Here is a 230686-nt window from a genome sequence, read left to right on the forward strand (position 1 = left end):
TATTTCGTCCGGATACCGTGTCGATACGGCTGCCGACAATGCCGCCTACTGGTCGATTGCAACGACCATGCGTTCGGACAACAAGGCGCTCTCCACCGTCAGTGACGCACTCGGCCTTGGCGCCGCAAAGATCGATGTCGCCTATACGGGCATGGAAAGTGCTATCGAGGTGATCGACGAAATCAAGGCAAAGCTGGTTGCCGCCGCAGAACCCGGCGTGGACAGGGACAAGATCAATTCCGAACTGACAGAACTGAAAAACCAGCTCACCTCTATCGCCGAATCGGCGTCCTTCAGTGGCGAGAACTGGCTTTACAACACCGCGGTGGGGGGCGTGACCACCGCATCGATTGTCGGCTCCTTCAACCGCTCTTCGGCAGGAAACGTCTCGGTCACCACTCTTGACGTCAACCTCTCCACAACCATCCTTATTGATACGGACAATGCCGGAAGAGGCATCCTGACCAGGGACATCGACGCTGACGCACTGCTCGATGCGCCAACCGGTACCGCCGAAAACTGGTTCCTGATCGACGCCAGCTCGACGACCGCGGCAACCGGTACCGAGATAGCATTGTCAACCGCGACAACCGATGCGGAAGTCGAAGCCATGATTCGTGTCGTCGACTCGATCCTGACCACATTGACTGACGCGGCATCCGATCTCGGCGCCATCAACAGCCGTGTTGAACTGCAGGAAACCTTTGTTTCCAACCTGATGAATTCGATCGACAAGGGTGTCGGCAGGCTGGTCGATGCGGACATGAACGAGGAATCGACGCGGCTCAGGGTCCTGCAGACCCAGCAGCAGCTCGGCATCCAGTCGCTCTCGATCGCCAATTCCACGTCGCAGAACGTTCTGTCGCTGTTCCAGGGCTAAGCCTGAGAACCTGATTCCCGTGCGGCGCCGGCAGGCGTTGCTCGTTAGAAACACCAGGGCCGGTGCGCGGGATGCGCACCGGCCCTTTCATCATCCTCGCACAAGTTTCAGCGCCTATATTTCGCACAGTCATGCCGCGCGCAGCCCGGTACAAGCCGCCCGCTTTGGAGGTGTATGAATGGCGATCGCTCTCGAGCGCTATCTGAAAGACTTCGGCCAGCCCGAAACCTTCGTCCTGTCGGAGGATATCGGGTTGATGGGCGAGCAGCCGGCCACAGCGCCGGTCGAGCAGCATATTCCGGACCAGGCCGCGCCAGCTGCGCCTTTGATCGATATCGAGGCCGAAAAGGCAGCAGCTTTCGAAAACGGAAAGCAGGAAGCCGCCGTCGCATTTGAGGCAAGCCTTAACGAGCAGATGGAAGCCGAGCGCAGCAAACACCGTGAGGAAATCAACGAGCTCCGCACCCGCTACGAGCAAGACTTTTCGACCGTTATCGCCACCCGCTACGACACGCTGAGCAATGATCTTGTGGAGACGATTGGTTCCCAGGTCACGGCTATTCTAGCGCCGCTTTTCGAGCGCACCCTCAGTGAGAAGATGATTGACTCCCTGGCTGAGACAATGCGGCTATCTCTCAGGGACCGGGCGGTTTCGAAGATTGCCGTGACAGGCTCAGCCTCGATGTTTGATGCGTTGAAAGAAGCGCTCGCAGACGATGCGGCCCAGTTGGAATTCATCGAGGGTGATGCCTTTGACCTGACCATTCGCATCGACGATACGGTTTTGAGCACGCGACTTTCGGAATGGGCCGACCGGCTCCGGGAGCTGTTGCCTTGAGCGAAAACCAAACGACGCATCATACGGCCAACGAGATAATCATCGTTAAAAAACGCGGCGGCGACCATGGCGCTCACCATGGCGGTGCATGGAAGATTGCCTATGCCGACTTCATGACTGCGATGATGGCGTTCTTTCTGGTGATGTGGCTGATCAATGCGGCGAACGACGAAACCAAGGCGGCGGTTGCAAGCTATTTCAATCCGATCAAGCTGACGGACAACAAGCCCGCCGACCGTGGTTTGAAACAGCAGGACCAGGCGACCGTTGGCGATGAAGTCGAATACCTGTCGGACAGCGATAAGGCAGGCTATGAGGCCGGTGCCCAGGCCGGCGGCGGTGACGACATCGATTCCGCTGCCGGCGAGGAAGTCAAATACTCGGACGCAGACTATTTTGAAAATCCCTATTCGGTTCTGGCGGAGATTGCCCTTGAAACCGGACAGCAGACGAATGTGAGCGCTGCCGGTGAGGGAGGCGCCAATACATCCGGCCCGGCAACCGGCGCCTCGGGAGGCGAGGCTTACCGCGATCCGTTCGATCCCGATTTCTGGTCGAAGGCCGTCGAAATCGAAACGCGGGCTGATGTTACCGAAGACGATATCGAGCGCGGTGTGGCAGAAGCAGGAAGCCGCGACGCCATCAGAGAAGCGCTTGAGGCGGCCGAACCGGCATCCAGATTTACAAAGATGGAGGCCGACGAGCGCCAGGAGGGTGAATTCGAGGGCGAACCGATGCGGTCAGCATCAGCAGGGACCATTCCTGATGACGATCAGACCGATGAGCAGCTGGACCCGGTCGACGAGGCGCTAAAAAGGCAGCAGGAAGCCGAAGCGGGTCAGCTGCAGGAACAGATCGAAAAAGCGCTTGAGGGCGAGAATATCGAGCTTGGAGAGGGCCTGACGATAGTCCCCGCCGAGGGCGGGCTGCTGATCTCGCTGACCGATGAGCTCAAGGGCAGCATGTTCAATGTCGGCTCGGCCGTACCCAAGCGTGACCTGGTGGTTGCGATGGAAAAAATCGGTGGCCTGATATCCGAGCGTGAAGGAACCGTCGCCATACGCGGTCATACCGATGCGCGTCCCTTCGCGGGAACGAAAAACGACAACTGGAAACTGTCTATGGCGCGCGCGCACAGCGCCTATTACATGCTCGTTAGAGGCGGACTTGAAGAAATGCGCATAAGCGAAGTGTCCGGTTACGCCGACCGGCGATTGAAGGACGCGCAAAACCCGCTTGCCGATGTCAACCGCAGGATTGAAATCCTGATTGTCAGACCGTCGGGGTAGGGGCTATGGGGCGAACGGGCACAAGCTGGTCTGTCGGCAGTGTGATAACGCGCATTCTGTTGTTCATCGCCGCTTTTCTGACGTTGAACCATATCGGCATGTCCTTTGCCGGTGCTTCTGAGAAAACGGAAGATCTGTTGCCGCCCTACAAGATCGTTCGCTCACTGCAATATGTTCAGGATGCCGTCGTGCTCGGCGATCATTCGGCTGGTGAGATGCAAAAGCACCTGCTTACCATTGTCGACGACCGGCTTCGCCGGGCTGATCAGTTGGTCTTCGAGGACAAACGCAATGTCGAGGCGGCATTTATCTACGCCATGAGCGGCGGCAATCCGAAAACGCTGGTGTATCTCGTCGAACGTGATGACATGAACCGGTTCGACCGCCGTCTCGCCAGTGCATTGACGGACTACTTTTCCGGTTTGCCCGAAAAGGCCCGGCCGGAGTTTCAGAAATTGCTGCCCGAGTTCGCCGACAGCCGCATCGGCGCCTATCTGACCCTGGTCACCGCCAATGTTACGGCAGCCAGAAACGAGAACGAGGCTCTCAGGCTGTTCGACTGGGCAAGGCTGCTGGCGCCCGGGACGATTATAGAAGAATCTGCGCTCAGACGTGCCACCCACGTTGCATCGCGTTCAGGCGATATCAACCGTGCGCTGGACAATTCCGAGCGTTATGTGCGCCGGTTTCTGCATTCGCCCTATGCAAGCCAGTTTGTCGATATATTCGTCTATGCGATTGTCACCCATTCAGAGACGGTCGATCAGGAACGCATGGAATATGTGTTGTCCCTGATGGACAGATCCCGGCAGCGTGAGATTTATCTGCGCATGGCCCGCATGAGCACAATTGCCGGCAAGGAGGATATAGCGCTTCTCGCTGCCTCCCGGGCCGAAGCGCTTTCGGGAGAAACCCGCGATGTTGTCCGCGATCTAGCAGGTTTTTATGCCGGTGTCGCAAAAGTTCCGTCCGGTGATGTTGAAACCGCCGTCGAGGCTATCGCGGCAATTCCGGATGAGCGGCTTTCGGAACGCGACCGGGCCCTGCGCGATGCCGCGAAAATGATAGCGCAACAGGTTACCGCAGCACCGGATCCAGAGGTTTTAAAGGCACCCTCCGGGCCGGCGGTGCCGGTGAATGCGGATGCCGTCGGGCAAAGTCCCGATGCTCCCGCGCAGCCGGCTGTGCAAGAGGCCACGGGCTCCTTTGACCAGTTTATGGACAATAAGAGGGCCGCGCTTGATGACATCGATTCCCTATTGAACGAGACTGGCAATGAGTAACACTTTGACGGCAGGGCCTGGCAAATCGATCGGTTCGGATGCGGCCGTTCTGGCCGGCAAGAGTGCCAAGGGGAACCGCGAAGGTTCTGCGGGACCGGCCAAGGACGGTGTCTTCGGTGCAGCGGTGGATGCGGCCCGCAAAAACGATGACGGCAAGCAGGCTAAAACGGCCTTTCCCGCGAAGGCCAAAATGCCCCCTTCCGCGGATGGCGGAGGCGTCGATGGTGAAAAATCACCGCAGGTGGTCAATCGCGAATTTACGCGCAAATTGACCGGCGGCGGGCTCGCTGAGCAGCCGCAAGAAAAGACCGTTTCGGAACCCGGTGAAAAACCCGGGGATGGCAAGGAAACCGCTCCCGCTAAACCTCACTCCGGAAACACTGTACCAATCGATATGGACCGGCAGGAAACAGCCGCAAAAGCCGAAAAACACGAGATTGATCGCGCCGCGCAGGACGACGCTCCGGAACCGGCCGAACCCGAAAAACAGCAGGCCCGGACGCAGCAGTCTGATGTGCACAAAGCAGTGTCGCACAGCCCCGCCGATCGCTGGTGGACAGTGGTTACATTTTCACAGGCAACGCGCCGTAGCGAGACGGGAGCCGCATCTGCACCTGCAGCCGATGAAAATTATACCGAACTGCCGTTGCGTGGTTTACTGCGAAGAGAAACCGAGGGTGCGTCCGCAATGCGGAACAAGCCGACGAATGCGGAACCGTCGGCGCGCATGCCGAGTACACCGGTGGAGCCGGGCCAGGAGTTCGATAAGCGTGGTGCAGCCCGGGCTCTTGATATGTTCAAATCAGCCCGGGGAGGCAGCCACGCTACAGCAGGACCTGCATCCGCCTCTGCGCCGTTGGCGGAAAGGGCGGATGCGATCATGGCTTCCGGCGCCAACGTGACGGTTGTCGAAGCGCGGCAGTTTCCCGGCCTGTCGCCGACGCAATCCAGCGCCGCCGCCGTAGTAGGGGCCGTGTCGGGCAATGAAAGCTGGAGCGCCATGCTGCGCGCCAGCGAGGCAACGTCGGCAACGACACTCGATCCGGTGCAAAATACCGTCAATACGCTGAAGATCAGGCTGAATCCGGCTGAGCTTGGCAATGTCGATGCCACGCTGAAGCTCTCCGGAAACGGCCTTCTTGTTGAACTGAAAGTGGAAACGCCCGAGGCGTTCCGGCACCTTTCCGACAGCCAGCAGCAGATCCTCAAGGCGCTCAAGGGGCAGGGATTTACGGTCGAGCAGGTGACCGTCCAACAGGTCGGTCATGAACGCGGCCTCACGCAGCCGAGCGCGTCGTCCGGACAGGGCGGTCAGACATCGGGCGAAGGGTCCGGTCAGCTGGGACAGGGAAACTCATCCCAAACCGGGGAGGGTGGTCGCTCGGGACGCGAAGGCAGGCAGGAACACGCCCATGATCAGCAGCAGCAGAATTCAAATGACGTCCACGGTGACGATCGTTCTCGCGGCGCTTCTGACGCTGTTTACCTTTGAAACATCGGCCAGCCGTTCCACTGCGAACCGGTGCGAACGCGAAATCGTTTCGGCTGCCCGACGCCACAATGTGCCGGTGGGGATCCTCTATTCCGTCGGGCTGGCTGAAACCGGCCGTAAGGGATCGCTCCATCCCTATGCCCTGAACATCGAAGGCAAGGCCGTTTTTGCCAGGAACATGGGCGAAGCGCTCAAGGTCTTTCATCGTGCCCGCAAACAGGGCCGAAAGCTGATCGACCTTGGATGCATGCAGATCAATCACTACTATCACCGCGACGAATTCGAGCGGCTTTCCGCCATGTTCGATCCGGCAAAGAATGTCGATTACGCGGCCAGATTTCTGGCCTCACTGCGCAAGCGCCACAGCAGCTGGACCATGGCTGTGGCCCGATATCATGCCGGCCCAAACAACAATCCGGCGCAAAAGAAATATGTCTGCAGGGTAATCGGAAACCTTGTTGCGACCGGTTACGGGCAATGGACTACACAAGCAAAAGAATTTTGCAAGTAACAACCTGCAATTGTATTTAGGTCGCGAGCACTTCGACTACGCGATTGTGTCTATGATGTGGCGCGTCAATTCACATTTGGTTAATTGGCAATCGGAAAAGTTAAAATTTCCACAGCTATTATGCGTATCAGGTTGGGTAGCCACTAGATGTAGTAGCAAATCACCGCAATGTTCTCGCGCAACTATGAAAAAGTACCATTCATTTTCTGTAATTGTCGATGATTCAGGCCATTCGTTACCAATTGTTTAACGGGGCAGCAAAGTGATTCGGGGGCGGGCTGATGATCGTTGTGGTTGATGAACGAGAGTTAGTAACAGAGGGATATACATCGATGTTCGGCAGGGAAGGTGTGCCTTCCGCCGGATTTGATCCCGACGAGTTTGGTGAATGGGTTCACACCGCGGCGGATTCGGACATTGATGCGGTAGAGGCGTTTCTGATTGGTCAGGGCAGTGACAATATGGTCCTGCCGAAGGTTATAAGGGACCGGTCGAGAGCTCCGGTTATTGCAGTCAGCGACCAGCCCTCACTTGATACAACGCTAGCTTTTTTTGACTGTGGTGCCGACGATGTCGTGCGCAAGCCAATTCATCCCAGGGAAATCCTTGCCCGCGCTGCCGCAATAAGAAGGCGGTTCGGATCCGATCTGGAATATACGGAGGTTGGCCGCATCCGTGTCTACTCCGACGGACGTGATCCTGAAATCGACGAGCAGGCCTTTCCCCTGCCGCGCCGTGAGCGCCGAATTCTGGAATATCTTGTCGCAAACCGCGGGCGGCGCGTAACCAAGGCGCAAATCTTCAATGCCATCTACGGCATTTTTGACGACGACGTGGAAGAGAATGTCGTCGAAAGCCACATCAGCAAGCTGCGTAAGAAACTACGCATGCGCCTGGATTTTGATCCCATAGATTCAAAAAGGTTCCTTGGCTATCGCCTCGACTGGAACTAGCGCGTTGACAGTTCGGTGCCGCGGGGCCGGCACCTCGGTTTCAGTCCACTTAGAGTTTTGTGGAGCAAGCGCCGCAAACCAGTTTCGCGCAAGCCTGCTGGGCTACCCTTTATGAAACGCAAGCGAGGAATTGTGCGATGAGTCTTTATGGAATGATGCGGACGGGCGTTTCTGGCATGAATGCTCAGGCGGCGCGCCTTGGAACGGTCGCAGACAACATAGCCAACGCAAACACCACCGGTTACAAGCGAAGCTCGGCCGAGTTTTCGTCCCTGGTTCTGCCCAGCGGCGGCGGCTCCTACAATTCAGGTGGCGTAAGCACATCGGTGCGTTATGCCATATCTCAGGAGGGCGCCCTCCAGTTCACGACGTCGATAACCGACCTTGCCATCGGCGGGGACGGTTTCTTTGTCGTTCAGGATTCGTCCAATGTGTCGTATCTGACGCGGGCAGGTTCTTTCATACCCGACAGCGACGGCAATCTGGTGAATGCGGCCGGATATCAGTTGATGGGGTACGACTATGCCAACGGCACGCCGACCCCGGTGGTCAACGGATTTGACGGCCTTGTTCCGATCAATGTGCTGCAGGGCGCGCTTCAGGCCGATGCGTCGACGACCGGCGTCTTTACCGCAAACCTCAATTCCGATGCGGCGATCGTGACAGGCACATTGCCGTCAGCCAACGCGGCGACCTCGCAATACACCCACAAGAGCTCGCTGGTCGTTTACGACGATCTTGGCGGTGAGGTGCTCCTTGATTTCTACTACACCAAAACCGCGGCGGACACGTGGGAGGTTTCGGTGTTCGACCAGGCCGGCGCGACGGCGGGTACATCCTTCCCCTATTCGTCGGCGGCTCTTTCGACCGTCACGCTCAACTTCGACCCCACCACCGGTGATCTGACCGGCGCCAGTACCAGCGCGATAACCGTGCCTGTGCCGGGCGGCCAGAATCTCGACATCGACTTTGCCGCTATGACTCAGCTTGCCTATGAGTTCAACGTCGGTGACGCCAGCGTTGATGGCAACGCGCCAAGCAAGGTCGTCAGCGTAGAGATTACCACCGACGGCACCGTCTACGCCAAATATGAAAACGGCACACTGGATCCGAAATTCAAGATTGCTCTGGCAGATGTCCAGAGCCCCGACCAATTGGACCCGCTGTCCGGAAACGTCTTTGCCCAAAACAGCGAATCGGGCGTCGTGACCACTGGCTTTGCAGGCTCCGGAAATTTCGGTGACATCATTTCCGGCGCGCTTGAATCGTCCAATGTCGACATTGCCGAGGAGTTGACGAGCATGATCGAGTCGCAACGCAGCTACACGGCCAATTCCAAGGTGTTCCAGACCGGGTCGGATCTGATGGACGTTCTGGTCAACCTGAAACGGTAGGGCTTTCGGAGGCCCTGGAGGTGTAAAACCCAACCATGTCATTGTCATCGGCGATCAGTACTGCTCAGTCTATACTGTCGAACACATCAAAACAGACCTTGGTGGTTTCCGACAATATCGCCAATGCGAGCAATCCGAACTATGCGCGCCGCGCGCCGATGATGGACAACAACATTGCCGGCGGGCTGATCGTTTCGGTCCGGCGCACCGAAAACCAGGTTCTGCTCACCCAGTCACTCGACTACCTGTCCGTCAGCAGCGCGCAAAATGTGGTCTACAGCGGCCTGGAGCAGATGAAGACCACGCTTGGCGGCAATGACAACGAACTATCGCCGTCCCGGTATATTGGCGACCTGCGCAACATGCTGCAAACTTTGGCGGCGACACCGGGAGATACAACGCTCGCAGCATCGCTCATATCGAGCGCCCAGGATGTCGCAAACAGCGTCAACGAAGCTTCGGCCGCCATCCAGCAGATCCGTCTTGATGCTGACATGGCAATCGAACGCGGCGTCAACGACCTCAACAGCCTGCTGACCCAGTTCGAGGAGATCAACCGCGAAGTCGTGGCCGGTACATTATCCGGCGAGGATGTCTCGCAAGCCCTCGATCAACGCGACACACTGCTGCGCGAGATCTCGTCGCTTGTCGGCATCCGTACGCTCGAGCGCGACGGCAATGATCTGGCGATCTACACCACTGCCGGACAGACCCTGTTCGAGACGGTTCCGAGATCCGTAACATTCGATCCGACCAACGGGTTCGACGCCACGGTCACCGGCAACGCGGTCTATATTGACGGCGTGCCGCTTGTCGCCGGAACCGGCGCGCAGACCGATGCAAAGGGCGAGTTGGCCGCCCATCTGCAAATCAGGGATACGCTTGCGCCGGTCTATCAGAGCCAGCTTGATGAAATCGCGCGCGGACTGGTCGTCACATTTGCAGAACACGATCAATCCGGTAGCGCGCTGCCGGATCTGCCCGGCCTATTTACCTGGTCCGGCGGCACGGTTCCCTCAACGACGGCGATCGTGCCCGGCATGGCGGCCTCATTGTCGGTCAACCCGGCCGTGGTTCCCGACAGCGGCGATCCAGCGCTGCTGCGCGACGGCGGCATCAACGGCGCTTCATATGTCTCCAACACATCCGGCGGTACCGGATTCAGCACCTTGCTGGACGGCTATGTCACCGCTCTCGGCGAGCCGATGGACTTCGACGCCGCCGCCCTTGCCGGCGAGAGAACAAGCCTCATCGACTACGCTTCCGATTCCATAGGCTGGCTGGAGCTGAACCGCTCCCAGGCCGCCGATGCTGCGGAAACGCGCGAAGCGGCCAGCGTGCAGGTCTTCCAAACCTATTCAAATGCGACAGGTGTCAATCTCGATGAGGAGATGGCGCTGCTTTTGGACCTTGAGCAATCCTACAAGGCCTCGACGCAGCTGCTGACCACCATCGATGAAATGATCAACGCGCTCCTGGCGGCGACAAGGTAGCGCGATGAAAACAAACTTCGTATCAACCCTTGCCATCCAAAGCGCCCTGCGGCTGACGGTGCAGCGTGCGCAGTCTGAAATGATGGATGCGCAGACCGAGGCGGTTACCGGGCGGCACGCCGATATCGGGTTGGAACTCGGGGCGTCGTCGGCGCGCAATGTTTCGCTGAACCGCGACGTCGAACGCATGCGCACGATTATTGACGGCAACGCGCTGGTTACCAATCGGATTTCGTCGTCGCAAAACGCGCTTGACCAGATGGCCGGCAGCGCACAGCAGGTGCTCGATACGCTGATATCGATGGTCGGCATCAACGATCAGGGGCGCTTGAATGTTGCGGAAACCACCGTGACAACGGCTCTGGAAAACTTCACAGCATTTGCCAACAGCTCTTCAAACGGCGAATTTCTCTTCTCTGGCGTAAACACGGACGTCAAGCCGCTAGCCGGCTACACCGACACCGGTTCTGCCGCCAAGGCGAGTTTCGATGCGGCCTACCTCGCCTATTTCGGCTTTACGCAAAATGACCCATCCGCATACACAATCACCACCACCCAGATGGACGATTTTCTGACCAATCAAGTCGAGCCGCTGATCCTGGGCGCCGGTTGGGATACCGACTGGTCGGGCGCCGACAGCAATGTCATGACAAGCCGCATCAATTCCAATGAAGTCATCGACAGTTCCGCCACCATCAATGCGGATGGTCCGAAGAACATGGCGATGGCCTCTGTGATTATCATGGAAATGCTGGCGACGCCGCTTTCCAATGACACCAGGCAGGTGCTGGCTGAGCGCGCGATAGACTATGTCGGGCAGGCGATATCCGGCATCGATTTCCAGCGTGCCGAGCTCGGGCTTTCCGAGCAGCGTATCGCCAAGGCCAATGAATCGCTCGAGATACAGATCGATCTGATGTCGCTCTACATCGGCGAACTTGAAAATGTCGATGTCTATGAGGCGTCAACGCGGCTGACCACACTGATGACGCAAGTTGAAACATCCTACACGCTGACGGCGAGGATCCAGCAATTGAGTTTGACGAATTACCTGTAATCGGGGTGGGCAAACAGAGTAACCGAGAGGGCAAAAAGGTAGCTGAAATGTATCAGTTCTCATACGCGGAAGTTCAGCAAGATGCAGTTGCTGATGCCAAGGATCGTGAACGACAGGTTCTCGATAAATCCATCAAGATGCTGGAGGAGGCGCGGGACAAGGGCCCGAAATCCCGCGAATCCATAGAAGCCCTGTTTTTTGTAAACAGGGTCTGGGTGCGGTTCATCGAAGATCTCGGCTCGCCCGAAAACGAGCTGGAACAGGAATTGCGCGCCAACCTCATTTCCATTGGTATCTGGATTCTTCGCGAGACGGAGAAGATACGCAACGGGGAATCGCAGAATTATGACGGCATAATCGACATTTCCTCCATCATCCGGGACGGTCTTAAATGAAGAGTTCATTGCGGATATCCCTGAAGACAGGGGAAAAGATCTTCATAAACGGCGCTGTCCTGAAAGTGGACAGGAAGGTTGGGCTGGAGTTCCTCAACGACGTGACTTTCCTGCTGGAAAACCACGTCCTGCAGCCCGAAGATGCGTCGACGCCGTTGCGTCAGCTCTATTTCATCGTGCAGATGATGCTGATCAACCCGGAAGGGGCGGAACAGTCCCACGCGATGTTCAAGAAATCGGTCGTTATGCTGCTCAACTGCTTCAGCAACGAACAGATCCTGACCGAACTCAAGCATATCGATGCGATGGTGAATGAAGGCCGGGTCTTTGAATCCCTGAAAGCCATACGGGCGCTTTACAAGATCGAGGAAGATATCCTCAACAGCAGCCAGATGCCGGTTGAGACATTGGAAGACATCAAGAAGGAGATCGCACCATGGCGGTAGAAGCCGTATCCGGCGCTACGGGCACACAGAGCTCGTCGGCTGCCGCCCAGCAGCAGGCGACAGTCGACTACGATACGTTCCTGAAGCTGCTGGTCGCCGAGATGCAGAACCAGGATCCGACCGAACCGATGGATTCGACGGAATACATCTCTCAGCTTGCATCCTTCTCGCAGGTCGAACAGACGATCCAGACAAACAGCCGTCTGGAGGAAATCCTCGCCGCCTCGTCCATTGGCCAGGCGGGGTCCCTGATCGGCCGGACGATCACGTCCGCTGACGGGTCGGTAACCGGCACCGTCGAAAAGGTCGAACTCTATGATGACGGCATCGTGGCGGTTCTCGATACCGGTGAAAAGGTGGTCGTTGGAGCGGGTATGACGGTCTCCTAGAAATGAGCGAAGCCGATGCACTCGACATCGTCCAAAAAGCCATATGGACCGTGCTTGCGGCGTCGGGACCGGCTGTCTTCGTGGCGATGTTCGTCGGTGTCGGCATCGCCTTTTTGCAGGCTCTGACGCAGGTTCAGGAAATTACACTGACCTTCGTTCCAAAGATCGTCGCCATCCTGGTGACGGTCGCTGTTTCCGCGCCCTTCGTCGGCGCCCAGATTTCAAGTTTCACAACGCTCGTATTCTCCCGCATCGAAAGCGGGTTTTAGCAGGGCGTGTATTTCATCTGACGGGCGATATGCGTCTCTATTCAACGGTCCGCCCAGATAAGGTAACCCTAGCCTCCCTTTGTCCGGCACAGCTTGTTGTTTGTTTCATCGGACTCGCTCACATCGGTTGTCGCATCGGCGACCGCGCAAACGGTGCAATCGGGATCAAAACAATTGCGGCCGGCAGGAAATGTGACGCGAAGCGTCTTCATGCCGCCGGCAGGAATGCCGGGCACATTCTCGAGCACCGATTGCGATTGCCGTGGATCGATGGTGACGCGCAGCTTTGACGGGCCGGAACCGGAAGAGCCGGTATTTGCAACGGTCAATTCGACTTCGGTGCGGCATGATCCCTGACCGGACGGGCAGTCAACCCGAAGCGAATTCATGTCGATATCCTCAATGATCAGGTCGGGCAGCCGGGCGTCTCCCGGATCGCGTTTTCTGATCCGGCGTGCGCCGATACGCTCGATATGGATGGAGCTTTGATCTTCGGCTGTATTTTCCGCGTTCAAGGTCGCGGTGGTATAGACGCCGGTAACGTCAAGCCGCCGTTCGCTGCGCAAAACAACATACCCTTCTATGAACGGCCCGGGCAGCGAACCGTTGAAAGCCCGCCTTTGGATATCGTTGCAATCAACCGCCAGGGCCTCCTGCGACCGGAGCGTGTCAACGGAAATCGGAATGACCTTGCCGGGGGTCTGACGGCCGGGGGGTATGGTCAATGACAGCGATTTTTCGAAACTCACGGTCTTTCTTTGAGGATTTCGCACATTGATTGTCGTTGCATAAAATCCGCGGGCTAGCTGCATGTTGCGGGTATCGTCCTGCATACCGCAAATCAGCTTGGCCGCATATTCGAAGCGCGGCTTTAGCGGAAGGCGGCAATCTGTCGTGCTGACTGATTGCCCCGCAAAGCTCACGCGGATTTGACGCGGGCTGTCGGGAGCGTTCGCGGTTGCTTCTGCATCGAAGCGAACCACGCCCCGCTTTGCGTCGGCATCGTAGCTGACGGTCTCGACATTGCGGATCCTCACACCCACCCCTCCGGAAACGCGGACACCGCGTGAACCGAGCGGTATTCCCCGCGTCTCAATCAAAATACCATTGCGCGACGTGCCGGGCGGCAAGTTTATGTGACATGCTCCCCCGGATGCGGGGCCCGTGGGAATCGCGAACCTGTCGCCGCAGGTGTTTCCGGTCAGACCGTTGCCAAATCTGCAATCGCGATAGACAAAGCTGTCTTCGACCTCAAAGGCACTGTCCGGCGCCGAAGGCAGGGGGCCGCCTGCCAGTTCCAGCCCGGCATCGCCGACCGGAACGGCGGAGGCTGTCTGGTTGTCCGATGCCAGCGCCACCACCACACGATATCCGCCCGGCGACAGCGCGGCGCGTTGTTCATTGAACGTGCCGGTGTAATTGCCGTCTCCCATGGTTTCATCGCCATGCGTACCATCGTCGAACAGCTCTATGGTGTGACTGGTCCCGTCGTCGTGGACAACCTGAGCATTTGCGGAAATCCCGGTCAGTAATGCGCTTCTCGACAGGCCGATCGACGCCGTTATGGTGACCGGCAGGTCGCGTGGCGCCACGACAGGCGCGACACCGGCCTGCGGAGAAATGTGCGCCGCACGCACGGAGGCGACAACCGCAACCCTTGGGTCATAATCACCCCAAAAGGGATCACCCTGGAAGTCGGAATGGCAAAGATATTCGTCGTCGGGAACAATGCGGGCCTGCCATGTGCCAGGAGCCGGTGCGGAGACACGGATTGTCCGCGACTGGTCCGCGCCCTCGTCGGAGACCGGCACATCGCTTTGGGTGACGATCGTGCCGTTCGGCCGGACCAGCTGAAAGTTCAGCCTGTCAAAGCGGCAATCAATTACATTCTGATCCGACAGGAAAACATGTTCGAAACCGTCTCCCATCCACTCGACCGCCAATTCGGAGGTTCCGGGCGGCACGACAAACGGATCGTCACGGGTCCCTGAAAGCGTCGCGTCGCGATGCAGAACCTCGTGGTAGTTGCGTGCAAACCGGCCGCTGCGGGCCAGGGTCGTGCGCACCTGCAGCGGCGTTGAACGCTGCTCGATCTGACCTTCAATCTCGATTTCCGAAGTCGGCACGAGAAGCGCTGTGGTTTGTGCACCGCAAACTTCAGCAACCTGGCGCAGCAGTTCGCGATCGGCGTCTCCGAAGGCAACGGTATTGGTCGCGACACCGACCCCTTCAAGTCCACCGTCACAGGCATCCATAGCGGCAAGCAACACCTCCGCATCCGTATTGCACCCGGCGACGGTGGGGCGGCCGTCGGACAGGAGAATCTGCTGGCCGCCGCCGAAATCGGCGGTGGGCGCTTCGGCTTTGACCGCATCGCCGCCCATGCGGATCGCGCGGCAAAGGTCCGTATTGCCGCCGTGATTGACATCAAGTGCTGGCGTGTCTCCCTCCTTCGGGCCGTATGGCACAAGGTCTATGACGCCCGTATCGAATGCAAAAATGCCGCCAAGGCGGTCATCGCGCAGCCAGTTGTAAAACGACCGCGCACTCTTGGCGGCAGCTTCCAGTGCGGTTGGACCGTCGTCGAATGCGGGATGGCGAAATCCCATACTGCCCGACTTGTCGAGCAGAACCAGCGCGTCGTTGACCGGCTGCCCGTCGCCCTGAAAATGCCAGACGCAGAACGGCACCGGATCGCCGGTCTCCAGATGCGGAATGGGAAGGCCCGGGAAATCCGGCACGTTGTCATAGGATCCTGAATATTCAAGGTCATGCGTTTGCCATTCGCTTGTCATGGCATCGGCCCACGCCCCGCCGGGATGGTTCGGGTTTTGCGCCATGATTGGCTGGCCGCTGCCATCCAGCACGATCTCGCCCTCGAGATTTCTCACCGGCCGTTCCGACACATGGGTGTTTGCATCGCACCAGTGATTGCGCAGGCGTTTCGCCATCAACGATGTCTGCTCAGTGCCCTGATTGCCTTCCTCGCCGACACACACGTGATACAGGCTGTAGATGGCTGTTGAGGCGTCGGGAACATATTCATCGAAAAGATTATAGTGCGAATGAGCGTTCTCATGCGCCAGGACCCAACCCACCTCAGCGGTCGGTGTTGCAAATGGCTCACCGTCTATAAGGCAGGTCGCGGTGCGGGCATCGGCCGGATCTTCCGAAGAACAGACCTGTCCTTCGCCGACGCATCCAAGACGCGCGATCAGCTCTCCGTTTTCAAATGCAAAGTCCTTGACGCAGCCCTTTTGCGTGTCGAACATGCTAAAGCAGTTGCTGCAATTATTCGCATTTGGCGTGCCCTTCCAGCGCTGCCAGAAGACGGTGGTCGAAGGCGGCTGATCCTCGTAGCCGCTAAAGAAATGGACCTGATATATATGGTGTGAGCCGTCGGTGACCTCCCAGATCCGGCGCGACCATTCTTCCGCCGCGCCGCAATAGCGGACCTGATCCTGAACCGTGAGTGGCGCTGGCTCCGGATCGTCGGGTCCCGGCGGCGGAAACCAGACCGAATAGACCAAACCGTGCTCGTTTTCAGCCGTAAAGGCCGCTGGTGCAGTCATGATCGCAGTCAGGAAAACAGTGGCGGCTGCTAAAATCCAGTATCCGGCCGCGCGCGCATTTTTCCGGTACGCGTTCGCCGAAATGCGGGGTGTTCGGATTGGCATGCTATGCATAGGAGACGGCAGGGAAGGCGATTCCATCAGATCAACTCCCGAATTTGCATATGTCAAAGCGTGCGCGGCAGATGTCTGTGAAGGGTTCGGACTGAACCAAGGTCACTCGCGGACACGAGACGACATGGCCTTGAGCAGACCAGAATTACCGCACCAAAATTCTAACATGAAACCCAGCGTTGTGTAAGTGGATCGGACCGAATTGATCGGCTGGCAAGGCCATCTGACGCTCATTCTGCGGCTTCACAAATGGAGTAGGCCCGACACGATGAGTGTTCGATTTGTGTGCGTGTCCCAATGCTCGTAAACTTACATTCATGAATATTGGGCGGAACGACAGATGCCAGAGGTCGAACGCAAACTAACCACTATTCTCGCCACCGACGTTGTCGGGTTCTCCAGCATAATGGGTCGGGACGAGCATGGGGCGCTGCTTGCTCTAAAGCACAGCCTTGAATTGATTGAAGAATGCATACGCGCGCACAAGGGCCGCGTATTCGGCGGCGCTGGAGATTCACTGATCGCCGAGTTCTCCAGCCCGTCCACCGCGGTGCTGTGCGCTGTCGAGTTCCAGAAAATGATCGCCACCCGCAATCGCGACTGTCCGAAGCAGCAGCGCCTGTGGTTCCGTGTCGGCATCAATCTTGGTGACGTAATGATCGACGGAGAAAATCTCTACGGAGAGGGCGTCAATATTGCAGCCCGGCTCGAGGAAACGGGAAAACCCGCCGGCGTCTGCATCTCCCACAAGGTTCATGAGGAGGTGCGACGCAGTCTCGTGCTGCCATTCGTCGATAGCGGTGAGCAAAATCTGAAGAACATCGACCAGCCAGTCCGCGTATATCATTTGCACGCAAACGATCAGGACAGTGATGCAAGTCGGGCTGACCGAAGCGGCGAAGAGCGCCGCAACAAATCTGCATCTTCGAAGCCTGCCGGCAAGCCAGATCACACGCTGATCCTGCGGGCTTTCAGTTTTGCCGGTGACGAGGAGGCTGAATTTTTGGCCAGGGGGCTGAGAGACGGGCTGCTCAGCAGCTTGAGCAGACATTCGGCAATCGGGCTGATCCGCGAGCAGTCGGCGTTGCAATTGGATGCGGATTTTGTCGTAAAGGGTTCGGTTCGCGCACGCGGTGGGCGGTTGCGTCTGACGTTCAGTTTGATCGAAGCGGCGAATGGCACGCAAGTCTGGAGCGAACGGTATGATCGTCAGAGCGGCGACGTCTTTGATCTGGAAGAAGAAATTTCAAGGGCCGTCGCCGCCGCCATTCGCGTCAAATTAAAGGATGTTGAGTTCGAGAGGCTGCGAAACACGAGTGACGATGAACTGTCCGTTGCCGATCTGCTCAGCAAAAGCGCAGCCTATTTTACGCACGGGCCGGGCGAAAACGACAAGATTGAGGCCTCGCTGCGTGCCGCCCTTGCGCGTGAGCCGGAAAACTCGATGGCAATGGCGATGCTGTCATTCTGCTTGCACCGCGGATTTGAATACTCGCCGCTGGCGCCGCCGGCAGAAACCATTGAGGAGATGAGCAGTCTGGCGGAGCGAGCGGTAAAGCTGAAGCCGGACAGTTACTTCGCTCATCTCGTTGTCGCAGTCCTTACCCAGGACCTTTTCGGCGATTTCGAACGCGCGCGGCAACACGCCGAAGCGGCGCTGGACGCAAACCCGGATCTTCTGGGCGCTCATGGAATAATGGCAATTGTCGAGTGTCATATCGGTGAGGCCGATGCCGGACTTGCCGCGCTGCAGCAGGTCATGGATGTCAGCCGCGATGACCCTCACCGGTTTCGCCACCAGCGTGAGCTGGCGGTCGCTCATTTTGTCGCCGGCGATGTTGAAACTGCCTCGAAGATCATAGGGCTTCTGGTTGAAAGCGATCCGTTGATGGAACGCAACATTCTGGTTCAGTCCGCGCTTCTGTGGCTACGGGGCGATACCGATGCGGCGGTCTCCGTTGGACGCCAATTGCGAGAAAAGCAATCGGGCCTTTCCGGCCTGACAAAACGACCGATCCGGTTCGGTCGGGCTGATGACGACGCGCGTTTCGAGAAAGCGTTTGCAGCAATCGGCTTGGGAAAGCAGTGACGGAAATGCCATACCGCCGGTGATGGCCCTAAAGGGTCCGCACACTCCCAATGCAGCCGCTCTTCGCTCAATCCGCCTCGGCCTCGATCGCTTCCATGTCATCATCCGAAAGGCCGAAATGGTGGCCGATTTCGTGTATGAGGACGTGGCGCACAATGTCATCCAAGGTCTCCTCGCGCTCGATCCAGTATTCGAGGATGGCGCGGCGGTAGAGCCAGATCCGGTTGGGCATCTGGCCGGTGCGGATTTCGGTCGCACCCTGGGCCATGCCGATCCCCTGAAAGAGACCGAGCAGCTCGTAGGGACTTGAAAGGCCGAGCGAATTCAAAACGTCTCTCTCGGCGTAGTCTGCAACGGTGATCTGGATGCCGTCACACAGGCTCCGGAACGTTTCCGGCAGCCCGTCGAATGCTTCGCGTCCAAGCGCCTCGAACTCTTCCAGCGTCGGGGCGTTGCGCTCGTTCCAGGGCGATGCGGATTCCATCAATTCACCATCCTTTCTTGGGCGGCGGTTCCGTCGATACGTCTTACTGCCCTAAAAGTAGGTATTGATCAGGCAAACGGCCAGCCCTGCCTGTCAGCAACCACCTTCGCGCAAGCTTCGCGCACTAGTTTGTCAAAAGGCGCTCGCTCCGGGGCGGCGCTTCATTGTCATGAACGGACAAGGTAGGAAATGGCGCAGACAACAGCCGTAGCAGTGCCGCCGCTTGAGGGCAGGGGGCGCGATGTCACCTTTGCCATCGGCATTGTTGCGATCCTGTCCATCCTGTTTCTGCCGATCCCCGCCTTTCTGATCGATATCGGCCTGGCCTTTTCCATCGCTTTTTCCGTGCTCATTTTGATGGTGGCGCTGTGGATACAGCGGCCGCTCGACTTTTCTTCCTTCCCGACGATCCTGCTGATCGCGACGATGACACGCCTGTCGCTCAACATCGCCACCACACGCATCATCCTGTCGGAAGGTCATGAGGGCACGACCGCGGCCGGTTACGTGATTGGCGGGTTTTCGCAGATGGTCATGTCCGGCGATTTCGTCATCGGCGTCATCGTCTTTCTCATTCTCGTGGTCGTCAATTTTATCGTCATCACCAAGGGTGCGACGCGCATCGCCGAGGTCGGCGCCCGCTTCACGCTCGATGCGATCCCCGGCAAGCAGATGTCGATCGACGCGGATCTGTCGGCCGGTCTGATTGACGAAAAAACGGCGCAGGCCCGCCGACGCGAGCTTGAGGATGAAAGTTCCTTCTTCGGTTCGATGGATGGTGCTTCGAAATTTGTCCGCGGCGATGCCATTGCCGGCCTGATCATCACGGCGATCAATATTTTCGGCGGCATCATCATAGGCTACACCCGCCACGGAATGGAAATCGGCCATGCGGCGGATGTCTTCACCAAACTGTCGGTCGGCGACGGTCTCGTCTCGCAGATACCGGCGCTCATTGTATCGCTGGCCGCAGGCCTGCTCGTGTCGCGCGGCGGCAATGTCGGCTCGACCGATGTTGCGGTTCTGGGCCAGCTCAGCAACTATCCAAGGGCGCTGTTCGTCGCCGCCGGGCTGATGATCGTTCTGGCCGTCGTGCCGGGTCTTCCCTTCCTGCCGTTCATGATCCTCGGCTGCGCCATGGCCTTTGCCGGATGGTTCATCCCGCGCCAGCTCGAGCGCCACAACCTTGCCATCAGGCAGAACGAGGAACAGGCGCTGCTTGAGGCCAAGAATAAGGAAAAGGACTCCGTCAAGAACGTCCTTCATACCTCCGAAATCGAGCTCTGCCTCGGCAAGCACGTTTCGGCAAGGCTCCTGGGCGCCCATCAGGAGCTGGCCTTCCGCGTCGGCAAGATCAGGAAAAAATTCGCCACGCAATACGGTTTCGTCGTTCCTGAAATCAAGGTAACGGACGATTTCTCGGTACCGGACAAATCCTACCAGATCCGCATTCACGGAACGACCATCGCCGCCAGCGAACTGCGCGTCGGTGAGGTCATGGTGGTGATCGGCAATGGCCGGCGGCCGACGGCGCCCGGCGAAGATATTCGCGAGCCGGCCTTCGGGTTGCCGGCTGTCTCCGTCACCGAGAACCTGAGCGAAGAACTCAAGCGCGAGGGCTTCCACCCGATCGACAACGTGTCCGTTGTTCTGACCCATTTGAGCGAAGTTATCCGCAATAATCTGCCGCAGCTTCTTTCCTACAAAGACATGAAAGCGTTGCTCGACCGTCTCGATCCGGAATACAGGAAGCTCGCAGATGAGATCTGCTCCAATCACATGTCCTATTCGGGCCTGCAGGCCGTGCTCAAACTGCTGCTTGCAGAGCGCGTGTCGATCCGCAACCTGCATCTGATCCTCGAGGCCGTGGCGGAACTGGCGCCGCATTTGCGCAAAACCGAGCAGATCGTCGAACATGTCCGCATCCGCATGGCGCAGCAGCTGTGCGGCGATCTTGCCGAAAACGGAGTGCTGCGTGTCCTGCGGCTCGGCAATCGCTGGGATCTTGCCTTCCATCAGGCGCTCAAGCGCGACGCCAAGGGTGATGTCGTCGAATTCGATATCGAGCCGGCCTTGCTTGAGGAATTCAGCGAGCAGGCGACCAAGGTCATACGCCAGCACCTCGATGCCGGTACAAGGTTTGTGCTGGTAACGGCACCCGATGCGCGGCCCTATGTGCGCATGATCATCGAGCGGCTGTTTGCGACGCTGCCGGTCATCTCCCATGTGGAGATCGCCAAGGGGGTCGAAATCCAGATTCTGGGTTCCATCTCATGATCACCGACCCGGAGGGAACGGTGCTGGCGCTGTTTGCCTCTTTCTGCCGGGTCGGCGCCTGCTTCATGCTGATGCCCGGCCTTGGCAGCTTCCGCATACCCACGCAGATCAGGCTGTTTGTCGCAATCGCCGCCTCCATGGCTTTGCTGCCGCTGATGTGGCAGGAGATCTACCCCAAGGTTGCCGTCTCCACGGGGGGCTACGTGGCCCTGATATTCACGGAAATCCTGATCGGCGCGGTGCTCGGTCTCGTCGCCCGATATTATGCGCTGGCGCTGCAGTTTGCCGGCACGGTGATGTCGATGATGATCGGCTTTAACGCTCTGCCTGCTGCCGGTGTGGCGGAACAGGAATCGCAAACCCAGCTCAGTGCTTTTATCGGCCTGACCGGTCTGCTTATCCTGTTTATGCTCGATTTCCACCACCTCGTCATTGAGGCGCTGACGATGTCCTACGAACTCATTCCGGTGGGCGGCGGTTTCGACGCGCAACTGGCGCTCGTCACCTTGTCGGATACGCTGTCGACATCATTCATGACGATGCTGCGGCTGATCAGCCCGTTTCTCATCTACGGTCTGGTCTTCAACCTGGCGGTCGGCATGATCAACAAGCTTGCGCCGCAAATACCGGTCTATTTCATCTCGCTGCCGTTCATTCTGACCGGCGGCCTGTTCCTGCTGTTTTTCGGTTCCGGTGAATTCTTCCGCCAGTTTGCCGATGGTTTCATGCCGGTGTTCGATGGCCGTTAACGCACACGAAGAAAGGGCCCGCAATCTTGCGCGCCTGGCCGCCCTGCAAAAGCAGCTGCAAAAACTGGCCGAAGCCGATCTCGCCGAAACCACCCGGCAGCGCGAAGAGTTGCGCGGACAGATCGAACACCTGCTTGAGGTGATGAGCGGACTGTCCGAGCTTCACCGCCTGTTCCCGCATCTTTATGCACGGCAGCTCGGCACGCTGCGCAGCCGCGAGCAGACCCTTATTGGCCAGGCGCAATTGCAAGAGCAGAAAATCGTGCGGGAACGCACCAAAAACGAACGTATCGGTGAGCACCTGGCCGACGCGAAAGGCGAGGCGGAACGCTACCAGGAAGACGAGGCCCTCCTGGATCTGCTTGAGCTGGTCAAGCGGCCGGCGCCGTAAACCGGCAACGAAAAATGCCTGCCGATAGGCGGCGCTCAAGCCTCCCGTAAGCTTCATCAGGCATAGTGCGTTTCGACGATAAACAGGGTTTGTCCATTGTCTATTTCTCCGCCCAGCGATCTGGTTCTGGATGTCGTACGCGCAGCTGACCCTGAAAGCGTGCGCGAGGCTCACCGCAAACTGCTCGACAGAGCGTCCGCTGCTTCCCAAACCGCATTTGAGGCCGTTGCCAACAGACCGGTCGGTGCCGAGGTGAAGGTGCAGGACGGCGATATTCCGCAAACCTATCGGGATTTCGAAGCCATGGTGCTTCAATCCTTCGTCAAGCACATGCTGCCGACGGATGCGGAGAACGTATTCGGAGAGGGAACTGCGGGCGATGTCTGGAAGGGCATGATGGCCGAGCAGCTGGGCAATGCCCTGGCAAAAGGCGGCGGTATAGGGATAGCGCAACAGCTTGCCGCGCAGCGCGCCATTGCGGAAAGCAACGAGGAGCGCGCGGCCGCGGCCGGCAACAATCTCAACTATGCAAATGGTCTGGTGCAGCAGATCCAGCTCGACATGCTGCGCGCTGCCGAAGAATTTTCAGGACTGTTCGATGAACAGACGTGATGTTTTTTACTTGATTTCAATTTCCCGGGGCGAACCCGGGTCAAGCTTGGTTCGGGAGGCGTGAACCATATGAGTAGCCAGAATTCGGACGACCGGGTGACCAAGGTTCTCGGCAGGCTGAACGCAATCCTCGAAAAGGAGAACGCCGCGCTGGGCACCGACCCGAATTTCGACGTCAATGCTTCCAATATCAATAAAAGCCGCTGCCTTTACGAGCTGTCTGCTCTGACCAAGACGGTGCCGCCTCAAAATATGAGCCGGTCGCACGGCCAGATGCTGCGTGTCATCCATGAAAAGCTGGAGCGCAATACGCTCAAGGTGAAGGCGCATCTGGATGCTGTGCGCAATGTGACGGATCTTCTGCGCGATGCCGCAAGGGAAGCAGAAGCGGACGGCACCTACACAGCTGAACAGTTCTATTTGCGTGAGGCCGGATGATAAAACTCGTCATCTCAGGTATCTGGATCTGCGGAGTGACGCTGGCGTCCGTCTATTTTTCCCTGCAGATGTCATCCGGCGGCTCCGAACGGTCCAAGCAGGACGATTTTTTCGGCGGGCTGGATTACGTACGCACGGACCTGATGTCGATCCCGGCGATCTTCGAAGGCGAAGTTCGCGGCTATTTCATCACCCGCCTGGTCTATACGGCCGAGCCTGACGTCATTAACGAGCTTAGCGTTCCTCCCCAGGTGCTGATCACCGACGAACTGTTTTCGCTCCTGGTCGGCAACAGGGTAATCGATTTTACCCGGGTTGATGAATTCGACCTCGATGCTTTTCGGGTTGTCGTCAGGGACGGTTTGAACGAGCGGCTTGAAAAGAAAGTCTTCCATGAAGTTCTGGTCGAACAGATGGAATTCCTGACAAAGACGGAAATCCGCAACAACAACCGCAAGCGCCTGCTTCCGCCGCCGCCGCCAAAACCGGTTGAAGAGAAAAAATAAGTCTGATTTGCCAATTTGAGGTACCGGCGGCTCTACAGAGCCGGCGGGAAGGAAATCACGCCAACCCGGCCTCAGCGTTGCTGATAACAGTCTAGTTCGCTTCAGGGTTGCGGTATTGTTCGTTGATCATTCCGAATTCGGCCAGAAGGCGGCCGATCGCGACATGCACATAATAGATGCCGAAGGCCGCCGAGCGGTGTTTAAAACCGTGTTTGACCGCCCTTAGCGGCGAGGCTGCCAGCATCAGGAGCGATTTCGCCAGCGTCCTCAGCCGCCCGGAAAGACCTGGGCGTCGCCGGTTTTCGATCATCGCTGAAATGGCGCCTTCGCGCCGGCTGCGCGCCGTCAACCATGAGCCGGAGGTGCGTCGGTCGGGGATGGCTTCAAAAACCGGTGCCGTTGCACACCAGGCGAACAGGAAACCGTGTTCATTTGCCCGGCTATAGAAGTCGCTGTCCCCGCCGCCGATAAAATTGAAAACAGGATCCAGATAAGGCATCGGCATGGATTCCAGAACCTGCCGGCCGATCAGAACATTGCCGGAGGAATAGAGGATAGGTACTCGTCCCGAATGCAGATAGGGCGGCGCAAAAACCGGGTGCTCCTCCAAACGGTCCGTTCGCTCGCTTTCAAATATGGGAACCTGCGGCGCTCCGACGATGTCAGCCCCGAAATGATCCGCAGCTCTGCAAAGATCGCGCAGCCAGCAGGGGTCGGCTTCCTCGTCATCGTCCATGACGGCAATTGCGTTGTAGTTCGAGAAGGTTTCCCGCACCGTTCGCCAGCCGGCATTATAGGCGTGGCAGTTGCCTCTTTGGTGGGCCACGATGACGAGACCAGGAAGGCGATCGCCGGCCAGAAACTCACGTGCCGCCAGTGCACCGTGGAGGTGCTCGTCGTCATTTTCCATGACCACCACACAATAGGGACGGTCGAACCTCTGGTCGCTGATCGAACGCAGTGTCTGTGCCAGTTGTTGCGGACGCCGGAATGTCGGAACGGTAACGACGATATCCGCCGCTTCGGTATCCAGGGACGGCGACTGGTAGAACAAACTGATGTCCTGAATGGAATTTTCCGTCATGTCGTGTGGCCCGTGGAGCCTCCTAGCAATCCGTTTGCACTTCCTGCCTATCACGGTTTTCTGAATTTTGACTGAATACCCGGCGTTCATCTTTTTGCTCTATGGTCCGCGCTGGTTCACAAGAGATCCGGGTTGAATAGAGAAAACACCCATGCACCTGGTATTCGTGTCATCGCTGCTTCCGGTCAAAAACCCCGCATCGGGATTTGACATTGCCAACCGTGTCACTGTGGATGCGTTGCGCGAACAGGGGATCAAGGTCAGCCTGCTCGGCTACAAGTCGCCGGGTGTCGCGATTGCCGAAGCTGACGGCACGGCGGTGCTTGGTGAACAGGAAATCACGACGTCCAAAGTGCCGGCAGCAACAAAACTGCGCTGGCTGATGACGGCCATTGCGAACCGCACCACCTTCTCGTCTGCCAAAATGCTGGCTTGCGGCAGACCGGCGCTGCTGGACGGGCTGAAGAGCTTGAAGCCTTTCGATGGTCTTGTTCTCAACTCTGTGCAGTTGCCCGGCGCTTTCATCGACGACTTCAAGAACTATCCGTCGATTTTTGTAGCTCACAATGTCGAGGCGCAATCCGCGGCGGAAAATGCTCGCCATGGCGCGAATGCATTCGAAAGGCTGCTGTTCAGGCGTGAGGCGCGGCTGCTTGCCAGGCTTGAAGGAGCGCTGTGCCGGCAATCGAAATTTCTTTGGACGCTGTCTGAGGATGACAGAATGGCGCTGGCAGGCGCCGACAAGTCCAAATCGGCAGTGCTGCCGCTCGTCACATCGATGACCCCGCCGGATCCGCTGCCGCGGGACAGGACCGTCAAATATGATTTCGGACTTATCGGCAGCTGGAGCTGGCGGCCCAATCGTATCGGGCTTGAATGGTTCCTGACCGAGATCGTACCCAAATTGCCACGGGACACGAGCATCGCAATTGCGGGCGATCTTTCCGGCACTCCGGCGCATGATGCCCATCCGGGATTGCAGTTTCTAGGCCGTGTGCCTGATGCCGGAGAGTTTTTGAGGTCCTGCGCGGTTGTCCCGCTGGCAAGCACGGCCGGTACCGGCGTCCAGCTCAAGACGATCGAGACATTCGAATCCGGCATTCCCTGTGTTGCCACGACGGTAGCAGTACGCGGCATCGACAAAGTGCCTTCGAATTGCACGGTCGCCGATGATCCGAAAGCGTTTGCCGACGCACTTGTTTTCAGACTGCGCACCACGAAAACTGAAGATGGCGCGGCGATGGACGGCCGCCAATTTCACACCAGCCAGAAGAGCATGTTGTCAGCGGCAATCGGAATGGGCGTTAACGTAGTTCTGCAAAAGAGTCTCTGAAGCGATGGTAATTTATTGGATAGCCCCAATATACTGACTGTCTTGATCGATGAAGAAATTCGATTGTATTTCCGATGCATAAAAATCACAGGATTTTCCGGCATCAAATACGTTTCCTTGAATATTCAAGGGATTGAGTGACGGATTGGGTCAAGGAACCACGCCGGCGGCTGCGCGTTCAGCCGCAAACTGACAGAGACATTGATGCTACGGACTTCGTTTAAATCAGTATCCAAACCCGCGGGCCGGGATATATTCGACATCGATGTGGCATGGCTGGATCGTGCACAGGCATTTGCCGGCATCAAGAAGGCGCTTGCTTCCAAAGGGCAGACCATCGTTGCGTTTCTCAACGCGCACAATGCCAACCAGGCGATGATCAACAACGATTATCACCATGCACTGGAGCACTGCACCGTTCTTCCCGATGGCATTGGAGTCGATCTGGCCGCAAGGGCACTTTACGGTGCGCCGTTTCCAGCCAATCTCAACGGCACCGATTTCATTCCTGCTCTGCTGGCCTATCTGACAAAACCCAGCAGGATTGCGCTGATCGGTGCACAGCCGGATGTGTTGGCAGAGGCGACGCAAGCCTTTCAGCGCGATATTCCCTGGCACGAATTCATTGCGGTTTCCGACGGTTACTTCAACAAGGATGACAACGGAAAAATCCTTGACGAGCTTGCTGCGCTGAAACCCGATATCGTTCTGGTAGCGATGGGCAGTCCGACCCAGGAACTGTGGATCGAAAACAACATCGGCGAGGAGCACGGCAAAGTCGTCATCAGTGTCGGCGCCCTTTTCGATTTTGTTTCCGAAAGGGTGCCGCGCGCGCCGGATATCTTTCGCCGGCTGCGTGGCGAATGGATTTTCAGACTGTGGTGGGAACCCCGCCGGCTTTGGCGGCGCTACATACTGGGCAATCCGTTGTTTTTGTTTCGCGTGCTGCGTTATAAATATCTGCGCCGAAGCAACACCGGCGGGCAGGCCACGGCCTGACCCGCACTGAACGGGAATACTCAATATGCGCACAGCCGTGGTAACGGCCTCCTATGCGGCGGATTTCGAGCGTTGCCGTCTGCTTTGCGACAGCATGGATATGCGCCTGAAAGGCGACTGGAGCCATTATATTCTGGTGGAACAACGCGATGTTGCCCGGTTCAAGGCGCTGCAGAGCGCCAGGCGCAGGATTGTCGATGAACGCGAGATTTTGCCGGACTGGCTGCGCCCGTTTCCGGACCCGCTGACACTGGGCAAACGCCGTGTCTGGCTCGGGCCGCATGCTGTGCCGCTCAGGGGTTGGCACGTGCAGCAGCTGCGAAGGCTCGGCATGGGGCGACTGCTTGACGAGGCAGTCATTTTTTCCGCCGATTCAGACGTCGCCCTGTTGCGGGAATTCGACCCCGCGGATTTATGGGAGGACGGCAGGCTCAGACTGTACCGCCGTGACGACGCCATTACCGCCAGCATGGCCGAACACGTGCGCTGGGTAAAGCGGACCGACGCTCTGCTCGGACACGAGGACGGCACGGGATCGCAGCCGTACCATGATTACATCAACACGCTGATCGGCTGGCGCACCGACGCGCTTGCCGCATTGCTCGACCGGATCGAAAAGGTCAGCGGTGTCAATTGGATGCGTGCCATCGCCCGAAACCGGGCAATATCCGAATGCACACTCTATGGCCGCTTTGTCGACGGACTTTTGAACGCAGAGGGTCACGTCCATTGCGCCGAGGCACTATGTCATGTGATGTGGCTTGGAAACGGACGTCCCGACCGAAACGACCTCCAGTCCTTCATCCGGAACATGGAGCCGCACCAGATCGGCATCGGCATCCAGTCGTTCATCGGCTACGACCTGAACGACATCCGTCAGATCGTTCTGCCCTGACGCAGCGCTAAATTATCCGCCCGGCGGATTTACGCAGCGCCGGGTATGTAAGCAGCGCCGAAAGCAGATAAAGCAGGAGGAAAACGCCATTGAGCAGCGGCGCCCATTGGCTGACATCGCTGTAGGAGACGAGAAGGCCGGAAAGCATGGCCGCCTTTGAAAGGCCGATGAGTGTCATATTGATCGTGCGGATGAACGTCCGGCCGGTCGCATAGAGCAATTCGGACTGGTATTCGATAAGATTGCGCAGCGCCGGCACCGCCACAACAAGAATAAGCAGCGGTGCGGCTTCCGCGACATTCTTGCCGAGAGCCTCCGGGTAGATGGTCAAAAAGCCGGCGAAGAACAGCAGCGCCGCAGTCGAGATCAGTGCAATACCCCCTTCGATCATGGCCCGGGTTTTCATCGAGGCGATGGTATCGCGCGAACGCATGATCCCTTGCACCAGCATCATGTTGAAGGTGCGGATCGGCAGCGCGGTGAGATCAACCAGCCGCATGATGATGGCGTAAAGGCCTGCCGTTACCGGACCGCCGATGCTCAGAACCAGGAGCTTGTCGAGCTCGGACTGCAGGTAGAACAGGATTTCGGCGCCTGCCACCGACAGGGAATCGCGCCAGCGCCGCAAATAAAGTGCCGGAGACCAGCGCAATTTGTATCTCGGATAGAACACGCTGAGGGCAATTGCCATCACAATTGCGTTAGCGGCAAAGTAGAACCAGGCCCATTGCGCAAGGCTTGTATCGCCCAGATAGGCAAAGAGCAGTGCCGCCGCCGCACGAACGGACGATCCGATGACCACAAGCACTGCCGCGCGGGCGAACCGACCCATGCCGTTGCATACGATCATGACGATCTCTGCGGAGCGCCACAACAGCGCTTCGGACAGGACAATGACTGCAAAGGTGCCAAGGGTGATATCGGCTGCAAATACCAGAAAATAAGAGATCAGAGCCGCCAACGCGACCACGGGAACGGAAATGGCAAGGGCAAACATATAGCCGGCGGAATAAGCGCCGATCAGCCGCGGCTTGACCGTCGCCGCGCGGTAGAGCGGTGACGAGAAACCGAGCGCGGTTATCCGCGACAGCACGATCCCCATTGCCGATGTTGTCGCGAAGATACCGAAATCGGCGATCGAAAGCGTATTTGCAATGGCGATGAAATAGGCGAGCGAAATAACCAGCCGGCCGGCGGAACCGCTGAGCGCCCAGAAATAGCCTCTTAGAATTCTTATGTTGCGCTTAACAAATTCTACCCAGTTATGTGGCACGCTTGTCCACCGGATATCGTATTTGGATGAATTGCTTAGACATGTCTGCAGATCACGGTTTAGTCGCCGCCAAACAAGCTAGCGCAAATATCTTAACACGGCGTTCCGTGCTCGCCGGGTCGGGGGCTGCCGTGCTTGCCGGAGTCTTGCCCGGTATCGGCTTGGCAAATGCCTCGCCGGCAAAACGCCGTGTGCCTTTTGGTGCGGCTCTTGAATACCGGCACTTCATCAACGATCCTGACTATACGGCCCTGTTCGTCAATCACTGCGACATGATCTTTCCGATGAACGCATTGAAATGGGACGCTTTGCAGGGCGCTCCCGGAGAGTTCAACTATCTTCCCGCCGAAGGCATAGTGTCCTTTGCCGAAACGCTTGGACGCGGCACCTATGGCCATACGTTCGTCTGGTGGAACGCGCTTCCGGCATGGGTCGAAAAAATCGACAGTGCAGCGAAGGCCGAAGAGGTGCTTGTCAGCCACGTGCAAAATGTCGCTGCGCACTTTGCCGCAAGAGTGCCGAGTTGGGATGTGGTCAACGAGGTGGTTGCCCATGATCCCGTCAATGAAGGCCCCTGGCGCGACAGCCTGTGGATGCGGCTGCTCGGTCCGTCCCATGTCGATATTGCCTTTGCGGCGGCGGCGGAAGCCGCGCCCGGCGCCGAACTTGCGATCAATGATTACGATCTTGAGTTTCGCGGTGCTCGCTACGACGCGCGCCGAACGGCAATGCTCGATCTGGTTCGCCGGCTTCAGGACAAGGGCTTGAGGGTCGATACGGTGGGCATTCAGGGGCATCTCTATCCCGAAGTTCCCATCGGCCACGAGGAACTCGAACGCTTCATCACGGATTTGAAGGCACTTGGTGTCGGCTACCGCATAACCGAGATTGATGTCATCGACTGGAAACTGCCGCGCGATGCGTCGCGTCGCGACGACATGGCAGCCGAACATGTCGGGAATTTCCTCGATGCGGCCTTTTCAGCCGAACTGCCCCGTTCGGTATCGACCTGGGGTCTGAGCGACCGCTATTCGTGGATACCCGACGTCATGCCCCACAGAAGGGGCGGCAAAAACCGTCCGCTTCCCTTTGACGAAAATCTGAAGCCAAAGCCGATGTATGAGGTTATTCAGCGTTATCTCGCATCATAATTCGCCATGCACGGTTTCACCGTTAAAATCAACGATATGGCACATGGCGCAGCGCGATTGCCCGTTAACAAATTATTTTCCATAGTTCTTTAGGTTGCGTTAGCCATAGGCCGGGCGACAGTCCGATCAAAGTTCGGAAGGTATGCATGTTCGATCCGGATTCAAATAATAAAAGGGGAGCGCGCAGGTCACTCCTTGATTATACGGAGGATCGTCCGAATCCGCCGGCGCATTCTGTTGGCCTTTCCAGTGGCGGCCGCGACTCCAGCAAAAATATCGATCACAACGGGCCGGAAATGGAAGATGATCGCAAGGCCGCGAGACTTGAAATGCTCGACCGGTTTCGCGCCAGTGTGGCCGGCACACGGCGGAGTGCATCCGAAACTCCGGCCCCGAAGCAAAGCCGGCCTGCAGCAAAGTCGGCGGACCCGTACCCGCAGCAGCACATTTTCGACGGTGATCCCATTGAAAAGCGTGAAACGGCGCGCCCGCGTGACGGAGCGCTGATCGATCCGGTTGTCATGATCAGCGCTGCCTGGCGCTACAGGCTGTTCATCGTATTTACATCGATCCTTGGTGCGGCGCTGGGCGTAATGATCGCATTGTCGACGCCGCACAAATACGAATCGGTAAGCCAGTTCGTCCTCGACCCGCGCGAGCTGCGGCTCACCGACACTGATTTTCTGCCGCAGTCCTATTCTGCCGATTCCATACTGGCGCTTGTCGACAGCCAGGTGCAGATCGTTGATTCAAGTCCGGTTCTTCAGGCGGTTGTCAGCGATCTGAACCTCGCCGATGATCCTGAGTTCAACGGCACAGCCTCCGGCGGCTTCGGTATCGGCAGTGTTACGGGCCTTATTCGCGGCCTGCTGTTCGGTCAGGGCGATGGAGAAAGTAACCGCAACTTCATGGCCGTGCAGACGCTGGCGCGTGCGGTCAATGTTTTTCGCGGTGAAAAAACCTTCATTGTCTATGTCGATGTGACCACGGAAGATCCGGGAAAATCGGCGCTGATCGCGAACCGGATTGTTGACGTTTACATTGCCAAGCAACGCGAAGCGCAATCGGCGCTGTTCGAGCGCACAACCGCAGCCCTGACCCGGCAGCTCGATGAACTGCGCCAGGATGTCGAAGCGGCCGAGCGACGGGTTGAGCAGTACAAGGCCGACAACGATCTCGTCGATGCCGGCGGCAGCCTGATCAGCGATGAGCAGATCATCAGGCTCAATCAGCAACTGGCACAACTCAGAGCCCAAAAGGCGGAGATTCAGGTGAAGGCCGAGTCGGCCCGCAATCTCGATATCGATTCCCTCCTGTCAGGCACGTCCCCAGAAATACTGCAATCGTCGACAATCGGCGAGTTACGCGCCGAATATGCAGGGGCAAAACGCACGTCCGATGCGCTCAATACAAGCCTCGGTCCGCGCCATCCGCAACGCATCGCCGCAGAGCAGGCGCTCCGGACCGCCCGGTCCGAGATCAATAATGAATTACGCCGCATTGTCGAAGCGTCGCAGACCGAGCTTCGGCGCATCATCCAGTCCGAGCAGCAACTGGCGTCCGATCTTGCCATCTTAAAGAGCAAGCAAGTCACCACGTCGGGCGATCTGGTGCGTTTGAGGGAGCTTGAGCGCGAAGCCAATGCCACCTCGGAGATTTACGAGTCGTTTCTGAAACGGGCGCGCGAGACGCGCGAGCAGCAAAACCTCAACACCAGCAACATCCGTGTGATATCGGAAGCAACGCCGGCAATTAAGCCGGTTGGTCCTTCCCGCAAGATCATTGCGGTCGCCGGACTGTTCATCGGCTTCTTCGCCGGCCTTGCAATTACGCTGATGCTGGGCGCTTATCGGAGCATGACTGCAAGTTTCGCGGGCGCAACACGTGAACAACCGGAAAGTACCCCTGAAAGCGTCAATGTGGCGGCACCGGTCGAATCTCCCGCATCACTCGCCGCTCACGCAAACGAACCGGACGAAAGCTGGCTCGAGGATGTGGACGCCGAGCCGGACACTGAGGCCTTCGAGCCCGCCAATGACGACGCCATTGTTGATGATGTCAGCACCCGCGGCGATACGACGCTCTACAGCAGCGAAGATGTCGGCGGGGACAACGGCTGGTACGATGAAACTGCCCTGGACGACGGCACCGAAGCCTCTGATTTTGATGAAGAGGCGGAAAATATCCGTGCCGATATCCGCCAGATGCGGGAAGTTGTCGAGCGCCTGCAGGAGGCACGCCGGCAGGCACGCTCAGAGGGCGGCCGCGGCTCATACTGACCGCCGGAACGTCAAAAAGCTTCATTTTGACGACAAGAATCCGGCAATTTGACAAAAAACGACGTTTGCTGGCCATTTCATCCCGGCTAAATCTGCTTTATGCAGACCCTGAGTGTTGGCGATCCGGCCTTCGGCCTTCGAGGCGCAGCCGGACCTTTGGATTTGTGGAGCAGCAGACATGGCAGCAGTACTGGACAAGGCAACGGTAATCGACGGCAAAGCGGTTGCCGAAAGTGTCATTGAAACCGTGAAATCGGCTGCTGCCGGACTGAAGGACGCAAGCGGTCTGGTGCCGGGTATTGCTGTGGTCATTGTCGGTGAGGATCCGGCAAGCCAGGTCTATGTTGCTTCAAAGGGCAAAAAGGCAAAGGAATGCGGATTTCATTCCGTCCAGCACACATTGCCGGATACGACCAGCGAAGCCGATCTTCTCGCCCTTGTCGACGAACTCAACACAGATCCGCAAATTCACGGCATTCTGGTCCAGCTGCCGCTTCCAGATCACATTGACGACGGGCGCGTCATCCAGGCCATCAATCCGGAAAAGGACGTTGATGGCTTCCATGTGATCAATGCCGGCAAGCTGACGACCGGTGAAATCGAAAGCGCTTTTGTGCCGTGCACGCCAGCCGGCTCCATGCTGCTCATCGAACGGGTGCGCGGCAAGGACCTGTCCGGTCTCACGGCCGTTGTGGTCGGCCGTTCAAATATTGTCGGCAAGCCGATGGCAAGCCTGCTTCTGGCAGCCAATGCAACGGTCACCATCGCCCACAGCCGCACCCCGGACCTTGCCGCCACCTGCCGCAATGCAGATATTCTTGTCGCAGCCGTCGGCCGCCCCGAGATGATCAAGGGCGACTGGGTCAAGCCCGGCGCAACCATCATCGATGTCGGCATCAACCGCATCCCGGCGCCCGAGCGCGGCGAAGGCAAATCGCGGCTCGTCGGCGATGTCGCTTTTGCCGAATGCGCCGAAGTCGCAGGCGCAATCACCCCGGTACCAGGCGGTGTCGGTCCCATGACAATTGCCATGCTGATGGCAAATACGGTTGTTTCAGCCTACCGTCACGCCGGACGCACCCCGCCGACCTTCTGATAGGTCGCAGGAGCTTTCAACGGATTTCATCCGGCATGTTGCACCTTTGTACAGGCGCCGCCCGCCCGCCAATTGCCTATTCTTGACGCACTGAACATGTCGGGATCGGGATTGCGGGAGGATGAACTTGTTTCGTTCGCTAGGCGCAGCAGTGCTGTCTTTGCTTTTTCTGTCGGCGCCGGGTGGCGCCGTAAAGTTCCCGCCCCATGCGCGGATATATCTGATCGATGAAACCGGCCGTGAGACAGCGATAGGCGCAGTGACTTTTTCCGGCACCGGTCCGCACAGGGACATATCCGTTACGGTGGAAGCACCGCAGTTCAGCGATCACTTTTTGTCCATGCGTCCCTTCCGCTGCATTCAGGGCGAAAAGGAATGGTTCTGCTATCTTCCCTATCCCTATGCGCTGAATAATACCGTCAGCGCCAGCGATCTGCGGGATCTGGAATACAGTCTTCTGTTTATCCGCAAAACACCGGCCGAATTCGGCATCGATGCCTGGAACGGTCTCTATTACCGGCTGACGCTCGAAGAGAGTGGCGAGATCACAGGCGAGTTGCTTGAGGGCGATCTGAACGTGCTGGCAAGCCCGCCCTTGCAGGACCATGCGCGGCCGATCGAACTCGATGAGTTCATTGAAGCCGAACCGGGCAGGCGCCTTTTCCCGCGCCTGGTGATAAGGCCGTCTCAACCGTAAAGAACGCTGGCGCCCTCGTCGGCTCGGCCGGCCAGGCTGCGGAAATTTGCAAACAGCTCGCGGCCCATGCCATGGCCGCTTTCCGAAATGTCCGCTGTAGCCGGCGCGCGGGCGGCAAACTCGGCGTCATCCACAAGCACGCTCATCGTGCCGTTTTTGGCGTCCAGCCGGATCATGTCGCCCTCGCGCAACTTGGCGATTGGGCCGCCGTCCAGCGCTTCGGGGGTGACGTGAATGGCTGCCGGAACTTTGCCGGAAGCCCCCGACATGCGCCCGTCGGTAACCAGCGCGACCTTGAAGCCGCGATCCTGCAGAACGCCAAGCGGTGGTGTGAGCTTGTGCAGTTCCGGCATGCCGACGGCCTTCGGTCCCTGGAAGCGCACAACGGCGACAAAATCGCATTCCAGCTCGCCGGCCTTGAAGGCCTCCTGCAGCGCCTGCTGCGTGTTGAAGATCTTGACCGGCGCCTCGACGACGTGTCTTTCCGGCTTCACCGCTGAAATTTTGATCACCGACTTGCCGAGATTGCCGGTCAGCATCTTCAGACCGCCATTGTCCTGGAACGGTTTGTCAATGGTCGAGAGGATCTTGGCGTTGGCGCTTTGCGCCGGGGCCGGCTCGCGTGCAACCGTGCCGTCGCTGTTGAGCCCCGGCTCGATGGCATAGTCGGCGAGACCCTCGCCCCAGACGGTGCGCACATCGTCGTGCAGCAGGCCGCCCTTGAGTAGCTGGGAAATCAGATAGCCCATGCCGCCGGCGGCGTGGAAGTGGTTCACGTCCGACGGACCGTTCGGATAGACCCGTGCCAGCAGCGGCACGATATCTGAAAGCTCGGATATATCTTCCCAGGTCAAGACAATCCCTGCCGCGCGCGCCATGGCGATCAGGTGCATGGTGTGGTTGGTCGAACCGCCCGTTGCATGCAGGCCGACGAGGCCGTTGATGACGCTGCGCTCGTCGAACATGACGCCGGCGGGCGTGTACTCGTTTCCGAGCGCGGTGATGGCAAGCGCCCGTTTGGCGGCTTCCTTTGTCAGCGCATCGCGAAGCGGCGTTCCCGGATTGATGAAGGAGGCGCCCGGAAGATGGAAGCCCATGATCTCCATCAGCATCTGGTTGGAATTGGCGGTGCCGTAGAACGTGCAGGTGCCGGGGCCGTGATAGGATTTGGATTCGGCTTCCAGCAGCTCCTTGCGGCCGATCTTTCCTTCCGCATAGAGCTGGCGGATGCGCACTTTCTCATCGTTCGGCAGGCCGGATGTCATCGGGCCGGCAGGGATAAAGACAGCCGGCAGGTGGCCGAAGGTGAGGGCGGCGATGACGAGGCCCGGAACGATCTTGTCGCAGACCCCGAGATAGGCGGCTGCGTCGAACATGTTGTGCGAAAGGCCGATGGCTGCCGACATGGCGATGACGTCGCGTGAAAACAGCGACAAGTCCATACCCGGCTGGCCTTGGGTGACGCCGTCGCACATGGCCGGAACGCCACCTGCGACCTGGGCGACCCCCCCGGCCTCATGGGCGGCCTTGCGGATCAGTTCCGGAAAGGTTTCGAACGGCTGATGCGCCGACAGCATGTCGTTGTAGGAGGTGATGATGCCGAGATTGGCGACCCGGTCGCCGGAAAGCGCTTCCTTGTCCGATACCCCGCAGGCGGCGAAGCCGTGCGCGAGATTGCCGCACGACAGCACCGTGCGGTTCGGTCCCTCTTCTGCGGCCTTGCGGGTGCGCTCAAGATAGATTTCGCGGGTCGGCTTGGACCGCTCGACGAGGCGTCTGGTGATTGCGGTGACGGATGCTTGTGCGGACATGGTGTTCCTGCCGTTGTGTCAGGGGGTCCAGTAGACCTGGAGCGGGTTTTTCGTCTGCCTTAAAATAGCGCGCAACGGCAGTTCCTCCACCGGACCTTCCTTTAGCGCTTTTTCAAGGACATCGTTCTTTTCTTCGCCCTCGATATGCAGGACGGCGAGTTCAGCGTTGCCGATGACCGGCTGTGTCAGGGTCAGCCGATCTTCGGGCAGATTTGGCGCACTGGCAGCCAGCACCGTTGCGCTCTGGTTTGGATCCGTCACCGCTTTCAGCTCCGGGCTTTCAGGAAACCAGGAAGCCGTGTGGCCGTCGGTGCCGAGCCCGAGCACGGCAACGTCCAGCGCCCTTCCAAGCGCCTCGAACTTGAGCGCCGCATCGGTTGCTGCTTCCGGCGGGGTCATCCCGTCGCAATAGAGCGGAATGAAGTCCGCGAAGGCGGCTTTGTTCTGCAGAAGGTGGGTGGCGACCAGCCGGTGGTTTGAGCGCTCGTGCGAGGGTGGCACAAAGCGCTCGTCGACCAGCATCACCGTGACCTTCGACCAGTCTATGTCTTCCTTGCTCAGGGTCTGAAACAGGAGCCGCGGGGTCGATCCGCCGGAAACGGCGAGCACGGCCTGGCCGTTGCGGTTGATCGCGTCGGCAAGCGCTGAGGCGATCCGCCCCGACAGGGACCCGGCCAGCAACTGGCCGGTGGAATAGCGATTGAACTGTGGCTCGGACATGTCCGCGTCTAACCTACCTGCTTTCGTGCCAGGTTCGGCCGTCTCTTTCTATCAGCGCAATGGCGTTGGTCGGGCCGGAGGTTCCGGCGGTATAACCCTGGCACGCCTGATCGGTTTCTTCCCATGCCTTCAGGATCGGATCGATCCACTGCCATGCGGCCTCGACCTCGTCGCGGCGCATGAATAGCGTCTGGTTGCAGCGGATGACATCCATCAGCAGACGCTCATAGGCGTCCGGATTGCGTACCCCGAAATTCTCCGCAAAGCTCATGTCGAGCGGCACGTGCCGCAGCCGCATGCCGCCTGGTCCTGGATCCTTGATCATGATCCACTGTTTTACCGCTTCGTCCGGCTGCAGCCGGATGACCAGCTGGTTGGCGATGACCTGTCCCGCGCTTTCATTGAAGATGGAGTGCGGTATCGGCTTGAAATTGATGACGATTTCAGAGACACGCTGCGCCATGCGCTTGCCGGTCCTTAAATAAAACGGAACGCCCGCCCAGCGCCAGTTTTCGATCTCCGCCTTGATCGCAACGAAGGTTTCCGTGTTCGAACCTTGGTCGCCCAGCTCTTCCAGATATCCGTCAACCGCACCGCCGGCCGATGCTCCGGCCCGGTACTGGCCCCGAACTGTCTTCTTGGCCGCGTTGCGTGCATCAATCGGATGCAGCGCCCGCAGGACTTTCAGCTTTTCGTCGCGCACGGCTTCGGCATCGTCCGATGTCGGCGCCTCCATGGCGACGAGGCACAAAAGCTGCAGAATGTGGTTCTGCACCATGTCGCGCAGGGCGCCCGCCCGGTCATAGTAGCCGGCGCGACCCTCGAGGCCGACGGCCTCGGCAACGGTGATCTGCACATGGTCGATATGGGCCGAGTTCCATAAGGGCTCATAAAGCGCATTGGCAAAGCGCAGCGCCATCAGGTTCTGCACCGTCTCCTTGCCGAGATAGTGGTCGATGCGGAAGATCTGCTCTTCGGCAAAGGCCTGCCCGATCGTGTCATTGAGCGCGCGCGCCGTTTCCAGATCCCGGCCGATCGGCTTTTCGACGACGATGCGCGTGTTGTCCGTAATCAGGTCGTGACTGCGGATGCGATCGCAGATATTGCCGAAAAGGGAAGGGCCGACCGCAAGATAGAAAGCCCGGACCCGATCCTTGCCCTCGGAAAGGAGCTTTCCGAGGCCGTCCCACCCGTCATCATTGCCGGCATCCACCGAAACATAATGCAGACGGTCCAGGAAGCGCTTGACTTCTTTCTCGTCGAACTCGCCGCTTTTGAGGTGCTGCATCAGCGCTTCGCCGGCAAATTTGCGATAGGCCTCGTCCGTCAGTTCAGAGCGTGAAGCACCGATAATGCGGGTGGGTTCGCTCAATTGCCCGGAGATCTGCCGGTGATAAAGGGCCGGCAAAAGCTTGCGCTCGGCAAGATCGCCTGTGCCGCCGAAGACGACATAATCAAAGGGTTCGACAGGAATGGTCTGGCTGCTCATCGGCTGTTTGCTCGTGCTGCAGGAAATCTGGCCTTCTCATAATCTAATCGATTTAAAAAAGCCAGAGAGAAAATTCCGGGCTGGCATTCAAATAGCGATTTCAGCGTAGGAGCGAACATTTTTTGCCTGCTTCGGAAAGGCGAACTAGCGCGCCTCCGGATCATTCCAAATGGTAATCGCTGTCTGCACAGACTCCATGGTCAGGCAAAGCATAATGGCATAGAACGGGGCGTAAATCAGGGGAATGTAAAAGAAATTGAGCGCAAAGCTGGCAACGACGGTCCATATAATTCCGACCAGCGACTGCAAGATACCCAACAACCTCCTGATCGATCGGGTATCCGATCTTCAACATTTGATTGAACTGCGGGGTTGAAATAGCGAATTACGAGTGGTGAATTGTACCCCCGGCTTAATATCCGACAGTAGGAGTTCGCCAATGCCCGATTTCGTGAAAAGACTGTTGCCTATCGTATTCTTGTTGGATCTGCTGTCGGGCGCCGCGGCCGATGACGCTTCACCGTTTTCCGGGGTCTGGACAGGAACCGGGTTTCAGGGTGAACATAGCTGGTCGATGCGTGTCACCTTCGCGCCGGAAGAGGTGCGCATCGAATATCCGTCGCTGGAGTGCGGCGGAACCTGGGTACCTGCTTCCCGTAACTCCAAACATGAAGGCGAAGCGTTTTTCCACGAACGTCTCGAATACGGGCACCAAGCCTGCTTCGCGGACGGTTTCGTTAGGATACGCACAACGCCTTCGGGGATCGACTATGAGTGGTCCCGGTCAGCGGGTTCTTTGGTGGAAGCCACCGCATCGCTGCGGCGGGAGCCGAACTGAACCGCTGGACGATCCAACAAAAAGGAGCCAGGCCTGCACCATGCATAAGGGATCTTGCCTCTGCGGAAAGGTGACGTTTGAAGTCACTGGTGACCTGCCCAGGCCCAGCGCCTGTCACTGTTCGCAATGCCGGAAGCACTCGGGGCATTTTGAGGCCTCGACGGACCTTCCCCGCGCCTCGGTCACCGTCTACGGATCCGAGAACGTCACCTGGTATCACTCCTCTGAAAAGGTCCGGCGGGGATTTTGCTCAATCTGCGGTTCATCGCTTTTCTGGGACCCGGTTGATCAGGACAAACACGATTGGACGGCCATTGCCATGGGTGCGTTCGACACGCCGACCGGAACCAGGCTCGAAAAACACATTTTCGTTGCCGACAAGGGCGACTATTACGAGATTGCCGACGGACTGCCTCAACACGACCAATAAATTGATAAAGAGATATCCGGCCACTCCACCACCACATTCAGCAACAAATGCTGCGCAAAGGCCGGATGAAATTGCGGCCGGGAAAGGATGAAACGTGTTTAAATTCAAGGTCAGGACCGCCCGCTGTTTCTGGATCGCGCTGATCGCCCCTGCTTTTTGGGTTAGCCTTGCATCCGCCGACAGCGCCACCGCACCGGCGCTTATCGCGGAACGCCTGTCTCTCATGAAGGACGTCGCAATCTACAAGGCGAAAAACGGCCGGCCAGTCGAGGATCTTGAACGCGAGGCTGTCGTTCTCGATGCCGCGGTGGCGGCTGCGGGCGATCACGGGCTTGAGCCGGAGACGACGCGGGCGTTCTTCCAGGCGCAGATCGACGCCGCAAAGGATATCCAGTTCTGCTGGCTCGATAAGTGGGCAGCGACATCGCAGCAGCCGGAGGGCGGGGCCGATCTCGTGACCGAACTGCGCCCCGAGCTTTTGCGTCTTGGCAATGCCATCGTCGAAGCGATCGCCGCGGACATCGCCAATGGCAGGTCTGCTCCGAATCCTCAATCGTTCCGTGATGCGGTTGCGGTTGAGTGTCTCGGTGACGAGTCCAATACGGCGATTGCGAAAACACTGTCCGGGATCACGCTGCGCGGTGAGTGAATGCGCGCCGAATGCAAAGAAAAAGTAATTCCCTCAGACCCTACACATTCAAGAGCAGATACTGCCGCTCCCACGGGCTGATGACCTGCATGAAGGTTTCGAATTCGCCGCGTTTCACGCCGGCATAGATGTCGATGAAGTCGCTGCCGAAGACGTCGATGAAGGCCGGTTCGTCCTCAAGCACTGACACCGCCTCCAGAAGGCCGCGTGGCAGCTCCACCGTGGTGCCTTCATTGGCGGTCGTCGCCGTCGGGCTGTCCGGCACGATCTCGCGCACCATGCCGAGCCAGCCGCAGGCAAGCGATGCGGCAATCGCGAGATACGGATTGGCGTCGGACGAGGGCAGCCGGTTCTCGACCCGCCGGGCGGCGGCATCCGAATTCGGCACGCGGAACGCCACGGTTCGGTTGTCATAACCCCAGGCATTGTTGACCGGGCAGGCCATTTCCGGGGTCAGCCGCCGGTAGGAATTGACATAAGGCGCCATCATTACCAGCGCCTTCGGCACGAAGTGCTGCATGCCGCCGATGAAGGAAAAGAATTTCGCAGAGGGCGAGCCGTCGGGATTGCAGAATATGTTGCGGCCCGTCTTCAAGTCGCTCACCGACTGGTGGATGTGCATGGCCGAGCCCGCCTGACCCTGCATGGGCTTTGCCATGAAGGTTGCATACATGCCGTGTTTCAGCGCCGCCTCGCGCAGCGTGCGCTTGAACATGAAGACCTGATCGGCAAGCTTCAGGGGATCGTCGTGGCGCAGGTTGATCTCGAGCTGGGCCGGGCCTTCCTCATGGATGAGCGTATCGATCTCCAGGCCCTGGATTTCGGAAAAATCGTAAATATCGTCGATCAGCTCGTCGAATTCGTTGACGCCGGCGATCGTATAGGACTGGCCGCGCGCGATCGTGCGCCCCGAACGGCCGACCGGCGGCTGAAGCGGATAATCGGGATCGTCGTTGAGCGCGATGAGGTAGAACTCGATCTCCGGCGCGACGGCAGGCCTCCAGCCCTTCTGCTCGTAAAGCGAAAGGACGCGTTTCAAAACATTGCGCGGCGCGTATTCGACGCTTTCGCCCTGCGGGCCGACGATATCGCAGATCACCTGCGCCGTCGGATCGCTCTCCCAGGGAACGACGGCAAGCGTCGAAAGGTCCGGCATCAGTTTCAGATCGCCGTCTTGCGGGTCGTAGCGGAAATTGCCCGTTTCATCCGGATATTCGCCTGAGATTGTCTGCCGGTAGAGCGCCGATGGCAGCGAAAGCGATGTGTTGGACGTGAATTTCGACGTCGGCATCATCTTGCCGCGCGGAACGCCCGCAAGGTCCGGCGTGACGCACTCGATATCCTCAATGCCGCGCCAGTTCAGCCAGCCATTGACCTGCTTCCAGTTTTCAACGCCGCGCTTATTGTCTACATAGGCGGGCTTGCGGGTCGTCTTTCTGGCGTCGCCGGATTTTTTTGCGGACGTCTTGTCGGATTTTTGGGCCATGAATTGCTCTTCAGATTGTATTCCGGTTCTCTTAGAGCAACACGCGCCCATTTGGAACCACTTGGGCCGGGAGCTGCCGCATGCGGCAATATGATGTCGTGATCCTCGGGGCGGGCGCCGCCGGAATGATGTGCGCGATCGAGGCGGGAAGGCGCGGGCGCAAGGTACTGATCATCGATCATGCAAAGGCGCCGGGCGAAAAGATCCGCATATCAGGCGGTGGCCGCTGCAACTTCACCAATATCCATGCAGCGCCCGGCAATTTTCTTTCCGCCAACAGACATTTCTGCAAATCCGCGCTCAGCCGCTATACGCAGCATGATTTCATCGCGCTCATTGAACGTCACGGCATCGCCTATCATGAAAAGACGCTCGGCCAGCTCTTTTGCGACGGCACTTCGCGCCAGGTCATCGATATGCTGGTTCGGGAAATGCGCGAAGCCGGCGTTGAGCTTTCGGTTTCCACGCAATTCGAAGCGGTAGAGGAGACAGGGAAGGGATTCACCGCCCGGCTCTCAACCGGCGCCGTCAGTGCCCGCGCGGTGGTGGTGGCGACAGGCGGCAAGTCGATCCCCAAAATGGGAGCGACCGGGCTTGGCTATCGCATTGCCGAACAGTTCGGGCTCGCGGTAACCGAAACCTGCCCGGCGCTGGTGCCGCTGACCTTCGACGAAAGCCTGCGCGAACGTCTCAAGCCGCTTGCGGGTGTTTCGGCGGATGCCATCGTGAGCTGCAACGGGACGGCGTTCGAAGAGGCGATGCTCTTTACCCACCGTGGCATCAGCGGCCCGTCGATCCTGCAGATTTCATCCTACTGGCGCGAGGGCGACGAGATCACCCTGTCATTATTACCAGGGCAGGATCTTTTTTCGTTGCTACTTGAGGCGCGGGCGGAAAACGGCCGTCAATCGGCACATACCGCACTCTCTGCCCATCTGCCGAAGCGGTTGGCGCAAATCATCTGCGAGAATGGCGGTGCAAAAGGAAAGCTGGCAGAAATGGCGGACCGGCAGCTGCGGCAGATCGCCGATGCAGCGCAGAAATGGCAAATCAAACCGACCGGTTCGGAAGGCTATAGGACCGCGGAAGTTACGCTCGGCGGCGTTGATACCGCTGGACTCGATTCAAGGACAATGCAGGCAAAGAATACGTCCGGTCTTTATTTCATCGGTGAGGTGGTGGATGTGACCGGCTGGCTCGGTGGTTACAATTTCCAGTGGGCCTGGTCGTCCGGCTGGGCGGCGGGGCAGGCCGTTTAGAGCGCTCTGGATCGACCCGGTATTGGCCGGGTAACACTCCGCCGCGAAACCTCTCGCCTGGGCGCTTGGCAACAAAGCGGCGGAATGCTGGCAGGACCGGCTGGGAGGCTCAGAAACAACCGGTCCGGCCTTTTACGATTCCTCTATTCAGGAACCCTGCGTGACGATGACCGGAATAAGCAGGTCACCCCAGTTGCCTTCACCGCCATGGTGGCGCGCGGAGCGTACAAGTTCGACCGATACACCCGCATCGACGGCCTTCATCACGGACTGGTTCAGCCTGTGCAGGTCGTTTGCAACCATGCGGATCGCAGCCTGCTGGTCTGCGGTCATGGAAGAGGACTGTTCTTCAGCCCGTTCTTTGACGCGTGTCTGCGGTGCCATTGTGAAAACTCCTTATCTGGCGATTGCAGGTGGTAGAAAAAGGGACGGGCAGTCACAGGTCCGCCCGTCCCGGCCGCCTATTCGGCAGCCGGCTTGAACTGTGCGGTTTCGGTCGATTCACCCATGGCAGTCGTGGACGACTGTCCGCCGGTGATCGCCATGGAGACGGCGTCGAAGTAACCGGTACCAACTTCACGCTGGTGCTTGGTTGCCGTGTAGCCGTTGGCTTCGCCGGCAAATTCGGCTTCCTGCAGCTCCGAATAGGCCGCCATCTGGCGGTCCTTGTAGCCGCGTGCCAGTTCGAACATGCCGTAGTTCAGCTGGTGGAAGCCGGCAAGCGTGATGAACTGGAACTTGTAGCCCATGGCGCCGAGTTCGCGCTGGAACTTGGCAATGGTCGCATCGTCGAGGTTCTTCTTCCAGTTGAACGACGGCGAGCAGTTATAGGCCAGAAGCTGGTCGGGGTGCTCCTTGCGGACGCCTTCGGCAAAGCGCTTGGCCTGCTCGAGGTCCGGCTTGGAGGTCTCGCACCAGATGAGGTCCGAATGCGGCGCGTAGGCGATGGCGCGTGCAATGCAGGGCTCAAGGCCGTTCTTGACCCGGTAGAAGCCCTCGGCCGTGCGGCCTGCCTCATAGTCGACAAACGGCTGGTCACGCTCGTCGATATCGGAGGTCAGAAGCTTTGCGGCTTCGGCGTCGGTACGGGCAATGACCAGGGTCGGCGTGCCCATGACGTCGGCGGCGAGCCGTGCTGCATTGAGGTTACGGATATGGGCCGCGGTCGGGATCAGAACCTTGCCGCCGAGATGGCCGCATTTCTTTTCCGATGCCAGTTGGTCTTCGTAGTGAACGCCGGCAGCGCCCGCTTCGATATAGGCCTTCATCAGCTCGAAGGAGTTGAGCGGGCCGCCGAAACCGGCTTCCGCATCGGCAACGATCGGAGCGAACCAGGTGTCGACCGAAAGGCCGTTGCCTTCCGAGGTTTCAATCTGGTCGGCGCGCTGCAGCGTGCGGTTGATGCGCTTTGCAAGCTCCGGGCCGGCATTTGCCGGGTAGAGCGACTGGTCGGGGTACATCGCCGAAGCCGTGTTTGCGTCGGCGGCAACCTGCCAGCCGGAAAGGTAGATGGCCTTGAGACCGGCGCGGACCATCTGCATGGCCTGGTTGCCGGAGAGCGCGCCGAGCGCGTTGACGAAGTCGTCATTGTGGATCAGCTGCCACAGCTGGTTGGCGCCCATTTCGGCGAGCGAATATTTGATCTGTACGGAACCGCGCAGCTTTTGAACGTCTTCCGCTGTGTAAGGACGGTCGATGCCGTCAAAGCGGCCTTCGGGTGCGCTGGGAACCAGGTTGTAAAAATCAGTCATGCCGATCTCCGTTATCTGCACATTTGAGCTTCGATTTTCCTGAAGCTGCGTTTTTCTTGGGATTGATGTGACTGTTTTTACAATGCAGCGCACAAAAGGAACAGAAAAATCCGCAAAATCAGCGCCATAAAAGGGTCACGCTGTATCAATTGTGACAAATCCCAATTGTAAATTTGTAAAAATTGTAATAGCCTGAATTCGGTAAAATTTGTCAAACATTGTAAAATTCCATGGCTGAACAGAAAATCTTCGCCGGTCCGCGCCTGCGCCGCATCCGCAATCAGCTGGAACTGACCCAGACCGCAATGGCCGAGGAACTGGGGATTTCCCCGTCCTATCTCAATCTGATCGAGCGCAACCAGCGGCCCTTGACTGTGCAGCTGCTACTGCGCCTGACGTCCGTCTACAAAATCGACCTTGAGGAGCTGCAGGGCGAGACCACCGGCACGACGAGTGCGCTGAAGGAAGTGTTTTCTGACCCGCTGCTGGCCGAAGCGTTGCCGGGCGATCAGGAACTCATCGAGGTGGCCGATGCCGCCCCCAATGCGGCGGCAGGCGTCGTCAAGCTTTACCGTGCCTATAAGGAAGCCCAGTCACGGCTCTCGGGCCTTTCGGAACTGTTGGCGCGCGAGGGGCACACGACGTCGGTCTCCAGCGCCAGGCTGCCGGTGGACGAGGTGCGAGAGGTCTTCGAGCGGCGGCCAAATTACATCGCCCCGATCGAGGAGGCAGCCGAGACGTTTCACGACAAGCTTAAGCCTGGCGAGGATCTTGCCGGTGCGCTGCGTTCGTGGCTCGCACGCGAACACGGCATTGTCGTGCGGCTTTTGCCGGTGCACACCATGCCCAACTGGAGGCGGCGTTTCGACCGTCATTCCATGCGGCTCTTCCTGTCGGAACGGCTTTCGCCCTTCGACCAGTTGCGGGAAATCGCCGTTGAGGTCGCACAGCTTGCCTTCCGCGATCAGATATTGGGCGAACTGGAGGAACTCGATTTTTCCTCCGACGAGGCGAAACGGCTCGGCCGGTTCGAGATCGCCCGCTATGCCGCCCATGCGCTGATGATGCCCTATGGCGCATTCCAGGCGGCGGCCATGCGGGTGAAATATGACCTCGACGTCCTGCGTTCGCGCTTTCACGTCTCATTCGAACAGGTGGCAAACCGGGTCACCATGCTGCAGCGCCAGGGTGCGGCAGGTGTTCCCTTTTTCATGCTCGAGGTGGACAATGCCGGAAACCGCTTCCGCCGCGCAGGCGCGCGCGGCTTTCCGCAATCGCGCTTTGGCGGGGCCTGTCCCAAGCTGAACATCCATGCGGCCTTCACCCAGCCCGGCCAGATCTTTGTTGACACGGTGGAAATGCCCGATGGCGCTGAGTTCCTCATCGTTTCGCGCACGCTCGAGGGCCCGCAAAGCGCCTTTAATGAGCGGGTGCGCCGCACCGCCGTGCTTGTCGGTTGCGATATCGGGTTCCGCGAGGAAATCATCTACGGCAATGCGGTCACCGGCAGTGGTATGGAGCCGACGCCGGTCGGACCGGCCTGCCGCCTTTGCGAACGCCAGGGCTGTCTGTCGCGCGCCGAGCCGCCGCTCACCCGCCCGTCAGGGCTTGATGAAATGGTGACAGGATTGAGTGCATTTGATTTTCAGTAGTCCGGACTGACGTGTATTGGATACAAACCGCAACGGTGAGCACGAAGTTCGATGTTATCCCGTAGCGAAGATCGAAAACTGGCCATGCGCCATGGCAGCCAGCTTGCCCTCGTTCCAGATCTCCGATTCCAGCGTCGCGATCGTCCTGCCCTTGTTTATCACCGTGGAAACGCAGGCAATCGATCCGGACATCACCGGCCTGAAATAGTTGATCGCGCAGTTTATGGTCGCGCAGGCTTTACCCTCGTCCAGCATCGGATACAAGGCGGCGCCCATTCCCGTGTCCGCCAGCGAGTACAAAACGCCGCCATGCACGACGTTGTGCGGGTTGAGCAATTCCCGCCGAACCGGAACTTCCAGCCTGCTTTCGCCCGGCGATTGATCGACAATTTCAAACCCGATCAGGTCTGCATATGGATGCGACATTGATTGCCCTTTTTGCCTGTGCGCTGGTTAGGTGATTATCGGCGCGACTATTGAGCCTTTGCATTGAAATACAGGCTCCAGAGGAACTGATAGCAGCTCAAAGTCCGTCCGGTCATCATTTTTTGACTGCTTGTTAAAGAACGCATAGCCTTCTTGTTTCACCTTCAGGGAGGCAATAATGAATAAGATCACAAGACTACTCTCAACAACGGCCATGGCGTGTATTGCTGCGGCCGCAGTTCATAACGTTACCTTCGCAAAAGACCTTGTACGTGTGGCAACCATGCCTGCCGGTGCCGAGGTCACGGGCCTGAGCACGAACAAGGACGGCGACCTGTTTTTGAACGCGCAGCATCCGGGCGGCAAGAACGTCTATGGTGACGGGGTTCCGCCCGCCTCCATCGGTTATGTCCAGGGTTTTGACCCCGACGCGCTTTCGGGCGGCGGCATGTCCATTCCCGACGCCTCCAAACACGGTGATGTCAATGTCGCCAACGGCGCCTACGTCACCTTCGGCAAAGCAGGCGACAAGCTTGGTTCCGGACAGATACTCGGCGGCGTTTACGATACGTCCGGCAAGCTGATGTATGTGTCCAACACGCCGGACTTCAATGGATTTGTGCCCCGTGGCGACGGCACCGCCTATCTCTATACCGCCTGGGAGGGCGCCGGGCGCGATGGCGCCAGCACGGTCAGCCGCATTTCCCTGAAGAAGGTCGACGGTAAATGGCAGGCCGATCTCAACGCTTCCCGCAACGTCGATCTCGCCCCGGTGCATGGCGGTGCGGTTTTATGCTCCGGCATCGTCACGCCATGGGGCTCGCCCTTGCTGGCGGAGGAGTATTTCTTCTACGGCACGGAAACCTGGAACCATCCCGATAATCACGATGAAGACGAGAAGATCTTCTTCCGCAAGGGCAACGACATCAACTACATCAAGCCGAAGAACATGAGCCAGTATCTCGGCAAGATGTCCAATCCCTACCGCTACGGCTACATGATTGAGATCGTCGATGCGACAAGCGAAGACGGCGAAAAACCGGTCAAGCACTACGCCACCGGGCGGCTCAGCCATGAAACGGCTGCGATCATGCCGGACAACAAAACCGTCTATATGACAGATGATGATTCCGCCGCTTACGCCCACAAGAAATACAATACCGCCTCCGGCGGCGTTTTCTTCAAGTTTATCGCCGACAATCCCGGCGATCTCAGCGCCGGTACGCTCTATGCGGCAAAACTCACCCAGGACAATGAAGCCGATCCCAACAAGGCCGGATTCGATGTCAGCTGGGTCGAACTGGGTCACGGCAACAATGCCGAAATAGACGGCTGGATCAGTGAATATGACGGCGTCACGGTTGCCGACTACAAGGAAGGCGAAACCAATTACATAAGTGACGCGGAAGTCCTCGCCTGGGCAGAAACCAAGTCCGGCAAGGATCTGGATGGAGACGGCAAGGTCGCCGCAGCCAAGGACGGTCGTGCCGCGTTCCTGGAGAGCCGCAAGACAGCGGCCGCCATGGGCGCCACAAACGAGTGGGACAAACTCGAGGGCGTCACCTCGCACGGCAACAATGTCTATATATCCGCATCGGCAGTTTCCTTCACCATGGACAAGAGCTGGGGCCACAAGGACTGGTCGACCGGTGAGATCGATAAGGCGAAAACCGGCGATATCGCCCTTAATGCGGAAGGGTGTGGCGCGACTTATATGGCGCAGACGGGCGATGACTACAACATCACCCGTTTGGAGCCCTATGTGGTCGGCAAGACCACGGCTGACGGAAAGTGCGATCCGGGCTTGCCCGCCAACCCCGACAACATCCTGGCGCTGAACGACGGATCGTTGATGATCGGCGAGGATGCCGGTCCGAAGCGCCACGAACTGGATATGCTCTGGCTGGTGAAATAAGCTCTTGAAAAGAACGCGGATGGCCTCGAGTTCATGGCCATCCGCAGGTGTTTGACACGTCATGCATCCGGCGCCGATGTCGTTCGTGATGGTTCCAGGAGAGTTACCGATGCCACATCCGCTCATCAGTCGGGATCATGTCGAAACCTACCAGCGCGACGGCGTGGTGCTCGTCAGGGGACTGTTCAAGGACTACGTGGAGACGATCCGGCGGGGCATCGAGACCAACATGTCCGAACCGGGTGAATACGCTGCTGAAAATCTGAAGAAGGGCGAGGGCGGCCGGTTCTTCGATGATTACTGCAACTGGACCCGAATAGCCGAATTCGAGGATGTCATTCGCAATTCCCCGGTAGCCGAAGTGGCGGCCGATCTGATGCGCTCAGATCGTGTGCAGATTTTTCATGACCATATCCTCGTCAAGGAACCCGGCACGTCGAAGCCGACGCCGTGGCACCAGGACGCTCCCTATTACTTTGTCGAGGGCGAACAGACGATCAGCTTCTGGGTGCCTGTGGATCCGGTCAAAGAGGCATCCTTGCGTTGTGTCGCCGGCTCCCACAATTGGGAGAAGCCGGTCCTGCCGACCCGCTGGCTTTCCGAGGAAGACTTCTACCCGGATCGCGATGCCTATATGCCCGTTCCTGATCCCGATGCCGAAGGCATGCGTGTCATAGAGTTCGAAATGGAGCCTGGCGATGCGGTGGCCTTCAACTACAAGACCCTGCACGGAGCGCGAGGAAACAATTCCACATCCCGCCGCAGGGCATTCTCACTGCGCCTGGTCGGCGACGACGCCCGCTATGTGGACCGCCCCGGCCGGACCTCGCCGCCATTTCCTGGACATGACATGAAACCGGGTGAAGCGTTGCGGGAAGACTGGTTCCCGGTCATCTTTTCGCGGTGAAGGGCCGAGCCGTTTGCCGAATGGCCAAATCCGTCAGAATCCAAACAAACAGACATTGATGTGGAAGAAATCGGAAACGCTTCGCCTGCTCCACTCGTCACTTGACATTTTAGGACGCTTGTCCTAATTAGATAGGCTATAGGACGATCGTCCTACAATTCCGGTGGCGGATTGTCGGCAATTGCTTTGCCATTCAGGTGCGCCCGGTTGAGGAGTGTTTTTCATGCCCGGAAAGACAACACGTGCTGACATTGTGGAAGCCGCCGATCAGTTGTTTTATCGGCAGGGCTACGAGCACACCTCCTTCTCGGATATTGCAGATGCGGTGCGGATCTCGCGCGGCAATTTTTACTATCACTTCAAATCCAAGGACGAAATTCTGGATGCCGTGATCGCATTGCGACTGGCTGATACCCAATCAATGCTTGAGCAGTGGGAATCAGAAGGAAAGCGACCTGCGGACCGCATCCGGTGTTTTATCCGCATCCTGATCACGAACCGGTCCAAGATCATGCTTTACGGTTGCCCGGTCGGCACGCTTAGCGCGGAGCTGGCAAAATTGGATCATGGTTCTCAGGCCGAGGCGAACAAGCTGTTTGAATTGTTCAGGACCTGGCTGTGCAGGCAGTTTGCCCAGCTCGGCCACAAGGATGATGCCGACAGCCTCGCGATGCACCTTCTCGCTCGCAGCCAGGGTGTTGCCGCGCTCGCAAACGCGTTTCGCGACGAGAGTTTCCTCAGGCAGGAAGTTGAGCAGATGTGCGACTGGCTGGATTCATTCGTACCCGCTGCTGCGTAAAAAAACCATCGAACAGCCGGGGACGAGGCCCACAACGGGCTCGAACCCGGCAATTTAAGGAGAGCAATTCGCATGTTTACCGTTCTGCTGAAATTTTCCGGCAACAAGGGCCAGGCCAGCCAGTTTATGGAAGGTCACAAGGAATGGATCAAACGTGGATTTGATGACGGCGTGTTTTTGCTGGTCGGCAGTCTTCAGCCGAATTTGGGTGGCGGGATCGTGGCGCACAACACGTCGCTCTCGGATCTTCAAAGCAGGGTAAATGATGATCCGTTTGTCGCGGAAAATGTCGTCAGCGCCGAAATCCATGAAATCGCGCCTTCAAAAACGGATCAGCGGCTGGAATTTCTGCTCGGCTAGGCAGCATCCGTGGCATCCTTGCCATATGCGATAAATCCCGCCCGGCAATCCTCCAATGCTCTAATTGCCGATAATCGGCGATATCACCGGTGTCGGCCAGGAGCCGCCGACAAAGAACTGTATGCTGTTGTCGGTCGGATTGGTTTCTTCCGTCGAGGCCACGGCTGCTGTTTCTTCGAGAATTCCGATCAGCGCAAGGCCGCCCCTTTGATAGGGGATGATCCCGGCCAGGCTCAAAATCGCATTTTCTCCGATGATTTCGCCTTTTGTTATTTCCGCAAGACCGTTCGAGAAGGTTGCCTCGAAAGCCGCGGTCTTGAACTCGAACGATCCCGTTGATATGCCGCCAAGGCCGAAAAACCGCTCTGTGGCCGCAAGTTCCCTGAACCTTACCGGATCGAAGGATGGAACGAAGCCGTTGGTAATGAAAAGGTCGAATTTGCCGGCGAGATCGGTCAGCCCGGTCGCCCAGGTGGGAAACGGCGTCGACAGGGCAACATTGAGTGTCGCGGTGCCCTGCGGGAAGGGGCCGCTGATGCCAAGAGCCGCGAGCGCCTGCTCGAGATTGATGTCTTTCGCGGAAAAACGGACATCGCCGCCTCCCTCAATGCCGCTTTCGGCAAGAGTAATGCGACCGAGGAGCGAGCCGCCATAGGCGCTCGCATCGCCGATATCGAACGTGGCGCGTCCTTCATCGATGCGCGCTGCTGCGGCCACATTGGTAAGGCTGAGCGGGCCAAGCGTCGCCGATTGTGCCGAAAGGCGCATATCCAGCATGAGCTGGTTGAGGAATGATGTGTCGATCGTCTTGGCAATATCCTCGCCGGTTCGGGGCAGTGGTGTGAAAGCCCGAAGGAACGAGGCGATGTCCAGCGAGTTGAAGGCCAGGGTTCCCGATATGCCGGGCTTTCCTTCATATTGCTTGAAATCCAGCACGCCGATGCCGCGATTGCCTTCCAGTTCCAGGATCAGCTTGTCGAGCATGGCGCGGCCGTTTTGAAGCAGCACTTCGGCGTCGAGCGAAAGAGCACCGATTGCCTCGCCGGGCTTGATCTGCTCGCCCGCCCATTCCAGCGTCTGGCGCATCGATGGGCTCTTCATTGAAAGGGTGCCGCCGGCAAATGGCGTATTTGAAAAACTGGCTTGGCCGTCGAAAACCAGGTGAAGCGGTGTCGAGCGGAAATCGATGGCAACCTGAGCGGTTCTTTGCGCCAGCAGCAGCAGGGGCTGACTGGACTCCAGAAACAGCGTCACGGTTTCGCCGCGATAAATGCCGCTGATGCCGGCGTCCACCCCGCCATTGATACGCGGCCATGTGACCGTGCCGTTAATCGCGGTGATCTTTTCCTCGGTGTCATTGGTGTGGTCGATCCAGGTAAATGTACCGTTTTGGATCGTCACTTCACCGAGCCTGTAGGCGGGAATGGGCTGGAGGCTGTTGTCGCCTTCGGCCGGGGCATCGGCATGCTGAACCGATGTACTGATTCCTTCCGATATCCGTCCCGTATTGCTGTTCCAGCTGGTAATGTCCCCGGGAAATTTTTCCACCGTGAATATCGGCCTGACAAGAACGAAATTGGAAAAGCTTGGCTCGCCACTCAGTGCCGAAAGCACACTGAATTCGGCGCTCATTTCATCTGCAAAGACAATTGGCTCGGCCTCGGGAAAATTTCGCGAAGAAACACTAATGCGGTTCAATGCTATATGCGGAACCGGCCAGAATCCGATCTCCGGCGTATCGAGCAGTTCCACCTCGTGGCCGGTCCATGCGGAAATATCGCGCTCCAGCCGGTCGCGTACAAGGTCCGTGGAAATCGCGAAGGGCAACGCAACACCGCTGATCGCCGTGACAAGCCCTGCAACAATCGCGATTGCCAGGATCCAGCGAAACCAGCCTCTGCGGTGTAATTTCTTCCGTTCCAAGTCCCTTCAGACCTTCCATTCCGGCACGCAAAACCACTTTGCCGATGGGCAATAGGGGTAATGCGTTGTGTTGTCGAATGCAATTCGAGACCCCGCGAATTTGCTCTGTACGATACAAAAAAGCGGTCTGCTCCTTTATTTGTTGCAATGCAGCATGTTAAAGAGGCCGCGATATCGAGAGTTGCCAGGGTGGGAGGAATGCATGATCGAACAAAAACCATTGTGGACACCGTCCGAAGAAAGGGTGGAAACCGCTGTCGTAACGGCGTTTGCGTGCTTTTGCGAGGACCGTTCCGGTGCGGACCTTTCGAACTATGACGACCTGCACGAATGGTCGATCTCCAACCGGGCCGATTTCTGGTCAGCTGTCTGGGATTTTTGCGGTGTTAAGGGAGAAAAGGGCGATATCGTCCTTGAAAACGGCGACGCCATGCCCGGTGCGCGGTTTTTTCCTGAGGCAAAGCTCAATTTTGCACAGAACCTGCTGAGCCGGAGCGGCGACGGCGATGCCATGGTTTTCCGGGGCGAGGACAAGGCACAGTCCCGCATGAGCTGGGATGAGCTTCACGCTCTGGTTTCGCGGCTCCAGCAGGCCATGCATGAACTGGGTGTCGGTTCCGGCGACCGTGTTGCCGCGATGATGCCCAACATGCCGCAGACAATCGCCTGTATGCTGGCCGCCGCCTCCATCGGGGCCATCTGGTCTTCCTGTTCGCCGGATTTCGGCGACAAGGGCGTACTCGACCGTTTCGGCCAGATCGAGCCCAAGCTTTTCATTGCCTGCGACGGCTACTGGTACAACGGTAAGAAACAGGACGTTTCGGAAAAGCTCAAGATCGTCGAAGCCGCCCTGAAGCCGCTCAAGACGGTGATCGTGCCCTATGCCGGCGATGCCGACACTCTGGTGGCCTCGCTTGAAAATGCTGCGACGCTGGACGGGTTCATTGCACCATATGCAGCCCGTGACGTTGAATTCGAGCAACTGCCCTTTGAACACCCTCTCTATATTCTGTTTTCATCCGGAACCACAGGCGTTCCCAAATGCATTGTCCATTCCGCCGGCGGCACATTGCTTCAGCATCTGAAGGAGCAGCAGCTCCATTGCGGGCTGAAACCCGGCGAGCGTCTGTTCTATTTCACCACGTGCGGCTGGATGATGTGGAACTGGCTGGCTTCGGGACTGGCGAGCGGTGTAACACTTTGCCTCTTTGACGGATCTCCCTTCTATCCGGACGGCAATGTGCTTTTCGACTATGCCGCTGAGGAGAAATTTGCGCTCTTCGGAACCTCGGCAAAATTTATCGACGCGGTCCGCAAGGCAGGACTGAAGCCGAAAACCACGCATGATCTTTCCAATCTGCGTGCAATCACCTCGACCGGCTCGCCGCTTTCGCCTGAAGGGTTTTCCTTTGTCTATGAAGGCATCAAGGACGATGTGCACCTTGCGTCCATTTCCGGCGGAACCGATATCGTGTCGTGTTTTGTGCTCGGAATTCCGGTCAAACCGGTTTGGCGCGGCGAGATCCAGGGCGCGGGCCTTGGCATGGCTGTCGATGTCTGGGATGACGATGGCAAGCCGGTGGTCGGTGAAAAGGGCGAATTGGTGTGCACCAAGGCCTTCCCGTGCATGCCGATCATGTTCTGGAACGACCCGGAAGGCGCAAAATACCGTTCCGCCTATTTCGAGCGTTTCGACAATATCTGGTGCCACGGCGATTTTGCCGAATGGACCGAACATGGCGGCATGATCATTCACGGGCGTTCCGATGCGACGCTCAATCCAGGTGGTGTGCGCATTGGCACGGCCGAGATATACAATCAGGTCGAACAGATGGACGAAGTGCTGGAGGCCATCTGTATTGGCCAGGACTGGCAGGACGACGTCCGCGTTGTGCTGTTTGTCCGGCTCGCCGGGGGCGTGACACTCGATGATGATCTGATTGCCAGGATCAAATCGCGCATCCGTACCGGAGCATCGCCGCGTCACGTACCTGCAAAGGTCATTGCCGTTGACGATATTCCGCGTACCAAATCGGGAAAAATCACCGAACTGGCCGTACGCGACATTGTTCACGGACGCACGGTGAAAAACCAGGAAGCGCTTGCAAATCCGGAGGCACTGGCCCTCTTTGCCGATTTGGAAGCGTTGAAATAGGGCGCAGCAACCTGCGGTAAGCGAGGTCGGGGACAGGCACGTGGTTAACCAAACGTATCGACGAAATTTACCGTCTTCTCCAACACACCCGGGTGGTTACAATTCGTGAAGGTTTGTTAAGGATGCGTTAGCATTCCCGCACGTAACATACCATCAGTTAACGTATTCTCTGCACTGCTCGAGATCTGATCTGGTTTAGAATACAAGCCCCGTTTACAGCATTTGAATTTCAAAGGTGCGCTTTGCGCACCTTTTTTTTATGCTTTGAAAACAAAAGACAAACAACCGCTACCGTTGAACGTAAGGACGGAACTTGTTGCCGTTGTCGATCATCGACCTGGAGACGAAAATGACCGGGACGATGCCGGCAATAATGATGATCAGCGCGCCGACCGAGGCTTCTTCGACCCTTGCCCGCGATGCATCCTCATAGACGAGCGTTGCAAGCGTGTTGAAATTGAACGGCCGCAGGAGCAGCGTTGCCGACAGTTCCTTCAGTGTGTCGACAAAGACGAGAAGCGCCGCTGTCACAACTGCCGGTTTCATCATCGGCAGAAGCACGCTCCTCAAAGTCTGACCTGCATTGCGTCCGAGCGTGCGTGCTGCCATGTCCAGATGCGGCGACAGTTTCTGAAAACCGGACTCGACCGAACCCTCCGCCATGGTCAAAAAGCGGATGCTGCAGGCATAAACGATCGCCAGTCCCGATCCGGTCAGGATCAGGCCAACCGAAAAGCCGAAATAGTCGCGGGTAACCGCATTTATCGAATTGTCCAGCGCCGCAAGCGGTATCAGCACGCCAAGCGCCAGAACGGTACCGGGAATGGCATAGCCGAAAGAGGCGATCTTGCCGGTCAGCGAAACGATGGGCTGGCGTGATACACGTGCGGCATAGGCGAGGACGAATGCCAGTAAAACCGTGCAGACGGCTGTTGCGCTCGCGACAAGCAGGCTGTCGAAGAGTGCCGAATAGATGCGTGCGTCGAGAAGCTGATCGAGGCGCTTGACTGCGTAGCCGCCCAGGACATAGGCCGGGATGCCGAAACCGAGCACGATCGGCATGGCGCACAATGCCGTTGCGCACCACTGCATCAGACCCTTGAGCGGAACCGGCGGGGCGTCATACACGGCGCCCGTGGTTCGGTTTATGTTGAAGCGTTGGCGGCGGCGGCCCCACCGTTCGACAAAGACCGCCGCCAGCGCCAGGAACAGCATTACGCAAGCAATCTGCACCGCGCCGGAAAGATCTCCGCGGTTCAGCCAGGTGTCGTAAATGGCGAAGGTGAGCGTGTTGACGCCGAGATATTCAACCGCGCCGATGTCGTTGAGCGATTCCATGAGCGCCAGTGTGATGCCGATGGCCAGCGCCGGCCGCGCCATTGGCAACTGCACGCGCAGGAACACCGACAACCGGCTCGCACCCAGCGTGCGCGCGACATCGCTGGCGGACCGGCCCTGCATGAGAAACAGGGCCCGCGTTGTCAGGTAGACATACGGATAAAGAACGCAGGAAAGCACAAGAACTGCACCAGGCAGCGTGCGCACCTCCGGAAACCAGTACTCCGCCCCGGACTGAAATCCGAAAAGGGTGCGGATGCCCGTCTGCACAGGCCCCGTATAGTCGAGGAATTCTCCATAGGCATAGGCGGCGAGGTAGGTCGGCACTGCAAAGGGCAGGACCAGGGCCCAGGCAAGTGTGCGGCGTCCCGGAAAGTCGTGGGAAACCACCAGCCAGGCACTCAGGATTCCCATGGAACCGGCAATCACGGTGACGCCGGCGAGCAGGCCGATCGTGGTCCAGACCGCGCGCGGGATAACGTATCGCAGCAGATGCGGCCACTCGTCGCTCTGCCCGGTGACGGCAAGATAGATCAGCGCGGCAACCGGTATCAGGACAAAGATCGCGATAAAGGCGGCCAATGCCAGGAGAACCGGGCTTTCGCTGCGGATCGAGCTGTTACGGTTAAGCGCGGCTGGCATAGACACAGTCAAACGGTTCCCGACCGGAGAGCTTCCCAGATGATCGTTACTTACATGCGCCATCGTGATGACGGATGCGATTTAAACCATTTCGAAAGCAGAATTGCTGATTTGGGTCAAGAAAAACTGTAAAATCAATAGTTTAGAATAATTCTAATCTGTTGAATTGTTGATTGATTTTGGTGCCGGGTGCGCCGGTTTGCCGCTATTCCGCAAGCACGCGCTGGGAGGGGAAGACGATCTCCACCAGCGTTCCCTGGCCGGGCTGCGAGTTCATGGCGAATTGCGCGCGGTTTGCCTCTGCCATCGCTTTTGCCAGCGGCAGTCCGAGACCGGTGCCTTCGCCGCGCTGGCGGTGGAAGCCGGCGACTTGCTTGAACGGTTTCATTGCCTGTTCAAGCTGGAACCGTGTCATACCGACGCCGGTATCGCGAATGCGCAGACTGACGTTACCGCTCGGCTCATAGGTGGTTGAAACCACCACCTGGCCGCCGGCGGGTGTGAACCGTATGGCGTTGGAAAGGATATTGATGGCAATCTGCTTGATGGATCGCTTGTCGGCAACGACTTCCGGCACTGAAGAAGACAGGCTGGTGCGCACGATGACACGCTGTGTATTGGCCTGCGGCTGAAGAATGGAAATCGCATCCAGCAGCGCGTCGTTCAGCGACACGGCGCCGAAATCGAGATCCTGCTCGCCGGCCTCGATTTTGGAGATATCGAGAAGGTCGTTGACGATTTCGAGCACATGTTTTCCCGAACGCCCGATGTCATGGGCATATTCCACATAGCGCGGGCTGCCGATCGGGCCGAAACGCTCCTCGGCCATCAGTTCAGAAAATCCGATGATCGCATTGAGCGGCGTTCGTATCTCGTGGCTCACGCGGGCCAGGAATTCGCTTTTGTGCGAGCTTGCGGTTTCCGCTTCGCGCTTTGCCGCGCGCAGCTCTTCTTCCGCACGTTTCCATTGGGTTATGTCGCGCATTACCGCGCAATAGCCATTGGAGCCGGAAAGGTGGCCGATGGTCATGAACAGCGGCAAAAATCCGCCGGATGCCTCGCGCCCGATCACCTCGCGCCCGTCATTGAGAACGCTTGCCACCCCATTTCCCGTCAGGCCCGACAGGTAGTCCTTGACGGCGCGCTGGCTCTCATGGGCAAACAGCATCGCAAAGGGCCGACCGGTGGTCTCGTTTTCATCAAAGTCGAACAGCGCGCTTGCCGATTTGTTCATTGAACGGATGATGCCGTCCTCGCCGATCAGAACAACGCCATCGGTCGCCGTTTCCAAAATGGAGCGCAGTTCGTCGACCTCCACCTGCAGGGCGGAGACCTGTTCCCCGTCAGCTTCGTCCGTAACGTCCGGCTCTCCGGTTTGCTGCTGCGTATCATCCTCGTCTTCTGGGCTTTGCTGTGGCAATGCCTCCAGCGCAAGCATCAGCGCATGGCCGTCTTCCCAACCGATGGAACGCAGTTTGGCCCGCACGCTGATCTCGCCGCCGTCATAGGCGCGCAGGACCATGCCGCCTGACGGCGCGGCCTTGTCATCGGAGCCGCCGTCATTGTCGAACAGCGCCGGCATGCCGCCTGCCTCGTTGAGTTCCGTCTTTGTCAGATGACCGGTCAGTTGCCGGAACTCCTCATTGATATAAAAGATGGTCGTGCCGTCATGAACGATGATCGGTGTCGGCAGTTGCTCAAGCACCGCCGGGGTGACAACATTGCCGCGCTGGTCACGTTCTTCACCGCTTTCATCGTCTGCAGTTGCGGCGACGTCAGATTCAGCTTCCGGCTGGGTGGACGATGTTTCAAACACGTCCGGTTCGCGATCCGAAGGCTCGATCTCCTCGTGCGGAACCTCCGCTTCCATATCTGGAAGTGCATCGTCATTGTCGTTGTTCTGTTCCGGTGGTGCCTGGCGCTTTCCAAATGGCTGCTGCGGCTCGGCATCATCTTTTTTCGCGGGCTTCTTTCCGCCGCCGAGCCGTTCAGCGATCTCCCGAAAGGCCTGTTTTTCGTGGTTGCTCAACCCGTCGCGCGGCCGTGAACGGCGTTCTTCCAGCCGTATGACCTTATCGGTATGGCGCCGGCCAGGGGTCTCCGTGATCTCAAGCGCCGGTTTTTCCTTTGGCGTCGCCGTCTCGCCGGCTGGATCTTCGCCGGATTGATCGCGGTGTTCGTCGCCCGTTTCGGCTGTGCTTTCGCCGCTATCGGCTGCGTCGATCTTTCCGGCACTTTGATCGATATCGTCACTGGAACCGGCGTCACCTTCCGCTTCTGTGCCGACCCCGTCCAGCGTCAGATCTGCATTATCAATCAGCGCCAGGCCAATTTGCTCGGGATCGCTGACCGCATCGCCCGGCCGCACAATGCCGAAGCCGCGGAAACCGTCGAACTCGCGTTCGCGTGAATAGGTCGGAAGCGCGGCAAGATCCACCGGCACGCGAAGGTCCGTTCCCTGGACCGGCCAGAACACGGTTTTGCCAGACCATGTATCGCGCTTAAGCAGCAAGTCTGAGATTGTGTGGTCAGGGTCGATGTTGAAAACCTGTGCGACGTCAACAAATTTGCGGCCCTCAACATCCGCCGCATTGGGTCCGACGGTCTCGGCGAACTCTCTGGATATTTCCTGAAATGCACCCTCGGCATCGATTTTCCAGACAAACCGCATCGGACGGCGCAGCGGATCGAAGACGAAGGAGGGTTCACCACTTTCAACCGGCCTGTCGGTGTCTTCAATCGGCCGTGCATCTTTGCCGGCTGCCTTGGCCGAAGCGGCGGGCTCCATCTCCGGCTCCGCGGCTCTTGTCGTTGCCTTTTCTTCAGTGGAAGAGGCATCGGGATCGTTGGCGCCTGTGTTTTCGCCGTCTGGCGTTTTTGCGTCGGCGCGGCTTTCGGGGGCCAGATTGAGTACGGATGGCACAGCCGGCTCTATTGCTTTGCGCCTGACCGGTCTTGCAGGCTTCTGCCTGACCGGGTCCGCCTTTGGCTGTGTCCGGATCTCGGTATCATCCGAAGCCCCGGATGCGCTCTCGGACGTTGTTGTCGGCATTTCGACGGTGAACAGAAGGTGCAACGCAGGTTCGTCGCTGATGCGCGCAACAGCCGAGGGCAGGTGTCCGAGCGCTGTCGGAACCGGGTGCTTGGCCAGACGGTCGGCAGCATCTGCCACATCGTCGACAATCTGTTTGCGAACGGCGCTGCCCATTCCAAGCCGAGCGAAGGACCGGGTTGAATCCACAATATTGCCGTCACTGTCGAGAACGGCCGCATGGGTGTCGGTGCCGTCAAAGCCGTCGAGAATGCTGGCGGCCATGGCCGCTGTCGTCGTTGCGGCTTCGCCAAGCTCGGCGGAAATGAGCAATGCCCGGTTTCCGTCGGACAGTTCAATCCGTTCCATCTGCGCTGAAAGAAGAGGGCGGCGAAATCCGGAACCGGCGCGCATGACAAACGAATGCACTGCATCGTCCGGCCGGTTGTTGACGGTTCGCGCGGCGGCTTCGATCTGCCTGAAAGCCGCCGTTGAATGGCTGAGACCCTCATCCATGCACTCGTAAAGCGCCTCATGGCCAAAGAGCCGGGCTCCGGCTCCGTTGACCCATAATATGTTGTCCAGGGATTGCGAAAGCAGAACCAATGCATTGCCGGCGGCAAAGCGTGCTCTCACCTTGTCATGAACGGCAATGTCGATGAAAGGGTACTGCCCCGTCGGCATGGCTGCTCCTGCTTCACTGTTTCAGGACTATGCGGACCGTTTCGCAACGGAGGGTCCGATGTCCCTGAATTTCTCGTTGGGCGCCCCTTGTAAATCGGTATCGGGGGCCGTTTGTTCAATATTGTTAATGGTTAGTTAATAAGTGGCAACAGCTGTTCGGTCCAGCAGACCGGGTGCAAAATCGGCCCTTTCCTGCCAACAGGGTTAATGAATTTTTGTGCAGTGCAAAAAAAATGTTGCAATGCACAAAAAACTTCACTATATGGGTGCTGACGACAATAACGCGTTGTGGGTGCCTCAAAAGAGGGCCCGTGTTTAAAGGAGCGCTGATTATGGCTGCTAAGAAAACTGCTACAGAAGACGCATTCGCATTTGCTGCAATGGACCCCGCAAAGCTCACCGAATCCTACCGTGAGTTTGCTGAAAAGGGCCTCGTTCAGTCCAAGGAAGCTTACGACAAGCTCAAAACCGCTGCCGAAGACGCAACCAAGACGGTCGAACAGACCCTTGAAACTGCTCAGGCCGGCACCGTTGAGCTCAGCATGAAGGCTATCGAAGCCGTTCGCACGAACGCCGACAACTCGCTTTCGCACATTGAAGCCCTGCTCGGCGTCAAGTCCGTTGCCGAACTGGTTGAGCTGCAGTCCAGCTTCATCCGCAAGCAGGCTGAAACAGCCGTCGACCAGGCCAAGGAAATTCACGATGCAGCCCGCAAGGTTGCCGACAACGTTTCCAAGCCCGGCAAGGCCGCCTACGAAAAGGCCGCCAAGAACTTCAAGGTTGCCTAATTCCCCTGTCGGAATGGGATAACCCGCAAATCACGAGCCGGACCGTCAGGTCCGGCTTTTTTTGTGATCCGAATCCGCACAACCCTCTTGCCAAAACCTTTGCGGAGACGTATGTCACGCGACAGCATTTCAAGCAGTGCCATGCGGTTGTAGCTCAGCTGGTTAGAGCGCTGGATTGTGGATCCAGAGGTCGGTGGTTCGAACCCACCCAACCGTACCATTTTCGAACAATGAAAAATCCATGCCCCTTATCCGGGTTAATGTCGCCTGCAACAACCGGCTGACTTTCGGCCGGCGACTCTGTTAGTAATCACGAAGCAGAGGAAATCGGGGGACCGGACCGGCGATGGCGCAGGAGCAGCACGGGATCAATGTCAAAACCGTTCTGACGGGCCTTTTTGCCATTGCCGTAACCTTTTTTGCATTTTACCTGCTTCATCACTTTACCGCCGACATGTCCTTGTCGGAGGTGATTACGGATATACGCAACACGCCCGTCAGCTACATATTGCTCGCCGCTCTGATGACAATCATCAGTTTCACGGCCATTGCATGTTATGAAATCCTTGCGGTGCGCACCGCAGCTCCGGGGCGGGTTTCTTACGCCACCGCAGCATGGGCCGGCATCGCGGGCTTCGCCATATCCGATGTTGCCGGGTTTCACGTCCTGACGGGCGGTGCACTGCGCTACCGGGTCTACAGCCAAAAGGGTCTTGAGATACCGCTGATCGGGCAGATTGTCGCTCTGTCCTGGATGTCGCTTTGGCTCGGCCTGTTTTTTCTGATCGGCACGGCGCTTGCGTTTTATCCCGGTGGGGTGCTCGTGCTGAAGGCTCTTCCGGATATCGCGGTCCGCGGTGTCGGTGTTGCAGTGCTCGTGTTGTTTGCCTTTTATTTCATCTGGGTGGCGACCGGTGACCGGACCATCGCCGTTCGCGGTGTACGCATCAATCTGCCCCGTATCGGAACCAGCCTCCTGCAGCTTCTGGCCGGTGTGGTCGATATCGCCGCCTCGGCCGCGACGCTCTATGTACTGATGCCGGCCGATGCCGTCGGCTCGATCAGCGGCTTTTTTGTTATCTACATTTCTGCCGTCATACTCGGCGCCATGAGCCACTCGCCCGGTGGCCTTGGCGTGTTCGAAGCCACCATGATGGCCGGCCTCGGCCTTACCGGTCGCTCCGACGTCCTCGGTGCACTGGTACTTTACCGGTTCATCTACTATTTCCTGCCGCTCGTACCCGTTGCCCTCACGTTGCTTTTCTTTGAGGTCGTTCGGGGGCACAAGGCAATCCGCCAGTCGATCGGCGAGATCGGCAAGGCATCCGAGTCGCTCATCCCGCCGCTTGCTGCGGGGCTTGCCTTTGTCGGCGGGCTGGTCCTGCTGCTGTCCGGCTCGCTGCCGGCAAGCGCGCTGCGGCACGAATGGATCAAATCTGCGCTGCCTTTACCCTTTGTAGAATCCTCCCACCTGCTGGCAAGCCTCGCCGGCATTGCGCTCCTTGTTCTTGCCCACGCCCTTTTGAGGCGGCGCGAGAGCGCCTTTATCATGACCCTGCTGTTTCTGGGAGCGGGTGCCGTTTTTGCGCTCACAAAGGGCCTCGACTATGAGGAAGCCGGCCTGCTGGTGGTGATCATCCTCTTTCTCCTGCCGTTTCGGGCGGCCTTTTATCGTAAGTCCGGTGAATCGCTTTTTGCGGTGACCCCTTCCTGGCTGGCGATCATCGCAATCACAATTGCAGCCGCTGTCTGGCTCGGATTTTTTGCCTATCGGCATGTAGAGTATTCCAATCAGCTCTGGTGGGAGTTCTCCTGGAATGGCGATGCGCCGCGCTTCCTGCGCACCAGTGTCGCCCTGGTCGCCGTGTTGTTTGCGCTCGGGTTGCACATGATCCTCAACCGCCGCGCAATCCAGATCCCGGCGGATGAGCCGGTGCCCGACAGTGTGCGCCGGCTGGTCGAGGAAGCACCCGACCCCGACGCCACCATCGCACTTCTGGGAGACAAGCATTTCCTCGTGTCCGACGATGAAAGCGCCTTTTTGATGTATGGCGTTTCCGGCGGCAGTTTCATATCCAAGGGGGATCCGATCGGCAGTCGCGAGCAGGCGGAGGCGCTTGCCTGGCGCTTTCGCGAGATGGCCGATCAGGGCGGATACCGTACTGTCTTCTATGCGGCCAAATCGGAATATTTGCCGCTCTATCTCGATATGGGTCTGTCGATACTCAAAATCGGTGAGGTCGCGCGCGTGGAACTGCCGGAATTCACGCTGGATGTGCCCCAGCACAAGAAATTGCGCTATGCCCGCAACCGCGGCAGCAAGGACGGCCTGACGTTCAGTATCGTCCCGAAGGCAAACGTGCCGTCCATCCTGCCGGAACTGAAGGCCGTATCCGATGCCTGGCTGGCCATAAAATCAGGCGGCGAAAAGCGATTTGCGCTTGGCTATTTCAAGGAAGATTATCTCAGTTGCTTTGACTGTGCCGTGGTCCGCAAGGACGACGAGATTGTTGCCTTTGCCAACATCATCCGCGGCGCGCAGATGCACCAGATATCCATCGATCTCATGCGCTACAGGCCGAAGGTCTCTTCGGTCATGATGGATTTTCTTTTCGCCGAGCTGCTGCTTTATTCAAAAGACAAGGGCTATCACTGGTTCGATCTGGGAGCGGCGCCGCTTGCCGGGCTTGCCGACCATCCGTTGGCGACCTCGTGGAACCGTATCGGAACAATGATCTATCAGCACGGCGAGGAAATCTACCACTTCGAAGGCCTGCGCTCCTTCAAGGAAAAGTTCGGTCCGGTCTGGTCACCGAACTATCTGGCCTGCCCGGGCGGTTTGGCCGTGCCCAAGGTGTTGTTCGACGTGACCACTTTGATTTCCGGCGGGCGGCTGAAGGCGGTCAAGCGGTGAGGGGGCTCCTTGCCGTTTTCTTTTTTGTCGCGGGTTTTGCAACAGCCATCGCTGAACCGGCGGTAGACGACCTGCCGGTCCATGTGACCGAACCCGCGCGCGAACAAATCAAGGCAGTTGTCATCCTGTGGTCCGGTGATGGCGGCTGGAGCGGTTCGATGCAGGGGATCGCCGACGCGTTGGCGGAGCGCGGCTACGGCGTTGCGGGGATAAGTTCGCTGCGTTATTTCTGGTACGAACAGGCGCCTGAAACCATGGCGGAAGATACCGACAGGCTTGTTGCCTATTTTTCTAGGCTATGGAAAAGCAACGATGTCATCATTGCGGGCTATTCCTTCGGCGCTGACACCATTCCCTTTGCCTGGCCCGTTTTGGCTGACGATACCCGCAGCAAGACCGCACTGATCGCGCTGATGAGCCCCTTCAAAAAGACCGAATTCGAAATTTCCCTGCTCGGAATGCTTGGCATCATTCGCGGCAGCCATGACGTGGCTTCTGCAATCGGAGCACTGCCGGCGGACCGCGTCCTGTGCCTGACGGGCGATGAAGAAACCGACATGGCCTGCGACATTTCCGGCGGATACGAAATGTCCTCGGTCCCGGGCGGCCACAGCTACGACAGGAACTGGCAACTGATTGCCGATATCCTGGACGGCGCATTTGAAAAACGCGCGCCCGACTGAAAATTCTTCGAAACTGTTTGCTGTCAGCCCTTTTTGTCGCCCGAAGCGGCAAAATCTTCCGGTTTGTAAGCTGTCACGGCAGTATCGTCGACATAGTGCATGGCGCCGTTCGCCCAGAAACCGGTTTTGCCGGCCGTCGGAAAATAGGCGACATCGGTCGCCGTCCGCTCCCCGCCCATGAGGTAGACCAGATCTCCGGAACCATTGTTTGCCAGGTGATGTATGGCACCGTCGGTTGGGAAGCCGGCATAGTCGCCGGGGACTATGATCGCGCTCTCGCCGTCGATTGTCAGCGTTCCCTCGCCCTCCAGAACAAATATAAACTCCTCCTGGCCAGCGTGTGCATGCGGAAGAAATCCTTCCCTGCCCGCCGGGATGCGCCCGATGCTTACACCGAGCCTCTTCAGGCCGACGCGGTCGGAGAGCGGCAATATGCGCATTTCCGAATTGCTGTTTAGCGGGTGGCTGAAATGAAACGTCTGCTCCGGCGGAATTTCCGACGTGCGGACAATGTGTTGCTCTGTCTTGGACATGGGTGGTCGCGTTCCCCTTCGTTTCATGGAACAGGCGGCGTGTAAAACAGCAACCGGTCAGAGCAACGGCCTAGAAAAGACTGCCCTGATCCTTGCTGCCCTTCGGTGATTTGCCTTCGGCTTTCTTTGCCGCCGGTTTGCGGCGTGCGGGTGCCGCATCGCCGTCTGCGGTAACCGCATTAACGCGGCCGTCGGCAAATTCAAGCGATATGGCATCGCCGCTCGCCAGCGAGGCAGCGCTGTCAACGGCCCGTTCCTTGGCGTCGCGAACAACGGCATATCCGCGCTTGAGCACATTACGATAGGACATGGAGGTCAGGAGCCGCGCCGCTTCCTGCAACTGACGGCTCCGCCTTTCAGATAGCAGAGATACGATCTCTCCGGATCGTCTTGCAAGGACCTGCAGCCGGTCGTGGCTGCGGGCAATCCTGTCGGTCGCCGGGCGCAGGGTAAGCCGGGCAGCCGCATTGGAAAGGCGGGCCGAGGACCGGTCGATCTGCCGCTCCACCTGCCGTTCGGCCCGAACACCGAATTCGGCGATCATCTGCCTTTTTTCCAGCACCCTGCGCTGCAGCGTTGCCGGTGTAAGCTGCGCGGCGCGGCGTTCGAAAAGCTGCCGCTTGTTTGCGGTGTTGAGTTGCAGCGCGCGGCCAAGACCGCCGGCACTTTCGTCGAAGCGGCGGCGCGGCAGCGCCAGAAGCATATCGATCGAGGGCAGGGCGCGGGCAAGCGCCCTTACATTCTGGCGGTTGGTATCGAGCGCTCGCGAAATGCTGCCTGACAGACGTGCTGAAATTGCCGCAAGGTTGGCTTCAAGCTCGGCCTTGACCGGCACTGCCATTTCCGCCGCGCCGGTCGGTGTTGGCGCACGCACATCCGCCGCATGGTCGAGCAGCGTCCAGTCTGTTTCGTGCCCGACGGCCGAGATCAGCGGGATATCGGATTCAGCGGCGGCCCGTACGACCGCTTCGTCGTTGAAGCCCCAAAGATCCTCAAGGCTGCCGCCGCCGCGCGCGACGATGAGCACGTCCGGCCGCGCGATCGCGTCGCCCGGCTGAAGTGCGTTAAAGCCCCGGATTGCCGCGGCAACCTCATCACCGCTGGTTTCACCCTGCACGCGCACCGGCCAGACGACAACGTGGACGGGAAAGCGATCGGTGATGCGATGCAGGATATCGCGAATGACCGCGCCGGTTGGCGACGTCACCACACCGATTACTTTTGGCATGTGCGGCAAAAGCTGCTTGCGGCCCTCGTCGAAAAGGCCTTCGGCGGCGAGCTTCTTGCGCCGCTCTTCCAGCAGCGCCATCAGTGCGCCGGCACCGGCCGGCTCGAGCGATTCAATGACGATCTGGTATTTCGAAGAGCCGGGATAGGTCGTTACCTTGCCGGTGGCGATCATCTCCATGCCTTCTTCGGGCTTGAATTTGAGCTTGGAGAATACGCCGCGCCAGACCACCGCCTCGATGCGCGCCCGGTCGTCCTTCAGCGAAAAATAGGCATGGCCCGATGAATGCGGCCCGCGATAGCCGGATATCTCGCCGCGGATGCGCACATGCCCGAAGGCATCCTCCACCGTGCGTTTGATGGAGCCGGAAATTTCGCTGACCGTATATTCGGCCAGGTTGCTTTGCGAATCGTCGAAGAAAGACTGAGCCATTAATCTATAGCGCCCGGATGATCGCCCACGGTCAAGGGTGGAATTGGCGCGAAGCGCTACCAGCTTGAAAACATCAGTCCGCTTTTGCTGCGATTGCGGCTCTTTCGCTGACCGGACCGGCTGTCGTTTTCCTCGTCCGGCGACGTCATGTTGTCGAGGCTCGCTGCGATGTGATCGGTGATCGCGTCCATCAGCACCGTCGGAACACCCGGTCTTCTGATCATGCCGATCTCGGCCGGCGGCAGGGCGGGAAATCCGTCGGCCGGCGTCAGGATACGCATGCCCGGCCGCAGCGCCGATTCCGGCAGGAGCGAAACAGCAAGGCCCGCCAGCACGGCCGATGCGACAACGGTCGAGGACCAGCTTGTGAAAAGCACGCTGTATTCGCGGCCGACGGAATCAAGCGCCGCGCAGCCTAGCTGGCGCCAGTCGCAATTGCGGCGCCCGACGGCGAGCGGCACCGGCACCTCCGCGTGCACCGAATGCGCCATTGAGGTCACCCATAAAAGCGGTTCCGAGCGAACCAGGATGGAATTTCTGACCTTCGGGTTATGCGTGACAAGGGCAATGTCCAGCTCGTTGCGGTTCAGTTTTTCAACGAGGTCCTTGGAGGGCTCGCAGGTGATTGTCAGTTCGACGTTCGGATTGGTCTTGGCAAAGCGGGCGATTATGTCCGGCATGTATCGGTCCGCATAGTCGTCGGGCGTGCCGAGACGAATGGTGCCGGCCAGCGCTTCCTCGTCGAAGGCCGCAAGGGTCTCGTTGTTGAGCCGCACCAGCCGGCGCGCATAGGCAAGCAGGCGTTCGCCGTCGCTTGTCAGGCGGTTTATCCGGCCGTCCTTTTCGAACAGGGATTTTCCGACCCGCTCCTCCAGCCGCCGCATCTGCATCGAAACGGCCGACTGGGTCTTGTTGACCTCCGTGGCAGCGCGCGTGAAGCTGCCCATGTCGACAATCGCGATAAAGGTTCTCAGCTGGTCGATATCGAGCGGCGCCGCCATATTCCCGTCCATCAAAAATAATGATCTTTATCATTAAAAACATTCACTAGACTAATTAGTCAAGCTTTGAAATATTCACCTTGCCGAACTCCTCGAGTGCCGGCGGCGGCGTGTTTCCAAAATTCGATACCTGATTTGCTGACAACGATTCATGCCGTGATTACAGGAGCCTGATTGTCTGATGGGACGGCGGGCTCGGAAAGGAGAGATGAAATGACCATCATTCATAAAAGCCTCGATACCCCGATCACAGGCAAACGCAGAGTGTTTCTGCAAGCAGCATGGACAAAGATTGTCTCTCTTTTTGGCCGCTATCATAATCGGCGTTCCGTGTACAAGCTGAATGAGTTCAACGATCATCAGCTTGCCGATATCGGCCTGACGCGTGACGACCTTCGTTACGCGTTGCGTGGCGGTCCGTTCGATGATCATTCGATGGATCTGATGCGGGCGGCGATGCGCCGCCGTTCACGGCTTAACCAGCACTGATAGCGCCGAAAGGCCTGAATTAGACGCCCGCCATCCCTCCCGGCGGGCGCCGACCGCGGCGAATGCGCCTTTCCCCAAGCGCTTCTCCCGACGCCGCTTCCCCAGCGGGTCGCATGCCCTGTGCCCGCTCCTTCCCGGCGACTGCTGTGACAGTCGTCGGGCTTTTCATATGTTATGCACCAAGTATCTGGTGCCTGCTTTGAGCCCTTCCCGGACCTTCACAACGATACGACTTTTGCTTATCCGTGCCCTAGGTCAAATACTCCCTGACCGCAACTAGCAGTCGCGGGGCCGTCTATCGAGAGCTTCCGCGACAACGAGAGCGATCGTTTCACTCCGGCTAGTGCCATACGCTAGCGACCTCAAGGCGCCCATTGTAAGAGAGCTGGTATGTGGGTCGACAATGTAGCGGAGCAGTCGACTCGCAAGGCGGTCGAGTTCTACCGTGCTCCATTTATGCTCAACAGGTAGAAGCAACTCGTGGCCATAGTTATTGCGCACCGAATAAATCTCACGGGCGGCTTTCACGAATTCACGAAATTCTGGGCGTTCGAAACCGGGCTCTGCACCTTCCAATGCAAGCTTTGAGAGGATTTCGAGCAACTGCCTATGTCCTAAAGACCTTAAGACCTCGACTGCTTGAGGTGAACTCTGAGCAGCAGCAACAAACGATTGGCGCAAAAGAGCCTCTATCAGAGCATTGGCTACAACAATAGCCTCAGCGGCGAAACCGTAGGTGAGTAGCCGCTGAATTCGCGATGCGACATCCCAGAAATCAAATCGACGACCTTTTGTTGGATCGGTAAGAGAGAGTGCTGCCGTCCCATCCCGCCAATCAGACAATTCGAAGGAATGTGAGGGTTGGTGCTGGAAAGAGTGAAGGCGAACAACACCAGATTCCATCCGCGCTAGCACCAGGCTGGACCGCAGCAATGTGGCTTCTTGCAAATATCCGGGTGGTGTCCCGCCGTATTCGGTTGTGAAAGCAAGAACTGCCATATTAGCCACCTCAGCGAACATAGCCGTCAAGAAGTAGTGTGCGTAGCTGATAAGCCATTCAACGCTGGGACCTTGCGATTCTCTGCGTCCCGATCTGATGAAGTGCTCTGCGAGAGCATCTTCAAGGAACGGCTTTATATCGTCGAGCACTCTTGGTCGGGAGTTCCGAAAGAGCTTCTGAAGCTTGCTTACTTCAATCTCCACTTCGATGACACCGAGTTGGAGAGGAATGAACTTTATGTCGGGCAAAGAGTTTTCTGACAGGCTGAAAGCCGAACCGAGTACCTCGGCCATATCGCCTGGATTGTCGGGAAGGTTTCTTATTCGGACACCGACTGTAATTGATTGCGCATCTGAGTGAGGAGTGAATTGAAAGGGACGCTCAATGGTTCGGATAATGTGGTCCCATCGCCTGTCAAATATCTTGCAGAGTATCAGACGCTCTACCTTTTCAGCAGGGTCGTGGCCCCTAGGCTTTGTAGGTGCTAGCTCACCCGCCCGTATTTGCTCCATAAGCAATCGAAATACTGGATGAGATTCATCAATTGGGACGAAGCCACAGTTGGTGTCGTATCCAGTCAGTTCACCCATTTCCCCGACGACTTCCATAGCACTGGTTAGTGTCGGCTCGTTGACCGTACACTCGCCGCGCGTAATTTGTTCTTGGAGTAATCTGAAGTCCGTATTCCCCTCGGCAGTGGGAATGAATGAGTTCCCGGCACGATATCCGGTATGGTTCCCCCTCCAATCGTAGGTTTTTGTAACGGATTCCAGAGAATCGCCGATCCTCAATTTTTTCCTCCAAGATTGGTGGTTCTGAATTTTCGAATGCAGTATTCGGGCCAGCGATCAATTGCGCCAATCGTATTCCCACCACTCGTTTAGGCCAAAATAAACTTTCACTTCCCTCCCAACATTCAAATTCAGACCAATTTGTCGAAGGTCTCAAATGTCCGCTTAGCGGTCATTCATTCGGCTCAGTCCTTTTTGCCGCTCTTCAGCATGCTGTCGAAAATTGCGTCGACGTTTTTCTGGTTGTTCTTCTGGACCTTCGTTCGGCCCCAAGCATGGCACCCAGTCAATCCTCCCTTGGCAGGATATCCGCTTTCAGGACCTGCAGTTCGGCTCAAATGCCGAAGAACCTCAGCGTTAGTTCTGCGCTTTCTCTAGGCTTCTCTTCGGCGACGAAGTGGCCGCAGTCCAAAACCTCTTAAGGGTGAATCAGAGTCAATGGAAGGATCAGGAGAGCGACGGCTTGCTCAAGCGAGACATTCTCAATAATTGCAAATGGAAATAATTCCATTTAACTGAGACGGGTTCCGGACCTGAATTCCTTTCGGAGAACCGATTTCGTGCACAAATCCCTATGACCTGGCTGAGAGTGACCATCCTGATCGGCGCGGGCGCTGCCGTTGCGATGCTGGTCGGCAAGGTGCCGGCGGCGTTGCCAGACCTGCAGGCCGAGCTCGGGCTGAGTCTGGTGCAGGCGGGCTGGGTCATCGCCATTTTCAATCTGGTGGCCGCCGCGACAGCGGTGTTTCTGGGAACCGTGTCGGACCAGTTCGGACGGCTCCGGGTCGCGATTTCCGGCATGGTTCTTGCGGCGCTCTCCGGAATCGCGGGCGGGTTTGTCGACAGCGGCGCGGCGCTGCTGGCGACACGGGTGTTCGAGGGTCTCGGCTTCCTGCTGACCACCACCTCCATGCCTGGCCTTATCCTACACGCCGTCTCCGAACGGTACATGAAGACGTCGTTTGCGCTATGGGGCATGTACATGCCGGTGGGTTCCGGTTTCATGCTGGCGCTGTCGGGGCTGATCCTGGCACATTTCGACTGGCGGATCCTGTGGTGGCTGACCTCGGTCCTGATCCTTGTCGTGGCGTTTCCGGTCTACCGGGTGGGGTGCGGCCTTGGAGAGGGTGCGCGGCGACCGGAGGCAAAACCGCGCCTGTGGCAAAGCCTGGAGCATGCTCTAGGCATGGGCCCGATGCTGCTCAGCACCCTCTTCGCCTTCTATGCCGGCCAGTACCTGATCGTCGCCGGATTTCTTCCGCTGATCCTCGTCGAACTGAACGGTTTCACGCCGTCGGGCGCGGCGGCGGTCGGTGCATTTGCGGTCTTCTGCAACGCCGCTGGAAACATGCTCTCCGGCTGGCTGCACGACCGTGGTGTCCGCTCCACGACACTGATCCTCGTGGGCTGTGCGGCCATGGCGATCGGCGGGTCGATCGTGCTGCTGGACGGTATTTCAGGCCTCTTGCGAACCGTTGCGGCCGGCGGATTGTTCATTTGCACGGGACTGATCCCGAGTTCGCTGTTTGCACTGATTCCCGACCACGCGCCCGATCGCTCGGTCATTGCGACGGTCAGCGGCATTGTCATGCAGGGCGCCGCCGTCGGCCAGCTGGTCGGACCGCCGATCGGCGCCGCTATCGTCGCCTCGAGCGGTGCCTGGCATGGCGCGATTCCGGTGGTGCTGGTGTGTGCGGCGATCTCCGCGGGCTGTGCGCTGCTGCTGCGCCGGACCGGGCCGCGTGGGCAGACCGGCTAACCCGGGTACCGACCACATCACTCAAAACCTCCGAGCAGCCTAATACGCGAATGCAAGTTTGGCGAAGGACCGCTCAGAGCCCATAATGGCCTAAAGCTTGTCCGGTCGATCGGACATCCATGATCCGAATTTCGATTCAAGATGACGTATCTTTTCGGTTTGGTGGCATATTATGTCAAAGCCGCCATCATACGGCGCAAACACTGTCTTCTCGTTATCTGAAAATAGGATCGCCCTCTCTCTGTCTTCGGCAATGTTAGTGAAAAGCCAATCCTGGGAGGAATGTTTCCAGTCAATCCTGACGACAAAAAACATTGCTTGAGCCTGATATTCAGGCTCCTCCTGCTCATCGACCCACGATATTGCTGGAGTCATATCCAGCCGAGAAACTAAGTCGTTTTCAAAACCTTCCCACCTGGCGGTCACGAGCCAGAGGTTTTTTGAGTCGTCAAAACACTCTTCAACTAGTGTATTGGCTCTCGAAAGTATGGTCTCGCATTCAGTTTCAGTGTCGGCGTACCGCTTCGAATTTGGGAGAGCGTGGAACCTTGTCCAAATATGTTGGAAATTGTATCGCAAGACGTGGCCAAGAGGCGGAGTAGAGCCAAATGCTGCGCTCCAGACACGCGAAAAATCACTCTGCAATTTGAATTCCCTTACCGTTTTCATAGCCAGTTGGTTATCCTAGGAATTTACGGCAGCTTCGTCCCGCTTAGCGGTCATTCATTCGGCTCAGTCCTTTTTGCCGCTCTTCAGCATGCTGTCGAAGATTGCGTCGACGTTTTTCTGATAGTCCTTCTGGACCTTAGTGCCGGCCTCGAACATGTCGCCTAGAAATTTGCCGTAGAGGTTTTCCGGCTCTTCCTCTTTCGCTTCTTCGTTTTGCGGCATGCCGGGGAAACCGGCCTTCATCATGTTTTCCATGAATTCGGCAAAGGGATTTACGGGCGGTTCCGATTTCTTTTCCTGCTGCGCGGCGTTGCCGAAGGTGTTCTCCATCATCTTGCCCAGCTGCCCGGTGAACTCGGCTGCCTGCTTTTGCGAAGCCGCGGCCTGCGTCATCATCTGCGAGAACATGTCGGCAAACGGATTGCCGCTGCCGTCTTTCTGCCCACCCGCCGTCTGGTTGAACAGCCCGCCCATGAGCACGGAGGCAACGACCGGCATCATCTGCTTGTAAATATCCTGCGCGATGCCGGTGGCAAGCGCCGCCTGCTGCGCGACTGCGCGGCTGACATCCTTGGAGCCGAATATATGGCCGAGCATGGTGTTGCCTTCCGCAATACCCTGGGGTGTGAAAGCATCAGCCATATTGTTGAAATAGTCGGCATAGTGACCGCCGGCCAGCGCCTGCATGAAGCCGCCGAGATCCTGCGGATTGAATGTGTTGCGCCTCAGTCCGGTGGAAAAAGCCGGCATCAGCGCTTCCATGGCGCGCGTTGCCTGGTCGACGCTCAGGTTGAATTGTTTTGCCATGGTGCGCATGGCCTCGCCGTTCTGGGCCTGCATCATCATTTCATAGAGCGGCAGCATGGTCTGATCCTCCTTGTATCGTGATCAGCACGCCTCGCGCGAACCGGTCTCGAAGTTCCATAGAATCAGATTTGGCTTTGTCAGGCAATGCGAGCGGCAAATGATGCCACCTGGCGCATGCAGAAGCCCTGCTAGTAGGCGTAATCCTTGAAAACCGGATCCACGGTTCCGCCCCAGGCACCATGATAGAGATCCAGCAGCTCGCCGGCGCCGGTTTTGCCGCGCGCCACGGATTCTTCCAGAGGCGCGAGGAAGTGGGCCTCGTCATTGTCTTCTTCGTTGAGCTGGTTGCGGGATTGCAGCCCGGCACGCGATATCGCCAGCACTTCGCGTGAGATTTTGTGCAGGTTCCTGCCGCCGATCTCGGCGTCGAATCCGAGCTTCGGTACGCTGTCACGCAGAGCCCGGACGTCCTCGAATCTCCAACTCCTGGTGAGCTCCATGGCAGCTTCGAGCGCACCGTCGTCGTAAAGCAGGCCCACCCAGAATGCGGGCAATGCGCAGATCTTGCGCCACGGGCCACCATCGGCGCCGCGCATTTCGATGAACCTCTTCAACCGTACTTCCGGGAAAAGCGTCGACAGGTGATTGGCCCAATCGCCCATATTCGGAATGCCATCCGGCACGTCTTTCGCTAGAGCGCCGTTCATGAACTGGCGGAACGTCACATGGGTGCAGTCGTAATAGTGACCGTCGCGGACGATGAAATACATCGGCACGTCGAGCGCCCAGTTGGCATAGTCGGCAAATCCGAATTCATCGGAAAAAACGAACGGCAGGACGCCGGTGCGGTCATTGTCGGTGTCGCGCCAGATGTCCGCGCGCCACGAAAGCAGCCCGTTCGGCTTCCCGTCGGTAAAGGGTGACAGCGCAAAGAGCGCGGTTGCCAGCGGCTGCAGGCACATCGAGACCTGCATTTTGCGGCGCATATCGGCCTCAGAGGAAAAGTCGAGGTTCACCTGGATGGTGCAGGTGCGATACATCATGTCGATACCCTGGCTGCCGACCTTCGGCATGTAGTTCGTCATGATGTCGTAGCGGGATTTGGGCATGCGCGGCGTCTGTTCGCGTGTCCACAAGGGACTTCCGCCAAGACCCAGGAAGCCTATGCCCAGCGGTTCGGCTATCTCGCGCAACTGCGACAGATGCGAATTGGATTCGCGGCAGGTCTGGTGGATGTTCTCAAGTGGTGCGCCTGAAAGCTCAAACTGTCCGCCCGGCTCCAGCGAGATGGCACCCATGCCGGTCGGTTCGACGAGGCCGATGATCTTGCCTTCATCAAGGATCTCCTCCCAGCCGAGCACATCGCGCATTCCCTTCAACAGGGCCGAGATCGAACGCTCGCCTTCATAGGGAACGGGCGAATTGTCATCCAGGAAGAAAGCGAATTTCTCATGCTCGGTTCCGATGCGGAATTCCTCTTTCGGCTTGCAGCCCTCTGCAAGGTGGGAAATCAGCTCGTCTACTGAGGAAACCGGTGTCTGGTCGGTGGTGTCACGCGCCATATGTTAAATCTCGACTGTGGCCATCCGGGCATCCCCCCGGCCGATGCAATATTCACGGGTACCGGCACTTGTTAAAGTGCGTCTGCGCTGCTTGGACCGGATTGCGGCTTCGCGCAAGCAAAAATCGTTGATCGCTGCGTTCAGTAAAAGTTTATCAATGGAATGCTTCACGTTCATTATGCCGTGCGTTGAGCTTCACCAGTCGCCGATTGTCGACTGAATGACGGCCATCGCCGCCACGGCCGCGGTGTCGGCGCGAAGGATGCGTGGTCCGAGCGGAATGGCCGTTACAAAGGCGCATGATTGCAGCAATTCGCGTTCTTCGTCCGAAAAGCCGCCCTCCGGTCCGATAAAGACCGCAAGCTCGCGTTCGCTGACCGATTGCAGGATGGCAAGCGGATTGTGTGTCCTGGCCGATTCATCGCAATAGATGATGCGGCGTGCCGGATCCCAGCCTTCCAGCAGCTTTGCCAGTTTGACCGGTTCCCGGCAGTCGGGGATCGACAGGATGCCGCATTGTTCCGCGGCCTCGACGGCGTTGCGCTGCAGGCGGTGGGCAGGGAACCTGCTTGCCTGCGTGTGATGGGTCAGGACCGGCTGAATGACACCGGCGCCCATTTCGACGGCTTTTTGCACAGTGTAGTCGAGCCGCGCCTGTTTCAGCGGCGCAAAAAGATAATGAAGGTCCGACGGCTCCGGCTGCGGCCGCACCAGCTCATTAATCTGCAGGATGAGCCTTTTCTTGCTCTCGAAGTGCAGCTTAGCCGACCACTCGCCGTCACGCCCGTTAAACAGCAGCACCTCGCTGTCCTGGCTCATTCTGAGCACGTGGGCGAGATAGTTGAACTGCTCCTTGTCGGTCGGGACCGTGCCGCTGCTTTCAAGATCGGCCTCAACATATAGCCGCTGCATTTTGTAATTCGCTCGCATGGCTGCTGTGTGCCCGACTGTTCGATGAAACTCAAGCGTTTGCAGAAGGGTGAAATTGCGGCCTGTAGCCGTTGCGCAGCGCTGCAATGGTTGACGGCGGTGTCAAAAGCACAAGTTTTCCGCCCGCAAGGAGGCTTTCATGTTCCCTCTGGCTAAGTTGACGGTATCCGTCAAAACGCCACTGCGAACAGCCGTTCGCGCCGACCGCAAAACAGTCCGTATCCGACGCGAACATCGCACCGGTTGGCAATGTCTCAACCTCTTTGCGGGTGATTGCGATCGACCGGCCGCCCGACACGCAACGCTCCCTATGGAGGCGATCGTCCATGTCATCGGCACGCATAGGCCCGCCCGGAAATGCGGCGGCATAGGATTTCGCATCGGCGTTGCGGCACTCGAAACAGGGACGGTGACCGGCAGCCAGCGCCGTCACCTCATCGAGGAAAAACAGCTCCGTGTAGCTGTTTGGTGACATCACCTGACGGTGCCGGCCCCGAAACTCGGTAACGCAGACAATCCAGCGCTTGCTGGCCCAGCGGCATGTGGTCAGCGTGCGTGTTGACGCATCATGCATGCGCCCGCCGCGATTGCCCATCATCAGGCCGCGCGCCGGGTTGCTTTCGATCCTGCCAAAAGGGGAAACACGGTTCTGGAGTGTCATTGCCGTTCGGTTCCGCGCTTCACTCCCAGATCGACACATCCTTGCCTTCGGCTCGCAGACGGTCAGCACGGGCGTTCAGAAATTTCTGGAAATGCTCCTTCTCGTGATGTCCGTCGGAAATATATTCGAACATCGTGACAAAGTGGAAAGGCTTGAAGTAGCCCGGAACCGTCATGGCCGAAAGTTGCATGCCGGTCTTGCCTTCCTCAGCTGAGCTATCGGCCGGAAAAAACAGGACCGTCGGCGTGAAAATGACATTCCAGCGCCGCGCAAGGGCACGCTCTTCCATCGCTTCACCGTCGAAATCAGTGACTTCGCGGGACCCGTTAAGGTCGAGCTGCAAGACGTTGAAGCGTTCCTTGATATAACCGACGATCTCGGGATCGCGAAGGTTGACCCGGTGCAGTTCCCGGCAATAGGGGCATCCGCTCTGCTCGAAAATGACAACCAGCCCCTTGCCCTCGTCGGCGGCCTCGGAAAGATCGTCGCCAAGATCGAGGAACGACTGCACGAACCAGTCGGGCTTGTGCATTCCGTCGTCGCCAATGGGTGTTTCCGGCAGCAGCTCATTGCTTGAGGCCGACACCGGCGCCATGAACAGGGCGAGCCCCGCCAATAATGCGAAGATAGCTGTGCGTCCCATGGAAGTTCCTCCCTCGCGAACTGTAGGAAAACTATAGACGCATCGCGCTGGCCGACCAAGAAGAGGCCGGAACTTCAGGCGGTCCTGCGCGCCAGCACCGAAAACACACCCGCGCCGATGAGGAAACACGCGCCGGTCCGGGTCGCGGTGCGCAGCACCGAAGGACGCCGGATAACATTGCGTGCGCTGCTTGCGAGCATCGCGTAGGCCCAGGCATTGACGATCCCGAGCACCACGAAAATAAGTACGAAAACGGCGGCCTGTGGCGCGAATGGTGCTTTGGACGAAATGAATTGCGGCACGAACGCCATGAAGAAGATAATGCCCTTGGGATTGAGCAGTGTGACCAGGAAGGAATCGCGGAAGACCGAGCGCCGGCTGCCTTTGGCGGGCAGGGATTCGATGTCCGGAATGGTCACCGGCGTCATCCACATCTTGACGCCGATATAGATGAGATAGGCGGCTCCGGCCCATTTGACCGCCGCAAAGACGGTCGCCGACGCTGCGAGGATCGTGCCGACGCCGATAATCGAAAGCGAGGCTGCCGCAAGGTCACCGAGGCCAACGCCGACGACACTTGCCAGCGCAACCCGCTTGCCATGGGCAAGCGCCTGCGCAACGACCATGATGATGGTCGGGCCGGGGATGATGAGCAGCACGAAACTGGCCACGATAAATGTCAGCAGGGTTTCGTATGAAACGGGCATTCCGACGACCTTTGCCAAATGAATAAAGATACTCAGGACACTAAACGCAGATCCGGCACCAAAAAGCGACCAGGAAATGCGCGGCACCCGGCCGCAGGATTTGCGCACTCATTCGGTCTTTTGCTTTTTGCCGCCGCCCTTTTGCCCGCGCTGCTGCAGCCGAAGGTTTGCTACCCGCACCCAGTCATTGGCGCGTTCGGCCTGTTTAAGCGTGCGGGCCACGAATTCCATATGGTTTTCGGCGGCGCGTTTTGCCATGTCCGGATTGCTGGCGGCAATGGCCTCGAATATAGCAATGTGTTGCTCGAGAAGCCGGTCGCGTGATCCCGAATACTGGTAGATCAGTGCCCGGTTGAAAAAGACGCCGTTGCTGAGTAGCCGGTAGCAGGATCGCAGCGTATGCAGAAGGATAATATTGTGGGCCGCTTCGCCGATGGCGCTGTGAAATTCCACATCAAGCGCCGCTTCCCGGTCGAAATCCTCCTGTGCATGGGCCTCGCGCATGGATTCGACAATGCCTTGCAACAGATCCTTGTCGGCCTTTGTTGCGCGTTCGGCTGCAAAGGCTGCGGTTATTCCCTCGACCTCGTGACGGTATTCCAGGTAGTCGTATGTTGCGCGCCTGTGGCGGGCGATCAGATCCATAACCGGCTGGCTGAAAATTTCGCCGATTACATCGGCAATGAATGTCCCGCCCCCATGCCGGCTGGTTAAAAGTCCGCGCTGTTCCAGGGTTTTAAGCGCTTCCCTTAGAATGGGGCGCGAAACATCGAAGCGGCGCGCAAGCTCCCGCTCGCCCGGCAGGCGGTCGCCGACCCGCAACACACCGTCGAGGATGAGCGATTCCACCTGCTGCACGACCTCGTCCGCCGTTCGGCCATGTTCGACCTTGGAAAATATGTCACTGGCCATGGGCTCAAGTCTGTCCTTTTTCAGGGCTGCCGCTTTCAAAACGAACCGGTCTTCCGGCCGCTGCGCTGATGCTAACAAGCGCCGGTAAAATTGGTCAATAAATATATCCACTTGTTGTCGTGGTGGGGTTTTGCCGGTTCGACAGCAGCAATTTACCGTTTGTGCGCATTTCTAAGCCACCCCGTCGCCTTTATTGCCGCAATCGCCCTTGCCCGCTGGGGCCGATGCGGCATAAATACGCGAAAATATGCCCCGGGGGATAAACATGGCCAAAGGCAGTTTCGGATTTCCGATCGCCAAGGATAGACCGTTGGCGCTGGGCGAGGTCCATGCCAGGCCCTATCCGCTGATCAGATCGCCACGCGTGATCATCCAACTCGCCTTCATGACCGACGGCGGCTCGTCGGTTGACAATGCGGTATTGGCGGAGCTGAGCCGTGCGCGCGGCGTTGCCGCGCCTCAGGCTGACGCGCGCCACTATGTCATGAGTTGGGGGACCGGGTCGCTGCGCTGGGAGCGGCACACAGAGTTTTCGACCTATTTCTACGAGGGCGCGGCCCCTGAAGATTTTGGCGGGGCGATCACCGATCATCCGTTCGGCGACGGCTTCAGCCCGCCCGGCAGCCTGATATCGGGCGTCCGGCTGGAAGTGCGCAAATGGACCGAAGATGCCGAAAAGGCGGTGGACACTTTCGATCCGACGAGCCTGTGTTTCTCAGAGCTGGACGGTGGAGCCGCGGCGGCCGTCACCGACTTTCGCCAGGACAAGGATGGATTGACCCGCATATTGCTGCTTGAAAAGGGGCTGACGCCGGCCCGGGTGGGTGCACTTGCCCAGCGGCTGATTGAGATCGAGACCTATCGGACGCTGGCAATGCTCGCCCTGCCGCTTGCCAATTCGCTGTCGCCGCAGATGCGGCGCATCGAGGACGGGCTGACCGTCGTGACCCAGCGCATGCGGCAGGAGGCAAAGACCGGAAGCGACGAGATGCTCGGCGAAATAACGGCACTTGCCGCCGAACTCGAGGCGGGCGCCGCCGCCAGCCTTTACCGTTTCGGTGCCAGCCGCGCCTATGACGGCATCGTCCAGGAACGCATCGCCTCGCTGCACGAAAAGGCCGCCGCCGGCTACGGAACCTGGGGCGCGTTCCTGCAGCGCCGCCTCGCGCCGGCCATGCGCACCTGCCGGTCGATCGAGGAGCGCCAGGCAAGCCTTTCACGCAAGCTGGCTCGAGCAACCGCGCTTTTGCGAAGCTGGGTCGATCTCGAACTGCAGCGGCAAAACAGCGAACTGCTTACATCGATGAATCGGCGCGCCAAGCTGCAACTACGCCTGCAGCAGACGGTCGAAGGCCTGTCGGTGGCTGCGGTTTCCTATTATGTAGTGGGTCTTTTCGGCTATATCGCCAAGGCGGCCAAGGATGCGGGTCTTCCGGTCAATCCGAGCCTTGCGACGGGACTTGCCGTTCCGGTGATTGTCCTCATCATCTGGTGGATGGTCCGGCGTATCCGCAAGCACCACAGCGACACCGAAAAGGTCTAAGGCCCGGAACTGGACCCTGAGAACACGCTAGCCGTTAATCGGCAAGTTGGCGATCAAGACAGCAACAGCAATAAAAAACAACACACTGCCCATCAGCACAAAGACGTGCCAAATCGTGTTGTGGAACGGTAGTCGCGCTGCCAGGTGAAATCCCACGCCCACGGTATAGACGATGCCGCCGGCAATGACCGGCAACAAAACCGCCGACGGAAGCCCCGCAATGATCGGACCGCCGGCGAGCAGAACAGCCCAGCCCATAGTGAGATAAAGCGCCAGCGCAAACCACCTGAACCTGCCGGGTGCGAGCATTTTCAGGAGCGAGCCAACGGTCGCGGCCCCCCAGAGGCCGGCCAGAAGCCCTGTCGCCGGAACGCCTGACACGAGCACAAAGGGTGTGTAGGTTCCGGCAATTTTTATGTAAATCGCCGAGTGGTCAAGACGGCGTAACAGACCGGTCCACCTTGCGCTGTTGACGATATTGTAGAGCGCCGAAAACGAAAGCATGGCGATCAGTGTCGCTCCATAGATCGAGACCCCCACAACGGAACCAGGCTCTGAACGGAAGACTACCGTGAGCACAATCAACAATGGCACCCCAATCAGGGCCAAAGAGACTCCGATAAGGTGAACGACGCCATCGCTGAGCCGCTCAGCGCGGCTGTATGCGGGGCGGATATTTGCAAAAGATTGAATCACGGTCTCTCTGTATCGTGTTGCAAAAGGGTCGATGAACACCAGTCTTATACACGGTTCATTCCCAGGTTACCTTCTTGGCGGCCTTAAACGACACCTGGGTAATTAAGCTTTGCACTGACTGGCAGTTTGCTCAATGCCAATGGGTGAATATTGGCGCGGCGTCACGCAATTCAATCCGTCTGCTGTGAAACTGCGCCGGAAGTTTGCCGCTTGGCACAAAGTGTCCGCACCCCAGGCGTCGTTGGTCATAAATCCGTTGTGGTTGAACTTGGTCGGTATGTCCGCAAAGTGGTCGTTCAACATTCGAATTGTCATCAACCAAGTTTTTCAAGCGGGTGTTTTCGTCCAGTGGAAGGCCTTCTCGAGAAACCGGCGGCCTTCCGAACTTTGCCACTCGCCGTGAGCCATGATGACGCGCTCAGGATTCCAGGTAAGCACGCGCTGGACGGCGTTTCGCGTTGAGGCACGGTCGAAGAATGACAACCGCCATTCCAGCGGTGCGTATCCCTTACCCTCGACAATCCCCCACATAGGAGCAATCCAGCGCTGCCACCATATCCAGTTGTTCCGGATAAACTCGTCGCTGAAATTCTCCGACAGATCGGCCAGAATTGCGGTGCTGGAACCGCGATGGAAGAAGACGATCTCATCCATCACCCGTGATCCTCGAAACCAGACCTGATCAAATGCTCCTTCCCACTCGGCAGGACACGCGTCTTCAAGCGGCTTTTCGAAGGTGAGGTCAGATCGCTTTCGGATTGTCGATGCCGGTCCCCATAATTTCGCGCCAGGGTATGCGGTCGACCATTCGCCAAGATACAAGTGATGGATTTTGTTCGGACTGACCAGATGTTTCGGATGGCCCAGCTGTTCGATAGCGAACTGAAGCTGAGCGGTGAGGCGGACCGGCGACCACACCCATAAGCCGTTGCTCGGCAGGCGCACGATGACGCTGCGTGTGGGGTAGGCGAAGCCGTAGAAGTTGACGATTTCGCCCTCGGCAATCCAGATGTCCTTTGCAATTTCGGTAAGCAAGGCGTGATTGATCTCCGCTAACTGGTATCAGGCAGCCTCGCCAGCTTGGCTGGGAAGTTCAGTTAAGATAAGGCTAAGTTGGCCTCCACCCACAATAAAATCGAAATCACACGCACCAATTCATATCACGCAGTATTCTGTTCCGTCTCAACGGCCGTTTTGCGCCGGTTTCGCAACGCATAGACAACGGCCCCGACGATCAACAGCACATTGATGGCAACCAGTGTGGCCGATACCGGGCGCTCGAGGAAAATCCAGTACCCTTCGCGCGAAATCAGCAAAGCGCGGCGCAGATTGTTCTCCAGGATCGGACCGAGGATCAGGCCGATGACGATGGGTGAAAGCGGATAATTGGCAGCGCGGAACAGGATGCCGACCAATCCGAAGCCGAGCATCACCATCAGATCGAAGACGGATGCCTGAAGCGCGAATGTGCCGATTGAGCACAGGAGCAGGACGATCGGGATGAGGTAGAGTTTGGGGATACGCAGGACGTATACGAAGAGCGGTGTTATCAGGATGCCGGCAATCAGCAGAAAAATGTTGGACGCCATGTAAACCAGGAAAATACCGCCCACCATGTCCGGCTGCTGCTCGAACAGAATGGGACCCGGCACAAATCCCAGTATGATCAGTGCCCCGAGCAGCATGGCCGAAGACGCATCGCCCGGAATGCCCAAGGCGAGTGAAGGCACCAGCGTTCCGCCGACAGTGGCATTGTTGGCGCTTTCGGTCGCCACAACGCCGCCTTCCGCGCCCTCGCCATATTTTTCGTCCTCCTTGGACCAGGCTTTGGCAATGGCATAGGAAGTAAAGGAACTGATCACCCCGCCCGCACCCGGAAGCGCGCCGAAAAAGACGCCGATACCGGATGATCTCAGAAGGTTCTTCCAGTGTTTCAGCGTCAGCACGATCGAGTAAAGACCCGGGCGGGCGACCTTGACGTTCGGCATCTTCAACAGATCCCTGCCCATGATCTGGTAGGCCATCTCTGAGATGGCGAACAGCCCCACCACGACCGCGACAATGTGAAAGCCGTTCAGCATGTGATGGCTGTCGAATGTAAATCGGTAGCCGGTCGAAAATTCATCGGTGCCGATGGTTGCGAGCAATAGCCCGAAGCATCCCGATATCAGGCCCTTGACCAGCGATCCGCCTGAAATTACCGCGATGGCAAACAGTCCGGTAATCGCAAGGACAGCGTATTCGGGGGGTGCAAATCCGCTTGCAAAGCGGGCGAGAAGCGGCGAGGCGAAAATCAGAACGACGCCGCCAAACAGCCCGCCGATGGCAGAAGCCGATATGGCGATGCCAATGGCGTCGGACGCACGGCCTTTCTGCGCCATCGGATAGCCGTCAAACAGGGTTGCGGCTGCCAGCGGCGTGCCCGGTATGCGCAGCAGGATGGCCGATATCGAGCCGCCGCAGGAGCCGCCGACAAAAATGGCGATCAGGAACCCCATTGCCGCAACCGGCGGCAGGGCGATGGCGACGGGCAGGAGCAGAATGATGCCCATCAGCGGACCAAGACCCGGCAGGGCGCCGACCAGAAGTCCGATCAGTATGCCGACGAAGGTCAGGCCGATAGCGACGGGTGTGAGGAACAGATGAAATCCGGAAGCAAGTGATTCAACCAACATGTGAGCCTACCAGGGAATATTCAGGGCAAAGATCCCGCCGGGCAGGACAACGTTGAGGAACTTTTCGAAAATGTAGGCAAAGACAAAGGACATCACCAGGGCAACCAGCACGAGCCTGAGGGCCTGACGCGAGCCGCAGCACCACATGATCGCGAAGATCATCGGCGCCGTTGAAAGGTGATAGCCTAGCGTGTTGAGGGCACCCAGATAGATGGCAAATATCACCAGCAAAAGCGTCGGGCGCTTCAACAGGCTCAACTCCGTGCCGGTGCCTTCTTCCGTGCGCAGATGTTCTCTGACCGTTCGGCCGGAGCCGAAATTGTCGATCAGCACCTGAATGAAAACCAGCACGCCGATGGCGACGGCAACGGCCCTCGGATAGGCGGCCGCATTGTCGTAGGGACCGCCGCTGGCGATCCCTTGCTCCGTCATGGATGTATGTATCTGCTGAAAGACGACCGCGATGACCAGGACAAAAAAGGCGGTGATGAGCCAGCTGATCTGTTTGGGAGTAATCATCGCGGTCACCGCTTTCTATTTCAGCTTCTTCAGCTCTTCTTCTTCCCATTTGAGCGCATTGCCCATGGCGCCGAGCTGATCGGCAACAGGGCCAACCACCGTGTCGTAATCGGTGTGATCCCAGTCGAGCGGCACGAAACCGACCTTCTCGATCGCCTCGCGAACTTCCGGACGTTTCATCGCTGCGGTCATGGCCGCGCGCAGCTTATCGGTGACATCATCCGGCGTGTCCTTGTGGACAATCCACCACGTCCAGCCCATCGGCGCCAGTCCGGACAGGCCAAGATCAATGCTCAAATCCGTAATGCTGGGTGCGCCGTCATAGGACGCTTTCGCTCCCGGCAACTCGGAAAGGACAAGCATGATATTGATGTTTTCCTTGTCCTGAATGAAGTTGCCGACATTGATGAACGAGAAGTCCAGGACACCGGATTTCAGGTCCTTTACCGCGTTGCCGTCTTGAGTATACGGCACGTTTTGCGCAACAACGCCGTAGGATTGCAGAACCTTGGCGATCACCATGTGGGGCAGGTTGTTGCGGGACCCGGACGAATAGCGCAATTCGCCGGGATGCTCTTTGCCATAGGCCATCATTTCTTCGAAATTGGACCAGCGTGTCTCGTTCGGGCGCCCGCCGATTGCAAAGGCGTTGGAGACGGCGGCGTGCAGCGGTTTGAAATCGCTGTAGACCCAGTCCGCATTGCCCAGCACGGGCTGCAGCACAAGCGGCGCCACGTATCCGTCGAATACCGTGTAGCCGTCAGCCGGGCGCGACATGGCGGTTTTCTGCCCCTTTGTGCCGGCGGCGCCCGGCGTCGAAATGACGGGCATGGATACGCCGAGTTCCTCGCCCATGGCCTTGGCAATGACCTGGCTCACCGACATGGCGTTGCCCGGACCCCACGGATGGATCAGCTCGATCGTCCGCTCCGGAAACTGTGCAAGGGCCGCCCCCGATGACACGGTCATGACGGCAATCGCCGCCAAAGCTGATTTTAGTGAATGCATAATCGTCATAGTATCCTCCTTGGCTGCTAACCGGTCTCCTGCCGGTTTGCTGCAGTATGGTTGAGTTGGAATTCCTCAAGCCCGAAATGGGCGTAGAGTTCGGGGGGCGCGTCGTGTCGCGCAAAATGGCCGGCAATCATCTGCGCTAGCCGGTCTGCGGTCTGTGTATCTACAAGCGGATTTTCCTGGCCGGGGTCAGCATCAAGATCGTAGAGCGCTGTGCCGATATCCTCCAGCGTATGGTTGTCATTGCCAAGCTGCGTGTTGCTGGGGTCGAGGCGGATTTTCATCAAAGGCGCCCCCTTGGTGAAATCAAACGGGGCGGACAGTTCAGCCGTCTGCAGTTCACTGATTTCGAAATGGGTGGTCATGTGGGCGGGCATCAAGGTGTAAAGGTTCAGGTTTTCGCCCGATAGATCCTCCGGATAGAGGAAGTAACTGTAGCGCCCGTCATTGACACACACCGGCCCCGCAAACATGCCGAGAACGATCGATTCGTGCACCGGCGCATCCCCGTCCAGAAGCGATACGAGGGATGCGCCGGTTACGCTCGGTGGAGCCTTGCATCCGTGAAAATCCAGAAAAGTCGGCATGAGATCCGGCGTCTGAGTGAGATTGGCCTGCCGCTTGCCGCATTCGGATGCGTGATCCGGGTGCCAGATCATCAGCGGAATATGGGAGATCTCTTCATAGTAGGGCATGCGGTTTTTGCCCCACCACTCGTGTTCCGAGAGCAGAAAGCCGTGATCGGTCGTCAGCACCAGACAGGTGTCTTCCCAAAGGTTGCAGGCATCAAAATGGTCGAGAAGCCTGCCGAAATACTCATCGCACATGGCGACCAGCGCCGCATAATTGCCGCGGATCTCGGCGATCTCCTGATCGGACTCGACCGTCTTTTCGTACATCGGCCAGTCGAGGATCTTGCCGTTGTAGCCGCTGCTGTAGGCATCGCGGAAACGCTCTGGCGCCACAAACGGTTCATGCGGATCGAAGCATTCGAGTTGCATGAACCAATTGTCCGTATCAGCATTCAGATCCAGGAACTCGAACGCCGAAGCAAAGCATTTGGCGGTCGGGAAATCCGCCTCGTCTTTTAAATAATCGCGGGTGATTGCAGCGCGGGATCTCTTCCACGCGGTTTTGTCAGAAGTTTCGCGCGTGATCGCCTTGCTGTTCTCAAGACTGTCCAGAGGATAGTGCCGGGCGTCGAATTTTTCCCTGTAGCGCTCCAATGGCGGTGCCACGAGCGCCTTGACCGCGTCGTATTCCTGTCCCCTGATGTAATCCCAGCTGTCGAAAGCCGTCGCGTATCCCCAGCCGCCGTTTTCGAAATAGTGCAGATGATCGGAAATCAGGTGCGAATAAACCCCGTTCTTGCTGAGAATGCGGGCGAAGGACTCGTCAAACGGTTCAAGCGGTCCCCAGTGCCGATGCATGAAATTCAGCCGGCCCGTGTGCATGTCCCGCCGAGCCGGCATGCAGGGCAGGCTGCCCACATAGTGCTTGTCGAATGTTACGGCTTTTTCAGAGAACCGGTCGAAGTTCGGCGTCGCTATCGCAGTGCCGCCATAGGCGCCGAGCGCCAGGCGATTGAGCGAGTCGAACAAAACGAAGACGGTTCTCATACATGTCCTCCACACGGGTGATCCGCATCTGATACGTCGGGCTACCTTGATCACTTTCAACTATTCTGTAAAATCGATTTATTCACAGTTTCCATTCGTAAAAAGAATATCTGATGGACAAAAATCTTGCCGCGTTTCTGGCCGTCGCCCGAACAAGGACATTGACCGATGCATCGGACCAGTTGGGGCTGACCCAGCCTTCAGTGACCAAACGCATCGCAAATCTTGAGGAAGAACACGGCGCTGAACTGTTTCATCGGCATCGCCGCGGCATGACCTTGACCGCGATCGGCAAAGTCTTTTTCGACAGAGCCAAACGGATAGAATCCGAATACAGGCAATGCCGGGAAGAAATAGCGGCGATTGCATCTGCCGGCCTGTCGGTCTTGCGTGTCGGCGCCGGGCCGCTTTTCCATCTAAACTATGTGGCCGGACTATTTGCTGAGCTCAAATCGCAATATCCGAATCTGAAACTGGAACTCACCACAGACAACAAATATCCGATCGGCCAATTGCTGAGCGAGGGCGAACTGGATGTTTATCTGGGCATCATCCCGAAAGAGCATTTGGACAACACGATTTTTGTAAGATACGTCACCAATGTGGAGCACGGCATTGTCATCCGGACCGATGATCCCAATGCAAAGCGTGACCGGATCGATACATCAGACCTCACAGACTACAATTGGGTGATCTTTGCGGATGATCCCGAAACAGAGCGGACAATCCGAAAATACTGCGTTCCAAAAGCCGCGATCGCACCGACGATCGACGTGCGCACGACCTCATTCGCCACCGGCCTTCAACTCGTTCGGCAGGGAAATTTCGTGATGTCTGCACCGCTCCAGCTGGCACGCAGGATCGAAAGCGAGGGCTTGGTCATACGGCCGAACCTTAACGGCTTGCCACAAAGGCGGGCAGGCATACACATCAGAAAAAGTGCGGTTGGATATGGATCTATCCAGGCGATACTTGAGTATTTTGATGGTATCGCGTTTGAGCAATAGGTTCCCGGATTTTGGTGACAGCGCCCAATGCGCTTCAAGCCTATTTCTCCCAATAGGGGCGCGGCCCGAATAGCTCGGACATATAGTCGACGAAAACCCGCACCTTGGTCGGCAGGAAGCGCCTGCTGGCATAAACCGCATAAACCGCGACATTGCGCGAGCCGCGATAGGACGGCAGCACCTGCACCAGTTTTCCCTCTTTCAGTTCCTTGGAAATATCCCAGGTCGAGCGCAGCGCAATGCCGAAGCCGGTAATCACGCATTCGCGGATGACCTCACTGGAATTGGTGTGCAGCGGCCCGGTCGGCCGGTAGATCAGCGTGCCGTCCGGCCCTTCCAGTTTCCACGGTTCGTTGTTGTGCGGCGGCAGGCAGATATGGTCGTCCAGATCCTCTATCGTTTCCGGCATGCCGCGTGCCTCGACATAGGCGGGCGTCGCGCAAAGAATTCGCCGCACCGGAGCAAGCCTGCGGGCAACGAGACTTGAATCGGAAAGCTCGGCGATGCGGATTGCCACGTCAAAGCCTTCTGCAACGATGTCGACAAAACTGTCGGTCAGCGCCAGGTTGACGGAGAGATCAGGATTGGCGCCCATGAAGGCCTTCAGATGCGGCGCGATATGCATGCGCCCAAACGAGGTCGGCGCCGACACTTTCAAAACACCGCGTGCCTGTTGCGAACGCCTGGAAACAAAAGCCTCGGCCTCTTCGATGCCGGCAAGCACCGCGACAATACGCTCATAGTAACCTTGGCCGGCCTCTGTTAGCGAGATCTGCCGTGTCGTGCGCTGAATGAGCCGCGTTCCGATCCTGTCCTCGAGCCGCCGCAGCCGCTTTGAGACCACCGCCGGGGAAAGTCCCAGTTCCCGGCCGGCCGCCGACAGGCTTCCCGAAGCGACCACCTGGGCAAAAACCTCGAGATCGTCGAATTTGTTCACTGGCGGGTGGTCTCCACAGTCGGCTTTGATAGGTTCAGGCGTAGCCTGTTTACTGTAAGACACCTGTCATGTAACGGAAATTATCGATACGGGCCTTGACTGGTAAAAAAAATTGACCATTACTGTGCGCGTGAAGAGTGGGAGAAGCCGATGACGTCTCCGAAAATGCCGGAACCGCATGCCGATGTGCTCAAACACCGCGCGCAGATCGTTGGTGATTTAAGGGATATCGTGCCGGGTGAGGGCGTGGTGGACGCCACCAACGAGATGCGGGCATTCGAGACCGACGGCTTGACGGCCTATCGGCAGCTGCCGCTTGTCGTCGTGTTGCCGCAGACCGTGCAAGAGGTCTCGCGGATTCTCAAATACTGCCATAAAAACAATATCCGCGTGGTGCCGCGCGGCTCCGGCACATCGCTTTCGGGCGGGGCGCTGCCGTTAGAGGATGCCGTACTTCTTGTCATGTCCCGATTTAACAAGGTGCTCGATATCGATTATCCGAACCGTGTTGCGGTGGTCCAGCCGGGTGTAACCAATCTTGGTGTCACCGACGCCGTAGCAAGCCAGGGCTTTTACTACGCGCCCGACCCGTCCTCACAGATTGCCTGTTCGATCGGCGGCAATGTCGCTGAGAATGCCGGCGGCGTTCATTGCCTTAAATACGGTCTGACGACCAACAATGTGCTTGGCCTGCAGATGGTGCTGATCACCGGCGAGGTGATCCGGCTCGGTGGCCGTCATCTCGACAGCTCAGACTATGATTTTCTCGGCCTGATGACCGGGTCCGAGGGCCTGTTGGGGGTAGTCACCGAAGTCACGGTCCGCATCCTGCAAAAGCCGGAAACGGCGCGGGCAATGCTCGTTGGATTTCCCTCCAATGAGGAAGCCGGTCAATGCGTTGCTGACATCATCGGCGCCGGCATTATTCCGGGCGGCATCGAGATGATGGACCGGCTTTCAATCAAGGCGGCGGAGGATTTCGTGCACGCCGGTTACCCGCTCGATGTCGAGGCGCTGCTGATCGTCGAACTGGATGGGCCGGAGGCCGAAGTGGATTTTCTGATCAGCCGGGTTGAGGAAATCGCCGGCAAAAACGGCGCCACCATGTCGCGCGTTTCAACGAGCGAGGAAGAGCGGCAGACATTCTGGGCGGGCCGCAAGGCAGCCTTTCCGGCCGTCGGCCGCATTTCGCCTGACTATTACTGCATGGACGGAACGATCCCGAGGAAGAAGCTTCCCGAGGTGCTTGCCGGGATGCGGGACCTGTCGGAAAAACACGGCCTTGCCGTCGCCAATGTCTTCCATGCCGGGGACGGCAATCTCCATCCGCTCATCCTTTATAATGCCAACAATCCGGGTGAACTGGAAAAGGCGGAGGATTTCGGCAACGACATTTTGCGGCTATGCGTCGAGGTCGGCGGCGTGTTGACCGGCGAACACGGCGTTGGCGTCGAAAAACGCGATCTGATGCCGGCCATGTTCAATCAAAATGACCTCGATCAGCAGATCCGCATCAAATGCGCCTTTGATGAGCAGCACCTGCTCAATCCCGGCAAGGTGTTTCCCGAACTTCGCCGCTGCGCCGAAATGGGGCGCATGCACATCTCTCGCGGGAAGATTCCCTTTCCCGACATTCCGCGGTTCTGATTGGCGAAACCCATGACCGAAGCCTTGAAAAGCGAAATATTCACGCCTGAAAGCGAAGAGCAGGTGCTCGAAGCGTTGCAGTGGGCCGTTTCCGAACATGCGCCGGTTGAAATTTACGGTCATGGTTCGAAGCGGGCGATCGGCCGGCCTTTGCAGGTCGCGCACAGCATCGACCTGTCGCGTCTGACAGGCGTAACGCTCTACGAACCGGAAGAGCTTGTGCTCACCGCCCGGGCGGGAACGGCGCTTGACGAGATAGAGGCGCTGCTTGCCCAAAACAATCAGGAACTGCAGTTCGAGCCGATGGATTACCGCGCGCTGCTTGGCAGCGATGATTGCGGCCGCGGCACGATCGGGGCGGTGCTGGCAACCAATCAGTCGGGCCCACGGCGGCTGAAGGCCGGTGCGGCACGAGACCATGTCCTCGGCATTCGCGCCGTTACGGGAAGGGGCGAAATCATCAAATCGGGTGGCCGGGTGGTCAAGAACGTCACCGGCTATGACCTGTCGCGCGGCCTGTCCGGTTCCTGGGGAACGCTGGCCGCCTTCACTGAGGTCACGTTCAAGGTGCTGCCGCGAGCCGAAACCGAGGCAACGCTTGTCGTCAGTGGCCTCAACGATGCAGAAGCGGCACACATCATGGCCGAGGCCATGGGCTCCAGCGCGGAAGTGTCCTCCGCTGCCCATCTGCCCGAAAGCGTGCGCGCAAAGTTCATCGGCGGTGCGCTTCCGGAAGGCGCGGCATCGGTATTGCGCATCGAGGGCTTTGCGCAATCGGTCGACTACCGGCTCTCCAATCTCCACAAGGCGTTCAGCCGATATGGTGCCTGCCAGCGTCTTGAAGTTGAAGAAAGCCGAACCCTGTGGCGCGAAATCCGCGATGTTGCACCGTTTTGCGACGGAACACAGAAGCCTGTCTGGCGGCTTTCAATGGCACCGGGCGCCGGCCATCAGCTCGTGGCGGGCTTGAGGTTGCAGACCGGCGTCGACGCGTTCTACGACTGGCAGGGCGGGCTCGTCTGGTTACGCATGGAGGCGGACGCTGAAGACGATCTTATTCGCCGCGGGATCAAAGCACTCGGCGGCGGACATGCGACGCTGATTCGCGCGAGCGGCGCCGTTCGCAACCAGATTCCGGTGTTTGAGCCGAAGGAACCGGCGCTTGGTGCCCTTTCTCGCCGTCTGAAAGATCAATTTGACCCTGAGTCCGTCCTCAATCCGGGCCGCTTGTCAGCGGAGCTGTGATAGGGTGTCCGCGCAACACGCAACCTCAGGAGGTAACAACATGAGCGATCAGCAGCCCGACGACTTGCAGGCGGAGGCGGAAAGCTGGATCGAGCCCGGCCAGAAAAACGTCCAGCTCGTCTTCATTTTGTATCTCGTAAGCCTCGTCACCGTCTTCACCCTCATCATCGGCATGGTCATGGCCTACATGAACCGCGGCAATGCGTCGGAGCCGTGGATCGACAATCTCTATACCTATGCGATCCGCACATTCTGGATGGGTCTCCTTTATGGATTCATCAGCATGGCAACGACCTTCATCCTCGTCGGTTTTGTCCTGATGTTCCTGACGGCCATCTGGTTCGTGATCCGCTGCCTCAAGGGGCTGCAGGCGGCGGGCCGCAAGGAGCCGGTCAAGAACCTGGAAACCTGGCTGGTTTAGAAACGCAAAGGACGCAATTGCATGCAGACAAATTTCTCGGCCGAACAACTCGCCGACAACGGCGTTGCCGAGGCCGAAAAAATATTGCGCAAATGCGTCCACTGCGGATTTTGCACCGCCACCTGTCCCACCTATGTCACGCTCGGAAACGAGCTCGACAGCCCGCGCGGGCGCATCTATCTCATCAAGGACATGCTGGAAAACGGCCGGCCCGCCGATGCGCAGATCGTCAAGCATGTCGACCGTTGCCTGTCCTGCCTCGCCTGCATGACCACATGTCCGTCGGGCGTTCACTACATGCACCTTGTCGACCACGCCCGCGCCCACATCGAAAAGACCTACAGGCGACCGCTTTTCAACCGGCTGAACCGTGACGTCCTGGCGTTTGTGCTGCCCTATCCGAAACGTTTTCGCTTCGCACTAAACCTTGCGCGTTTTGCCCGTCCGCTGGCGCCGCTCTTCAAGATGCTGCCGGGCCTGAGGCCCGTCGGCGCGATGCTGGAACTTGCACCCGGCAGGGTAGCCGCGCGGTCCCGGCAGATTGCCTTCGGCGCCCATGCGCCTGTCGGCAAAAGGGCGGGGCGGGTTGCCATTTTGACCGGCTGTGCGCAATCCGTTCTCGAGCCGGACACCAACGCCGCCGCGACACGGCTCCTCAACCGGCTCGGGATCGAGGTTGTCGTGCCAAGAGGCGAGGGGTGTTGCGGTTCGCTCGTCCACCATATGGGCCGCGAGGAGCAGGCACTCGCCTCGGCGCGGCAAAATGTCGATGTGTGGACGCAGGAGATTGAAAATGGCGGGCTCGACGCCATCATCATCACCGCATCGGGTTGCGGAACCACCATCAAGGATTATGGCTACATGCTGCGGAACGATCCGGCTTATGCGCAAAAGGCCGCGACGGTTTCGGATTTGGCAAAGGATATTACCGAATATCTGGCAACGCTTCGCCTGCCGGAACCGGCCCTCACGCCGGGCCTTGCGGTCGCCTATCACTCGGCCTGCTCGATGCAGCATGGCCAGAAGATAACGCGGCAACCGAAAGACCTTCTAAAGGCGGCCGGTTTCGATGTGCGCGAGCCGGCAGAAGGTCATCTATGCTGCGGCTCGGCCGGAACCTACAACATCATGCAATCCGAGATCGCCGAGCAGTTGCGCGACCGCAAGGTCCGCAATATCGAGGCAACCAGGGCCGATCTGGTCGCGACCGGCAATATCGGCTGTATTACCCAGATCGGCATGGACAGCGCCTTGCCGGTTGTCCACACCGTCAAACTGCTTGACTGGGCCTATGGCGGGCCCAGGCCGGAAGAGCTAGGCGGTTAGACTGTCCGCCAAATGGTCGAAGACGAGCCGGATACGCCGGCTGGTGTGAAGCTCGCGATGCGTTACCAGCCAGACCGGCACCGGAACGGGATCGTTTTGCGGCAGGACGACTTCCAGATCGGGATACATGTCGGCAACGTCGCGGGTAAGGACGCTGATGCCGAGACCCCGTCTGACGAGGGCAAGGATTACAGTTCCGCTTTCCGTAGCCAGCTTGAAATTGTGCCGGCTCAATGATAGCCCGAACCGCTCGAAGACAGGAAGCAACCCGACGGGGTTGCTAAAGCCGATGAAATCGGCGCTTGAGATCTCTTCCGCCGTCTTTGGCCTGCCGATCCGGTCCAGGTAATCGCTCGACGCGTAGAGATGAGCAGACGTCTCCTGAACAAGCCGGGCGATCAGGTCCGGTTGCTCGGGTCGCGCGTGGCGGATTGCTATGTCGGCCTCGCGTCGTGCCAGATCCCGCACGTCATTGGAAGCGACAACCTCGATTTCTATGCCCGGAGCAACGTCACGCAGCCGTTCAAGAATTGGAGGCAAATGATAGGTGGCCATCATATTGGTCGCCGTGATGCTGACCTGTCCTTCGATCGCCTGCGACTGGCCGGAGGCCGCAAGCGAGATCCGGCTTGCGGCGTCGCCCATTGTGCGAAAGTGATCGAGCAGTTCCAGTCCCGCCTGGGTCAGCGATAGGGACCGGCCAGCCCGCTCGAACAGGGTGACGCCAAGCTCCTCTTCAAGTCCTGCGACCTGGCGGCCCAGTGTCGGCTGGGTAAGACCGAGCGCACGGGCGGCAGCGGAAAGCGAACCTTCTTCAGCGGTGACCAGGAAAGCGCGTGCCTGGTTCCAGTCGAATGTGACAGTCTGCCAATTCATGCATTTTTGTATAACGATAGTTCAAATTTAGGCAATTTCTATTTGAACTGCGCATGGATATTTAGCTCCAAAAGGAGCAGGGACATGTTCTCATTCACAATAAACCGCCGGCTAGCTGATTTCGCCTTGGGCTATGTCTTCCAGCACGCGGTGCCGGCCATGCAGCTTGTCATTATTGCGACCAGCTTTGGCTGGCTTGCATCCGGCAACCTGCTGTGGTTCGCGGTCGGAGCCGTGTGTACGATCCTCACTTTTGTGCCCGCCATGTGCATTTCGGACGCCGCTATACGGGCCGCAACGGATTTATGTGTATCGGCACTCGTCTTCGCCCACGTTTTTTTCGGAATGCATGTGGGGCTCTATGAAACATCTGTCGTCTACGACAAGCTGATACATGCGCTCGGATGCGGCGCCATAGCCGTGATCGTAATCGCATTCGTATCGCGCTATTGCAGTCACCGGCGGATCGACCTACCTGTGCCATTCCTCTTCTTGTTTGTTACGGGGATCGTTGTGAGCCTTGGAACCCTTTGGGAGGTGTTCGAATTTGCCGTTGACCGGACGGGTCTGTTTCAATCCCAGAAGGGGCTTTCCGACACGATGCTGGATCTCATGGCAGATGTGCTGGGAGCTGGTGTTGCGACAGGTCTGATCATCGCCGGAATGTGCCGCAATTATTTTCCTCATGCCCTTCAGGCGCATCTGCGCCGCCTGCCGTACCACGGTCCAAAACACTCTATTGGAGAAAATGATGCGTAATCCAAGCAGATTCTGGGACAGGATGGCGGAAGGCTATTCGAAGAAACCCGTCGCCAACGAAGCCGCATATCAAAAAAAGCTCGAGGTGACGCGAAACTATTTCAGGCCCGATATGGAAGTCATGGAATTCGGGTGCGGCACCGGATCGACAGCGATCGCCCATGCGCCGCATGTGAAGCATATTCTCGCCACCGATTTTTCATCGAAAATGATCGGAATCGCCCGCGCAAAAGCCGAGAAAGCGGGAATTGGCAATGTCACGTTTAGTCAGACGGCGATCGATGATTTCACTGCGGCCGATCAGACCTTCGATGTCGTCATGGGTCACAGCATATTGCATCTGGTGGAGGACAAGGAGGCTGTCATTGCCAAGGTTCACAAGATGCTGAAACCGGGCGGTCTTTTTGTTTCCAACACCGTGTGCCTTGGCACGAAACTGTGGTTCTTCAAGTATATCGGCCCAATCGGAAAGTTCTTCGGACTGTTGCCCACAATCAAGGTCTTCAAAGTTGAAGACCTGATTGACAGCCTGACTAGAGCCGGTTTTGCAATCGACTATCAGTGGACACCCGACAAAGGCATGTCGGTCTTTGTGGTTGCGAAAAAAGCCCGGTAGGTGCCGCGTTTCTCAGGCAGGGCCGACTTTTCGAACGGCACTCAGTTCGGCCGGACTTTTGGTCTTGAAAACACAAGCAATGTTCCGCCGAGCGCGAGCATGACGCCAAGTGATGCCAGGGCCGTCCAGACAAAACCTTCCAGCACGGTGGAAACGATCATCGCAACGATGGGAAAAAGCACCGTTGCGTAGGCGGCCCTTGCCGGCCCCTCCCGGTTCACGAGACTGAGATAGGTCAGGAACGCGACCACGGAAGCAACGGCGGAGAGGTACACAAGCGATCCCCAATAGACGGGATCGGCGGGCAGCGGAAAATCCAGCCCCATGACAAGACAGATCGCGATGCAGATAGCAGCGCCATAGGCCATGCCATGCGCAACGATATTGGGCAGGTCATGATCGTGCGACAACCGTACCGACACCAGATTGCCCAGGGAAAAGAGGTAGGTTCCCAAAAACGGAAGTGCGAGGAAAAACAGCGGCCCGTTTTGCTTCGGTCCGGTAATGCTGTCCCATGACAGAAGAACGAGCCCGATAATGCCCGTTGCGGCGCCCGCCAGGACCCGGCGGTTCAGCCTGACGCCAAAAAAGATGCGCTGGTTGAATGCTCCCATGATCGCGGCGGTTGCGAAGATGATGGACAGGAGCCCGCTCGGTAGGAATTCAGCCGCAAGGTAGAAACAGAAGAAGTTCATGCTGAAAAGGCAAAAGCCCAAGCCGGCAAGAAGGCCATGCCATTTCCAGGCGATAGGCTTGAATCGCCCCGTCACCATCAGTAGTCCGGCCAGCAGGAGCGCTGCGAGCACGAAACGGTAGGCGATCGAAACTAGCGCAGGCACTTCGCCAAGCTGAAGCCCGATTGCGTACCAGGACAATCCCCAACTGATCACCACCACAAAAAGCAGGAAAGCAGACATGGCGTACCCCATTGTTCTCCATGGGTTTAAAATGCAGAGCGCCCGTTGTATTCCCTATGACGGCCAATAATTTCACCGGAAGGACATGCCTTGAACAGACTGGCCGATATGGAAGACCTGCAGATTCCAAACGTAATGGCGCGGACCGCCACGGCACTGCGGCTGAAATCGGATATCGGACCGGTTCGCGGGCTGGCCCTGTGGCGGCGCAATGGCGGCGGCGAAATAGTCTATTCCGAGCCAAGCCATCACACTCTCAGCATTTATCAGTCGGGCGGTTTCGGCGTGTGGTCATCGGACACAAAGTCGTACGGATTTTCGGAGGCCGTGTGCGTATTGCCGGAAGGATTGGAAACGCGCTGGAGCAATTCGGCGCTGGTTTCGAACCTGCATATCTATTTTACCCAGGCTGATCTTGAGGCGATGCACTGGCAAAAGATGCCGGATATGACACCGGTCATTTTCGGCCGGGATCCGTTTTTGAAAGCAATGACCGCGGCATTGTTGCAGCAGCTGGACTGGGATGCCCCCTCGGACCGGCTTGCCATCGAGCATCTTGTGCTGAGTCTGCTTTCGCGTCTTGGAGCGGGTTTGGGAAACAGGCAGATGCCGGCTGGTGTATCCGCCGGCATTTTGGCGAAGATCGAAGACAGGCTGCACGATCTCGAAAGCGGTTCTCCATCGCTTGATTCGCTGTCTGCGGAAACCGATCTGAGTCCACGTCACCTGACCCGTGTCTTCAAGGCTGCGACCGGCAAGACCGTTTCGGAGCGGTATCGGGAGATTCAGATGACCCGGGCGGCGGAGCTTCTTGCAACAGACCGTCCTTTGGTCGACGTAGCGCTGGCTTGCGGCTTCAGTTCCCAAAGTCACTTCACCACTGCCTGCCGCAGATATTTCGGTCGAACGCCCGGGCAGTTGCGCAGGCAGACGCAATGAGCGCCAGACGCTGCTACCGGTTTGGCTGGTCCAGCACCGCTTTGAGGCGGTCCGCCACCGCTGTTAGCGTCTTTTCCTCCTCTGCATTGCAGTCTTTTGCTCGTGAGCGCACCAGACAGGCTTCCGATTTGAGGATAATGCCGTCCGAAAGGATCTTCAGGTGATTGGCCGCAAGGGTTGATCCGGTTGAGGTGATATCAACGATGATATCGGCCTGGCCCGAGGCGGGTGCCCCCTCAGTCGCGCCGAGACTTTCGACGATGCGATAGACCTGAATGCCATGCAGGGCTGAAAAGAACTGCTGTGTCAGCCGCCAGTATTTGGTGGCGATGCGCAGCCGGCGGCCGTGACGTTGGCGGAAATCGGACGCCACATCGCCAAGATCGGCCATGGTATCGACGTCGATCCACGCCTCCGGCACTGCAACGACCACATCAGCCCGGCCGAACCCGAGCCGTGCGCAGAACTCGACCTGTTCATCAGCCGCGTTCAGATCCTCGCGCACCAGGTCTTCACCTGTTACGCCCAGATCGACACTGCCGGTGCCGAGTTCGCGGGCAATCTCGGAAGCCGACAGGAAAGCAACTTCGACGTCGGTGAGACCTTTAATGATGCCGCGATACGACCGGTCATTGCCGACGCTGGCAATCTCAAGGCCGGCACGCTCGAAAACGGCCATGGCATCGTCTTTCATTCGGCCCTTGGATGGCAGGGCGATGGTCACGCTCATCGGTTTTGCCCTCCTTTTGCCGGCGACCTTGTGGCCGCGATCCGGTCCAGCCACAGTGAAAAGCCGACGGCGGGAATGGTCGTCTGTGCTCCGAGCAGGGTGAGCAGCCGGTCGAAGCGTCCGCCGCCTGCAAGAACGGCGCCCTGTGCCGACATCTCGAAAACCAGCCCTGTATAGTAGTCCAGTGGCCGGCCAAACGCTGCTCGGTATCGGGTTCCGGACAGATCAAATCCCGTGTCTTCCAGCGCCGCCATCCGCGCATTGAACACATCGAGGGCCGAATTAATGTCGAGACCTGCAATACGTGCGAAGGCGGCGAGCGCTCCCGGTGCATCCGACATCGGCGCATCAAGCGCCAGAAAGGTTTTCAGAATGTCGAGCGCCTTGGCGTCGAGATGGGCGATGGAAAGCCGGGCTTTCTGGATCAGCCGGCCTGCGATCTCATCGGGTGTGCGGCTCGCATTGGAAAGATATCCGGTGGCTTTCATCCGCCCGTCGATCAACGCTGCCAGTCCCGCTTCGTCGTTTTTCGACAAAAGAGCGCTTGCTTCATCGTCAAGGCCGGGCACATGGCCGGCGGGCTGCGAAAGGCTCTGCAGCAGAGCGTCGAGCTGGGCGGCATTGCCAAAGGCCCGGATGAGCCGGGTCTGCCATCCGTCCGGAAGGCCGAGCGCCGCGACAACCGCTTCGAAAACTGTCTGGTCGCCGAGCGTAGTCTGCAGATCTGCGTTAGGCACCAGCGCCTTCAACGTATCGCTGGCGTCCCGCACGGCTGCGGCGTCCGCTGCTGCGATATCGGCATTGCCAAGATCTTCGATGCCGGCCTGATAGAACTCGTTTTCACCATCGCGGCGCTGGCGGAACACCTGTCCGAGATAGGCGTAACGCTGCGGCGTGCCGGAGGCGGTCTCGATGTGGCGCAGGCAAACGGGAATGGTGAACTCAGGACGCAGGCACAGGCTCTTGCCAGTTTCGCTTTCGGTGAGGAAGATGCGCCGCCGTAGATCTTCCCCTGCCATGTCGAGAAACGGATCGGCCGGCTGGATGACGGGAATATCCACCGGCCGGGCGTCACGCTGTGCGAAGAGCGCCAATATGTCGTCGGCAAAATCCGGCTGGTTCAGCATGGTCAGTTCGCCTTGCGGTCCCCGGCCTGGGCTGACAACAGCTTTTGAACCTCGGCGACCAGATCGGATTCTTTGACGGAGATCTGCGCAGGCCGCGCGGCGCGCCAGGCGGCGTTGTCCCCGATCTCGCCCGAAAGCCGCTTGCCCTCAATGAGGTCCTTGATCTGCACCGTGCCGTCATCCCGTTCCTGCGAACCCTGAATGATGGCGATGGGGCTGTTGCGCCGGTCGGCATATTGCAGCTGCTTGCCGAAATTCTTCGGATTGCCCTGGAACATTTCGGCGCGAATGCCGGCTTTGCGCAAATCTGAAACGAAGCGCTGATAGTGTCCCATGCTCTTCGTATCGCGATCCATCACGCAGACGATCACCGGTGCGATAACCTCGTCCTGCCCGAGCTTGCCAAGGTTCTTCAGCGCCGTCATCAGCCGCGAAACGCCGATCGAAAATCCGGTCGCCGGAACCGGCTGTCCCATGAAACGGGAAACAAGGCCGTCATATCGCCCGCCGCCGCCGACCGAACCGAACTGCACGGTCTGGCCCTTCTCGTTGGTGACGTCGAAGAGCAGCTCGGCCTCGTAGACAGGGCCGGTGTAGTATTCGAGGCCGCGCACGACCGACGGGTCAATCTTGACACGGCCGTCATCATAGCCGGCGGCGGCAACAAGGCTGCCGATCTGCGAAAGCTCGTTAATGCCTTCTGCACCCTTGCGGCTGTCCTCGCCGACCACCTTTTCAAGATTTGCGCTCGTCTCTGCGCCGTTCACGCCCGCTGCCTCTACAAAGGCGATCACCCGGTCGATTGCCGCGGCATCAAGACCGGCGCCTTTGGTGAAATCGCCGCTTTCATCCTTGCGGCCTTCGCCGAGCAGCAGTCGGACGCCTTCGGTGCCGAACTTGTCGAGCTTGTCGATGGCGCGCAGAACGGTAAGAAGCGTTTCGGCATGGTCCTCACCGCCGATGCCGATTGCCTCCATCACCCCGTCGAGGACCTTGCGGTTGTTTACGCGGATAACATAGTCGCCGCGCGTAATGCCGAGCGCTTCCATTGTGTCGGCCATCATCATGCACATCTCGGCATCGGCCTGAACGCCGGGCGCGCCGACCGTGTCGGCATCGAACTGCATGAACTGGCGGAAGCGGCCGGGCCCCGGCTTTTCATTGCGGAACACCCAGCCGGCGCGATAGGTGCGGTAGGGCAGCTGGATGTTGTTGAAGTTTTCGGCAACGTGCCGCGCCAGCGGCGCGGTCAGATCGTAGCGCAGGCTCATCCACTGGTCGTCATCGTCGGTCAGCGAAAAGACGCCTTCGTTCGGCCGGTCGCTGTCGGGCAGAAACTTGCCCAGAGCATCGGTATATTCGAACATCGGTGTCTCGACCGGGTCGAAGCCGTAGAGTTCGAAGACCTGGCGGATGTTTGACACCATCTCATCCGTGGCGCGGATATCGGCCGGGCTGCGGTCGACGAAACCGCGCGGCAGGCGTGCCCTTAGTTTCTGCTGTTTCTTCTTCTTTTCGCCCATGATGCGAGGTCCGGCCGTGACGCTGTTTGTTGTGGATGGTGAAGCGTTTGTTTAAAACGCCGACTTCCTAACCCATAGACCGCACAGCGGCAAGGTTCATTGTGGCCGATGGTTACGACGTGAAGTGAATGAACCGGCCAACCGGTTTCATCGCGGCCGGGCAAAGGCGCGGCGCTCCTCCTCGACCTCGTCGCGTATGCAGCAACCCTCAATGTGATCGTTGACCAGGCCCATGGCCTGCATAAAGGCATAGACCGTCGTCGGTCCGACAAAACTCCATCCGCGCTTTTTCAAATCCTTAGAGATTGCCGTTGAGACGTCTGTGTTTGCCAGCGTCATCAGTGTGGCGTGGTCGAGACGCGAGGGCCGGTCTGTGGGACCGGGTTCGTAAGACCAGAAATAGGCCGCAAGAGAGCCGAATTCGTCGCGCAGTTCCAAAGCCCGCTGAGCATTGTTAATCGTCGATGTGATCTTGCCGCGATGTCGTATGATACCTGCGTCCGCGACCAGTCGTTCCACGTCGTCATCTGTAAAACGGGCCACTTTTTCAAAGTCGAAGCCGGCAAAGGCGGCGCGGAAATTATCGCGCTTGCGCAGGATCGTCAGCCAGGAAAGACCCGACTGAAAACCTTCGAGGCAGATCTTTTCAAACAGCCGCACATCATTGTCGACCGGGCGCCCCCACTCACTGTCGTGGTAGTGAAGGTAATCGGCCTTGTTGCCGTACCAGAAGCAGCGCAGCTTGCCGTCTTCACCTTCGATGAGCCCTGTTTCGGACATGGACATCTCCATCAATCGAGTGGTTAACGCGCCTCCCGGCTGCGTTAAGCACAAATTAACCGGCTTTATCAACTCGCCGATAACCTTGCTCAGAGCTTTACCGGTCGAATCGTATTTTATCCGTTTCGATTCACCTTTGAGTCTTTTTCAGCAGCCAGTGTCAACGAAAGTTACAGCCCGCTTGCCCACGCGTGTTCACAGCATCACGCGTGCGGTGGAACTTTGTCAGACGAAAGGTAGTGAGTCCGCCCGATGAACATCAAATCGCTCTTCCTTGCCGTGCTTTGCACCGGTGTCCTTGCCACCGTGGCGTCCGCAAATGACCGATACGGTCAACGTCCGCCCATCGTGCTCAGCCCCGACCTGACGGCCCCGTGGGTCACGCAGCTCCGCACGCCCGGCACAGCCCACGGTGCCGGAAATGTCGTGCGCCAGCGCCGGGCAGTCACCAGACGGCACAATTCCGTCCGGGTTGCCTCCGTGCGCAGCAAGAACCGGGCAAGGCCTCCGGCAATGAACCCGGTCTATCTGCCGAAAATTGTCGCTTACGAATCCAGGCACAAGCCCGGCACGATCATCATTGATACGCCGAACCGGTTCCTCTATCTGGTGCTCGGCAACGGTCAAGCCCGCCGTTACGGTGTGGGCGTCGGCAAACCCGGTTTCGAGTGGGCGGGAACCCACAGGATCACGCGAAAGGCGCTGTGGCCCGACTGGCGCCCGCCCGCGCAGATGATTGAACGGGAAAAGAAGAAGGGTCATTACCTTCCGACCTATATGGCCGGAGGACCCGATAATCCGCTCGGCGCGCGGGCGCTTTATCTCGGTTCCACACTTTATCGCATTCATGGCACGAACCAGCCCTGGACCATTGGCGGCGCCGTTTCATCGGGCTGCATCCGAATGCGCAATGAAGATGTTGTGGATCTTTATGAACGTGTCGGCAATGGAACCAAGGTCATTGTCATATAGTTGATATGTCGGCTGAGTAATTCGGGGTCGGAACAAAGTTTCCGGCCCCGAAGTTGCGTCTGTTGTGTGACATTGGCTACATATTTCGATCACTTTCGCTTTATTTTCGTCTTCAATTCTTGAAAGCCCGCGTCCGGGTGATACGCTAATTGCAAAGAACTGAGGGGAGAATGACAGTGAGGAGTTTCGTTTCACCTTTGCTCGTTGTCACGCTGGTTGTCGTATCGATAGCCGCAACGGGTGCCGCCAATGCCTTCATGCGCGACAGCACGCTTGCCCGGCAAGACGTTGGCACCGATGTCGTCAATGTGGCGGCCAAGCGTCCCAAACCGCAATACCATCGGAAAAAAGTCAGAATAGATACGAAAGAGCGGCCGGGAACCATTATCATCGATACCAGCCGCAAGTTCCTCTACTACATCGAAGGCAATGGCCGCGCCACCCGCTACGGCGTGGGTGTGGGACGTGAGGGTTTTGGATGGGCCGGCACCGTCAAGGTGGGCCGCAAAGCGAAATGGCCGGATTGGCGCCCGCCGAAACAGATGATCGCACGCGAACGGAAAAAAGGCCGCATCATTCCGTCCTACGTGAAGGGTGGCATTAACAACCCGCTCGGCGCACGCGCGCTTTATCTTCACCGTGGCGGCCGCGACACGATTTACCGTATCCACGGCACAAACCAGCCATGGACGATCGGGCAGAACATGTCGTCGGGCTGTATCCGTATGATGAACAACGACGTGAAGCACCTCTACAGACGGGCCAATGTGGGAACCAAGGTGATTGTGATCGGACCGAACGGCCGCTCGTCGCGCTATTATCGCGAAAGAGGCGTCGATATTCTGGCGACGATATTTCGGAACTAGCCATCGAACGCGAAAGTGAATGCAAAAAACCGCGGGCAATCGTAATTGCCCGCGGTTTTGTTTTGCGTTTTGCCAAAGGCGAGGGTGCTTAGCCGGCGCGGCGCGCATCCAGTGAAATGCTTCCCGGCCCGTTGGCTGCAAGGACAAGGAACCCGCCTGCCATGGCGAGGTTTTTCAAAAACATGATCATCTGTATCTGGTCGCCGAAGTCGAAATGTGCGACCAGCGCCGATGCGACACAGAACAACGCCAGTACATAGGCTGCGGGCGCTGTCATGAACCCAATCAGGATCCCGATACCGCAAAGCACTTCCAGCGCGACGACGAGCCACACCAGCAAACCGGCCATCGGCAGGCCCACACTGGCGAAATAGGCTGCATTGCCGCCCGGATCGGCCAGTTTTCCAAGGCCTGCCATGATAAAAATAGCGGACAACAATATCCGACCGATAAGAACGATTGCCGAATTGGACATGAATCTCTCCCCTTGTTCGGTGGAAGAAATATAAAAGCTCTGAATGACAATAATAGCTGAACAATGTCTAACAGATTGTTCAATAAACGGAGACAATGTGGCGGTAAAACCGGCATCGTCTTCGATCGCATTGCTTGCTATTACATTTGCTTATCAGCGCCCTATTTTGGGGGAACCCGCCGCCTTTGGGCGTGGGATCAAAGGAAGGGATACCCGCAACATGACAAAATTTGAATCGTTTCCGATAGCAAACCGATGGAAACCGGCCGACCCCGAAAAGTTACAGCTTTATTCGTTCCCGACACCCAACGGCGTCAAGATTTCCATAGCTCTCGAAGAACTCGGTCTGCCCTATGAGGCGCACCTGGCGGACATCATCGAAGACGACCAGAAAACCTCGGAATTTCTGTCCCTCAATCCAAATGGCAAGATCCCGACGATAATCGACCCCGATGGTCCGGGAGGTGAGCCGATCGGCATATTCGAATCCGGCGCCATTCTGCTTTATCTCGCCGAAAAGACCGACAAGCTTATCCCGGCCGATCCGGTCGGCCGTCTTGAATGCATCCAGTGGCTGTTTTTCCAGATGGCGGGTATCGGTCCGATGTTTGGCCAATACGGCCACTTCTACAAGTTCATGGCGGACAAACTGAAAGATCCCTATCCGATCGAGCGTTACGAGAACGAGACCCGGCGATTGCTCGGAGTGCTGGACGACCGGCTGACCGGCCGGACCTGGATCATGGATGATGAGTACACAATTGCCGATATCGCCACTTTCCCGTGGGTGCGTACGGTACGCGACTTTTATGAAGCCGGCGATGCGGTCGGTCTTGACGATTTCACCTATGTCACCGCCTGGCTGGAGCGTTGCGTCGAGCGGCCCGCAAGCCAGAAGGGGCTGACAATTCCGCCGCGCCCATGAAGCGCATTGTGCCTTTGACTGAATCAAAAAGGCGGCCCTGAGGCCGCCTTTCCTAAATGTGCTGGTTGGCAGACCTTAGAAGTCCATGCCGCCCATTCCGCCCATGCCGCCGCCCGGCATTGCCGGAGCCGCAGCTTCTTTCTGCGGAATTTCAGCAACCATGGCTTCGGTGGTGACCAACAGGCCGGCAACCGAGGCTGCGTCCTGAAGGGCGGTTCGAACAACCTTGACCGGGTCAACGATACCCATGGTGATCATGTCGCCATATTCACCGGTCTGGGCGTTGTAGCCGAAGGTGTCGTTCTTGTCTTCGAGGATCTTGCCTGCAACGACAGATGCTTCGTCACCGGCATTGGCAACGATCTGGCGGGCAGGGGTCTGGAGCGCGCGGCGAACGATGTTGATGCCGGCTTCCTGATCTTCGTTTTCACCCTTTGTGGTAAGACCGGCAGATGCGCGCAGCAGAGCGACGCCGCCACCTGCAACGATGCCTTCCTGAACAGCAGCGCGGGTTGCGTTCAGGGCGTCATCGACGCGGTCTTTCTTTTCCTTGACTTCCACTTCGGTTGCACCGCCAACGCGGATGACAGCAACACCACCGGCAAGCTTGGCAAGACGTTCCTGCAGCTTTTCGCGGTCGTAGTCGGAAGTTGTTTCTTCGATCTGCGCCTTGATCTGGGCAACGCGGCCTTCGATCTCGGCCTTCTGGCCGGCACCGTCGACGATCGTCGTGTTTTCCTTGGAGATGGAAATACGCTTGGCAGTGCCGAGCATGTCGAGGGTAACATTCTCGAGCTTGATGCCGACATCTTCCGAGATGACCTGACCGCCGGTCAGGATAGCGATGTCTTCGAGCATTGCCTTGCGGCGATCGCCGAAGCCCGGAGCCTTGACGGCAGCAATCTTCAGACCGCCGCGAAGCTTGTTGACCACCAGCGTTGCAAGAGCTTCGCCTTCAACATCTTCAGCGATGATGAGGAGCGGCTTGGAAGACTGGACGATGGATTCCAGAACCGGAAGCATGGCCTGCAGGTTGGAAAGCTTCTTTTCGTGCAGCAGGATGTAGCAGTCTTCAAGATCAGCAATCATTTTTTCGGGATTGGTGACGAAGTACGGCGACAGGTAGCCGCGGTCGAACTGCATGCCTTCAACGACCTCGAGTTCGGTTTCTGCGGTCTTGGCTTCTTCGACGGTGATGACACCTTCGTTGCCTACCTTCTGCATGGCTTCAGCAATATCGTCGCCGATCTGCTTTTCGCCGTTTGCGGAGATGGTGCCGACCTGTGCGACTTCTTCAGACGTGTTGATCGGCTTTGCCTTCTTCAGAAGTTCAGCGACCACGTCGGTTACGGCGAGGTCGATACCGCGCTTCAGATCCATCGGGTTCATGCCGGCAGCAACTGCCTTGGCGCCTTCACGGACGATGGACTGTGCCAGGACCGTCGCGGTCGTGGTGCCGTCACCGGCTTCGTCGTTGGTCTTGGAGGCAACTTCGCGCACCATCTGTGCGCCCATGTTTTCGAACTTGTCTTCCAGTTCGATTTCCTTGGCAACGGATACGCCGTCCTTGGTGATGCGCGGAGCTCCGAAGGACTTGTCGATAACGACGTTGCGGCCTTTCGGGCCAAGCGTGATCTTCACAGCGTCGGCCAGAACGTCGACGCCACGGATCATTTTTTCACGTGCGTCGCGGCTGAATTTGACTTCTTTAGCTGACATGTTTCCTCATTTCTGGGCGAAAGCCCGTATTCCATGTGGGGTTATTGCGGTTACGGGATCGGATTAGCCGATGACGCCCATAATGTCGGATTCCTTCATGATCAGAAGGTCTTCGCCATTAAGCTTGACTTCGGTGCCGGACCATTTGCCGAAAAGGATGCGGTCGCCCGCCTTGACGTCCATGGCAACAACGTTGCCGCTGTCGTCGCGTGCGCCGGAACCAACGGCGACGACTTCGCCTTCCGACGGCTTTTCTTTGGCAGTGTCAGGAATGATGATGCCACCGGCCGTCTTTTCTTCGGATTCGACGCGGCGCACAACAACACGGTCATGCAATGGACGGAAATTCACATTTGTCATTGTCTATACCCTCGATCAAATGACAGAACCGGGCGGAATGCCCGGCCAATCTGATATTAGCACTCGACATTGATGAGTGCTAATCGAGGCACGAAATAAGTATGGCGGGAGAAGGAGTCAAGACTTTTTGGCGAAAATGAATGCCGGTTTGCCATTTGTCTGCATGCGCACGCGGGCGGTATTGCAAAGCGACGATAGCCAGATAGTGATCTATTGCGAGCAATGCAAGAAGCAATGGGGCTTGTTTTCTTGGCGCTGATGGTCAATGTCTGCGCACAGCCCGTTCTGGCGGACAATCACGCAAACCTGGAAGACCATGCCGAAAAGACTAGATCGCCTTGCCGACCTTAATGCCGACTATGACGTCATCTTTTGCGATGTATGGGGCGTGTTGCACAATGGCGTGCAAGCCTGGCCGTTTGCCGGTGAAGCACTCGGCGCCTTTCGCAGGCAGGGCGGTTCGGTAGTTCTGATCACCAATTCGCCGCGGCGACGTAAGGGTGTCGGCGAGCAGCTAGATCTCATCGGCGTCGATCCCGAGGCCTATGACCGCATTGTCACGTCAGGCGACGTAACGCGCGATCTCATAAAGGCCGGTTCGAAAGACGTTTATTTCATCGGCCCGGATCGTGACCGGCCGCTGCTCGGTGGTCTGGGTGTCAACGACGCCGGACTTGATGAGGCCGGCACCGTCGTGTGCACGGGTCTTTTCGACGACGAAAACGAACAGCCGGAAGAGTACATTTCCATACTCGAAGATTTCAGGAAGAAAGATCTGCCCTTCATCTGCGCCAATCCCGACCTCGTCGTCGAGCGGGGCGAGCGCCTCATTCCGTGCGCTGGCTCCATAGCTGCGCTCTACGAAAAGATGGGAGGCAGAACCCTGGTGTCCGGCAAACCTCACGCCCCGATATACGAGGCGGCAGTGGCTGCTGCGAAGGAACTTCGGCCGGACATTGCCAATGGTCGCATTCTTGCCATTGGCGACGGCATGCCAACCGATGTAAAAGGCGCACAGGATTTCGGTCTCGACCTGCTCTATGTGTCGGACGGGATCCATGCGAGGGATTACACCGACCGGGCGGTTGTGGACGAAGGGAAGCTCGAAGCGTTTCTTGAACGAAACGGGGCGCGCCCGGTTCGCTGGATGCAGCGTTTGAGATAGGTTTGTGGGCGATGAAGACGAAGCCGGTTAGGCGCATCAGCGCACTTGAAGATATTCCGCAGGACCTGCGCGGCTGTGTCGTTGCGATCGGAAATTTCGATGGCGTGCATCGCGGTCACCAGGCAGTGCTTGAGGCGGCCCTCGAACAGGCGCGCGCCGAGAACGTGCCGGCGGTGGCTCTGACCTTCGAACCGCATCCGCGCACGGTTTTCAGGCCGGAGCAGCCGGTATTTCGCCTCACACCCGCCCCGCTCAAAGCGAAACTGGCGGGCATTATGGGATTTTCGGCGGTGGTCGAATTGCCCTTCACGAAGGAATTTGCCCAAAAGAGCGCCGAGACATTTATCGAGGAAGTCCTTGTTGGCGGTCTCGGCATTTGCCGCGTCGTCACGGGTTTCAATTTTCATTTTGGCAAGGCCCGCCAGGGCAGTCCGGAGTTCCTGCGGGAGGCAGGTGAGCGCCTCGGTTTCGCGGTGACGGTTGTCGAGCCCTTCCAGGACGAGGGTGCGGAGCTGGTTTCTTCAAGCCGGATTCGTGCCTGCCTGCGTGAGGGAGATGTTGTTCAGGCTGCCGGGCTTCTGGGGTATCGCTACACGGTTGAAGCGGAAGTGCTTAAGGGCAAGCAGCTTGGGCGCACGCTGGGTTTTCCGACCGCGAACATGGCATTGCCGAAGGAAGCTGACCTTTGCACCGGCATTTATGCTGTCCGATTCAGCCGCCAGGACGGATCTGTCCACGATGGCGTTGCCAGCTTCGGATACAGGCCGACGGTTGACAGCGACGGGGCGCCGCTGCTGGAAACCTTCGTGTTCGACTTCGACGAAGACCTCTATGGTGAAACCTGCGGCGTGACTTTCTTTGCGCACCTGCGCGAGGAAAAGAAATTCAACGGGCTCGATCCGCTGGTTGAGCAGATGAAGCGCGACATGGCTGAGGCAAAGGCGGTTCTGTCGGCTGTCCGGCCGCTTGGCGAGCTGGATTTCGCGCTGGCATTCGGCTGATTGCCCATGAATGACCGCCCAACAGCGTTGATAACCGGGGCAACGTCCGGGATCGGCCTGGCTCTGGCCCGGATCCTTTCCATTGAATACAGTCTTGTTCTGACGGGAAGGCGCGAGGCCAGCGAATGCGCCGACGAACTGCCACCGGGAGCGCAATACGTCAAAGCTGATTTTTCGGATCCGCAAGCCGCGGTCGCTGAGATTGAAGCGGCGATGCGAACGGCTGGCTTAAGCAGGCTCGACAGGCTCATCATCAATGCAGGCACAGGCTACTACGCGCCTGTCGACCGGGAAGACAGCGCCATGATCCGCGAGACGCTGGATGTCAATCTGGCCGCCCCCGTGCTACTGACCCGTCATATGGTCCCGTTCCTCGAGGCCGCCGGCGGAAAGGTGGTATTCATCGGAACCGTTGCCCATCGCGGTTCACCCAATATGCCGGCCTATTCGGCATCGAAGGCCGGACTTGCCGGGCTGGCACGCTCACTGAGATCGGAATGGGAAGGCCGGATAGGCGTTCAGATCATTCATCCGGGGCCGACACGGACTGCAATGCATAAAAAAGCCGGTTACCCCGGTGGAAGTCTCGAACGGTTCTTCTTTTCTGCAGATGGCATGGCTGAGGAGATCATTCGGCTTATGGAAAGGGACCGGCTGCAGGCAACGGTCATGCTGCGCGCCGGATTTCGCCGACTGCTGACGGGAAAATGGTCGTGAAGGCGCTGGTTACAGGGGCAGCCTCCGGCCTCGGCCGCGCTCTTGTCGAGCGTCTCGTTGCTGAAGGGGCACAGGTCGTTGCTGTCGACAAGGACAAGGTGAACCCTGGCGCTCATGTTACGCCCTTGACCGCGGATCTGTCCGATCGCCAAAGCGTTGACCGGTGCATCGGCGAGATTGGCAAATATGGTCCTTACGATTTTGTCGTGCACAATGCCGGTATCAGCGCCACCGGCCGCTTCGAAGAAATTCCGGTTTCGGCCTATCGGAAGCTTTTGACAGTAAATAGCGAGACACCGATGGTCATGACGTCCGCGCTTTTAAGGGGCGGATGTCTGTCTGCACGCGCGCATGTCGTATTCGTTTCGTCGCTTTCCCATTTGACCGGCTATCCGGGCGCCTGCGTCTATGCCGCTTCCAAGGATGCGCTGGCCGTCTATGCCCGCAGCATTCGCAAGGGAATGGCCCGTCGAAAAATCCATGTGATGACCGTTTTTCCGGGGCCGCTGCGCACCGTGCACGCCGAGCGCCATGCACCTGCCGGAGCAGATGCCGGACGTCGAATGGAGCCGTCCGTTCTGGCGGACAAAATTGTCAGCGCCGCACACAAGCGCCGAAAGGTTCTGTATGCCGGGGCACCCGCAAAGATAGGGCGTCTGTTGGGAGCGCTCATGCCGCAGACGACGACACGATTCATGCGCCGGGCGATTTTTGAAAAACTCGATCACACGGTTTATTGAGAAAATCCTTTATTCCCGTCTCCAGCATTGATAGAAGCATCCCACTATGTTGGCCAAATTCGGTTTCGGAACTGCAATACGAATTATTGGCCCGGCTTCCTGATTGGTGCTGCTGCCGGCACGTGGGAAGTCCGGGACTGCTTGCTGCCGCGCGCAGGTTGCGCGGAACTCCCAGAAGATAACTTAAGACGCCACAACGTCCACACCGCCTTATGGTGCGGAGCCGGACGCAAACCAGTAAGACACGATTGAACGATGACCGATACGACCGAAAAATTCGACTATTCGAAGACGCTGAACCTGCCGAAGACGGAATTTCCGATGCGCGCCGGCCTGCCCAAGAAAGAGCCGGAGATCGTCGCGCGCTGGCAGAACATGAACCTTTACAAGAAGCTGCGTGAGGCTGCCAGCGGCCGCCCTAAATTCGTCCTCCATGACGGGCCGCCCTATGCCAACGGCAATATCCACATCGGCCACGCTCTTAACAAGATCCTCAAGGACGTCATCTCCCGTTCCTTCCAGATGCGCGGCTATGACAGCAACTATGTGCCGGGATGGGACTGCCACGGCTTGCCGATCGAGTGGAAGATCGAGGAGCAGTACCGCGCCAAGGGCAAGAACAAGGACGAGGTTCCGGTCAACGAATTCCGCAAGGAATGCCGCGAGTTCGCCGCGCACTGGATCGACGTGCAGACGGAGGAATTCAAGCGGCTTGGCGTCGAGGGCGATTTCGACCGTCCCTATACGACGATGAATTTTCACGCCGAGGCGCGCATTGCCGGCGAATTGATGAAGATCGCAAAACTCGGCCAGCTTTACCGCGGCTCCAAACCGGTCATGTGGTCGGTGGTCGAGCGCACGGCGCTTGCCGAAGCCGAGGTTGAATATCACGACTATGAAAGCGATACGATCTGGGTGAAATTTCCTGTCGTTGCCGGCCCGGACGCACTGATCGGCGCGTCTGTCGTGATCTGGACGACGACACCCTGGACCATCCCCGGCAACCGCGGGATCTCGTTTTCCTCGCGCATCTCCTACGGCCTCTACGAAATCACAGCTGCCGAAAATGAATTCGGGCCGCAGGCCGGTGAGAAGGTGATCTTCGCTGACAGCCTGGCTCAGGAATCTGCCGACAAGGCAAGAGTGACCATGCAGCGCCTTGCCGATGTACCGGCAGAGGATTTCGAGTCCATGCATTGCGCTCATCCCCTGCTAAAGCTGGGCTATGAATTCGATGTGCCGCTCCTCGACGGCGAACACGTGACAGACGACGCCGGCACCGGCTTCGTGCACACGGCACCCGGCCACGGTCGTGAGGACTTTGACGCGTGGATGGAAAAGGCTCGTGAACTCGAAGCGCGCGGTATCGATCCTTCGATCCCGTTTACTGTTGGTGATGACGGTTACTTTACCCATCACGCACCTGGTTTCGGGCCCGACAGTGAGGGCGGCCCCGCACGGGTCCTCGACGACAAGGGCAAGAAGGGCGACGCCAACAAACGCGTTATCGCCGCCCTGATCGAAGCTGACCGGCTGTTTACGCGCGGGCGGCTGAAACACACCTATCCGCACTCCTGGCGGTCGAAGAAGCCGATCATTTTCCGCAACACGCCGCAATGGTTTGTGCACATGGATAGGCCGTTCGAGGACGACACGACGCTTCGAAGCCGTGCCCTCGAAGCCATCGATGCCACGCGGTTTGTTCCTTCTGCAGGACAGAACCGGCTGCGCACCATGATCGAAACGCGGCCGGACTGGGTTCTGTCGCGTCAGCGCGCCTGGGGCGTTCCCATCAGTGTATTTGTTGACGCGGACGGGGAAATCCTGGTCGACGATGCGGTCAATAAAAGGATCATCGATGCCTTTGAGGAAGAGGGCGCCGATGCCTGGTTCGCGGAAGGCGCCAAGGAGCGTTTTCTTGCCGGCCGTAACGATCTCGACCGCTGGAACCAGGTGACCGATATTCTCGATGTCTGGTTCGATTCCGGCAGCACGCACACATTTACCCTGGAAGACCGGCCGGACCTGAAATGGCCTGCGGACGTCTATCTCGAAGGCTCCGACCAGCACCGTGGCTGGTTCCATTCCTCGCTCCTGGAAAGCTGCGCGACCCGTGGCAGGGCACCCTACGACACCGTTGTCACCCATGGTTTCACCATGGATGAAAAAGGCGAGAAAATGTCCAAGTCCAAGGGCAACACGGTAACCCCGCAGGAGGTCATGGCCCAGTCCGGGGCGGACATTTTGCGCTTGTGGTCGATGACCGTTGACTACTGGGAAGATCAGCGCCTCGGAAAGACCAATATCCAGACCAATATCGATGCCTACCGCAAGCTCCGAAACACCATTCGCTGGATGCTCGGAACGCTTTCCCATGATGACGGGGAAACCGTTGAAATTACAGCAATGCCGGAGCTTGAGCGGCTTATGCTGCATCGGCTGGTCGAGCTCGATGAACTGGTGCGCGATGGATACGACGCATTCGATTTCAAACGCATAACCCGGGCATTGATCGACTTTTCCAACGTCGAGCTTTCAGCCTTCTATTTCGACATCCGCAAGGATGCGCTTTACTGCGATGCGCCGTCGAGCGTACGCCGCAAAGCTTCGCTTCAGGTTGTGCGCACAGTGTTCGACTGCCTGTCGTGCTGGCTGGCGCCGATGCTGCCCTTCACCATGGAAGAAGCCTGGCTGCAATGCTATCCGCAAGCGCAGTCGGTGCATCTGGAGCAGTTCCCGGAAATTCCGCAGAACTGGCGGGATGATGCGCTGAATGCGAAATGGAAAAAGATCCGCACGGTGCGCCGTGTCGTGACCGGCGCGCTTGAAATCGAGCGCCGGGAAAAACGAATCGGCTCCTCGCTTGAGGCGGCACCGGTCGTTCACATCACCAATGAGGACCTCATGGTCGCGCTGGACGGGCAGGATTTTGCGGAAATCTGCATCACATCCGGCGTATCGCTTTCCGAAGCTGACGGACCTGCGGATGCCTTCCGGCTGGACGACGTTGCCGGTGTCAGTGTTGTGCCGGCCCCGGCGAAAGGACAAAAATGCGCCCGGTCGTGGCGCATGACCGACGATATCGGGACCGATCCCGAGTTTCCCGATGTTTCGGCCCGTGATGCAGAAGCGTTACAGGAACTGAAGCAATTGGGTCGGCTTTAGTGTCCGAACAATTGCCCAATTCGCTGTTATGCGATAAAAGAGCGCCAAGAAATGGCCGGATTTCAATTGCAAAGAGACATCCGGCCGTAAACGGGATTTACCGAATGACAAGAGCAGCTGAGTTTCGCACAGGATGCACCGTTGCGGGTGCCGTGGCAGTGTCCGTCATTTTGGCCGGATGCGTCAGCAGCCCCACATACGGAACCGGAAAGACGGCGAATGCGCAATTGATCGATGATCTGGCCAACGTCATTTCTATTGTCCCTCCCGCGAAGAAAAGCGAGCAGGCCTATGCGCCGCGGCCTTCAATTGTCAAACCGCCTGACGGGTCACAGCTTCCAGCACCGCAAAACAGCGTTGCTTCCAGTGACAACCCGCAGTGGCTTGAATCGCCCGAAGAGACGCGTGAACGTCTCGTGCGCGAGGCGACCGAAAGAAAAGACCCGCGCTACCGCTCACCCCTTGCTGCCGGTGAAGACACCGTCACACCGGAACAGTGGGCGAAGTTTCGTGAGGCCAAAGAACAGCAGAAGAAAGTCTATTCAGCACGCGGCAATCTGACAGATCCGCCGATTGAATATCGCGAGCCTGCCGAATCCGCACCGGCTGACGACCTTGGCGAACCCGAATACAAAAAAGAACGCCGGCGCAAGAAGGCGGCCCAGAAGGACAAGGGATTCAAGCTCGGAAACCTGTGGCCTTTCTGATCGCGTAGCCAGCTTTTGAAGTCACGGTCGCCTGGCGCAAGCCGGGCGATTGTTTGTTTATGAACAAGAAACGCCCTAAAGCCGCTTCTGTTGAAAAAAATGGGTCAGCAGCAACGCTGCATCCTTCTCACCGATACCGGAATAGAACTCAGGCGCATGATGGCAGGTCGGTTGGCTGAAGAAACGCGGCCCGTTGACGACGGCTCCGCCCTTGATGTCTTCCGCACCGAAATAGAGCCGGCGGATGCGGGCAAAGGAAATCGCCGCCGCACACATGGCGCAGGGCTCCAGCGTAACGTAAAGGTCGCACTCAGGCAGTCTTTCAGCTTTGAGGCGTACGGAGGCCTCCCTGATTGCGGCGATCTCGGCATGCGCGGTGACATCGCAAAGTTCCCGCGTGCGATTTCCGGCCTTTGCGAGGATGTCGCCGTCGCGCACGATCACGGCGCCCACCGGCACTTCGCCACGCTCGGCTGCCAGTCGTGCTTCCTCGAGCGCAATATCCATGATGCGGCGGTTCATCGGTGTGCTTCTTGTCCCTTTTGTATTAACCCCGCTCGCGCAACCTGATAAGGCTGGCACAAGCACAATTGGCGGCACACCCGAAAGAGCGGCCGCAGACGTTGAAAGGCAAACACCATATGAATACCCGTGGCAAGCCCCGCCGCTCCGGACCCCACAAGTCCGGTTCCGCGCCGCAGGGCGATAAATCCCGTCGGGCAACGGATGCAAAGCCGGTTTCAGAGCCGGCCGCCTTTGTGGATACGCCGGAGCGCATCGCCAAGCTTCTGGCGCGTGCCGGTATAGCTTCGCGGCGCGAGGCCGAGCGCATGATCACTGACGGCCGCGTCCGGCTGAACGGCAAGGTTCTCGACACACCGGCCATAACCGCAACACTGTCCGACACCATCGAGGTGGACGGCGAGCCGTTGCGTGGCATCGAGCGGACAAGGCTATGGCTCTACCATAAGCCGGCGGGTCTCGTGACCACCCACAAGGACCCGGAAGGCCGCCCGACCGTTTTTGACAACCTGGCGCTCGATCAACCGCATGTCGTCTCCGTCGGCCGGCTCGACATCAACACTGAAGGGCTCCTGCTCATCACCAATGATGGCGGTCTTGCCAGGGAACTGGAGCTGCCAGCCACCGGGTGGCTGCGTCGCTATCGCGTGCGCGCCCACGGCAAGATCGATCAGGCAGCGCTTGACGGGCTGCAGGAAGGCATGGCCGTGGACGGTGTCCTGTACGGCGCCATAGAAGCGACGCTCGACCGAACCCAGGGCTCCAATGTGTGGATCACCATGGGGTTGCGGGAAGGCAAAAACCGCGAAATCAAGAATGTGCTCGGCGCTCTTGGTCTCGAAGTCAACCGGCTGATCCGCATCTCCTACGGGCCGTTTCAGCTTTCCAGCCTCAAGGAAGGCGGAGTCCAGGAAGTCAAGAGCCGAACCCTGCGCGATCAGCTTGGTCCGCGATTGATCGAACGGGCCGGTGCGAATTTCGAGGCACCGCTCTTCAACGAGCAGGGCGTTGGCGAAGACAAGAAGAAAACCTCTGCCGCGCCAAAAAAGCAGGTATCTCCAAAGACCGACCGCGGCGCGCCTGCTCGCAACAAGCATGAAAGCCGTGTGGACAAGCGCGAGCGCAATCGCGACCGGCTCGATACCAAAAAGCGCGACGACAAACCGGCAAAGAGGCCACCGCCGAGAAGCCGTGCCTCAAATGTCTGGATGGGGCCGGGCGCACGTCCCGTTGGCCCGAAAAAGCGGGATGCGGACGCGAACCGCGAGGACAAGAAGGCAGACCGCAAAACGGGCAAGGGCCAGCGTCCGTCCGGGGTGAAAAAAGGTCCGTCGAACAGATCTGCAGCAAAGGGCGGCAGCCGGAGCGGACATGCGGATCGTCGGCGGTAAATTCAGGGGACGCGCGCTGACCGCGCCGCGTTCACAGAACATCCGGCCGACAACCGACCGCACGCGCGAGGCGCTCTTCAACATCCTCGCTCACGGCTACGACATCGACTTTGACGGCAAACGCGTGCTGGATCTGTTTGCCGGCACCGGCGCCGTTGGCCTGGAAGCGCTCTCGCGCGGGGCGGCATTCGCCCTCTTTGTCGAACAGTCGGCCGAGGGCCGCGGGCTTGTGCGTGCCAACATGGAAGCGCTTGGCGTCCATGGCCGGGCAAAGCTCTACCGCCGCGATGCGACTGCACTCGGAAGCGCGGGTAATCTCGAGCCGTTTGATTTTGTGTTTGCCGATCCGCCCTATGGAAAAGGACTTGGTGAGCGTGCTCTTGCAGGTGCGGCTTCCGGCGGTTGGCTGGAAGACAACGCACTTGTTGTCCTTGAAGAACGCAGCGATATTGAACCGGGTCTGAATATACAGTTCCATTTGGTCGAAAGACGGGAATTCGGCGACACGGCCATGCACTTCTATCGATTCAACGGGACGGTCACGGCCGATTGATTGTGCAGCGCACGGCAAAGCCTTGAAGTTGGCTGGAAGGCACGTCACATTAAGCGCATCGCCCGCTGAAAACCCAATGCCAGGCTCCTGGCCCAACCGGCGGCAGTTAGGATGTGTCATGCGTAACGATTTGCTGTTGAACGGCAATCAGGAAGCGGATCGAAAATCATCGGGTGATCCAACGGTCGCCGTTGCTTTCGGCGGCGGCGGTGCGCGGGGATTTGCGCATATTCATGTCATCGAGGTTCTCAACGAGCTTGGCATACGCCCGGTCGCGATATCCGGCGCATCGATTGGCGCGATTATGGGTACGGCAATGGCATCGGGCATGACCGGTTCCGAAATCAGGGCCTATACACTTGCAACGCTCGGCAAACGCAGCCAGGTGATCAGCCGGATCTGGAGAGCGCGCCCGTCCGGTGTCGGCAATGTTTTTTCCGGCGGTTTCCGCTTGGGCCAGTTCAGCATCGAGCGGATTCTTGCCGCCTTTCTGCCCGAGGACTTCCCAACCACTTTCGAAGAATTGGACATACCGACAAAGGTTGTGGTCACTGACTTTTATGCTCAGCAGGAAGCGGTCTATTCGAGCGGCGATCTGATGAATGCAGTTGCGGCATCTGCGGCGATTCCGGCGCTTTTTCGGCCCGTACTGTTGGACGGTCGCTACATGATCGACGGCGGCATTTCAAATCCGGTGCCCTTTGATCACCTTGAGGGCCTTGCCGATATCATCATCGGCGTCGATGTTGTCGGCGGACCGGGTGGCGATGACGGGGAAAGGCCGTCGACCACTGATCTGATGTTCGGCGCAAGCCAGCTGATGATGCAGTCGATCATCACCATGAAACTGAAATCGGGCCGGCCGGATGTCTTCCTGCGTCCCGATGTAAGTCGGTTCCGGGTGCTTGATTTTTTCAAGGCCGACGATGTGTTGACCGTGTCTGCCGGCATACGTGAGGAACTCAAACATGCCCTCGACGCGATATTCACCTATCATATCAAAAACGGCGAGGGGTAGCTTGCCGGCAAGTTGAGACGGTCTATGAGCCGATCAGCGCCTGGCGTTTTTTTGCCAGCGCTTCGCGTTTGCTGCCCTCGTGGCCGGCCCTGAAGGATTTTTCAACAAAATCGATATGGGTTCGTGCAGCTATCTGTGCGTCTTCGGCACGTCCCTCAACAATGGCCATGCCGATATCCTTGTGCTGCTGCAACAGTTTTTCTCCGCTGCCGTCAATCGTGTGCAGATAGTCGCGGTTATAAAATATGCCGCGTTTTGTCAGCTCGTATATCGAGGCCATCGTGTGTATCAGGGTCGAATTGTGACTGGCATCGACTATGACCGAATGGAATTTGATGTCCTGTTCCTTTGAAGCCTTTGAGTCGCGGTTTTTTTGCGCCAGCTCAAGCTTTTCCAAAGTATCCAGTATGATGTCCCTGTCGACTTTTGTCGCCCGCTCTGATGCAAGCGCTGCGGCAAACCCCTCCTGCTCCCTGCGGTACTCCAGATAATCATAGAACGCGGATTGATGCCGGGCATAAAGATCGATCATCGCCGGTGAAAGCGCGGTTCCCGTAAGGGCTGCAATATAGGAGCCTTCGCCGTGGCGTACCCGCAGAAGGTTCTGGTCTTCGAGCCGCTTCAGCGCCTCGCGGATTTTCTGCCTCGAAACGTCCATGGTTTCGGCAAGCTCGCGCTCGGGCGGAAGTTTGGTGCCTTCCTTGAGAACACCCGTGACGATCAGATCCTCTATTTGTCTGACCACCGTATCAACCACTGTTTCGTGGTCTATTTTCTCGAAAACCAGCTTCTCAAAGGCCATTTTTTGTTCAATATCCCTGCTTCACAGCTGTACTCTAAAATAGATTACACACACTCGTATTGCAATCTGTAATTCGGTTGCCGGCAACGCGCCGATTTCACGCGAAAGGCGTATCACATTGCAAATAAACAGCTAATTAGTTCGGAATTCCGAATTCATACTTCAATTGCCCCACGGATAAACAGTTGAACACCCGTCTCTCGATAAGCCGGAAGGTCGAAATTCGTGTGCTTGGCGTTGACACGCTCAGTGGTATATTTTATGAACCACTCGGGTGGTATGTTTAATATACCACTGATTTACGGCAGCTGAGACACGTTACTTTGTCGAGCCTGCCATACCTGTTTCGGAGGATCGTATGAAAAACTCTATCGTTAGCCTGGCTATCGCTGCTGCGATGTTGTCAGCCGCCCCTGCGGCACTTGCAGCCGACAAGCTGTTGCTCAAAACGCCAATCGCATTTTCAACCTCTTTGCCCGGCCTCGGATCGCCTATTCCGCGCGTCGCCGAACAGCTCGAAAAGATGTCCGGCGGCACACTGAAAATGAAAGTCTACGAACCGAACAAGCTGGTTCCGCCGTTCGAAATTCTGGATGCGGTATCTTCGGGAAAGATCAACTCCGGATACACCACCGCCGGATACTGGGCCGGTAAGATCCCGGCGTCGCCGCTGTTTTCCGCTGTTCCGTTCGGACCGGAAGCAGGCGAATACATGGCCTGGCTTTATTACGGCAATGGTCTGAGCCTTTATCAGGAAATGTATGACCAGGCCGGCTTTAACGTGAAGGTGCTGCCCTGTGCGATCATCGCACCGGAGACATCTGGCTGGTTTGCGAACGAGGTCAATTCTCCGGCGGATCTGAACGGGCTGAAAATGCGTTTCTTCGGCCTCGGCGGCAAAGTGATGCAGAAGCTCGGCGTTGCGACGTCGCTGTTGCCTGGCGGCGAGATTTTTCCGGCTCTGGAAAAGGGCGCCATCGACGCGACTGAATTCTCCATGCCGGCAATCGACGCCCGCCTCGGCTTCCACAAGCTGGTGAAGTACAATTACTTCCCCGGCTGGCATCAGCAGGCCACGGTGTTCGAGCTGCTTGTCAACAAGGACGTCTGGAGCGGTGCGTCGGAACAGCACCGGGCGATCATCGAAAATGCCTGCAAGGCGTCGATGACCGATAGCTTTGCCGAAGGCGAGGCAATTCAGCACGATGCGCTGATCGACAATGTCGAAAACAACGGCGTGACCATCAAGAACTGGTCACCGGAAATGCTGGAAACATTCCGCGATACCTGGGCCGAAGTCGCGGCGGAGGAATCGCAGGACCCGTTCTTCAAAAAGGTCCTCGATGACATGAACGAGTTCCGCGACGGCTACAAGGTCTGGAAGCAAAACGCCTTCCTTCCGCGCACCTAAAACTCAAAACCCATTGGCAGGTGGCTGCATTTGCGGCCGCCTGCCATTGCCGGACCCGCGGCCAGGGGCTCCGCGTCCGCGCAATTTCTGACTGATGTTTTCAAAACATGAGGGAGGAAGCCCGTGTCCGAAGTAAAACCTGTCGACCAGGATCCGATTGCCACATTCGAGGCTCTGGTTGAGCATCCCGATGCAGACCGCTACCGCCCGGCCGTTGCAATTGACACCTTCGTGAAGGCTGTCGGACATGTGGTGATGTGGGCCAACATAGCGTTGATCGCCGCAATAACCTCACAGGTGGCATTGCGCTATTTCCTGAACCAGAATTACCCGAAGCTGGACGAAATCCAGTGGCATATTTACGGCCTCGTCACCATGATCGGCGTCTCCTATGCCCTGGCGACCGACAGCCATGTGCGGGTTGACCTGCTGCATCTGCAATTGAGCAGGCCATCCCAGCGGATCATCGAAATTGTCGGTATATTGCTGCTGATGTGTCCCTTCCTTTACCTGATGATCGATCAGGGATTTGACTATTTCTATGAAAGCTACCGTGTTGGCGAACGCTCGGACAGCCCCACCGGTCTTCCGGCCCGCTGGGCGCTGAAGGCCGTCATACCAATCAGCTTCGTATTGCTGGCGCTCGCCGCCCTTGCGCGGTTGATCCACGATTTCCACGCCCTTCTGACCGAGACCGACGGCGAAGGCGCCGGGCGCGGACTGGGCCTCGTTGCCTGGTCGCTCTTCGGTTTCATCCTCATTGCAATTGCTTTGTCCTTTCTGGTCGAAACAACCGAGGAAAAGCTTGTTGTCGCAATGTTCATCAGCTTTATCGCCCTGTTGTTTACCGGGTTTCCCGTGGCCTGGACGTTGGCAGGCATCGGTGTCCTGTTCTGCGGTGTGGCCTATCTGTTCGACAACGACCTGATGGCCTGGACGAGGCTTGAATCCACATTTACCGGCCTTGATTATCTGACCCTTGGCGCCGTGGTGAACCGCATCTACGCGACCATGTCGAACGCGGTCCTGGTGGCGCTGCCGATGTTCATTTTCATGGGATTGATGCTTGACGAAAGCGGCGTTGCCCAAAGGCTGATGTCATCCATGCAGCGCCTGTTCGGCACCGTCCGCGGCGGGCTGGCAATAACGGTCACGCTCATAGGTATCATTCTGGCAGCATCGACCGGAATCATCGGCGCATCAGTCGTGCTCCTCGGCGTTTTGTCCCTTCCTTCAATGGTCGAGCAGAAATACGCGCCATCCCTGGCCGCGGGTGTTGTCTCGGCATCGGGCACGCTTGGCATATTGATCCCGCCATCGATCATGCTCGTCATCATGGCCGATCAGATGGCGCTGTCGGTTGGCGATCTCTTCATGGCGGCCGTCTTTCCCGGCGTCATTATCGGATTGCTGTACCTGGTCTACATTTTCATACGCGCCTATCTCAATCCGGATGTCGCGCCCGTTCCGGAGGGTGCCAGGGCGCCGGACTGGTCGGCGGTAAAGGACGTGCTCATTGCGGTGCTGCCGACACTCGGCCTCATCATCGCTGTGCTCGGTTCCATTTTTGCAGGCATCACAACGCCCACCGAGGCCTCGGGCATCGGCGCCCTCGGTGCGACCCTCCTGGCGCTGGCCTATGGAAAACTCAACTTCAAAAAGCTGAAAAATGTTCTGATCTCGACGTTCAATACGACGGCCTACATATTCGCCATCTTTCTGGGCGCCACGATCTTCTCCTATGTCCTGCGTGAACTGGGCGGGGACGAACTCATAGAGAGCATGATCGCGTCCACCGGTTTCGGCGCGACCGCAACAATCATCTTCATCCTGTTCATCGTTTTCCTGCTCGGATTTGTACTGGACTGGATTGAGATCACCCTGATTGTGCTGCCATTAATGCGTCCAATCGTGAACGGCCTGGGTCTTGATATTCCCGGATTTGGCGAAATCGACGAGCCGGCCCTTCTCTGGTTCGTGATTCTCGTGGCCGTCACTCTGCAGACATCCTTCTTGACGCCGCCGGTGGGTTTCGCGCTTTTCTATCTCAAGGGTGTGTGCCCGCCTGAAATCCGGCTCAACCATATTTACAGGGGCATTGTGCCCTTTGTGCTGCTGCAGCTCACGGGACTGGCGGTCGTGTTTTTGTGGCCGCAGCTTGCCACATGGCTTCCCTCGGTTGCGTATTGAAGGCGCTGCAATGACCAACGCGCAATTGATCCGGGACCTGCGTGCCGTTGTCGGCTATCGCGGTGTTCTGACCGGACGCCGGCGGACGGAGCGTTTCAGAACAGGGTTCCGTTCGGGGCAGGGGGAGGCTGTTGCCGTTGTCCTGCCCCGCAAACTGCTCGAACTCTGGCAGGTTCTCAAGGTCTGCGTCGCGGCGGACAAGATCATCATCATACAGGCGGCCAACACCGGTTTGACGGAAGGGTCCACGCCAAACGGCCGCTATGACCGCGACGTCGTGCTGATCAATACCAGGGCGATGGACCGTGCAATTTTGCTCGACGCCGGCAAACAGGTTGTCAGCTTTCCCGGTACGACACTTTTTGCACTCGAAAAACTGCTGAAACCGCTGAACAGGCAGCCGCATTCGGTCATCGGTTCTTCCTGCATCGGCGCCTCGGTGATCGGTGGCGTATGCAACAATTCAGGCGGTTCTCTCGTTGAGCGCGGCCCGTCCTATACGGAGCTCTCACTTTATGCGCGGGTTGCTCCGGACGGTCAGTTGGAGCTTGTCAATCATCTGGGAATTGCGCTCGGCAACAGCCCTGAAGAAATACTGGCAAAGCTGGAAGGGGGCGCCTTTTCATCCGGCGACGTCGAGACCTCCAACAAAAAGGGTTCGGACACCGATTACGGGCGAAGGGTTCGCGATGTGGACGCTTCGACGCCGGCCCGTTTCAATGCTGACAAACGACGCCTTTACGAGGCCAGTGGATGTGCAGGTAAACTCGCCGTCTTTGCCGTCAGACTGGACACCTATCCGATAAATGACCGGGAAAAGGTGTTTTACATAGGCACCAATGACCCCGATGAACTGACCGGGATCCGCCGCCACATCCTTTCCCGTTTTCAAACTCTCCCGGTTTCCGCCGAATATATGCACCGCGATATTTTCGACATTGCCCGCGATTACGGCAAGGACACGGTTCTGATGATCAACCATCTGGGAACCGATCACCTGCCCAAATTCTTCGCCCTGAAGGGGGCGTTTGATGCTTGGTTCAACAAAGTTCCGTTCATGCCTCAGAACTTTGTTGATCGCACGATGCAATGGCTGAGCCGGTGCTGGCCGAATATCCTGCCGGCAAGGATGCTGGATTACCGGGACAGGTTTGAACACCATCTGATTCTGAAAATGCGCGATGACGGCATTGAAGAGGCAGCACTGTTTTTAAGAGACCATTTTGCCGGCAAAAGCGGCGAATTCTTCGAGTGCACCGACAGGCAGGCGAAACTGGCCGAATTACACCGTTTTGCCGCGGCCGGTGCGGCGGTTCGCTTCCAGGCGGTGCATAGCGCTGAGGTGGAGGAAATCCTTGCGCTGGATATCGCTCTGAGGCGTAACGAGCGCGACTGGTTCGAGAAACTCCCGCCTGAAATAGACGAGCAAATCGTCCACAAGCTCTATTACGGCCATTTCATGTGTCATGTCCTGCATCAGGACTATATCGTCAAAAAGGGCGTGAACGCCAAAGCTCTGAAAGAGAAGATGCTGGCCTTGCTTGACCGGCGTGGCGCCGAATATCCGGCAGAACACAATGTCGGGCACCTGTATAAGGCAAATTCAGATCTCGCTGATTTCTACGAACGGTTGGATCCGACCAACACATTCAATCCCGGAATCGGGCATACAGCGCGCCATCGGCGCCGTTGCGGACATACGCCCGGCACGCTCACACCGGTAACATGAGCGCTATTACTGCCCGGCGGCTTTTGCCGTGAGCTTGTCCAGCGCGCCATTTATCAAAACGATGCTCGGATGATCTGCCGGCAAGCCGTGCTGAGCGGCCATTGCAGCGGGGGAACGATAGATCAGCGCTGTGCCGTCCGCCGTTTCAACCACGACCACGCGGATGGGCAGATCCAATCCTGCCGATTGGGCATCGCGAATAACCGGTGTGCCAAGCCGCGGATTGCCGAAAATCAGAAGCTCGTTGTCCGGGATATCCATTCCCACGCTTGCTCCGCCCTTGGCATGGTCTACGCGCGCAAAAACCTTTGCGCCTGCAGCTTCAACGGCCTGGACAAGCCGGTCCATCGTATCTGAAACGGAGTGCGGGCTTTGAACCTGGACAAGGTCATCCGCAGCGAAAGCTTGAACAGCCGGCATCAGCGCAAATGCAACGCCGGCCACGCCGAGACCGAGGGATTTGAGGTTCATATCCTGCCTCCTGAGTTTCGCGAACAATAGTTCCGGTGGCACCATCTCGGCCTTAGATTGTGGCGGAACTCCGAATACAGCCGAAAAAATTCAGATTCGCGGATCCGGATTCGCTGTTGATAAGCGCTTCGCAAGGCTCCCGGAAGTCCGGCCTCCATGGTTGTTGAAACCGGAATTCTGGAGCATTTTGCTGGCATCGGAAGGTCAGTTGATCATGAAAATCGAAAAAAGCTATCGGGTGCCATTTTCAGTCCACCGTGTTTACTCGGCATGGATATCCTCGAAGACCGTAATCGCACCAGCGACCCGTATGGATGTCAATCCGGTCGTCGGCGGACATTATCGGCTGTTCATGGAAGCTCCGGAATTTACTGCCCAAAATGAGGGGAAGTTTCTGGAAGTGGACCCGCAATCACACCTTAAATACACATGGGAATGGAACGCGGACGGCAATGTCACCGAGATTTCCGTGGATTTCGAGGCAGCTGATGACGGAACGGAAGTTCGAATTGTCCATTCCGGGTTTACCGATGAGGAAAGCCGCGCAATGCACGCCACGGGCTGGGACAGCTATATTGACGGGCTGACTCAATTCCTGAAAAACCGCTGATTTGGTGTTTCTATTGTTGGCGCCACGCTGTTGTAGGCGCGTTCTGGTGAAATGATCGCGGGAGAGCGCCGTGCTGAATAGTGCGCTGTTTTTTGGGTTTTTGGTTGCGGCCTTCGCTGTGCTCGTTGTTCCGGGACCTGGCGTGTTGTACGTCGTTGCGCGCAGTTTGAACCAGGGGATCATGGCCGGATTCGTGTCCGCGCTTGGTCTGTCGGTTGGGGTACTTGTTCACGTGGCGGCAGCGGTGGCCGGTCTTTCGGCTATCGTGCTGACTTCCGCCACGGCTTTTTTGATCGTCAAATTTCTTGGAGCCGGTTACCTGGTTTATCTCGGAATTCAGACCTTGCGTTCCGGCCGGGCGAGCATTCAATCCGACACCGTTACCCGTCTCCCGTTGTCGCGCCTCTTCACGGACGGCGTTATGGTCAGCGTCCTCAATCCGAAGATAGCCGTATTTTTTCTGGCATTCCTGCCTCAGTTTGTGGATCCGGCTCTGGGCTCGGTATCACGGCAGATAGTCCTTTTGGGACTGATTTATGCCGGATTGGCTTTGTGTACCGACAGCACCTATGGCGTTCTGGCTGGAAGTCTCAAACGCATGTTTCACGGAGATTTTCTGCAAGGTCCCCTCCCGCGGTACATCAGCGGCAGCCTGCTGGTCGGATTGGGCTTGAAGGCGGCTCTTACCAGTCAGCAGCAATAGAGCATCCACGGCCGTTGTCGCAGCCCATGATTTGCATTCAGGTCGCGCCCTTGCTCGATGTGAAGGGTGAGTTGGCCGCCGGTGGAATCTGGATTCCGGGCTCTTCCGGTGGTTTTGTCGACGGCCTGTCTGAGATTCGTTTGATGATCCTAAGACAGGTGATGGCGGCCGCGACGCCAAAGAAGATCGCGCCCAGCCCATATCCCCCGAGCGCCCCGACGGCACCGAAATATTTCGAGCCGACCCACACAAAGGGAATAACGCCGAGCGTCGAGCGGCCCCAGTTGTAGACCGTCGAGATGATCGGATAGCCGAGATTATTGAAAGCGGCGTTGGCGACGAAGAGCATGCCGTTGAAAAGGAACGTAACGCTGACGAATTGGCAGAAAAAGACGACAAGCTCGCGGGCTTCGCCGTCAACGCCGAAAAGGGAGGCAATGAAATCGGCTCCAAGCGCGAGAAGCGCCCACATCGTCAGCGTGTAGACAATGATCACGATGAACGCATTTCGCATGGTGCTGTAGAGGCGGTCGAACCGTAGCGCGCCGTAATTTTGCCCGAGGATCGGACCAACCGCTCCGGACAAGGCAAAAAGCGCGCCGAAAGCGACGGGAATCAGCCGGCCGATGACGGCCCATCCCGCCACGGCGGAATCGCCGTAGCTGGCGATTTCGATCGTGACATAGGCATTGCCGACCGGTGTCGCCAACTGCGTCATGATCGCCGGCAGACCGACATAAAGATAGGGACCAATCGTGCTTCCAAGCACGTTCAATGACGGCAGGGCCAGCATCCTGTGAACCCTGTGCAGCCCGTAAAAGCCGACCACAATGAGAGCAAATCGCGAAATGACCGTCGAAATGGCGGCCCCGTGAATGCCGAGCCCCAGCCCGAAAATGAATATAGGATCGAGTATGGCCGTTGCAGCACCTGCCGCAAGCGTCACATACATGGCGCGTTTTGCGTCGCCCACTGCACGCAGCAGCCCCGCCATGGACATGCCGATGCCGATCAGCGGCAGCGACGGGAATACGATCTGCATGAATTCGACTGTCAACTGCGCGGTGCGGCCCTGCGCACCCATGAACCGCACCATGGCGTCGAGATAGGGAAAGCAGACAGCCGCTGCGACCGCCATGATCGCGGTGGTATAGATGACCGACGCAGCGGCAAGCTGGCGCGCCCTGTCCCGCTCGCCGGCGCCGATGGCTCTGGAGGTGATGGCGGTGGCCGCAATGGACAGCCCGATGCTGACGGAGGTCGAAAAGAAGATCAGAGTGCCGGCATAGCCGATTGCGGCTGCCAGCTCCTGCTGGCCGAGAAGCGAGATATAAAAGAGATTGAGCGCATCGACGAGGAAAATGGCGACGAGACCGATCGATCCCGTTGCCGCCATGACGATGACATGGCGCATGGTCGAACCGGTGACGAATTTTGCCGGTTCACTCATGCGCAAAAACCGGCCACTTGGGCGCTATGAATGCATGAAAAAGGCTGCGGCACGATTATGCGCGGCTCCTGCCGGTTGTGTGATTTCCCGAACGGCGCAGATTCGCCGTGTCCCCGAAATGCCGAATCTATCGGATCGCGACGGAACAGGCAAAAGGCGCGGTGCTTTTATTTTACCGGCTGTTCTGTCTCATCCAGATCGAGACGCTCGGCTTCCTTGGTCGGCTTGATCAGCGGCTCCGGGGACACCGGCTTGGTGTGCAGCATGTGCCCGCCCGACTGAATGCCCTCAACCGACTGGATGCGCAGCCTTTCTTCATCGCGTTTGCGGGTCTCGTCGATGATTGCATCGACACGTTCATCGTCCAGTCCCAGCGCTTCAAGCGTCTTGCGACTGAAGATGAAGCTGGATTCCAGTGTCTCGCGCAGCTCGTATTCCACCTCCCGTTCGCGCAGCGACAAAGTGTGCGCGCGGTCGTAGGCGCGCGCGAAGATGCGTGCTCCGGGAAACTCCGCCTGCACGAGATCGACGATCTTGTCGGTGGTGGCCTTCTCATGTGTGCAAACGGCGACCAGCTTGGCCTTTTCTATGCCGGCGGAGGCCAGCACGTCACGCCGGGTTCCGTCTCCAAAATAGATCTTGAAGCCGAACTTCGTCGCGCTGCGAATGCGTTCGGCGGAATGGTCGATGATGGTGACCTCGGAACCACCCGCCAGCAGCGTCTGTGAAACGATCTGTCCGAACCGGGAAAATCCGATCATGAGCACATCGGAGCCTGCGCCTTCGAAATTCTCCACCATATCGTCATCGGTTTCATCGCGCCGCAATTTGTTGGCGATTGCCGAGGCGAACGGGGTTAAAGCCATGGAGACGGTAACAATGGCAATGAGGATCGAAGCGATGGATGCCGGGAAAATGCCGGCCGCTGCTGCCGTGGTGAAGATGACGAAACCGAACTCTCCGCTTTGCGGCAACAGTCCCGCAATGCGGATTGCCTGATTGTGTGGAGAGCCGAAAATACGGCAGAGCCCGTAGATAATGAGGCTTTTGACCAGCATGAGTACCGGAACCGCGATGATGATGACGGCGTAATTCTCGACGATGACGTCCAGTTCGAGCGACAGCCCGACGGCCATGAAGAACAGGGCCAGCAGTATCCCGCGGAAGGGTTCGATATCGGCCTCGAGTTCGTGCCGGTAGGAGGATTCAGCCAAAAGAACCCCGGCCAGGAACGAGCCCATGGCCATGGACATACCGGCGAACTGCATCAGCACGGCGGCACCGATCACCACCAAAAGCGCGGCCGCAATCATCGCTTCGCGCGCGCCGGTGCTGGCAATCAGCTGGAACAGGGGATTAAGCAGATATCGCCCCGCTGCAATCAGAAAAGCAATGGCCGCGAGCGCAATGGCAAAATCCTGCAGCGGTGTGGCCTGCGTTTCCGGGTGAACCGGCGTCAGCAATGGAACAAGCGCCAGGATCGGAACGATGGCGAGGTCCTGGAAGAGCAGTATGGAAAATGCCCGCTGTCCGTAGGCCGTACTTCGTTCGCCGCGCTCTTCAAGTATCTGTAGCGCAAATGCGGTTGAAGAAAGCGCCAGTCCGAAGCCGATAATGGCGGCTGCGGACAGCGCATGGCTCGACCAGGCTGTCGCCGTGACGATGCCGAGGAGGACGAGGCCAGTGACGAGGACCTGTGCCAGACCGAGGCCGAATATCTCCTTACGCATCGACCATAATCGCGACGGTTTGAGTTCCAGCCCGATCAGGAACAGCAGCAGCACCACCCCAAGTTCGGCAAATTGAAGGATCCGCTCGCCGCCGCTGACGAGCCTGGAAATCGGGCCGATGATGACACCGGCGGCAAGATATCCAAGCACCGTGCCGAGGCCGATTCGTTTGGCCAGAGGGGCTGCGATGACGGCCCCGCCAAGAAGAACCAGCGCGTGGCTGTAGTAAGATAAGCCTTCAGCGGCCATGGGTTGCGTCCCTCAAGAACACTATTCGACAGCAAAACATTCGGTTATTAGCCTTGATGACGTTCCAGCGCCACAATAAATGGAGCGTAAAGGAAAGGCCAAGTTTATGTTTCAGGCGGATAAGACGGAAGAACTTGTCGACAAAGCGACACAACTGGTCGAGCAGGCGGTCAAGTCGGGCGCCGACCGGTGTGATGCGGTCGTTGTGCGCGGGCGCTCGTCGTCCGTCAGCGTTCGGCTCGGCAAGGTCGAATCGACCGAAGCATCAGAGAGCGACAGTTTCTCGCTGCGTGTTTTTGTCGGCAACCGTGTCGCCAGCGTTTCCGCAAATGCCGGGATCGATGCCGTGGAACTCGCCGATCGCGCCGTTGCCATGGCCCGAGTCTCGCCGGAAGATCCGTTTGCGACGCTTGCCGACCCCGAAAACCTGGCCAAAAGCTATGACGATCTCGATCTTTACGATCCGACTGAGATTGGCAGCAAGGAACTGACCGATGCGGCACTCGCAATGGAAGAGGCCGCACTCGCAGTAAAGGGTGTGACGAATTCGGGTGGCGCCGGCGCATCGGCGGGTCTGGGCGGTCTGGTTCTGGTCACGTCGGACGGATTTGCCGGTTCCTATATAGGTACGCGTTTTGGCCGTTCGGTCAGCGTTGTTGCCGGCGAAGGAACGGCGATGGAACGCGACTACGAGTTTGATTCGCGCCTCTACTATGCTGACCTCGACGATGTCGCGGAAATCGGCCGGTCTGCCGGTACACGCGCCGTAAAGCGCCTCAATCCCAGCAAGGCCGAAACGGGTTCCGGATTGACGATTGTTCTCGACCCTCGCGTCGCACGCGGCTTTGTCAGCCATCTGGCGGGCGCCATCAATGGAGCGGCCGTCGCGCGCAAAACCAGCTTTCTGCGCGATATGATGGGCAAGCAGGTCACAAAATCAGGAATACGCGTCACGGACGATCCTCAGATTATTCGCGGTCCGGCTTCGAAACCGTTCGACGGCGAGGGCGTGCGCGGCAGTCGGCTCGACATGGTTGAGGATGGCATATTGCAAAACTGGTTCCTGTCGACGGGCACTGCCCGCGAGTTGGGATTGAAGACCAATGGACGAGGCGTGCGCGGCGGCTCCAATGTCAATCCGAGTTCAACCAATCTGGCGCTTGAGCCGGGAGACAAATCGCCTGCTGACCTGATCGCCGACATTGCATCAGGGTTTTATGTGACCGAGGTTATCGGCCATGGTGTCAACATGATTACCGGCGAATATAGCCGCGGCGCATCGGGATTCTGGATAGAAAACGGTGAAACCACACATCCGGTTTCGGAAGTCACCATCGCCTCCAATCTCAAAGACATGTTCATGAATACAACGCCGGCCAACGATATCGACCGCAAATTCGGAACTGCGTCGCCCACCCTGGTCGTAGAAGGAATGACACTTGCCGGAAAATAACATCGAGGCCGGGGATCTGACATTGATCCGTGATGCCGCCCAGGAGGCCGGCCGCATCGCTATGCGCTATTTCCGCAAGGATCCGGATGTCTGGTACAAGGGCGGGCGCTCGCCTGTCAGTGAGGCCGATATTGCGGTCAATCGCTTTCTGCACGCCGAACTGCTTAAGGCGCGGCCGGAATACGGCTGGCTTTCGGAGGAAACGGAGGATGACAAGTCGCGTCTCCAGGGCGACGCGGTTTTTGTCGTTGATCCCATCGACGGAACACGGGCCTTCGTCAAGGGTAAGGACGTGTGGTGCGTCAGTGTTGCGGTGGTACGTGACGGCATAACCGTAGCCGGCGTTCTGTCGTGCCCTGCCTGCGGAGAGTTCTTTGAGGGTTCGGCGGACGGTAATGCTCTGAAGAACGGCAAACCCATAAAGGTTGCCAAAGCCGGAACCGGCGGTCTGATCGCATCGCCGGACATTGTCTTCGACCGTTTGCCGAAAAATCTTGTGCGCGGCATGAAGCGGTCCCCGCACATACCCTCCCTGGCCTACCGCATTGCGATGGTAGCCGATGGCCGCCTTGCAGCCACGTTCATCAAACCCAACTCTCATGACTGGGATCTAGCCGCAGCCGACCTGATTTTACGCAATGCCGGCGGTGCCATTACCGATATTGACGGCTCTCCATTGCGCTACAATAAAAACACGATAAGCCATGGTATTCTGATCGCCGGACCCGACGAATTCCTGCCTGATCTTCAGTTTGCGGCGAGCGGCATTGACCTTTGAGTAAAATTGCAGCAAACCGCCTGCTGAATATGCGTTTGCCCTTTGTCGTATCCCTCCTCGATGCAATTGTTTTCGGCACGGGCTTGCGCGTCACGGCAATGGATGCCCGACGGAGTGAGTGATGGAATCCAACAAAAAACAACTACTGCATCTGGTCTTTGGCGGAGAACTTGATGCGCTGAGCGAGATCAGTTTTCGCAATCTCGACGATCTGGATGTCGTCGGTATTTATCCGGATTACAAATCGGCCTATGCAGCCTGGAAGTCCAAGGCGCAGCAAACCGTCGACAATGCGCATATGCGCTATTTTATTGTGCACCTTCACAAGCTTCTCAATCCCGAAGAAGAAACGAGCACCGAAGATTAGCGGGAATGTAGCGGCGGCTGAGCTGTCAGCCCCTTTGTAATGAGTCAGTATTTGGGTCCTTTAGCATCAGTTTGGAGCTCACGGAGGGTTTCTTTGACACCGGCAGTTCGACGATTTGGAAAGGCGCTGCTTGCCTCAGACAGCTTTCAAAGCGTTGCTGCCGCTGTTGTTCACGGCGCTCTCCGGTTTATCGTCAGAACCAATCGCTTCGTGCGCGATTCCGACGACCTCGTCGCGTGGGTTGACGGAAAACTGCCGGTGATCATCGCACTTTGGCATGGCCAGCAGCTCCTGACGCCGTTTCTTTATCCCGACAACCACAAAGTCGCCGCTCTTGTTTCCAGGAGCAATGATGCGGAGATCAACGCGCGCGTGCTTAAGCGGGCCGGTGTCGAGGTTATTCGCGGATCCGGTGGCCGCGAGCGCGAACAAACTCTGCAAAAGGGCGGTATTCGTGCCCTGAAAGCCATGGCGGGTGCACTTTCGCGCGGCACGAACATCGTCATGATCGCCGATATTTCCAAGGGAACACCGCGACAGGCAGGTGAAGGCATCATCACACTGGCAAAATTGACGGGCCGTCCGATCGTTCCGCTGGCCGTCGCGACGAGCCGCTACCGCATCGTCGAAAAATCATGGGACAAGACAACGATTAATTTACCATTCGGGCGTGCGTGCCTTAAACTTGGAGAGCCTATCTACGTGCCGCGTGACGCATCAGATGCCGATGTGGAAGATTTTCGGCAAAGGGTGACGGATCAATTGAACAGCGTAACCGAAAAAGCCTATCAGGCAGTCAGGAACGACGCATGAGTCTGGGTTGGGCGCGCGTATCTTTAACAGCGTATCGCTGGCTCGGCGCTGCCATATATCCGTTTTTGGGGTCCTATCTTGCTTTCCGGGCGACCAAGGGCAAGGAAGAGCACTCCAGACGCCGCGAGCGGTACGGCTTTGCCAGCGCCGAAAGACCTGACGGACCGGTGGTATGGGCACATGCGGCAAGTGTCGGCGAAACGACCGCTGTCATCCCGCTGATCGAGGAAGTGCTCAAGCGCGGTATCTATGTGGTCCTGACCACGGGTACCGTGACGTCCGCCACGGTTGCCAACGAGCGGCTCGGCGACCGTGTGATCCACCAGTACGTGCCGCTTGATCTCAAGCCTGCCGTCAGCCGTTTTCTGGATTATTGGAAACCGGATCTCGCGCTGATAGCCGAATCCGAGATCTGGCCGATGACCATCCTTGAGCTTGGCGCCCGCCGCATGCCGCAGGTTCTGGTCAATGGGCGGCTTTCCGACCGCTCCTTTGCCAGCTGGCGAAAACGTCCGCACCTTGCCGAAGCGTTGTTTGAAAACCTCTCTCTCGTTGTTGCCCAGTCCGACGAGGATGCCGAGCGGTTCCGTGCACTCGGTGCCCGCCCGGTTGCGGTCTCCGGAAACCTGAAGGTCGACACCGAGCCGCCGCCCTGCGACGAGGCCGAACTGCAACGGCTGAAAAAGCTCATTGGCAATCGTGGCGTTTGGGCCGCCGTCTCTACCCATGCGGGTGAGGAGGCGATTGCCGCCGATGTCCATGAATCGCTCACTCCCCGCCACAAGGCGCTGACCATCATCGTTCCGCGCCATCCCGAACGCGCCGATGACATCGAAGACATGCTGGTTGGCCGCGGTCTGGCGGTAGCAAGACGCTCGCGCGGTGACGCCATCACCCCCGAAACCCAGATCTATCTCGGCGACACGATCGGCGAGATGGGGCTTTATCTCAAACTGGCCGGGATTGCCTTTGTCGGCCGTTCCCTGACATCAGATGGCGGTCAAAATCCCCTGGAGCCGGCAATGCTTGACTGCGCCATTCTTTCCGGCCGCAATGTTCAGAACTTCCGCGACAGCTATCGCAGCCTGCTCAAGAATGGCGGAGCCCGTCTGGTCAATGACGGCGAAACCCTGGCGAAATCGGTGGATTTCCTTCTCAGCAACAAACGTGCGAGTGAAAAGATGCGCAACGCCGCACACAAGACGGTTGACGAGTTAAGCGGTGCGTTGCCGCGAACCGTGCGCGCGCTGGAACCCTATATCAAGCCGCTGACCGTTGAGGCCGAACTGTATCAGGAAGGGGACCGCAAAGTGCGATGGTAAGCGAGGCGCCTCCATTTTGGTGGACGAGATCCGACTGGCGGGCCTGGATGCTGTTCCCGGCATCCTGGATCTACGGTGCGGTCGCTCGCACCCGCATGGAGAACGCAGCGCGTATCGAGGTCGATGCACCGGTCATTTGCATCGGAAATTTCACCGTTGGCGGTGCGGGCAAAACACCAACCGCCCTGGCGTTGGCGACGGCCGCCAAAAAGGCCGGCCACAAACCCGGTTTTCTTTCACGCGGATATCGCGGCAACCTCAGAACCACAACAATAGTCGACAGCGCCCAGCACAATGCCCGCGATGTTGGCGATGAACCACTGCTTCTAGCCGAAAAGGCAATGACAGTCGTCACGCCCGACCGCCTTGAAGGCGCAAAACGCCTGCTCGAGCAAGGTGCTGATTTCATCATCATGGATGACGGTTTCCAGAGCGCTGCGATCTGCTTCGATTTTGCTCTGCTCGTCGTGGACGCCACGCGCGGCATTGGCAACGGCCACGTTATTCCGGGCGGACCGGTCCGTGCACCCATGCTGGATCAGATGCGCAATGCTTCGGCTCTGCTGGTTATCGGTGAGGGGACCGCGGCCGACCGCGTAATCCGTAGCGCCGGGCGCGCGGCCAAACCGGTCTATGCCGGTCGTCTCAGAGTGCTCAAGCCTCGCAGTTTCAAAGGTAAGCGGGTCCTGGCCTTTGCCGCCATCGGCAATCCGGAGAAGTTCTTTGACAGTTTGCGGTCGGCCGGCGCCCACATAGAGGTAGAGCGCGGATATGGAGATCACCACGAATTCACCGAAGATGAAGCCGCCGATCTGCTCGATCTTGCCGCCAAGAACAAGCTCGAGATCATTACCACGAGCAAGGACATGGCGCGGCTCAAGGATGGCCGGGGCCGTATAGCCGAACTTGCGGTGAAATCACGGGTTTTGCAGGTTCAGCTGGATTTTGATCCGGCCGGCCTGGCGCCTGAATTCATTGACAGGACGGTACAGGCCTTCAAAAAACGGCGGCTCGGTTCCGGCGGCAGTTAACCCGGTCTCTCACTAGAGCGTTTCTGGTTTATACGGGATCATTTGACCGAGGTTATTTTGGTTTCTGACAAGGCGGGTTGCGCGCCGTGGTGTTTGCCCACCACAAGCGCAAGACAACACAGTCAGAGGGCAAAATAGCCCGGCCCGTTCAAGTATTGCATATCAATAGCATGGCCCTTTCGAGGGTGGGAAAAATCGGCCCATCGGCGTCGTTGCGCCGCTTGCCCGATGCACCACATCGCGCTGCGCGACGCGCCTAACCGAGTGAGCCGATTTTCCGCCATCAAATGATCCCGTATAAACCAGAAACGCTCTAGTTTTGAGAGGGCAGGACACCGGCACGTTCGTCTGCGGCAACGGACGCATGCACGTCCACATAGGGCTCCTGGCGGGCAACACTCCAGTATTTCAATTCGTCAAGTGGAATGATTTCACCGGTAATCGCGCAGCGCACATGCGATCCGGGTGCAATGACCTGAAAATCGGCGTCCAGATAGCGGATTTTCGCTTCGCCGGAGCCATGTCCTTCAAATCTGTTCATTCTGCTTTCCTGTCGCGGCCTGTGTTCCTTGAGGGCGCTATCGCCTGCCGAACAGCCTTTCGATATCCGACAATTTCAATTCTATATAGGTGGGGCGGCCATGATTGCACTGCCCGGAGCCCGGTGTCGATTCCATTTGCCGCAGCAGGCTGTTCATTTCTTCCGCGGTCAGGCGTCGCCCGGAGCGTACCGATCCGTGACATGCCATAGTGGCGGCAACGTAGTCAATCCTTGCCTTCAACCCGCCCGCATCGTCCCATTCGGCAACCTCGTCGGCCAGTTGGCGAACCAGCCCGGCGGCATCGATTTCTCCGAGTATGGCCGGCGTCTCGCGCACCGCGATTGCGCCGGGGCCGAAACGTTCAATTGTAAGCCCAAGCTGCGCAAGCTCTTCGCCATGGATCATCAGCCGGTCGCAATCCTCCTCCGGAAGATCGACGATTTCGGGAATGAGCAGAACCTGTGATGAAACGGTGCGTGCATGCAGCGACTGTTTCAGGCTTTCATAGACCAGGCGTTCATGGGCCGCGTGCTGGTCGACGATAACCAGCCCGTCGCCGGTCTGCGCGACGATGTAGTTTTCATGAAGCTGGGCCCTTGCCGCGCCCAACGGGAACCCGGCTTCGGTTTCATCGCCCACAACGGTGGAAACCGGCGCGGCTTCGCTGCGGGCCGAGGGACCCGAAAATGCATCAAAGGTGCTTTGGGTATTTTCCGAAAAGCCGTTTACCGGGACCGCTTCCTGCGGCCTGAATGGCGAGGACGCCAGATCGTAATTTGCCGCGCCCGGCATGCTGCCGTGCCGAGTGTTCGAAGCGAATTCAGGGCGGAAGGCGGATACCATGTCGCGGGCGCCGACGCTGGAAGCACGATCGCCGTGCTGAGTCAGCGCCTCACGGATTGCACCGACAATGAGACCGCGCAGCAGTCCGGGATCGCGGAAGCGGACATCGGCTTTGGCGGGGTGCACATTGACGTCGACGAATGCGGGATCGAGTGTGATCGAAAGAACGGCGACCGGATAGCGTCCACGGGGGATCGTGTCGGCATAGGCGCCCCTGAGTGCCGACAGGATCAGCTTGTCTTGAACCGGACGGCCGTTGACGAAGGCATATTGCTGCAGCGAATTGGCGCGGTTGTAGGTTGGAACGCACGCATAGCCGGTCAGGCGGACATCTTCCCGCACGGCATCGATTGCAATGGCGTTGTCGGCAAATTCCTTGCCGAGCACCTGGCCGATGCGCGCCAGCTTGTCTTCGCCCGTCGCCGGATATTCAATCGTCGTGCGGTCCGTGCCCGACAGCGCCAGGCGGACTTCCGGAAATGCAATTGCAATGCGCTTGAACACTTCAGTAATCGCGCCAGTTTCCGCGCGGTCGCTTTTCAGAAATTTCAGCCGCGCCGGCGTTGCGTAGAATATATCGCGTACCTCGACCACGGTTCCGCGGTTGGCCGCCGCCGGGCGTACCGGCTCTGTCGCGCCACCCGAAACACGCACCTCGTAGCCACTGTCCGCGTCCCCGGTTCTGCTCTGGATGCGCAATTTCGCGACCGATCCGATGGAGGGTAGGGCCTCGCCGCGAAATCCGAGTGTTGCGATACTGTCGAGGTCGTCGGTGATTTTGGAGGTGCAATGCCGCTGGACCGCCAGACCAAGATCGTTGGGCGTCATGCCACAGCCGTCGTCCGTCACGCGCACCAGTGCCTTACCGCCCCCCGCCGTTGCCACCTCGATGCGGGTCGCACCGGCGTCGATGGCGTTTTCAACCAGTTCCTTGACGACGCTGGCCGGCCGCTCGATCACTTCGCCGGCCGCGATCTGGTTGATAAGCGTTTCTGAAAGATGCCTGACTGTCATTAGCTGATAATCCCGGATTCGGGTGGCCAAGAAAAGACGTGAGGTCATATTCCTGCCAAGATTTTCTTGCTATTAAGAATTATTCGCAATAAAAGAAGTTTCAACCTCAACGCGGCATGGTGTTGCCATGCCTATTTTTCTGGAGTTTTTGCATGGCATTGCGTCGCATTCTGGCCCTTGGGGGCATTCTTGTCGCGCTGCTTGCGTTCGCGCTTCCCGCCACCGGTGTGCGGGCGGCAGACAAGCTGAAGGTTGTCGCCACGGTCTCCATGATCGGTGATGTCCTGACGGCTATTTCGGGTGATCGCGCCGAGGTCACGACGTTGATGGGAGAGGGCGTCGATCCGCATCTCTACCGGCAGACCCAGTCGGACATCGCGGCGATGGTGCGCGCCGACGCGGTATTCTGGAACGGCCTGTATCTTGAAGCGCAGCTTGAGGAATTCCTTGAAAAACTGGCCAAACGCAAGCCGGTTTTTGCGATCGGTGAAGCCGTTCCCGAGGATCTGCGCATTTCGAGCATCACCTATTCCGATCGCTACGATCCGCATATCTGGATGACGCCGGAACTGTGGCGCCATGCGGTTAAGGCAGCACGCGACGCGCTGATCGAACTCGATCCGGAAGGCGCCGATACCTACACCGCCAATACCGAAATCTATCTGGACAACATGGACACGCTGGCGGCTTTCGCCCGCGACAGCCTTGCAACGGTTCCTGAAGACAAGCGCGTGCTTGTTACCGCGCATGATGCCTTTGGCTATTTCGGCCGTACCTATGGTTTCGATGTAATCGGCATTCAGGGACTTTCAACCGAGAGCGAAGCAGGCCTGCAGCGGGTGGATGAAATTGTCAGCCTCATTGTCGACCGCGACATTCAGGCTATTTTCGTTGAAACCTCCGTGCCCGAGCGCAACGTGCGCGCATTGATAGAAGGTGCCGCCGCGCGTGGCCACACGGTGGTTGTCGGCGGCCAGCTCTTTTCGGATGCGATGGGCTCTGCCGGCACATACACCGGCACCTATATTGGCATGATCGACTCCAATGTCACAGTCATCACCAACGCTCTCGGCGGAACGGCGCCGGTCGCCGGTCTCAACGGCAAACTGGTCGGGAGCTGACATGAATATTCACAATACGGATGCCGGAGCGGCGCTGAAGGTGCGCGGACTGTCAGTTGCCTATGGTGACAAACCGGCCCTGTCATCCGTGGATGCGGTTTTCCAGCAAGGGCGCATGAGTTCCATTGTCGGACCAAACGGCGCCGGTAAGTCGACAATGCTGAAGGCTGCGATGGGTATCATCCCGGCAATCAGCGGTGATGCGCAATTCTTCGGCCGGCCACTTGATGAAGCGCGCAGCAGGGTGGCCTATGTGCCGCAGCGTGCCAGCGTAGACTGGGATTTTCCGGCAACCGTTATCGATGTTGTCATGATGGGGCTCTATCGCAGCCTCGGGCCGTTTCGCCTGATCGGCCGCACGCAGCGTGAATTCGCCCTCGGTTGCCTGGAGGAAGTTGACATGGCTTCGCTGGCAAACCGTCAGATAGGACAGCTTTCAGGCGGCCAGCAGCAACGTGTGTTCATCGCCCGCGCGCTTGCGCAAAGGGCTGATCTGCTGCTGCTCGACGAACCCTTTGCCGGGGTTGATGCCGCCACCGAAAAAACCATCATCACGCTGCTTAAAAAACTTGTTGCAGAGGGCGGCACGGCCGTTGCCGTGCACCATGACCTTTCCACCGTCACAGCCTATTTTGACGATGTGCTCATTCTCAACGTGCGCCGCATCGCCAACGGCCCGGTCGAAAAAGCTTTCACCGATGCCAACCTTGCCGAAGCCTATGGCGGGCGTCTGGCGCAGGCCGTGCCGGTGCTGCAGGAAACGGTCTGAACGGCATGATCGACGTATCGGCATTCGTCAACGCGCTGACATTCAACGCCGGTTACAACACGGCCATCGTCGCGATTGGTGCGGTGCTGCTTGGCTGGGCCGGCGGGACGGTGGGAACATTCCTGCTGCTGCGACAGCGTTCGCTCGTCTCCGATGCACTCAGCCACGCGACCCTGCCGGGTGTCGGCATTGCATTCCTGGTTATGGCCTGGTTTGGCGGATCCGGGCGGTTTCTGCCCGGCCTTCTCATTGGAGCGGCAATTAGCGCCATGATTGGCCTTGCCAGCGTCGAGTGGCTGACACGGCGTACGCGGTTGAAATCCGACGCCGCGATCGGCGCTGTCCTGTCATCATTTTTCGGCCTTGGCGTCGTTCTGCTGACGGTTATCCAGTCATTGGGAATCGGCCGACAGGCCGGCATCGGCAGTTTCCTGCTCGGCTCGACATCCGGCATGCTGCGCAATGAGGCAATCACGCTTGCCGTTCTCGCCCTCGGCGTCGCGCTGTTGGTTTTTGTCTTTCGCCGCCAGCTGACACTTGTGTGTTTTGACGAGACTTTTGCCCGCACCTCCGGCATCGACATCCGCCGGACCGATCTCATGCTGATGTTCCTCGTCATGGCCGTCACCGTGACCGGATTGCGCGTGGTCGGGCTTATTTTGGTGGTCGCACTGCTCATCATCCCCCCTGTCGCAGCGCGCTTTTGGACCGACAAGACGAGTACGATGGTGCTCGTGAGTGGCCTTATCGGGGCTGTTTCAGGATTTATCGGCACGGCGCTGTCGGCTTCGGTTCCGAACTTCCCGGCAGGTCCCGTCATCGTGCTGGTCGCGGCCTGCCTGTTTGTGTTGTCATTGCTGTTTGCACCGGCAAGGGGCGTATTTTACGGTCTCTATCGCGCACGCGCCTTCTCCCGCAAGGTTCACCGGCGCCAGGGGCTTCTCGCCATTTTGAGGGGCGAGGCGATCTATGACGGTGACACGATCAAGGTGCTGAAGGCGGAACGCTTCATCCGCGCCGACGGAACACCGACAAGGGTCGGGCTGGAAGCTGCTGAAAATGCGGCGCGCGAGGAAGCGCTTTGGACCATATATCTGCGTGACAATCCCGACGCGGCCTACCGCGCGGCACGCATGCGGCTCGATCCGATTGCTGAGCGCCTGACAACCGGCGAGATAGCGGAACTGGAAAAGCAGTTCTCCGCGCCGGCCGGCGTGCTTCCGGCGCAATAGGGGAAACGTTATGGATGGGCTCTATATCGGACTTGTTCTCGTTCCCATGCTCATCGGCGTGCTGGCCGCGATTTCCTGTGCACTGCTTGGCAATTTCCTGGTACTGCGCAAACAGAGCCTCATGGGCGATGCGGTAAGCCATGTGGTTCTTCCCGGCATTGTCATTGCCTTCATTTTCACCGGGTCCATGTCGGTGGGTCCGATGCTTCTTGGTGCCGCCGCCGCAGCGTTGATTTCGGCCCTGTTGATTGAGCTCGTGCGAAATCTCGGCAAAGTGGAGCCGGGTGCCGCCATGGGGGTTGTCTTCACCGCTCTGTTCGCCCTTGGTGTCGTGCTGCTCGAGCAAAGCGACACCCGTGATATTCATTTTGATGTTGAACATGCGCTCTATGGAAACCTGGAGAGCCTTGTATGGCTTTCCGGGATGGATGCCGCCTCGCTGTTGGACCCTGAAGCCCTCGCGGATTTGCCGCCGCAGCTGGGCCGGCTGGCTCTGGCGCTGGTCGCGGTGGTTGCTTTTTTAGTTTTCTTTTGGCGTCAGCTCGTCGTCTCGACATTCGATCCGGTATTCGCGCATGCATCCGGTGTTCCAGTCCGCTTTGTCGGAGCCGCTTTGATCTCACTTGTCGCCATAGTTGCGGTGACGGCCTTTGAAGCCGTCGGCGCAATCATCACCATCGCGATGCTGATTTGTCCGGCTGCTGCTGCACGATTGATGACAAACAGGCTGATTCCGCAAATTCTGTGGAGCGTATTATTCGCCCTCATATCGGCGGTCGCCGGTTTCTGGGCCGCAGGCAGCGGAATGGAGCTGATCGGCAGCGGATTCAGCGTCAGCGCGGCCGGCATGATCGCTGCCGTCAGCGGGATTATACTCGCGCTATGCGCCGCCGCTGCGCCTCAGCGCAAAGGCGCGTTGAGCTGATACGGGCAGACTGCCTGATCACGTGGAACCTGGTCTGTCGTGCAAGCCGATTGGGTTTTATTCCCAAATCGGCGGTGAAATTAGCAAAATTTCAATGGGTTGCGGAGCGTCGATATAAAAAGAAAAGCTCCCCGATAGGTGTTTTTTAACGAAGCTAGGTCATTCTCCGGCACTGAAAATGGTGTTCCTCCACCATTTAGGGCGCAAGGACGAGGCAATGTCGGTTGAACTGACCAGCGGTCAATCCAAGACCATGGGTGGAGTGGATGCGGTATCCTATACCGATCCGCTCACCGGCCTTGGCAACCGGGTGCGACTGCGCGACAAGATCAGCAAACTCATCCAGGAGCGTTCGCTCGACCCGGCGCCGTTCACCATTGGCCTTGTGAATCTGGATGGTTTCCGCCCCATCAACGACCTTTTCGGACACGCCGCAGGCGACGATATTCTTTGCCAGGTAGCGCATCGGCTGCGTGCCTGCATGCCACCTGGGGCTGTGGTCATGCGGCTGGAAAGCGATGCTTTTGCATTTGTCCTTCCGCTTGTGTTTGACGAGCGTGGCGCTGTAAAGGTAAGCGACCTGTTCAAGGACGTGCTTTCCGCCCCCTATGACCTCGGCAAGCGCACGGTTCGCCTGTCATCATCTTTCGGTTTTGCGATCTATCCCTATGCCGGTGAGGATTATGCACAATTGATGGAAAGCGCCGATACGGCGCTGTACAGATCCAAACGCCGCGGCCGCGGCCAGGTCACAGTCTATTCCGTGGATATCGCCGAAGAGATGAAGCGGGCAACGCAGCTCGAACAGGCGTTGCGCCGGGCGATTATTGCGGATGAGGTGGACGTTCATTTTCAGCCCATCGTTGACATCTCCAACGGCTACCCGATCGGCTTCGAGGCGCTGGCCCGCTGGCATGACGACGAACTCGGCTTCGTATCGCCGGCAACGTTCATTCCGCTTGCCGAGGAGCGCGGCATCATCGAACCGCTGACCGAGACAATGCTGAAAAAGGCAGCGCAGGCGGCGCTAAGCTGGCCGGATGATAAATTCCTTTCGTTCAATCTGTCTTCGGCGCAGCTTGTCGATCCGTCCACGCATGGCAAGATTATGTCGATTATCCAGAGTGTCGGGCTCGATCCCCACCGGCTGGAGCTCGAGATCACCGAAACCGCAATGATGGCCGATCCCGATATTGCTAACAGCATCATCGACAGTCTGCGCGCCGAGGGCGTTTCGATTTCGCTTGATGATTTCGGAACGGGCCAGTCAAGCCTCGGCCGACTGCGGGAAATTGCGCTCGACAAGGTCAAGATCGACCGCTCATTCGTATCCGAAATCACCCGCGACCGGCCTTCAGAACACATCATCAAGGCGATTATAGCCCTTTGCGACGGCCTCGACCTGAAAGTCGTCGCCGAGGGGATTGAGACCTCCGAGCAGGCCGGCAAACTGCTTGAGCTCGGATGTGTCACGGGCCAGGGCTATTTCTACGGCAAACCCATGAGCGCGCTCCACATTCAGGAATATCTTCATTCGATCGGTATTGCACGGACAGCCGTCTGAACTGTTCTCCATTCCTGTGTCATTTCGACCCCATTGACGTTGGAATCGGCAATTTTGCCGTTTTGGGTATGATGGCGCCGCGACTTAACGTATTTAATGCCCGCAAACTGTTTGTCGGATTATGAAACGTGCCAACGTATGCAGGATTTCGCCGCATCATTCTTTGAAGCCTTCCGGCTGGTTCTCGGGTTGAACCCCGGGCTTTTGGAGATTGTCTGGCTTTCGCTGAAAGTCAGTATGACGGCCGTGATCATTGCCGCCGTTGTCGGTCTTCCAATCGGCGCATTTCTCGCCGTTTCCCGGTTTCCCGGGCGCGGCATCGTCATTGTCACCGTCACCGCGTTAATGGGCCTGCCGCCCGTCGTCGTCGGTCTGGTGGTTTATCTGCTGCTTTCAAATGCAGGGGCGCTCGGCCCCTTGCAATTGCTCTACACGCCCACGGCCATGATCATTGCACAGACCATCTTGGTCGTGCCGATAATCGCGGCGCTGGCCCGCCAGACGCTCGAAGACCTGAATGCGGAATACCGCGATCAGCTCATGCTGTTCGGTCTTGGCAGCCTGGCCCGTCTGCGCACCCTCTTATGGGAGGGCCGCTACAGCCTCATGACGGCATTTCTGGCCGGTTTCGGCCGTGCCATAGCGGAGGTCGGTGCGGTAATCATCGTCGGCGGCAACATCAATCACGTGACCCGCGTCATGACCACGGCAATCGCCCTGGAAACATCCAAGGGTAATCTCGCGCTGGCGCTTGGGCTGGGCATCATCCTCGTTATCATGGCCTTTGTCATCAATGCGTTGGTTTTCGTTCTGCGCGCCGCGGCTGAAAGATCCGCCTATGCATGATCCTGTTCGCTCGGGGCTGCAGGCCGGAACAAAGCCTATATTGCCGGTCACTGCGGAACGGCTCTTCGTGCGGCGCAAGGGCAGGGTATTGCTCGACGTAGAAAAACTGACAATCGGCGGTGGCGGCACAACGGTGCTTGTCGGCCCGAACGGTGCCGGCAAATCCCTGCTGCTCAAGGTTCTTGCAGCTCTGAGGCAGCCGGATACGGGGCGCGTGTTGTGGAACGGTGTTCCGCCGGACCGCCAGCGCTATAGCCGTTTCGGCATGGTATTGCAGACACCTGTGCTGCTTCGACGAACCGTTCGGTCGAATATCGAATTCGCACTGCGCGCGGTCGGCTGCAATGGTTCAGAAGCCCGTCAACGGGCGCAGTCCGCCTTGGAGACGGCGCGGCTGCTGCCGCTGGCCAACGCATCCGCACGGGTGCTTTCGGGTGGCGAAATGCAGCGCCTCGCGCTTGCGCGTGCGCTGGCGACCGGACCCGATCTTCTGTTTCTCGACGAGCCGACATCAAGCCTTGATCCGGCTTCGATGCAGACAATCGAGGCGATGGTCCAGACCGCCAGCAAGGACGGCATGCGCATCGTGCTCATCGCCCATGATCTGGCCCAGGCACGGCGCCTCGGCGACGAGATCATTCTCATGCATCACGGCAAAATCGTCGAGCGAGCGCCGACCCTTCCGTTTTTCCAGTCTCCGGGAACCGAAGAGGCAAGGGCATTCATCGCCGGTAAGATATTGGTTTAACAGGAGGTACTATGAAACTCAGCAATCGTTTGTTTATCAGTTTCGCTGCGGCCGGCGTGTTAGCAGCTAATGTTTCACCGGCGCTCGCCGGCGATTTCATTCTCCTGCAGTCGACAACGTCGACCCAGAATTCAGGGCTCTACGATCACCTGCTGCCGCTCTTCGAAGACAAGACCGGAATTCAGGTCCGGGTCGTCGCGGTCGGAACCGGGCAGGCGATCAAGAATGCTCGCAACTGCGACGGCGATCTCCTGCTGGTCCACGCGAAAGCCGCCGAGGAAGCCTTTGTCAAGGAAGGAAGCGGCAAGAAGCGCAGCGACGTCATGTATAACGACTTCGTTCTGATAGGCCCGTCCGATGATCCGGCGGGGGTCAAGGGACTTTCCGAGATTGAGGACGCGCTGGAGGCGGTTTCGGGCAAAGAGGCGGCATTTGCTTCGCGTGGCGATGATTCAGGCACCCACAAGAAGGAGTTGTCACTCTGGAAAATGACCGGCATCGATCCCGTTGCACACAGCGGCGAATGGTATCGCGAGACCGGATCGGGTATGGGAGCGACGCTCAATGCCGCCGTCGCGATGGGCGCTTATGCGCTCACCGACCGGGCGACATGGATCAGCTTCGGCAACCGGGCCCAGCACGAAATCCTGGTGGAAGGTGACGCGGATCTGTTCAACCAGTATGGCGTCGTCACCATTAATCCGGAACGCTGCCCCAACATCAAGCAGGACGCTGCAAAACGGTTTGTAGACTGGCTGCTCGGTCCTGAAGGGCAGGCAGCAATCGCCGACTATCGCCTGGAAGACCAGCAGCTTTTCTTCCCCAATGCTGACAATGGCGATAGCTGACTACAGCAGGGTCGCCCACCATCAAATGCTTCAAATTGAACCGATCTTGCTCTAATCCGCCTCGATCAGAGCGGTAATTTCCTTAACCTTCGCGGCGACCAGATCCGCGTCGCCGCGTGCCTCGATGTTCAGGCGCAGCAGCGGTTCGGTGTTGGAAGCGCGGACGTTGAAGCGCCAGTCGTCAAACGACATGCTCAGCCCGTCGATGGTCTCGACGGTCGGGTAGGAACGGTCGAAATGATCGGCGATTTTCTTTTGCACTTGGGCTGCATCAGATACGGTGAAGTTGATCTCGCCGGAGCATGGGAACGCTGCAATCCGCGCTTCCACCATTTCGCTGAACTTTGCACCATTTGAGGAAAGCTCCGCAACGATTGCCAGCCAGGGCAGCATGCCGGTGTCGCAATAGCTGAAATCGCGGAAATAGTGGTGGGCGCTCATCTCGCCGCCGTAAACCGCATTTTCCTCGCGCAGCATCTGCTTGAAAAAGGCATGGCCAGTGCGGCAGATCTTTGCCGTGCCGCCGGCCGATTCCACCACGTCGATCGTGTTCCAGGTCAGGCGCGGGTCGTAAAGCACCGTGCCGCCCGGCTGTGAACGCAACATCGTTTGTGCGATCAGTCCGACAAGATAATAACCTTCGACGAAACGGCCCTGTTCGTCATAGAAAAAGCAACGGTCGAAATCTCCGTCCCAGGCAAGGCCCAGGTCAGCACCATGTTCGATCACTGCTTTGCTGGCGCGCTCGCGTTTTTCAGGCAAAAGCGGATTGGGAATGCCGTTGGGCAGCCGCGGGTCCGGCTGGTGATCGACCTTGATGAAATCGAACGGCAGATGTTCTTCAAGAAGGTCGATGACCGGGCCGGCGCAGCCGTTTCCGGCATGACAGACGATTTTCAACGGCTTCAGATCGAGGCCTTCAACCTGCTTTAAAAGCCGCTCCACATAGGCGGATTTGCCGAGTTGAGGCGCGAGGGAGCCGCGTTTGGCGTAGTCCTCGACAATCGGGAATTTGCGGTCCGAATAGACCAGCTCCTCAAGGGGTCCCAGCGCATTGTCGCGGGTCGCTGCGCGCGAGCCCTGCAGCACCATCTTGATGCCGTTGTAGTTTTTCGGGTTGTGGCTCGCCGTCACCATCAGTCCGGCGTCTGCGCCTGCATCGTCGGTGTGGAAGTAGACTTCCTCGGTTCCGCATTGCCCGAGCGGCAGGACATCGACGCCGCTGTCGAGAAGCCCCTGGATCATCGCATGGGCAAGGGCGGGGCTGTCCTGTCGCATATCATGACCGACCACAACGCTTTTGCGAGGTGTCTGGGCGGCGACCGACTGCCCGAAGCGGTAGGCAAAGGGTGTGTTGACTTGCCCGGGAATTTCACCGCGGATATCGTAGGCTTTGAAAGCTGAGGTCATGATGGGGGAATTCCGGTTCTTTGAGTTTGCACTGAAATCAAAATTGCCGCTTGCGGCGGTGCCCGAAAAGGCGTGGCGGTTTCCCTGCGATATCACTCCGCAACGACGGAAACAACATTCAGTCGGTCGCTGCGGTCGATGGCGGTTAAGATTTCATGTGCGGATAACCGAAACCTCGGCTGGTTGCAGCAGCTCGGTTCCCAACACGAATGTCCCGCGCAACCCCAGTGCCTCAAGTTCTGTCGGATCGTCGCCATAGTTGAAAGCAAACAGGAGGTCGCCGTTGCGCCGCAGTCTGACGCCGTCCGGCAGTCGGCATGTCGTTATGCCGGCTTCGCCGGTCAGCCGGGCCATGACCGTGTCCAGCAACCGTTCGTCCGGCCAGCCGCCGATATAGTGCAGATCCCGTTGCTTCACCAGAACCGGCCAGCCGTCACGGCTGAAAATCTCGACTTTGCAGTCGCCGCTTGCGACCAGGAACTCGCGCCAGAACCTCAATTTACCATGGCCCTCCTTGAGCGCCACCGGGCAATCGGGCCGCAGGCTTTCAACGCGGGTGATGGTCACATTCGCCAGCTGTTCAGGCAAATCCGGTGGCAAACGTTCCGGTATCGAAAAATCTCCGGTCTTTGATCCGGACCGCGGTCCGATCAGAGCAACGCCCTTGTAGGCTTCCAGTGCCTTGACCAGATTTTTATGCCAGGTGAACAGGCCCGGTATGATCACCAACTTGTATCGGGAAAGATCCGCCGCATCAGGCGGCAGGATGTCGATCGAAAGACCAAGGCGCCTTAGCGACCGGTAATAGTCGAACACCAGTCTGAAATAGTCGAATTCCCGCCCCTGCGGTTGGATTTCCCACGCCCAGGCTGATGTATAGTCAAATACGATAGCCGCATTTGCCGCCGCGCTGCCGGACGAACCGAGCAGTTCAGTGTCCCGGGCAACTGTTTCAATCTCGGAAAATGCTTCGGCTTCCACCCCGTCCGGCCGCAACAGCCCGGCATGCATCTGTTCCTGCGCAAAGGGCGCCTGCCGCCAGCGGAAATAGCTGACGACCTCAGCCCCGTGAGCAAAGGCTTCCAGCGACCACAGCCGCACCATGCCCTGTTTCGGAGCCGGGTTGTGATCAGCCCAGTTGACCGGCCCCGGCTGCTGCTCCATGACCCACCAGCGGCCGTTCGACGTCGTTCTATAGAGATCGTGGTGAAAGGCTTGAAAATCGGGATCGCCTGTGCGCGCAAACCGCCGCCGCCACGCCTGATCTGCGTCGGACCGGTCCTCAAGAAAGCCGAGCGGATAGCAATCCCAGCTCGAAACATCCAGATCGGCACCCACTTTATAATGATCGAAATCAAGCGTCCGTCCCATGAAGTTGTGAATGAGGTCCCGGCCGGGTGAGAGCCTGCGCAGGATTTCGGTCTGCAGACGGTTGAAGCTGACAACCTGATCGGACGAAAAACGATAAAAATCAAGGCTATGCGCCGGATTGTGCTCGGTCGGGGCCAGCGCCGGCAGGTCGATAGCCTCAAAGTCTGGATATTCCATCGACCAGAAGACGTTCCCCCACGCCGCGTTGAGCTTGTCGATGGTCCCGTATCGTTGTTTCAGCCATTGCCTGAATGCCAGAAGCGAGGCGGTCGACCAGTTGCGTGTGGTGTTGTGGCAGGCATATTCGTTATCGATCTGCCAGCCGGTTACCGCGGGATTTTTGCCGAACCGCTCCGCCAACGCCGTCACGATCCGCTCACATTCCGCGCGATATCCTCGATGCGAAAAGCAATAGTGCTTTCGTGAGCCGAAACCGATTGTATGGCCTTCGGCGTCTACCGGCAGCATGTCAGGCATCTCGTCAACAAGCCATTTGGGCGGCGTTGCCGTCGGCGTTCCGAGAATGATCTTGAGGCCCGCCTCATGCAAAATGTCGATGGCGCGTGCCAGCCAGTCGAATCGCAGGTCGCCGCGTGCCGGTTCAAGGCGCGACCATGCGAATTCGCCGATACGCACATAGGATATGCCCAGTGCCGCCATGCGCTGCGCATCATCTTTCCAGACCGTTTCAGGCCAGTGCTCGGGGTAGTAGCACACGCCGATCGATGGATTCGCCACCATTTTTGGAGACCTTAAATTATTACTTTTGGTTCGATCCGGCCGTTCATGCGCCGATCAAGCAGAAACGTCTTGCCGGCGTGGGGCAGCTCGCTGCGCTGTTCGTCGCTCAAGCCGACAGAGGCTGAGGTGACAATCATTTGCGATGCATCACTCCCGACAAAAGCCGGGCAGGTGATTTGCCACGTCGGCAGCTGAATGGTTTCGACAACGGCTGCGGAAGCATCATAAGCTTGTACGCACGAACCCTGCCAACGGGCTATCCATATCAGGCCGTCCGCATCCATGACGGCGCCGTCCGCAAAGCCCGGTTGACTAGGCTCCTTTACAATGAACGGCTTTGCCTCGCCCGTGGGAAGACCGGTTTTCGGATCGACATCGACCCGCATGACATTGTCCGTCACGGAGTCCGTGTAGTAGCCGACCGATCCATCAGCCGAAAAACAGATGCAATTGGTGACAGTTATGTCACTGAAAATTTTACGGATTTCACCGCGGAAAAAGTGGTAGATCGAGCCCCGCTCAGGCTGGGCCGTTTTTCCCATCGTGCCGATCCACATGGCGCCGCAGGGATGCACTCGGCTGTCATTGGACCGTGTGGCCTCATTGTCGGCTTCAAGCGGCAGGAGCTGCGACAGTGTGCCGTCCCCTGTCGACCGCACGTAAAGCCCGTGTTCGCTGACAACCAGTTGTCGCTCCGCGTCGATGACCGCAAATGCACTGCCCATGAACGGCAGATCGTGGATCGTCGCCGCATCGCTCCTGAGAGGGCGCTCCACCAGTTTTCTACCTGAAATATCCAACCACCAGGCAGTGTCTGTGTCCGGGTCGTAGGTCGGTCCTTCACCAAGCTCAAGATTGGTGTCTTCGAATATCGAACATTCGAATTCCGATAGCTGCACGCTGCTCTCCAAATGTCACACTCCGTACACGTCGTCATAGGCTTCGACCGCCAGGCGGGCCCGTTTTGCAATCTCCGCGGCGCTCATGCCCGGCTTATAGAGACTTGAGCCAAGGCCAAAGGTTCGAACGCCAACTGTACGGTAATCGCTATAACTGTCATGGGAAACCCCGCCGACGGCGCCGATTTCGATCTGCGGCGGCAATACAGCCCTGATGGCGGCGATTCCCGAAGGCCCGAGAACACTGGCAGGAAAAAACTTCAGCCCGGAAGCGCCCGCCTTGACGGCGCTCAGCGCCTCGGTTGGCGTAAAAACCCCGGGCATCGTCACCATGCCGCGGCTGGCGGCATGGGCAATGACGTCCGGTTCCACATTGGGGCTGACCATGAGCGTTCCGCCGACATTGGCCAGCCGGTCGACATCCCCGGTGTTCAGCACGGTTCCCGCACCGATGAGGCAGCCCTGCGGTGCCGTCTCGACGGCAATTTGGATGGACCGGAAAGGATCGGGAGAGTTGAGCGGTATCTCGATCGCCTCAAATCCGGCATCGATGAGCGCATTTATCGTTTCGGCGGTCTCTTCAGGTTTGATACCGCGCAAAATGGCAACGAGTGAACGCTTCAGGGAGGGCCAGGAAACCGGATGGGTCATGCTTTGATTTGTCCATAATCAGGTTGGTTGCTTGTGGTCGGCCAGAATTGCCACGCTCCGGTTATGAGACCCTTCAAAACGGCTTCGTCTGCATCGAGCGCAGTCACCGTTTGCCCCAGCGACCGGAAAGCCGCTTCATAAAGACCGAAAAGTTTGCCGGAGGCGATCAGATGGATTTCATCACCTTCGCCAAATTCAACGCGTGCCGCTGCTATTTCCCAGCCGATCAGCAGGCCGGAGAGCCGTGCAAAACTGCCGGCTGAGTTGCGACTGTAAAGCAATTGTCCGGCCCGGATGGAAAACAGCAGCCGCGAAACGCCCGTTGGATCGCGGTACGCCTCTGCAACCGCACGCGTGAATTCCGGATTTTTCGGATCGCAGCTGTCGGTTTCGCCGACCGCATGGCGCAATATTGATTGCCGGGCGATCAGGCCGAAAAGCTCGCCGGTCATGTAGGTGGTAAAACCGGTAGCCTTGCCGCCGCTGACCCGCACCCATTTTGAATGCGTTCCGGGCATGCAGGCAAGCCCGGTGGTGCGGTCGCCGGAAAATGCGCCGAGTAGCTGCGTTTCCTCGCCGCGCATGACATCAGGATGTTGCGGATCGCGCTGTGCCAGCCCGGGCAAAATGCGGATGTCGCGGCCCGCGCTTTCTATTCTGACCGCCGTTTCGACAATATCGGACAGCTTGGCCGGGACGGTCAGATAACGGGCTTCCCTCCAGCCCTGGCGCGAACCGGCCATTCCGCAGATGACGACTGGCAGGCCTTGCGAGGCCTGCATGGCGCTCAGATGCGCTTCCAGGACGTTCTCGAATCCCGTTTTTGCGGCTTGAGTCATTCCCTCATGGCTGCGCCGCTCGGCAATGACGGAGCCGTCATCCGACAAAAGCCAGATGCGAAAACTCGAAGTGCCCCAATCGACGGCTGCGCAATACGTGTCCATTGACCTAGAGCGTTTCTTGTTCATACGGAATCATTTGACCGAGGCGATTTTGGTCTCTGACAAGGCGGGTTGTGCGCCGTGGTGTTTCTCCACCACAAGCGCAAGACAACACAGTCAGAGGGCAAAATCGCCCGGCCCGTTCACTATTGATTGTCAACATTTTCTTTCCTTTCCAGGGTGGGGAAAATCGGCCCATCGGCGTCGTTGCGCCGCTTTCCCGATGCACCACATCGCGCTGCGCGACGCGCCTAGCCGAATGAACCGATTTTCCGCCATCAAATGATCCCGTATGAACAAGAAACGCTCTAGCCTGTTACAACAACGCCGCCGTCAACCACGAGCGCCTGGCTGGTCATCATTTTGGAAGCGGAAGATGCCAGAAACAGCGTCGGCGCCACAATGTCCTCGGGCGCGATTTCTTCTTTCAGGCACTGCCGTTCGATATGGGCCGCGAGTGCATCTGGCGTTACCCACAAATCGCGCTGCCGGTCGGTCAGGACCCAGCCGGGCATCAGCGCGTTGACCCGGATATTGTCGGCGCCGAGTTCGCGGGCAAGGCCGCGCGTCAGGCCGGTTATTGCCGATTTCGAAGCGACATATGCCGGATAGCCTGCATTGCCCATCATGTAGGAGATGGAGGAAAAGTTGATAATGGATCCATGTCCTGCCGCACGCATATCGCCCGCGACCTCCTGCGCCGTGAAGAAATGCGGACGCAGGTTGATGTTGATCGCCTGATCCCAGTCGTCCACCGAGTATTCGTGCAATCCATGCCGGTTGTCAGAGGCGGCATTGTTGACAAGTATCGTTATCGGCCCGTTGGCCTCGCGGGCTGTGCGGATGGATTTATGCAGCGCGTCGATATCGGTGATGTCACAGGCCATGAAAAGCGGCCGGTTGCCGTACTCCGCCTCCAGGCGGTCGCACAGCTCCGTTGCGTCGGAACGCTGCACGAATGCAACCTTCGCGCCCTGCGACACGAAGCCTTCCGTCAGCCAGGCCCCGATGCCAGATCCGCCGCCGGTGATGAAGACCGATTGACCCTTTAGATCGTCGAAATGTGCGTCCAGTTTCATGTGAGCTCCTCTGCCTGGCCCTCAAAGAGCCAAATCGTGTCCGGGAAGGGAAAGGGGGGAACAATGCCGGACTGCATCAGCGCGGTCCCGCTTAAGACGATGCCGTCCGGGCCGGACAGCGGATTTTCGTAGCGACGCGTCGCCGATCTGTTGATTTCGTCAGCATTCAGCAATCGGACGCGATAGCGCGCATGCGGATCAAGGCCGGATAGTCGAACTGGTGCCGTTGTCTCGTTGCGCGGCACATCCAAGGTGCCGGCGAACAGGAAAAAACGGTCGCGCCTGTCAGACACGATCATTTGTGCAAGACTTTCGGGTGCCGCGCAGTCCAGCCGCAGTTGCGCACCCTTATGCATCCAGTCGCGATTGTCCTTGTAAAGCTGCGTATAACGCGTCAGTTTGTCCGTCTCTTCCGCGTTAAGTTCGCGCAGATCCATCTCGAAACCCATATGGCCGGTCATCGCGACAAGGGCGCGAAACGGCATCGAAAGCCTCCGACCCGAAGTGTGGCAATGGCGCGGGCCGACATGGCTGCCGACGATCTCGGGCGGAAGAAACACAAACGCTTCGTTCTGCATTCGCCAGCGTTCATGGGCATCATTTGAATCCGACAGCCAGACGCGGTGGGTATGACGCAGGGTGCCGTAGTCGATACGGCCGCCACCGGAGGCGCAGGATTCGATCTCAACCCGTGGATGATTGCTGCGAATGCGCTCAAGCAGCGCGTTCAGCGCACGGGCTTGCCTGATCAGAAGCGGAAACCCCTCACCGTCGACGGCCAGCGTCAGGTCGCGGTTCATGTCCCATTTCAGATAGTCGATAGCATGGGTGCTGAGCAGCCAGTCGATACGCTCAAAGAGGTATTCGCCGACCTCCGGATTGGTCAGGTTGAGAACATACTGACTGCGCCCGGCCACCTGCTTGGCATCGGCCGGCATGATCAGCCACTCGGGGTGTTTGCGCGCCAGCGCACTTTCAAGATTGACCATCTCCGGCTCAACCCAAAGGCCGAACCGCATGCCGAGTGCCTCGACATGATCGACGAGCGGATGCAGACCGTCTGGATATTTGCGCGGATCGACAAACCAGTCCCCAAGGCTGGTCGTATCGTCATCACGTCCTTGCCCGTTTGCGCCAAACCAGCCGTCGTCCAGTACGAACCGTTCCGCGCCAAGCGCTGCCGCTCGGCTGGCGAGGTCCTTCAGTTCGTCGACCCTGTGATCGAAATAGACAGCCTCCCAGCAATTATAATGGACTGGCCGGGCGCCTGCGCCTTGCGGATAGGTGACGATATGCCGGCGGACATGTTGCTGGAAGTCGCAGGCCAGCCCGTTCAATCCGCGCGAAGAAAATGCCCAGTACGCAATCCCCGAGGTAACGCTGTCGCCCCTGCAGAGCCGCTGCATTTCGCCATAGCCGGCCTGAGCCTGCCGGCGCCCGTCCGGCAGCTCCTCAAGCAGCATTTCATGCGTGCCTGAAAACCCGAAATGAACGGCGCAGCTGTGCCCTTTCGTGTAGGCGGCGCCTGTTTCGGCAAAGATCATTGCCGGAAAGTGATCATGGCCTGAGCGCCCGCGGCGGTTTTCACGCAGGTGAACGCCGCGGCTGATCGGAACGGTCTGACGGTTGAACTCCTGCGTCCAGCGCCCGGCATATTCAATGATGTCCGTGAATTCCTCGCCGACGGGAAGCACCGGAACGGAAAGCCAGGATACCAGCCAGTCGCGGTCGCCATTGTTGGCGAGAACCGAGGAGACTTCCAAAACGCGACTTTCTGTCTGGAATTTGAGACTGAGCGAAAGCACAAGGCCGCTTCGCGCGTCAGTGCACTTGAACACGATGCCGCTTTCCAGCTCCTCCGTTTCGGTCAGCGTGAACTGGGTCAGGGCAGGCCGGCCCGCATCGTCGTTAAGCCGAAGACCGGGTTGGCCCGGAAACCCCCGGCCTTCTTCAGGCAGCAGTGAAAGCGGCACAATCTGATCCAGCGTTCCCGGCGTGAGTGGCCGGTTTAGGCTGTCTGCAAGAGCGTGCAGATCGTCATTGTCGGGCAGCAGGTCGCCGCAATAGACGACCTCCGGCAACCGCTGTTGCCGGGAGGAAAAGACGATCGTCTGTCCGACGTGATCCAGGCGCCAGCATTGGATCATGGCCGCTTTCCTGTATTCAGGCATGGGATCATTTAACGGCTCCAAGTGTAAGGCCTGCAATAAAGTGCTTCTGCATCAGGAAGAACATTGCCACCGGAGGCAGGGCCGCAACAATAGCTCCGGCACTCATCAGATGATAAGCGGCTCGGAACTGTGCGTTGAACGACGTAATACCGGCTGTGACCGGCTGTGATTCAGCGCCCTGTGTCAGAACAATCGCCCAGAAATAGTCGTTCCAGATGAAAGTAAATATCAACACGCTGAGCGCTGCGATAGCCGGCTTCATCAATGGCAGCACGATGTAGACAAAGATCTTCCATTCAGCGATCCCTTCAACCCGTGCCGCCTCAATGAGGGCATGGGGCAGTCCCTTGATGAAATTGCGCATGAACAATGTGCAAAATCCGGTCTGAAATGCGATGTGGAAAAGCACAAGGCCGGTCTTTGTGTTGTAAAGCCCCAAATCCAGAGTGAGGTCGCGCACAGGCACCATCAGGATCTGGAAAGGGACAAAGTTGCCGGCGACGAAAAGGAAAAAGATCCACAGATTCAGTTTGAACTTGTAAATGCCAAGTGCAAATCCCGCCATGCAGGACAGGGCCACGGCGCCGATGGCGGTCGGCACCGTAATCAGCAGCGAGTTGAGAAGGTAGCGTGGCATATCGGACTGGAAAAACACTTTTCCGTAGTTTTCAAATCCGCCAAAGGTTGAGGGCAGGTTCCAATAGTTGCCGCCGGAAAAATCACCCTCCGGCTTGATCGAGAAGAGCGCCACGGCAATGAGCGGCAACAGCCAGAAGATCAGGGCCAGCGGCAGGAAGGACTGATAGGTGATCTGCCAGCTGCGCGGCGATTTTTGAATGGGTGTCGGAAACATATCAGCGCCCCTTCTCGTCCTGGTACATCGAGTAGAGGAAGTACGCGATGAAGAACAACATGATGATGAACAGCACCACGGCGATGGCAGCGCCATAACCCATGCGGAATCCGTATTCGGAAAGCGCAACCTCGAACATGTAGAAGCTGAGGACCCGGCTTTCTCCGAATGGTCCGCCATTTGTCATGACCGAAATCAGGTCAAACGAGCGAAGCGCGCCGACGATCGTCACCACAAAGGCAATGAAGGTTGCCGGCTTGAGCTGTGGAACAATGACGTACCAGAGCATTTTCCAGCCCTTTGCACCGTCAAGTCTTGCGGCCTCGATCTGTTCGGGGTCAACGGCATTGAGACCGGTCAGGTACAGGATCATGCAATAGGCTGTTTGAGGCCAAAGGCCCGCGGCGATAATGCCATAGGTCACATAGGTCGGATCGCCCAGAACATTGATCGGTCCAAGCCCCACCAGGCCAATGATGGTGTTGAGCAGTCCGAATGTCGGATCGTAGAACCAGGTAAACACCAGGCCGACAACGACCTGGCTGATAACGAACGGGAAGAAGAACAGCGATTTATAGAGCCTGATGCCGACGACGGTCTGGTTCAAAAACAGCGCAATGAACAATCCGGCCGGGATGGCCAGCAGATAAAGGACCAGCCAGATCAGGTTGTTCTTGAGCGAAGTATAAAACGCCGGATCGTCCCACAGTTCCACGTAGTTTTCGGTGCCGATATATTCGCGGGCACCCAGGCCATCCCATGAAAACAGGGAGATTTCAAAGCTCTGGAAAATGGGAATGATCACATAGACGAGGAAAAACAGAATGGCCGGTGCCAGGAACAGCCACGGCGTGATGCTGATTTCGTTTCGTTTGTACCAGGATCGGTTTGCTGTTTCGAATTCTGATTTGGCTAGGCTGGCAGTCGACATCGCGAACCTCGTTTCTTCAGTGCGTTCGCATGTCCCTATGGGCCGGCGAAGCAGGAAACCAAAAGCGGGCTGACAGAGAGCCCGAAAGGCAAGCAGGGGCGGACCGGAAGGCCCGCCCCGGTTTGATTACTTGTAAACACGCTCGCGTGTCTTTTCCAAACGCTGCAGGATCCGGTCCAGATTGTCAGGGCGAACCATGAATTCCTGGAAACCTTCCATGCCGACCTTGGCCATTTCAGCCGGTGCATCGCGGTCGAAGAACTGAGCGAGCGCATAGGCTTCGTTCAGCATCTCAAAACCCTGCCTGACGAATTTGTCATCCGTGTTGACGCTGGCCTTGTTGTTGACGGGCAGCTGGCCGAGACTGGCATTCATCGAAGTCTGGACCTCCGGAGAGGCGACAAACTCCAGGAACGCGCGGGCGGTTTCCTTGTTGGCCGCGCCCGACGGGATATGCAGAGTATCCGTTGGCGCTTCCTCGGCCATCGGGATGCCCTCGGTGATGAGCGGGAACTGGTAGAAGTCAAGCTGATCGTCGGTCAGCCCCGCCGCCTTGATGGGATCGACAGCAAAATTGCCCATCAGGTAGGCGGTGGCCTGACCGTCGACGAGGAAGGGAATGGCTTCCTGCCAGCTATAGGCCGTGTGGTCGTCGATAAAGGCACCCATGTCAATGAGCTCACGCCAGTTGGCCATGGTTTTCTTGACCCGGTCATCGGTCCAGCTTGCCTCTCCGGCGGTCAAAGCCATGTGGAATTCGTAGCCGTTGGTGCGCAGGTTCAGATAGTCAAACCAGCCGGCTGCTGTCCAAAGGAACTTGGTGCCGATGGTGTAACATTTCCTGCCTGAATCGACGATTTTCTGGCAATTGGCCTTTTCTTCCTCCCAGGTCTTCGGAACACTCAGACCCAGCTCGTCGAAGATGTCTTTACGGTAGTAGACGCCCCACTGGTAGTAGCTATAGGGCACGCCCCACTGCTTGCCATCAATGGTCATGGCCGTCTTGGTTGATGCCAGTTCTTCGGCAAGCTCGCCCTGCCAGAGATCTGAGACATCTTCAAAGAGGCCGGTTTTCACGTAAGGCAGCATGCGATTGCCAGCGTACCAGGTTGCGACATCTGGCGGATTTGCTGTCAGGAAATTCCTGATCTGCGTCTTGTACGCATCACGGTCAATGATCGTCGTTTCGATATTGAGGTCCGGGTGCATTTCTCCGAACTGGGCGATTATGCCTTCAAACGTGGCACGCGGTGCAGGATTTGATGTGTCTAGAAAAATCTTCAGATCACCGGTCAGCTTGTCGGCGGCCGAAGCCCCTGTAGCCAACGCGGCACTGGTAACAAGCGCCAGTGCTGACGCCTTCAAAATGGAACGCATGGTTACCTCCCTTTGGTTCCGAATAATGAAACTGAAATTTACATATTGAAATTGGAACACGATTATCCTACGCTTGTCAAGAATGTCCTCTCCGGCTTTTATTGTCGGGTGAGGGTAGGGAGGACTAGAATTGGAGACTGAACGCAAGTCGAGCGGGACTGTAGGCAAGGCACTAAGCGTGCTTGACCAGGTGGCATCATTTGAACGGCCTGTGCGGTTCAATGATGTCCTGGAAGAATCCCCGTTTCCCAAGGCGACACTTTACCGGATATTACAGAATCTGGTGACTGAAGGCCTGCTGACTTTCGATCGCGAATGGCAGACCTATGCGCTTGGCGTTCGGCTTGTGCGTCTGGCGCATTCGGCCTGGACGCAATCGTCATTGGCGCCCGTTGCACGGCCGCATCTGACGGCGCTCAGCGAAGCGACAGGCGAGACAATACACCTTGCTCAGCTTGACGGGCCGCATGTGCTTTATCTCGACAAACGGGATGCAAAACGGCGCGTTAACATGTTTTCGGAAGCAGGCAAGGTCGGCCCGGCCTATTGCACCGGTGTCGGCAAGGCGATGCTGGCCCATTTGCCGGAGGGTGAACTGCAGCGCATTCTGCCTCAGCAGTCCTATCACCGTTTCACACCGGCGACGATTTGTTCCCAACAGGAACTGACCGTCGAGCTTGAACAGATCCGGCAGCATGGATTTGCGCTTGACCGTGAAGATCATGAACCCGGGATCATCTGTGTCGCGGTTCCCGTGCTGTCCAGAACCAGACAGATGATGGGCGCCATTTCAATCACCAGCACATCCGCCAGGACCTCCCTCGGTAAACTGAAGAAATTTGTGCCGGATTTGCAGAATGCAGCCAGTGAAATAGCCAAGGCGGCTGAATACTGGCGTTTCCCAGACAATCAAAGAACGCCCGAAAAAATGGAGATCTAACGCAATGTCAGGTGTAGCACTTCAAGAAGTCGTCAAGCGGTACAGCGATGTTCAGGTGATCCATGGTGTTGATCTGCAGATCAACGACGGTGAGTTTTGCGTATTTGTGGGACCTTCCGGCTGCGGCAAATCAACCCTCTTGCGTATGGTGGCAGGCCTCGAAGAAACCACCGAAGGAAAAATCTCCATCGGAACCCGTGACGTGACCCGGATGGATCCGGCTCAGCGTGGTGTTGCAATGGTGTTCCAGACCTACGCGCTCTATCCACACATGACAGTCAAGGACAATATGGGTTTTGGCCTGAAAATGAACGGCCACCCGAAAGCCGAAATCGAGGAGAAGGTCGCCGAGGCCACGCGTATTCTCAAGCTTGAAGAATACCTCAACCGCAAACCTGCGGCATTATCGGGTGGGCAGCGCCAGCGTGTTTCCATTGGCCGTGCGATTGTTCGCGGACCGGAGGTATTCCTGTTTGACGAGCCGCTTTCCAACCTTGATGCGGAGCTGCGCGTTGAAATGCGTGTGGAGATCGCCCGGTTGCACAAGGAAATCGGCGCCACCATGATTTACGTGACGCATGATCAGGTCGAAGCCATGACCCTTGCGGACAAGATCGTGGTCCTGCGTTCAGGTTACATTGAACAGGTCGGTGCTCCGCTTGACCTCTACCGCGATCCGGATAACAAATTTGTCGCCGGTTTTATCGGTTCGCCCGCCATGAACTTTCTTGAAGGAACGAGCCAGGGTGATACCGTTGAGGTTCCGGCGCTGAAAGGCAGTTTCAAACTACCGGTTAATCTGCCCGCAGCAGGCACACGTGTCATTCTCGGCATACGGCCCGAACATATTGAGGTCGACAGAGCCGGTGACACGCTGGCCGTCGATCTGACGGAGGCGCTTGGCGGCACATCCTACGACTACCTGGTTGCCGATAGCGGCGAGAAAATCATTGTAGAAGAGCGTGGCGACGAGCGCTCCGCAGAGGGCACGCGGGTTGATATCAGGTTTGATCCCGAACGTGCGATGCTGTTTGACCACAAGACTGAAGCCCGAATTCGTTAAGTTACAGAAAAAGGTGGCCCCGGCGCTGGATAATGCCGTACCCGGGATGGGCGCAGGCAGAACATTCGAACACGCTTCTGCGAATTTGTCGCCCCGCGACACAGTGTGCGTGGATTGAAATCGGCATGAGCCGGATTGGTGGCGACGTGCCGCCGCATAAAACCATGACCTCTATTCGGAACCGAAGGTAAGCGCAATGAATGTGCATAGCGGGAACAAGACTGCTGAAGTTCAGCCTGCACGCTTGCGCAAACCGCATGCCCCCAGCAGCACCGGAACATTGGGTAAGGCCGTATCGCTGCTCGATATCGTCGCCGGATCCGGACGTCCCATGCGCTTTACTGAAATTCTGGCGCTCTCCGATCAACCAAGAGGCACGCTGCACAGGCAGCTGACAAACCTGTTGGAGGAAGGTTTTTTGAGCGTCAATAGCGATCATACCTATGAATTGGGTTTCCGGCTGCTGAGGCTGGCATCTGCGGCGTGGGCTAATAACCGGTTTCGCATTGCAGCCGAGCCGCATCTTCACCGTCTTCACGAACTGACCGGGGAAACAGTGCATCTTGGCGTGCTGAAGGGCACGGACGTCATCTGTCTCGATAAGGTCGAGGGCAGGCATTCCGTCCGCTCATATTCGCAGATAGGCGACACGTCGCCGGCCTGTTGCAGCGGGGTCGGAATGGCGGCCATGGCCGGCCTGGCCGATGACGTTCTGGACGCGTTGATGCAGCAAATGAATTTTCAGCACTTTACCGGGTCCTCACCCCATACACCCGACGCACTGAGGCAGAATATCAATGCCATCCGTAAATCGGGCTGTGCTTTTGACTGGCAAGGACGCGCACCCGGTGTTTGCTCTGTTGCAGCGCCGGTTCATTCTCCGGATCGCAGGTTTCTGGCAGGAATATCCGTTGACGGGCCGGCATTTCGTGCCACGCAGGACGCTCTTGAGGGCTGGGCTGTCCTCGTCAGTGAAGCAGCGCGCGCGATCACGGACGATATGAGTACGCGGCTGGAGCCGCCGACATTGACGCGAGATCCGAAAAGTGGACGGCGAAATTGAACTGGCGCTTCGGCAACAAATAGCGCGCGCTGGTGGCGCACACTTTACCGCGGCCCCGCTGGCGCAGGAAAGCGGGCAGGCATTGGATGCGCGTGTCTGAGATTAGCTGCTTGCAATGCGGGCCGATTCCCATGGGCAGTGCGGGCAGCATCAAATTTTGCTGGACGGTTTCCACTATTCATTTATTTGCAAAGAACAATAGAAGAATAAATCTGTGATTTGCGCAATATTTGGAGTAATCTGGGAAAGAGCACTATTTTGACAACAGACAAAAGCAGGTGCAGTTCCCATGGGCGTAGTATTCAGGCCTTGGAATCCCGGACAGTTTGCTGTCCATTTCAGTGAATTTAACCCAGGAAATGCTAGAAGATCACGTATCGCATGCCACAATGGCTTCCCGTTTATAGCGGATCTTGAAGCCGGTACCCAGCTCAGCGACGGCGTGTTTCAGGCAGTAGGTGCTGCCTATCTTGCTCAACTGAACCAGTATTTGAAGGGCACCGGACGCGATGGCCTCGGTCTGCCACCGGGCTGGCTCTGTGCGCTCCGGTCCTGGAATGACGAACCGCCGCCGGAATGCGTCGAAGAACTGAAGAAATTCGGGGACAGGCCGCCACCCCTGCGCTGGCTCGATATTTGGCCGCCCCTGGACCGCGCCGCGGACGACCAGCGTCCGCCCCGGCTGGCCTCATGGAATCTGGTCCGGCATGTGCGGCCGAAAGAAGGACCAGAGGCCAAAGACATAACGGTTGTGCTCGTGGCGGCGGAATTGCTTCCGGTCACCGGTTCACGGCCGGTCGGCCTTGATTTAGGGGTTCGCATTCCGATGTCCGTCATCGGGCACCCGGATGGTCCATATTCTATTGAGATCCGGTCGATGACGGCGGAGCTGCCTTATGGACCCTATCGCAGTTTTACCGAGGTGTTGTTGGCATTGCGGACCGCCGATACCGACGCACAAGCCAGCGGTTTCGATATACTCAGACTACTGGAACAGGCGTTCGGGCTCGTGGGCGATGGCACCATCTCGGCCGCGATTTCCCGCGACCAGCAGCTCACGCAAGACAGTCTCCAATATGACGATTTACACATCCGCATGGACGGCAACGGACCGGATGCCAATTTTGAAGCGTTTGAGTTGGACGGCAAGGGGCTGAGCCGTTTTGAGCGGGGACCGGAAAACCTGCCCTATTCGTTCATGGCAGACCTGAATTTCGATCCCGTGAAACGGGAACTATTCGCCGGCACCTCGAGTAAACACCTCCTGGTCACGAACATGACGGCACAGGGTGAGGCCCGGCTGTTTCGCCAGGATCCGCCGTCATGGCGCGATATCGCCGCACTGGGCGCTGTCCCGGGGCACTACAAATGGTCGCGTCGGCGACCGACACGCAGCGAGACTGAACTGGACCGGTTCCGAACCACGGTTTGGATAAGCAACCACGAGCCTGCAGTCCTCGAGAGTGACAATTTCAAGGTTCGCAATTGTCCTGTTTATGTTCCTGGAGATCCCGACAATACGGACGCAAAAACCGTGTCTTTGCCGGCGGACAAGTTTCTGCCGGTCCGGTACAACGACTATTCCGCCCTCAGCGCGTACAACAACAGCATGGAATTTTACGCGCTGCTCGAGGGTTTCGGTTTCGATCTCGCGAACTTCTCCGTCGCCGTCAAGCGGGAACTTCAGGTTCACTACAGATCCGGTATCAGCCCCGGTCCCGGAAAGGACGGTCAGACAATTAATGCGCGGGTCACCATCAAGCCTCCACCGGAGGAAGACAACGACAGAGAGGGTCTGGCAATATTTGCAGACGAGGAGCCGACGGTCGAAATGCACCTTGCTCTTGGCAATCTGTCGCACCGCGGCCGTTGGGACGGCGCGCTTTGTGACCCGGCCTGGGCGCAGCCGCTCGGCATTGCGACGAGCGAACGCTGGATGCTGCACGAATTCGGCCATGTGGTTTTGGCAGCCCGGCTCGGCAAACTGGAATTCGATTTCGCCCACAGCGCCGGTGATGGTATTGCGGCTGTCTGGTCTGATCCGTTTTCGCGCCTTGCCCACCCCGGCGACGGCGTCGCGGAGACCTTTCGCGGCATCACTTTTCCCTGGGTGTTCACGACGCGGCGCCATGACCGTTTCGTCGGGCTTGGTTGGGCCTGGGGTGGTGCACTCAACCGGTCGCTGATCGATGCGCCAGCCTCATTGCGGGACAGTCTCAAAGGCTACATTTCAGAGCAGATACTGTCTTCAACGCTGTTCAGGCTTTACAGGGTATTGGGCGGCGACACCGTGAAGGCCGACGGAACACCGAATTATGCAGTCAGGGAGCGCGCTTCCTTCGTCACACTCTACCTGCTTTTGGAAGCCATTCGCTCTTTGGCGCAACCGCCATCAGTGGCGCAAATGCTTGAATGTGCTATGGAGGCTGCGGATGCCGATCTGGTGAATCCGCTTTACATCGTATCGCGCTTTGATCTTCCCGCCACAGGTACAAACGCCGATGCATGGACGGGCGGTCGGGCAGTAAAGGCTGTCAGATGGGCCTTTGAGGCTCAGGGGATGTTTGCTCCGTTCCGTGGCAGCAATCACAATGCGCCCGGTTTGCCGCTTCCCGTCGATATCTATATTCGCGACAACCGTCCGCTTGAGGAAAGGGCTGACGGCGGTACAGCGCACTACAGCCCTGGCGCTTACACACCCGTTTCGCTGGACTGGGACGGCGAGCGCCTGTGGCAGGCGGCGGCGGCCGGCCTTTCGGTCGATCAGGCAACCGCGACCGTATCCGTACGGGTCCGCAACAGGGGAGTGCACCGCGCGTCTGCGATCCAGCTTCACGGCTGGGTTGGGGTTGCCAGCGGCAATCCGGCCGACAACGACTGGGATTTGAGCGATTCCATTGACTGGTTGTTGCAGCTTCCTGTTGTTAACGCCGCTGATGTAGACCCGGATGACGAGGAGGTTGTGCAAATGGCCTATGACCCGGCAGAAGTCCCGTTCGGCAACGATCAGTTCCTGGTGGTCATGGTTGAGGCGAACTGCCCGGAAGATCCCGCCAATTCGGATCCGGCCACCGGTTACTCTACGGCAATTGCCGATATGCCGCCGCGCGTGCCGCGATTTGTTGCCGACATCGTTGCAAATGACAACAATATGGCCCTTTGGATGGGCATTTAAACGGCTCACGCCGGCAAGGGCGACGGCCATTCCGCTTTGGCGTGGTCCAGCACGCGCATCAGCGTGGGTGATTGGATTGGCTGAACGGGAGGCGGATTACCGGCGGGGCCGTCCTGCACACCATCGTTTACAAGCGCATCCCATATGCCCGCTGCAAGGTGCCGGCTACCTGTCGAATCCGACGGATAGTGGACCCCGATCCGCTCTCGGTTGACGGCAATGCGCCGTGCGATTGACAGCAACGGCGAGGGAATCGGATTGTCGCCGTTGAGGTCGGCCCAGACAGGTTTACGCAGGACATTGCCGTCAGAAGGATCCTCCCCGGCCTTCAACACTCCGAAGCGTTTGTAGATTCCCGGAATTTCCAGCAGTAGCAGGGCGATGAAATGCGCGAGAAACGAATGACCGCTCGGAAACGCCGGATGTGCCGGAGGACCGAAGGGCACTGTCAGGCCCGGTCGCAGCACCGATGGCCGCACGCGTTTGTAGTGTTCCTTGTAGACCATATAAGCAACGTTTCCGATCGACAGACCGCAGCTGATCAGCTCCAGCGTCCACGGATGATCGATGGAATTGGCGCCGATGAAGTGGATCACATAGTCGGGCAGACCGTCGGCCTGGACATCGCTCTCGAACAGATAGCGGCCGCGATCATCTTCCATGTATATTTTCAAGAGCTCCAGCTCGCATTTGATGAAATCGAAGCCGGTCGGTGCGTCATCCACAACCGGACGTCCCTGCTGCCAGTCCAGATCGGTCTTTTCAAACCAGCGCAAATCTTCGGGTACGATATGGTCCGGGTGCCATTTGTCGGGCTGACCGCCGAACTCAAGCGCTGCTAGTGTTCCCGGGTCCGTCCGGTCCGCCGCACGTAACCACTCGGTCAGCTGCGGATCGTAGGGCAGCGTCCAGAAACGCAGTGCCGGATCCCAATCCTCTGTTGTCCAAATCAGCGGTGAGTTGGCGTCCTGATAGGGATTGATCAGATAGGCAAGCGGAAAAGGACGAGCACCGCTGTTGTCAGGTGTGAAATCGAGGGTCCACGGCAGCTGTCTCAATTCGATCGGCGTAGCATAGTAACTGCGGATGGTCCCGATACCGCCTCCGGCGCCGGCATCCCTGCCAGGGTCGTAGCTTGTCCCAAGACCCAGTCCGAGGCCCAGTCCGAGACCGGATCCAAGTCCCAGACCCAGCCCGTTGCCGAGGCCCAGCCCAAGACCGGTGCCAAGGCCAAGGCCGCCCGATGAATCGGAATCCGAGCTCGATCCGGTCCCAAGTCCGGTTCCGAGCCCAAGCCCCAAACCCAGCCCGAGGCCAAGCCCTCCTGAACTCTTTCGATCTGAACCGTTGTCTCCGGGTGGCGCATTCATGGTGCAGGCCTCCTGATTGCAAAACAGGGATCGTGCTGACAATACGGTTTTGAAGGTAACAAAATAGTCTAAAAAACCGAAAAGCGACCTGAAATAGTATTACTTGGGCAGGTTTGCTTTGCGAAGACCTTCAGTTAGTTTGTCTCGATCCTCTTCTCTCTGAAGAGGATACCATGCCATAAAGTCGGATATTTTGAAACTGGGCTCCGCAGCAAGTAATTCTGAAGCAATACTATGTGCTTCTTCGATATCCCCCTTAAGCGCCAGAGTTGCGGCGAGCAGCCGCAGGGTAGCCACCAGTTGCGGCTTGACGCGATATGATTTTCGCAGCCATCCGATAGCGTCTTCGTAACGACCCGCTACGAACTCACCGATCCCCGCGGCTGTCCAGAAAAAGAAATTGTGGGGATCATAAGGAGCAAGCCGCCACACGTTGCGCAATCGCTTGCGTGCCTCGTCGCCATTGCCAAGATAGGCAAAACACGTGGCGCTCAAGCCCCATGCAAGCGGGCTGTTTTCATCACGCTCGAGTGCCTGCTGAAAAAGCTCAACTGCGCCGGATGGTTTACCTTCGATAAATGCCATGACATGCCCGCCGACCGACAGGCACACTGCGTCCTCCGGATCGAGTTCGACCGCTTTGCGCGCGGCTGCCAGCGCCTCCGCCCGATCAGCTTCGATGTCGCGCGAATGTCCTTCGCCAATCCAGAAAACCAGGCACCATGCCAAGTATGCGTGAGCCTGCGCGTAACCGGGATCAAGTTTTACCGCTCGCTCCAAAAGCGAACGCGATTCTGCATAACTGTCGAATGTAAACTGGTAGAGATCTGCAAGCGCGCGAAGAACGCAATCATAAGCGTCCAGGCTTTCCGTCGGGCGGTTTCCGATGCGCGCTGTCTCGGCAGCGCGCACATGCGGTTCCAGCGCGGCAACGATGCTTGAGACAATTTTGTCCTGAAACTCGAACAGATCTTCGGTTTCACCGTCATATCTTTCCGCCCAGGCCGTTCTTGAATGCTCGACTTCGACGAGCTCTGCATTGATCCGCAGATGATTGGACTGGCGCCTGACGCTTCCGGTGAGCAGATATTTGACCCCCAGTGCATTCGCCACCTTTTGGGGGTCTTTCGATGCGTCCGTGAATTGTAGTGTCGAGCTGCGTGCGATGACGAACAGAGTGCGGCTGCGGGCGACCCCTGCAATGATGTCCTCTGTAATTCCCTCGCCAAAATACCGATTGTTATCCGATTCATCGATGTTGCGAAACGGCAGGACCGCCAATGTCGGCCTGGATGACCAGTTGAGATATGGACTTACCACCTGGCGTGTCACGTTTGGCTGCTGGGCCTCAACGGCATAAATGTGGACGGGGCGCTCGATGTTTTTCAGCGTTGGTGCACCGAGATAGCGATAGGAGTTGGGCAGCCGGTTTCCGATGAGATCCCGCACTGTTCCAGTCAGCACAATCTCGCCCGGTTTGGCAAACTGATGAATTCGGGAGGCGATATTCACGCCATCCGAATACAATGCGCCTTCCTCGTCAATAACGTCATCCACATTGATGCCGATGCGCAAGCTCAATGCATCGGGACTCATCGACTTGCCTTGGTTTTCAAGAACTGACTGCTGAACATCGACGGCCCAGCTGACGGCGCTAACGGCACCGGGAAACTCGACCAGCACCGCATCGCCCGGGCTCTCGACCAGCCGGCCTGAGTGGCGTTCCAGGTGTGGGAAAAGAACCTCGTCGCGCAACCGGCTCCAGAGTGCAACCGTCGCAGCGCCGTCTTTTGCCATCAGACGCGAATACCCCGCCACATCTGCAAATGCCAATGCGCTGAGGCGCCAATCAATTTTTGCACGATGTAGAGAAAGTGGAGCCGTCAATTCATTTACCCCAGTAGTAACCACTCGAATTCTACAGTCAAATTGGAATAAGAACAGGGTATTTAAACAGAATACACCGACATTGAATGTGATTTTAACCTCAATGATAGTGCTTTTGTTGTCGGCCAATTGAGCGGAGTCTTTCGATGGAATGCAATGGTTCGGTTGGTTTCGGATAAACCGGCCAGGAATTACGTTTCTTCTTGATTTCCAGCGCCGCATCGCCCCGTCAACCGGTGCAATGGCCGCTTCAGCCTCACCGCTCCGCCTTGACGATCACGACCTCGGCATAGTCGGATGGTGCGCACATCGTACCGTCATCGGCGATGTTGAATTCACGGGCGAGATTCAGGATATCGTCCGCCAGTGCCTTTTCCCCTTGCGGCCCGACTTTTTCAAACGCCTTGCGGCACAGGCCGTAATAGGTTCTGAAAAATTCAAGATAGTGTTCGGCGGAGCGATAGCGGTAGTTGAACTGCTTCCAGTTGATCGAAATGGAACTGGCAGCCGGTCCGAAATGCTCGTATATCCATTCTTCCCGGCCCCAGTTGGCCGGTGCCAGGAAGCCCGGGGAGGCTGACATGTGGCTGCCGATCGTCCTGCACAGGCGGCCGATGAAGCCCGGCGGCGTCCAACTGGCGAGAGCGATTTTGCCGCCCGGCTTACAAACCCTGATAAGTTCGCGGGCGGCAGCTTGCTGGTCGGGTGCAAACATGACGCCGAATGTGGAAATCACGCCGTCGAATTCATTGTCCCGATATTGAAGATTTTGCGCGTCCGCGATTTCGAATTCGACATCCAGCCCTTCAGCCTCGGCACGCTCGCGGCCCTTGTCCAGCAGCGGCTGCACATAATCTGTCGATGTGACCTCGCAAAAGCGCCGGGCAACGGCAAGTGTTGCGTTTCCGTTGCCCGCCGCAACGTCCAGTATTCTTGACCCGGGGGGAAAACCAGCCGCCTCGGCGAGCTCTTCGCCGGTAATCTGAAGCGTTATGCCGACCCTTGCATAGTCAGCACAGGACCAGGAGGCATTGAGCCTGTTGTTCCATTTTTTGTAGTCCGGAGTACGGCCGCTTGTTGTGGCGATGTTCATCGTGGTTCCTCTCAGCCTCGGATTGCTCCAATATCGCGGCTGATTGTTTCAATCGAACATCTGATGTGCGGGCCTGGTGTTTCAATTGTAACGGACTGGTTGGCCGGGCTGGGCGAAAATTGGAAGGCAACCGGCTTTCTTGTTTACGTGCGAAATCCCGGCATTTCGGCGGCCACCGGGCGCATGATGGCGATCGATTGAGCCGCGTCTACACTCCATCCTCGACCATTTGCTTGATCCTGGCGGCCTTTTCGAAGTGATCGAGCCTGTGGGTCATGATCCACCATTCGGCAGCTTCCATCAGCAGTTCGGGATCGTCGTTCCTGTTTGCAAAGAACGCGTAAAAAGAAAGGCCGACATCCGGCCCCTTTTGCGCGATCTTTTTGTCGCAGACATTGATGATTTTCTGTCGCAGCGAAGCTCTCACGATTGTTTCCCGTCCTCAATGGTCCTGCCGGCTGCCTATAGGCGTAAAGCGGGAACAAAAAAAGCCTCGCCGTCAAAGCGGGAGGCTTTTGAACAAAAAAAAGGGCACGCAGTGGTGCGTGCCCTTTTTGCCGCGTCAATTGGATGGCAACACCACCTTGTCGATGACATGGATGACACCGTTATCGGCAACAATATCGGCGGAAATCACCATGGCGTTGTCGACGGAAACGCCGGATGAGGATTTTTCGACCGAAAGCGTCTTGTCGCCGTCAGCCTTCAGGGTTTTGACCTTTATTTCGCGGCCCGGAAGATCTGTGGACATCAGCTTGCGCGGGACGACGTGATACATCAGGATTGCGGCGAGCTTATCCTTGTTTTCCGGCTTCAGGAGCATTTCGACCGTGCCGTCGGGCAGTGCGGCGAACGCATCGTCGGTGGGTGCGAAAACCGTCAGGTTCTGTCCCGTTGCCAGGGCTTCTGCAAGCCCGGCGGCTTTGGCCGCGGCAAGCAGGGTATTGAAGCTGCCGGCCCCTTGCGCCGTTTCGACGATATTGGCTGCGCCTGCGGGCGCTGCAATTCCAAGTCCCATTGCGAGCGATGCCGCGATTATCATTTTCTGCATGTTCTTCTCCTGTTGGATGGACAGGCAGTCGACCGCCGGGTGATCCGGGTTGCTAGCTGGTAAGGGTTACGCGGCCGGCCCGCTGTCGGATCACCGCAAATGAGAAATTTATCGATAAACCGAAAATTACTGATATTTTTCCAGCGATGGTGATCCGATCGCCAATTGTCTGCGTAAATGTCCCGGTACGTGTGATGAGGCCGGGCAATGCTGAAAGTCTTGCGGATGGAAAAACCGACGGACGATCCGAAGAAAAAGTCGGATCAGGCGCTTTTCGAAGCGCTCGTCAGTGATGTCGCTCTGTCAAAAGACCGGAAAGCGTTCGAAACGCTGTTCATCAATTTTGGCCCGAGAATAAAAGGAATGATGCTGGGTTCCGGCGCAAGCGACGATCTTGCCGAAGACCTGATGCAGGAGGTTATGCTGACGGTCTGGCGCAAGGCAGCGCTCTATGCGCCCGAGCGCGGCACTGTTGCCACATGGATATTCACGATTGCCCGCAATGCCCGCATAGACCGGCTGCGCCGCCAGCCGGTACAGCCATATATCGATGTCGAAAAGGTAGCCATCGCCTGTGACGCGCCAAGCGCCGAAGCAAGGCTGATCGACAGCCAGAACGATGAAATGGTGCGCACAGCGCTCTCATTGCTGCCCGAGGAGCAAAAAACGGTCATTGAACTCGCTTTTTTGAAGTTCATGCCGCAAAGCGAGATCGCCGCAAAGCTGGGCCTGCCGATCGGGACGGTCAAGTCGCGCACCCGGCTTGCCTATAAGAAACTGAAAGAGAAGCTTGAGGATCTGAAATGAGCATCCATCATCATCTGGATGATGCATCGCTGATGCGCTATGCGAGCGGAGACCTGGATCCCGCATTCTGCGTGATCGTCGCCTCCCACCTTGCCATGTGTGAAGGGTGCCGCAAGGCCGTGCGCCTTGCAGAGGCGGTGGGCGGCGATTGCCTCGACCGGACAGAAGAGGCTTCGCTGTCTGCGGATTCGTTTGCCCGCCTTTCACAGATGATCGATGCGGAAGCCGGACGCCAAACGCCGGCGCCGGCTGCCGCCAAAGCGTCGGCAGCGGATATTCGATCCGATGTGCCGTTGCCGCTGCAAAGTCTGATCGGCAATTCACTGGACGATGTGAACTGGCAGTGGGTTGTACCGGGCGTTCAGCGCCACCGCATCGAGCTTGCCGGTACCGGATCGTCGCTCTTCATGCTCAAGATCGGTCCGGGCCGTAAAATGCCGGAGCACGGACACGGCGGAACGGAGATGACGCTGGTTTTGAGCGGTTCCTATCGTGATGCTATCGGCCGCTTCGGCCCCGGTGATATTGCCGATCTGGACGAGCATGTAGAACATCAACCCGCCGTTGATTCCGACGATCCGTGTATTTGCCTGGTGGCAACGGAAGAGCCGACGCGTTTCAAAGGGTTTGTCAGCCGGCTGATGCAGCCTTTGGTCGGGATCTGACTTGTTTATGGGTGAGCGACGGCTCGGCAATGTCTGGATAACGGGTGCAAGCTCAGGCATAGGCGAGAGCTTTGCGCGCCTGATCGACGGCGTCGCGGACAATGTGGCCATATCCGCACGCGCGGGCCAAAAACTGGACGCAATGCAGCGTGACGGCGACACGTTGATTTCCTTTCCGTTGGATGTTGCGAATGAAAGCGCGGTCACAGCAACGGTCCGCGCAATCGAAAACCGTTTCGGTGGTGTCGATCTGGCGGTCCTCGGCGCCGGAGTCTGGCAACCGATGCCGGCGGCAGCGATGGATTTGAGTCAGATGCGCCGGGCAATGGACATCAACTATTTCGGCGTGGTCAATGCCGTCAATGCCGTGCTTCCGGGCATGAAGGCAAGGGGAGGCGGCCACATCGTAATTGTCGCGTCGGTCGCCGGCTATCGCGGCCTGCCCACTTCCGCCGCCTACGGTCCGACAAAGGCGGCGCTGATACACCTTGCCGAAACGCTTGCCATTGAACTGAGCGGCTGTGGCATCGATGTCACGCTGGTCAATCCCGGCTTTGTCGACACGCCCATGGTGAAGGTAAACCATTATAATATGCCTGGCCTGATGAGCACGGACGATGCCGCGAAGAAGATGTTAGCCGGCATCATGAAGCGAAAGGAGGCCGTGTTCTTTCCGCTGGTCTTTACGTCATTGATACGGCTGTCGAATATCCTGCCCCACCGGTTCTACTACTGGGCCGTTCGCCGGGTAACGGGTGCCGGAAAGCGGCGCTGATTCAAGCCGCAATATCAGAAGGTTTGCGCCGTTGTGTTGTCACGCTCGCCACCGGCGCGGGCGGTTTTTTGTGGAACTTCAGCCGCTTGCCCCAGAGCTTCAGCGCTTCGTAGTGAATACCGAGCCAGACCTTTGCGGTCATGAAGCCGTGAGCAAACAGCAAGGCCGTCAGCGTCTGATCGGTGAGGGGGCGGTGTTCACCCGCAAAATGTGCCGCTAGCACCGGGCCGGCATCGTCGTGCAGCAAAATCGCAACCGACGCCGAACGGGCCGGCAACCGGGTTCGGAACGAATAGCTGCCGCTGACACCGTTGAACGGCGAGACGTGGAAGACCTTGCCGCAGCGCTGGCGAATGATGCCGTGTTCAGCGCCATTGGCAGCGAGTGCATAGGTATGGCGCTGGCCGAACGTGTTGCTCACCTCGTATATAACAATCACCGCTTTGTCGTTCTCATCGAGACCGTAATAGACAGTCAGCGGGTTGAAGACGTAGCCGAGGATACGCGGATAACACAGCATCAAAAATCGGGTTGCGCGGTTTGAACCGAGCGCCTGGTGCGCAATCTGCGCCAAATGGGATCTCAGGCCGGTGCCTGAGCCAAGATCGCGCTCATGAATTGAATATAGGTTGAAGCGGTTGTGGGAAAAAAGCCGCAACCGGCGGCCGAGATCGGGCAGGTGGTCTATGTCAACCAGCATCGAAAACACCGAATACTTCAGTTTGTGCGTTTTTGGGCGCAGCCGCCTGTGCATCACCGCACCGACATAGACGCCTTCCGTGATCTTTTTCATTCGGCCACCTGCAGATATTCCTCGAATCCGGTGCGCCGCCGGTCGTAATCCGGATCGCCCGCCCATGGGCGTGCGATGCCGCCAAGCTTTTCGGCAACGGCAAGGCCGCTTGCAATGCCGTCCTCGTGAAAGCCATACCCAAGATAACTGCCGCAATACCAGGTCCGCCTGTAGCCCTGCAGCGTGGGCATTTTCTCCTGGGCCCGGAACGCTTCCGCTGTAAACACGGGATGATCGAATTTCATGGATTTAACAACAGTTTCCGGTTCAATCTCCTGCATCGGGTTGAGTGTGACAAACAGGTTTTCGCGCGTCGGCAACGCCTGCAGCCTGTTCATCCAGTAACTGACGCACAATTCATCCGCGCTCTGCCTGCCGGCCTTGATGTAGTTCCAGCTCGACCACAGCCGGTTGCGTCTTGGCATCCAGCGCCCGTCGCGGTGAAGAACCGCTGTGTTTTCCTGGTAGGGAAATGCCTGCAAAAGCGCGCGTTCCGCCGCATCCGGATCGGCAAGCAGTGTGAGCGCCTGGTCGGCATGCGTAGCCACAACAACATGATCGAACAGCCGGGTGACACCATCGGCCATCGCGACAAGCACCCGGTCCGGGCGGCGTGTTACGGACTGGATGTCGGCTTGAAGCACCGTCTCGAAAACACTGTCTTCAACCAGCTTTTCGACATAGGTTCTGCTGCCGCCGCGTACCGTGTTCCAGTTGGGCCGGTTCTTGAACTGCAGCATGCCGTGATTGGCGTAGAAATCGATAAAGGCCCGGGCGGGGAAATCCAGCATTCTTGCAGCCGATGTCGACCAGATCGCAGCGCCCATGGGCACGATATGGTCGTCGATAAAATCACGCGAATAATGCTCCCGTTCCAGAAATTCGCCGAGTGGCGTTTCAGGGTGATAAAGCGCGATACGGCGCGTGGCGTTGCGAAAGAAACGGTTGATTTCCTTCAGCATCATCCAGTGGTTGACGCTGGCAATGTTGCGTCGCTGTCCAAAATAGCCGGCGCCGCAGCCGGCATATTCGTAACGGCCGAAATCGTGGCTGAGTGAAAAGCTCATGACCGTGCTGGAACTTTGCACATTAAGGTGCCGGAAGAGAGCGCAAAGGTTCGGGTAGTTGCTTTCGTTAAAGACGATGAAACCGGTATCGACCGGAACCATGCCGTCAACGGTTTCGACGTCGATGGTAAGGGCATGACCGCCGAGATAATCAGACCGCTCGAAAAGCGTTACATTGTGGCCCTTGCTCAGGAGCCAGGCGGCGGAAAGCCCTGCTATGCCTCCGCCTATGACCGCAATGTTCAGTTTTCTCAACCGGGCCTCCTGCCTTTATCGTATCCGGGCATGAACAACATACGTTTCAGCGGCGCGCTTGGATCACCCGGATTGTGAAATTACCCGGCACGACAAAAAGCCGGCGGCAACCTGCCGCCGGCCGAACCATCGCTCCCGAAAACGCCCTGAAACCGGTGTCAGGTGCCCGGGAAGCTGTAATCCTTGAACTGTTCCCTCAAAACGGTCTTCTGGATTTTCCCTGTCGCCGTATGCGGGATTTCGTCGACAAAGGCGACATCGTCAGGCATCCACCATTTGGCGATCTTGCCGCGCATGAAGTCCAGGATGGCTTCTTTCGACGGTTCGCACCCTTCCTTGCGAACGATAACCAGCAGCGGGCGCTCGTCCCATTTCGGATGGACTATGCCGATTACGGCGGCCTCCGCGACATCGTCATGGCCAACGGCGAGATTTTCCAGTTCGATCGAGGAAATCCATTCGCCACCTGATTTGATGACGTCCTTGGCGCGGTCGGTGATTTCCATATAGCCATGTGGGTCGACATGGGCGACATCGCCGGTATCGAACCAGTTATCGGCGTCGAACTGCTCGGCTCCACGGCCCTTGTAGTAGGATGCCGAAACGCCGGGTCCGCGCACTTTCAGCCGTCCGAAGGTTTCGCCATCCCATGGAAGGGCATTGTTTTCGTCATCGGTAATCTTCATTTCAACGGTAAAGGGCGGGTGCCCCTGTTTTGCCTGCAGGTCGAGCTTTTCCTCGCCTTCCAGATGGCCATATTCCGGTTTTATGGAGCACAGGGTTCCGAGCGGGCTCATCTCGGTCATGCCCCAGGCATGGATGACCCGGACACCGTATTTGTCCTGGAAGGCCTGCGTGATGGCGCGCGGGCAGGCCGATCCGCCGATCACCACATTTTCAAGGTCCGGCAGTTTGCCGTCCACCTGTTCCAGATGCTGCAGCAGCATCAGCCAAACGGTCGGCACTGCCGCCGTCATGGTGACGCGTTCCTCGGTCAGCAACTGGTAAATGGATTGGCCGTCCATTCCGGCGCCCGGAAGAACCATTCCGGCGCCGACCATCGGGCACAAAAATGCGGTCGACCAGCCATTGGCGTGGAACAGCGGCACCACCGGCATCATCCGGTCACGGGACGACAGATTCAGCATGTCGGGCTGTGCGACGGCCATGGCGTGCAGCACATTTGAGCGGTGCGAATAGACAACGCCCTTGGGATCGCCCGTCGTGCCGGACGTGTAGCACATGCCGGCCGCCGAGGTTTCGTCGAACTCGCGCCATTCGAAATCGCCGTCGACATCGGCTATCCAGTCCTCATAGGGAACGGCGTTTTGGAGTTTTGTCTCCGGCATATGCGCGCCGTCGGTCAGGACAATGACCCTTTCCAGACTCGGAACCTTGTCTGCGATCGCCTCGACCACCGGCAGGAATGTCAGGTCAACAAAGAGCATCCGGTCTTCGGCATCGTTCATGATCCAGGCGATCTGGTCCGGAAACAGCCGCGGATTGAGTGTGTGGTACACGGCGCCGAGGCCGAGAATCCCGTACCAGGCTTCCATGTGCCGCCATGTGTTCCACGCCATTGTGGCAACCCGGTCGCCGAAATTGATGCCGTCCCTTTCGAGACGTTTTGCAACGTGGCGCGCGCGCGCGCCGATGGCACGATAGCTGGTGCGATGCATCGGGCCCTCCACCGACCGCGACACGATCTCGCGATCGCCGTGATAGGTTGCTGCATGATCGATGATCTTGTGACACAGCAACGGCCAATCCTGCATCAATCCCTTCATATTCCGTCTCCCACAGTTTTTATTTCGTTGGTTGAGCCCGCCAGAGTATGGCGCTCTTGGGCTCACAGGAAAAGATGTAATTTTTCTTTTATTTCCAAGGCTGACGCTCCCCGTTGCCGGACAAATCGCTTGCGTTGCCAGCCCCGCCTTGGTAAGGCGTCGGCGCACAAACCGTTGGAAAAAACGGTCGGCTTGGGGCTGGCCTCGCCGATACCCCGCAATTGCCCGATTTTGCTTTAACCTCTTGGCGGTCCAGGACCGTCAACTCAAGGCAGACCCATGATTTCGCCCATGATATCGATTGTCATTCCCTGCAAGAACGAATCCGAAAATATCCCGCCACTGATTGACGAAATTGCCGAGCATTTGAGCGGCCGGCAGATCGAGGTCATCGTCGTCAATGACGGTTCCACCGACGATACTTCGACCGTCCTTGCCGGCGAAGCGTCGAAGCGGCCCTTTTCCGTCCGCCACATTCGCCACGAGGCCTCGGTAGGGCAAAGCCTTTCGCTGCGCAGCGGTGTTCTTGCCGCAAGGGGTGAAGTGGTGGCGACGATTGACGGCGACGGGCAGAACGACCCGAAATATATAGGTCCGCTGGTAGACAAGCTGTATGAAGGCGGCCCTGAAATCGGCATCGCCTGCGGCCAGCGTATAAAGCGCAAGGATACCAGGCTCAAACAGCTTTCGTCGCGATTTGCCAACTGGCTGCGCGGCTCGATCCTGAACGACAAGACGCGCGATTCAGGTTGCGGTCTGAAAGCCGTGCACACCGAAATATTTCGCCGGCTTCCCTTTTTCAATGGAACGCACCGTTTCCTTCCGGCACTGGTGATTCAGGAAGGATTCGATGTTGTTGCAATCGACGTGCTGGACCGGCCCCGCCGGTTCGGCACCTCCAATTACGGCATTTTGGACCGCGGCCTGCGCGGTGCGCTTGATCTTTTTGGCGTTTGGTGGCTGAAGCGCCGCCGCAACAAGATGCCGGTGGCTGAGGAAATACACAATGATTGAGACGTTCGCCTCCCTTATCGAGTGGTTCAAGGTCGTCTTTGTCGAACAGTTCGACGCCTGGGTCCTTCTCGGTTTCATGGCGCAGGCCTGTTTTACCATGCGCTTCGTTGTGCAGTGGATTGCGTCGGAACGCGCAAAACGTTCGGTTGTTCCGGTAGCGTTCTGGTTTTTTTCGCTGTTTGGAGGCGGCCTGCTTTTCATCTATGCCATTCAGCGGCAGGACCCTGTCTTTATTGCCGGCCAGGGCATGGGACTGATCATCTATATCCGCAATCTCTGGCTGATTGCCAATGAGCGCAAGGCCGCCATGGCCAATACGGACTAGGGTGCGGTCCGAATGCGGGCACCGGCATTCTGCAAAACAAAATGCCGGATAAATGATTGGAGTGTCGAAAACGATTCCGAAATAGCTTACGATGCTTTAAAAGTGCTCGTCGGATGGCGACAGAACGAGGAAGGGGCGAGCGTGCTTCGTTATGTGATGCTGTTTTTGCTGGGACTTGCGGTACTGGTTCCCGGCATCACGCAACTGCCGCCAATAGACCGCGATGAGGCGCGCTATCTGCAGGCCACCAAACAGATGGTCGAGAGCGGCGACTTTGTCGATATCCGCTTCCAGACCGAACCACGCTACAAGAAACCCATCGGCATCTACTGGCTGCAGTCGCTCAGCGTCGGGCTGACGGGTGGCGGAGAGGACGCTCCGGTTGCCGCCTATCGCATGGTCTCGGTCGTCGCTGTTGCGGCTTCGGTCGCCTCCATCTATTGGCTCGGGCAGGCAATGTTCGGCCCGGCGGCGGGCTTGATTTCGGCACTTATGCTCGCAGGCCTGTTCGGCGCCGGGTTTGAAGGGCGGCTTGCAAAAACCGATTCCGTTCTCCTGCTTGTTTCCATACTCGCGCAAGGATTCCTTGCCCGTATTTACCTTGCCGGCCGCGAGGGAACCAAAGCGCCTGCATCGATGGCCTGGGGGTTCTGGGTCGCGCAAGGGGTCGCCATCCTCGTCAAGGGGCCGATAACACCGTTTTTGAGCGCCCTGACGGTGCTGTTTATTATGATCTTCGACCGGGGTAACGGACGCAAGTGGCTGGCCGATCTCAGGCCGCTGCGCGGAATTGCGCTCATGGTGCTGATCGCTCTGCCATGGCTTGCGTTGATTACCTGGAAAAGCGGCGGCGCTTTCTGGCATGAGGCGTTGGGGCGCGACATGCTCGGCAAGGTCGCATCCGGACAGGAATCCCACGGTGCACCGCCCGGATATTACATCGTCACCTATTCGCTCTACATGTGGCCGTTCGGATTGATCGCCATCATCGGTGGAACCAACGGGCTCAGGCGCATGTTCACCGATCCGCGTCTCATGTTCTGCGTCGCCTGGTACATACCGCTATGGCTGATTTTTGAGCTGATCCCGACCAAACTGCCGCACTATGTATTACCGGTGTATCCGGCGGTCGTATTGCTGGGCGGCTGGTTCCTCAGTTTGCCCCCGGGCGATTTGCCACGGCCGCTCTGGTGGCAGCGTCTGCTTCACGGCATCACCGGATTCGGGGTTGTCGTGGTTACACTCGGCTTTTCAGTGATTGCGGTTGCGGTTCCCATCTATATTGCGGGCAACTTTTCGTTCTGGAGCATCCCCGTGGTGCTGTTGCTGCTGATGGCGTGCTGGTTCGGACTTGGCTACGGACTTGAGTTGTCGCCTATTCGGCGTGTTCTTGTGGCCACGCTGACGGCAACCACCGCTTATGGTCTGATGTTCTCCGCGATCCTGCCGAATGTCGATCAGATCTGGGTCAGCCAGCAGATAGCCGACCGCTTCGAGGCGGAAAAAGCCTGCGAGGATTCGGTTCTGGCTGCTGTGACCTATCACGAACCGAGTCTCGTTTTTCTTACCGGCACCAATACGCTCCTGACCGGACCGGACAGTGCCGCAAATCATTTGCTGAAGGATCCCGAATGCGCCATGGCGGCGGTTCCGGACGAGGACGCGCCGGCGTTTTTGACCGCGCTGAGCGCCAGCGATGCGCGCGCCGAGGGTGGTGAGCCGATTTCCGGTTTCAACTATTCCAAGGGTAAGCAGACGTCGGTCAGGCTCTACCGTATCGTCGGCAACTGACCTCCGCGCCGCGCCACCAAATCCGAAAATTTGTGAATCGGTGATTTTCCACCGTCGGTATTGATGGAATTTGTCACAACGCTGTCGCTGTCACATAATAGGATTGGCTTCAAACCTACTCAGTAGTATGTTGAACTTTCCGCCGCGGCGGCAATCGAAACGACAACCACAGGGATCACATCATGAAACATGCAATAGGGGTTGCAGTTATTTCCGGGCTGCTGTGCACGGCGGCGATGGCCGAGTCAAACCGTGTCGACGAAATCCGCCCGGACGCACCGGCACTGGCCGCCCATGGCAATAGCCCCATAGGCGTACGCACCATTGAGCTGAAGAATCCGGGGCAGGTCGATATTCTGAAAGTGGAAGCCGGCAAGGACCTGCCGCGCTACGACAGGCCTTTGACGCTTGAGGTGTGGTATCCGGCGGCTGACGGCACCGGTTCGGGCGGCACCTACAAGGATGTGTTCCTGCGTGACGGCGTCACCAAGGTCGACCTCAAGGGCAGGGCGGTCCGCGACGCCGAGCCGGCAAAGCCGGGGGCCGCTTATCCGTTGGTGATCATATCCCACGGCTATCCCGGCAACCGTTTTTTGATGAGCCATCTCGGCGAAAATCTTGCAACAAAGGGCTATGTGGTGGCATCGATCGACCACACAGAAAGTACCTATGACAACAAGGCCGCCTTCGGCTCGACGCTCGTCAACAGATCCATAGATCAGACCTTCGTTCTCGATGCGATCGACCGCATGTCGACGGAAGACGGCAATTTCCTGAAAGGTCTGGTCAATGCCGGCGATACCGGTGTTGTCGGCTATTCCATGGGCGGTTATGGCGCGGTGATCACTGCCGGCGGCGGTGTGACACAGGCAAGCACTGAATATCCGTGGGGCGCACCGGAGGGCACGTTGCAGGTGCATCTTGCTGGCAGCGATACCCATGAGGCGCTGATCGACCCGCGCATCAAGGCGGCTGTCGCTATTGCGCCCTGGGGCATGAACACCGGCTTTTGGGACGCAGCGGGTCTTTCGGGCCTGCGAATTCCAATGTTCTTCATCGCCGGCAGCGATGACGATGTGTCCGGCTATGAAAACGGCACCAAGGCGATTTTCGAGGGCAGCACCAATACGGACCGGTATCTCCTGACCTTCGAATATGCCAATCACAATGCCGGCGCGCCGATACCGGCCCCTGCGGAATCCTGGCTGCCGTCGGAGCATCTCGATTTCGTGCCCTTCGACCATTATGCCGATGCGGTGTGGGACAATGTCCGCATGAACAACATCACCCAGCATTTCGTCACCGCCTTTTTGGGCCAATACCTGAAGAATGACGGCGAAATGAAAGCCTATCTCGACCTGGTGGAAAAATCCGGCGACGGCGTCCACGCGCTTGAAGAAGACGGAACGCCGAAACCTGAACATACGTACTGGGAGGGCTTTCCGAACCGCACCGCCAAAGGCCTTAGCCTGATGCACAAGGCGAAGGGAGAATAAGACCCCACCCCTGCTTCAGACGGGGCGGTCGGCTGTGACCGCCCCCGTATTTTCATTTAAGCATCAGGACCCAGTTTTCACCCCGGCCATCCCAGCCTTGCTTGACCATCGGCCGGGTTGCGTGCTGCCGGTATCCGAGCCGCTCATAAAGGCGTTGGGCATCCCGGTTTGCATCGCAGACAATCAGGCTCATGCCGCGGCCTGCCGCCATGCCTTCAGCCTGCGACAGGAGCATCGTTCCGAGACCCTTTCCGCGGTGTTCGGGATAGATCGCCAGCACATTGATATAGTGCGTGCCCACGGCCAGATCCTCGAGTTCCAGCAGCGCCCGGAATACGGGCGGGGTATCTGCATATTCCTTTTGCGGCGTGGGCGCTTCGATCGGGTAGCTCGATACGCAGCCGGCGACATGTCCGTAGACTTCCGCGACAAGGGATTTGCGGTGTGAAAAACCGGCACTTTCACCGGCCGCGCGGCGAATGCCGATGGCCCAGGGGTCAACGTCTTCCTGTGCCTGTTCCGCCAGCGTCTGCCAGTGGTGGTATGCAAGACCCTCGCCGGCATGATTGACCAGCCTGGCCAGGTGATAGGCATCCTCAAAGGTTGCCGGTCTCGATGTGTAAGCTGTTTTCAACATTTTGATCTCCGTTCAGCCGATATCGCCGCGCCTTCGCACGGCTGACCTTTCGGTTATCAGGCAGTGACCTGGTGACGACAGGAATAGCCGATTGCACAAACATGTCTGTGGTCTGTGCCACAACAACCGCCAATAACTGCGAGGTTGGGCAGGAGTTCGAGCAGCGCTTTGTACTGTGCCCCGAGCTCCACCGGATCGCCGTCATCCAGCACCTCGGCCTTGTCCAGTTCCTCATGGCTCAAGCGCGACGCGTTGGCGCGCAGACCGCGGATGCGCCGGGTCCAGCTTCCGCCCCGTGCGATTACGTCCTGAAAATGATCGGGGTGGGCGCAATTGATCATGAAGTAGGCCGGTCGGGTTTCGGCATGCCCGTCAAGTTGATGGATTGCATCCTTCAGGCTTTGCCCGGAAGGCAGGCGTCCGTCGGTTTCCAGCGTGAAAGATATTGCCACCGGCACACCTTCGCCCTGTGCCGCCCTCACAATGCCCTCGGCCTCCTCGGCATAGGTGATTGTCAGCGCCGAGATCATATCCACGCCCGCGCCGGCAAAATTGGCAACCTGCGAGCGGTGGTAGGCCTCTGCCTCGTCTGCGCTCATTCTTGAATCGGCGCGGTAGCCGTCACCGCGCGGTCCGAGATTTCCGCTGACCACAAACGGCGTCTGCGGCGTTTCGTGTTTGGCGCGCAGATCGAACAGCATTTCGACCGCTTCCTGATGGATTATTTTGAGCGCCTCTTCGCTGTATCCCATCAGGGTGGCCCAGTCTCTGTTGGCACGCCAGGTCGGGGTCTCGAGTACGAAACCGTATCCCTGCTCGACCGACAGCGCCGCATAGCGGCTGTAGTATGACTTCAGCCATTCGGTCCCTTCTTTGCTGCGCAGCAAGTCAAATGAAGCAAAATACGGCAGTTCATAGCCGTCATGAAAGACCAGCGTGGTCTCCATGCCGCCATCAGTCAGCAACAAATGCCCATTGAGTTGTGGCAGATTGAGTCTATATTTTGCGTGGCTCATGTTTCTGTCCTTTCGTACTGACGGAAGCATGAGGATTATTGGCGATCGCTGATAGAAACTTCATGGTACGGTTTGCTGAAAAAATTTGTGTGCGTTTTTTCAAAGACTTATCGGCTCCTGTGGCGCCAGGGCGATTCTCAAGGGTCAAAAACTGTACTTCCGGTAAAGTGAAATGAGGCAGGTCATGGGAAAAGGGCAGGAAACACGCGAGCGTTTGATGGACATCGCCGAAGCGTCCGTTTTGACCAAGGGATTCGGTGCCACCTCCATTGACGAGATCATTGCGGCGGCGGACATCACCAAGAGCGGCTTTTTCTACCATTTCAAGGACAAGAACCAGCTCGCAAGAGCGCTTTTGCAGCGCTATGTCGATCGGGAGGACGCATTGCTCGACGACTTGTTCGACCGCGCGCGGGAATTGCACGACGATCCCCTCCACGCATTCCTGATCGGACTGAAGCTGTTTGCGGAAATGATGGCGGATCTGCCCAATGGACATCCCGGATGCCTCGTTGCCACCTGCTGCTACAATGAGCGTCTGTTCGACAGCGATGTGCGTGAACTCAACAGAAAGTCGGTTTTGAGCTGGCGGCAGCGCTTTCTGACCGAACTTGAAAACATCGTTGAAATCTATCCGCCGAAGGATGATGTCGACCTGGAAGCGCTTGCCGACATGGTGTCCGGCACGGTCGAGGGAGGTATTGTCATGTCCAAGGCGCTGGAGCAGCCCGAGGTGCTGGCCAAGCAGATCATGCTTTTCCGCTCCTACGCAAAGCTGCTGTTCCTGCCGGCGTATAATTGAAGAACCGCGGCAATCCTTCGCGTTTGTGTCTCACTGTCCAGGCACTCGCACCGAAGGCCCGCTCACCGGTGTGACGATCGCCTTGCTGCAATGGGCGGCAAATAGCGCTCGGCGGCACTTGCCCTTGCGCGACTGATCGGTTATCCAGCTTTTTGTGTTTGCGCGTCAACGCGCCGGGCACCCGTAGCTCAGCTGGATAGAGCGCTGCCCTCCGAAGGCAGAGGTCACACGTTCGAATCGTGTCGGGTGCGCCAAATTTTTCAATAAGTTAAGTTGAACAGCGTGGTGTATGGTTTTGGAAAAGGAACCACATAGTAACCACCGACTTACGTCAGTCGGTCGCTATTGAGCAACGTTCCAGCCGCAATTGTTGGCCATCAAGCGACACATCGAAATGGTCTGACTCAATGGTGACTGACGCAACACCATAGTGGAATTGGCGGTGGTGGTTGGCACACAGAGTCATGATGTTCGTGGCGGAAAGGGTTCCGATCTGGAGTTCGGAGACGGGGATTACATGGTGAGCCTCAACATACGGCACCCCATTCTTTTTCTTGAACGGATAGGGATCATTGCCGAGAGCTTCGCAGACCTGGCATTTGAACCCGTTCCGTTTCTTCACCAAAGCGCCAATATTCCCTCGTTCGATTGACTGGCTGATCCGCTTTTTTGCCTTTGGCGTTTGGCCTAACGCGTCTTTCTCAGCCTGTCGCATTTCATCGAGATCTGCGGCGAGTTCCTGCTGTATTTGTGGCTTTCGTGCGCTTCCCTTTAATGAAAACGCCCAATCCCTCACCAAGGCCTCCGCCTCGCGTAGTTCATTTCTCCAGGGGATACTCGCTGTTCCGGGCAGTTCGCGGGTAGCGATTTGTATCGCGTCCAAATCGGCAGCAGTCCAATTTCTGCTCTTTGAGGCGGCAGCCATTTGGTCTTGCGGAAACGCCCATCGCCGGTCTTCCTGTCTCCAGGCCCTTGCAAAGGGCGTTTCCGCACATAGGCCAAGAGGTGGAAGCCCGCATTTGTAGCAGGCGAAATCGATGCGCGACGTGATATTGCCAAGAACACGTCCATAGGACGAAAGATCATGGAATCCAAAAAATTCACCCACGTCGGTGTTGGAGTAGCCGCCAATTTGTCCCCTGGCAGCGATCATCTCGCGCCACCATCCGATAAGTTTGTCGGTTCGGATCTGTGTGATCAGCGATTGCGATGCTGGTGGCATGTCGCTTTCGTTTGGCTCACCGAGGGTTTGCCTCGCATACCATATCGCACGAGGCGAGAACTCGTCTGGGTGATCAAAGATGATCTTCTCGAAGGAAAGCTCTTCCAAATCAGCTTCCTCAAGAACCTCGAAGCCCTGAGTGGGCTTGTTCCTCATAACGGAAACTTCGGCTGCTTCGATCAACCCGCGATTGGCGATCATTTGAAACGTTCGATTGGCTGTTTCCCCCACCCGCTTCTGCAGCCCGACATAACGCGCAACCGCTTCGACGATCTTGTCTTCGGCAGGTGACAAATTCTCCAAATCCAGGTTGCTTCGGACACCGGGGAACGCAGTCTGTGTGGCCGCGAGGAGCGATCGGCCATACCGACAAGGCCGTGCTTCCTGTAGCGTTCCACCCAGCGTGCCACGATCTTCGCCGAGACACCAAAGGCGCGCGCGGCCTGGGCTTTGGAAAGACGGCCTTCGATCACCGACAGTGCCATTTCCTCTCGACGGCGTGGCATCAGACGGGCATTCTTGTGGATGTTCATTCGGACCTCTCCTTGAAGATTGAAGCTTGGTAACTCCAGTCTCCTCGGTCCGGTCCGAATGGACAACCTATTTGAAGCTCACAGATAGAGCCTTTCCCAAGCGGTTTTCAATATGGCCACGTCGGACACACCTTCAGTAAATACAATCGGCCGTGTACTCGCGCCAACAATCTGTTCAATATTCAACAAAGCTTCCTGCTCGGAAAAGCTGATCAGCCCAGCGGAGAGTGAGTTGATGATTTCGGGTTTCTCCAATTCCGCTGGAGCTACAAATTGACCATTAATCTCGAAGGTGCGCAGGCGAGTTTTGACCTTCGATGCAACGGTTGAAGCACTGTGGCTGCTCATCAGGATGTGGTTGGACTTTGCTGCCTCCTCGGAAATTTGCTGCACCTGAGAGAGAAAGTCGTACTGCCATTCCGGGTGCAGGAACGCGTCGGGCTCATCGAGCAGTGTGACGCATTCGCGGTTCTTGAAAAGCTCCGAAATCGCGAACAGGTAGATCGATTGGAATTGCCCATCGCTGAAAGCACGTGATGTGACTTCCACTGCATGGCCAAGCCGAACAGGAATCGACACATCTTCGATCATCCCGAGGGCGTGCAACGCATTGAACTGGCAGAAGACCTCATCCGGCGGCGTGTCGACGAATGTCTCACGGAACTTCGCTACATCGATATTCAGCTGATAAGTATCGGTGTCGCGGGCATAGAGCGAACCGGGTGTGAAGTCGCCCGTGATGCAACCCATCAGCCGGTCGAGGAAGCGTCGCGCGACGCCTTGAACACCCCAGAAGAGCTGATCATCCTCAAACGGATCATAGGCGCGCGATTGATGGACGATCCCTTTTCCGGGGCGGCGTAGCTTGAGCGCGGTCTTGCTGCCGACGCCTTCTATCCCGAGCTTGGTATAAAGAAACTGCCGCGCGCGTGTGTGCTCCGGCATCATCAGCATGAGGGCGAGCAGCATCGCCTTGTAGTCGGGGCCAATGCCGATGAAGCGGGGAATGTCAGCCACATTAGCCTTGCGTACGGTGCGGCGATAGCTGTCGCGATAGCGCCGGATGAGGTCCGAGACAGTATCGTTCTGACCGGAATAGTAGACGATGATGTTAGCAGGGAGCGGCACTTTTCGGAGTGTCTTGTACGCCTTGCCGGCGATATTGATCGAAAGTACTTCGCCCTTCCATTCGAGCCGCGTTTCCGCGCCGCGGATGTCCCAGCTGATCGAGTAGTCAAAATCCGGGCCCGAATTTTCCGCCTTGAAGGTGTAAATATGGTCGAAAATCTCGATCAGGGCTTCGAGAAAGTTGGATTTGCCTGAGCCGTTCTTGCCAACAAAGATGTCGATAAATTCCTCGCCACTGAAGTCGAGCGAGAAGTCGCGGAGGTTCTTGTAGCAGTTGATTGAGACGGAGCGGAGGCGCATCAGTTCTGCCCAGCTGTCAATTCATCCGCCAATCGTATAGACAGTTGATTCGAATATATAATTCTGTTTCGAAGTCCCTCCAGAACATGCAAAAACTCTTTATATCGCTCAACTATTTGTTGTTGTTCATTGTGGGGTGGCAATGGAACGAGCATACTGCGCATTGAAGTGCCGTTCACGTTGGCCTGCCCAGTTTGCTTGGTTATTTTCGGCTCCACTTGGGTTGACCGAAAGAAGCTCGAATTCATGACCATATTAACAAACTCGGGGAGTGTAGATTCTGGATGAAGTTTGATCCGTATAAGGTAGGACGCGAACGTAAAACTATCTGCGGCGCCTTGAAACAGTCCCGTCTTTCCAACCAATTCATAGCTATTCGTTCGGTTGTAAAGTAGGTCGCCTGGTTGAAGGAAGAGATCTGGCAACTCTGGAGAATTATCGGGAATACGTTTTTCGGATAATGTATCCACTGCGCCAGATTGAATATTCCCCATTGCAAGCACGGGAATTCCCTCCGTGCCTTCAAAAGCTTTTTGAGAGGTCCCGTATTGGGTGAACAAAGCTATCTCGCCAATCCTGGCCCAGTGCCAATGCTGCGGGATCGTGAATGGAGGCGATGCCGTTGGATACGGTTTAACGCGATCGCGGCGGATAATTCCCATTCGGATCAATTCGTCTCGTCGCGTAGCAATCTGTCCAAGCAGGTCCAATGCTTTCTCATGTGGGTCTGGCTCATGCTTAATTAGCTTACCTCTTACTGCCAGTTCGAGAATCGTCTGCTTCATGGATTCGATGCTGGCATCGGTGGTAAAGAGGGTGTCGAAGTGGGCCTCTATGCGGGACCAGTTTTCGGCTAGTTCGTCGGCGTCCTCGCTGTTCACGAGGGTGGCGAGGAGTTCGAGGACAAGCGTGTCGTGGGCAGCCATGGCCTCATGGGTGCCGGCCTCCAGCGCATCCACCAGAGCCAACAGCTCATCCACCTTTGCCACAATCCGCTTCTGCTCAGCAAGCGGTGGAATTGGGAAGGGTGCCTCTCGAGCGCGGTTGGTACCCAGTCGAGGTAAGTTCATCCCATGCACGGATGATGATGCGAATTCTACAAAATGAGGCGATTTTAAGTAGATCCTCAAGTAGTGTGGGTCGATACCATAGTGACCTCGGATTGGGATCATCTCAGTGGTACAAACCCCATCCTCATCAGCAACGATCACCTTGTCGAGATACGGCCGAAGTTTCCCATAAACAACGTCACCGGATTGGAAGCAGCTTTTCGAACTTCGAAACGTCCTCTCCTCGAATCGAAGCTTTTGGATTAAGCGAGAAGTCCGTTTCTCTATGTCTTCCAATTCCAGAACCCAAGTATCAGGGGGCAGTCCATTACCGTTTGTCTTTTCAGAAAATCCGTAGTTTGTGCAACTACCAAGGGCAATCCACTCCCAGTTTTGTGGAACATGGTACCAATGGTATTTGCGTGATAACGGGCGACACACTATCGACCCTCTAATCTTCTTTTCCGCTGATAGTTTCTTTGCTGCGGCCTCGATCTTTGAAAGGACCGATGAAGAGGGCTCATCCTTCATATCCTGAGGTACAAGTTTACCACGCACGGCAAGGTCAAAAATCAAGCTGCGGAGCTTTTCGATGCCGCAAAGAGAGAGCTTGCCACCATTACCGCGTCCGGCGCCGTTCTTGCGTTCGACCGCGCCGGTCCAGATATCAAGGTGATCGACGAGGAGTGTTGCCGGATCGCTCATGCCTTGCGCCCCAGCGCTTCGGACAGGATTGTCTTGAGCTGGTCGCGCAGTGCCTGCACCTCGCGCTGACTCTCTGCATAGGCAGCGAGCAGTTCGTTCGGGTCGTGGCTTTCTGCTTCGGCCACATACGGGTTCTTTTCATCAAGGTTGTAGCTGCGTTCGGCAACTTGCTCTGCTGTTACCTTCCAGGCATGCTGATTTTCCTGCCGTGAACGGAACTTCGCCGCCTCATCGCCCCACCAGTTGCGAAGGGCATCAAATTCCGCAAACTGCATCGGGCGGCCCTTGCTGTAGTTCACGACCCCTTCCGGGTAGGGCTGCTCCCAGAACCAGATGTCTTTTGTCGGTTGTCCCTTTGTGAAAAAGAGTATGTTGGTCTTGATACCCGTATAGGGATTGAAAACGCCGCCTGGCAGGCGAACAATCGTGTGAAGATTGCAGGCCTCGATCAGGTCCTTCTTGATCTTCGACTTTACGCCCTCACCGAACAGGAAGCCGTCCGGCAGAACGACGCCTGCGCGGCCATTGGTCCGCAACAGCTTAATGATCAGCGCCATGAACAGATCGGCTGTCTCTCGCGTGCGCAAATGGGCGGGGAAATTATTCTCGATCCCGTCCTCTTCCATGCCGCCGAAGGGCGGGTTGGTGGCAATGACGTGGACGCGGTCCCTTTCGCCATAGTCGCGATAGGGCTTGGCCAGTGTGTTGTCATGTCGAATACCTGTCGGAGTGTCGACACCGTGCAGGATCATATTGGTGACGCAGAGATCGAACGGCAGCGACTTCTTCTCAACCCCCCGGATTGTCCGGGAGAGCGTTTCACGGTCCTCGCTTGTCTGAACAAATTGCTGCTTGTGGTCGATGGTGCAAGAAAGAAATCCACCGGTACCGCAGGCAGGGTCGAAAACAATCTCGTCAAGTTGAGGATTGAGCTGGTCGATGATGAGTCGCGTGATGGCGCGGGGCGTGTAAAACTCACCGGCATTGCCGGCGCTTTGCAGGTCTTTCAGGATCTTCTCGTAGATATCGCCAAAGGTGTGGCGGTCTTCGGTGCTGTTGAAGTCAATCTCGTTGATCTTGTTGACCACCTGCCGCATCAGCGTGCCGGATTTCATGAAATTGATCGCGTCTTCAAAAACACCACGCACCACCTGGGCGCGCTTGCCCGCTGACCCCTGTGTCGGCAGGCCATCCTTCAGCTTCGGGAAAAGCTGCATGTTGATGAAATCGAGAAGAGCGTCGCCGGTGTCACCCTCCGTATTTGCCGCCCAATGACGCCAGCGCATATGTTCAGGAATCGGAGAAATAAAATCGTCCTCGATCAATTCCAGCTCGGCTTCCCGGTCATCAAAGATCTTCAGAAAGATCATCCAGACCAGTTGGCTGATGCGTTGAGCGTCGCCATCGACGCCCACATCTTTGCGCATGATGTCCTGAATGGATTTGATAACCCCGGTGAGATTCGTCATTCGTTATTGGCCTGTCCGTAAATTTGATCTTCCAGCTCGCGGATGGCCTTTTCATAAACTGATTTGCCGCCAAAGACAGTATTGATGATCTCAACGGGGGTTCCGATATCACTGAACGGTTTCAGCTTGAGGACTTTTGCCTGTTCGATGGTCGAAACGCCCTCATCGGCATATTTGTCGAGTAGCGCCTCAAGCACGGCGCGTGCCTGTTCTCCATACTTCGCAAAATAGTTCCGCTTCTTCACCCCGTTTGCCCGTTCGCGGCGGGTCAGCGGCGGCTGGTCATAGGCAACATGGCACAGGAGATCGAAGTCCCCGATATCATGGCCCACCTCCTCGGCGAGATTGGCAAGCAGAATGCCGCGTTCTTCAAGCTCATCGATGATCGCCTGTTTGCGGTCGCTGGCATTCCATGTCCGGATAAATTCATCGAGGGAACGATATTCTTCCTTGATCCGCTTGCGGGCGAATTCGCGATAGGACTCCGTGATCAGCTGGCCGTCAGGGCCAATATATTCGATGCGTTCCGCAATTATTGTTGCGTCCACGCCGCTGATGCGGATTTTTTTCACACCGGAATCGTATTGGTCTCCGTCCTCATCAAATCCGTTGTCGTCATTCGGGTCAGGGTCCGGCGGGACCGGATCATCGTCATCATCGGGCTCGTAGATGATAACGGGCTCTCCGTCGAAATCCGGATCACGGAACAGTTTGGTGGCCTTCTTGAAATCCATGATTGTGAAGAAGTACTTGTTATTGTCTTCATCGATCCGGGTGCCGCGGCCGATAATCTGCTTGAACATGGTCATCGAATTGATCGTTCTGTCCAAAACGATCAGTTTGCAGGTCTTGGCATCGACGCCGGTTGAGAGAAGCTGTGACGTTGTTGCGATGACGGGGTAGGGTTCTTCCGGATCAATGAAGCGATCCAGTTCGGCTTTGCCTTCTGCGCTGTCTCCCGTGATACGCATCACATATTTCGAATTGTCGCGGGCGAGATCGCCGGCGGCATTCACAATGGCCCGGCGCATGCGCTCCGCGTGGTCGATATCCTCACAGAAGATGATCGTCTTTGACATGGGATCTGTCGCCCGAAGCAGTTTCATCACCCGTTCGGCAACAAGTTTTGTCCGCTGATTCAGGATGAGAATCCTGTCCATGTCCTGCTGGTTGTATTCCCGCCTCTCGACTGCATAGCCGAGATCGTCAGTCATGCCTTCAGGCGGCGTCCATCCATCAATGTCCCGATCAATATCAATACGGATGACCTTGTACGGGGCTAGAAAGCCGTCCTCGATGCCTTCCTTCAAAGTGTATGTATAAACCGGTTCACTAAAATAGGTGATGTTGGAAACATACTCGGTTTCTTTCGGGGTAGCGGTCATTCCGATTTGGATCGCACTGTCGAAATACTCGAGGATTTCCCGCCAGGCCGAGTCCTCAGCGGCGCTGCCGCGATGGCATTCGTCAACGACAATCAAATCAAAGAAGTCCCGCGAAACAGATTTGAAGATTTTGTCCGATTCATCTGGACCGGTCATAGCCTGATAGAGTGCGAGATGGATTTCGTAAGCGGGATCGACCTTCCGGTTTTTAACCTTTGTCATGACCGCGCCAAACGGCTTGAAGTCATTGACCAGTGTTTGATCCACGAGAATATTCCTATCCGCCAGAAACAGAACGCGTTTGACCTCGCCGGCTTTCCAGAGCCTCCAAATGATCTGAAACGTCGTGTAGGTCTTTCCTGTACCAGTGGCCATAACCAGCAGTATTCGGTTTTGACCCTTTGCAATGGCTTCAATGGTCCGATTGATGGCATCTATCTGGTAATAGCGAGGTTCCTTGCCGTAACTGTCGACATGGTAGGGCTGCTCTACAAGCGCCGTATCATCGCTATCTTCAATATTGTGAAAGGCGCGATATCGGCGCCACAATTCTTCAGGTGACGGAAAATCACCGAGCGCAAATTCGGTTTCAATGTCCTCTCCCGAGCGCGCTACCTTGTTATGTGAAGCAAATGCATCGCCGTTCGAACTGAAGGCGGAAGGCAGATCGAGAATTTCTGCATATCCAAGCGCCTGTTGCAGACCATGTGAAACCGAAAAACTGTTTTCTTTTGCTTCCACAATCGCTACCGGCAGGGAGGGCTTCCAAGAAAGAACGTAATCTGCAAATTTTTTCTTTTTTTTGTTCCGTGAAGACAGGTTTCCGCGAACGACGACGGGCCCGGGAGTCAGTGTGACTTCGCGCCGGATTTGGGTAAGCGGATCCCAGTTGGCAGACTTGATAGCTGGGGAAATGAATAGGTCGCAAATGTCCGTTTCACTCAGCTGAAGTTTGTCTTTTTTGTCCAACTCGTGAAATTCCCTTCACCTTCGTCCAACCAAAAACACAAAACCTCTTTCCGGCGGGATTCAATCTTTCGATCTCAATTGATCGCTACTTTGACATCAATTGGTTGAAAATTTCAAATTACAACCCATTCCAGAACGGCTTCAGTTCCGAGATTGGGCGGGTGATCAGCGTATAGTTTCAGTTAAATTTTGCATCTGTAGTCCGATGTGAGTTTAGACCGCCTCCGTTGGCTCAGCAAATGCAGCCGATCAATCAGTATCAGTCTCTTTGCCCTTCCCCTTCGCCCAACGCCGTTTTTGCGCAGCGCGGATCCGGTCGCGGCCAGACTGCGTTTTCGGACCGGTCGACAGACCGCCATGGTTGGCACAGCGTCGTTTACCTGGAATCACGTGTTTGGTGCATGGACCACCGGCCTTGGTTTTCGCCCTGCATTCGGGACGCTGTTCCTCAGGAAGCGGGTTGCCCTCAATGTCGAGACCGACTGCATGCATTTGCTTGCACTCGCCTTCATGACAATGGACACAGATTGGGTTGTACGCGTTGGTGCGCAGCACAAGAAACGGGCATTGCTGAACGAGACATCCATCGACAGTAAACAGCTTCCGGTTGCGCAACCGGCAGGGTGTTACAATTTTCATTTTTTTTTGTTCCTGATGTTAACATTTATCAACATTCGATAAGACCCTGCGTCTTACCGATTGAGGCCATTGCTTCATCGAACATCCCATATTCACACTGTGCCCACAGCACCGTCTTCGCTTGAGCTATTGATGAGCTCCGCTCAGACGGCGCTTGCAGACGGTTTTTGCCGACAGCCGACTTTCGTTCTGCATGATCATCAGGACCGCGGCGCCCCTTCAGACAGATACTGCGCAATACGAGCAAGACCGCTTTGCATGGAAATGAGGCCCGCTTCCTCTCCCTGTATCGCGTCGACGATTTGCCCGGCCGGTGGTACGAAACTGGCGCGCAGGCTTATGCTGCGAATGGCTCTGTAGACTGCAAGGCAGCAGACCGCATTCTCTTCCTCAAGCAAATCGAGAATATCGGACAAAAACACCCTTTTGCTGATGTCGAAATTGTATCTCGAGCGTGGATAAAGCTGTTGTTGAAGACAGGCGAGAATGATCTTCGCATTTGCCTTTTCAGCTAAGGCAGACTCCAGAAGAAACGTTGCTTCCCGAATGAACTCCGCTGAGGGAAGGGCCTTCAGGAACCGGCTCTTTATTTTACCCGATTTGCTGGCGCCTGGGTTGCCGGAATTTTCTAATACATCGAGGCCGTGTGCGTCGCCCATATGGTGCTGGAGCACGCGCTCGGATTTCCTCAGAGCAGCGTCAGCCTCTTCGATGGCACGATAGTCAACCACGGGACCGGCTCCTCTCCTCGGCAAAATGAAGAGCGTCGATATCGTCATCACAGAGGAGCGCAACGTTCGTTTCGCCAAATACTTCTTTTATGAGATCGGGAGAAACGCCCGTTACGGGTGCCTGGGATATGCTCTGGCTCTCCTGAAAAGAAGGACCGCGTTTCTCCAGCTTTCGAAAATCGAGGTAATACGAGTTGGTGTTGAAGCTGCTCGAGTTGAGATCTACGTGGATCAGGCCGGCTTCCTCGAGATCGCGGCAGGCTTTTCGAATTGCCTGCGGAGAAACACCAAGTTCCGATGCCAGCTTCGAGACACCGGGATAGCAATGTCCGGTCCTGCAGTTCATCATCGAAGCAAGGACCGGTAGGAGCCGATAGGCCGTGTTGCACAGCTTCGGCGTCTTTAAAGCCCGGACGATCATCTCAAGAACGACGGCGTTGAACTCTGCCTTGCATCCGAGAAAGGGCCTGATGCACAGCTGGTCCAAGAGTTCCTCGTTTGGTGGGCTTGATTTCCGAGAGCGTGACCGGTGGCAATTGATCTTGCTCATTCTGCATCTCCGGATGACTTGCGGTCATATTCCGATGTGGAACGAAAGCTGTTGCGGGCCAGCCAGGCATCAATGTCGACGCGCCGGTAGATGATCCGGCGCCCGAGCTTCGCATATTCAGGGCCGGTGCCGGAAAGCCGCCACTTCGCCAGCGTGCTGATAGCGATGCCGAGCAGACTGCTGGCCTGCTGCGCATTCAAATAAAGGACTTCATCATTAAGCATTTTCAATCCTCTCTGGGTATCTGCATCCATTTTTGGAGCAAGAGAGGAATCGCAGACGTCGTCAGAGAAGTCGCGGTGAGAATCTGGCCTAAGTTTTCACCTTTTTCCGGATGGTTTGGTCTTGGAGCGTGATCGTAAGAGCCATCCCTTTAGCGTTTCGAGAGAAATATCAGACAGTTGCCAATATAAGGATTCAGCCCGTTTCAAATTGAAGATGCCTTCATACGAGCCGAATTGGTCGATATTTTCAAATTGATCCGCTGCCCTGTTCTTGAACTCTTCTCCGAAGCGAGCGGCGAGTTTTGCGCACTCCATTTCATTTTTGCCTTTGGCGGATTTTCTCAGTGCATCCGACCAGGTTTTCAGCGTGTCGAAACTCACTCCAAGACTGCTTGCCACTTCCCGCCGGCTTGCATCTACACCGGCCCCGGTTCCTGCACGAAAGTAGACCTTCAGAACCGAAAGACGCTTGCAATATTCGAAGTCGATAGGTCTTCCGTGTCTGTAGATCGTTCGGCGCCGGAACAACTCAGGCTCGTCACCAGCAGACAGCAAGTCGAAGGAATCATGCAGAATGCTTCGCCAGAACCAGCCTCCCGACGGTTGCGAACGCATCATTGTCATGAAGAACGCATGCCATGCTTCTGGAGGAACCAGGTTCAACTCCATGATTTCCGGTGACAATCCGGGCTGCTTCCAGTTGCTTCCGCGTTGCAGATGCTCTCGGTCGGAATTTTCAATATGATCAGCCTCGCTCTGCATCCCTTCCACAATGGACTTGACTTGCGCGAACGTTTCATCGACATCCGAGAATGCGAAGTCCAGGAATTGGCCGCCAATGGCAATCAGGTCGGATCTGGAATGTCCGAATTCCCGCCCAAATTCCTTCTGAAGACGGTTTTGAAGTGGGGACGGCGTTTGCATGATTGCATTCCCTAAAAGCAGAGCCTGCGCTTCTGCCGATGCTTCATCAAATTCCTGCCAGGCAGATGTCAATTCTGCTATCGCTTTGTCTGACAGGTTACGCCGCTCTGGAGGCTCTTCTAACATCCTGTGATCCTCCTTAGATTTTTTCGCCCGAGGGAAATGGCTAAAGTGTACCTTTTGTTGGTCAGATGACGAATACTCCGGTGGGTGCGCACCGCGCCCAAAATACGATACGCGGTTTGTCACTGGTCAATGCGGGCCGTATTCCTGAGATGCCTCTTCAGCCAATCCTTGTGGAACGTTTGAAGAAAAGGCTCACGAATACCGTCTAAACCGAGTTCGGTGTCACGCCGTAAGCGCTCAGGGCAGCCGAAGCGAAATACATCATCTGTTCCCGAGATACTGACTCGCTCCGAACTTGAGCAGCTAAGGCGCGAATCGAAAGAAGACGGCGAGTGGATGATGCAATACATGAAGGACAAACAGAAAGCGGGCCCATCTCCTCCCCGCCGAACGGGATGACGTCCTCGAAGAAACGACGGTATTCGATAATGGGATGGACGCCTCTTTGACCAGTCGCTGTTAAAAACGCAATCAGTATGGCCCAACGCGAGGCAGATGAGGTTGGTGGTTTTGATCGGGTCAAAACTGACACCAATGTCTGCGAACGGCAATAGACTGACACTTCGAGATTGTCTGCATTCATTAAATAACTCATCGGTTGCCGCAATGTGATCGGAATCCGAATGGGAAGCGATCAACAAATCGACGTCGGAATCGCCTATGAACTGCAGGAACTCCGAAAACACCTTGGCGTTGTGATCCCAGTGGCCAGTATCGTAGACCATGATACTGCCGTCCGGGAAACGGGTAACGGTCGCGAGCACGGATCCAGTATCAAATATTTTCGTTTAAACTTTTGATGCCGCGTGTGACGTGATGAACAACAGTGACAGATTTGTCAGGCTTATAAAGGTTTTCATGGCAAGTTATTTAGCCGGCAACTCGATACAACTTTAACTTGGAACTGAGTTTGTCGTTGCATACCTTTCAAATTTCAATGTGAATACTGATATCAGCGCAGCAATGTAGAATCATAACCGTCGCAACGGACAAATGTTTCCACAGAAAATACCGCGTCATCGCAAATGCAGTAGATATTTATGGTTGCGAATCACCAATCAACTAAATAACCGTTATGCGTGTATTGTAATCTGCTGTTTTTTTGGTCTCAAACGGCAGATATTGTCCACGTCAGTCGCGTAGTCATTAAAAAGTATTTTATTACAGAATCTTACACCCTGTTTGATCGGTGAGATCAAATAGGATGCGGATACTTGCTAGCATTGGGGGTTGCAATGCCGTTAAGGAGCTCCTGCCTTATTCCCGGTTGTACCGGTTTCGATATCATCCACTGTGTTCGTTTAGGCAATTCGATGAATTATTGTTCTTTGCCATCGATGTTTCGAACTTGCTTGATTGCGTCCGTTGTGTTGGCTGCATGTATGTTCGGCTCTCATCAGGCACAAGCGCAGGTTGGTGATGCTGGCGATACCGTCAAAATACCGACCGGGGAATTTCCCACCGCTTCGGGCCGCGGCAATGCGAGCTATGAATACGGTCTTGACCTGCCTGGCTTCCGCGGGCTGGAGCCGGCAATCGAGCTGCAATACGATTCCTCGCGCAAGACCAAGCGGGGCGGCCGCTATCAGGGCTGGCTCGGCTACGGCTGGGGCATTGACGGCTTTGATGTCATCGAAAGGGTCAGCGAGGGAAGGGGCCTTGCCTATTATGACGATGCGAAGGATGTCTTTCTTCTCAACGGCTATGAGCTGGTTGAATGTGTGGCAGGCACGGTCAGCCCGTCCTGCGACAATGGCGGAACGCATGCGACCCAGATCGAGAGCTACCAGCGCATCAAGTTCTCAAGCGGCACCAACAGCTGGGAGATCACCGGCCGGGACGGAACTAGAACCGTTCTTTCGTCGGCCGGCAGCTTCGGTGGCACCGTCGAACATGCCAATTCTGCCGACCAGTTCCGCTGGCTGATCTCGTCGATCACCGATACGGACGGCAACCAGGTGAGCTTCACCTATGCCTGCGACACGCTTCCTGCCTGTTATCCGCAGACGATCACCTATAACGGCACCGAGGTCCGGTTTTATCTGGAGACCCGTCCGGACATGATCATCATGGCCAATGGCCAGACGCTGACGCGTTATGAGAAGCGGATCAGGTCGATCGCAACGACGGTGAGCGGTTCGATGCGCTCGGCGGTTGCGCTGACCTATGATGAGGATGCCTATTCGGGCGCCTCGCGTCTGACCACAATCACGCGCTATGGCACGGATGCGGTTGTTGCCGTCGATGGCGCCATCACCGCGGGCAGTGCCCGCCCGCCGGTCTCCATGACCTATTATGACGTCAATACATCGAGGACGACGGTCAACAAGCCGATAAACGGCATTGCAGCATTTTCCAACCTGCTGGCAACGGATCTGGACCATGATGGTTTTGACGAGGTGCAGAGTGTCGGGATCGGTCAGTATTGTCCTTCGCAGGACAATTGCCAGCCGTCCTTCTCCTCCGCCGTCTATGCTTTCAGCAACACCGGTGATCCCAACGCAAACGTGCAAAGCTACATCACAGCGCCAATTGCCATTAATGCCAACAGCCAGAACCGGATTGCATTTCAACGGTCTGGTGCGTTTGTATCGCCAACGGTAAACGGCGCCCTGTTCGGAATTCAGTTCTGGTTAACCTACGATACAGGACCAAGTTCTTCCGCGTCCATAACGCAAGCCCAGATCGGTGGTCTCATAAGTTACAGCCGCTCCGGTGGTTTCAAATCGCTTTGCTCGGACGGTGCATACAGCTCCGTTTGCGGCGGCGCATACTTCAACAATTTCACGAATACCAACATCTATTCCGCAGACCGCGACGGCGATATGGTGAGTGATTTGGTATTTGCTGAATCTTCGAACCATGAGCAGGGCAGCGCCGACTTCAGGGGCAATGGCGAGGAGCGGAATTACACTTTTGATGCTTCAAGTTACAGCATGGCCGTTGAGGGCTACTCCGGATCACTTCCTCCGGTTTGGGGGGCGGAGCGCCATGTGATGGATGTCAATGGCGATGGCGCGGCCGATATGATCCGTTTCGACAGCGGTTACGGCCAGGTGCATGTCTATTTGAACACCGGTGTCTCATTTGTCCGTGTTGACGGCGGCACGGTTTACGGGAACCCGAAGGCCAATCGCGCGCCGGGTATTGCCGACTTTAACGGCGACGGCATGATCGATTACCTGTCCCATGCCGGCAACACGGATCAGCGCCGTCACGCGTTCCTGCAGTTCCGCACCGCTGCATCCGGCCACCGAATGCATATCGATACATCCATGCTGTTTGGCTGGAACAACGAGTATCACATCGGTACCGGCGACTTTAACGGCGATGGCATCAGCGATCCGATCTACAACTATCAGGGCGGCTCGAGCAATTCCTGGGTCTGGTACTCGAACTATGCGGATGGCACGCCCGGTCTGTTGAAGACGGTGACGGACGAGCTCGGCGGGACGGTGACGCTGAAGTACACGCCGTCTTCACGATATGCCCACACTTTCATGCCGTTTGTCATGCCGCTGGTGACGTCGCTTGCCCATGACAATGGCAACGGGCAGGTTGCCGAAACCAACTATTCCTATGAGGGCGGCAAGTACGATACGGGCGAGCGTCGTTTCCTCGGCTTTTCCAAGGTGGTTGAGACGAAGCCGCTGGCCAATGGCGAGACGGCCCGCCCGACGGTGGAGACGGTTCTGCGCCAGGATGTGGCGAGCTACGGTGCACCGGATCAGGTGACCTACAAGGACGGCGCCGGCACGGTGCGCAAGAAGGTCACGCACAGCTATACGGTCAACACCGCAACCAAGCCGTACACGGCGCTGAGGACCGCGACCGAGACGGCACTGACCGAGAACGATGCCACGTCCGGTTCGGCGATCACGCTGACGACACGTGTCGAGCGTTCCTACGATGGCTATGGCAATGTGATCGAGGAGCGCAATCTAGGCCGCACGGGTGTATCGGGCGACGAGACGACGAAGGCGCAGAGCATTATCGCCAATGTCTCCGACTACATCCTTTCGATGCCATCGGCAGTGTCGACCTATGAGGGATCGGGAACGTCCGGCACGCTGCTGTCGCAGGAACAGCTTTCCTATGACGGCGCATCCCATGGTGTTGCCCCGACGAAAGGCCATGTGACGGGCCGCACGGTGCTGCGCTCGTCGGATGCATCGCTGCCCTCGATTGCCATGAGCTACGGCTACGATGCCTATGGCAACAAGACCCATGAGGTTGACGGCGAGGGCAACCGGACGGAATGGGATTATGATGCGACCTATCACCTTTATCCGGTAGCGACACGCAATGCCTTGTACTTCGGCGGCGATACCCGTCAGCAGACAACGCAGACCTTCAATACGGTGTGCGGGATTCCGGCGTCACTGACGGATCTCAATGGTGTGCTGCATACCTATGGCCAGGACGTCTTCTGCCGGCACTACAGTCACATCAACACAGTGACCGGTGCCGAGGAACTGGTTGACTATATCGATGAAGGCAATCCTTCGACTGCGCAGCGTGTCCGGACAATAAAGAGATTGCCGGGTGCCGCAGACATCTGGACACGGATTCACCAATATTTTGATGGTCGCGGCCGGTTCTTCCTGAGGCTGGAGTGCATGCCGGACTGCTATACCGGTTCGGTTCGGACTTGGACCGAGTATGACGCCCGCAGCAATATCAAGCTTGCGAGCCATTCCTTGGTTCAGGGAGAATCAACTTACTGGACCACGCACACTTATGACTGGGCGGATCGTGTCGTGTCGACGCAGAACCCGGACGGTTCGTCCCGGTCGATGGCCTATCTGCTGTCCAATTCCGTTCCTGTCGGCAATGCTGCGGGCAATGTGCCGCTCACGGCGGTGCGTCTGACCGATGAGCTGAACCGGACGTCCGTGGCCGTCACCAGCACCCGCGGCAAGGTGATCTATCAGCACAAGGAAACGGCCAATACTAAGGAATGGCATTCCTATGACGCCTTCGACCGCCTGATTGGCGTGAAAGACAATATCGGTGCGCTCTGGTCCTACGCCTACGACCTTGCCGGCAACCGCCTGTCGGTCAGCGATCCGGACCTCGGCAACTGGTCCTATGCCTACGACCAGGCAGGCCGATTGACATCCCAGACGGATGCGCGCGGCATGGTGACGGCCATGAGCTATGACGCCATCGGGCGTCCGCTGTCGCGCACCATCACAAGTCCTGTTGTGTCGGATCCCGTGCTTGCCACCAACACCTATGACGAGCAGCGCTCGGGCTATTACAATATGGGCCAGCTGACATCTGCTTCGAACGCCAATGCCTCAAGGACGATCGACTATCATTCATCGGGCAATGTGGCGAAGAACGCGGTGACGATCGACGGGGCGACCCACACGACGATGACCGGCGAGGACCAGGGCGAGCTTCCCATCTGGAAGCTTTACGATCCGCATCTTGTAGCCGTCGGTTCTGCCGCCTCGCCATGGCTCTATGGCTATGACGGCCGATTGAAGAGCATTCCGTCGCTGATCAACGCGATCACCTATGAGGCGGACGGTCAGACGGACCAGATCACCTATGCCAATGGTGTGACGACGGACTTTACCTATTCGCCGCAGCGGCGCTGGCTGACGGGCATCGTGACGACCAAGGCCGATGCCACGGTTCTGATGAACAACAGCTACACGCGCGATGCAATGGGCCGCATCACGGCAATCACAGGCCTCACCCCTGCGGAAAGCTGGACTTACACCTACAATGACCGCGATGAGCTCATTACCGCCACCAATCAGGGTGATGCCACACTCACCGAGACATTCTCCTATGACAATGGCGGCAACCTGCTCACACGATCAAGACTGGCGGGGGCTTTTGTCTATCCGGCACATCAAATCACCGTACCGTCGATCAGTGATGGCTTCGATACGAGCATGTGGCTTGATCACGCGGGTGTTCTGGCGGACCACGAGTGGAAGACTGCGGACTTCAACGGCGATGGTCTGGACGACCTCATTGTTGTCGGCGCTGACAATGTCTATCGGGCCTACGTGTCAAACGGTTCCGGGTTCGGTGCCGGCGTTTCCCCCAATCATGGCGGTAGCCTTGCAGATCATCAATGGAAAATCGGCGACTTCAACGGCGACGGCAAGGATGATCTTATCGTAGCCAATAGCAACAATGACTATTATGTCTCTATCTCCAACGGCTCCGGTTTCACCACAAGCCTGTGGCAGGATCACGGGGGCGTGCTTTCAAACCACGAATGGAAGATCGCGGACTTCAACGGCGACAGCAAGGATGACCTAATCGTGGCCAATAGCGCCAACGAATATTATGTCTCCATCTCCAATGGTTCAGGCTTCACGACAAGCAGGTGGTTCGATCACGGCGGTGTCCTTTCGAACTGCGAATGGGCGACTGCCGATTTCAACGGCGATGGTCTGGATGACCTTGTCGTGGCCGGCCCCGATAACAGATATTGGGTTTCGATTTCCAATGGTTCGGGTTTCACCACGACAACCAATTGGCTGGATCAGGGCGGCGTTCTTTCAGATCACGATTGGACAACCGCGGACTTCAATGGTGATGGAAAGGACGACATCATCGTCGTCGGTGCGAATAATGTTTATTATGCGTATCCGTCAAATGGCTCCGGATTCGGTACCGGCTTCTCCCCCAATCACGGCGGCAGTCTTGCAGACCATGAATGGAAAACGGCCGATTTCAACGGCGACGGCAAGGATGACCTTATCGTAGCCAATATCAATAACGACTACTATGTCTCCATCTCCAATGGCTCGGGTTTCACAACAAGCCTCTGGCAGAATCACGGGGGCATGCTTTCTGACCACAAATGGAACACAGCAGACTTCAACGGCGACGGCCGGGACGATCTTGTCGTTGCCAATGGTGAGAGCGACTATAACGTGTCGATCTCGACCGGCACGGGTTTCGACACGGAACTATGGCTTGATCGCGACGGAACGATCTCGTTTGCGGATTGGAAGATTGCCGATTTCAACGGTGACGGCCTTTCCGACATTGCTGCCGTCAACAGCGACAACGATTATCACATTGCGATTTCCAAGGGCTCTATAGAGGACCACGTTGATCCGGTTAACACCGTTCAACGCCCGCATGCGCCGCTCACTCTTGGCGCCAGTGCGCTTTCGTATGACAGCAACGGTAACATGACGGCTGACGGCACACGCACGCTTTCCTGGGATGAGGCGAACCGTCTCAAGCAGGTGATCAATGCGGCCTCTGCAACCATCGACTTTGCCTACGGCCCCGAAAGCAGGCGGGTGAAGAAAGTCGGTGCCGGCGGCGAGACGCTGTATCCGGATGCCGATGCGGAGATCGATGCGACGGGAACGCCCGTCTCAACCGGTGTCTATGCTCTCAACGCCTATACGCGCTATCCGCATATGGATGTGAAGATGGTCGGCACCAGCCCCACTTACATTCACCGCGATCATCTTTCCTCGGTGCGCATCGTCACCGATGCCTCCGGCAACCTCGTCGAGCAGACGGCCTATGCGTCCTATGGCGAGGCGACCAACCAGGCAATGGCGACGCAAAAGGGCTACATCAACGAGCGGCACGATCCCGAAACGGGCCTGATGTATCTCAACGCCCGCTACATGGATCCCACCTTCGGAAGGTTCATCTCGCCCGATGACTGGGATCCGATCAAGGAGGGCGTCGGGCCGAACCGCTATGCGTATGCGGCGAATGATCCGGTCAACAAAAGCGATCCGAATGGGCATTTCTATGAAGGAGTGATGGACGATGACATGACTGGAGCCGCTCTGGACCGGGGGCTTGGTGGCGACGTCGAGCCGGAATTCGATAGTGTCGAAGAGATGGTCAAAAATGCTGCTGATAATTGGTTGGATGAAGATTGGAGCGGTATGCGTAGGCAACACTACGCACCAGGCACTCTTCCCAGTCCTGTTACTGGAAACGGTCGAGCTCAGGAGTCGATGAGTCCGATAGATTTTGTGGGAATTGCCACAGCGCCAGCAAAAATTGGTGCATCAGCAGCCAAAACGGGATTTAGAAACTTTGCAAAAGCCGGCGACAATGTTGGGCCCAAGCCGGGTGTTCAGACTGGTTACAAATATATTGATGAAACGTTCGATACTGCTAACGGACAAGTGAGGGTTCAAGGACCGGTATCCACAAAGGGGAATGACGCCACCGTTGAAGTTAACGTCACCGGACCCGGTGCCCGGTCACTTGGTACTTCCCACACGCGCAGCCTCGGGCAGGAACTAGCAGACAAAGTGCGGTCAGATTTTGGGATTACTGGAAATATTACGTTTTCGGGTGCTAGGGTGACGGGTGCCGGTCCCAAAGGCCGCCCAGGTCGGGCAACTTTTCCGGGAAAATGATTATGCAAGACAACAAAAAGCCACACGACGCACTCTCAAACATAGACACGTTTCGTTGGCGTTTTTTTGTAAGGGTTGTGAAAGTTCTCTTCAGAAAAGAGGACAGATTTATTTATTTTCTGAAGTTTACTGGGTTCGATGACATTTTTTGCGCACGTGCATTGGAAATGGCTTACGGCTACGACAATACCAAGGCAAAATTGATTATGGACAAATTGGTAGGCAGCCCTTTCACTGAGCCAAAGATATAAGTGCCTTAACCCCAAAGTCTATACGCGCTATCCGCATATGGATGTGAAGATGGTCGGAACCAGCCCGACCTACATTCACCGCGACCATCTGTCTTCGGTGCGCATTGTCACCGATGCCACAGGCAACCTCGTCGAACAAACCGCCTATGCGTCCTATGGCGAGGCGACCAACCAGGCGATGGCGTCATATGGCGCACGGAACCGTGACCGAGATGGCGCTGAACGAAAAATGGAGCGAGCACCGGTTTACCCACAGCGCCGACGACGCGTACTCAGCTTTCTACTACGGCAATGGCAATGTGGTTGAGATATGCAGGCTTGGCCGTACAGATATAACGGGCGATGAGACGGCACAGGACAGAGCATCGTCGCAAGTTTTTCCGAATGCGTGCGCTGCGGGAGGAGTGATCGAGAGTTTGGACGTCGACTGAGGCAATTCGCTCTATCGTCTAAATTGATCGTGTTCCGCCCGTCAATTATAAGGCATTTTGAATGGCACCATTACGACTGCCATCGGTTTAACTCAGTGCGGTTGCCGGCAAATTGCGCCTTGTATGCAGTCAGGTAGGGCTTTGAGGTGATATGCAGCAGGGACAATCGGCGGATGCGCGAATAGATCTGGAAAAGATGATCGGCCCCTTGTCGGTTGCCGAACGAAAATTTTTGCCTGCCGAGTTTTTTGCTCAGGGAGATGTTGAATTATTGAGGGAAGGCATCAGAGTCTCGATAATCGGCTCGAGGGATGCGTCTAACGATGGGATCCGCGATGCCCGCCATATATCCCGCGCTCTTTCGCACGAAGGTGCTGTTATCGTCAGTGGATTGGCTGTCGGAATCGATAGTGCCGCGCACCGTGAAGCAATCGCCAATAACGGTATGACGATCGCCGTTTTGGGCACTGCCCTCGATGTCGCTTATCCTCCTGAAAACGCGGAACTACTGGAAGAAATCAAAGAAGACCATTTGGCTGTCTCGCAGTTTGCTTCAGGCGATCCAGTGTCTCGGCAGAACTTCCCGAAACGCAATCGCACCATGGCGTTGATATCCCATGCAACGATCATCATCGAAGCCAAACAAAACAGCGGCACCCGTCATCAGGGCTGGGCAGCGCTTCGCATTGGTCGGCCTTTATTCCTGATGCCGCGCGTTGCTGAAGATCCGGCTATAACTTGGGCTGAGGAAATGCTCCGACATGGCGCAAAGAAATTGAACGTCAATGAAATTTCGGATGTCTATCAGGCGTTGGAACAACTTGCGACCTGAAGTGATGCCTGGCTTTGGGCGACGTGAACAGGAGTTCTCACTCGCCGTTTATCAAGGATGCCGAAATAGAGCTGCCAACTGATTCAGCTGCATCTTTTAGTGGATCGTCGTGTAGGTGGGCATAGCGCTGTGTCGTTGCCGCGTCCTTGTGTCCAAGCAATGCGCCCACCATTGGCAGGCTAGCGCCTTCCGATATGGCAACACTGGCAAAACTATGGCGTAGATCATGCAGGCGTACGTCTTCCAATCCTGCTATCGACCGGATTATGCGCCATACTTTGGGGGTGCCTTCATAATTGCCATCACCACGGTGAGCCGGAAAGACAAAAGGCGAGTCATGTAGCCTTGGATGATTTTTCAGCACCTCCAGCGCGCTAGCGTTGAGCGGGATGGCTTTCTGGCCAGTCTTGGAATCAGCAAGCTTGAGATATCCATTATCAAAATCGACCGCGCTCCACTTCAGCGTTTCTATCTCGCCCTTTCGAGCGCCGGTAAAAACGAGAAGTTTCAGGACCGCAATGGCCAGCGGGTTTAAGCCCCGTTCCAATCCATCATGGAATGCCTTCCCCAGGGCGACAAGTTCCTGTTTACTCAGATAGCGTTCCCCTTTCCTGTCCGCGAAGCGTTTTACACCGCGCACGGGGTTTACTTCGATCAATCCGCAATCCTGGGCATACGAAAATATTCCACCGAGCAGGCCGATTGTTCGCGTAGCGGTGCCTTTGCCACCGCGAACGATCGCGCGGCCGCGCAGACCTGTCTTTATGTCCGCAGATGTCTTGCCGTTCGCCACGTCCTGCAAAAAGCGCCTTACGTCTGCGCGGGTCACGGACGGTACCTTCTTCTTTCCGAGAAGCGGTTTGATGTGCCGTTCGATCCGCCCGAGATCCGTAGCCACCGTGCTCGCTTTTTTCGCGCCGATTCCGTGTTCGAGATATAGGTCGCATAGCTGTGCCACTGTGAGCTGTTTGCGTTGATCCTGTTTTTCCTTGGCGGGGTCTTCGCCATTGGCGGCACGTCCGAGGATCTTTCGCGCCTCTGTGCGTGCTTGTTCGACCGTCCAGGGGGAGCCATGCGCGCCGATTGTCATACGGCGTGTCGGAGCGGTACGCCCTGATCCAACACGATATTTGCATACATAAGATTTGCGTCCGCCTTTGGCGATCTTGATGCCAAATCCTTTCAGCTCGCTATCCCAAATGAAGTAGTCCGCGTCTTTTAATTGCGCGCGGTCTATCGTCGTTTTGGTCAGCTTTGCCGGCATAAGTTCGGAACCCTGTTCGGTGGTTACTTTTCAAAAAAGTAACCACATAGTAACCACCAAAGCCAGAACGTCAAGGAATGCAAATCAACCGCCATACAACAAAAGCTTTAAAAAACAAAAGGTAACGGAATATCTAGCTTAAGCAGGAAACCTCAAAAACCGTTTATCCTTTGCCCTCCGAAGGCAGAGGTCACACGTTCGAATCGTGTCAGGTGCGCCAGTTTTCTTAATAATAACAAGAAATAGCGTAGGAAAGCGTTCGATGTGTTTCGTCGCTTTGTGATTGGTCGCCACGTAGGCATTGCGCGACTTCAGATCTCAACCACTTTTAGCCAGTTTATTTGCGGAATTTTACAACAGTTTATTGCGACATCGAACTGGATTAAGCCAATTTGCTCATATCAAAATGTAAAGCTCATTCTGCCCGGATGTTTATCTGATATCCTTCCGCACTCGGAAATTGATGCACATCAATTGTCTTTCCCGCGACTTCGGCAAGCTGAATAGATAGGCGAGAGCGGCACCATGAGGCAAACCAAGAAACTGTCTCCAAAGGTGACTGCTGGGGCCGCAATATTGACGGAAGCTGGGATGCGTTGCGACGTCGCAAGGACCGGATTCATGAGTGTGCAGGTCGCCAATTTTGGGGATGATGCGGCGGCATGTAGTGCACGCGGCCAGTAAGTGCTCCGTGTCGCCGGGATTAAGCTATAAAGTTGAATGCGAGCCGGCTGCCATCTAGTCACATGCGCGGCTGTTTCGACCTCGCGAATCCCAGTAGGTCTTGTTGGAGAATGTCCACGTGAGTGAATTTTTGCGCTGGTACGGTCTAGAAATAGACGCAGTGTGTGATCGGTTGGACAGCGCGCCCGCAGGCCTTTCCAGTGCGCAAGCCGCGCAACGGCTGAAGCGATATGGCGCCAATGCCATCGTTGAGCAGCCTCGACGCCCACCGTGGCGGATTTTGCTGGATCAACTGGGCGACGTGCTGATTCTGGTTCTGATCGGAGCGGCGGTCATTGCCGCTTTCGTGGGTGAGCCCCAGGACAGTATCGTCATACTGATTATCGTTCTGCTCAATGCGGTCTTTGGCGCTGTTCAGGAATTTCGTGCGGAACGCGCGGTCGCCGCGCTTCGCAGATTGGCCGCACCGGAGGCATCGGTGTTGCGCGATGCCGCGGCAACAACAATTCCGGCTGAGCAATTGGTTCCAGGTGATGTGGTTATCCTGGAAGCGGGCAATGCTGTTCCCGCTGATCTGCGTCTGATCGAGGGCGCCGATCTGCAGGTGGATGAATCGCTATTGACCGGTGAATCACGGACTGTGCAGAAAGTCATCGCTGCATTGCCCGGAGACCTGCCGTTGAGCGACCGGGCCAATCAGGCGTTCAAGGGAACTTTGATAACGCATGGCCGCGGCCGCGGTATGGTTGTGGAAACCGGTGCGCAAACTGAACTCGGCCGTATTGCAGGCATGTTGTCTGCAGCGCAGATCGTCCGCACTCCGCTGCAAGGCAGGCTAGCCTCCTTCGGAGGCCGCCTGGCGCTGGCGATCCTGGCGATTTGCGTGTTCATCTTTGCCATCGGTCTGCTACGTGGCGAACCGCCGATCCTGATGCTTCTCACCGCGGTGTCGCTAGCCGTTGCCGCGGTGCCAGAGGCGCTGCCGGCCGTGATCACCGTGTCCCTCGCCCTTGGCGGTGCAAAACTCAGCCGAAAAAACGTCCTTATCCGGCGCCTGCCTGCTGTTGAGACACTCGGATCGGTGACACATATCTGCGCCGACAAGACCGGCACGCTGACAGAGAACTCCATGCGGCTGGAGCGGATTGTCATTGCGGAAGCCTCGTATGACCACTTGACGGCGGACGGTAGCACGTCGATGCGCCTTCTCGGGCAAGCTCTCGCCCTTTCCAATGACGTGCAAACCGATGCAGACGGCAAGCCGGTTGGCGAGCCGACCGAGATCGCACTTTTTCAGGCTGCGATGGCTATCGGCCATGACAAGATGGAGCTGGAAAACACCTTCCCGAGGATTGCTGAACTGCCGTTCGACTCAGAGCGCAAGCGGATGAGCACACTGCATCGCGATGGTGAGGATGTGTTGATGTTCTGCAAGGGTGCACCGGAGACCATCATTCCGCGATGTGTGGATTACGCCGGTGGCGATGCGTTCGATGCGGTCCATGCGATGGCCCAAGCCGAACGGCTGGCAGACAGCGGTTACCGGGTTCTGGCGTTGGCGTGCCGACATCTGGAAAGGGTTCCCGTACTTCTTGATGGAGAAATTGAAACTAAGCTTTCGCTCCTCGGCCTGGTGGCGCTGATCGACCCGCCCCGGTCCGGCGTCAGGGCCGCCGTGGAAGAATGCAAGGCCGCAGGCATTGTACCGGTAATGATAACCGGCGACCATCCGGGCACCGCACGGGCCATTGCCATGCGCCTCGGTATAAGCGTGGAAGCCGACGAGGTGCTCACCGGAAGCGATCTGGATCGCATGACGCCGGCAGAGTTGGAGGTCCGGGTGGAAGATGTTCGGGTCTATGCCCGCGTCAGCCCCGAACAGAAAATCCGAATTGTGCAAGCATTGCTGGAGCGTGGTCAGTTTGCCGCCATGACGGGCGACGGCGTCAATGATGCGCCCGCACTAAAAATGGCGAATATTGGCGTGGCGATGGGAAGAAAGGGCACGGATGTTGCTCGTGAGGCAGCGGACATGGTGCTCCTTGACGACAATTTCACCACCATTGTCAGCGCAGTTCGCGAGGGTCGGCGCATCTATGACAATATCCGCAAATTCGTGAAGGACACCATGAGCTCAAACTCCGGCGAGATCTGGACCCTGCTGCTTGCCCCGTTCTTCGGCTTGCCGATCCCGCTGCTTCCGATCCATATTCTGTGGATCAATCTGGTTACTGACGGACTTCCGGGACTTGCCTTTACTGCCGAGCCAGCGGAGCGGGGGATCATGAGCCGGCGACCGCGACCTCCGAATGAGAGCATATTTGCGCGTGGCATGTGGCAGCATATCATATGGTACGGCCTGTTCGTCGGCGGGGTTTCCATCGCCTCCCAGGCATGGGCCTATGGCCGCGGCGCAGAATATTGGCAAACGGTGGTTTTCACGGTGCTCACCGTTTCGCAGCTCTTTCATTCCCTGGCGGTACGCAGCGAGCGGGAATCGCTGTTTACGATCGGGATATTTTCCAACAGAGCAATGCTGGGTGCGGTCCTGCTCACGATCGGACTGCAGTTGATGATCGTCTATATGCCGGTATTCAACGCCATCTTTCACACCCAGCCGCTGCCGTTGTTTGACCTCGCGGTTTGTTTGGCTCTCTCTTTGTTGACACTTGTGGCAGTTGAAATCGAGAAGTTACTCATTCGGCGCGGGCTCATCTATCGTGACATGTCAACCGACAAGGTTGAGACACATAATCAGGGATGAGCTGAAAGACCCGTTTGCAAACGCATTTTCAAACGGGTGACAAGACGATCAGCAACGACAAATTTCAATTGTCGAATTCCTTCCCGGCCTCAAATTATACGGCTTGACCAAAGCCAGTTCCCAGGCCGGTTGCCGATTTCAGATGCCATGAACAGTTGTTTGTCGCGATTCTTTAAAATGCTGCGCCTTCTTTGATTCCGAATTTTCGGAAGAGGGAGGCCGCCGGGCAAAAGCCTGTGAAGGCCGACTGCAAGAGGTTGAGCCCGATGAACACAGTGAACCAAACAAATAGCGGCGATACCCACTGTGTCAGTACCACCGATATCAGAACCATTATTCCGGCAAAGGCTAGTACGGAACGGTCAAGTGACATTTTCATCTCCTATATATCTGTATATTAATATATAAGAAATTGCTAATAAAGATTCAAGCCTCCTCGTGCACCGGAAAATGGCACCACAACCAATCGGCTGGTGTTTCTCGCAAGGTCGGCGAGAATTGATATAAGTCACTCTGACCGACAGCAATGCTGTGGCGTCAAATATTGGCCGTCTTGCGTCTCAGAGCTTTGAAATTGTTCCTGACATTGTTGCCAGTATCGCAGAAATTGAAAGCCAAGCAGTGGTTCTTTCACAATCCGCCATCCTTCAAAACTTGCTCGGAACTGATTTACATCAAGGGCGCACGCCAAAATTCAACCAACCTCTCATTTTGATTTCGAGAGGTTTTTTGCATGGCAAAACAAACTCAAACCGTGGATAGCTATATCGCTGCCAGAAGCGCACCCGTGCAATCGATGCTGATTGCGCTGCGAAAACTCATTCAAACAACGTTGCCTGAGGCAAAGGAAGGCATGAAATGGGGTGCGCCTGTTTATTTCGATCGAAATCAGTTGCCCATTTGCTATCTTTATGGCGGCAAGGACCACGCTAATCTGGGGTTTGTTCGCGGGAGTGAACTGGACGCACCGGAAGGTCTGCTGAAGGGGCAGGGGGAGAAAGGGCGGCACGTCGAAATCTATCCCGACAAAGCGTTCCCCAAGGCTGAGCTAACGGTGCTTTTGAAACAATGCATAGAGCTGGGGTAGAATGTTGTTTTCCGGTTTTTCTGCAGCCATGAATGGACATGCGTGATCGATTTCATGAACCGGTCTGCGGGCGGTCAAATGATCGGGCCGTGATTTAGCATCAATGGTGCGACAACCAGCGCCAGGTAGCTATGGGTCTGAACGGCAATTTCGATTTGAAATCGCCTATCCGTGCGCGGAATTGTTCATCGGGCGTTTCAATGCATCATCAGGACGGGGACGTCGGTGTTATGCAGCACGTAGTCTGTCACGCCGCCAAATACCTGTTCTCGCCACCGGCGGTGGCTGAAGGCACCCATAACCAAAATACTGCCGGACTTTTCAGCGGTCTTTTCAACCAGCAGATGCCCCGTTTTCTGTCCTTTTGGATCAAGAACAGCAATATCCACATTTTTTGCATGCAGCGAGACGTAGCTCCCCAAATCATCAAGAGAATTCCGGTCCTTACTGCCACCTACGGAAACGATCACGACATCGTCAGCCTTTTCGATTAGGGGCAAAGCAGCCGCAACAGCACGAGAAGCCTCCTGCCCGTGTTTCCAGGCCACTACAACACGATTGCCAAGGTTTTTGGGCACTGGCCTCGACGGAGCAATTATCACCGGCCTTGTCGATTGGGTGAGCATTTGATTTGCCAAAAACCGCATATATTTGCTTTGCGGACTTGAAATATGGCCAAGCACGGCAACGTCCGCATAAATCGCATAATCAAGAAGCGATTTGGTGGACATATCAAACGTCGGCAGGAATTTCGCCGGCACCTTTTCATGGCGTTTGGCATGGTCTTCAAAGATCTTCTGGGCCCCGAGTTCGGCTTCCTGTGCATTTTTCTTGGACTGCATTTCCAAAGCTTCGATTTCACCCTCCGGAAGACCCCAGTTGTCCAGCCACTCGTCAGTCCAGACACTGTGCTGCGGGAAAACGCCCTGGACTTCGGCTTTGTGATGACCCGCGAGAGTGAATGCGAAATCTGCGATTTGTGTAACGTCATCCTGATTACTGACGGGCAGAAGAATTCGCTTTATCGACATGGTCTTGGATTCCTTTGAACTTACAAATTCTTATTGACGGCATATGAGGCCGCACCTCCCGTGCGGACAGGGTAGCACAACAGACCCTTGGCCCCGGAAATTCCTGGAAGCAGTGAATATATAAATCGGCGGTTGACTGATCCCTGTCACCTTGCCTTTCCCGGATAGCGCCAGTCCAATTTTCTAACCACTCACATGGGCTGTTTCGAGGTTGGATGCTGTCCGCGTGAAAGGTAACAATAAAATCACGGGCGGGCATCTCCCGGATAGCGGAAATCAAGCAATATGGGCCGGTGATCCGAGGGTCCCTTGAGCAGTGTTCGGGCGTTGCTGCAGTGCAATCGGCGAACCATGCATCTGTCGAGACGGAACGGCAAAAGATCGTGCGCGTGATGTGTTGAGCCTCGCGGTCCGACATCTGAAAAGCCACGCAAAACCACCGGGCCAAACGAGTTGTAGTCGCCGATGATGGCCGTAGGCCCCTCAGTCGAACGCGCAATTAGGCGCAATTGACGCCGATTGAGTATTTGGCCATGTGACAGATGGACATTGGCAACAGTTAATCCGGCGATTTCAAGAACCTGGGCAAATCGCGTGGGAAGTCTGCCCGGCAGTTTCGACGATGGCAATTCCAGGGGCCTCGGGTTCTGCAACGGAGTCCGGCTCCATACAGCGAGCCCATGACGACGACCCGGCCAGGATTGCGTGTAGTACTGTCCATGGGCTGATACGGATAATGGCTCGATCGCGCCCGTTACTTCCTGCATAAGAAACAGATCCGGCTGGTGTCTTTCGATTAATGCGGAAATATCGCCCGCAAGTGCTCCGGAACGATGCAAAAGGTTCCAACTGATGATCCGGAGCCTGCCACGTTGACTGACCTCGGTATCTTCGCGACGACGCAGCCCGGTTGTAAATCTGTCGGCGATCTTTCCCATCGGTCGTATCCCTACAAATAGGGTAAAAACAAACGAGCGCTGGCGTCACGCAACCGGCCGATTGTAGAGCGCCCGGCCAACTGATCTGACGTCAATGGTTCAGCCATTGCAACTTTTTCGCCGACTATTGCATTTATCGCGGAAACGGTGTCGGTGTCGTAGCACTCAACAAGGAACTCAAAATTCAGCTGTAGGCTGCGGACATCCCAATTTGCACTGCCGAAGGCACACCAGTTGCCGTCCACCGTAACCAGCTTGGAATGATCGAATGGTGCGGGGCTCATGAAGCACCGAATTCGCCCGATGGGAAAAAAAGACAGGTGCGCGCGTGTTGCCCAGTCGATAAATGCGTGATCGGACCGTTCCGGAATGAGCAAATCGATCTGCACACCACGAAGAGCCGCCAGATTGAGCGAAAACTTCAAACGCTCGTCAGGAAGGAAGTAGGGTGTCACGATGCTTATGCGATGTCTTGCCAGGCTAACTGCCGAGGCAAGGACCGTCTCTATGCTGTCGAAGTCCTCATCCGGCCCCGAATTGATGCCACGCGCGACAACCGAACCGCACGGGTCAAGCTTTGGCCACCAAATGTCGCCGTCCAGCATTTCACCTGTCGAGAAATTCCAATCTTCTGCAAAACTCGTCATCAACTGATGGACAACGGGACCGTCCAGCCGGAAATGCACGTCATCGATAGCCTGCTTGCGGAACCTGACGCGTGAGTACTCGCGCCCGAGGTTCAGTCCTCCTGTGAAGCCTATTTTTCCGTCAACAACAATGAGTTTCTTGTGGTTCCTCAGATTAAGGAATGACATTCGCCACGGGCGCCAATCATGCAGAAACCGCGTCACCAGAATACCGGCATTGCTGAGCTGGCGGACGACCGGTGAGAAGAAGTATCCGCTTCCAATCCCGTCGACCAGGACACGAACCTGGACACCGCGCTCACTTGCTGCAATCAGGGCGTTGACAAACTCGGTACCGACCTGATCGGGCCGGAAGATATAAGTTGCAAGCGCAATACTGCTGCGCGCCTTTGCAATTGCGGCAAGCATCTCGGGATAGGCTTCATCGCCACCTTGGAAAATTTCGATTCTGTTTCCGTAAGACAGTGGAGATTTCGTAACACGCGAGCCGATCTCGGCAAGTGTACGCATATTCGGATCAAGTCCCGCATCATTCAGCGTGAGTTGCGCTGCAACATCAGCATTCGCCCGTGTTCGGCGATTAATCCGCGACGCACGCCGCGTTACGCGATTGATTCCGAAGGCCACATAGATGATCGCCCCGAAATATGGAGAAAGCCATGCAAGGCCAATCCAGCCTATGGCGGCTCTTACTTCACTTTTGTTCAGAAGAACATGGCTAGTAACACCGATAGCCACCAATGCGTGCAGGATCGAAAGAGCGCCTAAGAGCATTTTCACTGAGTCTCATCCGGATGTTGGACTGTTCCCCTGAGGATATTCTGCCGCAAGGTGACGGTCCATTGGGGCTAATGACAATAACCGACCGGTTCTCTTGGACTTCGCCTGTGACATTGCCCGGCCAGATTGCGTCTTGGGTTGATCTGCGTCAAGCAGGCCCGCATCTTTCCCTTTGCGGCGATGAGCCGGCGGAACGTTTCAAACTGACTCGGGAGTTTGTCGGGCGGAAATTTCTCTCAACCGTCACGGAATTTCCCGGGATCGTTTCAATGAACGGACATTGCCTGTCGGGGCTGGTTCCAGGCAGTTATTGTTGTGTATCTTGCAGGCCTAAGAGATGGCGCTAAGATTCGCGCGACAAGCTTTTCACGGTAGATTCAATTCCGAACATTGGCCCGTTCCGCTGAGCTGTACACGCTCAATTCGGATGCCAATACAGCAATTCTCCCAATAGATATCCCAAATAACCCATGGCAGCGGCAGCCAAGGCCGTCAGCAGCAGTCGTAAACCCTGTCGCGCGCCGCCAATGAACCAGGCCAGACCGACCTTTGAAACCGTATTTGCCAAAACGGCAACCAATATTGCCAGCGCAGTGCTGCCGGTTGCCAATTGAGAGCGCCCCAGTCTGGCAAGTGACAGGGATATCGCATCTATATCGGCCAGTCCCGATACGGCCGCCACCGTGAGAATACCTGTTTCGCCAACGCGGCCCGCGGCCGCATCCACCACCACCATGACGAAAGCAAGCAGCGCCCCGAAACCCAGAACTGACTTCAGGTTGAATGGGTTGCGCAGTGACAATGGTTCGTGATCCGTTTCAGCATCGCCGCGTCTCATAAGAAACACGCCGCTACAGACCATGGTTGTCCCGGCAAGCAGCAGTGGCGGAGCCAACCACCGCATCAAGAGAGGATTGAAAACTCCGACTATTACAAGAACCCGAAAGACCATGATGGCGCCGGCGAAAACGGTGCCTCCGGCAAATAAGCGCTCCCGGTCCGGATGGGCCTTCGCAAGCCGTGACATGTTCATGGTGGTAACCGTCGAGGAAACAAGTCCGCCTGCAAGGCCAGACAGGAGGATACCTGTGCGCTCGCCTGCAATCTTGATTGCCAAATATCCGACGAATGACAGCGCTGCGATCATGATTGTCATCAACCAGAGTTCCCGCGGATTGAGTGTGCCGAAAAAACCGCTCATCTGCTCGGGAAGGATCGGGTATAAAATGACGGTCATCGCCAGCAGAACGAGGCTGGCTCTAAGTTCCTGCCAGGTTATGCGTTTGACCCATTCATGCAGTGCTGCCTTGGACGCCAGAATGCCGGCAACACCGACTCCGAAAGCCGCAGCGGCGACAGTGTCTCCAAGCACGGTGAAAGCGCCGAGCGCGAATGTCAGCATGGCGGCAACCACAGTGGTTGTTCCGAAGTCTCCGGCAGAAGCAGCCTCGCGATAGCGAAAGGCGGCTACGGTGATTGTCACCACGACAAATACGACCACGAGCGCAAGCAGCCCGATTGCCCCTTGACCTCGGGTCAGTAAGCCGAAGATGCCGCCAAGCAGGCCGATAAGCGCAAATGTTCTGACACCTGCGACGCGCGTGCCCTCGGGATTATCCCGCTCATGCCAGCCGCGTTCGATACCGATGAGAGTGCCAATCGCCAGTGCGACGGCCAACTGAAGGTAAATGTCGCTGATTTCCAATGTCGCAACCTCACTTGTCAGATGCCGCGTTCCCTGTGATTATTTTTGACCGGCCAGCTTTCGGCATCCATGACCAAAACGGGGTTCAACGAATTTCACCCACTCGGCGAAGCGCCGTTTGCGTCAACACGGGACCGATTATCTCGAAGATAACCGTTGTTCCGATAGTCACCACGAGCAAGGTTTCTCTGAATTCCGGTACGTGATTGCTGGCTACGAGCGCCATACCGAGCGCGACACCTGCCTGCGGCATCAGCGCAACGCCGATCCAGCGGCCGTACACGGACGGTGCCGACGACAGCCATGCGCCGATCCATCCGCCAAAAATGCGGGCTATAAACCTCAAAATCAGGCATGCGAAGCCGACGAGGCCGATATATTGAAGGGCGTCAAATTCCAGCGACGCGCCCGCCAGGACGAAAAACAGCACCATGAAAGGCCATTCAATATGCTCGATTTCGTGAAAGGCCCGCTCGTGATGCCGGGCGAAGTTGATGACAATTGCACCGGCAATCATGCCCGCCAGAAGGAACGAGGCGCCGAGCCAGGTTGAAAGGCCCGCACAGACAAATACGATCCCGATCGCCTCTGACTGCATCGGCTCGCCCGGTCGCAACCGGCCGGTCAGGTAAGCTGCGGGAAATCCTACAGCCATGCCTATCAGCGTGGCGTAGGCGATTTCCCGCAAACCGTCTTCCAGCAATAGGAAACCGCTGCCACCGAGAAGCGCTTTTGCCGCAACCAGCAGAAAGCTGAATACAATGAGGCCCCAAGCGTCGTCGACGGCGACAATACCCAAAAGCGTTGTCGTGAAGGTACCTTTTGCCTTTGTCTGCCTGACGACGTCCTGCGTTGCGGCCGGAGCGGTGGCTGTGGCGATGCCGGCAAGAAGCAGCGCCAGTGGTGCTGTGACACCGATCGTCATCAGTCCGCCGGCGACGACAACGGTCGTCGTAACCACTACAGACAGGGAAATGGCCAGTATCTGTTTTCCGTTGGCACGCATGTTTTGAGCCGAAAGAATGCCGCCAAGCAAAAACGCCACCATGGTCAGCGCGATCGTTGCCAGGACTTCGTACCAGTCCGCAAATTCACGGGGCAGAATATCAAGGCCGGATGGTCCTGCAACCACGCCGGACAGGATCAGTAGCGTGACGCGGGGAACCATTGTCCGGCGGCCGATTTCGTCGGCAAGCAGCCCGACCAGCAGCAGGCAGCCTATTGTCAGTAATGTGAAATGCAGACCCATTTGCGCCTTTCACGCCTCCTAGCGAATGCATGGATACCAGCGAAATTTCTTTGTCATCCTCTCATGCGATTTCGTCCTGCGTCATGCCGTCGCCAGAAATATACCCCTATGCGCCGCTTGGTTCTTTTGACGCTTGTCAATTATCGGATACGGAATGCACTTAATACTCTGTCAGCCGTCAGCACGGTTGCGACCATGAAAGCTGATGGTGCACAGAAAATGGAGGTTTTCTCGTATGTTTGGGGTTGGCCATTTTCGCAGCAGGGAGGATGCGGGCCATCAGTTGTGCGATCACATGCCGGACATTGATCCATTGTCCACGGTGGTGGTTGCTTTGCCCAGGGGCGGGGTTCCGGTTGGTGCCGTGATTGCAGAGCGGTTTCGCCTACCCCTTGACGTGCTGCTGATCCGTAAGATCGGTGTGCCAGGGCACAGGGAACTGGCATTGGGCGCAGTTTCGGACGGCGAAAAACAGGAAATCACCGTTAATGAAGATGTCGCGGCGGCACTGAGGCTCGACAGCGATGATATTCGGGAACTTGCCGAGCGCGAACTTCCGGAGCTGGAACGGCGGCGGCAATTGTTTATGCGCGGGCGTCCCCCGATACCGCTGAATGGCAAGACGGTCGTTCTTGCCGATGACGGCGTGGCAACAGGCGCAACAATGCGGTCGGCCATCAGGATTGTCAGACAACGTCAGCCCGAGCACATCATTCTGGCACTTCCGGTTGCACCCAGGTCGACGCTCGCGATGTTACGACCAGATGTCGACGAAGTAGTGTGTCTGTTGCAGCCTGAACCCTTCATTTCGGTCGGAAGTTATTTCTCGGATTTTGGCCAGGTTGACAATTTGGAGGTGGTGGATCTCCTCAGGCGCTGCAACCGCAACAACGACAATGGCGGAAAGGGTGCAGCCTGAAGAGGCCGAAGCAAATGCCGGCGAATGGTCGGGATTGCGTGGCGAATTACCGGCTGTTGTCTGAAATCGGAATTGACAGTTTGGCGGTTTTCCCGTCCAGACGCAGGACTGCAGTTGCGGCCCTCACATAAGACAGAGACTGCTCAATCCACATTTTCGGCTTTTCGGGATTCGGGTCCAGCAGATGGTCGATCGCCAATCGTGCGCGTAGCAGCAGCCGGAAAACGCTGTAGGTTTCAAGCAATCCGGGCGAGGGTGCATCACCAATGCGCTCTTCGACCAGGTGCAACAACAAAGGGCCAATCCATTCGGCTCCGGCCTGCCGGCATTCGAGGCCGAGATAATTTACTTCGTCATAAATATCTATCGCCAGCATGTTTGGATCGAATTCAAGCCGGTCGAATAATACCGGCGGACTGACAAGACATACGTGTTCGGGTCTCAAATCGCCGTGCCCCTCGACAATAAGACCCTCGCAAATGCGGTCTTTGATCTCCGGCATGTTTTTATGTAATTGCGTGTGTGAAGCCTTCAAAACCGCATCGATCGAGGAACAATTCAGTTCGGCCCGCATAGCCGTCAGATGTTGTTCGTTGACACGTGATTCCCGAATGAGATGGTTCGCGTAGATTGGAGTCAGCACCGGATTTCGGCGCTGCCTGCGGTAGAAATCAGACAGATATGCCGCCAGCTCGGTGATCTCGGTGCGTGAGACGTCATTGCCTGTAATGCGATTGCTGAGGAATTGCGCCTCCGGCAGACGCTCCATGACAACCAGCCAGTCGACAATTTTTCCAGAACCGTTCAGCGCGAACCTGCCGTCGTTGTCCAGTCTTAGTGGCGTAACGCCCAGGTAAGTATTTGCGGACAATTGAGAATTAAGGCGGTACTCCTCCCGGCAAAGGTGCTCCCGGCTGTCCAGCCGTGTGGCGTCAAGATATGCAAAGCGAACGGGCTTTTTCATTTTGTAAACCCGTTCGTCCGTTAGAAAGACCATGGCAGTGTGTGTTTCTCTGACCCGCACTTTATTTGTCGTGCCGGGATAGGATGAGGGATCCTTCAGGAAATCAACCTTGTCACTGAACTTCATGGGTTGCCCTTTTGCGCACCAACCACGGAAGTGGTTGAGATTCGGGCGGCGGCTGAACGGCACCGTCGGCCGAACCGCTAAGGCCAAAGTCGCCTGATATCCTTTGGCATCGCCTGTACAACATCGTCGATTTCGCCCGGGGACACGTGGTCCTTCAGCAAAGCGAACACCGCGGTAACCGCGCCCTCGTCATCTGGCAGCGGGTCTTTTGTGAAACCTGCGTTGACCCGCTGAAGAAACGCTTCTTTATTGCGTGGATGCACAGGGGTGGACGACGGGTTCCAGCCCTCGAAATAGATACCGCGAATGAGAATGGGCAGTTGCGCCGACAGTTGCGCCGCCTCGTCCACCGACAGCCAGTCTCTTACTGCATGAAGTGTTGCACGCAATAACATGTAGGCCTGCTGACTTTCCGGCAGATCTGCCGTGTCTCGCAGAACATTCAGCCATTCCTGCACGACATTGGGCGCGTGATCGAGTGTCTTAATGCCAGTGATGTTCATGGTCCCACCCTCGCGTCTTATTGATGATATGCGGTCTCAGTCATTCGCGGTGCCATTATCAATCCGATGACCGGCCGCAGATTGACGCTCGTCAATTGGTGTCTGGAAACCCTACATATAGTGGCAGGCAGTCTGTCGGCGGCTGAGCCGTACGGATTTTGGACCGGACCAAGGGTGGTGCCATGCTGTTTTTCGCATTGAATGGAAGTGACGATCTGGGACGCAAAATTGCGGCCGCAGGCGGATTTCAGGTTGCGCTGCATGAGGAACGCGAATTTGACGGCGGCGAACACAAGACACGCCCGCTGACAAGCGTCAGAGGCAAGGATGTTTATGTGCTGCACAGCCTCAACGGGACCTCTGACGCATCAGCCAATGACAAGCTCTGCCGGCTGCTCTTTTTCATTGCCACATGCAAGGAAAATGGTGCGGCAAGAGTGACTGCTGTCGTTCCCTATCTTGCCTACTCGCGCAAGGACCGGCAAACCAAGGCGCGTGATCCGGTGACAACGAAATACGTGGCTGCGCTTTTCGAGGCGGCCGGAACCGACATGATCATTACACTCGATGCCCATACGGTCATTGCGTATCAAAATGCATATCGGTGCCAATCCATTCACGTCGATCCAAACAGGCTTTTTGCCGAGAGTTTGGTGGCTGCAATGAATTCGGAAAGATATGCCGTTCTGTCGCCTGACGCCGGAGGCATTAAGAGGGCGCAATTGTTCCAGGAGACTTTGGAAACCAGCGCGGGTCGAGACATCGCTTTTGCAATGATGGAAAAGCGCCGAAGCGGCGGAGTTGTGTCAGGAAGTTTATTTGCCGGAGATGTCGACGGGCGCACCGTTTACGTGGTTGACGACATGATTGTCGGTGGCGAAACGGTGAAGCGCGCGGCACGGACGTGTCTGGAAAACGGCGCCAGGGATGTTCATGTTGTGGCAACCCATGCCCTGTTTGGCGCGAACGGAGCCGAAAATCCTGTTGGAGATGATATTGGCCGCCTTTTCGTGACGGACAGCATTGAGATGCCGGATCACGTCGCCGCAGCACTAGGCAGCAGGCTTCAGATCGTGTCGGTGGCACCGCTTCTCGGCGCCGTCATCAATCGATCACACAGCAGCGCATATGCCTCATAATAATCTGCCGGCAGTGAAACCCGTAACGGGATAATTTTTCACTGCTGGTTGCGGTCGGCGGCGTCCAAATATCTATGCCATGCAGTTCCGGCATAGGGTAGCATAGGGAACAGCATCCAGGCGCTCTTCGGAAATCGGTTCACCGCATTTCAGGCATTGCCCGTAGACCCCGTTCTCGATGCGCTTGAGCGCTGCATCAATGGCCGCCACCTCTTCCTGGCCGGCCAATCCCTGCAGTTCGAACACTTCGTCGAGTTCGCGCTCGGTTGCGCGTTCCCCTGCATCCGGATTTGCGGGATCGTCCAGCCAATCATCCAGCTTTGTCATGCGTTGGATCAGCTCGGCGCGCCGTTCAAGGAGGGTTTTTCGCCGGGTTTCCAGGTCTGTCGTCGATTTCTCCATGGGCGGGTCAGCCTCCTTGGGGTGGGATCAAAGCGCATTGATCGGGATTTTCAGATAGGACATCCCGTTCTGTTCAGGCGGCGGCAATTGTCCGGCGCGCATGTTTATCTGAACTGCAGGCAAGATGAGTGTGGGCATTTCCAGTGTGGCATCGCGTTTGTTGCGCATCTCGACAAACCGCTCCTCCGGCGTTCCTGTCTGCACATGGATGTTGTTGTCCATTTCATCCCGGACCGTGGTCTCCCATGCTGGCGGCCGGCCTCCAGGTTGATAGTCGTGGCACATAAAAAGCCGTGTATCTGGCGGCAGTCCGTAGATCTTTCCGATGGACCGGAAAAGTGTTGCAGCATCTCCGCCGGGAAAATCACATCGCGCCGTTCCGAAATCGGGCATGAATAAAGTATCGCCCACAAACGCAGCATCACCGATCAGATAGGTACTGCACGCCGGAGTGTGCCCGGGCGTATGAATCACCCGGCCAGTTAGCTCGCCAATGTTAAATGTTTCCTCCGGCCGGAACAGATGGTCGAACTGGCTGCCGTCCGTTTTGAATTCCGGACCTGTGTTGAAGACTTTGGCGAAGGCTTTTTGTACGGCCGTGATATGTGATCCGATGCCGATGATGGCACCAAGCTGTTCTTTCAAATACGGAGCTGCCGTCACATGGTCGGCATGGGCGTGGGTTTCAATAATCCACTCAACATTCAGGCCGTGACTTTTTACAAATGCGATGACCTCATCCGCTGACAGGGTTCTTGTGCGCCCCGATTTCGGATCATAGTCCAAAACCGGATCGATAATGGCGGCAATCTTCGTGGCCGGGTCGGATACAACATAGGTGATTGTATATGTTGCCGGATCGAAGAATGCCTCGACATCAGGTTTTGCAACGACTGCTGGCGTTTCCATTCCTGGCTCCTCATAGCAGTTTAAGCCTCGGCTGCAGGGGTCCGTGAACCCATTTTAGCGGCCAGGGAGCGAAGGCCGTTGATTTCGGTCAACATCTGCTTGTATTGAGGCTCCGCCTGCGGCAGATCCTGATTACTCGCGCTCGGCAAGCGCCTTGAGTTCCGACGGCCGGCGAACGCAAACGCGATGCTTGTTTGGAAGATCGATGATGCCGTTCTGGCGCAACCGTGTCAGCGTGCGACTGATCGTTTCATGCGATAATCCCAGAAAGTCGGCGATATCCGACCGGCACATTGGAATATCGAAACAGGTCCTGCTGTCCTTTTTCTCCCCGACGCGGCCCATCAGCGCGGCCAGGAATGATGCGACCTTTTCCATGGCGGACTTGCGGCCGAGCATGATGAAGTGCTCCTGCATGTTGTTGACTTCACATGCTGCATATCTGAGCAGTTCATTGCAGAAATTCGGATCTCGCTCAAAACAGGTGTTGGAGGCATTTTTCCTGTGAACCCTCAATTTGACGTCGCAAACGGTTTCACAGTCGCAATGATAAAAGCGGTCGTGGCTTAGGCCGACCACATCGCCGGGGTATCCAAAGGAGAGTATTTGACGGCGGCCGTCGAACAGAATTTTGGAGGTGCGCACCACACCTTCGACCATCTCGTAGACGAATTCCGCCTCGTCTCCTTCGAAGAATAGCGGGTGACCTGCAGATACATTGATAATCTGTGGTTGGGATTCATTGCTTGCGCTGACCTGAGTAGAGATTATATTCGAATTATTGAATATACTGACTGGCGATGTAACATACATTGCAGAATCTCCCATACGCGACTTTTGTACAGGGGCATTCAATCCTATGCAGGTATCATTGCTATCTCGCATTTGTATCAAAATGTATGAGATCGTATATTTGGCGTGATTGGACGCTTTATTTCACGCTCTGGTGGTGGGCTGCAATGTCGCACGCGAGCACCGGCAACACAGGACGCATGGAGCACGCGTTGTCCGAGGAAACCAAGACGATTCTGGTGGTTGACGATGAGCCGAAAGTTCGCCTGCTTTTGCGCCGCTGTCTGGAATCGGAAGGTTATTCCGTTCTTGAAGCTGAAAATACAGCGGCGGTTTACGATTACCTTGATCAAAATGCAGTCGATCTCATTACACTGGACCTCAATCTAGGTGCGGAGAACGGTCTGGAAATCGCCGCCGATCTCAGGGCGAAATCCGACATTCCGATCATAATCGTGACAGGCAAGGGTGACGTCATCGACCGGGTTGTTGGCCTGGAGATGGGAGCGGATGATTATATTTCAAAACCGTTTCATGTTCGTGAGGTGCTGGCCCGCGTCCGTTCCGTAATGCGTCGCAGCTCCGAGCGCGCAGATGCATCTTCGGAAATTTCACGGCAGGCCAGTGTGCGGGATGGCGAGACCGTTTATCATATCGACGGCTGGATGGTGTGTCCGTCCCGGCTGGAGCTGAAGGATTCTGGCGGCGCGGCACATAGTTTGACGGCGAATGACTTCAAATTGCTGTCAGTGTTTCTGGAAAGCCCCAAGAGAGTCCTGTCGCGCGACCAGATCATGGATCAGATGAATGGACACGACTGGACGCCCTATGACCGGACGATCGACAATCAGGTGGCGCGCCTCAGAAAGAAAATCGAGCCGGATCCGAACAATCCGAAGATTATCAAAACGGTCCGCGGGGTGGGTTATATGCTTGCCGTCGACGTGACGGTTTCTTAGCTTCGATCGTCCAGCGCCTCACGCAATGCACGCGCAAGCTCGGCCTGTCTGTAGGGTTTTCGCAGGAGCCGCACGGATCGGCTCGTCAGTTTTTCGGAGTGGACAAGATCTTCCGCATATCCCGAGGTCAGTAACACGCCCATTTTCGGGTGTTGGCGATGGACAATATCGGCAACTTCATAGCCCGATATACCCCCCGGCATGACCAGATCTGAAAACACCAGATCAATATCGGGTGTCTTGCCAAGTAAACGAAGAGCTTCATTGCCGTCGTCTGCGGAGATCGTGCGATAATTGAGTACCTTCAGACGCTGCAGCGTCAGTTTGCGCACGCGCGGATCGTCTTCAACCACCAGGACCAGTTCGCCATCTCCCTGGAACGAGCGGCTTTTGATTTCGCCATGATCTGAAGCTGTGTCTTCCGCGGTGCCAACGTGACGCGGCAGATAGAGGTTGACCGTCGTTCCAAATCCCAGCTCGGAATATATCGTCATATTTCCGCCGGTCTGCTTGGCAAATCCGTAAACCATGGACAGGCCCAATCCCGTTCCGCGGCCGGATTTTTTTGTAGTGAAAAACGGCTCGATTACTTTTTGGAGAGTGTCGTCGGACATGCCGGTGCCCGTATCGGATACCGATATGCGGATATAGTCACCCGGTTCGACATCTATTTCCTGCGCCGTATATTGTTTGTCGATTACAGCATTCGTCGTCTCGACAATCAGGCTGCCACCGCTTGGCATGGCATCCCGTGCATTGACCGCCAGATTAAGCAGTGCAGTTTCGACCTGCCCGGGGTCGGCATGGGTTTTCCAGAGACCTTTGGCCAGTGATGTGTCAAGCTCGACATGGCTGCCGAGAGTCCGCTTCAACATGTTTGAAACGTCGCCGACAAGTGCGTTAATGTCGACGATTTCGGGACGCAGAACGCTGCGCCTGGCAAAGGCAAGAAGCCGGTTGGTTAAATCCGCTCCCAATTCCGCCGCTTCCTGTGCCTCGCGCAACAGCTCCAGTTGTATTTGGTCTTCAATTCTCAGCTCAAGCAGTTCGAGATTGCCTGTTATTATTGTCAGCAGATTGTTGAAGTCGTGGGCAACCCCGCCGGTAAGCTGGCCGATGGCCTCGAGCCTTTGCGAGCGCCTCAAGGCGTGTTCAGTTGATTTTCGGGCTGTCAGGTCATGGATTATGCCGCAAAAGAATACTTCTTCCTTGTTCCAGAACTCGCTCACGGACAGGTGCAAGGGAAAGGTGGATCCGTCCTTTCGTTTTCCAAGGACCTCACGGCCCGTCCCGATGATGTGTTTTTCGCCGGATTCGAGATAACGGCGAATATAGTCGTCATGTTGTCCGGCCCAGGGCTTTGGCATGAGAATATTGACGTTGCTGCCGACGAGTTCTTTGTTTGAATAGCCAAACAAACTTTCTGTCGACCTGTTGGCAGACTGGATTATGCCGCCGTGGTCAATCGTTATGATTGAATCGACAGCGGCGTTCAGCAGTGCCTCCAGCCAGGTTGTTTTACCGGTCTTGTCGCTCATCGTTATCGCAAATTGATAGTGCCGTCTGCCAATTGATGCACGTCAATCGACTGCCGTGCAACTTTGTCATCCTGAACTCGGAGTTATTTCAGGAGCAGGAGGCGGTCATGGTGCCGGATTCCCTATTGAAGCAGCGTGTGCTGGATGAGATTCGCTGGGACCGTAATGTCGATGAAACGCATATTGGCGTCACCACCTCGGATGGCTCTGTCACACTAAGCGGGCATGTTGCCAGTTTTCCGGAAAAATATTCGGCTTGCGAAGCGGCGAAACGCGTCAGGGGCGTTAAAGCGGTGGCAGATGAGATTGACGTCGATCTGCCTGCGGAAATCCGCCGGGATGACGGCAGCATAGCGCAGCGAATAGCACATGTTCTTGAGTGGAGTGTTTCGATCCCGGACAGCAATTTGAAAGCAAAGGTGCAAAGCGGCTTCGTCACGCTGACCGGCGAGGTCGACTGGCAGCATCAGCGTGCTCAAATTTCGCAGCATGTGCGACACGTGACCGGAGTAAGGGGATTGTCAAATCAGATAACGCTAAAGCCGCGGGCCACATCCGCCGACGTAAAGAAGGAGATTGAAAACGCGCTCTATCGCAACTCCGAAAGGGAGGCTGAGGGGATTAAGGTGACGGTATCCGGTGACACCGTTACCCTCAGCGGCAATGTGAACGCACATTACCGGCGCGACCTTGTAGAACAAGCTGCCTGGTCCGCGCCAGGCGTGCGGCATGTGATCGACAATATACGTGTTTCATAATGGCGACGGCCGGATTTGCTGGTCGTCTTTAAACCGGGTGGCAAATGAACAATAGCGACCACGGCCATAGCAGGGATGAAATCCGCCGAAGACTGTCGAGGCCATTGTCCCGCGGATACTTGCGGGACTTCATCTATGGTGGAATCGACGGTGCGGTGACCACCTTTGCCATAGTTGCCGGCGTCGAGGGAGCCGGATTTTCGCGATCCGTCATCATCGTGCTTGGAGTTGCCAATATATTGGCTGACGGCTTTTCCATGGCTGCCGCGAATTATTCCGGTACAAAGGTTGACGTGGACAACATCAGACGGCTTCGCGAGATTGAACGCGAACATATCCAGCATACGCCGGAAGGCGAGCGCGAGGAGGTTCGTCAGATTCTGCAGTCAAAGGGGATCGAGGGCAGGGTCCTCGAGCAGGCGGTTGACGCCGTTACCGCCAACGAAAAGACCTGGATCGATATGATGCTGGTCGATGAGTATGGGGTTTCCCCGGTCGTGGCGAAACCGCTTACCGCTGCTCTGATGACATTTTTTGCATTCCTGCTATGCGGCTTTGTTCCATTGTTGCCATTCCTGATTGGTGTACCCGATCCCTTTGGCCTCACCATTGTGATTACCGCTACGACATTCTTCGCAATCGGCGCGATGAAAAGCTTCTGGGCCCTGTCTCCCTGGTGGCGGTCCGGATTGGAAACGTTGCTTATCGGGGCAGCCGCTGCGTTTATTGCATATCTGGCCGGTAGTTGGATCGGTGCGATTGCGGCATAATTGATCACGATCAATTTCTGCCCGATGACTGGTATCAAAATCACATCACTCATAAACGGAAACGGATTGGTGACATGAAGCCGCGAAAGACATGGATATTGATAGCGGATGGTGGCTGCGCCCGGATAGTTGAACACCGCGGACCGGGTCTTGGTCTTTCCCCGATGCCTGACAGAAACTGGCAGGCTTCGAAACCCCAGGAGTTTGCAGACCGGCCCGGCAGGTCATTCAACCGGATGCACGCTGCACGCCACAAGATGGAACCGAGCAACAAGGCGGTTAGCGATCAGGACAGGTTTGCTAACACGCTGCTGGCCGATCTCGCTGATTGCCACGTCAACGGATTGTTCGAAGACCTCATCCTATGTGCTGCACCGTCCATGTTGGGCAGTTTGCGCAAACAGATGCCCGACGCGCTGAAATCGGCTATCCGCGCCGAAGTCGCCAAGGATCTCAAGGACGTTCGCGTACGTGATCTCGCTCCCCATTTCGAGGATGTGCTGGCTGTCTGAACGTTTTGATCCATCTCAATTTCGGGTGCTGATTGCCGGTTATTCTGGTCTTAGTGGCCGTGGGAAACGGTCATTCGAGCAACCGAACTTGAATAAAGGAGATAACCGATGAGACGTTCTTTCCTTCCCTCAGTTTTCAGCGACGAAAAAGATACACAGTCCGCTTTTCATTCGCTGCAAAAGGAGATCGACAGGGTCTTTGACGACTTCAGAGGATGGGTTCCTCGCTTTGAGGCCGCGCGCTTTCCGGACGGAAATAGCCGGATCGTCCCCAAGCTCGATATGAGCGAAACGGACGATGCAGTCGAAATCACGGCAGAGTTGCCGGGTGTCAAGGAGCAGGATGTGGATGTTTCGGTGGCATCCAACATTCTTACGCTCAAAGGGGAAAAGTCTTTCAGCAAGGAAGAAAAAGAAAAGGACTATCGTGTTGTCGAGCGGTCTTACGGCAGTTTCTCGCGCTCTCTGCCTCTGGCATTCGACATAGACGCGGACGCAGTCTCGGCAAACTTCAATGATGGCGTTTTGACCATCACAATCAAAAAGCCACCCGAAATTGCTGAACAAACAAGAAAAATCGAAGTTACCAAGTCGCACTAGCTGACGAGCTGGATGGTGCTTGGGGCAAGCGCCAGCTCCAAGCTCCGGTCAGCTTGACGCCAGCTGCCATGTCCTCGAAAACACGGCGGCTGGCGTTTGTCGACGGAATGCCGAAGCCGGGGCCAGTTGACCGGCGATGCGACAGTAGGAGAACAAGGTGATGTCTTACAAGACCATACTTGTCTGCCTGACGACGGAGGCAAATGCAGAACGTCTGACGCGGGCAGCTTGCCTGCTTGCGAAAAAATTTGAAGCACATCTGATTGGATTGCATACGAAACAGGAAATGCCGATCCACCCCGGTGTATCGGTCTACATCACAGACGATGCGGTTGAAGCGTTCAAAACGGGGCAGACCCGCCAGGCCGAACAGATCGGGCTTATATTCCGGAATGTGACAAGCGCGGCCGGTTTGAATGGCGAATGGAGGCTTGTCGAGGCAGGATCCGAGAGCGCCGGTAACCAGCTCGTTGAACATGCGCGTTGCGCCGACCTTGTTGTCATATCGCAAGCCGACCCCGATACTGACCGGCCCGACCAGGAGGGTATCCAAAAGCAAATTATTCAGGAAGCAGGGCGGCCGGTAGTCGTTGTGCCCAATATCTGGGAGGCTGACAGCATCGGAAACAATTTGTTGATTGGCTGGAGCGCAACGCGTGAGGCGACCCGCGCACTGCATGATGCAATTCCGTTCATGCGCGACGGAGGTGAGGCATCGATCATTTGGGTTTCGCATTCCAGGAAGGGGCAGGGCAGCCTGCTTTCACAGACGGCGCACGAAATTGCCGCCGGTCTCGACCGTCATGGTGTAAAAACGACGGTAACACATTGGGATAATGTGGATATCGCGATCGGAGACGCGATCCTGAACGAGGCTTTTGTTCGTGGAGCCGATATGATCGTATCCGGTGCATTCGGACATTCGCGTTTTTACGATTTTGTCATTGGTGCAACGACAACGCACCTACTCGAACATATGACGGTCCCGATCCTGTTTTCCAATTGAGTTTGCCTTTTGAGGCAATTGATCGTGCACGCATGAACAAAAAAAGCAAAATCCAGAGATACAAGCGAGGCCCGCAAGACACCCTCTAGCTCCGGCATGGACTTGATCATGAGGGGTGAGGTTTTTCACTGCCAGAATCGTTTCCCCGGAATTGATCCGCCGGTAAGCCTAGTCCCTGTCTTATAGAGAGGTAGGAGAGCAAATCCGTAAGCGATATGACACCCTCAAGTTTACCGGCACTTCCGACAAGCATCTTGCGCCGGCCGCCTCGTGCCATTTTTTCAAACAGGGTGTCGACAGGCATCTCCGGTGGAACCGTGTTTTCCTCGCTGCACACAACCAATATGTCGCTGAGACGCGTTGCCGGCCAGTTTTCGCGTTCGATCTCCTTAATCAGCGAGGCGTCGATATAACCCAGAAGATGGTTACCTTCCATGACCGGAACAAAGCTCACACTGTTCTTAAGCATTGTCTCGTAAACCGTTTTTTCGACACTGTCCTCCACATCTGCAGTCAGCGGCTGCGCTGTCATCAAAGTACGGACGGTCTGGTCCTTGAGCGCCGCTTTGATCATCAGTTGCTGATAACTGCTTCTTGAAGCGCTGACGATGAAAAAGCCGATCAGGATTTGCCAAAGGCCACCGATGGAGTTTGCCGACAGCAGTGAGAAAACACCCGAGGCAATCAGAAAGACGCCGAAAAATGTACCAAAGCCGCTGGCAATTCGGGTTGCGGCATAGAGATCCTTTTTCACGTGCCAGAGAGCTGCTCTCAATACCCTGCCGCCGTCGAGCGGAAAAGCCGGAACGAGATTGAATACTGCTATAACCAGATTGATAAACCCCAGATAGGCGAATACGACAGGTAGCGGTCTGGAAGCTCCATTGCTGTCGAGGCTGATGGCGGCAAGGTAAAAGAACAGCGCGAGTGCAAAACTCATGGCCGGGCCCGCTATGGCTATCCAGAATTCTGACTTCGGGCTTTCGGGCTCCTGTTCCAGCTCAGCCACGCCACCGAAGACAAACAGCGTAATGCCACCGACTTCCAACCCGAATTGGCGCGCGACAATCGAGTGGGATAGTTCGTGCAGGACAAGGGAGGCAAAAAGGCCCAGCATAGCTATGACTGACAGTGCAATATAATCGTAGTGAGATTTTCCCGGGAGTTGCACGGGAAAGTAGGCAACCGCCAGGCTCCACACGATCAAAGCCGCGATAAGTAAC

Annotated in this window: 202 protein-coding genes, 2 tRNA genes and 2 pseudogenes (2 of these 206 cut by a window edge); 110 read left to right on the forward strand and 96 right to left on the reverse strand. The window is 57.2% G+C overall.

Annotated features, from left to right (window positions below; genetic code table 11):
- The 14 genes from ABVT35_RS01075 to fliQ all read left to right on the forward strand — a co-directional run.
- Positions 1–880 carry the 3' portion of a flagellin gene (locus tag ABVT35_RS01075; RefSeq protein ID WP_368464274.1) on the forward strand. 89 nt of this gene lie to the left of the window's left edge, so the window shows 880 of its 969 coding nt (coding positions 90–969); its start codon lies off the left edge, out of view; it ends in the stop codon at positions 878–880.
- 178 nt (positions 881–1058) lie between these two features.
- The gene (locus ABVT35_RS01080) at positions 1059–1718 is read left to right on the forward strand and encodes a hypothetical protein (RefSeq protein ID WP_368464276.1); all 660 of its coding nucleotides are present in this window, start codon (positions 1059–1061) and stop codon (positions 1716–1718) included.
- Positions 1715–3007 (forward strand): MotB family protein, encoded by a 1293-nt coding sequence (locus ABVT35_RS01085; RefSeq protein WP_368464277.1) that lies wholly within the window; start codon positions 1715–1717, stop codon positions 3005–3007. The genes ABVT35_RS01080 and ABVT35_RS01085 overlap by 4 nt, the downstream gene beginning before the upstream one ends.
- Positions 3008–3012: 5 nt before the next feature.
- The gene (locus ABVT35_RS01090; RefSeq protein WP_368464279.1) at positions 3013–4290 is read left to right on the forward strand and encodes a chemotaxis protein; all 1278 of its coding nucleotides are present in this window, start codon (positions 3013–3015) and stop codon (positions 4288–4290) included.
- The gene (locus tag ABVT35_RS01095) at positions 4283–5782 is read left to right on the forward strand and encodes a flagellar hook-length control protein FliK (protein ID WP_368464281.1); all 1500 of its coding nucleotides are present in this window, start codon (positions 4283–4285) and stop codon (positions 5780–5782) included. Before ABVT35_RS01090 ends, ABVT35_RS01095 begins: the two co-directional genes overlap by 8 nt.
- A complete protein-coding gene (locus ABVT35_RS01100) occupies positions 5727–6293 on the forward strand; it encodes a transglycosylase SLT domain-containing protein (protein WP_368464283.1) in 567 nt (188 codons plus the stop codon). The genes ABVT35_RS01095 and ABVT35_RS01100 overlap by 56 nt, the downstream gene beginning before the upstream one ends.
- A gap of 281 nt (positions 6294–6574) precedes the next feature.
- The gene (locus ABVT35_RS01105) at positions 6575–7246 is read left to right on the forward strand and encodes a DNA-binding response regulator (RefSeq protein WP_368464284.1); all 672 of its coding nucleotides are present in this window, start codon (positions 6575–6577) and stop codon (positions 7244–7246) included.
- A gap of 137 nt (positions 7247–7383) precedes the next feature.
- Complete coding sequence (locus tag ABVT35_RS01110; protein WP_368464286.1) at positions 7384–8640, forward strand: flagellar hook protein FlgE; 1257 nt, start codon at positions 7384–7386, stop codon at positions 8638–8640.
- 35 nt (positions 8641–8675) lie between these two features.
- Positions 8676–10133 (forward strand): flagellar hook-associated protein FlgK, encoded by a 1458-nt coding sequence (gene flgK, locus ABVT35_RS01115; RefSeq protein WP_368464288.1) that lies wholly within the window; start codon positions 8676–8678, stop codon positions 10131–10133.
- Positions 10134–10137: 4 nt separating this feature from the next.
- Positions 10138–11190, forward strand: coding sequence for a flagellar hook-associated family protein (locus tag ABVT35_RS01120; RefSeq protein WP_368464290.1), 1053 nt, complete (start codon positions 10138–10140; stop codon positions 11188–11190).
- A gap of 47 nt (positions 11191–11237) precedes the next feature.
- Positions 11238–11585: a flagellar biosynthesis regulator FlaF gene (flaF, locus tag ABVT35_RS01125; protein WP_368464291.1), complete on the forward strand. Its 348-nt coding sequence runs from the start codon at positions 11238–11240 to the stop codon at positions 11583–11585.
- Positions 11582–12031, forward strand: a complete 450-nt coding sequence (gene flbT / locus ABVT35_RS01130; protein ID WP_368464293.1) for a flagellar biosynthesis repressor FlbT — start codon at positions 11582–11584, stop codon at positions 12029–12031. The genes flaF and flbT overlap by 4 nt, the downstream gene beginning before the upstream one ends.
- Positions 12022–12420, forward strand: coding sequence for a flagellar hook assembly protein FlgD (gene flgD / locus ABVT35_RS01135; RefSeq protein WP_368464295.1), 399 nt, complete (start codon positions 12022–12024; stop codon positions 12418–12420). Before flbT ends, flgD begins: the two co-directional genes overlap by 10 nt.
- Positions 12421–12422: 2 nt before the next feature.
- Complete coding sequence (fliQ, locus tag ABVT35_RS01140) at positions 12423–12689, forward strand: flagellar biosynthesis protein FliQ (protein ID WP_368464297.1); 267 nt, start codon at positions 12423–12425, stop codon at positions 12687–12689.
- A 68-nt stretch (positions 12690–12757) separates the two neighbouring features.
- Here fliQ and ABVT35_RS01145 read toward each other — a convergent pair whose 3' ends face one another.
- Positions 12758–16261 (reverse strand): CARDB domain-containing protein, encoded by a 3504-nt coding sequence (locus tag ABVT35_RS01145; RefSeq protein ID WP_368464299.1) that lies wholly within the window; start codon positions 16259–16261, stop codon positions 12758–12760.
- A gap of 454 nt (positions 16262–16715) precedes the next feature.
- Between ABVT35_RS01145 and ABVT35_RS01150 the strand changes: the two genes are divergently transcribed.
- Entirely contained in the window at positions 16716–18464 is a 1749-nt protein-coding gene (locus ABVT35_RS01150; protein WP_368464301.1) for an adenylate/guanylate cyclase domain-containing protein, read from the forward strand.
- A gap of 67 nt (positions 18465–18531) precedes the next feature.
- Here ABVT35_RS01150 and ABVT35_RS01155 read toward each other — a convergent pair whose 3' ends face one another.
- A complete protein-coding gene (locus ABVT35_RS01155; RefSeq protein ID WP_368464302.1) occupies positions 18532–18948 on the reverse strand; it encodes a metallopeptidase family protein in 417 nt (138 codons plus the stop codon).
- Positions 18949–19137: 189 nt separating this feature from the next.
- On the opposite strand from ABVT35_RS01155, the gene flhA reads away from it, so the two are divergent.
- The 6 genes from flhA (at position 19138) to ABVT35_RS01185 (ending at position 23921) form a co-directional block, all read left to right on the forward strand.
- A complete protein-coding gene (gene flhA / locus ABVT35_RS01160) occupies positions 19138–21225 on the forward strand; it encodes a flagellar biosynthesis protein FlhA (RefSeq protein WP_368464304.1) in 2088 nt (695 codons plus the stop codon).
- Positions 21222–21974 (forward strand): flagellar biosynthetic protein FliR, encoded by a 753-nt coding sequence (gene fliR / locus ABVT35_RS01165; protein ID WP_368464305.1) that lies wholly within the window; start codon positions 21222–21224, stop codon positions 21972–21974. Before flhA ends, fliR begins: the two co-directional genes overlap by 4 nt.
- Positions 21964–22365: a hypothetical protein gene (locus ABVT35_RS01170; RefSeq protein ID WP_368464307.1), complete on the forward strand. Its 402-nt coding sequence runs from the start codon at positions 21964–21966 to the stop codon at positions 22363–22365. Before fliR ends, ABVT35_RS01170 begins: the two co-directional genes overlap by 11 nt.
- Before the next feature lie 96 nt (positions 22366–22461).
- Positions 22462–22977, forward strand: coding sequence for a rod-binding protein (locus ABVT35_RS01175; RefSeq protein WP_368464309.1), 516 nt, complete (start codon positions 22462–22464; stop codon positions 22975–22977).
- 69 nt (positions 22978–23046) lie between these two features.
- Positions 23047–23415, forward strand: a complete 369-nt coding sequence (locus ABVT35_RS01180) for a hypothetical protein (protein WP_368464310.1) — start codon at positions 23047–23049, stop codon at positions 23413–23415.
- Complete coding sequence (locus ABVT35_RS01185) at positions 23412–23921, forward strand: hypothetical protein (protein WP_368464312.1); 510 nt, start codon at positions 23412–23414, stop codon at positions 23919–23921. The genes ABVT35_RS01180 and ABVT35_RS01185 overlap by 4 nt, the downstream gene beginning before the upstream one ends.
- A gap of 91 nt (positions 23922–24012) precedes the next feature.
- Here ABVT35_RS01185 and ABVT35_RS01190 read toward each other — a convergent pair whose 3' ends face one another.
- Positions 24013–25005: a glycosyltransferase family 2 protein gene (locus ABVT35_RS01190; protein WP_368464316.1), complete on the reverse strand. Its 993-nt coding sequence runs from the start codon at positions 25003–25005 to the stop codon at positions 24013–24015.
- Between the two features lie 151 nt (positions 25006–25156).
- Between ABVT35_RS01190 and ABVT35_RS01195 the strand changes: the two genes are divergently transcribed.
- The 3 genes from ABVT35_RS01195 to ABVT35_RS01205 all read left to right on the forward strand — a co-directional run bounded on the left by ABVT35_RS01195 (position 25157) and on the right by ABVT35_RS01205 (position 28232).
- Positions 25157–26338, forward strand: coding sequence for a glycosyltransferase (locus ABVT35_RS01195; RefSeq protein WP_368464318.1), 1182 nt, complete (start codon positions 25157–25159; stop codon positions 26336–26338).
- Positions 26339–26542: 204 nt separating this feature from the next.
- Complete coding sequence (locus tag ABVT35_RS01200; RefSeq protein WP_368464320.1) at positions 26543–27337, forward strand: WecB/TagA/CpsF family glycosyltransferase; 795 nt, start codon at positions 26543–26545, stop codon at positions 27335–27337.
- A 25-nt stretch (positions 27338–27362) separates the two neighbouring features.
- Complete coding sequence (locus tag ABVT35_RS01205; protein ID WP_368464322.1) at positions 27363–28232, forward strand: DUF6492 family protein; 870 nt, start codon at positions 27363–27365, stop codon at positions 28230–28232.
- Between the two features lie 7 nt (positions 28233–28239).
- On the opposite strand, the gene ABVT35_RS01210 is transcribed toward ABVT35_RS01205, so the two are convergent.
- Entirely contained in the window at positions 28240–29505 is a 1266-nt protein-coding gene (locus tag ABVT35_RS01210; RefSeq protein ID WP_368464324.1) for a lipopolysaccharide biosynthesis protein, read from the reverse strand.
- Positions 29506–29636: 131 nt separating this feature from the next.
- On the opposite strand from ABVT35_RS01210, the gene ABVT35_RS01215 reads away from it, so the two are divergent.
- From ABVT35_RS01215 to ABVT35_RS01230, 4 genes are all read left to right on the forward strand, one after another.
- Complete coding sequence (locus ABVT35_RS01215) at positions 29637–30656, forward strand: endo-1,4-beta-xylanase (protein WP_368464326.1); 1020 nt, start codon at positions 29637–29639, stop codon at positions 30654–30656.
- 296 nt (positions 30657–30952) lie between these two features.
- Positions 30953–32935, forward strand: a complete 1983-nt coding sequence (locus tag ABVT35_RS01220; protein WP_368464328.1) for a GumC family protein — start codon at positions 30953–30955, stop codon at positions 32933–32935.
- A gap of 178 nt (positions 32936–33113) precedes the next feature.
- Positions 33114–34031, forward strand: coding sequence for a bifunctional methylenetetrahydrofolate dehydrogenase/methenyltetrahydrofolate cyclohydrolase FolD (folD, locus tag ABVT35_RS01225; protein WP_368464329.1), 918 nt, complete (start codon positions 33114–33116; stop codon positions 34029–34031).
- Positions 34032–34152: 121 nt separating this feature from the next.
- Complete coding sequence (locus tag ABVT35_RS01230; RefSeq protein ID WP_368464331.1) at positions 34153–34728, forward strand: hypothetical protein; 576 nt, start codon at positions 34153–34155, stop codon at positions 34726–34728.
- On the opposite strand, the gene edd is transcribed toward ABVT35_RS01230, so the two are convergent.
- The 4 genes from edd to ABVT35_RS01250 all read right to left on the reverse strand — a co-directional run bounded on the left by edd (position 34719) and on the right by ABVT35_RS01250 (position 39066).
- On the reverse strand, positions 34719–36539 hold the full coding sequence (gene edd / locus ABVT35_RS01235; RefSeq protein WP_368464333.1) for a phosphogluconate dehydratase: 1821 nt from the start codon (positions 36537–36539) through the stop codon (positions 34719–34721). The genes ABVT35_RS01230 and edd overlap by 10 nt on opposite strands.
- A gap of 18 nt (positions 36540–36557) precedes the next feature.
- The gene (gene pgl, locus ABVT35_RS01240; RefSeq protein WP_368464335.1) at positions 36558–37259 is read right to left on the reverse strand and encodes a 6-phosphogluconolactonase; all 702 of its coding nucleotides are present in this window, start codon (positions 37257–37259) and stop codon (positions 36558–36560) included.
- Positions 37260–37272: 13 nt separating this feature from the next.
- Positions 37273–38748, reverse strand: a complete 1476-nt coding sequence (gene zwf, locus ABVT35_RS01245) for a glucose-6-phosphate dehydrogenase (RefSeq protein WP_368464337.1) — start codon at positions 38746–38748, stop codon at positions 37273–37275.
- Positions 38749–38892: 144 nt separating this feature from the next.
- Positions 38893–39066 (reverse strand): hypothetical protein, encoded by a 174-nt coding sequence (locus tag ABVT35_RS01250; protein ID WP_368464338.1) that lies wholly within the window; start codon positions 39064–39066, stop codon positions 38893–38895.
- A 121-nt stretch (positions 39067–39187) separates the two neighbouring features.
- Between ABVT35_RS01250 and ABVT35_RS01255 the strand changes: the two genes are divergently transcribed.
- From ABVT35_RS01255 to aroQ, 3 genes are all read left to right on the forward strand, one after another.
- Entirely contained in the window at positions 39188–39586 is a 399-nt protein-coding gene (locus ABVT35_RS01255; RefSeq protein ID WP_368464340.1) for a hypothetical protein, read from the forward strand.
- Positions 39587–39626: 40 nt separating this feature from the next.
- Positions 39627–40016 carry a GFA family protein gene (locus ABVT35_RS01260; RefSeq protein ID WP_368464341.1) on the forward strand — a complete coding sequence of 130 codons (390 nt, stop codon included), beginning with the start codon at positions 39627–39629 and terminating at the stop codon, positions 40014–40016.
- A 94-nt stretch (positions 40017–40110) separates the two neighbouring features.
- A complete protein-coding gene (gene aroQ, locus ABVT35_RS01265) occupies positions 40111–40665 on the forward strand; it encodes a gamma subclass chorismate mutase AroQ (RefSeq protein WP_368464343.1) in 555 nt (184 codons plus the stop codon).
- 40 nt (positions 40666–40705) lie between these two features.
- On the opposite strand, the gene ABVT35_RS01270 is transcribed toward aroQ, so the two are convergent.
- Positions 40706–42151: a glutamine synthetase family protein gene (locus ABVT35_RS01270; protein WP_368464345.1), complete on the reverse strand. Its 1446-nt coding sequence runs from the start codon at positions 42149–42151 to the stop codon at positions 40706–40708.
- A gap of 80 nt (positions 42152–42231) precedes the next feature.
- Between ABVT35_RS01270 and ABVT35_RS01275 the strand changes: the two genes are divergently transcribed.
- A complete protein-coding gene (locus ABVT35_RS01275) occupies positions 42232–43410 on the forward strand; it encodes an NAD(P)/FAD-dependent oxidoreductase (protein WP_368464346.1) in 1179 nt (392 codons plus the stop codon).
- Positions 43411–43557: 147 nt separating this feature from the next.
- On the opposite strand, the gene ABVT35_RS01280 is transcribed toward ABVT35_RS01275, so the two are convergent.
- Both ABVT35_RS01280 and aceA read right to left on the reverse strand, forming a co-directional pair.
- Positions 43558–43794 (reverse strand): hypothetical protein, encoded by a 237-nt coding sequence (locus tag ABVT35_RS01280; protein ID WP_368464348.1) that lies wholly within the window; start codon positions 43792–43794, stop codon positions 43558–43560.
- Positions 43795–43871: 77 nt separating this feature from the next.
- A complete protein-coding gene (gene aceA / locus ABVT35_RS01285; RefSeq protein ID WP_368464350.1) occupies positions 43872–45161 on the reverse strand; it encodes an isocitrate lyase in 1290 nt (429 codons plus the stop codon).
- A 230-nt stretch (positions 45162–45391) separates the two neighbouring features.
- On the opposite strand from aceA, the gene ABVT35_RS01290 reads away from it, so the two are divergent.
- Complete coding sequence (locus tag ABVT35_RS01290; protein ID WP_368464352.1) at positions 45392–46813, forward strand: short-chain fatty acyl-CoA regulator family protein; 1422 nt, start codon at positions 45392–45394, stop codon at positions 46811–46813.
- 54 nt (positions 46814–46867) lie between these two features.
- On the opposite strand, the gene ABVT35_RS01295 is transcribed toward ABVT35_RS01290, so the two are convergent.
- Complete coding sequence (locus tag ABVT35_RS01295; RefSeq protein WP_368464353.1) at positions 46868–47239, reverse strand: PaaI family thioesterase; 372 nt, start codon at positions 47237–47239, stop codon at positions 46868–46870.
- Between the two features lie 178 nt (positions 47240–47417).
- On the opposite strand from ABVT35_RS01295, the gene ABVT35_RS01300 reads away from it, so the two are divergent.
- The 4 genes from ABVT35_RS01300 to ABVT35_RS01315 all read left to right on the forward strand — a co-directional run bounded on the left by ABVT35_RS01300 (position 47418) and on the right by ABVT35_RS01315 (position 51220).
- On the forward strand, positions 47418–49154 hold the full coding sequence (locus ABVT35_RS01300) for an alkaline phosphatase PhoX (RefSeq protein WP_368464355.1): 1737 nt from the start codon (positions 47418–47420) through the stop codon (positions 49152–49154).
- Positions 49155–49263: 109 nt separating this feature from the next.
- Positions 49264–50061, forward strand: coding sequence for a phytanoyl-CoA dioxygenase family protein (locus ABVT35_RS01305; RefSeq protein WP_368464357.1), 798 nt, complete (start codon positions 49264–49266; stop codon positions 50059–50061).
- A gap of 223 nt (positions 50062–50284) precedes the next feature.
- Complete coding sequence (locus tag ABVT35_RS01310) at positions 50285–50860, forward strand: TetR/AcrR family transcriptional regulator (RefSeq protein ID WP_368464358.1); 576 nt, start codon at positions 50285–50287, stop codon at positions 50858–50860.
- 72 nt (positions 50861–50932) lie between these two features.
- Positions 50933–51220, forward strand: coding sequence for a YciI family protein (locus ABVT35_RS01315; RefSeq protein ID WP_368464360.1), 288 nt, complete (start codon positions 50933–50935; stop codon positions 51218–51220).
- Positions 51221–51280: 60 nt separating this feature from the next.
- Here the strand turns inward: ABVT35_RS01315 and ABVT35_RS01320 are convergent, their stop codons facing one another.
- A complete protein-coding gene (locus tag ABVT35_RS01320) occupies positions 51281–53143 on the reverse strand; it encodes an AsmA-like C-terminal region-containing protein (protein ID WP_368464361.1) in 1863 nt (620 codons plus the stop codon).
- A gap of 202 nt (positions 53144–53345) precedes the next feature.
- Between ABVT35_RS01320 and ABVT35_RS01325 the strand changes: the two genes are divergently transcribed.
- On the forward strand, positions 53346–55298 hold the full coding sequence (locus tag ABVT35_RS01325; RefSeq protein ID WP_368464363.1) for an acetoacetate--CoA ligase: 1953 nt from the start codon (positions 53346–53348) through the stop codon (positions 55296–55298).
- Between the two features lie 288 nt (positions 55299–55586).
- Here the strand turns inward: ABVT35_RS01325 and ABVT35_RS01330 are convergent, their stop codons facing one another.
- A complete protein-coding gene (locus ABVT35_RS01330) occupies positions 55587–57278 on the reverse strand; it encodes an ABC transporter permease (RefSeq protein WP_368466248.1) in 1692 nt (563 codons plus the stop codon).
- Between the two features lie 205 nt (positions 57279–57483).
- On the reverse strand, positions 57484–60993 hold the full coding sequence (locus tag ABVT35_RS01335) for a PAS domain S-box protein (protein ID WP_368464364.1): 3510 nt from the start codon (positions 60991–60993) through the stop codon (positions 57484–57486).
- 332 nt (positions 60994–61325) lie between these two features.
- On the opposite strand from ABVT35_RS01335, the gene ABVT35_RS01340 reads away from it, so the two are divergent.
- The 4 genes from ABVT35_RS01340 to ABVT35_RS01355 all read left to right on the forward strand — a co-directional run bounded on the left by ABVT35_RS01340 (position 61326) and on the right by ABVT35_RS01355 (position 65378).
- Complete coding sequence (locus ABVT35_RS01340; protein WP_368464366.1) at positions 61326–61781, forward strand: phasin; 456 nt, start codon at positions 61326–61328, stop codon at positions 61779–61781.
- A gap of 143 nt (positions 61782–61924) precedes the next feature.
- Positions 61925–62001 (forward strand) — tRNA-His (locus ABVT35_RS01345).
- Positions 62002–62127: 126 nt separating this feature from the next.
- Positions 62128–64695 (forward strand): bifunctional lysylphosphatidylglycerol flippase/synthetase MprF, encoded by a 2568-nt coding sequence (gene mprF / locus ABVT35_RS01350; protein WP_368464367.1) that lies wholly within the window; start codon positions 62128–62130, stop codon positions 64693–64695.
- A complete protein-coding gene (locus tag ABVT35_RS01355) occupies positions 64692–65378 on the forward strand; it encodes an AcvB/VirJ family lysyl-phosphatidylglycerol hydrolase (RefSeq protein WP_368464369.1) in 687 nt (228 codons plus the stop codon). The genes mprF and ABVT35_RS01355 overlap by 4 nt, the downstream gene beginning before the upstream one ends.
- A 23-nt stretch (positions 65379–65401) precedes the next feature.
- Here the strand turns inward: ABVT35_RS01355 and ABVT35_RS01360 are convergent, their stop codons facing one another.
- The 3 genes from ABVT35_RS01360 to ABVT35_RS01370 all read right to left on the reverse strand — a co-directional run bounded on the left by ABVT35_RS01360 (position 65402) and on the right by ABVT35_RS01370 (position 68572).
- A complete protein-coding gene (locus ABVT35_RS01360; protein ID WP_368464370.1) occupies positions 65402–65911 on the reverse strand; it encodes a cupin domain-containing protein in 510 nt (169 codons plus the stop codon).
- Between the two features lie 70 nt (positions 65912–65981).
- On the reverse strand, positions 65982–67571 hold the full coding sequence (xseA, locus tag ABVT35_RS01365) for an exodeoxyribonuclease VII large subunit (RefSeq protein WP_368464372.1): 1590 nt from the start codon (positions 67569–67571) through the stop codon (positions 65982–65984).
- A 56-nt stretch (positions 67572–67627) separates the two neighbouring features.
- A complete protein-coding gene (locus ABVT35_RS01370) occupies positions 67628–68572 on the reverse strand; it encodes a LysR substrate-binding domain-containing protein (protein ID WP_368464373.1) in 945 nt (314 codons plus the stop codon).
- Positions 68573–68785: 213 nt separating this feature from the next.
- On the opposite strand from ABVT35_RS01370, the gene ABVT35_RS01375 reads away from it, so the two are divergent.
- On the forward strand, positions 68786–69061 hold the full coding sequence (locus ABVT35_RS01375) for a DUF1127 domain-containing protein (RefSeq protein ID WP_368464375.1): 276 nt from the start codon (positions 68786–68788) through the stop codon (positions 69059–69061).
- Between the two features lie 276 nt (positions 69062–69337).
- Here ABVT35_RS01375 and ABVT35_RS01380 read toward each other — a convergent pair whose 3' ends face one another.
- Complete coding sequence (locus ABVT35_RS01380; RefSeq protein ID WP_368464377.1) at positions 69338–70651, reverse strand: hypothetical protein; 1314 nt, start codon at positions 70649–70651, stop codon at positions 69338–69340.
- 775 nt (positions 70652–71426) lie between these two features.
- On the opposite strand from ABVT35_RS01380, the gene ABVT35_RS01385 reads away from it, so the two are divergent.
- On the forward strand, positions 71427–72611 hold the full coding sequence (locus ABVT35_RS01385; RefSeq protein WP_368464378.1) for a CynX/NimT family MFS transporter: 1185 nt from the start codon (positions 71427–71429) through the stop codon (positions 72609–72611).
- Between the two features lie 90 nt (positions 72612–72701).
- Here the strand turns inward: ABVT35_RS01385 and ABVT35_RS01390 are convergent, their stop codons facing one another.
- The 8 genes from ABVT35_RS01390 to ABVT35_RS01425 form a co-directional block, all read right to left on the reverse strand.
- A complete protein-coding gene (locus ABVT35_RS01390; protein ID WP_368464380.1) occupies positions 72702–73280 on the reverse strand; it encodes a hypothetical protein in 579 nt (192 codons plus the stop codon).
- Between the two features lie 63 nt (positions 73281–73343).
- Complete coding sequence (locus tag ABVT35_RS01395) at positions 73344–74144, reverse strand: DUF937 domain-containing protein (protein WP_368464382.1); 801 nt, start codon at positions 74142–74144, stop codon at positions 73344–73346.
- A 131-nt stretch (positions 74145–74275) separates the two neighbouring features.
- Positions 74276–75649 carry a glutamate--cysteine ligase gene (locus ABVT35_RS01400; RefSeq protein WP_368464384.1) on the reverse strand — a complete coding sequence of 458 codons (1374 nt, stop codon included), beginning with the start codon at positions 75647–75649 and terminating at the stop codon, positions 74276–74278.
- Between the two features lie 195 nt (positions 75650–75844).
- On the reverse strand, positions 75845–76579 hold the full coding sequence (locus ABVT35_RS01405; RefSeq protein WP_368464386.1) for a 16S rRNA (uracil(1498)-N(3))-methyltransferase: 735 nt from the start codon (positions 76577–76579) through the stop codon (positions 75845–75847).
- Positions 76580–76610: 31 nt separating this feature from the next.
- On the reverse strand, positions 76611–77240 hold the full coding sequence (locus ABVT35_RS01410; RefSeq protein WP_368464388.1) for a hypothetical protein: 630 nt from the start codon (positions 77238–77240) through the stop codon (positions 76611–76613).
- Positions 77241–77259: 19 nt separating this feature from the next.
- Positions 77260–77883: a thioredoxin family protein gene (locus tag ABVT35_RS01415; RefSeq protein WP_368464390.1), complete on the reverse strand. Its 624-nt coding sequence runs from the start codon at positions 77881–77883 to the stop codon at positions 77260–77262.
- A gap of 74 nt (positions 77884–77957) precedes the next feature.
- The gene (locus ABVT35_RS01420; protein ID WP_368464393.1) at positions 77958–78590 is read right to left on the reverse strand and encodes a LysE family translocator; all 633 of its coding nucleotides are present in this window, start codon (positions 78588–78590) and stop codon (positions 77958–77960) included.
- A gap of 108 nt (positions 78591–78698) precedes the next feature.
- A complete protein-coding gene (locus tag ABVT35_RS01425; protein WP_368464395.1) occupies positions 78699–79502 on the reverse strand; it encodes a FadR/GntR family transcriptional regulator in 804 nt (267 codons plus the stop codon).
- Between the two features lie 265 nt (positions 79503–79767).
- Between ABVT35_RS01425 and ABVT35_RS01430 the strand changes: the two genes are divergently transcribed.
- On the forward strand, positions 79768–81045 hold the full coding sequence (locus ABVT35_RS01430) for a DUF3422 family protein (RefSeq protein WP_368464396.1): 1278 nt from the start codon (positions 79768–79770) through the stop codon (positions 81043–81045).
- A gap of 27 nt (positions 81046–81072) precedes the next feature.
- Here the strand turns inward: ABVT35_RS01430 and ABVT35_RS01435 are convergent, their stop codons facing one another.
- From ABVT35_RS01435 to ABVT35_RS01460, 6 genes are all read right to left on the reverse strand, one after another.
- Complete coding sequence (locus tag ABVT35_RS01435; RefSeq protein ID WP_368464397.1) at positions 81073–81741, reverse strand: hemolysin III family protein; 669 nt, start codon at positions 81739–81741, stop codon at positions 81073–81075.
- A gap of 327 nt (positions 81742–82068) precedes the next feature.
- On the reverse strand, positions 82069–82776 hold the full coding sequence (locus ABVT35_RS01440; RefSeq protein ID WP_368464398.1) for a DUF4336 domain-containing protein: 708 nt from the start codon (positions 82774–82776) through the stop codon (positions 82069–82071).
- Positions 82777–82901: 125 nt separating this feature from the next.
- A complete protein-coding gene (locus ABVT35_RS01445) occupies positions 82902–84416 on the reverse strand; it encodes a tripartite tricarboxylate transporter permease (RefSeq protein WP_368464400.1) in 1515 nt (504 codons plus the stop codon).
- 6 nt (positions 84417–84422) lie between these two features.
- Complete coding sequence (locus ABVT35_RS01450; protein ID WP_368464402.1) at positions 84423–84935, reverse strand: tripartite tricarboxylate transporter TctB family protein; 513 nt, start codon at positions 84933–84935, stop codon at positions 84423–84425.
- A gap of 15 nt (positions 84936–84950) precedes the next feature.
- Positions 84951–85952: a Bug family tripartite tricarboxylate transporter substrate binding protein gene (locus ABVT35_RS01455; protein ID WP_368464404.1), complete on the reverse strand. Its 1002-nt coding sequence runs from the start codon at positions 85950–85952 to the stop codon at positions 84951–84953.
- A gap of 17 nt (positions 85953–85969) precedes the next feature.
- On the reverse strand, positions 85970–87568 hold the full coding sequence (locus tag ABVT35_RS01460; protein ID WP_368464406.1) for a sulfatase: 1599 nt from the start codon (positions 87566–87568) through the stop codon (positions 85970–85972).
- Positions 87569–87681: 113 nt separating this feature from the next.
- On the opposite strand from ABVT35_RS01460, the gene ABVT35_RS01465 reads away from it, so the two are divergent.
- Positions 87682–88575 carry a LysR family transcriptional regulator gene (locus ABVT35_RS01465; protein WP_368464408.1) on the forward strand — a complete coding sequence of 298 codons (894 nt, stop codon included), beginning with the start codon at positions 87682–87684 and terminating at the stop codon, positions 88573–88575.
- Between the two features lie 40 nt (positions 88576–88615).
- Here ABVT35_RS01465 and ABVT35_RS01470 read toward each other — a convergent pair whose 3' ends face one another.
- A complete protein-coding gene (locus ABVT35_RS01470) occupies positions 88616–89512 on the reverse strand; it encodes a LysR family transcriptional regulator (protein WP_368464410.1) in 897 nt (298 codons plus the stop codon).
- A gap of 150 nt (positions 89513–89662) precedes the next feature.
- On the opposite strand from ABVT35_RS01470, the gene ABVT35_RS01475 reads away from it, so the two are divergent.
- Genes ABVT35_RS01475 through glcF form a run of 4 tightly spaced genes read left to right on the forward strand, consistent with a single transcriptional unit; the run spans position 89663 to position 94151 of the window.
- Positions 89663–91159: an FAD-linked oxidase C-terminal domain-containing protein gene (locus ABVT35_RS01475; RefSeq protein WP_368464411.1), complete on the forward strand. Its 1497-nt coding sequence runs from the start codon at positions 89663–89665 to the stop codon at positions 91157–91159.
- Positions 91160–91171: 12 nt separating this feature from the next.
- Entirely contained in the window at positions 91172–92404 is a 1233-nt protein-coding gene (locus ABVT35_RS01480) for an FAD-binding protein (protein WP_368464413.1), read from the forward strand.
- Positions 92405–92444: 40 nt separating this feature from the next.
- A complete protein-coding gene (locus ABVT35_RS01485; protein WP_368464414.1) occupies positions 92445–92825 on the forward strand; it encodes a DUF4870 family protein in 381 nt (126 codons plus the stop codon).
- A gap of 21 nt (positions 92826–92846) precedes the next feature.
- Positions 92847–94151: a glycolate oxidase subunit GlcF gene (gene glcF / locus ABVT35_RS01490; RefSeq protein ID WP_368464416.1), complete on the forward strand. Its 1305-nt coding sequence runs from the start codon at positions 92847–92849 to the stop codon at positions 94149–94151.
- Here glcF and ABVT35_RS01495 read toward each other — a convergent pair.
- The gene (locus tag ABVT35_RS01495; RefSeq protein WP_368464418.1) at positions 94140–95027 is read right to left on the reverse strand and encodes a LysR family transcriptional regulator; all 888 of its coding nucleotides are present in this window, start codon (positions 95025–95027) and stop codon (positions 94140–94142) included. The two genes, glcF and ABVT35_RS01495, sit on opposite strands and share 12 nt — an antisense overlap.
- Positions 95028–95111: 84 nt before the next feature.
- Between ABVT35_RS01495 and ABVT35_RS01500 the strand changes: the two genes are divergently transcribed.
- Both ABVT35_RS01500 and ABVT35_RS01505 read left to right on the forward strand, forming a co-directional pair.
- Complete coding sequence (locus tag ABVT35_RS01500; RefSeq protein WP_368464420.1) at positions 95112–95786, forward strand: hypothetical protein; 675 nt, start codon at positions 95112–95114, stop codon at positions 95784–95786.
- Positions 95779–96402 carry a class I SAM-dependent methyltransferase gene (locus tag ABVT35_RS01505; RefSeq protein ID WP_368464422.1) on the forward strand — a complete coding sequence of 208 codons (624 nt, stop codon included), beginning with the start codon at positions 95779–95781 and terminating at the stop codon, positions 96400–96402. Before ABVT35_RS01500 ends, ABVT35_RS01505 begins: the two co-directional genes overlap by 8 nt.
- Before the next feature lie 41 nt (positions 96403–96443).
- Here ABVT35_RS01505 and ABVT35_RS01510 read toward each other — a convergent pair whose 3' ends face one another.
- Positions 96444–97319: a DMT family transporter gene (locus tag ABVT35_RS01510; protein WP_368464424.1), complete on the reverse strand. Its 876-nt coding sequence runs from the start codon at positions 97317–97319 to the stop codon at positions 96444–96446.
- Positions 97320–97409: 90 nt separating this feature from the next.
- Between ABVT35_RS01510 and ABVT35_RS01515 the strand changes: the two genes are divergently transcribed.
- Positions 97410–98258 carry a helix-turn-helix transcriptional regulator gene (locus tag ABVT35_RS01515; protein WP_368464425.1) on the forward strand — a complete coding sequence of 283 codons (849 nt, stop codon included), beginning with the start codon at positions 97410–97412 and terminating at the stop codon, positions 98256–98258.
- 13 nt (positions 98259–98271) lie between these two features.
- Here the strand turns inward: ABVT35_RS01515 and hisG are convergent, their stop codons facing one another.
- From hisG to ABVT35_RS01535, 4 genes are all read right to left on the reverse strand, one after another.
- Positions 98272–98988, reverse strand: coding sequence for an ATP phosphoribosyltransferase (gene hisG / locus ABVT35_RS01520; protein WP_368464427.1), 717 nt, complete (start codon positions 98986–98988; stop codon positions 98272–98274).
- Positions 98985–100121, reverse strand: a complete 1137-nt coding sequence (locus ABVT35_RS01525; protein WP_368466250.1) for an ATP phosphoribosyltransferase regulatory subunit — start codon at positions 100119–100121, stop codon at positions 98985–98987. Before ABVT35_RS01525 ends, hisG begins: the two co-directional genes overlap by 4 nt.
- Positions 100118–101638: a histidine--tRNA ligase gene (gene hisS / locus ABVT35_RS01530; protein ID WP_368464429.1), complete on the reverse strand. Its 1521-nt coding sequence runs from the start codon at positions 101636–101638 to the stop codon at positions 100118–100120. The genes ABVT35_RS01525 and hisS overlap by 4 nt, the downstream gene beginning before the upstream one ends.
- Before the next feature lie 147 nt (positions 101639–101785).
- Complete coding sequence (locus ABVT35_RS01535) at positions 101786–102418, reverse strand: DNA-3-methyladenine glycosylase I (RefSeq protein WP_368464431.1); 633 nt, start codon at positions 102416–102418, stop codon at positions 101786–101788.
- A gap of 252 nt (positions 102419–102670) precedes the next feature.
- Between ABVT35_RS01535 and ABVT35_RS01540 the strand changes: the two genes are divergently transcribed.
- Both ABVT35_RS01540 and ABVT35_RS01545 read left to right on the forward strand, forming a co-directional pair.
- Entirely contained in the window at positions 102671–103390 is a 720-nt protein-coding gene (locus tag ABVT35_RS01540) for a L,D-transpeptidase (RefSeq protein ID WP_368464433.1), read from the forward strand.
- A gap of 257 nt (positions 103391–103647) precedes the next feature.
- Positions 103648–104256 carry a L,D-transpeptidase gene (locus ABVT35_RS01545; RefSeq protein ID WP_368466251.1) on the forward strand — a complete coding sequence of 203 codons (609 nt, stop codon included), beginning with the start codon at positions 103648–103650 and terminating at the stop codon, positions 104254–104256.
- Positions 104257–104344: 88 nt separating this feature from the next.
- On the opposite strand, the gene ABVT35_RS01550 is transcribed toward ABVT35_RS01545, so the two are convergent.
- Entirely contained in the window at positions 104345–104731 is a 387-nt protein-coding gene (locus ABVT35_RS01550; RefSeq protein WP_368464435.1) for a DoxX family protein, read from the reverse strand.
- A gap of 220 nt (positions 104732–104951) precedes the next feature.
- On the opposite strand from ABVT35_RS01550, the gene ABVT35_RS01555 reads away from it, so the two are divergent.
- The gene (locus ABVT35_RS01555; protein ID WP_368464437.1) at positions 104952–105656 is read left to right on the forward strand and encodes a glutathione binding-like protein; all 705 of its coding nucleotides are present in this window, start codon (positions 104952–104954) and stop codon (positions 105654–105656) included.
- Positions 105657–105731: 75 nt separating this feature from the next.
- Here the strand turns inward: ABVT35_RS01555 and groL are convergent, their stop codons facing one another.
- On the reverse strand, positions 105732–107375 hold the full coding sequence (groL, locus tag ABVT35_RS01560) for a chaperonin GroEL (protein WP_368464439.1): 1644 nt from the start codon (positions 107373–107375) through the stop codon (positions 105732–105734).
- A 63-nt stretch (positions 107376–107438) separates the two neighbouring features.
- Positions 107439–107735, reverse strand: a complete 297-nt coding sequence (gene groES, locus ABVT35_RS01565) for a co-chaperone GroES (RefSeq protein ID WP_368464440.1) — start codon at positions 107733–107735, stop codon at positions 107439–107441.
- A gap of 316 nt (positions 107736–108051) precedes the next feature.
- Between groES and ABVT35_RS01570 the strand changes: the two genes are divergently transcribed.
- The 6 genes from ABVT35_RS01570 to ABVT35_RS01595 all read left to right on the forward strand — a co-directional run bounded on the left by ABVT35_RS01570 (position 108052) and on the right by ABVT35_RS01595 (position 115230).
- Positions 108052–108900, forward strand: a complete 849-nt coding sequence (locus ABVT35_RS01570; protein ID WP_368466252.1) for a TIGR01459 family HAD-type hydrolase — start codon at positions 108052–108054, stop codon at positions 108898–108900.
- Positions 108901–108911: 11 nt separating this feature from the next.
- The gene (locus tag ABVT35_RS01575) at positions 108912–109901 is read left to right on the forward strand and encodes a bifunctional riboflavin kinase/FAD synthetase (protein WP_368464442.1); all 990 of its coding nucleotides are present in this window, start codon (positions 108912–108914) and stop codon (positions 109899–109901) included.
- A gap of 6 nt (positions 109902–109907) precedes the next feature.
- Positions 109908–110618 carry an SDR family NAD(P)-dependent oxidoreductase gene (locus ABVT35_RS01580; RefSeq protein WP_368464444.1) on the forward strand — a complete coding sequence of 237 codons (711 nt, stop codon included), beginning with the start codon at positions 109908–109910 and terminating at the stop codon, positions 110616–110618.
- Positions 110615–111358: an SDR family NAD(P)-dependent oxidoreductase gene (locus ABVT35_RS01585; RefSeq protein WP_368464445.1), complete on the forward strand. Its 744-nt coding sequence runs from the start codon at positions 110615–110617 to the stop codon at positions 111356–111358. The genes ABVT35_RS01580 and ABVT35_RS01585 overlap by 4 nt, the downstream gene beginning before the upstream one ends.
- Positions 111359–111613: 255 nt before the next feature.
- Complete coding sequence (ileS, locus tag ABVT35_RS01590; protein WP_368464446.1) at positions 111614–114523, forward strand: isoleucine--tRNA ligase; 2910 nt, start codon at positions 111614–111616, stop codon at positions 114521–114523.
- A gap of 104 nt (positions 114524–114627) precedes the next feature.
- Positions 114628–115230: a hypothetical protein gene (locus tag ABVT35_RS01595; RefSeq protein ID WP_368464447.1), complete on the forward strand. Its 603-nt coding sequence runs from the start codon at positions 114628–114630 to the stop codon at positions 115228–115230.
- Between the two features lie 75 nt (positions 115231–115305).
- On the opposite strand, the gene ABVT35_RS01600 is transcribed toward ABVT35_RS01595, so the two are convergent.
- Complete coding sequence (locus ABVT35_RS01600) at positions 115306–115752, reverse strand: nucleoside deaminase (RefSeq protein WP_368464448.1); 447 nt, start codon at positions 115750–115752, stop codon at positions 115306–115308.
- A gap of 119 nt (positions 115753–115871) precedes the next feature.
- Here ABVT35_RS01600 and ABVT35_RS01605 point away from each other — a divergent pair.
- From ABVT35_RS01605 to ABVT35_RS01615, 3 genes and pseudogenes are all read left to right on the forward strand, one after another.
- A pseudogene (locus ABVT35_RS01605) lies at positions 115872–116993 on the forward strand (pseudouridine synthase); the annotation flags it as partial.
- A gap of 130 nt (positions 116994–117123) precedes the next feature.
- Positions 117124–117696: a 16S rRNA (guanine(966)-N(2))-methyltransferase RsmD gene (gene rsmD / locus ABVT35_RS01610; protein ID WP_368464450.1), complete on the forward strand. Its 573-nt coding sequence runs from the start codon at positions 117124–117126 to the stop codon at positions 117694–117696.
- Positions 117697–117814: 118 nt separating this feature from the next.
- Positions 117815–118714, forward strand: coding sequence for a patatin-like phospholipase family protein (locus tag ABVT35_RS01615; RefSeq protein WP_368464452.1), 900 nt, complete (start codon positions 117815–117817; stop codon positions 118712–118714).
- Positions 118715–118736: 22 nt separating this feature from the next.
- Here ABVT35_RS01615 and ABVT35_RS01620 read toward each other — a convergent pair whose 3' ends face one another.
- Positions 118737–119516: a FadR/GntR family transcriptional regulator gene (locus ABVT35_RS01620; RefSeq protein WP_368464453.1), complete on the reverse strand. Its 780-nt coding sequence runs from the start codon at positions 119514–119516 to the stop codon at positions 118737–118739.
- Between the two features lie 358 nt (positions 119517–119874).
- On the opposite strand from ABVT35_RS01620, the gene ABVT35_RS01625 reads away from it, so the two are divergent.
- The 3 genes from ABVT35_RS01625 to dld all read left to right on the forward strand — a co-directional run bounded on the left by ABVT35_RS01625 (position 119875) and on the right by dld (position 124846).
- Positions 119875–120927, forward strand: a complete 1053-nt coding sequence (locus ABVT35_RS01625; RefSeq protein ID WP_368464455.1) for a TRAP transporter substrate-binding protein — start codon at positions 119875–119877, stop codon at positions 120925–120927.
- Between the two features lie 123 nt (positions 120928–121050).
- Positions 121051–123117, forward strand: a complete 2067-nt coding sequence (locus ABVT35_RS01630) for a TRAP transporter large permease subunit (RefSeq protein WP_368464456.1) — start codon at positions 121051–121053, stop codon at positions 123115–123117.
- A 10-nt stretch (positions 123118–123127) separates the two neighbouring features.
- Positions 123128–124846: a D-lactate dehydrogenase gene (gene dld / locus ABVT35_RS01635; RefSeq protein ID WP_368464458.1), complete on the forward strand. Its 1719-nt coding sequence runs from the start codon at positions 123128–123130 to the stop codon at positions 124844–124846.
- Between the two features lie 6 nt (positions 124847–124852).
- Here the strand turns inward: dld and ABVT35_RS01640 are convergent, their stop codons facing one another.
- Positions 124853–125317: a DUF302 domain-containing protein gene (locus ABVT35_RS01640; protein WP_368464459.1), complete on the reverse strand. Its 465-nt coding sequence runs from the start codon at positions 125315–125317 to the stop codon at positions 124853–124855.
- A gap of 214 nt (positions 125318–125531) precedes the next feature.
- On the opposite strand from ABVT35_RS01640, the gene ABVT35_RS01645 reads away from it, so the two are divergent.
- Positions 125532–125927 (forward strand): SRPBCC domain-containing protein, encoded by a 396-nt coding sequence (locus ABVT35_RS01645; RefSeq protein ID WP_368464460.1) that lies wholly within the window; start codon positions 125532–125534, stop codon positions 125925–125927.
- Between the two features lie 70 nt (positions 125928–125997).
- Positions 125998–126630, forward strand: coding sequence for a LysE family translocator (locus ABVT35_RS01650; protein ID WP_368464462.1), 633 nt, complete (start codon positions 125998–126000; stop codon positions 126628–126630).
- A 37-nt stretch (positions 126631–126667) separates the two neighbouring features.
- Here the strand turns inward: ABVT35_RS01650 and ABVT35_RS01655 are convergent, their stop codons facing one another.
- The gene (locus ABVT35_RS01655; protein WP_368464464.1) at positions 126668–128080 is read right to left on the reverse strand and encodes an MATE family efflux transporter; all 1413 of its coding nucleotides are present in this window, start codon (positions 128078–128080) and stop codon (positions 126668–126670) included.
- Positions 128081–128247: 167 nt separating this feature from the next.
- Positions 128248–130059, reverse strand: coding sequence for a monovalent cation:proton antiporter-2 (CPA2) family protein (locus tag ABVT35_RS01660; protein ID WP_368464465.1), 1812 nt, complete (start codon positions 130057–130059; stop codon positions 128248–128250).
- 106 nt (positions 130060–130165) lie between these two features.
- Here ABVT35_RS01660 and ABVT35_RS01665 point away from each other — a divergent pair, with 106 nt between their 5' ends.
- From ABVT35_RS01665 to lpxK, 6 genes are all read left to right on the forward strand, one after another.
- Positions 130166–131512 (forward strand): TldD/PmbA family protein, encoded by a 1347-nt coding sequence (locus tag ABVT35_RS01665; protein ID WP_368464467.1) that lies wholly within the window; start codon positions 130166–130168, stop codon positions 131510–131512.
- Positions 131499–132290, forward strand: coding sequence for a 3'(2'),5'-bisphosphate nucleotidase CysQ (locus tag ABVT35_RS01670; RefSeq protein WP_368464469.1), 792 nt, complete (start codon positions 131499–131501; stop codon positions 132288–132290). Before ABVT35_RS01665 ends, ABVT35_RS01670 begins: the two co-directional genes overlap by 14 nt.
- A 121-nt stretch (positions 132291–132411) precedes the next feature.
- Entirely contained in the window at positions 132412–132657 is a 246-nt protein-coding gene (locus tag ABVT35_RS01675; RefSeq protein ID WP_368464471.1) for a DUF4170 domain-containing protein, read from the forward strand.
- A 93-nt stretch (positions 132658–132750) separates the two neighbouring features.
- Positions 132751–133470 carry a lysophospholipid acyltransferase family protein gene (locus ABVT35_RS01680; RefSeq protein WP_368464473.1) on the forward strand — a complete coding sequence of 240 codons (720 nt, stop codon included), beginning with the start codon at positions 132751–132753 and terminating at the stop codon, positions 133468–133470.
- Positions 133467–134792, forward strand: coding sequence for a lipid IV(A) 3-deoxy-D-manno-octulosonic acid transferase (gene waaA / locus ABVT35_RS01685; protein WP_368464475.1), 1326 nt, complete (start codon positions 133467–133469; stop codon positions 134790–134792). Before ABVT35_RS01680 ends, waaA begins: the two co-directional genes overlap by 4 nt.
- The gene (lpxK, locus tag ABVT35_RS01690; protein ID WP_368464477.1) at positions 134786–135823 is read left to right on the forward strand and encodes a tetraacyldisaccharide 4'-kinase; all 1038 of its coding nucleotides are present in this window, start codon (positions 134786–134788) and stop codon (positions 135821–135823) included. The genes waaA and lpxK overlap by 7 nt, the downstream gene beginning before the upstream one ends.
- A gap of 313 nt (positions 135824–136136) precedes the next feature.
- Here the strand turns inward: lpxK and ABVT35_RS01695 are convergent, their stop codons facing one another.
- Both ABVT35_RS01695 and mutL read right to left on the reverse strand, forming a co-directional pair.
- On the reverse strand, positions 136137–136364 hold the full coding sequence (locus ABVT35_RS01695; RefSeq protein ID WP_368464478.1) for a DUF2093 domain-containing protein: 228 nt from the start codon (positions 136362–136364) through the stop codon (positions 136137–136139).
- 37 nt (positions 136365–136401) lie between these two features.
- The gene (mutL, locus tag ABVT35_RS01700) at positions 136402–138222 is read right to left on the reverse strand and encodes a DNA mismatch repair endonuclease MutL (protein WP_368464480.1); all 1821 of its coding nucleotides are present in this window, start codon (positions 138220–138222) and stop codon (positions 136402–136404) included.
- A 152-nt stretch (positions 138223–138374) separates the two neighbouring features.
- Between mutL and ABVT35_RS01705 the strand changes: the two genes are divergently transcribed.
- The 8 genes from ABVT35_RS01705 to ABVT35_RS01740 all read left to right on the forward strand — a co-directional run bounded on the left by ABVT35_RS01705 (position 138375) and on the right by ABVT35_RS01740 (position 146275).
- Complete coding sequence (locus ABVT35_RS01705) at positions 138375–139343, forward strand: metal ABC transporter solute-binding protein, Zn/Mn family (RefSeq protein WP_368464482.1); 969 nt, start codon at positions 138375–138377, stop codon at positions 139341–139343.
- A 1-nt stretch (position 139344) separates the two neighbouring features.
- Positions 139345–140112 (forward strand): metal ABC transporter ATP-binding protein, encoded by a 768-nt coding sequence (locus ABVT35_RS01710; protein WP_368464484.1) that lies wholly within the window; start codon positions 139345–139347, stop codon positions 140110–140112.
- Positions 140113–140117: 5 nt separating this feature from the next.
- The gene (locus ABVT35_RS01715; protein ID WP_368464486.1) at positions 140118–141344 is read left to right on the forward strand and encodes a metal ABC transporter permease; all 1227 of its coding nucleotides are present in this window, start codon (positions 140118–140120) and stop codon (positions 141342–141344) included.
- A 10-nt stretch (positions 141345–141354) separates the two neighbouring features.
- On the forward strand, positions 141355–142269 hold the full coding sequence (locus ABVT35_RS01720) for a metal ABC transporter permease (RefSeq protein ID WP_368464488.1): 915 nt from the start codon (positions 141355–141357) through the stop codon (positions 142267–142269).
- Positions 142270–142486: 217 nt separating this feature from the next.
- Complete coding sequence (locus ABVT35_RS01725) at positions 142487–143833, forward strand: putative bifunctional diguanylate cyclase/phosphodiesterase (protein ID WP_368464490.1); 1347 nt, start codon at positions 142487–142489, stop codon at positions 143831–143833.
- Positions 143834–143971: 138 nt separating this feature from the next.
- Positions 143972–144679, forward strand: a complete 708-nt coding sequence (locus tag ABVT35_RS01730; protein ID WP_368464492.1) for an ABC transporter permease — start codon at positions 143972–143974, stop codon at positions 144677–144679.
- A complete protein-coding gene (locus ABVT35_RS01735) occupies positions 144672–145427 on the forward strand; it encodes an energy-coupling factor ABC transporter ATP-binding protein (protein WP_368464493.1) in 756 nt (251 codons plus the stop codon). Before ABVT35_RS01730 ends, ABVT35_RS01735 begins: the two co-directional genes overlap by 8 nt.
- An 11-nt stretch (positions 145428–145438) precedes the next feature.
- On the forward strand, positions 145439–146275 hold the full coding sequence (locus ABVT35_RS01740) for a substrate-binding domain-containing protein (protein ID WP_368464495.1): 837 nt from the start codon (positions 145439–145441) through the stop codon (positions 146273–146275).
- 51 nt (positions 146276–146326) lie between these two features.
- On the opposite strand, the gene ABVT35_RS01745 is transcribed toward ABVT35_RS01740, so the two are convergent.
- From ABVT35_RS01745 to ABVT35_RS01790, 10 genes are all read right to left on the reverse strand, one after another.
- Positions 146327–147685 (reverse strand): phosphomannomutase, encoded by a 1359-nt coding sequence (locus ABVT35_RS01745; RefSeq protein WP_368464497.1) that lies wholly within the window; start codon positions 147683–147685, stop codon positions 146327–146329.
- Positions 147686–147838: 153 nt separating this feature from the next.
- The gene (locus tag ABVT35_RS01750) at positions 147839–149797 is read right to left on the reverse strand and encodes a beta-galactosidase (RefSeq protein WP_368464498.1); all 1959 of its coding nucleotides are present in this window, start codon (positions 149795–149797) and stop codon (positions 147839–147841) included.
- 11 nt (positions 149798–149808) lie between these two features.
- The gene (locus ABVT35_RS01755) at positions 149809–150696 is read right to left on the reverse strand and encodes an SMP-30/gluconolactonase/LRE family protein (protein ID WP_368464500.1); all 888 of its coding nucleotides are present in this window, start codon (positions 150694–150696) and stop codon (positions 149809–149811) included.
- A gap of 15 nt (positions 150697–150711) precedes the next feature.
- Positions 150712–151347, reverse strand: a complete 636-nt coding sequence (locus tag ABVT35_RS01760) for a 2-dehydro-3-deoxy-6-phosphogalactonate aldolase (RefSeq protein WP_368464502.1) — start codon at positions 151345–151347, stop codon at positions 150712–150714.
- The gene (locus ABVT35_RS01765) at positions 151344–152291 is read right to left on the reverse strand and encodes a 2-dehydro-3-deoxygalactonokinase (protein WP_368464503.1); all 948 of its coding nucleotides are present in this window, start codon (positions 152289–152291) and stop codon (positions 151344–151346) included. Before ABVT35_RS01765 ends, ABVT35_RS01760 begins: the two co-directional genes overlap by 4 nt.
- A 305-nt stretch (positions 152292–152596) precedes the next feature.
- Complete coding sequence (locus tag ABVT35_RS01770; protein WP_368464504.1) at positions 152597–153367, reverse strand: SDR family NAD(P)-dependent oxidoreductase; 771 nt, start codon at positions 153365–153367, stop codon at positions 152597–152599.
- Positions 153364–155514, reverse strand: coding sequence for an alpha-galactosidase (locus tag ABVT35_RS01775; RefSeq protein WP_368464505.1), 2151 nt, complete (start codon positions 155512–155514; stop codon positions 153364–153366). Before ABVT35_RS01775 ends, ABVT35_RS01770 begins: the two co-directional genes overlap by 4 nt.
- Before the next feature lie 28 nt (positions 155515–155542).
- Complete coding sequence (locus ABVT35_RS01780; protein ID WP_368464507.1) at positions 155543–156391, reverse strand: carbohydrate ABC transporter permease; 849 nt, start codon at positions 156389–156391, stop codon at positions 155543–155545.
- 1 nt (position 156392) lies between these two features.
- Entirely contained in the window at positions 156393–157322 is a 930-nt protein-coding gene (locus tag ABVT35_RS01785) for a carbohydrate ABC transporter permease (RefSeq protein WP_368464509.1), read from the reverse strand.
- Positions 157323–157448: 126 nt separating this feature from the next.
- The gene (locus ABVT35_RS01790; RefSeq protein ID WP_368464510.1) at positions 157449–158699 is read right to left on the reverse strand and encodes an ABC transporter substrate-binding protein; all 1251 of its coding nucleotides are present in this window, start codon (positions 158697–158699) and stop codon (positions 157449–157451) included.
- A 130-nt stretch (positions 158700–158829) separates the two neighbouring features.
- On the opposite strand from ABVT35_RS01790, the gene ABVT35_RS01795 reads away from it, so the two are divergent.
- The 4 genes from ABVT35_RS01795 (at position 158830) to ABVT35_RS01810 (ending at position 164940) form a co-directional block, all read left to right on the forward strand.
- Positions 158830–159639, forward strand: a complete 810-nt coding sequence (locus tag ABVT35_RS01795) for an IclR family transcriptional regulator (RefSeq protein ID WP_368464512.1) — start codon at positions 158830–158832, stop codon at positions 159637–159639.
- A 4-nt stretch (positions 159640–159643) separates the two neighbouring features.
- On the forward strand, positions 159644–160702 hold the full coding sequence (locus tag ABVT35_RS01800; RefSeq protein ID WP_368464513.1) for an ABC transporter ATP-binding protein: 1059 nt from the start codon (positions 159644–159646) through the stop codon (positions 160700–160702).
- A gap of 196 nt (positions 160703–160898) precedes the next feature.
- The gene (locus ABVT35_RS01805) at positions 160899–161765 is read left to right on the forward strand and encodes an IclR family transcriptional regulator (RefSeq protein WP_368464515.1); all 867 of its coding nucleotides are present in this window, start codon (positions 160899–160901) and stop codon (positions 161763–161765) included.
- A 442-nt stretch (positions 161766–162207) separates the two neighbouring features.
- Positions 162208–164940 (forward strand): hypothetical protein, encoded by a 2733-nt coding sequence (locus ABVT35_RS01810; protein ID WP_368464517.1) that lies wholly within the window; start codon positions 162208–162210, stop codon positions 164938–164940.
- Between the two features lie 5 nt (positions 164941–164945).
- On the opposite strand, the gene ABVT35_RS01815 is transcribed toward ABVT35_RS01810, so the two are convergent.
- The 5 genes from ABVT35_RS01815 to ABVT35_RS01835 form a co-directional block, all read right to left on the reverse strand.
- Positions 164946–166310, reverse strand: a complete 1365-nt coding sequence (locus ABVT35_RS01815) for a hypothetical protein (protein WP_368464519.1) — start codon at positions 166308–166310, stop codon at positions 164946–164948.
- A 99-nt stretch (positions 166311–166409) separates the two neighbouring features.
- Positions 166410–168326 carry an adenylate/guanylate cyclase domain-containing protein gene (locus ABVT35_RS01820; protein ID WP_368464520.1) on the reverse strand — a complete coding sequence of 639 codons (1917 nt, stop codon included), beginning with the start codon at positions 168324–168326 and terminating at the stop codon, positions 166410–166412.
- Positions 168327–168453: 127 nt separating this feature from the next.
- Positions 168454–169290 carry a class I SAM-dependent methyltransferase gene (locus tag ABVT35_RS01825; RefSeq protein WP_368464521.1) on the reverse strand — a complete coding sequence of 279 codons (837 nt, stop codon included), beginning with the start codon at positions 169288–169290 and terminating at the stop codon, positions 168454–168456.
- Between the two features lie 208 nt (positions 169291–169498).
- On the reverse strand, positions 169499–169717 hold the full coding sequence (locus ABVT35_RS01830) for a DUF6500 family protein (RefSeq protein WP_368464522.1): 219 nt from the start codon (positions 169715–169717) through the stop codon (positions 169499–169501).
- A gap of 135 nt (positions 169718–169852) precedes the next feature.
- Positions 169853–170341, reverse strand: a complete 489-nt coding sequence (locus ABVT35_RS01835) for a fasciclin domain-containing protein (protein ID WP_368464523.1) — start codon at positions 170339–170341, stop codon at positions 169853–169855.
- A gap of 207 nt (positions 170342–170548) precedes the next feature.
- Here ABVT35_RS01835 and ABVT35_RS01840 point away from each other — a divergent pair, with 207 nt between their 5' ends.
- The 3 genes from ABVT35_RS01840 to ABVT35_RS01850 are packed head-to-tail and all read left to right on the forward strand — an operon-like array spanning position 170549 to position 172588.
- Complete coding sequence (locus ABVT35_RS01840) at positions 170549–171148, forward strand: sigma-70 family RNA polymerase sigma factor (protein WP_368464525.1); 600 nt, start codon at positions 170549–170551, stop codon at positions 171146–171148.
- Positions 171145–171813: a ChrR family anti-sigma-E factor gene (locus ABVT35_RS01845; protein WP_368464527.1), complete on the forward strand. Its 669-nt coding sequence runs from the start codon at positions 171145–171147 to the stop codon at positions 171811–171813. Before ABVT35_RS01840 ends, ABVT35_RS01845 begins: the two co-directional genes overlap by 4 nt.
- A 7-nt stretch (positions 171814–171820) precedes the next feature.
- The gene (locus ABVT35_RS01850; protein WP_368464529.1) at positions 171821–172588 is read left to right on the forward strand and encodes an SDR family NAD(P)-dependent oxidoreductase; all 768 of its coding nucleotides are present in this window, start codon (positions 171821–171823) and stop codon (positions 172586–172588) included.
- Between the two features lies 1 nt (position 172589).
- Here the strand turns inward: ABVT35_RS01850 and ABVT35_RS01855 are convergent, their stop codons facing one another.
- The 3 genes from ABVT35_RS01855 to ABVT35_RS01865 form a co-directional block, all read right to left on the reverse strand.
- Positions 172590–173381: a DUF1365 domain-containing protein gene (locus ABVT35_RS01855; protein ID WP_368464530.1), complete on the reverse strand. Its 792-nt coding sequence runs from the start codon at positions 173379–173381 to the stop codon at positions 172590–172592.
- Entirely contained in the window at positions 173378–174703 is a 1326-nt protein-coding gene (locus ABVT35_RS01860; protein WP_368464532.1) for an NAD(P)/FAD-dependent oxidoreductase, read from the reverse strand. The genes ABVT35_RS01855 and ABVT35_RS01860 overlap by 4 nt, the downstream gene beginning before the upstream one ends.
- A 158-nt stretch (positions 174704–174861) precedes the next feature.
- The gene (locus ABVT35_RS01865) at positions 174862–176490 is read right to left on the reverse strand and encodes a long-chain-fatty-acid--CoA ligase (protein ID WP_368464534.1); all 1629 of its coding nucleotides are present in this window, start codon (positions 176488–176490) and stop codon (positions 174862–174864) included.
- A gap of 279 nt (positions 176491–176769) precedes the next feature.
- On the opposite strand from ABVT35_RS01865, the gene ABVT35_RS01870 reads away from it, so the two are divergent.
- From ABVT35_RS01870 to ABVT35_RS01885, 4 genes are all read left to right on the forward strand, one after another.
- Positions 176770–177504: a glycosyltransferase family 2 protein gene (locus ABVT35_RS01870; RefSeq protein ID WP_368464536.1), complete on the forward strand. Its 735-nt coding sequence runs from the start codon at positions 176770–176772 to the stop codon at positions 177502–177504.
- On the forward strand, positions 177497–177829 hold the full coding sequence (locus ABVT35_RS01875) for a lipid-A-disaccharide synthase N-terminal domain-containing protein (protein WP_368464538.1): 333 nt from the start codon (positions 177497–177499) through the stop codon (positions 177827–177829). The genes ABVT35_RS01870 and ABVT35_RS01875 overlap by 8 nt, the downstream gene beginning before the upstream one ends.
- A gap of 12 nt (positions 177830–177841) precedes the next feature.
- Positions 177842–179620, forward strand: a complete 1779-nt coding sequence (locus ABVT35_RS01880) for an ArnT family glycosyltransferase (RefSeq protein ID WP_368464540.1) — start codon at positions 177842–177844, stop codon at positions 179618–179620.
- Between the two features lie 182 nt (positions 179621–179802).
- Positions 179803–181116, forward strand: a complete 1314-nt coding sequence (locus ABVT35_RS01885) for an alpha/beta hydrolase family protein (RefSeq protein ID WP_368464541.1) — start codon at positions 179803–179805, stop codon at positions 181114–181116.
- 52 nt (positions 181117–181168) lie between these two features.
- On the opposite strand, the gene ABVT35_RS01890 is transcribed toward ABVT35_RS01885, so the two are convergent.
- Together ABVT35_RS01890 and ABVT35_RS01895 are read right to left on the reverse strand one after the other, a co-directional pair.
- Positions 181169–181753, reverse strand: coding sequence for a GNAT family N-acetyltransferase (locus ABVT35_RS01890; RefSeq protein ID WP_368464543.1), 585 nt, complete (start codon positions 181751–181753; stop codon positions 181169–181171).
- Positions 181754–181809: 56 nt separating this feature from the next.
- Positions 181810–182769: a homocysteine S-methyltransferase family protein gene (locus ABVT35_RS01895; protein WP_368464545.1), complete on the reverse strand. Its 960-nt coding sequence runs from the start codon at positions 182767–182769 to the stop codon at positions 181810–181812.
- 184 nt (positions 182770–182953) lie between these two features.
- Here ABVT35_RS01895 and ABVT35_RS01900 point away from each other — a divergent pair, with 184 nt between their 5' ends.
- Together ABVT35_RS01900 and ABVT35_RS01905 are read left to right on the forward strand one after the other, a co-directional pair.
- Entirely contained in the window at positions 182954–183571 is a 618-nt protein-coding gene (locus ABVT35_RS01900) for a TetR/AcrR family transcriptional regulator (protein ID WP_368464546.1), read from the forward strand.
- Positions 183572–183748: 177 nt separating this feature from the next.
- Positions 183749–183825 (forward strand) — tRNA-Arg (locus tag ABVT35_RS01905).
- Between the two features lie 77 nt (positions 183826–183902).
- Here ABVT35_RS01905 and ABVT35_RS01910 read toward each other — a convergent pair.
- The 12 genes and pseudogenes from ABVT35_RS01910 to ABVT35_RS01965 all read right to left on the reverse strand — a co-directional run bounded on the left by ABVT35_RS01910 (position 183903) and on the right by ABVT35_RS01965 (position 196289).
- Complete coding sequence (locus tag ABVT35_RS01910) at positions 183903–185087, reverse strand: HNH endonuclease (RefSeq protein WP_368464548.1); 1185 nt, start codon at positions 185085–185087, stop codon at positions 183903–183905.
- Positions 185088–185101: 14 nt separating this feature from the next.
- Positions 185102–185326, reverse strand: a pseudogene (locus ABVT35_RS01915) (leucine zipper domain-containing protein); the annotation flags it as partial.
- Between the two features lie 78 nt (positions 185327–185404).
- Complete coding sequence (locus tag ABVT35_RS01920; RefSeq protein ID WP_368464550.1) at positions 185405–186754, reverse strand: AAA family ATPase; 1350 nt, start codon at positions 186752–186754, stop codon at positions 185405–185407.
- A complete protein-coding gene (locus tag ABVT35_RS01925) occupies positions 186754–188508 on the reverse strand; it encodes a restriction endonuclease subunit S (RefSeq protein ID WP_368464552.1) in 1755 nt (584 codons plus the stop codon). The genes ABVT35_RS01920 and ABVT35_RS01925 overlap by 1 nt, the downstream gene beginning before the upstream one ends.
- Positions 188505–189977: an N-6 DNA methylase gene (locus ABVT35_RS01930; protein WP_368464554.1), complete on the reverse strand. Its 1473-nt coding sequence runs from the start codon at positions 189975–189977 to the stop codon at positions 188505–188507. Before ABVT35_RS01930 ends, ABVT35_RS01925 begins: the two co-directional genes overlap by 4 nt.
- Positions 189974–192331: an EcoAI/FtnUII family type I restriction enzme subunit R gene (gene hsdR / locus ABVT35_RS01935; RefSeq protein WP_368464556.1), complete on the reverse strand. Its 2358-nt coding sequence runs from the start codon at positions 192329–192331 to the stop codon at positions 189974–189976. The genes ABVT35_RS01930 and hsdR overlap by 4 nt, the downstream gene beginning before the upstream one ends.
- Before the next feature lie 249 nt (positions 192332–192580).
- Entirely contained in the window at positions 192581–192970 is a 390-nt protein-coding gene (locus ABVT35_RS01940; protein ID WP_368464558.1) for an HGGxSTG domain-containing protein, read from the reverse strand.
- A gap of 200 nt (positions 192971–193170) precedes the next feature.
- Positions 193171–193701, reverse strand: a complete 531-nt coding sequence (locus ABVT35_RS01945) for a hypothetical protein (RefSeq protein WP_368464559.1) — start codon at positions 193699–193701, stop codon at positions 193171–193173.
- Entirely contained in the window at positions 193694–194251 is a 558-nt protein-coding gene (locus ABVT35_RS01950) for a helix-turn-helix domain-containing protein (protein ID WP_368464561.1), read from the reverse strand. Before ABVT35_RS01950 ends, ABVT35_RS01945 begins: the two co-directional genes overlap by 8 nt.
- Positions 194248–194475, reverse strand: coding sequence for a helix-turn-helix transcriptional regulator (locus tag ABVT35_RS01955; RefSeq protein WP_368464563.1), 228 nt, complete (start codon positions 194473–194475; stop codon positions 194248–194250). The genes ABVT35_RS01950 and ABVT35_RS01955 overlap by 4 nt, the downstream gene beginning before the upstream one ends.
- Positions 194476–194571: 96 nt before the next feature.
- Positions 194572–195525 carry a hypothetical protein gene (locus ABVT35_RS01960; protein WP_368464565.1) on the reverse strand — a complete coding sequence of 318 codons (954 nt, stop codon included), beginning with the start codon at positions 195523–195525 and terminating at the stop codon, positions 194572–194574.
- 119 nt (positions 195526–195644) lie between these two features.
- On the reverse strand, positions 195645–196289 hold the full coding sequence (locus ABVT35_RS01965) for an MBL fold metallo-hydrolase (RefSeq protein WP_368464567.1): 645 nt from the start codon (positions 196287–196289) through the stop codon (positions 195645–195647).
- Positions 196290–196907: 618 nt separating this feature from the next.
- Between ABVT35_RS01965 and ABVT35_RS01970 the strand changes: the two genes are divergently transcribed.
- From ABVT35_RS01970 to ABVT35_RS01980, 3 genes are all read left to right on the forward strand, one after another.
- Positions 196908–203903 (forward strand): FG-GAP-like repeat-containing protein, encoded by a 6996-nt coding sequence (locus ABVT35_RS01970; RefSeq protein ID WP_368464568.1) that lies wholly within the window; start codon positions 196908–196910, stop codon positions 203901–203903.
- 439 nt (positions 203904–204342) lie between these two features.
- On the forward strand, positions 204343–204585 hold the full coding sequence (locus ABVT35_RS01975; RefSeq protein ID WP_368464570.1) for a hypothetical protein: 243 nt from the start codon (positions 204343–204345) through the stop codon (positions 204583–204585).
- Between the two features lie 151 nt (positions 204586–204736).
- Positions 204737–205417, forward strand: coding sequence for a DNA-processing protein DprA (locus tag ABVT35_RS01980; RefSeq protein WP_368464572.1), 681 nt, complete (start codon positions 204737–204739; stop codon positions 205415–205417).
- Positions 205418–205454: 37 nt separating this feature from the next.
- Here the strand turns inward: ABVT35_RS01980 and ABVT35_RS01985 are convergent, their stop codons facing one another.
- Positions 205455–206681, reverse strand: a complete 1227-nt coding sequence (locus tag ABVT35_RS01985) for a tyrosine-type recombinase/integrase (protein ID WP_368464574.1) — start codon at positions 206679–206681, stop codon at positions 205455–205457.
- Positions 206682–207483: 802 nt separating this feature from the next.
- Here ABVT35_RS01985 and ABVT35_RS01990 point away from each other — a divergent pair.
- Positions 207484–210129 (forward strand): cation-translocating P-type ATPase, encoded by a 2646-nt coding sequence (locus tag ABVT35_RS01990; RefSeq protein WP_368464576.1) that lies wholly within the window; start codon positions 207484–207486, stop codon positions 210127–210129.
- Positions 210130–210301: 172 nt separating this feature from the next.
- On the opposite strand, the gene ABVT35_RS01995 is transcribed toward ABVT35_RS01990, so the two are convergent.
- Entirely contained in the window at positions 210302–210502 is a 201-nt protein-coding gene (locus ABVT35_RS01995; RefSeq protein ID WP_368464578.1) for a DUF2892 domain-containing protein, read from the reverse strand.
- Positions 210503–210862: 360 nt separating this feature from the next.
- Between ABVT35_RS01995 and ABVT35_RS02000 the strand changes: the two genes are divergently transcribed.
- Positions 210863–211216 carry a DUF1801 domain-containing protein gene (locus tag ABVT35_RS02000; protein ID WP_368464580.1) on the forward strand — a complete coding sequence of 118 codons (354 nt, stop codon included), beginning with the start codon at positions 210863–210865 and terminating at the stop codon, positions 211214–211216.
- A 197-nt stretch (positions 211217–211413) separates the two neighbouring features.
- Here the strand turns inward: ABVT35_RS02000 and ABVT35_RS02005 are convergent, their stop codons facing one another.
- The 5 genes from ABVT35_RS02005 to ABVT35_RS02025 all read right to left on the reverse strand — a co-directional run bounded on the left by ABVT35_RS02005 (position 211414) and on the right by ABVT35_RS02025 (position 217566).
- Entirely contained in the window at positions 211414–212247 is an 834-nt protein-coding gene (locus ABVT35_RS02005) for a universal stress protein (protein ID WP_368464582.1), read from the reverse strand.
- Between the two features lie 245 nt (positions 212248–212492).
- Positions 212493–213185, reverse strand: a complete 693-nt coding sequence (locus tag ABVT35_RS02010) for an endonuclease/exonuclease/phosphatase family protein (protein ID WP_368464584.1) — start codon at positions 213183–213185, stop codon at positions 212493–212495.
- 11 nt (positions 213186–213196) lie between these two features.
- Positions 213197–214606 carry a phosphatidylserine/phosphatidylglycerophosphate/cardiolipin synthase family protein gene (locus ABVT35_RS02015; RefSeq protein WP_368466253.1) on the reverse strand — a complete coding sequence of 470 codons (1410 nt, stop codon included), beginning with the start codon at positions 214604–214606 and terminating at the stop codon, positions 213197–213199.
- A 424-nt stretch (positions 214607–215030) separates the two neighbouring features.
- Positions 215031–216317: an MgtC/SapB family protein gene (locus tag ABVT35_RS02020; protein ID WP_368464586.1), complete on the reverse strand. Its 1287-nt coding sequence runs from the start codon at positions 216315–216317 to the stop codon at positions 215031–215033.
- 85 nt (positions 216318–216402) lie between these two features.
- Entirely contained in the window at positions 216403–217566 is a 1164-nt protein-coding gene (locus tag ABVT35_RS02025) for a cation:proton antiporter (RefSeq protein ID WP_368464588.1), read from the reverse strand.
- Between the two features lie 235 nt (positions 217567–217801).
- Here ABVT35_RS02025 and ABVT35_RS02030 point away from each other — a divergent pair, with 235 nt between their 5' ends.
- On the forward strand, positions 217802–218485 hold the full coding sequence (locus ABVT35_RS02030) for a phosphoribosyltransferase (RefSeq protein WP_368464590.1): 684 nt from the start codon (positions 217802–217804) through the stop codon (positions 218483–218485).
- A 46-nt stretch (positions 218486–218531) separates the two neighbouring features.
- Here ABVT35_RS02030 and ABVT35_RS02035 read toward each other — a convergent pair whose 3' ends face one another.
- Both ABVT35_RS02035 and ABVT35_RS02040 read right to left on the reverse strand, forming a co-directional pair.
- Positions 218532–219575 carry a hypothetical protein gene (locus tag ABVT35_RS02035; RefSeq protein ID WP_368464592.1) on the reverse strand — a complete coding sequence of 348 codons (1044 nt, stop codon included), beginning with the start codon at positions 219573–219575 and terminating at the stop codon, positions 218532–218534.
- Between the two features lie 77 nt (positions 219576–219652).
- Positions 219653–220078: a DUF2267 domain-containing protein gene (locus ABVT35_RS02040; protein WP_368464593.1), complete on the reverse strand. Its 426-nt coding sequence runs from the start codon at positions 220076–220078 to the stop codon at positions 219653–219655.
- Between the two features lie 182 nt (positions 220079–220260).
- Here ABVT35_RS02040 and ABVT35_RS02045 point away from each other — a divergent pair, with 182 nt between their 5' ends.
- Positions 220261–221217, forward strand: a complete 957-nt coding sequence (locus ABVT35_RS02045; protein ID WP_368464595.1) for a ribose-phosphate diphosphokinase — start codon at positions 220261–220263, stop codon at positions 221215–221217.
- Between the two features lie 72 nt (positions 221218–221289).
- On the opposite strand, the gene ABVT35_RS02050 is transcribed toward ABVT35_RS02045, so the two are convergent.
- From ABVT35_RS02050 to ABVT35_RS02060, 3 genes are all read right to left on the reverse strand, one after another.
- Positions 221290–221619: a TraR/DksA family transcriptional regulator gene (locus ABVT35_RS02050; RefSeq protein WP_368464597.1), complete on the reverse strand. Its 330-nt coding sequence runs from the start codon at positions 221617–221619 to the stop codon at positions 221290–221292.
- Between the two features lie 27 nt (positions 221620–221646).
- Complete coding sequence (locus ABVT35_RS02055) at positions 221647–222528, reverse strand: MBL fold metallo-hydrolase (RefSeq protein WP_368464599.1); 882 nt, start codon at positions 222526–222528, stop codon at positions 221647–221649.
- A 132-nt stretch (positions 222529–222660) separates the two neighbouring features.
- Positions 222661–223341: a helix-turn-helix domain-containing protein gene (locus ABVT35_RS02060; protein ID WP_368464601.1), complete on the reverse strand. Its 681-nt coding sequence runs from the start codon at positions 223339–223341 to the stop codon at positions 222661–222663.
- A 146-nt stretch (positions 223342–223487) separates the two neighbouring features.
- Between ABVT35_RS02060 and ABVT35_RS02065 the strand changes: the two genes are divergently transcribed.
- Positions 223488–224279, forward strand: coding sequence for a response regulator (locus ABVT35_RS02065; RefSeq protein ID WP_368464603.1), 792 nt, complete (start codon positions 223488–223490; stop codon positions 224277–224279).
- On the opposite strand, the gene ABVT35_RS02070 is transcribed toward ABVT35_RS02065, so the two are convergent.
- The gene (locus ABVT35_RS02070) at positions 224276–225817 is read right to left on the reverse strand and encodes a PAS domain S-box protein (RefSeq protein ID WP_368464605.1); all 1542 of its coding nucleotides are present in this window, start codon (positions 225815–225817) and stop codon (positions 224276–224278) included. The genes ABVT35_RS02065 and ABVT35_RS02070 overlap by 4 nt on opposite strands.
- 107 nt (positions 225818–225924) lie before the next feature.
- Between ABVT35_RS02070 and ABVT35_RS02075 the strand changes: the two genes are divergently transcribed.
- The 5 genes from ABVT35_RS02075 to ABVT35_RS02095 all read left to right on the forward strand — a co-directional run bounded on the left by ABVT35_RS02075 (position 225925) and on the right by ABVT35_RS02095 (position 229463).
- Positions 225925–226575 (forward strand): BON domain-containing protein, encoded by a 651-nt coding sequence (locus ABVT35_RS02075; protein WP_368464607.1) that lies wholly within the window; start codon positions 225925–225927, stop codon positions 226573–226575.
- A 44-nt stretch (positions 226576–226619) separates the two neighbouring features.
- Entirely contained in the window at positions 226620–227345 is a 726-nt protein-coding gene (locus ABVT35_RS02080) for a VIT1/CCC1 transporter family protein (protein WP_368464609.1), read from the forward strand.
- Positions 227346–227419: 74 nt separating this feature from the next.
- Positions 227420–227857, forward strand: coding sequence for a host attachment protein (locus tag ABVT35_RS02085; protein WP_368464611.1), 438 nt, complete (start codon positions 227420–227422; stop codon positions 227855–227857).
- A 108-nt stretch (positions 227858–227965) separates the two neighbouring features.
- A complete protein-coding gene (locus ABVT35_RS02090) occupies positions 227966–228457 on the forward strand; it encodes an Hsp20/alpha crystallin family protein (protein WP_368464613.1) in 492 nt (163 codons plus the stop codon).
- 160 nt (positions 228458–228617) lie between these two features.
- A complete protein-coding gene (locus ABVT35_RS02095; protein ID WP_368464615.1) occupies positions 228618–229463 on the forward strand; it encodes a universal stress protein in 846 nt (281 codons plus the stop codon).
- Between the two features lie 106 nt (positions 229464–229569).
- Here ABVT35_RS02095 and ABVT35_RS02100 read toward each other — a convergent pair whose 3' ends face one another.
- Positions 229570–230686, reverse strand: the 3' portion of a protein-coding gene (locus ABVT35_RS02100) for a site-2 protease family protein (RefSeq protein ID WP_368464617.1). The gene runs 203 nt beyond the window's last position; 1117 of the gene's 1320 nt are visible here — the last part of the coding sequence; the start codon falls outside the window, past its right edge — the gene reads right to left on this strand; the stop codon is at positions 229570–229572.

Origin of the sequence: Hoeflea sp. TYP-13 (assembly GCF_040932035.1) — a bacterium.
Lineage (GTDB): Bacteria > Pseudomonadota > Alphaproteobacteria > Rhizobiales > Rhizobiaceae > Hoeflea_A.

Coding starts and splice junctions, on each gene's coding strand:
- ABVT35_RS01080 (WP_368464276.1), top strand. CDS start 1,059: ATGGCGATCGCTCTCGAGCGCTATCTGAAAGACTTCGGCCAGCCCGAA.
- ABVT35_RS01090 (WP_368464279.1), top strand. CDS start 3,013: ATGGGGCGAACGGGCACAAGCTGGTCTGTCGGCAGTGTGATAACGCGC.
- ABVT35_RS01095 (WP_368464281.1), top strand. CDS start 4,283: ATGAGTAACACTTTGACGGCAGGGCCTGGCAAATCGATCGGTTCGGAT.
- ABVT35_RS01100 (WP_368464283.1), top strand. CDS start 5,727: ATGACGTCCACGGTGACGATCGTTCTCGCGGCGCTTCTGACGCTGTTT.
- ABVT35_RS01105 (WP_368464284.1), top strand. CDS start 6,575: ATGATCGTTGTGGTTGATGAACGAGAGTTAGTAACAGAGGGATATACA.
- ABVT35_RS01110 (WP_368464286.1), top strand. CDS start 7,384: ATGAGTCTTTATGGAATGATGCGGACGGGCGTTTCTGGCATGAATGCT.
- flgK (WP_368464288.1), top strand. CDS start 8,676: ATGTCATTGTCATCGGCGATCAGTACTGCTCAGTCTATACTGTCGAAC.
- ABVT35_RS01120 (WP_368464290.1), top strand. CDS start 10,138: ATGAAAACAAACTTCGTATCAACCCTTGCCATCCAAAGCGCCCTGCGG.
- flaF (WP_368464291.1), top strand. CDS start 11,238: ATGTATCAGTTCTCATACGCGGAAGTTCAGCAAGATGCAGTTGCTGAT.
- flbT (WP_368464293.1), top strand. CDS start 11,582: ATGAAGAGTTCATTGCGGATATCCCTGAAGACAGGGGAAAAGATCTTC.
- flgD (WP_368464295.1), top strand. CDS start 12,022: ATGGCGGTAGAAGCCGTATCCGGCGCTACGGGCACACAGAGCTCGTCG.
- fliQ (WP_368464297.1), top strand. CDS start 12,423: ATGAGCGAAGCCGATGCACTCGACATCGTCCAAAAAGCCATATGGACC.
- ABVT35_RS01145 (WP_368464299.1), bottom strand. CDS start 16,261: ATGACTGCACCAGCGGCCTTTACGGCTGAAAACGAGCACGGTTTGGTC.
- ABVT35_RS01150 (WP_368464301.1), top strand. CDS start 16,716: ATGCCAGAGGTCGAACGCAAACTAACCACTATTCTCGCCACCGACGTT.
- ABVT35_RS01155 (WP_368464302.1), bottom strand. CDS start 18,948: ATGGAATCCGCATCGCCCTGGAACGAGCGCAACGCCCCGACGCTGGAA.
- flhA (WP_368464304.1), top strand. CDS start 19,138: ATGGCGCAGACAACAGCCGTAGCAGTGCCGCCGCTTGAGGGCAGGGGG.
- fliR (WP_368464305.1), top strand. CDS start 21,222: ATGATCACCGACCCGGAGGGAACGGTGCTGGCGCTGTTTGCCTCTTTC.
- ABVT35_RS01170 (WP_368464307.1), top strand. CDS start 21,964: ATGGCCGTTAACGCACACGAAGAAAGGGCCCGCAATCTTGCGCGCCTG.
- ABVT35_RS01180 (WP_368464310.1), top strand. CDS start 23,047: ATGAGTAGCCAGAATTCGGACGACCGGGTGACCAAGGTTCTCGGCAGG.
- ABVT35_RS01185 (WP_368464312.1), top strand. CDS start 23,412: ATGATAAAACTCGTCATCTCAGGTATCTGGATCTGCGGAGTGACGCTG.
- ABVT35_RS01190 (WP_368464316.1), bottom strand. CDS start 25,005: ATGACGGAAAATTCCATTCAGGACATCAGTTTGTTCTACCAGTCGCCG.
- ABVT35_RS01195 (WP_368464318.1), top strand. CDS start 25,157: ATGCACCTGGTATTCGTGTCATCGCTGCTTCCGGTCAAAAACCCCGCA.
- ABVT35_RS01200 (WP_368464320.1), top strand. CDS start 26,543: ATGCTACGGACTTCGTTTAAATCAGTATCCAAACCCGCGGGCCGGGAT.
- ABVT35_RS01205 (WP_368464322.1), top strand. CDS start 27,363: ATGCGCACAGCCGTGGTAACGGCCTCCTATGCGGCGGATTTCGAGCGT.
- ABVT35_RS01220 (WP_368464328.1), top strand. CDS start 30,953: ATGGAAGATGATCGCAAGGCCGCGAGACTTGAAATGCTCGACCGGTTT.
- folD (WP_368464329.1), top strand. CDS start 33,114: ATGGCAGCAGTACTGGACAAGGCAACGGTAATCGACGGCAAAGCGGTT.
- ABVT35_RS01230 (WP_368464331.1), top strand. CDS start 34,153: ATGAACTTGTTTCGTTCGCTAGGCGCAGCAGTGCTGTCTTTGCTTTTT.
- edd (WP_368464333.1), bottom strand. CDS start 36,539: ATGTCCGCACAAGCATCCGTCACCGCAATCACCAGACGCCTCGTCGAG.
- pgl (WP_368464335.1), bottom strand. CDS start 37,259: ATGTCCGAGCCACAGTTCAATCGCTATTCCACCGGCCAGTTGCTGGCC.
- zwf (WP_368464337.1), bottom strand. CDS start 38,748: ATGAGCAGCCAGACCATTCCTGTCGAACCCTTTGATTATGTCGTCTTC.
- ABVT35_RS01255 (WP_368464340.1), top strand. CDS start 39,188: ATGCCCGATTTCGTGAAAAGACTGTTGCCTATCGTATTCTTGTTGGAT.
- ABVT35_RS01260 (WP_368464341.1), top strand. CDS start 39,627: ATGCATAAGGGATCTTGCCTCTGCGGAAAGGTGACGTTTGAAGTCACT.
- ABVT35_RS01270 (WP_368464345.1), bottom strand. CDS start 42,151: ATGGCCCAAAAATCCGACAAGACGTCCGCAAAAAAATCCGGCGACGCC.
- ABVT35_RS01275 (WP_368464346.1), top strand. CDS start 42,232: ATGCGGCAATATGATGTCGTGATCCTCGGGGCGGGCGCCGCCGGAATG.
- ABVT35_RS01280 (WP_368464348.1), bottom strand. CDS start 43,794: ATGGCACCGCAGACACGCGTCAAAGAACGGGCTGAAGAACAGTCCTCT.
- aceA (WP_368464350.1), bottom strand. CDS start 45,161: ATGACTGATTTTTACAACCTGGTTCCCAGCGCACCCGAAGGCCGCTTT.
- ABVT35_RS01290 (WP_368464352.1), top strand. CDS start 45,392: ATGGCTGAACAGAAAATCTTCGCCGGTCCGCGCCTGCGCCGCATCCGC.
- ABVT35_RS01295 (WP_368464353.1), bottom strand. CDS start 47,239: ATGTCGCATCCATATGCAGACCTGATCGGGTTTGAAATTGTCGATCAA.
- ABVT35_RS01300 (WP_368464355.1), top strand. CDS start 47,418: ATGAATAAGATCACAAGACTACTCTCAACAACGGCCATGGCGTGTATT.
- ABVT35_RS01305 (WP_368464357.1), top strand. CDS start 49,264: ATGCCACATCCGCTCATCAGTCGGGATCATGTCGAAACCTACCAGCGC.
- ABVT35_RS01310 (WP_368464358.1), top strand. CDS start 50,285: ATGCCCGGAAAGACAACACGTGCTGACATTGTGGAAGCCGCCGATCAG.
- ABVT35_RS01315 (WP_368464360.1), top strand. CDS start 50,933: ATGTTTACCGTTCTGCTGAAATTTTCCGGCAACAAGGGCCAGGCCAGC.
- ABVT35_RS01325 (WP_368464363.1), top strand. CDS start 53,346: ATGATCGAACAAAAACCATTGTGGACACCGTCCGAAGAAAGGGTGGAA.
- ABVT35_RS01330 (WP_368466248.1), bottom strand. CDS start 57,278: ATGCCAGCCGCGCTTAACCGTAACAGCTCGATCCGCAGCGAAAGCCCG.
- ABVT35_RS01335 (WP_368464364.1), bottom strand. CDS start 60,993: ATGCCGACGGGGCAGTACCCTTTCATCGACATTGCCGTTCATGACAAG.
- ABVT35_RS01340 (WP_368464366.1), top strand. CDS start 61,326: ATGGCTGCTAAGAAAACTGCTACAGAAGACGCATTCGCATTTGCTGCA.
- mprF (WP_368464367.1), top strand. CDS start 62,128: ATGGCGCAGGAGCAGCACGGGATCAATGTCAAAACCGTTCTGACGGGC.
- ABVT35_RS01360 (WP_368464370.1), bottom strand. CDS start 65,911: ATGTCCAAGACAGAGCAACACATTGTCCGCACGTCGGAAATTCCGCCG.
- xseA (WP_368464372.1), bottom strand. CDS start 67,571: ATGGCTCAGTCTTTCTTCGACGATTCGCAAAGCAACCTGGCCGAATAT.
- ABVT35_RS01370 (WP_368464373.1), bottom strand. CDS start 68,572: ATGGCGGCGCCGCTCGATATCGACCAGCTGAGAACCTTTATCGCGATT.
- ABVT35_RS01375 (WP_368464375.1), top strand. CDS start 68,786: ATGACCATCATTCATAAAAGCCTCGATACCCCGATCACAGGCAAACGC.
- ABVT35_RS01380 (WP_368464377.1), bottom strand. CDS start 70,651: ATGGGTGAACTGACTGGATACGACACCAACTGTGGCTTCGTCCCAATT.
- ABVT35_RS01385 (WP_368464378.1), top strand. CDS start 71,427: ATGACCTGGCTGAGAGTGACCATCCTGATCGGCGCGGGCGCTGCCGTT.
- ABVT35_RS01390 (WP_368464380.1), bottom strand. CDS start 73,280: ATGAAAACGGTAAGGGAATTCAAATTGCAGAGTGATTTTTCGCGTGTC.
- ABVT35_RS01395 (WP_368464382.1), bottom strand. CDS start 74,144: ATGCTGCCGCTCTATGAAATGATGATGCAGGCCCAGAACGGCGAGGCC.
- ABVT35_RS01400 (WP_368464384.1), bottom strand. CDS start 75,649: ATGGCGCGTGACACCACCGACCAGACACCGGTTTCCTCAGTAGACGAG.
- ABVT35_RS01405 (WP_368464386.1), bottom strand. CDS start 76,579: ATGCGAGCGAATTACAAAATGCAGCGGCTATATGTTGAGGCCGATCTT.
- ABVT35_RS01410 (WP_368464388.1), bottom strand. CDS start 77,240: ATGACACTCCAGAACCGTGTTTCCCCTTTTGGCAGGATCGAAAGCAAC.
- ABVT35_RS01415 (WP_368464390.1), bottom strand. CDS start 77,883: ATGGGACGCACAGCTATCTTCGCATTATTGGCGGGGCTCGCCCTGTTC.
- ABVT35_RS01420 (WP_368464393.1), bottom strand. CDS start 78,590: ATGCCCGTTTCATACGAAACCCTGCTGACATTTATCGTGGCCAGTTTC.
- ABVT35_RS01425 (WP_368464395.1), bottom strand. CDS start 79,502: ATGGCCAGTGACATATTTTCCAAGGTCGAACATGGCCGAACGGCGGAC.
- ABVT35_RS01430 (WP_368464396.1), top strand. CDS start 79,768: ATGGCCAAAGGCAGTTTCGGATTTCCGATCGCCAAGGATAGACCGTTG.
- ABVT35_RS01445 (WP_368464400.1), bottom strand. CDS start 84,416: ATGTTGGTTGAATCACTTGCTTCCGGATTTCATCTGTTCCTCACACCC.
- ABVT35_RS01450 (WP_368464402.1), bottom strand. CDS start 84,935: ATGATTACTCCCAAACAGATCAGCTGGCTCATCACCGCCTTTTTTGTC.
- ABVT35_RS01455 (WP_368464404.1), bottom strand. CDS start 85,952: ATGACGATTATGCATTCACTAAAATCAGCTTTGGCGGCGATTGCCGTC.
- ABVT35_RS01460 (WP_368464406.1), bottom strand. CDS start 87,568: ATGAGAACCGTCTTCGTTTTGTTCGACTCGCTCAATCGCCTGGCGCTC.
- ABVT35_RS01465 (WP_368464408.1), top strand. CDS start 87,682: ATGGACAAAAATCTTGCCGCGTTTCTGGCCGTCGCCCGAACAAGGACA.
- ABVT35_RS01475 (WP_368464411.1), top strand. CDS start 89,663: ATGACGTCTCCGAAAATGCCGGAACCGCATGCCGATGTGCTCAAACAC.
- ABVT35_RS01480 (WP_368464413.1), top strand. CDS start 91,172: ATGACCGAAGCCTTGAAAAGCGAAATATTCACGCCTGAAAGCGAAGAG.
- ABVT35_RS01485 (WP_368464414.1), top strand. CDS start 92,445: ATGAGCGATCAGCAGCCCGACGACTTGCAGGCGGAGGCGGAAAGCTGG.
- glcF (WP_368464416.1), top strand. CDS start 92,847: ATGCAGACAAATTTCTCGGCCGAACAACTCGCCGACAACGGCGTTGCC.
- ABVT35_RS01495 (WP_368464418.1), bottom strand. CDS start 95,027: ATGAATTGGCAGACTGTCACATTCGACTGGAACCAGGCACGCGCTTTC.
- ABVT35_RS01500 (WP_368464420.1), top strand. CDS start 95,112: ATGTTCTCATTCACAATAAACCGCCGGCTAGCTGATTTCGCCTTGGGC.
- ABVT35_RS01505 (WP_368464422.1), top strand. CDS start 95,779: ATGCGTAATCCAAGCAGATTCTGGGACAGGATGGCGGAAGGCTATTCG.
- ABVT35_RS01510 (WP_368464424.1), bottom strand. CDS start 97,319: ATGTCTGCTTTCCTGCTTTTTGTGGTGGTGATCAGTTGGGGATTGTCC.
- hisG (WP_368464427.1), bottom strand. CDS start 98,988: ATGAGCGTGACCATCGCCCTGCCATCCAAGGGCCGAATGAAAGACGAT.
- hisS (WP_368464429.1), bottom strand. CDS start 101,638: ATGGGCGAAAAGAAGAAGAAACAGCAGAAACTAAGGGCACGCCTGCCG.
- ABVT35_RS01535 (WP_368464431.1), bottom strand. CDS start 102,418: ATGTCCGAAACAGGGCTCATCGAAGGTGAAGACGGCAAGCTGCGCTGC.
- ABVT35_RS01540 (WP_368464433.1), top strand. CDS start 102,671: ATGAACATCAAATCGCTCTTCCTTGCCGTGCTTTGCACCGGTGTCCTT.
- ABVT35_RS01545 (WP_368466251.1), top strand. CDS start 103,648: ATGCGCGACAGCACGCTTGCCCGGCAAGACGTTGGCACCGATGTCGTC.
- ABVT35_RS01550 (WP_368464435.1), bottom strand. CDS start 104,731: ATGTCCAATTCGGCAATCGTTCTTATCGGTCGGATATTGTTGTCCGCT.
- ABVT35_RS01555 (WP_368464437.1), top strand. CDS start 104,952: ATGACAAAATTTGAATCGTTTCCGATAGCAAACCGATGGAAACCGGCC.
- groL (WP_368464439.1), bottom strand. CDS start 107,375: ATGTCAGCTAAAGAAGTCAAATTCAGCCGCGACGCACGTGAAAAAATG.
- groES (WP_368464440.1), bottom strand. CDS start 107,735: ATGACAAATGTGAATTTCCGTCCATTGCATGACCGTGTTGTTGTGCGC.
- ABVT35_RS01570 (WP_368466252.1), top strand. CDS start 108,052: ATGCCGAAAAGACTAGATCGCCTTGCCGACCTTAATGCCGACTATGAC.
- ABVT35_RS01575 (WP_368464442.1), top strand. CDS start 108,912: ATGAAGACGAAGCCGGTTAGGCGCATCAGCGCACTTGAAGATATTCCG.
- ABVT35_RS01580 (WP_368464444.1), top strand. CDS start 109,908: ATGAATGACCGCCCAACAGCGTTGATAACCGGGGCAACGTCCGGGATC.
- ileS (WP_368464446.1), top strand. CDS start 111,614: ATGACCGATACGACCGAAAAATTCGACTATTCGAAGACGCTGAACCTG.
- ABVT35_RS01595 (WP_368464447.1), top strand. CDS start 114,628: ATGACAAGAGCAGCTGAGTTTCGCACAGGATGCACCGTTGCGGGTGCC.
- ABVT35_RS01600 (WP_368464448.1), bottom strand. CDS start 115,752: ATGAACCGCCGCATCATGGATATTGCGCTCGAGGAAGCACGACTGGCA.
- rsmD (WP_368464450.1), top strand. CDS start 117,124: ATGCGGATCGTCGGCGGTAAATTCAGGGGACGCGCGCTGACCGCGCCG.
- ABVT35_RS01615 (WP_368464452.1), top strand. CDS start 117,815: ATGCGTAACGATTTGCTGTTGAACGGCAATCAGGAAGCGGATCGAAAA.
- ABVT35_RS01620 (WP_368464453.1), bottom strand. CDS start 119,516: ATGGCCTTTGAGAAGCTGGTTTTCGAGAAAATAGACCACGAAACAGTG.
- ABVT35_RS01625 (WP_368464455.1), top strand. CDS start 119,875: ATGAAAAACTCTATCGTTAGCCTGGCTATCGCTGCTGCGATGTTGTCA.
- dld (WP_368464458.1), top strand. CDS start 123,128: ATGACCAACGCGCAATTGATCCGGGACCTGCGTGCCGTTGTCGGCTAT.
- ABVT35_RS01640 (WP_368464459.1), bottom strand. CDS start 125,317: ATGAACCTCAAATCCCTCGGTCTCGGCGTGGCCGGCGTTGCATTTGCG.
- ABVT35_RS01645 (WP_368464460.1), top strand. CDS start 125,532: ATGAAAATCGAAAAAAGCTATCGGGTGCCATTTTCAGTCCACCGTGTT.
- ABVT35_RS01655 (WP_368464464.1), bottom strand. CDS start 128,080: ATGAGTGAACCGGCAAAATTCGTCACCGGTTCGACCATGCGCCATGTC.
- ABVT35_RS01660 (WP_368464465.1), bottom strand. CDS start 130,059: ATGGCCGCTGAAGGCTTATCTTACTACAGCCACGCGCTGGTTCTTCTT.
- ABVT35_RS01665 (WP_368464467.1), top strand. CDS start 130,166: ATGTTTCAGGCGGATAAGACGGAAGAACTTGTCGACAAAGCGACACAA.
- ABVT35_RS01675 (WP_368464471.1), top strand. CDS start 132,412: ATGGAATCCAACAAAAAACAACTACTGCATCTGGTCTTTGGCGGAGAA.
- waaA (WP_368464475.1), top strand. CDS start 133,467: ATGAGTCTGGGTTGGGCGCGCGTATCTTTAACAGCGTATCGCTGGCTC.
- lpxK (WP_368464477.1), top strand. CDS start 134,786: ATGGTAAGCGAGGCGCCTCCATTTTGGTGGACGAGATCCGACTGGCGG.
- ABVT35_RS01695 (WP_368464478.1), bottom strand. CDS start 136,364: ATGAACAGATTTGAAGGACATGGCTCCGGCGAAGCGAAAATCCGCTAT.
- mutL (WP_368464480.1), bottom strand. CDS start 138,222: ATGACAGTCAGGCATCTTTCAGAAACGCTTATCAACCAGATCGCGGCC.
- ABVT35_RS01705 (WP_368464482.1), top strand. CDS start 138,375: ATGGCATTGCGTCGCATTCTGGCCCTTGGGGGCATTCTTGTCGCGCTG.
- ABVT35_RS01710 (WP_368464484.1), top strand. CDS start 139,345: ATGAATATTCACAATACGGATGCCGGAGCGGCGCTGAAGGTGCGCGGA.
- ABVT35_RS01715 (WP_368464486.1), top strand. CDS start 140,118: ATGATCGACGTATCGGCATTCGTCAACGCGCTGACATTCAACGCCGGT.
- ABVT35_RS01720 (WP_368464488.1), top strand. CDS start 141,355: ATGGATGGGCTCTATATCGGACTTGTTCTCGTTCCCATGCTCATCGGC.
- ABVT35_RS01725 (WP_368464490.1), top strand. CDS start 142,487: ATGTCGGTTGAACTGACCAGCGGTCAATCCAAGACCATGGGTGGAGTG.
- ABVT35_RS01730 (WP_368464492.1), top strand. CDS start 143,972: ATGCAGGATTTCGCCGCATCATTCTTTGAAGCCTTCCGGCTGGTTCTC.
- ABVT35_RS01735 (WP_368464493.1), top strand. CDS start 144,672: ATGCATGATCCTGTTCGCTCGGGGCTGCAGGCCGGAACAAAGCCTATA.
- ABVT35_RS01740 (WP_368464495.1), top strand. CDS start 145,439: ATGAAACTCAGCAATCGTTTGTTTATCAGTTTCGCTGCGGCCGGCGTG.
- ABVT35_RS01745 (WP_368464497.1), bottom strand. CDS start 147,685: ATGACCTCAGCTTTCAAAGCCTACGATATCCGCGGTGAAATTCCCGGG.
- ABVT35_RS01750 (WP_368464498.1), bottom strand. CDS start 149,797: ATGGTGGCGAATCCATCGATCGGCGTGTGCTACTACCCCGAGCACTGG.
- ABVT35_RS01760 (WP_368464502.1), bottom strand. CDS start 151,347: ATGACCCATCCGGTTTCCTGGCCCTCCCTGAAGCGTTCACTCGTTGCC.
- ABVT35_RS01765 (WP_368464503.1), bottom strand. CDS start 152,291: ATGGACACGTATTGCGCAGCCGTCGATTGGGGCACTTCGAGTTTTCGC.
- ABVT35_RS01770 (WP_368464504.1), bottom strand. CDS start 153,367: ATGAAACTGGACGCACATTTCGACGATCTAAAGGGTCAATCGGTCTTC.
- ABVT35_RS01775 (WP_368464505.1), bottom strand. CDS start 155,514: ATGATCCAATGCTGGCGCCTGGATCACGTCGGACAGACGATCGTCTTT.
- ABVT35_RS01780 (WP_368464507.1), bottom strand. CDS start 156,391: ATGTTTCCGACACCCATTCAAAAATCGCCGCGCAGCTGGCAGATCACC.
- ABVT35_RS01785 (WP_368464509.1), bottom strand. CDS start 157,322: ATGTCGACTGCCAGCCTAGCCAAATCAGAATTCGAAACAGCAAACCGA.
- ABVT35_RS01790 (WP_368464510.1), bottom strand. CDS start 158,699: ATGCGTTCCATTTTGAAGGCGTCAGCACTGGCGCTTGTTACCAGTGCC.
- ABVT35_RS01800 (WP_368464513.1), top strand. CDS start 159,644: ATGTCAGGTGTAGCACTTCAAGAAGTCGTCAAGCGGTACAGCGATGTT.
- ABVT35_RS01805 (WP_368464515.1), top strand. CDS start 160,899: ATGAATGTGCATAGCGGGAACAAGACTGCTGAAGTTCAGCCTGCACGC.
- ABVT35_RS01815 (WP_368464519.1), bottom strand. CDS start 166,310: ATGAATGCGCCACCCGGAGACAACGGTTCAGATCGAAAGAGTTCAGGA.
- ABVT35_RS01825 (WP_368464521.1), bottom strand. CDS start 169,290: ATGAACATCGCCACAACAAGCGGCCGTACTCCGGACTACAAAAAATGG.
- ABVT35_RS01835 (WP_368464523.1), bottom strand. CDS start 170,341: ATGCAGAAAATGATAATCGCGGCATCGCTCGCAATGGGACTTGGAATT.
- ABVT35_RS01840 (WP_368464525.1), top strand. CDS start 170,549: ATGCTGAAAGTCTTGCGGATGGAAAAACCGACGGACGATCCGAAGAAA.
- ABVT35_RS01845 (WP_368464527.1), top strand. CDS start 171,145: ATGAGCATCCATCATCATCTGGATGATGCATCGCTGATGCGCTATGCG.
- ABVT35_RS01850 (WP_368464529.1), top strand. CDS start 171,821: ATGGGTGAGCGACGGCTCGGCAATGTCTGGATAACGGGTGCAAGCTCA.
- ABVT35_RS01855 (WP_368464530.1), bottom strand. CDS start 173,381: ATGAAAAAGATCACGGAAGGCGTCTATGTCGGTGCGGTGATGCACAGG.
- ABVT35_RS01865 (WP_368464534.1), bottom strand. CDS start 176,490: ATGAAGGGATTGATGCAGGATTGGCCGTTGCTGTGTCACAAGATCATC.
- ABVT35_RS01870 (WP_368464536.1), top strand. CDS start 176,770: ATGATTTCGCCCATGATATCGATTGTCATTCCCTGCAAGAACGAATCC.
- ABVT35_RS01875 (WP_368464538.1), top strand. CDS start 177,497: ATGATTGAGACGTTCGCCTCCCTTATCGAGTGGTTCAAGGTCGTCTTT.
- ABVT35_RS01880 (WP_368464540.1), top strand. CDS start 177,842: ATGCGGGCACCGGCATTCTGCAAAACAAAATGCCGGATAAATGATTGG.
- ABVT35_RS01885 (WP_368464541.1), top strand. CDS start 179,803: ATGAAACATGCAATAGGGGTTGCAGTTATTTCCGGGCTGCTGTGCACG.
- ABVT35_RS01890 (WP_368464543.1), bottom strand. CDS start 181,753: ATGTTGAAAACAGCTTACACATCGAGACCGGCAACCTTTGAGGATGCC.
- ABVT35_RS01895 (WP_368464545.1), bottom strand. CDS start 182,769: ATGAGCCACGCAAAATATAGACTCAATCTGCCACAACTCAATGGGCAT.
- ABVT35_RS01900 (WP_368464546.1), top strand. CDS start 182,954: ATGGGAAAAGGGCAGGAAACACGCGAGCGTTTGATGGACATCGCCGAA.
- ABVT35_RS01920 (WP_368464550.1), bottom strand. CDS start 186,754: ATGCGCCTCCGCTCCGTCTCAATCAACTGCTACAAGAACCTCCGCGAC.
- ABVT35_RS01925 (WP_368464552.1), bottom strand. CDS start 188,508: ATGAGCGATCCGGCAACACTCCTCGTCGATCACCTTGATATCTGGACC.
- ABVT35_RS01930 (WP_368464554.1), bottom strand. CDS start 189,977: ATGACGAATCTCACCGGGGTTATCAAATCCATTCAGGACATCATGCGC.
- ABVT35_RS01940 (WP_368464558.1), bottom strand. CDS start 192,970: ATGAAAATTGTAACACCCTGCCGGTTGCGCAACCGGAAGCTGTTTACT.
- ABVT35_RS01950 (WP_368464561.1), bottom strand. CDS start 194,251: ATGAGCAAGATCAATTGCCACCGGTCACGCTCTCGGAAATCAAGCCCA.
- ABVT35_RS01955 (WP_368464563.1), bottom strand. CDS start 194,475: ATGCTTAATGATGAAGTCCTTTATTTGAATGCGCAGCAGGCCAGCAGT.
- ABVT35_RS01960 (WP_368464565.1), bottom strand. CDS start 195,525: ATGTTAGAAGAGCCTCCAGAGCGGCGTAACCTGTCAGACAAAGCGATA.
- ABVT35_RS01970 (WP_368464568.1), top strand. CDS start 196,908: ATGTTCGGCTCTCATCAGGCACAAGCGCAGGTTGGTGATGCTGGCGAT.
- ABVT35_RS01975 (WP_368464570.1), top strand. CDS start 204,343: ATGGCGCACGGAACCGTGACCGAGATGGCGCTGAACGAAAAATGGAGC.
- ABVT35_RS01980 (WP_368464572.1), top strand. CDS start 204,737: ATGCAGCAGGGACAATCGGCGGATGCGCGAATAGATCTGGAAAAGATG.
- ABVT35_RS01985 (WP_368464574.1), bottom strand. CDS start 206,681: ATGCCGGCAAAGCTGACCAAAACGACGATAGACCGCGCGCAATTAAAA.
- ABVT35_RS01995 (WP_368464578.1), bottom strand. CDS start 210,502: ATGTCACTTGACCGTTCCGTACTAGCCTTTGCCGGAATAATGGTTCTG.
- ABVT35_RS02000 (WP_368464580.1), top strand. CDS start 210,863: ATGGCAAAACAAACTCAAACCGTGGATAGCTATATCGCTGCCAGAAGC.
- ABVT35_RS02005 (WP_368464582.1), bottom strand. CDS start 212,247: ATGTCGATAAAGCGAATTCTTCTGCCCGTCAGTAATCAGGATGACGTT.
- ABVT35_RS02010 (WP_368464584.1), bottom strand. CDS start 213,185: ATGGGAAAGATCGCCGACAGATTTACAACCGGGCTGCGTCGTCGCGAA.
- ABVT35_RS02015 (WP_368466253.1), bottom strand. CDS start 214,606: ATGCTCTTAGGCGCTCTTTCGATCCTGCACGCATTGGTGGCTATCGGT.
- ABVT35_RS02025 (WP_368464588.1), bottom strand. CDS start 217,566: ATGGGTCTGCATTTCACATTACTGACAATAGGCTGCCTGCTGCTGGTC.
- ABVT35_RS02030 (WP_368464590.1), top strand. CDS start 217,802: ATGTTTGGGGTTGGCCATTTTCGCAGCAGGGAGGATGCGGGCCATCAG.
- ABVT35_RS02035 (WP_368464592.1), bottom strand. CDS start 219,575: ATGAAGTTCAGTGACAAGGTTGATTTCCTGAAGGATCCCTCATCCTAT.
- ABVT35_RS02040 (WP_368464593.1), bottom strand. CDS start 220,078: ATGAACATCACTGGCATTAAGACACTCGATCACGCGCCCAATGTCGTG.
- ABVT35_RS02045 (WP_368464595.1), top strand. CDS start 220,261: ATGCTGTTTTTCGCATTGAATGGAAGTGACGATCTGGGACGCAAAATT.
- ABVT35_RS02050 (WP_368464597.1), bottom strand. CDS start 221,619: ATGGAGAAATCGACGACAGACCTGGAAACCCGGCGAAAAACCCTCCTT.
- ABVT35_RS02055 (WP_368464599.1), bottom strand. CDS start 222,528: ATGGAAACGCCAGCAGTCGTTGCAAAACCTGATGTCGAGGCATTCTTC.
- ABVT35_RS02060 (WP_368464601.1), bottom strand. CDS start 223,341: ATGTATGTTACATCGCCAGTCAGTATATTCAATAATTCGAATATAATC.
- ABVT35_RS02065 (WP_368464603.1), top strand. CDS start 223,488: ATGTCGCACGCGAGCACCGGCAACACAGGACGCATGGAGCACGCGTTG.
- ABVT35_RS02070 (WP_368464605.1), bottom strand. CDS start 225,817: ATGAGCGACAAGACCGGTAAAACAACCTGGCTGGAGGCACTGCTGAAC.
- ABVT35_RS02075 (WP_368464607.1), top strand. CDS start 225,925: ATGGTGCCGGATTCCCTATTGAAGCAGCGTGTGCTGGATGAGATTCGC.
- ABVT35_RS02080 (WP_368464609.1), top strand. CDS start 226,620: ATGAACAATAGCGACCACGGCCATAGCAGGGATGAAATCCGCCGAAGA.
- ABVT35_RS02085 (WP_368464611.1), top strand. CDS start 227,420: ATGAAGCCGCGAAAGACATGGATATTGATAGCGGATGGTGGCTGCGCC.
- ABVT35_RS02090 (WP_368464613.1), top strand. CDS start 227,966: ATGAGACGTTCTTTCCTTCCCTCAGTTTTCAGCGACGAAAAAGATACA.
- ABVT35_RS02095 (WP_368464615.1), top strand. CDS start 228,618: ATGTCTTACAAGACCATACTTGTCTGCCTGACGACGGAGGCAAATGCA.